Here is a 230686-nt window from a genome sequence, read left to right as displayed (position 1 = left end):
TTGCTGCTGGAACGGGGGATGAGCCGGCTTGACGTTGCGACAATCCAGGTGCTGTTTAACGTCGGTGGGGCTGCTGGAACGCTACTGGCGGGGTTCCTGATGGACCGACAGAAGTCTTTTATGGCGGTTGCTTTAGCCTATCTCGGGATGCTTGTTTCGCTGGCGGCGCTAGGAACGGCTGATCAGTTGCAGTGGCTATTGCTGGCGGGACTGTTGGCTGGAGCCTGTGCGGTAGGAGGGCAGTTGATTCTCTACGCTTTAGCGCCGCGCATGTATCCGGCTGATATTCGCGCCACTGGGGTGGGAGTTGCTGTCGCCGTGGGGCGCCTCGGCTCAATGACTGGACCTCTGGTCGCGGGGCAATTGCTGGCTGCGGGTACGGGTGTCGGTGGCTTGTTGCTCGCGGCGTCCCCCGTAGTGGTGCTCGCGGCAGTGACTGCCGCCGGGCTCATCAACCGCAACGGCGCTGAAATCGGGCTCGCTGATCTGCCAAAAGCCTAAGCAGGGTGTTTACCCACTCTCGTTCTTTTCTGGCTCCTGGATGAGAGTGTCTTTTCCGCGTAAGCGCTTCAGTTGCTGCCTTCATGGATGCAGTAACTGAAGCGCTTACGCGGATTTTTTAATGGGTGGTCCTGAGCGCTCATCCGCTGAAAAGTGGCTGACTGAATCGCTTCTGGTTTCGTCGATAAATACGAATGTTTGCTTCTGGCTTTGGATTCAACCGGTCGATGCAGTTTGGTTAGGAGGGGGCGGTGGCAAAGTACCGTATGAAAATACAACGCTAAGTTGTTGATTCTTTTATGCTACAGTGGCGCCTTCGTGAAACACCAGAAAGCACTGTTTTACCTTATATTTCAATGATTTAGGTGCTATTTGCAGTTGTCTTGACATGCTGGGAGTGACTGATTCGAGTCCAGCCATGCTTAGCAAGTTTTAAAAAGGGTCGCTTTAGAGCGCCCTTTTTTTATTGGCCGCCAAGTAGTATTGCGGCTTTATTGAAGAGTTCTCGTTTTACTACCTCCAGTGACTCTGTTTCGGTACGGTTAGCCTTAGCGCTGCTGCCATTGTTCGGCAGATTAATCGCCATAACAGATACTGGCTCATCCCAACCCATGTGACCTCTGGTACGGGTCACCACTAGGAGAGGAGGCGCCATGCCTATCATCACTCTGCCAGACGGCAGTCAGCGTTCGTTTGATCATCCAGTTTCGGTGCTTGCAGTCGCTCAGTCGATTGGCGCAGGCCTGGCTAAGGCCACCTTGGCCGGCAAGGTTAATGGTCAGTTGGTGGATGCGTGCGACCTGATCGACAGCGACGCCACGCTGCAAATCATTACCCCTAAGGATCAAGAAGGCCTGGAGATCATTCGTCACTCCTGCGCGCACTTGATCGGTCATGCGGTAAAGCAGCTGTATCCGACCGCCAAGATGGTGATTGGCCCGGTGATTGATGATGGCTTTTATTACGACATCGCCTCCGATCGCCCCTTCACTATGGAAGACGTGGCTGCCATCGAACAGCGCATGCAGCAGCTGATCGACCTCGAATACGACGTGATCAAAAAAGTCACGCCGCGTAATCAGGTAATCGAGCTGTTTCAGGCCCGTGGCGAGGAATACAAGCTGCGCCTGATCGAAGACATGCCCAATGAGCAAGCCATGGGCATGTACCACCATGAAGAATACGTCGACATGTGCCGCGGCCCGCACGTGCCGAACACGCGTTTCCTGAAAGCATTCAAGCTGACCAAGTTGTCTGGCGCCTACTGGCGTGGCGACGCTAAAAACGAACAGTTGCAGCGCGTGTATGGCACCGCCTGGGCTGACAAGAAGCAATTGGCCGCTTATGTCTTGCGCATCGAAGAAGCCGAGAAGCGCGACCATCGCAAGATTGGTAAGCGCCTGGGCCTGTTCCACACCCAGGAAGAAGCGCCGGGCATGGTGTTTTGGCACCCCAATGGCTGGACCCTGTATCAGGTGCTTGAGCAGTACATGCGCCAAGTTCAGCGCGAGAACGGCTACCTTGAAGTTCGTACGCCTCAGGTGGTCGACCGTATTCTGTGGGAGAAGTCTGGGCATTGGGGTAACTATGCCGAGAATATGTTCACCACTCAGTCGGAGAGTCGCGAGTACGCGATCAAGCCGATGAATTGTCCGTGCCATGTGCAGATATTCAATCAGGGTCTGAAGAGCTATCGCGACCTGCCGCTGCGCCTTGCAGAGTTCGGTTCCTGTCACCGCAATGAGCCCTCTGGTGCGCTGCACGGCATCATGCGGGTGCGCGGTTTCACTCAGGACGATGCGCATATTTTCTGCACTGAGGGGCAGGTTAGTAAGGAGGCCGCAGACTTCATTAATTTGACCCTGCAGGTCTATGCTGACTTTGGCTTCAGTGATGTCAGGATTAAGCTGTCCACTCGACCAGATAAGCGCGTGGGGGATGACGCCTTCTGGGATCGTGCCGAGGCTGCTTTGGCTGGTGCTTTAGATGCGGCAGGTTTGCCATGGGAGTATTTGCCGGGCGAAGGCGCATTCTACGGCCCGAAGATCGAGTTTACGCTGCATGACTGCCTAGGGCGTGCCTGGCAGTGCGGGACGCTGCAGTACGATCCGAATATGCCGCAACGCTTGGATGCTACCTATGTAGCAGAAGATAACGGCCGGCAAACTCCAGTCATGCTGCACCGGGCAATTCTCGGTTCGTTCGAGCGTTTCATCGGAATTTTGATCGAGCACTACGAAGGTGCGTTCCCGGCTTGGCTGGCGCCGACCCAGGCGGTGATTCTGAATATCACTGATAAACAGGCCGAATTTGCCCTCGAAGTTGAGAAAACCCTCAATCAAAATGGATTTCGTGCCAAGTCTGACTTGAGAAACGAAAAAATAGGCTTTAAAATCCGCGAGCATACTTTGCTCAAGGTTCCCTATCTTTTAGTTATTGGAGATCGGGAGGTTGAGATGCAAACCATCGCCGTGCGTACGCGAGAGGGAGTAGACCTGGGCAGCATGCCCGTCGCCCAATTCGCTGAATTCCTTGCGCAGGCGGTTTCCCGGCGTGGTCGCCAAGATTCGGAGTAATAACTATTAAGCGTGAAATGAGACAGGATAAACGAGCTGCCCCGAAGGCCCCGATCAACGAGAATATCTCGGCACGCGAAGTTCGCTTAATTGGTGCTGAAGGCGAGCAGCTTGGAATTGTGTCGATTGAAGACGCGCTTCTGAAGGCCGAAGAGGCCAAGCTTGATCTGGTGGAAATCTCCGCCGATGCAGAGCCACCTGTTTGCAAGCTTATGGACTACGGCAAGTCGATCTTCGAAAAGAAGAAGCAAGTAGCCGCAGCGAAAAAGAATCAGAAGCAGATTCAGATTAAAGAAATCAAGTTTCGTCCAGGGACGGAAGAAGGGGATTACCAGGTAAAACTACGCAACCTGGTACGTTTCCTTAGTGATGGGGATAAGGCCAAGGTATCGCTAAGATTCCGCGGTCGAGAGATGGCCCACCAGGAGCTGGGAATGGAGTTGTTAAAGCGGGTTGAGACTGACCTGCTCGAATACGGCGCCGTTGAACAGCATCCTAAGATGGAAGGACGCCAACTGATCATGGTCATCGCCCCCAAAAAGAAGAAGTGACCAAAAGGGCACGGCAGGCCTTGCGGTTATGTTTATCAACTGAATGCGGAGTATCCGAACATGCCAAAGATGAAAACCAAAAGTGGCGCTGCGAAGCGCTTCTTGAAAACGGCTAATGGCTTCAAGCATAAGCACGCTTTCAAAAGCCACATCCTGACCAAAATGTCTACAAAGCGTAAGCGCCAATTGCGTGGAAGCGTAATGGTCCATCCATCAGACGTTCGCAAAGTCGATCGCATGATGCGTGTTCGTTAATTTCGGTCAAGATTTAGAGGTAGTTACTCATGGCTCGTGTTAAGCGTGGTGTCGTCGCTCGTCGCCGTCACAAAAAAATTCTGAAACTCGCTAAAGGCTACTATGGTGCACGCTCACGCGTGTTCCGTGTTGCCAAACAGGCAGTGATCAAGGCAGGCCAATATGCCTACCGTGACCGTCGCCAGAAGAAGCGTCAGTTCCGTGCTCTGTGGATCGCCCGTATCAACGCTGGCGCTCGTGTAAACGGTCTGTCTTACAGCCGTTTCATTGCTGGCTTGAAAAAGGCAACAATCGAGATCGATCGCAAAGTACTGGCTGATCTGGCAGTGAACGAAAAAGCGGCGTTTGCTGCGATTGTCGAAAAAGCTAAAGCCACACTGGCCTAAGTCTTTGACAATCACCGGGTTCGCCCGGTGTTAAACGTCACCGATAGGGGAAGAGCCTTTGTGCTCTTCCCCTATTTTGTATCTGGAGTTTGTAAATGGAAAATCTAGATGCGCTGGTTGCGCAGGCGCTTGAGGCCGTGCAAGGCGCTGAAGACGTAAACGCTCTTGAGCAGTTGCGTGTTCTCTATCTTGGTAAAAAAGGCGAGTTGACCCAGGTGATGAAAACCTTGGGCGATCTGCCGGCAGATGAGCGGCCGAAAGTCGGCGCACTGATTAATGCGGCCAAAGAGCGTGTGCAAGAGGCGCTCAACACCCGCAAGAACCTGCTTGAACAAGCCGAGCTGGCGACTAAGCTCGCGGCTGAATGCATTGATGTCACCTTGTCGGGTCGCGGTCAGACCACGGGCGGCCTGCATCCGGTGACTCGCACGCTAGAGCGTGTCGAACAGTTTTTCACCCATATTGGCTACGAAATCGCCGAAGGCCCTGAGGTCGAAGACGATTACCATAATTTTGAAGCCCTCAACATCCCTGGCCACCACCCGGCGCGGGCGATGCATGACACCTTCTATTTCAATGCCAACATGCTGCTGCGCACCCACACCTCGCCGGTACAGGTGCGCACCATGGAAGGCCAGCAACCACCGATCCGCATCGTTTGTCCGGGCCGTGTTTACCGTTGCGATTCGGATATCACCCACTCGCCGATGTTCCATCAGGTTGAGGGGCTGCTGATTGATGAAAACATCAGCTTTGCCGACCTCAAGGGCACCATCGAGGAGTTCCTGCGGGTGTTCTTCGAGAAGGATCTGGGTGTGCGTTTCCGCCCATCCTTCTTCCCGTTTACCGAGCCCTCGGCTGAAGTCGACATGCAGTGCGTGATCTGCAGCGGTAAAGGCTGCCGTGTTTGCAAACAAACCGGCTGGCTGGAGGTGATGGGTTGCGGCATGGTGCACCCGAGCGTGCTGAAGATGTCCGGCATTGATCCAGAGAAGTACCAAGGCTTCGCCTTTGGTATGGGCGTCGAGCGCCTGGCCATGCTGCGTTACGGGGTTAATGATTTGCGTCTGTTCTTCGATAACGACCTGCGTTTCCTCGCGCAATTTCGGTAGGTGAGCGAGGCTAGTCGAACAGCTTGCTGCGCCCACTCATCGAGTGGCTGTGTTTAATCAGATATGACCAAGCGCTGCGACCCGGTGGGCTGGCGCTTAGGAGAGCGGGATGAAGTTTAGCGAACAATGGCTGCGGACCTGGGTTAACCCACAGGTTTCCAGTGATGAGCTGGTTGCTCGTCTGTCCATGGCGGGCCTTGAGGTCGATAGCGTGACCCCGGTCGCCGGCCAGTTCTCCGGCATTGTGGTCGGTGAGGTGCTCAGCACCGAGCCGCATCCCGATGCCGACAAGCTGCGCGTGTGTCAGGTTAGTAATGGCAGCGAGACGTTTCAGGTGGTGTGTGGCGCGCCCAATGTGCGCCCCGGCCTGAAAATCCCGTTTGCCATGATCGGTGCCGAGCTGCCGGGCGACTTTAAGATCAAAAAAGCCAAGCTGCGCGGCGTTGAATCCAACGGCATGCTCTGTTCGGCCGCTGAACTGCAGATCAGCGAAGAAAATGACGGCTTGCTCGAGTTGGCCAGCGATGCGCCAGTCGGCGAAGACGTTCGTGTCTATCTGCAACTGAATGACCAAAGCATCGAAGTCGACCTCACCCCCAATCGTGGCGATTGCTTGTCACTGGCCGGTTTGGCCCGTGAAGTTGGCGCCCTGTATGCCGCCCCGGTTAAGCCTGTGCAGGTTCTGGCCGTTGCAGCTACGCATGCAGAGGTACGCCCTGTTGAGGTGTTGGCCCCGCAGGCGTGCCCGCGCTATCTGGGCCGTGTCGTGCGCAATGTTGACCTGTCGCGGCCGACGCCGTTGTGGATGGTCGAGCGTTTACGCCGCGCCGATGTGCGCAGCATCGATGCGGCGGTCGATATCACCAACTATGTGATGCTCGAGCTGGGTCAGCCGATGCATGCCTTTGATCTTGCCCAGATCAATGGCGGCATCCGTGTGCGCATGGCGGAAGAGGGCGAGAAGCTGGTTCTGCTCGGTGGCCAAGAAGTTAGCCTGCGCGCCGATACCCTGGTGATTGCCGATCACGACCGCGCCTTGGCGATTGCCGGCGTGATGGGCGGTGAAGGCAGTGGCGTGACGCCGCAAACCTGCGACCTCTTCCTCGAAGCGGCCTTCTTTGACACTATCGCGCTGGCCGGTAAGGCTCGCTCTTACGGCTTGCACACCGATTCTTCGCACCGCTTCGAGCGTGGCGTGGACTCGCAGTTGACCCGCGAGGCGATGGAGCGTGCAACTGGCTTGCTGCTGGAGATCGTTGGCGGTGAAGCCGGCCCGATCATTGAAGTGGCCAGCCAGGCGCACTTACCGAACATCGCGCCTATCACCCTGCGCGCCGATCGTATCGAGCAAATGCTCGGCATGGCCATGGATGCCAGTGAGGTTGAGCGCCTGCTCGGTGCGCTAGGTCTGGGCGTCAGCGCCGATGGCGCCGGCCAGTGGACTATTACGGTGCCGAGCCACAGGTTCGACATCAGCATTGAAGTTGATCTGATCGAAGAATTGGCGCGCCTGTACGGCTATAACCGCCTGCCTGTGCGTTATCCGCAAGCGCGCTTGGCACCGCAGCGTAAGGCTGAGGCCGCAGTTGAGTTGCCCGCGCTGCGCCGGTTAATGGTCGCCCGTGGTTATCAAGAGGCGATCACCTACAGCTTTATCGATCCGAAAATGTTCGAGCTGTTCAATCCTGGCGTTGCGCCGTTGATGCTGGCCAATCCGATTTCGGCAGACATGGCAGCAATGCGCTCGTCACTGTGGCCGGGCTTGGTCAAGGCATTGCAACACAACCTTAATCGTCAACAAACCCGCGTGCGCATGTTCGAAAGCGGGCTGCGCTTTGTTGGGCAACTGGAAGGCTTGCAGCAGCAAGCCATGCTGGCCGGGGTTATCTGCGGCAGCCGTTTGCCAGAGTCTTGGGGCCATGGCCGTGAGGCGGTCGACTTCTACGACCTCAAGGCGGATGTCGAAGCATTGCTGGCCTGTGCCGGCTCTGCCGATGAATTCAGTTTTGTGGCGGGCGAGCATCCGGCCTTGCATCCGGGGCAAACGGCGCGCATTGAGCGCGGCGGCCGCTTGGTTGGCTTCATCGGTGCAATGCATCCAGAGCTGACCAAAACACTGGGCATCGATCAGCCGGTCTATCTGTTTGAATTGGTGCTGGCTGAAATCGCCAGCGGGCGCATGCCTAAGTTCAGCGAGCTGTCGCGCTTCCCCGAGGTGCGTCGTGATTTGGCGCTGCTGGCTGATCGCGATGTGGCCGCCAGTGCGATTCTCGAAACCATCCGCGTAGCGGCGGGTGAGTGCCTAACTGACCTCAGGCTATTTGACGTGTATCACGGTAAAGGCATTGATCCACATAGAAAAAGCCTCGCCGTCGGCTTGACCTGGCAGCATCCATCACGCACTCTTAATGACGATGAGGTGAATGCCAGCATCCAGAATATCCTCAGTTTGCTGGAACAAAAGTTCAACGCGACGTTAAGGATGTAGCGTATGGGGGCTTTGACGAAAGCCGAGATGGCGGAACGTCTGTATGAAGAGCTGGGCCTGAATAAACGCGAAGCCAAGGAACTGGTGGAGCTGTTTTTCGAGGAGATCCGGCACGCGCTCGAAGATAACGAACAGGTCAAATTGTCCGGTTTCGGCAACTTTGACCTGCGCGACAAGAGTCAGCGACCGGGACGTAATCCAAAAACAGGCGAGGAAATTCCAATCACGGCGCGCCGTGTGGTGACTTTCCGTCCGGGGCAAAAACTGAAAGCCAGAGTCGAAGCTTATGCTGGAACCAAGTCATAACGACGAGTTGCCGCCTATACCCGGCAAGCGTTACTTCACTATTGGCGAGGTGAGCGAACTCTGCGCGGTCAAACCGCATGTTCTGCGCTATTGGGAGCAAGAGTTTCCTCAGCTCAACCCGGTGAAGCGGCGTGGCAATCGTCGTTACTATCAGCGCCAGGATGTGCTGATGATTCGACAGATTCGCGCCTTACTTTACGAGCAAGGCTTCACCATTGGCGGTGCGCGTTTGCGCATGTCCAGTGATGACGCGAAAGACGATACGACCCAATTCAAGCAACTTATTCGGCAGATGATTGCTGAGCTGGAAGACGTACTTCTAGTGCTAGAAAAATAAACTGCTGACTCTGCAAAACCTTCCACATTTCAAATGCTTAAGGTATAGTTCGAGTCGTTTTAGGCAGTCCTGAAACAGATTCACGCCTAGTCGGGGCGTAGCGCAGCTCGGTAGCGCACTTGCATGGGGTGCAAGGGGTCGAGTGTTCGAATCACTCCGTCCCGACCATATAGATCAACGACTTAGCCCGGCTCAGCAATGACCGGGCTAAGTCGTTTCTGGGATTTAGTGTTTTTGGTCACCGTTGGGTCACCGTTTGTATTTTTCAGGGTTTATGGTTTTTTACAGCTAGGTGATATCCAGTATTCTGGGAAAAGAGATTCATGCAACAACTTGAAGCGCAGAGTTTTTGCAGCGTTTGCCCACTGTGCCTGCACCGTGCGCAACAACAGTTAAATTCAACTTAGGCAGCAGACATTGATAACCGGCACGATAAAAACCCAAGTTGACCAGATCTGGAATGCGTTCTGGAGCGGTGGCATCTCCAACCCGATGGAAGTCATCGAGCAGATGACCTACCTGCTGTTTATCAAGCGCCTCGATGAGCTGCAGACCCTTAAGGAAAGGAAGGCCGCGCGTACCGGGCAACCGATCGACAAGCCGATTTTCAGTATTTACCAAGAGCATTTGCGCTGGGCGGCCTTTAAGGCGCTGGGCGATCCGGCCAGCCTGTACCAGCTGATCGCCGACAAGGTGTTCCCCTTTATCAAAACCCTCGGTGGTGAGGATGGCGAGTCCACCTATGCTGGGCACATGCGCGACGCGCGCTTCACCATCCCCAACCCGGCGCTGCTGGCCAAGGTGGTGGACATGCTCGACGCCATCCCCATGGAGGACCGCGACACCAAGGGCGACCTCTACGAATACATGCTCGGTAAGATTGCCAGCGCTGGGCAGAACGGTCAGTTCCGCACTCCACGGCACATCATCAAACTGATGGTCGACATGATGGCGCCCAAGCCCTCGGATACCATCTGCGACCCGGCCTGCGGCACGGCGGGCTTTCTGGTCACCTCCAGTGAGTACCTCAACGCCCACCACCGCGACGCTATTTACCAGGACGCGGCCGCGGCCAAGCGCTTTAACCACGACACCTTCCACGGCTTCGACTTCGACAACACCATGCTGCGTGTCGGCTCCATGAATATGCTGCTGCATGGCGTGGAGAATCCGGCGATTGAAAACCGCGACTCCCTGAGCGAAGGCCACGCCGGCGTCGAAGGTCAGTTCAGCCTGATCCTGGCCAACCCGCCGTTCGCCGGCAGCCTGGACTACGAGGCCTGCGCCAAAGACTTACAGCAAATCGTTAAAACCAAGAAGACCGAGCTGTTGTTTCTCGCCCTGTTTTTGCGCCTGCTCAAGGCCGGTGGCCGCGCCGCCGTGATCGTGCCGGACGGTGTGCTGTTCGGCTCCAGCAAAGCGCACAAGGCGCTGCGGCAGATGCTGGTGGAAGAGCATAAGTTGGACGGCATCGTCTCCATGCCCTCCGGCGTGTTCCGCCCCTACGCCGGGGTGTCCACCGCCATCCTGCTGTTTACCAAGACCAACTCCGGCGGCACCGATAACGTCTGGTTCTACAACATGCAGGCCGACGGCTACTCGCTGGACGACAAGCGCAACGAGCTGGCCAGCGACAAGCACGACAGCAATAACCTGCCCGATATCATTGCCCGCTGGCACAACCGCGCCGGTGATGCCGACCGAGCACGCACCGAACAGAGCTTTTTAGTGCCCAAGGCGGAAATCGCCGGCAACGACTACGACCTGTCGATCAACCGCTACAAGCAAGTGGTGTACGAAGAAGTGCAGCACGAGTCGCCGCAGAAAGTTCTGGCCGAGTTAAAGGCGCTGGAGGCGGAGATTATGCGGGGGATGGATGAGTTGGAAGGGATGTTGTCGTGAAGTCTGTTTCGTTTGGAAGTCTTTGCGATCTCCGGAATGGGCGAGCCTTCAAGCCGGAGGAATGGTCCGATCAAGGAACACCAATCGTTCGAATCCAAAATTTAAACGACGAAAGCAAACCCTTCAATTACTGTAATTTTGAGGTCGAAGAGAAGTTCTGGGTTAATAGCGGTGACCTACTTTTCTCTTGGTCAGGAACCCCAGGCACTTCTTTCGGCGCATTTTTTTGGAATCGTGGTCGAGGTTTTTTAAATCAACACATTTTCAGAGTCGATATCAACGAGACGCTCGTTGATAAAGCTTACCTGCGCTACGCGCTGAACTCCTTGCTCGATAAGATTATTGATCAGTCACATGGCGGGGTTGGTCTCAAGCACATTACCAAGGCAAAGCTCGAAAGTGTTCAAATCCCGCTCCCACCTCTCCCCGAACAACGTCGTATCGCGGCGATTCTGGACAAGGCCGACGCGCTGCGCACCAAGCGCCGCGAAGCCATCGCCAAGCTCGATCAACTGCTGCAATCCGTATTTCTGGAAATGTTCGGCGACCCGGTGACAAATTCGAAGGGTTCGCCAGAAACTGATTTTCTTGGTGATGTCGCTGATATTTGCTCTGGAATTACCAAAGGTCGGCGAACAACTGAAAAAACCCGAGAGACTCCATATCTTGCTGTAGCCAATGTGCAAGATCGCCACCTAAAGCTGGGCTCAGTTAAAACGATCTGTGCGACAGATGCCGAGATAGAAAGATACAGGCTGGCAGTAAATGATCTGTTGCTAACTGAGGGCGGCGACCCTGACAAGCTCGGAAGAGGCGCGTTATGGGATGGCTCTATAAGAGAGTGCATTCATCAAAACCACGTCTTTCGGGTTCGCATCACTTCACCGTTAATCAATCCGGTTTTTCTGAACTGGCTGGTCGGTAGTGCGCGTGGTAAGCGGTACTTTCTAAGCGTGTCGAAGCAAACTACAGGCATCGCATCGATAAATATGACGCAGCTGAAGAAGTTTCCGCTGCTGGCACCACCTATCGCATTACAAACGCAGTTTGCGCTTGCTGTGTCGAAAATCGAGGTGCATAAACGAGAGTTAGAGAAAGCGAGAGACTCTGCTGAGCAGTTGTTTCAGGCTTTACAACAGCAAGCGTTCACAGGAACGCTCTAGCCTCCGTCGCTAATCAGTGCCCCGGCACGCCAAGGAACAGGCAAACCAAATGGCTCAATTCTTCCCTGCTCGCACCACCTGCCGCTTCGACACCCCTGGCGAACGCCGGCTGGCCGAGCGCTTGGAGAAGAAGCTCGAAGACGACTACCTGTGCTGGTTCAATATCCCGGTGGGACCAAAAGCCTTGCAGCCGGATTTTGTGCTGATGCATCCGTTGCGCGGGGTGCTGGTGCTGGAGGTCAAGGATTGGAAGCTGGACACCATCCAGAGCATGGATCGCGGCCAGGCGAAGATTTATGCCGACGGCCTGCTGAAAACCCAGAAGAACCCGATGATGCAGGCGCGGGCAGACGTTGACTCACAGAGGGCAGCCGGTTAAATGAGCAACTTCCAATTTCTCATCCCCGAATTTAAAGCGCTGTTTGAGCCGGCCAAGGGCGCGGAGCAACTGGTGTATTCCGACCCGCGTGCGTGCGGCATGCGCACCCGCCATGCACTGGAGCAGGCGGTGCATTGGCTGTATGAGCACGATCGCGATCTGCGCATGCCCTACGACAACGGCCTCAATCTGCTGCTGACTCAGGTCGAGTTTGTGCGGCTGCTGCCGCCGGCGATTCATCAAAAGGCGCGGCTGATTCAGAAGTTTGGCAATCAGGCGGTGCATGCCAACCAGCCGGTCGGCTACGGCGATGCCATGAAGCTGGTGCGCGAGCTGTTTCATGTGCTGTTCTGGCTGGCGCGTACCTATACCCGCGCCAGCGACCCGAAGAGCATCGACGCCGAGTTCGACGAGCAGCGTGTGCCCAAGCTGGTCAGCGTCACCGATGCGGCGGCGTTTACCCGCGACGAGCTGAAAAAACAGGAAGCCAAATTTCAGCAGCAAATCGAAGCCCAGCACGCCACCCTGGAGGCCCGTGAGGCGGCGATTGCCGAACAGACCGCCAGCTTAAGTGAGCGCGAGGCGTTGCTGGCGCAGGTCAATGCCGAGTTGGCGGCTACTCGCGCCGCGCTGGCGCAGGCTAAGTCGGCCAACATCGCGGTACCGGACACCCACGATTACGACGAGGCCGACACTCGACGCTTTTTTATCGACGTGCTGTTACGCGAAGCCGGCTGGGAGCTGGGCAAGAACGCCGATGCTGAAGTGCCGGTCGGCGGCATGCCCAGCGCCAAGGGCGAGGGCTTGGTCGATTACGTGCTCTGGGGCAGCAACGGTAAACCGCTGGCCGTGGTGGAAGCCAAGCGCAGCCTGAAAGACCCGGACCTTGGCCAGCAACAAGCCAAACTCTATGCCGACTGCCTGGAAGCCGAGAAAGGCCAGCGCCCGCTGATTTTTTACAGCAACGGCAACCACACCTGGCTGTGGGACGACCGCCGCGCGCCACCGCGTGAAGTACAGGGCTTCTATAGCCGTGAAGAGCTGGAGCTGGCGATTCAGCGCCGCAGCCTGCAGACCGACTTAGGCGACTTGCCGATCAACACCAGCATTGTCGAGCGCGCCTATCAGCATCGGGCCATCCGTGCGATGACCGAGTCGCTGAGCCAAGGCCGCCGCGCCGGGTTGCTGACCATGGCGACTGGCACCGGCAAGACCCGGATGTCTATCGCCCTGATTGAATTGCTGATGCGCGGCAACTGGGTCAAACGTGTGTTGTTTCTGGCTGACCGTGTGGCACTGGTAAAACAGGCCGCCAATGCCTTTAAGGAGTTTTTGCCCGACGCAAGCCCAGTCAACTTGCTGACCGACAAAAGCGGCCAAGGTCGGGTGTTTCTCTGTACATATCCGACCATGATGGGCTTGATCGACCAGATGGAAGGTGACCGGCGTAAATACGGCGTTGGCCACTTCGACCTGATCGTGATCGACGAGGCGCACCGCAGCGTGTACCAGAAGTACGGCGCGATCTTCCGTTACTTCGACAGTTACCTGGTGGGCCTAACCGCTACCCCGCGCAATGAGGTGGATCGCGACACTTACCACCTGTTTGGCCTGGAAACTGGCGTGCCCACCGATGCCTACGGGCTGGACGAAGCCGTGGCCGACGGCTATCTGGTGCCACCCAAGGCGTACTCGGTGCCGATCAAATTCGTCCGTGACGGTATCCGCTACGACCAGCTGAGCGACGCCGAGAAAGAGCACTGGGAATCGCTGGATTGGGGCGACCACAGCAGCGATGGCGACGCACCCACCGAGGTGCTGGCCAGTGAGGTAAACAAGCAGCTATTCAACGAAAGCACCGTTGACCTGATGCTGAAACACCTGATGCAGCAGGGCTTAACGGTGGAAGGTGGGGACAAACTCGGCAAGACCATTATTTTTGCGGTCAACCAAAAGCACGCCGTTTTTATCGCAGAGCGTTTCAACCACCATTACCCGCAATACCACGGCGAGTTCGCGCGAGTGATCACCCACGCGGTGAGCTATGCGCAAACGCTGATCGACGACTTCAGTAGCAAGCTGAACAAGCTGCCACAGATCGCCATTTCGGTGGACATGCTCGACACCGGTATCGACGTGCCGCAGGTGCTGAATCTGGTGTTCTTCAAGGCAGTGCGCTCGAAAGTGAAGTTTCTACAGATGATCGGTCGCGGCACGCGTTTGTGTCCGGATCTATTCGCGCCGGGCGTGAATAAGAGCGAGTTTTATATTTTCGACTTCTGCGCCAACTTCGAATATTTCAATGAGAACCCTAAGGGCGCGCTGGGCAGCATGGCTGAGCCACTGGGTAAGCGGCTGTTCAAGGCACGGCTGGATCTGTTGTCGTTGTTGGCCTCGGGCAAAACACGTCAAGCCGCAGACATGGCGGAAGATAGCGGCAAGTACGACACCTTTGTCGAGATGCGCACGGAAATAACTAACGAACTGCACGACGAAGTCGCGGCGATGAACCAAGACAACTTCATTGTGCGCACCGAGCTTGAGCACGTGACGCGGTTTGCCGACCGCGAAGTGTGGAACGCGCTCGACGACTCGGCGCTGGGCGATCTACGCACCCACGTCGCCGGCCTGCCTAGCGAGCGTGCAGCTGAGCACATCACCGCCAAGCTGTTCGATCTGCTCTGCCTCAACTTGCAACTGGCGCTGGTGCGCTCAACCAACGACTTCATGGTTTACCGCGATAAAGTCGTCGAGCTGGCCAGTCAGTTGGAAGTGATGGAAGCCATTCCGGCGGTACACGCCGAACTGGCGTTGCTCCAGGACGTACAAACGGAAGAGTACTGGCAAGACATCAGCCTGCAAATGATCGAGCAGCTGCGCCGCAAGTTGCGCGAGTTGATTAAATTTATCGAGCGCCGCCCAAGCAATCCGGTGTACAGCGTGCTCACCGACGAGATTGGCGAGGCGACGGTGGTCAATCTGAAAGACTTCAGCACGGGCATCAACCTCGCCCAGTACAAGAAGAAGGTCGAGGCCTATATCCGCGCCAACGAGAACCACGTGGCCATCGCCAAGCTCAAGTACAACAAACCGCTGACGCCGACCGACCTGAGCGAGCTGGAAGAGTTCGTCTACAAATCCGAGCCAGTGGGAAGCCGCGCCAACTTTGAGCAGTGTTACGGCACGGACAAGCCACTGACGCTGTTTATCCGCTCGCTGGTGGGTTTGGATCGCAATGCTGCCAAAGAAGCCTTTGGGCAATTTCTCGACGAGAATCGCTACAGCAGCCAACAGATCCGCTTTGTCGAAATGATCATCGATCGCCTGACTAAACAGGGCGTCATGGAAGCCGGGCAACTCTACGAACCCCCGTTCACCGCCCTGCACCATGAGGGCCTGGATGGCGCGTTTGGGGATGCCGATGCGGATGCGATTGTTGCGGTGATAGCAGGGATTAAGCGCAGTGCGGCGGCGTGAGTGGGTTTGGTATGCCGAATCGTTCGGGCATCGCGATCAGGGGGATTGAAGTAATGGCGCAGGCTCACTATCAGCCACCCTTTACGCTCGACGGCACCATTCTCTCGTTGGTGGCGGGCATTGGTGAAAGCATCGGGCGTTTGAGTGCTCAGCCAGAGCACGCCAATGCACTGCTGTTACGGCGCATCAATCGCATTCGCACGGTTCAGGGGTCGCTGGCCATCGAAGGCAACACCCTGAGCGAAGAGCAGATTACGGCGATTCTCGACGGCAAACGCATTATCGCCCCGCCAAAAGAAGTGCAGGAGGTGCGCAATGCTTTGGCTGTTTACGAACAGCTAGATGTCTGGAAACCGACTAGCGAGCCGCATTTGTTGGCGGCTCATGCGTTGCTGATGAAGGGTTTGCTCGACGACGCCGGGCATTATCGCCGCAGTGGAGTAGGGGTGATGCAGGGCGAGCAGGTGGTGCACATGGCACCGCCTGCTAATCGAGTGGCTAAGCTGATGCGCGACTTGTTGCATTGGCTAGAGGCAACGGATCAGCACCCGTTGATTGCCAGTTGCGTGTTTCACTACGAGTTTGAGTTTATTCACCCCTTTGCCGATGGCAATGGGCGCATGGGCAGGCTTTGGCAAACCTTGATTCTGAGCCGTTGGCATCCGTTGTTTGCGCATGTGCCGGTGGAGAGCCTGGTGTATGCCCATCAAGCCGATTACTACGCGGCGATCAATGACAGTACCCGGCTCAGTGACTGTGCGCCGTTTATTGTGTTTATGCTGACCATGCTGCGCGACGCTATTCAGGTTTCCACCCCCCAAGTCGCCCCTCAAGATACCCCCCAAGTCGCTGAGCTACTCAGGCGCATCGTCGGCGAGATGAGCCGCGAGGAGTTACAGGCCACGTTAGGGTTGTCTGACCGTAAATCGTTTCGTGAACGCTATCTGCGCCCAGCGCTGGATGCAGGGCTGATCAGCATGACGTTACCCACTAAACCGAATAGTCGCTTGCAGCGGTACTGCCTGACGGAGCTGGGCAAGCAGGTGCGGGGACCGTTGTAATGGCCTTGTTTCAACCTGCGTGAGTGCATATAGCGCTATTGCAGGCAGAATGTAGGTATTAGCCAACCAGGAGTTATCCATGAAACTTTTGCTCGCAATGGCGCTGGCGCTGCTTGTTTGTGGCTGCGAGCGAGATGATCCAGCCGATCCTGAAGGCCAGGGGGCCTGGTTGACGCTGGGGCGTAATGGCATTGCCAGTGTGTTTGCCCGATTCGACACGGGCGAGACTGAAAAGTGGAATGCGCCCTATGCAACCAACTTTGGTTCCGATGGCCAATCGCTGGAGATTGTCGTGCATACCGAGCGGTGCGGCGATCTGCAGTTTCTGTCAGTCCTTGGCAGTGCCGACCTCAAGCTAGTTGTCCACGGGCCAGCCGCTGCCCGCGCTAGGCCTTGCCGGCTAAATAGCGGCAAGGCGCCCGCTTGGAAGCTGGTCACTAAAGTGGTGAATTCAGCGAAGGGTTAGTATGGCTATTGTCCTATTCCTGACACCTTTTTTGAATTTTCCGTCTTCCAGCCCCCCCTGCAATTTGTCCCGAATAAAGGGAGCCAGCGCATGTTCGGCTGTGTGTTAGCGCTAGTGAATCCGTATGGATGGGTATTACAGTGCCGAATATTTATCGATCCAGAAGTAAAATAGGCAATTAATTGCCTTTTTGTGAGGGGTTGGCTAGTATTTTAGGCATTAAATTGCTGGTAGTCGCCATGCACACGCTCACTCTACAAATATATACAGCCGGTAAATGGCAAGATGCCATGAGGATTGGTTTTGAACACCCTGAGCTCGGCTTGGAAGGAGCCTGCGTCTATGGGTACGAGCAGCGCTATCTGGTTGACTCCCTAGAGTCTATCGGCAGCCGATTGAACTTTACGGTCAGTGCTGCTTTCCCTCTGGGCTGGGATTCTTGGCGGAGCAAGCAGGCGCCTGCCTTTCTCTTCGATATTTTGCCATCTGGAGCGGCTAGGCGATTTTTGCTCAAGCGCTTGATCGGCGAGCGCCCGGAGAGTCTGAATCTAGATCTTTTCCTGTTGGGGCGTTGCACGCCGGCGCCCGTTGGTAATCTGCGCATAAAAGAGTCTGTAGACGCTATCGCTGACAGTCCGGTTCTGGGGTTCTCGCGAGACGAGGTGGTCAGCCGTGACTCACGCTTCCTGGAATATGCCTATGAACAGGGCGCTGCCATTGGCGGTGCTACTGGAGCGGGTGGCGAAGCCCCCAAGCTGTTGCTGACTGAAGATCACCAGGGTCTCTTGCATCCCGATGCGGTATTGCCGGACGCAGATGCTGTTCAGCACTGGTTTGTGAAGTTTGCACGCAATAAGGCCAGCCAGACGGATCAAGACATTCTGCGTAGTGAATTTTGCTTTTATAGAGCTATTCGCCAGCTGGGCCTCGATACCATCGCGGCTGACGGGCTGGCTTTGGAGGAGGGGCAGAAACCCAGTCTGTGGATGCATCGTTTCGATCGTGAGGTTACTGCACAAGGGGTCGGTCGAACTGCCGTAGAGTCCATGTATTCACTGTCGGGTGTCTCTGAGCCTGGTAGCTATATGGTGCATTCGGATGTGCTGCAAAACCTGATCAGGCTGTGGCAATCAGTTGGGCAGGGCGAGCAGGTTGGCGACCTGGTGTTTGAATATGTGCAGCGCGATCTGTTGAATCAGATTTTGGGCAACTCCGACAATCATGGTCGCAACACATCGATTCTGCGCAGCGCGTCGGGTGTGAAGCTTGCCCCTATCTATGACCTGGCTCCGATGGTCATGGATGCGGAAGGCGTCACGCGCACAACCAAGTGGCCTCGACACATTGAGCTGGCCGGTGAAGTGAACTGGCGAGCGGCCTGTACTGAAATGTCTGAATGGATTAACCCGGATGAGCTGTTTGAGCGTCTAAGAGCGGCAGCCCAATCCTTTCTGGCCTTGCCCGATTTGCTGCGTGATGATGGCTTGCCTGTTGCCACCATGAATCACCCGCGGATAGCTCTACGTGACTTGCCTAACCGACTCGGCAAGTGGGAGCTGATCTAAATGGATGCTATTGAGCGTAAGCAGATTCTGACCGAGTTACAGCAGCAGCTGGCCTGCGGTGAAATTACTATCGGCGCTGCAGTGCGGCGACTGCGCAAAGAGGTCACGGGCTTACAACAGGTCCGGTTCGCGCAAATGTGCAAGCTATCACTGCGTGCCCTGCGTCAGCTGGAACATGACGAAAGCAATCCCACCGTGCAGACCTTGAATAGCGTGTTCAATCCCTTTGGCATGCAGGTTGGCATAGTGCCGAAGACTTGAGCCCAGATCAGAGTTGGATGTTCTCATTTTAGTCCCTTGGCCTTTTGGATAGACGCATGCAATTCATCCTCGGTGCACTTGATCCAGAGATGCACACCATCGAGCAACTGCTGGCCGAGCAGGGGCGTCATTTTGCGCATGCCCGGCTTAACGGCCGCCGCGTGGTCAGTGGCAACGCCTATGTTGCAGGCGACCTGAGCGGAGCGATCGACTGGAGTCAGCCCGTAGTCTGGGTTGAATGCTCGGTACCGGCCTTGCGCAACGAGCAGCATTTGGTTGCCGATCATCACAAGCCGGGTGACCCTGGGTACAGTCTGCCGGCTGAGCGCTACTGGCAGGGCTCAAGCCTGGGCCAGGTCTGCGCGTTTTTGAACATTGCCCAGAGCAAAACCCTGAGCATCATTGCGGCGTCTGATCACTGCCTGAATCACGCCTATCAAGGTCTTTGCCCAGGTGTTGAACCGTTCGAGGTCCGCCAATCGCGCATTGCCGGCCGCGCGCAGTTTCAGCGTATTTCCCCAGAGCAGATGCTCAACAAAATCAATGCCGCCATTGAAGTGATCAAGGGGCTGCCCACCATCGAGATAGGCGGTCATCCGTTTAAGGACGCCATGGACCGCTTTGTACCAGAACTGCCGGAGGCGTCCGCCATGCTCAATATGCCGATCATCTACACCCGCCGCGAGGCCCGGCTCGGGCTGACCAAAGTGGCTGTCCTCAACGGCACAGCCCCCGCGCTCAGGGCCTGGATGAAATGGGCCGCTGAACAGAGCTACCTGATGCAGCTGTATGGCGATCCGGATCGCGGCTACGCCGGCGCCTATGTGTGCCGGCAGGCTGAGTCGCTGCTCTGACAAGTCGCTGACAGATTGTAGATCGGGTGGTTTTTGTGACGCTCGCGCACAATAGGGACTAATTAAATCCGATCCCTTTATTAGTCGCCTAATAGCGAAGGCAAAAGGCAAGACCTGACCCCTATGCCACATTTGCCCGGCCTTCAGATGGATCTCGCGACCGGCTTTGCTCAGCTGCCGTTGCGAAAGCGGGTGCGCGCGGGAGCCATCTGCTGCGTGGCTACGGGTACTCCAGCGGTTCAGTTGGCCTTGATGGCGCGTAGCAGCTCCGCCGATGTCAGGCGTTTCAGCGTGTGCGTGGTGGGGTCTGTCTCCACATCCAGCACCAGCGGTGTGGTGCCATCCGCGTCATACACGAAGTAGACGTTGCCGCTGCTCACTTCATGGGTTTTCGCTCCCGCCGTCGCGATGGTTTTCGGGGTCGCCGACATCAACTCATCGACCGAGCTATAGCGCAGTGCCACATCAATCTCGCCCAGGCGGCCAAGGGGCGCATCGGCCGGCTGAGAGGGCTCGGCCATCACGGATTGCAGGGACACCGCATTGGAGGCTTCGATCCACTTGTCCGAGTAGGCGAAGATCAGATCTTGGTATTCGCTCGACAGCGGCTTATCCAGATTGCACACGGCCTTGCGGATAGAGGCACCGTTCTGGGCGTTGCGGATATTGCCGTACACGCAATCGATGACCGGGACTTTGTCCTTGAGCGCGAGGGTATAGAAAACCTCGAAAGATGTGCTCGATGCGGTGTTTTCGTAAGTCAGCGCGGGAACTCCGTTAAACGAGACCAGGTTTTTGAACGTCTCCCCGGCGCTGCCGACGGCATCGGCGAACACCTTGGTTTCCTGGCCCCAACCGATGGTCAGCGCGCCAGTGTCGGCGTTCGCCTGGTAGGTTTCCGTGACTCCGCCTCTATTGGCTGTGACAGTGTTCGTTTGCGCTTGTACGGTGGCGGCCAGCGCAAGCGATAGCAGTAGCGTGGTGGATAGTGTGTGTTTCATGGTGTGAAGATTTCCTTGGCAGAGGACGTTTCCCTGAGGATGGCTTCGAACTTCAGGATCAGGCAGGCGCTGTTTATGCTCACTGCGGAGCCTCGTACTGCAATTCTTCCATGTCGTTTCCGCTGCGATAGGACAGGCCGAATACATGGTCTTCGATGCCGCTGTCGTCGACGCTGTCCAGCAGGCTGGCGCCGCCAAGATCGGGGGCGATTTCGTGTAGCGGCGCGTCGCTCTTGTTGAACATGCGGTAGAATCGCACTGACGTAGCTCCCAGGCTCATCACCACTTCGCGCTCGCTGTCCACCGCCTCCACCAGCGGGAAAGGTTCGCCCAAGTGGCCGCCGAGCTTGCAGGCGTAGGTTGCCGAATACGCGGTACCGCAGCCGAAGGTGAGCAGGAAGACATCCGCCTCGTAGCTCGCGGATGCCGGGGCGCCGGGATAGTCCAGCACCTTCTCCTCGGTGCTGCCATCGCTGACGGAAATCGCGCATTGAGTGGTTTTGGCGACGGTCGAGCACTGGGTTTCGACGCGCCATCCGCTGTCCGGAAATTCGATGCTTTCCGAGTAGTCTTCTGCCAGGCAGAGGTTGGCCGCCGAAACGGCCAGAACCAGCAGGCTAGCCCTTATAGAATCTGTAATCCGCATTGCTGGTTCCTGGTGGGTTCTGCGTCAAAATCGAAATCAGTGTTTCGGCGTCCTATGCACGTTTCATATTCGGCAGCGAACGATGCATCGAATGTCAGCTCTTGCGGTTCCTCCACATCGCCTGAAACGTTGAATAGCTGCTGCCGGGTCACGTCGTATTGCACCCAACCGATAGTGCCGGTGCCATCTGTATCGAAAAACAACTGGGCCATCACGCTGTCGCCGGTGTCGTTGTCGATCAGCAGATTGGTTTTTTCCTTGCTCACATACTTGAACGGAAAATTACTGCTTCTCACCAGTTCGGTCAGATACCCATAGCAAGAGCCTTCTTCTTGATTCGGGCGCGCCGTGGATGGTTCTTCCGGGGATTGGGTGGCGCAGGCGGTATTACCGACAAATGCGAGCAGAAGTAGGACTGAATAGAACGTCTTTTTCATTTTTTGCTGGCCTCGAACTCATTCACGTAACGTGGTTTGATGCTGCACGCAGTAGTCGCGCTCGGGGTAGAGGGTCGGGCCGAGTTGAAACTGATAGGCGCCCGCCTAGATGCCGTGCTCCTGCAGCACCTACGCGGCTATCTGCGGTACCGTCAGATGTTGGAAGATTTGCTGATTGCCGCGAGGGGCCAGTAGCTCAGTTGCGACACTATGCTGAGGCTTGGCAGGTCGAAACCGGGCTGCTGGCTGATCAGCTCCAGCTCGAAGCGGTAGGGCCGGCTAATGGGTGTCCCCCAATATGCCCTTCTGCAACCAAGGCTTCTCTCCAGAGGGCATTTATCTCTGGTACGACATTTCACTCATCGACGATTTTCAACAGCTTCAGTTCGTTGTCCCTGAGCTCGAAGTAGCGCGTTCTGTTAGAACTAGGCTGCTTCTCGCCATCCAATCCGACTTCCGGGTCAGCAGCTACGCCGCTAATCACGATGAGACGGCTATCCAGTTTGAAGCTGGCGTCGTAATAGCTGCCGTCGGGGCTATCCATTTCGTAAGCGTTGGGAAACGACGCTGCGATTCTGCCGGTCTGGGCATCCAGAACTTCGCCGCATATGGCACCGCCACCGCAGCCTGTGGCGAAGACGATGTAATGCCCGGCGAAGTTGACTGGTTTTCTGATGGCTTGCCTGCGGTAGAGCGACCAGTTGTCTTCGTTGTCGTCTTCGACAATCAGTTCGTGATTCTCGCCTTTGAAAATATGTTCGACCTTGTAGTCTTCGAAGCGAGGTCTCGCCAGCAACTGCTTAGCGCTGTATTGCAGGGTAATGATGCGGATAACACGCTCACCGGCTATGCCTCTGCAGATGTGTTAACTGGCGGCAAGGGCAATGATCAATTGCTTGGGGCGGGAGGTAATGACACGTATCGCTATGCTCTGGGCGATGGCAACGACGTTATTAACGATGCCTCTGGTATTGACGCACTGGTGCTCACTGATCTTTCGCCGGATCAGGTGGTTTTACGCCGTGCCGGTAATGATCTCTTGATTCGTATGGATGCGAGTGGGCAGACCATTAAAGTTCTGAATCAGTTTGCGGCGGACTCCAAGGCTGCTACTGGGAACGCCATTGATGAAATCCGCTTTGCCAATGCCGTGGTTTTCAATGCCGCTGCAATAGCGCAGCAGGCGGTGGCGGGTACAGTGGGGGATGATGTCATTTGGGCCCATCCGGACGCCGATATCATCGCTGCCGGCAGCGGTAATGATGAAATTTTTGGCCTGGGTGGGAATGACCAGGTTGATGGTGGTGATGGTAATGATCATTTGCTCGGTGGTGATGGGGCAGATGCACTTAGCGGTGGTAGCGGTACTGATCTGCTAGAAGGCGAGGGCGGCAACGATTCGCTGCACGGCGGCGAAGGTAACGACACCCTTAATGGTGGTGCCGGTAACGACGCGCTGTATGGCGAGGCGGGCAACGACAGCCTCGTGGGCAATGGCCTGCTCGATGGTGGCGCTGGCGACGACAGCCTAGACGGCACAGGGCAGCTCATCGGCGGGGACGGCAACGACCGTCTCAAGGGTCAAGGCTTCGACACCCTGCGCGGCGGTGCCGGCAACGACACTCTAGAGGCCCATAGCGATGCCTGGGATCAGGGCAGTAACACCCTGGAGGGTGGTGCCGGCAATGACAGCTTGTACGGCTCCTTCGGGGAAGATACCTATGTCTTCAACCTGGGCGATGGTCGTGATCTGCTGATCGAGCGGCGAGCCAACGAGGCCTTCAGCAATATTGCGCCGAGCGCCGATACCCTGAGCTTTGGCGCGGGTATCCGGGCAAGCGATCTAAGTTTCAGTCGTAGCGGCCTGAACATGGTCATCGGGCATGTCAACCGCACCGATGTGATCACCATCCAGAACTGGTTCAAGGAGCCGAGCGATCACTTCAAACTGGACAGTTTTCGCTTCGCCGATGGCAGTGTGCTGAGCCTGGCGGATGTGGAGAGCAAGGTGGTCTATAAGGGCAGCGCGGGCGACGATAGCTTGTTGGGTTACCGCGAGTTGAATGATCAGATTCGCGCCGGCGCCGGTAATGATCAGGTGTGGGGACGGGCGGGCGATGACCTGATTTATGGCGATGCCGGCAACGATTACCTGGACGGTGACGCCGGCACTGATCGTCTGCTTGGCGGTGTCGGTGACGACAATCTCCAGGGGCGTGACGGCAACGACCGTCTCGAGGGCGGCAGCGATAACGACAATCTCTCCGGAGGAAACGGCAGCGACATCCTCAAGGGGGACGATGGCCATGATCAGCTCGCGGGCGGAGCCGGCAAGGATAAGTTGTTCGGTGGTCTGGGCAATGATAAGTACATCTACAATCCAGGCGGCAGTGTCGACACCATCGACAACAGTGGCGGTGGCTACGACGGCGTGTTCTTCACCGATGGTATTAGTGCGGAGCGCCTGAGCTTCAGTCGCGACGCTAATGATCTACTGATCAAGGTCGATGGCGATGTTCGGCAGGCGGTGCGCGTCTTGGGGCATTTCCTCGGCGCTGATAAAGCCATAGGTTATGTGCAACCGGATGGCGGTTATCTGATCAATGCCGAGCGTATCGGCCACATGGTGGCGGCCAACGGCGTGCCGGGTGACTTCAAGGCGGTGATTGACGGCAGCGCGGCGGCCGAACAGCTGTCTGGCTATGACGGCCGTGATCTGCTGCGAGGTCTGGCGGGCAACGACAAACTTTTCGGCATGAGCGGCGACGATCAGCTCGAAGGTGGCGACGGCGATGATTACCTCTCCGGCGGCAACGGTCAGGCGCAAGGCTCTGGCAAGGACGTGCTGAACGGTGGCCTAGGTAATGATGTGCTGGATGGCGAGGATGGTGATGACGCCATGACGGGTGGCGCGGGTGACGACAAGTATTACTACCGCGCCACTGGCGGGGTGGATGTGATCGACAACAGTGGTGGTGGTTTCGACGGGGTGTTCTTTCTCTCCGGTATCGACCGCCCGCGGCTGAGTTTCCACCGCGAAGGCGACGATCTGTTGATCCTGGTTGACAAGGATCTGACGCAGCAGGTGCGCGTCGCTCAGCACTTCCTTGGTGCGGACTATGCCATCGACTACGTCCAGCCAGACGGCGGCGGTTACTTGACGGGCGCGCAGATCGCCGGGCTGCTTAGTGCCTTGCCGGATGGCAGCGGCGGCGATACTGGCGAGCCGGGGGATGGCGACACTAACCCAGGGGGCGGCGACACCCAGCCGGGGGATGGCGGCCAACCGCCGGTGCCGGGCGTCGGCGGGGCGGACGTCCTCACAGGAAGCGCTGGCCAGGATGTACTCATCGGTGGCGCCGGTAACGACAGTTTGAGTGGGGCCGCTGGTAACGACCGGCTGCTGGGTGGTGTGGGCGACGACACCTATATCTATACCGCTGGCCTGGACGGCATCGAAGAGCAAGGCGGTGGCAACGATACCCTGCGCTTCAGCAATGGCATCACCTTCAATCAGGTGTCTTCCGGCTTGACCAAGTCCGGCAACGATTTGATTCTCAAGGTCAATGGCAGCACCACTAACCAGGTGAGCCTGAAGGACTTTTTCCTGGGTGGGGACAATCTGGTGGAAACCTTCACCTTCGAGACTGGCGGTCAGCTCACCGCGGTACAGATTTTCGACGCCTTCGGCATCGCTATGCCAACGCCAACCGCCGCGTTCGATAACAGCGTGCAGGGCTCCACCGGCAACGATGGCGCCCTGAATGGCACAGCTCAGCGTGATCTGCTGCAAGGCTTCAATGGTAACGACCAATTGCTCGGCGCTGCCGGCAATGATCGCCTCGAAGGCGGCAATGGCAACGACAGCCTGAATGGCGGCGTTGGCAATGACAGCCTGCTGGGCGGACGCGGTGACGACAGCTATGTGTTCGCGGCCGGCGGGGGGCAGGATGTTATCGAAAACAAGGGTGGCGGCGTCGATGCCCTGCGTTTCGAGGGGATCGACTTCAATCAGGTGAGCAGCGGACTGATGAGGAGTGGCAATGACCTGGTGCTCAACGTTAGTGGTGGCACCGATAAGGTCACGCTGAAGAACTGGTTTCTCGGCGGCGACTCCGTGGTGGATAGCATTACCTTTGCCTCCGGTGGCGCGCTCACTGCCGCGCAGATCTTCAGTGCCTTCGGCCTGACCAATCCCGATGCCAATGGCTCGCCAAACTACCAGAATCTGCCGGATGAGCGCGCCTTCGGAACCCTGGTTGGCGGGCAGGCGGGCGATCAGTACTGGTTCGGCTCGTCTGATGCAGACCTGATCGACGGCGGTTCGGGTAACGATCAACTGCGCGGCAACCAAGGCAATGATTACCTAATGGGCGGTGATGGCAACGATACCTATCGCTTCGCCGCCGGGGATGGTCAGGACAGCCTTAACAATCTGTCCAACACGCCAGCCGACAACGATGTGTTAAGCATCGAAGGGATTACCCGGGAGAATCTCTGGTTGTCTCGCGAGGGCAATAGTTTGCTGATCGATGTCACCGGCTCACTGGATCGCATCACCGTGCAGGACTGGTATGTCAGCGCGGAGCAACAACTCGATGCCATTCAAGTCGGCAGTACGGCGTTGTATGCCAATAAGGTGGATACCTTGGTCAATGCCATGGCCGCCTTCGGTGCTCCAGCGGGAGGTGAGATAAATCTGGCCCAGGCCCAGCGCGATCAGCTGAATGCGGTGATTGTCGCCATATGGCGGGCGCTTTGTTTGTGAGTCGCAAGAGTTCTACGGCGGGCCACCTTGGCTGGATTGGCATGGGGTTGGTGCGATGCCATTTCGCGTTTTACTTCAAACGTCGTTCCACACCTTTTTCCACCAGGATTTTGGCGGAGATTTCTTCCACCGAAAAATGCGTGGAGTTGATGTGCGGGATGTTCTCGCGGCGAAACAGGTTTTCCACTTCGCGCACTTCGAATTCGCACTGGGCAAAGCTGGCGTAGCGGCTGTTGGGTTTGCGCTCGTTGCGAATCGCGGTCAGGCGGTCGGGGTCGATGGTCAGGCCGAACAGCTTGTGTTTGAAGGCTTTGAGGGCGGCGGGCAGTTGCAGGTGTTCCATGTCATCTTCGGTCAGCGGGTAGTTCGCCGCGCGGATGCCATATTGCAAGGCCATGTACAGACAGGTCGGAGTTTTGCCGCAACGCGAGACGCCCACCAGAATCAAATCGGCCTTGTTGTAGTAGTGGGTGCGGGCGCCATCGTCGTTATCCAGGGCAAAATTAACCGCGTCGATACGCTCCATGTAGTTGGAATTGGAGTTGATCGAGTGGGATTTGCCGACCGAATAGGAGGAGTGCGAGGTTAGCTCTTGCTCCAGTGGGGCCAGAAAACTGGAGAAGATATCGATCATAAAGCCGTCGGATTCGGCCAGGATGTCGCGAATATCTTGGTTGACCACGGTGTCGAAAATAATCGGCCGAGCCCCGTCGTTGACGGCGGCAGCGTTGATTTGCTGTACCATGGCGCGGGCTTTTTCAACACTGTCGATGTAGGGGCGGGTGAACTTACTGAAGGCAATGTTTTCGAATTGGGCCAGTAGACTCTGACCGAGTGCTTCGGCCGTTATACCGGTACCATCGGAGATGAAAAAAGCAGATCGTTTCATTTGCGCCAAAGGCCTTAAGGTTGTGACGATTCTTGGCTATGACCGTCGGAGCTGAAAAAAGCAGATCCTTTCATTTGCACTAAAGATCTTAAGGTTGTGACGATTCTTGGCTATCATGGGCCGCGCATTTAGCGGCTCTTACCAGATGGCATTGTTACTTATTTTTAAAGGGCCGACCACCGCAGCACGGAACGTCTCGGTTAACAGCCTGTCGGCATGCTGAGCTTATCCACTAGCCGCCTTTTCAAAACATCACTGGAGAGATCACCTTGGTAGATTACGTAGTTTCCCTCGATAAGCTCGGCATTGCTGATGTTGAGCATGTAGGGGGCAAGAACGCATCCCTCGGCGAGATGATCAGCAATCTTGCTGGCGCCGGTGTATCGGTTCCCGGTGGTTTTGCCACCACCGCTCAGGCCTATCGTGATTTTCTTGAGCTCAGTGGCCTGAATGAGCAAATTCATGCGGCGCTGGACGCGCTGGATGTCGATGACATCAATGCCTTGACTAAAACTGGCGCACAAATTCGCCAATGGGTGATGGACGCCGAGTTTCCTGAGCGTTTAAACAGCGACATTCGCACGGCTTTTGCCCAGATGTCGGCCGGCAACCCGCATATGGCCGTGGCTGTACGCTCATCGGCCACCGCCGAAGACTTGCCCGACGCCTCCTTTGCCGGCCAGCAAGAAACCTTTTTGAATATCTGTGGCGTCGACAACGTGATTCGCGCCGCCAAAGAAGTCTTCGCCTCGTTGTTCAACGATCGCGCCATCGCTTATCGCGTGCACCAGGGCTTCGACCATAAATTGGTCGCCTTGTCGGCGGGCGTGCAGCGCATGGTGCGCTCCGAAACCGGTACTGCCGGGGTGTTGTTCACGCTGGATACCGAGTCAGGCTTTCGCGACGTGGTGTTTATCACCGGCGCCTATGGCCTGGGTGAAACCGTGGTGCAGGGCGCGGTCAATCCGGACGAGTTTTATGTGCACAAGCAAACCCTGGAGGCCGGTCGCCCCGCGATCTTGCGCCGTAATCTGGGCAGCAAAGCGATCAAGATGGTTTACGGCGACGAAGCTCGCGCCGGGAAGTCGGTTAAAGTGGTGGATGTTGATCTCGCCGATCGCGCGCGTTTTTGCTTGAGTGATGCCGAAGTCACCGAGTTGGCCAAGCAGGCGCTGATCATCGAGAAGCACTATGGCCGGCCGATGGACATCGAATGGGCCAAAGATGGCGATGACGGCAAGCTCTATATCGTTCAGGCCCGCCCGGAAACGGTTAAAAGTCGCACCAATATCAATGTCATGGAGCGTTACCTGCTCAAAGAGAAAGGCACGGTCTTGGTCGAGGGCCGCGCCATCGGTCAGCGCATCGGCGCCGGCAAGGTGCGGATTATTCATGACGTCTCGGAGATGGACAAAGTCCAGCCGGGCGATGTGTTGGTCTCCGATATGACCGATCCGGACTGGGAGCCGGTAATGAAGCGCGCCAGTGCCATCGTCACTAATCGCGGTGGGCGTACCTGTCACGCGGCGATTATTGCCCGCGAATTAGGCATTCCGGCGGTGGTCGGTTGCGGCAATGCAACCCATGTATTGCAAGATGGTCAGGGCGTTACCGTGTCCTGCGCCGAGGGTGATACCGGCTTTATCTTTGAAGGTGAGCTGGGTTTTGATATCCGCAAGAACTCCGTCGATGCCATGCCGGATCTGCCGTTCAAGATCATGATGAACGTCGGTAACCCCGATCGCGCCTTCGATTTCGCCCAGTTGCCAAACGAAGGCGTAGGCTTGGCACGGCTCGAATTCATCATCAATCGCATGATCGGTGTGCATCCAAAAGCGCTGCTGAATTTCGCCAGCTTGCCGGCCGAGATCAAAGACAGTGTCGAGAAGCGCATCGCCGGTTATGGCGATCCGGTGGGCTTCTATGTCGAGAAACTGGTCGAGGGCATCAGTACCCTGGCCGCGGCTTTCTGGCCGAAGAAGGTGATAGTGCGTTTGTCGGATTTTAAGTCCAACGAATACGCCAACCTGATCGGCGGCAAGCTGTACGAGCCGGAAGAAGAAAATCCGATGCTGGGTTTCCGTGGCGCCTCGCGCTATATCAGTGAATCCTTCCGTGATTGCTTCGAGCTGGAATGCCGGGCACTGAAGAAAGTCCGCAATGAGATGGGCCTGACCAACGTCGAGATCATGGTGCCGTTCGTGCGCACCTTGGGCGAGGCTAGCCAGGTGATTGAGCTGTTGGCCAGCAACGGTTTGTCCCGTGGCGAGAACGGCCTGCGCGTGATCATGATGTGCGAGCTGCCCTCTAACGCGATTTTGGCCGAAGAGTTCCTCGAGTTTTTCGATGGTTTCTCGATTGGTTCCAACGACCTGACCCAGTTGACCCTGGGCCTGGATCGGGATTCCGGGATCATTGCGCACCTGTTTGATGAGCGTAATCCGGCGGTTAAAAAGCTGCTGTCGAATGCCATTCAAGCGTGCCGTAAGGCCAATAAATACATCGGCATCTGCGGTCAGGGCCCATCCGATCATCCAGACTTGGCCAAGTGGTTGATGGAGCAGGGGATTGAAAGCGTTTCGCTGAACCCCGACTCAGTGCTCGATACCTGGTTGTTCCTGGCCGAAAGCCAGGCGTAATCGCCATTCATCAGTAAATGGGCGGGGCTTCAGGTCGCGTGAAAACGTAGCGAGCGAAGGTTAGGCAAGGCAAAAGCAGACGAAAAAGCGCAGTTTACGAGTTGTAAATGAGCATTTTGAGTCTGCTTTTAACGCCGCATAATCGAGCGCAGTAGTTTTCACTCGTCCTGAGCCTCGTCCTTTTTATGCCAGAAACACTATGCACAGCAGCAGTGAGCTTTTCCCCGTGGCGCTGATGAGCGCCGAGTTTCGTAATGACCTGACCGAGGATGTTTATCGTCTAAAGCCGGGTAATAGTCCTGATTCCACCGTCGAGTTGGCGCTGACTCGCTTGGGCTTGCCAGGTTTTGAGCAGGCTCGCGGTGTTCCGGTGATTTTGCTGCATGGCAGTTTCTCTAATCGGCGTTTTTGGTATTCGCCCAAAGCCATTGGTTTGGGCGCGCATTTGGCGCGCAGTGGTTTTGATGTATGGATTGCCGAGATGCGCGGGCATGGCTTGTCGCCACGCAATCAGCACTACAAGGCTAATCGGGTCAGCGACTATGCCCGCTATGATCTGCCGGCGATCGCCGCTTTTGTCCGTGAACAAACCCTGCAGGCGCCGCATTGGATTGGCCATTCCCTCGGCGGCACGACACTGACCGCCGCCTTGGGCGGGCATTACTTGAGCGAGCAAGACGCGGCCTCCGTGGCGCTATTTGGCAGTCAAATTAGCCGGGTCTATTGGCCGCTGAAAATGCCGCCCGTGGAGTGGGGTGGACGCTTGTTGCTTAAGCGCTTCGCGCATATTTCCGGCTCGCGGCTCAAGCGTGGGCCGGAAGATGAGCCCATTGGGCTAGCGTTGGAAAGCCTGCGCTGGCACGGTTTGTTTGGTCGTTTCGGTGACGTTGAGCGTGACTGGTGGGCCGGGCTTGCCGAGGTTAGGGTGCCGGTGCTGGCGGTGAGCGCTGAGGGAGATCGACAAGATCCGCCGTGGGCCTGCCGCAAACTGCTCAAGCAATTTGGCTCGGCCGTCCGTGAATACCTCTGTCTGGGCCGCAAGAGTGGCTTCACCGATGACTTTGGCCATGTCGAGATGCTGGTGAGCAAGCAGGCACAGCGCGAAGTCTGGCCGCTGGTTGAGCATTGGTTGCGCCAGCAGTGTTTGCCCGAGGCGTTTTCGGCGCTGCCAGACACGGCTAAACTGTAGCGCTGCGCCGGGGTTGGGGGCGCAGTTTTCAGGTCGCCCGAATTGGTGTTGATGTTTGATTTTTGATTTCTAACGGAGCTTTGCCATGCACTACATAACCCCAGATTTGTGCGACGCCTATCCAGAGTTGGTACAGGTGGTTGAGCCGATGTTCAGTAATTTCGGCGGCCGCGACTCCTTTGGTGGCGAGATAGTCACCATCAAATGCTTCGAAGATAACTCGCTGGTCAAGGATCAAGTCGAGCTGAACGGCAAAGGTAAAGTCCTGGTGGTTGATGGTGGCGGCTCGCTGCGCCGCGCCTTGCTGGGCGACATGCTGGCCGAAAAAGCCGCCCAAAATGGCTGGGAAGGCTTGCTGGTGTATGGCTGCGTTCGCGACGTCGATGTGATCGCGCAAACCCATTTAGGCGTGCAAGCACTGGCCAGTCATCCGATGAAGACCGACAAGCGCGGCATTGGTGACCTGAATGTGGTCGTAACCTTTGGCGGCGTGACTTTCCGGCCGGGTGAGTACCTATATGCCGACAACAACGGCGTGATCGTGTCGCCACAAGCGCTGGCTATGCCGGCTTAACTGCTCGTCAGCCTGTTTTGCATGCTGGTAGTTTAACGCTGGGCTTGCGGCTGTGCTTAAGCGCGTCATGGAAATAGCAATGCACGAAGATATAAATGAGGCGTGCGGCCTGGTGCAGGGGTTTGTGCTGGATGGCGCAGGCGGGGCCCGCGAGCTTGGCTGTGAGGATTTGGATCAGCTGATCTTGCAGCCTGACGAAAGTCTTTGGCTGCACTGGGATCGCAGTCACCCGCTGGCGCAAGAGTGGCTGCGCCAGCGCAGTGGGCTTAGCGAATTCAGCTGCGATTTGCTGCTCGAAGAAAACACCCGGCCACGCTTATTGAGCTTGCCGGGCGATGAGATGCTGCTGTTTTTGCGTGGGGTCAATCTCAATCCCGGTGCCGAGCCTGAGGATATGGTCTCGGTGCGCATTTTTGCTGACGCCCGGCGCGTTATCTCCATGCGCATGCGGCCCTTGCGGGCGGTAAGCGACTTGGTTGAGCAACTCACCGAGGGGCGTGGGCCGAAGAATACCTCGGACTTGATCTTGGGCTTGGCCAGTCTGCTCACCAGCAAAATAGAAACCTTGGTGATAGGGCTGACCGAACCCGTTGATGTTGAAGAGGAGCGGATTGACAGCGACGACCGCTATGTTCCTGATCATGCACAGTTGCAGCAGATTCGCCGACGTTCGGCCAGCTTGCGCCGCTTTCTGGCGCCGCAACGGGATATTTATGCGCAGCTGGCCAGCAATAAGCGCGCATGGTTTAGCCCAGATGCCTGCGGTTACTGGAATGAGTTAAATAACCACCTGACCCGCTATCTGGAAGAGCTTGAGCTGATTCGTGAGCGTGTTGCGCTGATTCTGGAGTCTGAACACCGACGCATGTCCGAGCAGATGAATCGCACCATGTATCGCTTCGGCATCATTACCGGTTTTTTCCTGCCGCTGAGTTTTTTAACGGGTTTACTCGGCATTAACGTCGGCGGTATTCCGGGGGCAGAGTTGCCCTATGCCTTTATCCTGGTGTGCGGATTGATGGGCGCCTTGACCTTCGGCCAGTGGTGGCTGTTTCGCCGCTTGCGCTGGCTATGACGTGACTTGCTCGCGTCTCAATGCGTCTAGCCGACATGAACCCCGAGGTGCGTATGCACGATCCTTTTGAACAGTCCCTGCGTGAGCTACTCAATACTGCGCCATCGACCCATGATGACGATGCGTGTCTGGGCCGGGTATTGAAAACCGCCAATCGGCAAATCGGCGCTGGCGAGATGTTCAGCCTGATCGGCCATTGGTTCGGCGCCACCATGCTGGCAGTCAGCAAAGGCTCGCCACATCTGGCCCCTGTCTCACGGCGTAAAGCCTCCAACAGCACTGCTAATAAGGCTGATTAATTATGGAATTTGATCCGGTAACACAAGGCTTGGTCGGTGCTATGGCAGCGGTTTGGTCAAAAGTTGCAGTTTTTATCCCGAACCTGATCGTGGCAATGGTTCTGGTTTTGCTCGGCTTTGTGCTGGCTAAGTTGCTCGATACTTTGCTGTCCAAGGTTCTGGCCAAGATTGGCCTTGATCGCCTGATGGCCGGCACCGGGCTAACCAAGTTGCTGGCGCGGGTGGGCATTCAAGTGCCGGTTTCGACCCTGATTGGCAAAATCATTTATTGGTTTGTGTTGCTGGTGTTTTTGGTCTCGGCGGTTGATCAGTTGGGTCTTGAGCGGGTCTCGGCAACGCTCGATGTGCTGGCTTTGTATGTGCCCAAGGTGTTTGGTGCTGCGTTAATTCTGCTCGCCGGCGTATTGGCGGCGCAGCTGCTCAGTGGGCTAGTACGTGGCGCTGCCGAAGGTGTTGGGCTTGAGTACGCCAACGGCTTGGCGCGGATTGCTCAGTGGCTGATTATTATCATCAGCCTGTCGGTGGCGATTGGGCAGCTGGAGGTGAAAACCGAGTTGCTCAACAACGTGATTGCCATTGTGCTGATTTCGGTTGGTTCGGCTGTGGCGCTGGCGTTAGGCCTGGGTAGCCGGCAGATTGCTGGGCAGATTCTGGCCGGCATTTATGTTCGTGAGCTCTATGAGGTAGGGCAACAAATTCAGGTAGGTGAGGTCGAAGGGCAGATTGAAGAGATCGGCACGGTGAAAACCATCGTGCTGACCGACGCTGGCGAGCTGGTTTCGCTGGCCAATCGGGTGCTGCTCGAACAGCGTGTCAGCAGTCGCTAATACGCTAAACCCTGCTAATGTATGTCGCTAATCCAGTCCTTTGGGGTATGGGTTGTGGCGGTTTTGACCTGACTGTCGGCCCACTTCGTTTTGAATAAAACTCAAGCGCTATCCTCGCGTTACGATCCCCGCGAACTCTCTGATGAGGAGTTGGTAGCGCGGGCGAATGTCGAGTTACTGCACATCACCCGTGCTTATGAAGAATTGATGCGCCGCTACCAGCGCACTTTATTCAATGTCTGTGCCCGTTATTTGGGTAGTGAGCGTGATGCCGATGATGTTTGCCAAGAGGTCATGCTTAAGGTTTTGTATGGTTTAAAAAACTTTGAGGGTAAGTCCAAGTTTAAAACATGGCTATATAGCATCACGTATAACGAGTGCATTACCCAATACCGTAAAGAACGACGCAAAAGGCGCTTGTTGGATGCCTTAAGCCTTGATCCGCTGGAAGAGGCCATAGAAGAGAAGCCGGTTAAGGCCGAAGACCGCGCAGGGCTGGATCGTTGGCTGGTGCATGTAAACCCCATTGACCGTGAGATTTTAGTGCTACGTTTTGTCGCAGAGCTGGAGTTTCAAGAGATTGCCGACATCATGCACATGGGCCTGAGCGCCACTAAGATGCGTTACAAAAGAGCGCTGGATCGTTTACGTGAGAAATTTGCGGATGCAACCGGCGAATAGCTAGGCAAAAAGTTAATTTATATCGGGCTTTGCTGTGTTAAAGTCCGCCGCTAAGTTGTACTTGATTGTCGTACAGCTGCAATTTTGAACAATATCACCACGATAGGAATTTACGGATGAAGCTGAAAAATACTCTAGGCGTAGTCATTGCCAGTCTGGTTGCTGCGACTTCGATCAATGCTATGGCCCAAGGTCAAGGCGCTGTTGAAGCTGAAGCTTTCGCTAAGTACTACGCTCCAGATAGCAGCCGCGATCTCGGTAATCACGGTAACTTGCTTGGTGGTTCGCTAGGCTACTACCTGACTGACGACGTTGAGTTGGCTCTGTCCTACGGTGAGTATCACGATATTCGTGGTGAAGACAGCGGCAAAAACGTCAAGGGCAGCCTGAGCGCCCTTGACGCCGTGTATAACTTTGGCGCCCCAGGTGTTGGTCTGCGTCCATACGTCTCTGCTGGCTTTGCTCACCAGAGCATTGGCCAAGATTCGACTGGTGGCCGCGATCGCAGCACCTTCGCTAACGTAGGTACCGGTGTGAAGTACTACTTCACCGAAAACGTGTTCGCCAAGGCTAGCTTGGATGGCATGTACAACATCGACGCTGGTAACAGCGAATACATGGCTGGCCTCGGTGTGGGCGTAAACTTCGGCGGCGGCACCAAGCCTGCCGCTGTTGCTCCAGTTGCAGCAGTGGCTGAAGTTTGCAACGACAGCGACAACGATGGTGTTTGTGATGCTGACGACAAGTGCCCAGGCACCGAAGCTAACGCTACTGTTGATTCGACTGGTTGCGTAGTGGTTGCTGAAGCTGTGCGTGTTGAGTTGGACGTTAAGTTCGACTTCGACAAAGCCGTTGTTAAGCAAGATAGCTATGGCGATATCAAGAGCCTGGCTGACTTCATGCAACAGTATCCAAAAACCACCACCACAGTTGAAGGTCACACTGACTCCGTTGGTACCGACGCTTACAACCAAAGCCTGTCGACTCGTCGTGCTGACGCCGTTCGCGCTGTACTGGTTAACCAGTACGGTGTAGCTGGCGACCGTGTTAACGCTGTTGGTCACGGTGAAGCTAAGCCAGTTGCTGATAACGCAACTGAAGCTGGCCGCGCTGTTAACCGCCGCGTAGAAGCTGGTGTTGAAGCTGCACAGTAATACTGTGTAGTAATGCCGACTCAGTGCTCTGAGTCGGCACTCAAGAGAAGCCCGGTTTAGGCCGGGCTTTTCTTTGCCTGCAAAAAACTTCTGGGAGAAGTTTTTAACGTCGCGTAGCGACGGCCCGCAAGGTAGCCGCCAGGGATGGAAGGCTATAAAAAAAGCCCGGCCAAGCCGGGCAAAGTGCATCTTCGCAGGAGCGAAGCGGTTAGGCCGTTTGGGCCAGAGTGATGGCTTGGCTGCTAGCGGCAACCTCACCGATAACCAGGATGGCTGGGCTTTTCAGCTGAAAGTCGTGGGCATCCAGTTGCATTCGCGCAAGGCTGCTGCGGCATTCGCGCTGGCTGGGCAATGAGGCATTCTCGATCATGGCCACCGGCATGTCGTTGCGCATGCCGCCGGCGAGCAAGCTGTCTTGAATTTCACTGAGCTTGGCCACACCCATGTAAACCACCAGGGTTGTGCCGCCTTGCGCCAGTGCGGCCCAGTTTAATGTGCTGTCATCTTGGGTATGGGCGGTGACCAGCGTGACCCCTCGGCTGACGCCGCGTAGCGTTAATGGAATGCCACAGTTGGTCGCACCGGCCAAGCCTGCGGTAATGCCGTTGACCATTTCCACTTCGATGCCGAACTGTTGCAGCCAATCCGCTTCTTCACTGCCACGGCCGAAAATGCACGGGTCGCCACCTTTCAGGCGTACTACGCACTTGCCTTGGCGCGAATAACGCAGCATCAGGCGATGAATAAAGGCTTGCGGGGTGGAGCGGCAGCCACCGCGCTTGCCGACCGAGATGACGCGGGCATTGGGGCTGTGTTCGAGCACGGCCGGATTGACCAGATCATCGATCATGACGATCTGCGCTTGCTGCAGTGCGCGCACCGCTTTGAGTGTCAATAACTCCGGGTCACCGGGACCTGCGCCGACCAACCAGACTTTTCCGTTCATTTCGATACTCTCACAGCTGCACAGGTGCCTGAGCGACTTGCGTCGCCAGCAGGCGTTTGATTTCGGGGACGCAGGAGCCGCACTGGCTGCCGCAGCCTAGTTCTTGCTTGAGACCGTTAAGGTCGAGGCCGCGGCTGATGCCGGCGCAAATAGCCTCCTGGCTAACGTTTATGCAGCTACACAGGATCTTGCTGCCGGCACTGGCGCCGCTGTTGCCGGGTGGTGTAGTGAGCGGCGCTAACAACCAGCGGCGCAGCTCTTCATCGGCGCGGCCTTCGCTCCACAGGCTCTTGAGCCAGTCACGGGCGGCGGTTTCTCCGGCCAGACGAATCGCGGTAATGCGACCCTCTTCGATGCGCACGCGCTTGCCGACAGCTTTGCGCGGGTCGTCGTAGGCCATGATCGGGCCTTCATCCAGGCCCAGCAATTGGTCGATTTGTGCCAGCAACTGGCTGTCCGGTGCGCTGGCTGCGGCTGCGCGAATCAGCAGCGCCGGGCGTTCGCGTCCGGCCAAGCCCAGGCTGGCATAGGCAAAGCCTTCCAGCAGCGGGCGCAGCGCGCTGAGGCGGTTCTGTACGTCGCCTTCCACCAAGGCAAACAACTGCCAAGGCAGATCCACTTTGCTGACTTCGACACTGGCGTGCTTGAGTTCGGGTTGCTTGGACAGCGGATCGAACACCGGTGAGGTCAGCACGTTGGTGCCCAGGCCTTTGAGGAAGCGATTGCCCCAGTGCATCGGCAGATAGGCGTGGCCGGAGCGCACGCTGTCATCGCTCTGCACCGGTAAGACCAAGCTGCCACGCCGACTCTTAACGCTGACCAGTTGACCGTCGAGCAGCCGACGCCGACGCATCTCGTCGGGGTGCAGGCTCAGCAGGGCTTCTTCGACATGGCCAAACAAGCGCGCCGCAGTGCCGGTGCGGCTCATGCCGTGCCACTGATCGCGCAAGCGCCCAGTGTTTAGACTGAGGGTGAAGCGCGCGTCGCGTTTTTCCGCCGGAGCCCGATAAGGGTCGGCAACAAACTGGGCGCGACCGGAGGCGGTTGGAAACTGCGCATCGGCATACAGGCGGCTGGTTCCGCTTTGTAGGTCGGCGCGAAACGGCCACTGTTGCGGGCCTTGCTGATCCAAAATGCTGTAGCTGAGGCCCGATATATCCAGGTCGCGCTGGGCGGTCAGGCCTTTGTATTCATCAAACAGCGCTTGCGGGCTGTCGAAGGCAAACAGGCTGGGCAGAGCAGGGCGCAGCCGCTGTTCTAAACGGCGGGCAAAGTCGAGGGTAATTGACCAGTCCGGGCGAGCCTCGCCTGGAGCGGTCACTGCTGCTTGGACGTGACTGATGCGCCGCTCGGAGTTGGTCAGGGTGCCTTCTTTCTCGCCCCAGCTGCTGGCCGGCAATAACAAGTCGGCGTAGTGACAGGTTTCGGTGGTGCTAAAGGCCTCTTGCAGCACCACAAAAGGGCAGAGCGCGAGGGCTTGATGGATCTTGTTCTGATCCGGCATCGATTGCGCAGGATTGGTACAGGCAATCCACAGTGCCTTGATACGCCCATCGCCGACGGCCTCGAACAGCTCCACGGCGGTCAGGCCGGTGCTGCCGGGCAATTGTTCAACGCCCCAGTAGTCGGCGATCTCGCGGCGGTGTTCGGCATTCGCGACGACGCGGTGGCCGGGCAGCAGGTGGGCCAGGCTGCCGGTCTCGCGGCCGCCCATGGCATTGGCCTGGCCGGTGAGGGAGAAGGGGCCGCTGCCCGCGCGGCCGATCTGGCCGGTGGCCAGGTGCAGGTTGATCAGGGCGCTGTTCTTGGCGCTGCCGGCACTGGACTGATTCAGCCCTTGGCACCAGAGGGAGAGAAAGCTTGGCGTGGTGCCGATCCAATGGGCGCAGGTTTGCAGGTCGACGACGTTAATGCCGCATAGCTCGGCCACCATTTGCGGGGTGAAATCGCGCACCAGGGTTTTCAGTGAGTCGAAGCCTTCGGTGTGTTGCTCGATAAAACTGCGGTCAAGCCAGCCTTCCCACATCAGGATGTGCAAGATGCCGTGGAACAGTGCGACATCGGTGCCCGGCTGAATCGCCAAGTGCAGGTCGGCCAGCTCGCAGGTATCGGTGCGCCGTGGATCGATCACGATAATTTGCATCTGTGGGCGTTTGGCCTTGGCTTCTTCCAGGCGACGAAACAGCACCGGATGGGCGTACGCCATGTTGCTGCCGACAATCATCACGCAGTCGCTTTGCTCGATGTCCTCGTAGCTGCACGGCGGCGCGTCGGCGCCGAGGCTGCGGGTGTAGCCGGTGACCGCCGAGGACATGCACAGCCGTGAATTACTGTCGATATTGTTGGTGCCCACCAAGGCCCGCGCCAGCTTGTTGAAGGCGTAGTAGTCCTCGGTCAGCAGCTGGCCTGAGACATAAAAGGCCACGCTGTCTGGGCCGTGCTCGGCGATGGTGGCGGCAAATTGATTGGCCGCGTGATCCAGGGCGCTGTCCCAGTCGGTGCGGGCACGGGCCAGGCCCTTGCCTAGACGCAGTTCAGGGTAGAGCGCACGGGCGCTCAGGTCGCCCGTCAGATGCAGGCTGGAGCCCTTGCTGCACAGCTTGCCGAAGTTGGCCGGGTGCTCGGGGTCGCCCTTGACGTTGAGGATGGTCTCGCCGTCATGCTCGATCAGCACCCCGCAGCCCACGCCGCAGTAGCAGCAAATGGAGCGGGTGGTTTGCGTGGCTGCAATGCTGGTTTGCATCTTCGCTGACATGGCTCTGTTTCCTGTCGAAGGGGGCTGCGTAAGGCGCAGCCCGAGAGCAGCACCGCTTACGCGGTGCCTGACTTCAAGCGCATTCAGTGATGGTTTTCAGCTGCAGGTAAACGCGACCGTTTTCCAATTTTACCGGGTATTTGTGCGCGCAGCCGACGTCTGGCGCTAAGGCCTCGCCGCTTTCTAGGTCGATCTGCCAGTTGTGCAGCGGGCAGGCCACGCGCTTTCCGTAGATTAGACCTTGCGAGAGTGGCCCGCCCTTGTGCGGGCAGCGGTCGTCGAGGGCGAAGACCTCATCGTTAGAGGTACGAAAGATCGCGATATCGCCTTTCGGGCCGTCGACAATGCGTGAGCCGAGCACGTTGATTTCGTCCAGTGCGCAAATATTCAGCCAGTTCATGCGTGCTCTCCTTCAACTTGTACGACGGCAATACGATCAAATTCTTTGCTCAGTTGCGGCTTCGACAGCTGCTCCTGCCACGGGTCCTGCAAGAAGGACAGCGAGAACAGCAGGTTAGCGTGCAGGGCCTTGCGGTTTTCTTCACTCTCTAGCACCGCCTTCTTGATGTGCTCCATGCCGACACGCTGCAGGTAGTGCACGGTGCGCTCTAGGTAGAAGGCTTCTACGCGATAGAGCTGGAGGAAGGCCAGGCTATACTCCATGACCTCCTCGGCAGTCTTGACCTTGACGAAGAACTCGCCGGCCTCGGTCTTGATCCCGCCGTTGCCGCCGATATACAGCTCCCAGCCAGACTCGACGCCGATGATGCCGACGTCTTTAATCCCCGATTCGGCGCAGTTGCGCGGGCAGCCGGAGACCGCCAATTTAACTTTGTGCGGCGACCACATGTATGACAGCGCCTGCTCTAGGTCGATGCCCATTTGCGTTGAATTTTGTGTGCCGAAGCGGCAGAACTCGCTGCCGACGCAGGTCTTAACGGTGCGAATGGACTTGCCGTAGGCGTACCCGGAGGCCATGCCGAGGTCTTTCCAGACGCCCGGCAGGTCGTCTTTTTTGATCCCTAGCAGGTCGATACGCTGACCGCCGGTGACCTTGACCATAGGTACCTTGTACTTGTCCGCCACGTCGGCGATGCGCCGCAGTTCCGATGAGTTAGTAACCCCGCCGCACATGCGCGGTACCACCGAATAGGTGCCGTCTTTTTGGATGTTGGCGTGGACACGTTCGTTGATCAGGCGCGACTGCGGATCGTCCTTGGCTTCGCCAGGCCAGGTGGAAAGCAGGTAGTAGTTGAGCGCCGGGCGGCACGTGCTGCAGCCGTTTGGCGTAGTCCAGCCCATTTCGGTCATGGCTTGAGTCATGCTGATCAGGTGCTTGGCACTGATCAGTTTGCGAATCTGGCCGTGGTTCAGTTCGCTGCAGCCGCAGATGGCTTTTTCGCTTTTCGGCTTAACATCGGCGGCGCCGCCGACGGTGCTGATCAGAATCTGCTCAACCAGGCCTGCGCAAGAGCCGCATGAACTGGCCGCCTTGGTGTGCTTTTTAACCTCATCGACGCTGAATAGGCCGTTCTCTTGAATGGCTTTAACGATGGTGCCTTTGCACACGCCATTGCAACCGCAGACTTCCATGCTGTCGGGCATGCTAGCGGCGCTGTTCTGGCCTTGGTGGCCAGCGTCGCCGAGAGCCTGCTCACCGAACATCAGGTGATCGCGAATCTGGCTGATGTTGGCGTTTTCTTTGACTTGGCGGAAATACCAGCCGCCGTCGGCAGTGTCGCCATACAGGCAGGCACCGACCAGGATGTCGTCCTTGATCACCAGCTTCTTGTACACGCCGCCGATCGGGTCAGACAGGGTGATAGTTTCGGTGCCTTCGGCGCCCATAAACTCGCCGGCGGAAAACAGATCGATGCCGGTTACTTTCAGCTTGGTCGAGGTCACCGAGCCTTGATAGCGAGCAAAACCGAGCTGAGCCAGGTGGTTGGCGCAGACCTTGGCCTGATCAAACAGCGGGGCCACCAAGCCGTAGGCGGTGCCCCGGTGATTGGCGCACTCGCCAATCGAATAAACCCGTGGGTCATAGGTTTGCATGGTGTCGTTGACCAGAATCCCGCGATTGCACGGAATACCGGATTTCTCGGCCAGTTCGGTGTTGGGTTTAATACCTGCAGCCATCACCACCAGATCGGCTGGGATGACATCGCCACTTTTGAATTTAACCGCGCAAACCCGACCTTCGCCGTTATCCATTAAGGCTTCGGTTTGCTCGTTGGTGCGGAAATGAATGCCACGCTCTTGCAGTGCGGTTTGCAGCAGTTTGCCGGCGGTTTTGTCCAGTTGGCGCTCCATCAGCCAGTCGGCCAAGTGCACCACAGTCACGTCCATGCCGCGCAGTTTGAGGCCATTGGCCGCTTCCAGGCCCAGCAGGCCGCCGCCGATGACCACCGCATGGCTGTGGGTTTTGGCGGTGTCGATCATCATCTGGGTGTCGGCGATGTCGCGATAGCCAATCACGCCGTGCAGCTTGTTGCCCGGTACCGGCAGGATAAAGGGGTTGGAGCCGGTGGCGATCAGCAGGCGATCATATTCGGCGGTGCTGCCATCTTCGGCAGTAACAATCCGCTTCTTGCGGTCGATAGTCACTACCTTGCGATTAAGCATCAGGCGGATGTTGTTGTCGGCGTACCAGCTCAGGTCGTTGAGTACGATTTCTTCAAAGCTTTGTTCGCCGGCCAAAACCGGTGACAGCAGGATGCGGTTGTAGTTGGGGTGCGGTTCGGCCCCGAAGACGGTAATGTCGTAGAGTTCGGGGGCGAGCTTGAGCAGCTCTTCGAGGGTGCGAACCCCGGCCATGCCGTTACCGATCATTACTAACTTGAGTTTGTTCAAGGTTTCTCTCCACGCATCTGCTGCCAGGAATTGAAAAAAAAGGCGCCCCGCTAGTGGCCTAGCGAGGACGCCTTTGTCCAAGTCCCGTTCTCTCGGGAAGTGCAACCGTCTTCGTTGATGGCTGCGCTTTATTAAATTATCGTTTGGGTCACTGCAGGGGTTGTGCCAACTTAAGCGGGACCCGGTTCTATGGGGTTTTTAGTCACTGTTGTGCTTGGCTTGGATCTGTTTGCGCACTTGTTTAAAGCAGGCTGCGCTGTTCTGGTGCGCGCACCATGTTGGTGCCTGATTAATTTGGCGGGCAAAACTTTTAAAGGAACTATGCTTTTGACTAATGCTTTACCCTTTGATACCGATAAGCTCTATGAGAACAAGCACATAGGTACAACTCGAAGGTGCTGATGGTTGTTTTCGCTCTGTGGGTTGGCTGATTTGCGGTTTCGCTGCATACGCTCGGATGACGGTGTGCTGAGGTGTTTAAAGTTCTGAGGGGATAGAAGATGGGGTTCTCATTGATTTGGATTGTGCTGTTTGTCGTCGGCGCGGGCGCAGGGGCGTTCTTCGTCTCGTTAAGTGCGGCGTCGCGCGATAAACACAATCAGGAGCAACTCAGCGTCAAGGACGCCAGCATTGCCGAGCTTTCACGGCGCATGTCTGCCGCCGAGGTGAGTGCTCAGCAAGAGAGCCAGGCTAAAGAGGCGCTCAGCGCACGGCAAAAAGTCGAAAAAGAGCTGGAGCGAGTGCAGAGTGAACTCGATAACCAGCGTCACTGCGGCGCTGATCGTGAGAACGGCTTGGAGCAGTCGCTGCGGCATTGCGAGTCGGAGATGGCGCAGATTAGAACCACCCTGGGTGCTGAGAATGAGCGCTTGCGCGGCGAAATCACTGGATTGCTGGCAATGGTAAAAACCATCGAGCGCTGGCATGAAGAAATGGAAGCGATTCTGGTCAACAACAAGGTCATGAAGAGCAAAAACGCCGAATTTGCGGTCATTGTTAAGCAGGTAGTGATGCTGGCGCTCAATGCCTCGATTGAAGCCGCTCGCGCTGGCGAGCAAGGCCGCGGCTTTGCGGTGGTGGCGGATGGCGTGCGTGATCTGGCGATTACCTCAGAAAAGCTCTCGCGCGATTATCGCGAGAACCTCGATAAAAACGATTTGGTCACCACCACCACCTTCCAAGACCTGCAAGCCAGCGGCAAAATGATTCAAACCGCAGTGTTTGGCTTGCGTGCGGCGAATGACAAAATCCGCGATGCGCTGGGCGGGAGGGGCTGACAGTCATGATCAGTCAAAGTGCTAAAACGGGTATCGAGTGGTTATTTGAAAAAGCCGTGCGGGCCAACAGCGTCAGTGGCCCCGAGGATTCCTGTGTACTGACCAAACTTGCGGCAGACAAAGAACTAGTGTCGAAAACCAGCCAGCACCTGGTGGTTCTCTCTATTTCTTCTTATCTGTTTCGCATTGTGGCCCTGTTTCAGTTTAACGATGATGTGGCCACCCATGAGCATATGGTGCGCATGACCAGAAGTCAGACTCCTGACCTGGACGAACAGGCCTTGAGTGATGCCTATGCGGAGCTGGTCAATATGGTCTGCGGCGCGGTCAATCGCGGCCTTGGCGTGCCCTTTCCGCACATAGGCATGTCGACGCCTTATATGCTCGAAAGCTCTTGTGCCAACTATGCATCGGCCCTTGAGCCAGAGTATTTGCAGCGCTACGAAGTGGCGATAAACGATGCAATGCGCTTCAATCTTACCTACTGCTTGTGCGCTGGCGCTGATACTTCGCTGGATTTTCGGATCGACACCTATGAGGCTGAAGAGGAGGCCGCAGGCGAGTTGGAGCTGTTCTGAAACGGAATTTTGTGGCTGTACATGGCCGATATCTTTATAAGAAAAAGGGGCAAACATGACTGACGCAACATTGGTGATGAGCAAAGTCCTAGTACTGGACGATGCATCTGAGCACTTTGAGCAAATCAAACAGCTTTGTGAAGGCAGTCGGTTGCTGGGGATTAAGCCCAACCTTGGTAGCCAGGGCGGGGTAATGGCCATCTTGCGCTCAAATGTCGATTTGGGCGGCATCCTGCTGTATGAGAACTATGGTGGCCAGGCCCAGGGCCTAACACTTGCGCATGCAATTCATGCCGCACGGCCGGAGCTGCCGATTTTCTTGCGCCGCGATGGTGATGCAGGCCTGGCCGATCTGAATAGCTCGGATACCAGCGTATTCTGTGCAGCGTTTAACTTGTCCGCACTAGAGCGTTTTAAGTCGGTCCTTGACTCGTCGATCTTTAGCCGCGTGTACCCCACTGATTTAGTGCGTGGGATCACCGAGATGACCCTCAGTTCGCTGCAAACGCTGTTTAAAACTTGTACAGTGGAGGTTGAGGCACCCTATCTGGTTAAAGATCAGATTATCTATGGCGAAGTGTTCAGCATGATTGCCATCGAAAGTAACTGGTGCCGTGGCTACATGATGCTGCAGACCGAAGAGGAGCGGATGCTTGACCTGCTGCGTCATGCTGCAGGGACGGATGCTGAACCGCTGACCTTTCGCGACCTTAATAGCGTGCTAGGAGAGGCGACCAACCTCATTTGGGGCTCGTTCAAAAATCGCTATGTGGGCTTTCGCGACGACATGAGCGGGCTGACTCAGACGCAAGTGCCCATCATTATTAATCACCAGCGCCGCTACATTTCCTTTGGCTCCGTCGATCCTCAGCTCTGCCTTAAATACAATCTGGTACCGCTCGACGATCCGCAAGCCACGCCAGTTTCAGTGTTCCAACGCTTCGTGTTTAACTTATCGTGGTCGCCCGATCAGTTCTCGGAAAACCCCTCGGTTGAAGCGCTGGTCGACTCCGGTGAGCTGGAAATGTTTTGACCTGTTGCAACTCAACTAAACACTTCATAAGCAAGCAAGGAACTCCTAAATGGCTCAAATATTGGTAGTCGACGATTCAAGCACTGTGCGCAACGAAGTGTGCGACTTCCTCAAAGCGAACGGTCTTACGGTCACCTCAGCGGTAGACGGCAAAGACGGCCTGGACAAATTGCGGGCAGATCCCGCGATTAAATTGGTGGTTTCAGACGTCAACATGCCGAACATGGACGGCCTGACCATGGCTGAGAAAATTCGTGGGGAGCTGCGCAACACCACGGTCAACATCATCATGCTGACCACTGAAAACAGCCCAAGCATGAAAGAGCGCGGTAAAGCTGCCGGTATCAAAGGCTGGATTGTTAAACCCTTCAGCGGCGCTGCCGTGATCGCTACGTTCAAAAAGCTGGCCGTTTAACCTTGGCCGCAGCGTCATCAGTGCGCAGCTAACAGAGGTCGCCGATGACGCTCACGGTTAAACACGCAAAACAATAAGTGAGGCACTATGAGCTCCAACACCGCGTCGGAAAATAAAAAAGGCATTCAGATAAAAACCAAGCTGCGCCTTACCTTGGCGCTTTCATCGCTTGGACTGGCGTTTATGTGTGCGCTAGGCATCATCGGTATGAACCGCGCCCTGACCACCATCACCTATTTGGGCGAAACCAAGCTGCAGGCGGCTCTTAACGTAGGTCAGATGCAGAGCTCACTGCTCAAGTTGGGTGGCCTCAATAAAACTGTCTTGGAATACAAGGATGTTTCCGGTGAGTACCGTTTGTTTGAAGGCCTAAAGGCGGATCGTGACGACGTACTGCTAGACCTGAAAGAAGCGTGGGACCGCTACGAAAAACTGCCAAAAGATGAAGAAGAACAGCAGTTGTGGGCGTCCTTGGTTGATAGTTCAAAAATGTGGGAAAAAGCTGACAAAAAGCTCGATGCGCCACTCATAGAGCTGTCCGCCCGCCACGATAAGGCAACCCACGAAACGTTAATGTTCCAGTACGAAGGTTTTCTGCGCAATATTAAAACCGGCGAAACCTACATGACCGATGGGGTCTCGGGTCTGTATCGCTACTTGAGCGAGGCCAGCGTCAAAGCCTCCAATGATGCGATTGCCACCGTTGAACAGTCGAAAAAACAAATGATTGGTCTGGCGGCGGGGATCATTCTCTTCTCGCTGTTGTTCGGTATCTTGATGTCTCGTTCTATCCATAAACCCCTCACCCGAATGATTGAGGCGATTGGTGATATTGAGAAGAACAACGACTTTAGCCGCCGCGTAGAGGTGCAAACCCACGACGAAATCGGCGTCACCATCGTTGCCTTCAACGGCATGATCGCCAAGATTGAGGCCAGTTCTGCCCAGCTGCGGCAGAAAACCAATGATATTCAAACCATGCTGCAGAACATGCCGCAGGGGATTCTCACCATTATTGATGGTGGCTTGATCCACTCAGAATATTCGGCCTATTTGGAAACCATCCTCGAAACCAACCAGATCGCTGGTCGCGAAGTGATGGACTTGCTGTTTGCTAACTCCAATCTGGGCGCCGATACACTCTCGCAGGTTGAGGCCGTTGGCGGCGCCTGTATCGGCGAAGACATCATGAACTTCGAGTTCAACTCGCACCTGATGGTCACTGAGTTCGAGAAGACCATGACGGATGGTCGAATTAAAAGCCTTGAGCTGAGTTGGTCGGCTATCACCGACGACAACGACATGATTGTCAGCTTGATGCTCTGCGTACGGGATGTCACCGAGCTGCGTAAATTGGCGGCCGAGGCTGGTGAGCAGAAGCGCGAGCTGGAAGTCATTGGTGAAATTCTTGCAGTCAATCAGGAGAAGTTTCACGAGTTTATCTCTGGCTCCACACAGTTTGTCGAAGAGAACCGGGTGCTCATCAAAAACACCGAGACGCTGCAAACCGAGGTTATTTCCCAGTTGTTTCGTAACATGCACACCATCAAAGGCAATGCGCGGACCTATGCGTTGCAGCATCTCACTAACGTGGTGCATGAGGCGGAGCAGACCTACGACGACCTTCGGCAAGATTCAGAACTTGAATGGAATCAGGCCGCCTTGCTTGAGCAACTGCAATCAGTCGCTGATTTGTTGGCCAAGTACGAGAAGATCAACGAGGTTACCTTGGGCCGCAAAGGGCCGGGACGGCGTGGCAGCGTCGAGCGCTACCTGATGGTGGATAAAGAGCACATCCATGAGACCTTGCTGCAACTCGAAGCAGCCAATATGTCGAGCATGCATGACTTGGTTGAGGCGCACAAAGCGGTAAGGCGTACGCTGCGACTGTTGGGTACTGAGCATATTGGCGAAACCCTGGATGGGGTGTTTGAGTCCCTGCCATCCTTGGCGGCTGAACTGGGTAAAGAAGCGCCAATCATTACCATCGAAGAGCATGGCTATGTGGTGCGCGGTCAGGTCAGCGGCATACTTAAAAACGTATTTATGCACCTGATCCGCAACTCGATGGACCATGGCTTGGAAACCGCCGAGGTGCGCATCGCTAAGGGTAAATCTGCGGCAGGCAATATCAAGCTTGAGCTTGGCGCCGAGGCGGGCCAGTTCACGCTGCGTCTTGGCGATGACGGCAAGGGTTTGGCGTTGGGGCGTATTCGGCGCATCGCGCTGGAGAAAAATATGTTGCCTAACGGTGAGCAAAGCAGCGACGAGGAGGTTGCCAAGGTAATCTTCGAGGCGGGCTTCTCAACTGCCGAGGCGGTGACCGAGGTTTCCGGGCGTGGCGTTGGCATGGACGCGGTGAAGGATTTTGTTGCTCGTGAGGGCGGCAGTATTCGCTTTGAATTTACCGACAGTGCGGTCGGTGCGGATTTTCGCCAGTTTCAAACCATCGTCAGCTTGCCGGACAAATTCGCGGTGCATATCGAAAGCTAACCGAAAACTGAAGCCAACCCGCATGGGTTGGTTTCAAGGCAAGCTTTTAGAACCTAAGCAAAGCCCTTCAGTGTGAAATACCGCCAGCCTTAGCTGGCGGTATTTCAGCCACGCATCAGCAGCACCAATAACAGCAAATTCAGTAGCAGCGAGAGCAGGGCCAAGCCACGCCAAACCTTTAATGGCTCGCGTTCAAGCAAGGGTCTTGGACGGCTGCTGATGGCTTCACGTTCGCCGCGCTCAATCACCAGCAAGTATTCTTCGGCGGTTTCAAAGCGCTCTTCGGGGTTGGCGGCGACGGCTCGATTCAAGCACTCATCCAACCACCAGGGTAGATCGGGACGGTAGCGGCTGGCCGCTGTCGGTGTGCCGAAACGCGGATGCTGAAAGGCTTCAATTTCCCCGTAGGGATAGTGCCCCGTGAGCAGGTAATAAAGTGTCACACCGACCGCATAGAGATCTTGTCGGGCACTTGGGGCTGCGCCGGCAAAGCCTTCCGGGGCGATGTAACTTGGTGTGCCGGGTAGGGCATGGGCTTCGTCGCGCGACAGGCCTGGACAATAGGCCAGGCCCAGATCCAGCACACGCAACTCGCCATCTTCGCCCCACAGCAGGTTTTCGGGTTTGATGTCGCGGTGCAAAATATTGCGCCGGTGCAGCATGCCGACGGCGCGTAGCAAGCGTGGTGCTAGCTCAAGCCATTGCGGCAGGCCCAACGGGCCGCTCTGGCGAAACTGTTCGGCAAGGGTCTGGCCGTTGTATTCACGTTGCACGTAATACAGATGCTGTCGTTGCGGCAGTGGGTGCGCTTCGGGAAAGTAACGCCCAGCCACGCGCTTAAGAAACCACTCCTCTTGCAGCAACGCAGGTCCGGCGAACTCATCGGCATGCCGGTTGGTCGGTAAGGTTTTCAGCAGCCAGTGACGGTCTTGGGCGTCGCGCACGCGATACATGACTGATTGGCGTGATTCGGCGACTAACCCCTCGACTGTCCAGCCTTCAAAGCTTTGCCCTGCGCGCAGTTTCGCCGGCAAAGGCCAGTGCCCCAGTTGCGCCAGGGTGTCGGCCAGCGCGCTTTGCGGCAGGCTGTCGATTCTCACCAGCATGGCGCTGGCATTGTCTTGGCTGCCGGCCAAGTGGGCGGCGCAAACCAAAGCCTGGCAGGCTGCGCTGGGGTCGGGTTCGTCTTGTAAAATCCGCTGCACGCCAAGGTCGCCCAGCACCGCCCAGATGCCATCGCAGACCAGCAAAAAGCTTTCACCGACCCGCAGTTCACCCTCTAGATAGTCGACCACCAAATGCTGATCGAGGCCCATGGCGCGCTTGAGTACGTGCTGCATGCCCGGCTGCTCCCACACATGCTCCTCGGTCAAACGCTCCAGTGCGCCGGCGTGCCAGCGGTAGGCGCGGCAATCACCGACATGCGCCAAGGTGAAGCGCCGGCCGCGCAGCACCAGGGCGGTCAGGGTGGTCAGCAAGGGTTGGCCGCCACCGTTGGCTTGCAGCCAGCGGTTGTGGGCGATTAGGAGGCGGTCCAGCGATTGCACCACCGCCCAGGTTTCGGGGGTGGCGTAGTAATCCAGTGCCAGCGCCTGCAAGGTGGCTCGCGCGGCCAAACCGCCGTCGGCGCACTGGCTTACACCATCGGCCAGGGCAAACAGGCTGCCCTTGCTGGCCGCCAAGGCGGCGGTAGGCGTAACGATGCGCAGTGCGTCCTGATTCTCAGCCCGAGGGCCGGTGGCAGTGGCTTCGCCAAAACTCAATTGCAGGCTCATGCAGTGCTCTCACAACCAATAACAAAAAGCCCGCGACGGCTGAACCGGCGCGGGCAACTTAGGTGCGGCTTAGATTAGACGCGGGCAGCAGTTGCGGCCGCCGAACCCCAAGTGGTTCTCCAGCGCAGCTTAACCCCATACAGACCCACCCAGGCCAGAATGCCGAGGCTGGCAAACATCCACAGGCCCAGTTGGTAGTCGCCGGTGGACTGCTTGACCGCACCGAGACCGGCCGCCAAGAGGAAACCACCGATGCCGCCAGCCATGCCGATCAGGCCAGTCATCACACCGATTTCTTTGCGAAAGCGCTGGGGTACCAGCTGGAATACCGCGCCGTTACCGGCGCCCAGGCAGAGCATGGCCACAACAAACAAGGCTAAGGCCGCTGTTGCGCTAGGTAAGTTGAAACCCACTGCGCAGATGCTCAGGGAGGCGATGGTGTAAACCACCAGCAGGCTGCGGATGCCGCCAATGCGGTCGGCCAATGCACCACCGAGTGGGCGCATCAGGCTGCCGGCAAAGACGCAGGCGGCGGTGTAGTAACCGGCTTTAACTGGGTCGAAGCCGTATTGGTCATGGAAGTAACCGGGCAGGGTACTGGCCAATCCCAGGAAACCACCGAAGGTCACGCTGTAGAAAAACATAAACCACCAGCTGTCACGGTCACCGAGGGCTTTGAGGTAGTCGCTCATGGCCTTCACCGGTGGACGGTTAGGGGCGTTGCGGGCCACGCTGGCAAAGATCACCAAGGTCAGGGTCAGTGGAATAAGTGCCAAGCCGAAGACGTTGTTCCAGCCGTATGCGGTGGCCAATGCCGGGGCGAATAACGCGGCCAGCACGGTGCCGGAGTTGCCGGCGCCTGCAATGCCCATGGCTTTACCCTGGTGCTCAGGCGGATACCACTGCGAGGCCAGTGGCAGCGACACGGCAAACGAGGCACCGGCAAAACCGAGGAAGATACCTAGCAGCAGGGCTTGCTCATAGCTGTGGATGCCCAGTTGCCAGGCGCAAAAGAGTGCCGCTATGACAATCACCTGACCAATCAGGCCGGCAGTTTTTGGCGAGGTGCGGTCGGCCAAAATTCCCATCAGAAAGCGCAATACGGCACCGGCCAAAATAGGCGTGGCCACCATCATGCTGCGTTGTTGGGTGGTGAGCTGCAGGTCGGTCGCGATCTGCACGCCCATAGGACCCAGTACATACCAGATCATGAAACTTAAATCGAAATAGAGAAAAGCTGCGAACAGCGTAGGCGCGTGGCCGGCTTTCCAGAAACTTGTATTCATCGAACACCTCATTGGCTCAAAAGGGCCCAGCAGGATTTGGCTGCAGCATGGTCGTGGACACGCTGAGCAAAATCCGCCGGGGTGGTCGCCCGCTTGTGGCGGACAACCCTGCGGCCAAGGCCGTAGTAAGGTTAGAGAGTTGTAAGCAGATGCCCGGATCACGGTCAGTCCACCGCCCCAAACGCTGGGGCCACACGAAAAAAAACGGCGCCGCACTGCCTGCTGTAGAGCAAGAATGCCGCGACGTCTTTGTCGTTATGGATAACCGCCTTTGGTTACCTTGGATTAGGTAATAGCAAAAGCTGAGCCAAGTTTTCTAATGGCCGAAAATGGGCCTGTTAGTCGGGGGTTAATGAGGTTGGCGAGCTAAAACAGGGCGCATCTAGAGGCGGCGCTCCGAGTTGGGGCGCGCTGCGGTTTCAGACTAGCCAATTGATCTTGGCGAACTTGCTGGGGAACTCCGCGGGCATACCAACCACCTTGAGCGACGGGTAGTTGAAGAACACAAAACCGGACTTTGCCATGGCTACCAGTACGCCATCGGCGGGACGGGTGATGCGAAAGGTGATATCGCCGCCGTAAGGATTGAAGTCCATGACGCCCACTTCAAACAGCAATTGATCGCGGGCGTGGGCTTCGGCTTTATAGGTGGTGGCCAGGTCGGTGACGATAATGCCAACACCGTCGGCGGCCGTCTCTACAATGCCAAACTCGAAGAAAAACAGTGCCCGCGCCTCGGAGATCATCGAAATCATCGAGTCATTGCCTAGGTGCTTGGCGGCGTTGATGTCGGTCACCCGTACCGTCAACAAGGTGCTGAAACAGTACTGGTCTTCTGGGAACTGCAGGGTCAAGCGGGCCATCACACTACCTTTGGCAAACGCGGCGCAGCTAAGGGCGCCGCCGATAAAGAATCGAGTTAACAGGTCGTCTGTCAGAGCGCGAGCAGTCGCTCGGCGAGCTGGTCATTGTCTGCCAGTTGCAGAAACTCATCACCTAGCCTTTGGCTTTCACTGATGGCGGTGCGCCAATAACGTTCACGCCCGGCGTCATCGCCCAGGTAGCGCTTAAAGTCGCTGCGATCAGGCAGCTTGCCATGGGGCAGGCGCGCCAAATACTCGCGCGAGGGCGCCAATAACAACACATCCTGCATCCGGCCTGGATCGGCGCGCCGCCACGGCAGGCTCTTGTCGAACCACCCGGGTATCACCTGGTCGGTAAAGTGCGGGTAGAGCACCACGTCATCGCCCTTGAAGGGCAGGTCGAGGTGGTAGTCGAGCAAGCCGCCATCGCGATAAGTGCCGGCGCCAACCCCGGGTATATCGCGCACCCCTTGCATCACCATGGGGATAGAGCCCGAGGCCAGCAGCGCGTGCTTTAGATTGTCTGCGTCCAAGGCGGCAAAACGCGAAGGGAAGTCATGCAGGCTATGTAGGGGCGGGGCCTGGCGTGGGTCATGCACAATCAGCCGTTCAAAGTGTTTGGCGAGCCGTGCGCGACTCAGCAGGTTGTTGCCAATCGCCGCCGACAAGCCGAGGCCCAGCCGCCCACGATGATCCTCGGCCAGCAGGCCATGGCTTTTGACCAGCATGATATTCAAGCGATAGTGGGCATTGTTCAGCAGGCTGTGCGCCTGACCGTCGAGCAAGTTATCGAGCATCACCCGGCAACATTCACTGATCTGCGCCATGCTCGCGTCTTTACCGAAGCGCTGCGCGGTGTAGAGTTCGCCCAGCCGGCGAATCCCGGCGGCGGCATCGGGCAGGCAGGCGCTGGCAAAGCGCCAAGAGCCGATCGAGGCGCCAATCAAGGCTCGTTCGCGGGGCGCGCGGGGCAGCCAGTCGCCAAATAAGGCCAGATCCAGGCCCTGAATGCCCAGTGCCTTTGGCCCGCCGGCGGCGCCCGGCAAAATTCCCACATCGGCGGGCTTAAGGCCCTGTTGGCGAATGCGCAGCAGCGCGCGCTGGCCGGCTTTAAGGGTCAAAGCGGGAAATTTGATCTGTATTGCCGTCATGCGCGTCTCCATTGCAGATGCGCCAGTATAAATACCTGTAGGTGCAGACCAAGCGACTTCACCTGCTGAATAACACCGCTGCGCCTGAGCTGGATGCTGCGGCTGGACCCATTTGGCTGCGCTTAAATGTGCTTTGCAGCAGAGCGCGGGTTAAGGCGATGAGCGCGAGCCAATCGCGAAGACAGTTACATGCCGTTAGCAAACTCGGCCTGACTCAGATCGATGGACGCGCGTACCGGCCGCAAGGCGACACTGTATTTTTGCAGCACATCCAGGGCGTAATCGATGCGTGCGCGCAGGTGTTGCTCGTCGACGTTGGCGGCGCAGGCCTGGTTAAACTGCTGCTCGACGTGGCGGATAATCAGGTGCTCGGGGATATAGCAAAGCCGGCAATTTTTGTAGCTGGAGGCGCGCAGCTCGCTAATCGGATAAGCCCCGCCGACGCCCGCCGAAACACCAACCAGCAAACCGGGTTTGTGTGCGAGTTCGGCTTTGCTGGCATAGATAAAGAAATTTTTGATCGCCGGGCAGGCCATGCCATTCCACTCAGGCGCAACTATTACCAGCGCGTCGGCGGCTTTTAATCGTTCGGCGTACTGGCTCCAGGGGCCGCTGTCATCGCTAGGCCAGAGCGGTAAAGGGCCAAGGCCTAAGTCAATAACCGTGCACAGATCAAGGCTGCTGTGGTCCAGTTCAATTAGCCGTTGACGAAGAAAACGGGCGACCTTGCCCGATTGACTGTTGGTGCGGCTGGATCCGGCGACTAAAACTACGTTGAGCATTAAGGCATCTCCTGAACAGGTGTCGGCAGGCTAGACGGGCGCGCAGGCTTAGGCAAGGAAGCAGCCGCCAGAGCAAAGCGCCGATGGCGCCATGCATTGAGCCACCCGTATTTAAAGCGGCCGTTCAGGCTTACTAGGCGCGAAATTGGTCCATCAACTTTTGCTGCTGATTGGCCAGTCGATTGAGTGCCTGGCCAACTTCAGACGACTCTTGGGCCTGGCCGGAAATGGACTCGGTCACGTCACGGATTGAGGTGACGTTGCGGTTGATTTCATCCGCCACCGAGCTTTGCTCCTCGGCGGCACTGGCAATTTGCATGTTCATGTCGGTGATCACCCCGACCGCGTCGCCAATCCGGCGCAGGGCCGTCACTGCGGCTTCGACCTGCACGACGCTGCCCTGTGCTTGACGATGGCTGCTGTGCATCGAGCTGACCACTTCGCGCGTACCGGTTTGCAAGGCTTCGATCACCTGGCGTATTTCTTCCACCGAGTCTTGCGTGCGTTTGGCCAGGTTACGCACCTCATCGGCAACCACCGCAAAGCCTTGACCCGCCTCGCCGGCGCGGGCCGCTTCTTCGAGCATTTGGCTGCTGGCGTGCTTGAACACTTCGCTACTTTTTTGGGATTGATACAGCGAGGCGCCGACCAGCAGAGTAACGATCACCAGCAAGCACAAGCCGGCAAGGAGGGTGATTTTCCATTGGATGGAAATGCGATTAAACGGCACCTGAAACTCCTGCGGTGTTGTGCTTTCGACTGGTTTTTACCGGCCGATTTTGGCTGTTCTTTATGCAGTTGCCTAAGCGAGCCAATGATTAATGCAAAAAGCACCAAACAATCAGTGGTTGGAATTATGCACGGAGCGTGCAGATTAATGCTCGAACTATTCGCCCAACTTGCCTCAGTGACTGTCGGGGGCGACGCAGCAGGTGCGTCGATCCAGGGTCTCCAGTAAGCGGCAGTGTTCGGCGCTGGCCGCTGAGCAGCCCACCAGGCTCTGCAGCACGCTGCGCATTTGCTGTAGGTCGGCGATGCGCGCGTCCACTTGCTGCAGGTGTGCTTGCGCCAACTGATCGGCCTCGGCGCAAGGGCTGTGGGGGTGGTCGGCCAGTTGCAGCAGGGTTTTTAACTCTTCGATGCTAAAACCCAGTTCGCGGCCGCGGCGGATAAAGCTCAGGCGGCGTACATCTTCCTGCTGATAGCTACGGTAACCGGAGGCGTTGCGCGCCGGCTGTTGTAGCAGGCCAATGCGCTCGTAATAGCGGATGGTTTCCAGATTGACGGCGCTCTCGCGGCTCAACTCGCCGATGCGATATATCTTGTTCATAAGACTTGACCCTGTAGTGGCTACAGGCTTTAGCCTACGCTTGAAATCAATTCAGGAGAATCATATGAGTGCCCATTGTTGTCATGCTGAACCCGTTGCCAAGCACCTGAGCCCGGCCTATCGGCGGGTGTTATGGTTGGCTTTGTTGATTAACGCGGCCATGTTTGCGATCGAAATTAGCAGCGGTATCCGCGCCGGCTCGGTGGCGTTGCTCGCCGACTCGCTGGATTTCCTCGCTGATGCTGGTAACTACGCCATCAGTTTATTTGTGCTGGCCATGAGTTTGAGTTGGCGTGCCCGCGCCGCCCAATTCAAGGCTGTGTGCATGGCGTTGTTTGGTTTGGGGGTATTAGTGGCAACTGCTTGGAATGCCTGGCAGGGCGGTGTGCCGGTGGCGGCCACCATGGGTCTGATTGGTGGCTTGGCCCTGTTGGCCAATTTAGCCGTGGCGGCCTTGCTGTATGCCTGGCGCGACGGCGATAGCAATATGCGCAGTGTCTGGCTCTGTACCCGCAATGACGCCTTGGGCAATGTGGCGGTGTTGCTGGCTGCACTCGGCGTGTTGGGCAGTGGCAGTGCCTGGCCAGATTTGCTGGTTGCCGGCATTATGGCCAGCTTGGCGCTGGCTTCGGCCTGGCAAGTGCTAGGCCAGGCGCGCGCTGAACTACGCATGGCGCCCTAGCCATAGATTGAAATCCCCCCTGTTGTGAGTACTAGATGCTGCTGAAAACCTTTGGCTTGTTCTTTGCGACCGCAATTGCGGAAATTCTTGGCTGTTACTTGCCGTATTTGTGGCTGCGTAAAGAGGCTTCGGTGTGGTTGCTGCTGCCGGCGGCGCTGAGTCTGGCGCTGTTTGTCTGGCTACTGAGCTTGCACCCGGCCGCCAGTGGCCGGGTCTATGCCGCTTACGGTGGGGTCTATGTGGCCAGTGCCTTGCTGTGGCTGCGCTGGGTGGACGGCATCAAGCTGTCCAGTCTCGACTGGTTCGGTGCCGCCATCAGCTTGCTGGGCATGGCGATTATCGTCAGCGGTTGGAAGGCTGCGTGAACCTGGCGAAATTCTGATGGCCTACGCTGGACTGTTTTTTCTCGCGCTGTTGGCTGCGACTTTATTGCCGATGCAGTCCGAGGCCGGCTTAGTCGCGCTGCTGCTCACCGATAGCTATAGCCTCAGCGGTTTACTGTTGGCGGCTATTGCCGGCAATACCCTGGGCTCAACCATTAATTGGTGGCTTGGCCGCTCGCTTAGCCGCTTTCAACAACGCCGCTGGTTTCCGGTGACGCCTGCGCAATTGCAGCGAGCGCAGCACTGGTATCAGCGCTATGGGCGCTGGAGTCTGTTACTCAGCTGGCTGCCGATAGTCGGCGACCCGCTGACCCTGGTCGCCGGCGTGCTGCGCGAGCCATTGCCGAGCTTTTTAGTCTTGGTGTTGCTGGCTAAGAGCGCCCGCTATCTATTGCTGGCACTGATTGTGTTGTCCTAAAACTAACAAGCCCCGAACATGTCGGGGCTTGTTAGTTTCGCAACTCTGCGGCTTAAAGTGCCGTAAGTCCGGTGTGCTGCAGCAGCTCCAGCAGCGGCTGCGGGTAGACCCCGAGAAACAAGGTCAGCCCCGCCATGGCCATCAACATGATGCCGCCGGTGCGCTGGCCCCAGTTCTCCGGTGCATCGTGACGATGCAGGCCCGGCGCGACCAGAAACAGGGTGACCATCACCCGCAGGTAATAGAACACACCAATGGCACTGCCGATGACCAAGGCACCCAGTAACCACCAAAGGTGCGACTCAACCCCGACCGCCACAATGTAGAACTTGCCGATAAAGCCTGCGGTTAGCGGAATGCCGGCCAGCGATAGCATCATCAAGGTCATTACTGCAGTCAGGTTTGGGCGGCGCCAGAACAGTCCGCGGTATTCATACAGAGCATCGCAATCGCGGCCGTGGTACGGCGTCGACATCAGCGTGACCACACCAAAAGCGCCAAGGCTGGTCAGCACATAGGTGGTCAGGTAGACGCCTATCGCCTCGACCGCCAAGCCTTTGCTGGCGATCAACGCCACCAACAGGTAGCCGAAGTGGGCAATCGATGAGTAACCCAACAGGCGCTTAAGGTTGCTTTGCATCAGTGCCAGCAGGTTGCCGAGCAAAATCGAGGCAATCGCAATCAGGCTCAGCAGGTCATTCAACCAGCCGCCGGCCATGGCCGGTGACAGTTGATACAGACGCAGCAACACGGCAAACACCGCGACCTTGCTGGCCGTAGCCAGGAAGGCCGCCACCGGCGCGGGCGCGCCTTCATAGACATCGGGTGTCCACAGGTGGAAGGGCACCAGTGACAGCTTGAACGCCAGGCCGATCAGCATCATGCCGATCCCTAAGTGCACCAGTTGACTGAGTGAACCCTCGGCGGACAGCTTGGCGCCCAGCCCGGCAAAGCTCAGGGTGCCGGCGTCGGCATACAACAGCGCCATGCCGAACAGCAAAAACGCCGAGCCGGCGGCTGACAGCACCATGTACTTGATGCCGGCTTCCAGTGAGCGCTTGTTGAAAAACGCGTAAGCGACCATGCCGTAAACCGGCACCGAAAGCAGCTCCAAGCCGATAAACAGTCCCGCTAGGTGCCGCGCGCTTACCAGCACAATGCCGCCGGCGGCAGCCAGGATAATCAGCAGGTAAAGCTCTTCGCGGTTACCCGGATAACCTTTCATATAAGCGTGGGCGAGGGTGACGCAAACCAGTGTGGCGACCAGGATCAGACCAATGTAAAAACAGGCGAAGTTATCCACCTGCAGCAGTTCGGTGACCGCGATTGGGGTGACTTTAAGTGCAGGAATAATCGCCAGCAGCGCCAACACCAGGCCGGTAACCGTCAGCAGATAGGTTTGTGCATGATTACGCCGCCAAGCGATAGCCAGCATCACCAGCACGCTGGTGGCGCAGGTGACCAGCAGCGGCAGTAGGGCGATAAAATGTTCTGTCGTCAGTTGCATGGCATGACTTTCCATAAAGCAGCTAGCGGGCCGCAGCGAGTTGAGTAAAGGCTGTGCTCAGCCAGCTTTGCACACCGTGCATGGTGGCGGCCGAAGTGTCCAGAATCGGCTGCGGATAAACCCCAAGCAGCACTATCAAGACTGCCAGGCTCAGGGTCATGCCCAGTTCGCGGCTATTCATGCCGTGCAGGGCTTGCTCTGATTTTGCCGGGCCGAAGTAGGCACGATGGATCATGATCAGTGAGTAGACCGAGCCGAACACCAAACCTGAGGTGGCAATCACCACAATCCAAGGGGTGGCGGTGAACGAGCCGAGCAAAATCAGGAACTCACCGACAAAGTTACCGGTGCCCGGCAAGCCCAGCGAGGCGGCGGCGAAGAACAGGCTGATGGCCGGCAGATAGGCAATCCGTGACCACAGGCCACCCATCTCGCGCATGTTGCGGGTGTGCATGCGCTCATACAACTGGCCACAGAGGATAAACAGTGCCGCGGCCGACAAACCGTGGGCGAGCATCTGTATCACCACGCCTTGCAGCGCTTGTTGGCTGCCGGAGTAGATGCCGATGAGGATAAAGCCCATGTGCGAAACGCTGGAGTAAGCCACCAAACGCTTGATGTCGGTTTGCGCAAAGGCCAGCAGCGCGCCGTAGAAAATCCCGACCAGACCGAGGGTCATGGCGATCGGGGCAAACTCGGCGGAGGCATTGGGAAACAGCGGCAGGGCGAAGCGCAGCAAGCCATAGGCCGCAGTTTTTAGCAGAATACCGGCCAAGTCCACCGAGCCCGCCGTAGGCGCCTGGGCGTGGGCATCCGGCAGCCAGGAGTGAAACGGCACCACCGGTAACTTGACCGCGAAGGCGATAAAGAAGCCGAGCATCAGGATGTATTCGGTGGCTGGCGGCAGTTCGGCTTTCAGCAGTAGGCTGTAGTCGAAGGTCAGCACGCCGGTGCTATTGAAGTTAACGAACACCAAACCAAGAATCGCCACCAGCATGATCAAACCGCTGGCCTGGGTGTAAATAAAGAACTTGGTGGCGGCGTAGATGCGGCTCTTACCGTCGATTGAACTGTGTCCCCACAGGGCAATCAGGAAGTACATGGGGACCAGCATCATTTCCCAGAAGAAGAAGAACAGAAACAGATCGAGGGCGAGAAACACCCCGATCACGCCGCCCAGAATCCACATCAAATTGAGGTGGAAAAAGCCGACGTTTTTCTGGATCTCACTCCACGAGCAGAGCACCGACAGCACACCGAGCAAGCCGGTGAGCAGAATCATCAGCAGCGATAAGCCATCCATCGCCAGGTGAAAGTTGATGCCGAAACGTTCGATCCAGACCTGCTTGAACTCCAGGGTCCAGACGGGATCGGCACCGGGGTGCGGCGCCAGTTGAAAGTCGCCGGTAAACCATAGCCAGAGGCCCAGGGCCAGTTCCAGCAGCATGGTAAGCATGGCGATTGTACGCGGCAAGGATGAGCCAAAGCGCTCAGCTTGCCAGCACAGTAGGCCGCCAATAAAGGGGATCAGGATTAGCCAGGGCAGAATCATGACGTGCTCAGTTCCTTGCGCAAAGATGTAAATTCATATCAAACCGTCGTCAGCAGGGCAGTGCCCAGCAACAGTACGGCGCCAGCAACCATCGAGTAGGCATACCAACGTATGTTGCCGGTCTGGGTGCGTACCAGCAGATGGTGAGCCTTGCGAACCAGAGTTGGTAGCAGAGTCATGGTGCTGTTCAGTGGGTCACGGGCTAGCAAGCGACACACCAGCAGGTAGGGCTTAACGAAGAGCTTGTCGTAGATCCAGTCGAAGCCCCAGGCGGCAAACCACCAAGTGCTGAGTAAGCGCCCTGGCGCGCTGCTGGCGATGGCCGTCACCACGCGGCGCTTACCCAGATACAGCAAGGCCGCCAGCAGAATGCCCGCGAGTGCGATACCGCCCGAAATCAGCTCCAGTTGATGCTGGGCGCCGCCACCGGCATGGCCGACGCTTTGCGGCAATACCCCGGCCAGTGGCGGAGTAATAAGCGCGCCGATAAAGGTCGACAGCACGATCAGCACCGACAATGGCAACCAGTAGCTGATGCCGTGGCCGGCGTGGGCTTCGCTTTTGGCTTCACCGTGGAAGGTGATGAAGATCAGGCGGAAGGTGTAGAGCGAGGTCATAAAGGCGCCGACCAGACCCGCGATTAGCAGATTCTGATGGCCACTGGCAAAGGCTTCCCAAAGAATTTCATCTTTCGAATAGAAACCTGCGGTCACCAATGGCAAGGCCGACAGCGCCGCACCACCGACGATAAAGCTGGTGTAGGCCAGGGGCAGTTTCTTCCACAGGCCGCCCATCTTGAAAATGTTCTGCTCATGGTGGCAGGCCACAATCACCGCCCCCGAGGCAAGAAACAGCAAGGCTTTGAAGAAGGCGTGGGTCATCAGGTGAAAGATCGCGCCATCCCAAGCGCCGACGCCGAGAGCGAGAAACATATAGCCGATCTGGCTCATGGTGGAGTAAGCGAGGATGCGTTTGATGTCGGTTTGCACCAGAGCGGCAAAGCCGGCCAGGACCAGGGTCGCGGCGCCGACGATGCCAACCAGTTGGTGAATGTCCGGCGCCAGCAAAAACAAACCGTTGGTGCGGGCAATCAGGTAAACGCCGGCGGTGACCATGGTTGCGGCGTGGATCAGGGCCGAGACCGGGGTGGGGCCGGCCATGGCATCGGCCAGCCAGGTTTGTAGGGGTAATTGCGCCGATTTACCGACTGCACCGCCCAGCAACATCAGGGTGGCCAACTCGATCCAGAAGTCGCCGATGGCGAATTTCTGTGGCGCAAGAATCAGCAGTTCCTGGATATTCAGGGTGCCCAGTTGCTGGAACAAAATGAACAAGCCGATGGCCATAAAGACATCGCCAATACGGGTGACGATAAAGGCTTTAAGGGCTGCATTGCCGTTGTTGCGATTGCTGTAATAAAAGCCGATCAGCAGGTAGCTGCACAGCCCCACACCTTCCCAGCCGAAGTACAGAAACAGCAGGTTATCGCCGAGCACCAGAAACAACATGCTGGCAATAAACAGATTGGTGTAGGCAAAAAACCGCGAATAGCCGGCTTCGCCGCGCATGTACCAGGAAGCAAACAGATGGATCAGAAAGCCCACACCGGTAACCACGCCCAGCATGGTCAGCGACAGACCATCCAGGTACAGGGTGAAGTTGGGTGCAAAACCATCCACCGACATCCATTGCCACAGCAGCTGGGTATAAACGCCGCCAGCCGGTGGGTTGGTATTAAATTGCCAGATAATCACGGCGCTGGTCAGGGCGGATAAACCGACTGAACCAACCCCGATCAGGGCCGAAAGGTTCTCGGAAAAGCGGCCGCGAGAAAACGCCAGCAGACAGAAGCCGAGCAACGGAAAGAGGAATGTCAGGAATAAGAAATTCATCCGTGCATCTCGCTAGCAGCGTCAATATCGAGGGTATGAAAGCGCCGATACAGTTGCAGCAAAATCGCCAAGCCAATACTGGCTTCGGCGGCTGCCAGCGAAATCACCAGAATAAACATCACCTGGCCATCCGGTTGCCCCCAACGACTGCCGGCCACGATAAAGGCCAGTGCCGCAGCATTCATCATGATTTCCAAGCTCATCAGCACGAAGAGGATGTTGCGTCGAACCATCAGGCCCACCAGCCCTAAGCAAAACAGCACACCCGCAACGGCCAGGCCGTGCTCCATAGGAATTGCATACATAGTTATTCGTTCGCCTCGTGTCGGCCGAGGTGGAAGGCAGCCACCAGGGCCGCCAGCAGTAACATCGATGCCAGTTCAACCACCAACAGGTAGGGGCCGAACAGACTGATACCTACTGCTTTTGCATCCACAGTGGTTAAGCCAAGGGCCGCTCCGCTGTGATTGCCAAGCAGCACGTAGAGCATCTCGCAGAGCAGAGCCAAGGCCATCATCGACGGGCCGCCCCAGATACCGGGGGTCATCCACTGGCGCTCTTGCGCACTAGAGGCTGGCCCGAGGTTGAGCATCATCACCACGAAGACAAACAGCACCATGATGGCGCCGGCGTAAACGATAATTTCCAGAACCCCGGCAAAGGGCGCGCCGAGGCTGAAAAACAGCACCGATACCGCCAACAGCGAGACGATTAGATAAAGCAGTGCGTGTACCGGGTTGGTGTTGGTGATCACCCTTAAGGTGGCCATCACCGCGACGCCGGCGGCAAAATAGAAAGCAAATTCCACAGGGTCTCCTTAGGGCAGCAAGCTCTTCACGTTGATCGGTTGGGCTTCGTTTTGCGCAGCCCCTTTAGGTTTGCCAGCGATTGCCATGCCGGCAACCCGGTAAAAGTTGTAGTCAGGGTTTTTGCCGGGGCCGGAAATCAGTAGATCTTCCTTCTCGTAAACCAAGTCTTGGCGCTTGTAGTCAGCCATTTCGAAGTCTGGGGTGAGCTGAATGGCGGTGGTTGGGCAGGCTTCTTCACACAGGCCGCAGAAAATGCAGCGCGAGAAGTTGATCCGGAAAAACTCGGGATACCAACGACCGTCCTCGGTTTCGGCTTTTTGCAGGGCGATACAGCCCACCGGGCAGGCCACCGCACAGAGGTTGCAGGCCACGCAGCGCTCTTCACCGTCGGGGTCGCGGGTCAGGACGATGCGGCCCCGATAACGCGGTGGCAGATACACGGCTTCTTCCGGGTACTGCAGGGTGTCGCGCTTGTGAAATGCATGGGAAAACACCATCACCATGCTGCGCAGTTGGGTGTAGGTGCCGTGGAGGATATGCAGGATATATTTGAGCATGTTCATTGTCCTCACTGCAGCGCGCTGGGCGTGGCATTCAGCAGCACCAGGGCTGCAGTTACCAACAGATTGAGCAGGGTCAGCGGCAGGCAGAACGTCCAGCTAAAGGTCATCACCTGGTCATAGCGCGGGCGTGGAATGGAGGCGCGCAGCAAGATAAAGATCATGATGAAGAAAGCGGTTTTCAGGGCAAACCAGATAAAGGGAATCGACGGCAGTAACCCAAAAGGTCCATGCCAGCCGCCGAAGAACAGCGTCACCAACAGCGCGGAAATCAACACGATGCCGACGTATTCACCGACGAAGAACATGCCCCATTTCATCCCGGCATATTCAATGTGATAACCGTCGGCCAGTTCTTGCTCGGCTTCCGGTTGGTCGAATGGGTGACGGTGAGTCACGGCCACGCCGGCGATAAAGAAGGTACAGAAACCAATGAACTGCGGAATGATGAACCAGAGGTTTTGCGCCTGGTATTCGACGATCTCGCGCAGGTTGAACGATCCAGCTTGCGCCACCACCCCCATCAACGACAGGCCCATAAAGACTTCATAGGAAATGGTCTGGCCGGAGGCGCGCAAGCTGCCGAGCAGGGCGAACTTGTTGTTACTGGCCCAGCCGGCGAACAGCACCGCATAGACGGTCAAGCCGGCCATGGCGAAGAAGAACAACAAGCCGATGTTCAGATCCGCCACGCCCCAGGTTGGCGTGATAGGCACCACGGCAAAGGCGATCAGCAAGGTGCTGAAGGCCACGATCGGTGCGATGGTGAAGATCATCTTGTCGGCGAACGGCGGCGTCCAGTCTTCCTTGAAGAACATCTTCACCATGTCCGCGGCGATTTGAAAAGCACCGAAGGGACCTACCCGGTTCGGGCCGTAGCGGTCTTGCCAGAGCGCCAGCAAGCGTCGCTCAACCCAGCTCAGGAGTGCGCCGCAGATCACCACCGTAAGCAAGATGATCACGGCTTTGACCATCGCCCAGAGGATATCCAGCAAGTCGGGAGTCAGCCAACTCATAGCGCGGCCTCCTGCAGGGTGTGGGCGAACTTGCCAAACAGCACTGACGGAATACCGTGCAAACCGACGGGCAAACCAATCACGCCAAGGCTTAGGTTGTCGTCGATCTGGAGCGGTAAACGCAGGCTGGCTTCGCCGATTTTCAGGCTGAGCATTGCGCCATCGTTAACGCCCAGTTTGTCGGCTTCAGCTTTCGCCATGGCGACATAGGCCTGAGGTATCCGGGTTTGCAAGGGTTCGGCGCGGGCCGAGGTTTCTTCGCTGCCAAACAGGTGGTACAGCGGCACCACTTGCCAGTGACCGGCGGCCGGTGCGAATGGGCCCGGCACGCTGGTGAACCAGGTCAGGCCATCACCTTTAGGCTCGATTAAACGGGTGCCAGGGTCGCCGGCACGCAGATGGCCGCCGACTTCATCCTGGAACTTGTTCCAGGCTTGCGGTGAGTTCCAGCCCGGCGCCCAGGCGAACGGCACCTGCTGGCGTGGTTCGGCGGCGCCCGAGTAGCCTTCCATCGAGTAGGCGAAGGCGCTGTCCTGATCCTGTGGGGTGCGTGGTTCATGCACGCTGATATCGGCGCGCATCGAGGTGCGACCGCTGTAGCGCAACGGTGCCCGGGCCAGCTTTAGGCCCTTGATGCGGAAGGCCGCACTCGGCGCTGCATCAAGGATGCCAGCCAGTTCTGTTTGCGCGGCGGCGCAGGCTTCGGTGACCTGGTCCAGTTGGGTCCAGTCCACCGGCTTGTGCCGCATTGTGCTGTGCAGGGCATGCAGCCAGCGCCAGCCTTCACGAATCAATATCTTGTCGTCGTAATACGCCGGCTCGAAGACCTGGAAGAAGCGCTGCGCACGACCTTCCTGGCTGACCAGGGTGCCATCGCCTTCGGCAAAACTGGCGGCTGGCAGCAGCAAGTCGGCGCGGGCGGCGGTTGGCGTGTGCTGGTGGTCGAGCACAATCAGCACCTTGGCGGCTTGCAAGGCTGCATCCACCAGAGCGCTGTCGGTGCGGCGATAAAGATCGTTTTCCAGCACGATCAAGGCATCGGCTTGGCCGTCGATCAGGGTTTGCAGGCCTGCTTCAACTGAATCGCCTTGGGCTTTGCTGGTCAGCAGGGCCAGACCGAGGCTGTTGGCCTCAGTCACCACCAAGCTGATCGACGCGTTCTTCTCACGCAGCTTCAGGGCTTTGGCGATATTGGCACTGGCTTGCAGAATGGCTGGTGAACCGAGGGATGCACCGCAAACCAGCAACGGGCGTTTGGCGTTCAGTAGTGCAGTAGCAATCCGCTGGGCCAAGGCTGCCGCTTCTGGATCGAGGTTGGCGACCGCCGGCGAGCTGGCATCGATGGCGTGGGCCACGGCAAAGCCTAAGCGCGCCAGATCATCAGTGGCGGCGTGTACGCATTCTTCGGCAACATCATCGAGCTTGGTCGCGGTCAGGCTGGCGATAAACAGCGGGTTAAGCGCGTGTTGGCCGATGTTCTGTACTGCCGCATCTAGCCAAGGCTGAACTTTCATCGCCTCGGCCATGGCGATAGCCTTGCCTTTAACCGTTTGCCGCAGCGCCAGGGCGATGCGCGCAGCGGTTTGGGTCAGGTCTTCACCGAGCACGAACACCGCATCGTGTGTTTCGATTTCGCGCATCGAGGCGATTGGCAGCGGGCTGTCTTGCAGAATTTTCAGTGTTAAGCGCAGGCAATCCAGCTCGTTGGCCGCAACACCCGAGTAGAAGTTCTCAGCGCCGACCAACTCACGCAGGGCAAAGTTGCTTTCTAGGCTGGCCCGTGGCGAGCCGATGCCGATTACGCGGCGGTCTTTGAGCAAAACCGCGGCGTTATCCAGCGCCACATCCAGGCTCAGGCTGTTGCCATTGGCAATGCGTGGTTGGCGTGGACGGTCGGTGCGATTGACGTAGCCATAGCCGAAGCGGCCACGGTCACAGAGGAAATACTGGTTCACCGAGCCATTGAAGCGGTTTTCGATGCGGCGGATTTCGCCGTAACGCTCGCCGGGGCTGATATTGCAGCCGGAGGCGCAGCCATGGCAGATGCTCGGCGAGAACTGCATGTCCCATTTACGGGTGTAGCGCTCGGAGTGGGTTTTGTCGGTAAACACGCCGGTCGGGCAGACTTCGGTGAGGTTGCCGGAAAACTCGCTTTCCAAGACGCCATCTTCGACGCGACCGAAATAGACGTTGTCGTGGGCGCCGAACACGCCCAGATCGGTGCCGCCGGCGTAGTCTTTGTAGTAACGCACGCAGCGGTAGCAGGCGATGCAGCGGTTCATCTCGTGGGCGATAAAAGGCCCGAGTTCTTGGTTTTGGTGGGTGCGTTTGCTGAAACGGTAACGACGCTGGTTGTGGCCGGTCATTACCGTCATGTCTTGCAAGTGGCAGTGACCGCCTTCTTCACACACTGGGCAATCGTGTGGGTGGTTGGTCATCAGCCATTCGACCACGCTGGCGCGAAACTGCTTGGCCTCTTCGTCGTCGATGGAAATCCAGCTTTTATCGGTGGCCGGGGTCATGCAGGACATCACCAGACGACCACGTTTGTCGTTCTCGTCGGTGTACTGTTTGACTGCGCACTGGCGACAAGCGCCAACGCTGCCCAGGGCTGGGTGCCAGCAAAAATAGGGGATGTCGAGGCCGAGTGACAGACAGGCCTGTAACAGGTTGTCTGCACCGTCAACTTCGAACGCCTTGCCGTCTACGTGGATAGTGGCCATGGTTCAGGTATCTTCGTTTAACCGCCCGAAGGCGGACTTGGCTAATGGAATCACGGTAATCAGTCGGGGCCTCTATGGGGCCGCCAATCTGTAAACTCTTATGCGCCGGCGGGTAATGCCGACTTTAGTGTCGGGCTTGGGCGGGCAATGCCGGCTTCGAACTCCGCACGGAAATACTTGATGGCGCTGCCCAAGGGCTCGATGGCGCCAGGCGCATGGGCGCAAAAGGTTTTGCCGGGGCCGAGGTGATTGCACAGCTGCTCAAGGGTTTCGATGTCACCACTTTGCCCTTGGCCCTGCTCGAGTGAGCGCAGAATCTTCACGCTCCAAGGCAAACCGTCGCGGCAAGGGGTGCAAAAACCGCAAGACTCGCGGGCAAAAAATTCTTCCATATTGCGCAGCAAACCGACCATGTTGACGCTTTCGTCGATGGCCATGGCCAAGCCTGTGCCCATCCGCGTACCGACCTTAGCAATGCCTGCCGCGTACATTGGGGCATCCAGATGCTCGGGCAACAAAAAACCAGTACCGGCGCCACCAGGCTGCCAACATTTGAGTTTGAAGCCATCGCGCATGCCGCCGGCGTAGTCTTCAAACAGCTCGCGAGCCGGCACGCCGAACGGCAGTTCCCACAGGCCAGGGTTCTTCACCTTGCCGGAGAAACCCATCAGCTTGGTGCCCATGTCTTCACTGCCGGGCCGCGCCAGCGACTTGTACCAATCGACACCGCTGCCGACGATGGCGGGCACGTTGCACAGGGTCTCGACGTTGTTGACGCAGGTTGGCTTGCCCCACACACCCACGGCCGCCGGGAAGGGCGGTTTGGAACGTGGGTTGGCGCGGCGGCCTTCGAGAGAGTTGATCAGCGCGGTTTCTTCACCGCAGATATAACGGCCGGCGCCGGTGTGCACGAACAGCTCGAAATCAAAGCCGCTGCCGAGGATGTTCTTGCCGAGCAGGCCGGCTTGTTTGGCCTCGTCAATCGCGCGATTGAGATTGACCGCCGCATCGACGTACTCGCCGCGCAGGAAGATATAGCCACGATAGGCCTTGAGCGCGCGCGCGCTGATCAACATGCCTTCGATCAGCAAATGCGGCAGTTGCTCCATCAACATCCGGTCTTTCCAGGTGTTGGGCTCCATCTCATCGGCGTTGCACAGCAGGTAGCGGATGTTCTGCGATTCATCCTTGGGCATCAGGCCCCACTTAACGCCCGTGGGGAAACCGGCGCCGCCACGGCCCTTGAGGCCAGAGTCTTTAACCGTTTGGACGATTTCGTCCTGAGACATCTCGGCAAAGGCTTTGCGCGCGGCGCTGTAACCGTCTTTAGCTTGATATTCGGCGAGCCAAACCGGGGCGCCATCTTCACGCAGACGCCAGGTCAGCGGATGGGTCTCTGGGTTGCGCGCAATGCTGTTGGCCGGGCCAAATGAGCTGAGGCGCTGGGTGCTGCTACTGATGGCGCCATTGCTCATGGATAGTTCTCCAACAGTTTGGCCACGTCGTTTGGCTGTACATCGCCGAAGGTGTGGTCATCAATCATCAAGGCCGGGGCCTTGTCGCAGTTGCCCAGGCAGCACACTGGCAGCAAGGTAAAACGTCCGTCACTGCTGGTTTCGCCCAGGCCAATGCCGAGCTGTTGCTGGAGGCTGCTGACCACCGACTCATGGCCGCCGATATAGCAGACCATGCTGTCGCAGACGCGAATGATGTGGCGGCCAACCGGTTGGCGGAAGATCTGGCTGTAAAAGGTAGCGACACCTTCGACATCGCTGGCGGGAATGCCGATGATGGCGCCGATGGCGGCAATGGCGCCGTCGGGCACCCAGCCACGGGCTTCTTGCACGATTTTTAGTGCACCAATGGAGGCCGCGCGCGAGTCTTCATAGTGATGCAGTTCGTGCTCGATGGCTGAGCGTTCACTCTCACTGAAAACGAAACGGTCGGATTGGATCAGGCTGTTTTGGCTCATAATTAGCGGTCCACATCGGCCATAACGAAGTCGATACTGCCCAGATACGCGATCAGGTCAGCCACCATGCTGCCGCGGATCACCGAAGGGATCTGCTGCAGGTGCGGGAAACTTGGGGTGCGGATACGGGTGCGGTAGCTCATGGTGCCGCCGTCGCTCGTCAGGTAATAACTGTTGATGCCCTTGGTTGCCTCAATCATCTGGAAGGATTCATTGGCCGGCATGACCGGGCCCCAGGAAACCTGCAAGAAGTGGGTGATCAGGGTTTCGATGTGCTGCAGGGTGCGTTCTTTCGGCGGTGGCGTGGTCAGCGGGTGATCCGCTTTATAGGCACCAGCCGGCATGTTTTTCAGGCATTGGTCGATGATCTTGATGCTTTGACGCATCTCCTCGACACGCACTATGCAGCGGTCATAGGCATCGCCATTGACGGCCAGGGGGATTTCGAACTCGAAGTTCTCGTAGCCGGAATAGGGCCGCGCTTTGCGCAGGTCAAAGTCCAGACCGGTGGAACGCAGACCAGCGCCGGTAACGCCCCATTCCAACGCTTGCTTGGTGTTGTACTGGGCTACGCCCTTGGTGCGACCGATCAGGATGCTGTTTTGCAGCGCCGCTTTGGTGTACTCGTCGAGGCGTTTTGGCAGCCAATCGACAAATTCTTGCACCAGCTTTTCCCAGCCGCGTGGCAGGTCGTGGGCGACGCCACCAATGCGGTACCACGCCGGATGCAGACGGAAACCGGTAATGGCTTCGATCACCTTGAACGCCCGCTGACGGTCGGTGAAGGTGAAGAACACCGGGGTCATGGCCCCAACGTCTTGGATGTAGGTGCCGAGGAACAACAGGTGACTGGTGATACGGAAGAACTCGGCCAGCATGATGCGAATCACGTCGACTTTTTCCGGCACCTTGATGCCGGCCAGTTTTTCCACCGCCAATACGTAAGGCAGGTTGTTCATCACCCCACCGAGGTAATCGATACGGTCGGTGTAGGGGATGAAACTGTGCCAGGACTGGCGCTCAGCCATCTTCTCGGCGCCGCGGTGGTGGTAACCGACTTCGGGCACGCAATCGACGATCTCTTCGCCATCCAACTGCAAGATGATGCGAAACGCACCGTGAGCAGAAGGGTGGTTAGGGCCGAGGTTGAGGAACATGTAGTCCTCGTTCACGCCCTTGCGCTTCATGCCCCAGTCTTCTGGATTGAAGCGTGCGGCCTCCTCTTCCAGATTCTGCTTGGCCAGGGTCAGGCTGTAGGGATCAAATTCGGTGGCGCGCGCCGGATAGTCTTTGCGCAGCGGGTGACCTTCCCAGGTCGGTGGCATCATGATTCGGGTCAGGTGCGGGTGACCGGGGAAGTCGATCCCGTACATGTCCCAGACTTCACGTTCGTACCAGTTGGCATTCGGCCAGATAGAGGTGCAGGTCGGCAGGCTCAGGTCGCTCTCGGACAAGGCCACCTTGATCATTACGTCACTATTACGTTCGATCGACAGCAGGTGGTAGAACACGCTGAAGTCGGCGTTCGGCAATCCACGGCGCTGGGTACGCAGGCGCTCGTCGACACCGTGCAGGTCATAGAGCATGACGTAGGGCTTGGGCAGCTGACGCAGAAAAGTCAGCACCTCAAGCAGGCGTGCACGCGCTACCCACAATACCGGCATGCCGGTGCGGGTCGACTGCACAGTGAAACTCTCGGCGCCAAAGCGCGAGTTCAGTTCGACAACCACATTTTGGTCGTCAGCCTTATAAGGCGGGATGTACAGAGCGGTGTCTGCAGTCATAGTCTCGGTCGCTATCTATCAACGTAAAGAATGAGAGGGGGCTTTGTTAGCTAAAGACCGTAATCAGACTTCGTCGGGGCTGCGTAGGTTAGTGACAGCAATACGCTGCTCGCGGCGCTGCTCTTTTTGCGATGGCATGTCCGCGCGGTAGACGCCTTGCTCACCGACCACCCAAGACAGCGGACGGCGCTCTTGGCCAATCGACTCTTGCAGCAGCATCAATGCCTGCAGGAAAGCCTCGGGGCGTGGCGGACAGCCGGGTACGTAGACGTCCACAGGGAGGAATTTATCCACCCCTTGCACGACCGAATAAATGTCGTACATGCCGCCAGAATTGGCACAGGCGCCCATGGAAATGACCCATTTCGGCTCAAGCATTTGCTCATAGAGGCGCTGAATAATCGGTGCCATCTTGATAAAGCAGGTGCCGGCGATAACCATGAAGTCGGCTTGGCGCGGTGACGCTCGAATCACTTCGGCGCCGAAGCGGGCGATGTCATGGGGGGCGGTAAAAGCCGTGGTCATTTCCACATAGCAGCACGACAGGCCGAAGTTATACGGCCAGAGAGAGTTCTTACGCCCCCAGTTAACCGTCGTATTCAGCACGTCTTGCAGTTTGCCCATGTAGATATTGCGGTGGACCTGGCCTTCTAGCGGATCGGGAACCATCTCCCGATCGCCGATCGGATACTGCTCATTAGGCGCATCCGGGTCGATCTTGGTGAGTTTATATTGCATCGCCAAAGCCTCATTGTTTTAGCTTTGCTTGCCGCTTGCGGCGACTCTCGGGAGCCCAGTCAAGAGCACCGATACGCCATAGGTAGACAAGGCCAGCCAACAGAATTGCTATAAAAAGAGTAGCTTCTATAAAGCCGGCCCACCCGCTTTCGCGAACAGATACCGACCAGGCGAAGAGAAACAGGGCTTCAACGTCGAAGATCACGAAGAGCATCGCGACCAGATAGAATTTTGCCGACATGCGCAGGCGCGCAGTGCCAGTGGGCAGCATGCCCGATTCGAAGGGCTCGTTTTTGCTGCGCCCGAACGCCTTGCTACCGAGCAGGCTGGATACGCCGAGCATAAAAGCGATCAGGCCAAACACACCCAATAAAAACAATGCGAATGCCCAGTTATGGGCCAATAAACGTGTGGCTTCGCTCATCTTGCTGTCCTCGCGACTCTGCTCGTTGTTGCATGCGACATTGCAAAAATGCTGTAACTGTCTGTAGCGTAACGAAAACAGGTCGTCAAAAATTTTCGCAATTCTACTCGTGCAACTGCCGGTAAGTAAATTTTTCTAAGTAGGTAGTTTGCCTTGGCAGTCAAAAAAAGCCGCGTAATTTGCCCTAAGCATACCCGGCTTGGTTTGAAGTGCCAGGCTTTGACCGTTTTTGTCGAGAATCGATAATTGTTGAATGCGGACTATTTTTGCTGGCGAATCAGGAAGGGGGGCAGGCGTATGGCGGGGTGTGCTGGTTTAGTGGGGGTGAGCAGCTTTATTTCAGCCTAAAAAAACAAACCCCAGTATCGCTACTGGGGTTTGTTGGGACAACCTGCCTGGCCTAAGCGTTAGCTCGGGTTAGGCGAGCCAGTGGCTATTAGCTGAACTGGTTCATGGTGTTGTCTTTGCCGCCGGCCTTCAGAGCTGCTTCGCCAGCGAAGTACTCTTTGTGCGCGTCGCCGATGTCGGAGCCGGACATGTTCTGGTGCTTAACGCAGGCGATACCTTGACGGATCTCCTGACGCTGAACGCCTTTCACGTAGGCCAGCATGCCTTGGTCTGCGAAGTAACCTTTGGCCAGGTTGTCGGTAGACAGCGCGGCGGTGTGGTAGGTCGGCAGGGTGATCAGGTGGTGGAAAATGCCGGCCTTAGCAGAAGCATCACGCTGGAAGGTACGAATCATTTCGTCGGCGCGGGCGGCCAAGTCAGTTTCATCGTAGTCAACGCTCATCAGCTTGGCGCGGTCGTAGGCAGATACGTCTTTGCCTTCGCCAGCCATGATGTCGAACATTTGCTGACGGAAGTTCAAGGTCCAGTTGAACGATGGGCTGTTGTTGTAAACCAGCTTGGCGTTCGGGATAACCTTGCGGATTTCGTTAACCATTTCGGCGATCTGGCCAACGTGTGGCTTCTCGGTTTCGATCCACAGCAGGTCAGCGCCGTTCTGCAGCGAGGTGATGCTGTCTAGGATGCAGCGCGCTTCACCGGTGCCAGCGCGGAACTGGAACAGGTTGGACGGCAGACGCTTAGGACGCAGCAACTTGCCACCACGGTTGAGTACTACATCGCCGTTGTTCAGGTCAGCAGCAGAAACTTCGTCGCAATCCAGGAAGGAGTTGTATTGGTCGCCCAAATCGCCAGGGGTGTTGGTCACAGCGATTTGCTTGGTCAGGCCGGCACCCAGGGAGTCGGTACGCGCAACGATCACGCCGTTGTCGATGCCCAGCTCAAGGAATGCGTAGCGAACAGCATTGATCTTGGCGATGAAGTCGATGTGTGGCACGGTAACTTTACCGTCTTGGTGGCCGCACTGCTTCTCGTCAGAAACTTGGTTTTCGATCTGGATGCAGCAGGCACCCGCTTCGATCATCTTCTTGGCCAGCAAGTAGGTGGCTTCTGGGTTGCCGAAACCAGCGTCGATGTCGGCGATGATTGGCACTACGTGAGTTTCGTAGCCGTCGATCTGAGCCTGGATTTCGTCTGCTTTTACTTTGTCGCCGGCGGCGCGAGCAGCGTCCAGGGCGGTGAACAGCAGGTCCAGTTCACGGGCATCAGCTTGGCGCAGGAAGGTGTACAGCTCTTCAATCAGGCTGGAAACCGAGGTTTTCTCGTGCATGGACTGGTCTGGCAGCGGACCGAAATCCGAACGCAGAGCAGCAACCATCCAGCCCGACAGATAGAGGTAGCGCTTGTCAGTGGTTTTCAGGTGCTTTTTGATTGCGATCAGCTTTTGCTGGCCGATGAAGCCATGCCAGCAGCCCAGCGACTGAGTGTAGACAGAAGAGTCGGCGTCGTAGTCGGCCATGTCTTTACGCATGATGTCAGCAGTGTACTGAGCGATTTCCAGGCCGGTTTTGAAGCGGTTCTGGGCGCGCATGCGAGCGACGTATTCAGGGCTGATAGCGTTCCAGCTGCTGCCTGCTTGTTCTTTCAGGACGGCAACGGCTTTGATATCGTTTTGATAAGCTGACATGGTCAATCCTTCAAAGTATGTGTTTGGTTGAGCGCCGACTTTTCCTACCCAAAAACCCAATGGTTGTTGTGTAAGGCTCACCACAGTACGTCGAGATGTAGACCGAAAAGAGATTGTCGCTAACAGGAGGGGTGACGATGCGAATCAGGCTGTGCTTCGCGCCGCAATAGTTAAGGCTCTAGGGCGTGTAATCTGCCGGTGAGCGATGACCAAGAGCTGCAAAGTTAGGCTAGTTCGTTAAACGCTTCCCCGTCCCTCAGGACAACTTCGTTCCAGTCGCAACCTCATCGAACTGCCTTGTGGGCGGTTAAGACATAGAGCGTTCCGAAGGGTGGTCCGGTGACACTCTAGAGGCCCTTAACAGGACCCCAAGTTAGCGGGAGCGGGGCAATGATGCACTTCGTAAATGCCTTCGTCAAATTTTTTGTAGTGCTATTTTCGGGCACTACATAATCAGCTGGCGTGACTCGCCAGTCAGTCGATTGCGGCTAATCCAGGGCTTCGACTTTTAGGCGCATGCTCATGTCTTGGCTGCCTTCGGTGCTGTGCTTTTGCAGGAAGCCGTGTTGGTCGCCTTGGCTTTGCTGGTTAACGCCACCAACGCTGATCCACTCGCCCAGGCGCCCACTGACGCGGGTGTCGGTGCTCTGGATGTCGATAGCGCCGGATTGCGACTGGCTGAGTTTGTCGTTATTGCTGCTGATGCTGACATGCACAATGTCGCCGGTCAGGCTGGCGGTGACATAAAAGCCTTGGGTGACGTTGCGGTATTGGGTCTGGTTATAAACTTGCCCGTAGGGGCCGATACTGGTGGTGCTGAGCGGCACGCTTTGGCCGACTTGAATTAACGCCGGATAACCCTCGGTGGTTTGCACTTGCTGCACGCCGCCACTGCGGCTGTCGGTGCTGCGGCGGATGATGCGCACCTGATCGCGACCATTGATCTCACCGCGCCCGGCTTGCACCTCAACGTCGCCAGCGCTGGCCGAGCCGTTAACCGAGTAGCCGCGATCATCTTGTTGGCTGGAGTCGCTGGTGTCGACGCTGATGAGCAGCCGTTTGGGCTGGGTGTCGAGCTGATTGAGCAGGGTGCGCAGCTCGGCAATTTTTGCCGGCGGGGCGTTAACTATCAGTTGATTGCCATAAACGCTTACTCGCCCGTCGCTGCCCAGCACCGATTGGGCCACTGCGAGCACGTCGTCGGCGGTGCGATAATTCAGGGCTATCACCTCGGTGGCGGCGTGCACGGCGCAACTTGCGCTCAGTAGCAGGCCGGTAAGCAGGCCGGTAAGCAGGGCGCGCAGGTTCATAGCAAAAAACTCCTCAGGTCGGCGTCGCTGATACTGGTGCTCCAGGCTTGCTCGAACTGTGCTCGGCGCAGGCGCACATTGGCGGGGTCTTGATAGCAAGCGTAGCCGGCATATTGACTGGGTTCTGGGCGCAGCAGTAAGGCGCAGTCATCGGCCAGTAAAAAACTCAGTGTTTCGCTGGGGTAGTCCGGGTGCAGTTTGCGAATCAGGCAGTTGCTCGGCAGGCGGCGCGCCAGGCTTAGCAGGCGATGACCGTGCTTCACGGCGAGGGTCGTATCGCGCAGCAAGATGCGCAGTTGATTGCGCGGGTTGGCCAGTAAAAAGTCAGTGCAGGCCGCTTGCATGCTGCTGTGGTGATAAAGCCAGGGCTCAAGATCGACGCTGTACAAGCACAGGCTGCGTTGCGCCTGTTGCAGCAAGGCCAGTGCGTGGGCGCGCGCGTCTTGCTGATTGCTGAAGTGCTGTACTTGGCGGTCTTGCCCGAGGGTGAAGGGCGCGGGCTCAAGGGGCACGGCATCGGCAGTCGGTGACGGCGGATTGTGCAGACTAAAACGTCCCGGCGACTCAAACTCAATGGCGGATAAGTCCTCAGTGCTGCGCTGAGTGACTGGTTCTTCGCTTGAGTTGCTGTCGAGTGCTGGGACGTCTTCGTCGTTCATTTCGGCCTCAGTCGCTGTGGCGCACCATATCTACGTGCGGGATGCCAGCGTCGAGAAACTCGTCGCTGACCACGCTAAAGCCAAAGCGCTCATAGAACGAGCTGGCGTGCACTTGGGCACTGAGCATTTGCTGCTTGAGGCCGCGTTTTTCGGCCTCCTCAATCACTGCGCGCAGCAACTTGTCGCCGACTTTTAGCCCGCGCCAGTCTTTTAGCACTGCAACGCGGCCGATGTGGCCGTCAGGTAACAGGCGGGCGGTGCCCATTGGATACTCGCCCTCGAGTGCCAGAAAGTGTACTGCGCTGGCGTCGTCGGCATCCCACTCCAGCTCCGCCGGCACGGCTTGTTCGGCAATAAACACCGCCTCACGTATGCGGCGCAGCGCAGCCTGGTCTTTTTTCCAGTCCGCGAGGCGGATGTGAACCTCATTCATCAGCAAACTCCAGGCTGCCTTGCGTGACCAGTTGCAAGAGCAGATTGCGCCCCTCATCGTCGGCAAGCCATTGGCCGAGGTTGCCTTCGTGCAGCGACTCGGCGGAGCAGATCAGTTTCAGTAGTTCGCGCAAATTACCCGGCAGCAAACGGCTTTGGCCGCTGGCGAATAGCAGCAGGTCGTCGTCAACTTCCGACCAGGCCAGGCGTGAGCTGGGGTTGCGCACCAGCACTGCGCCGTCTTGCAGGCTGGCGAGCAGGTCTTCTTCGGCCAGCTCGGGGCCGGCGATGAGTTCGGGGTAGCGCGGCTCGGTCATAAATTGGCCAAACCAGGTCAGCAGCAGGCGCTCATCGTTCATGTGCTCGTTGAGCAAGCTTTTTAGGCGATCAAGCGAGTCGCGTTGAATCTGGTGCGGGTCGCTGCATGGGACGATGTCAGCGTCGCTGTAGCGTTCTTCATTGGTCAGAAACTGACTAAGGAAGTCGGTGAAGTGGGTCAGTACTTCAGCCGCGCTGGGGGCGCGAAAGCCTACCGAGTAAGTCATGCAGTCATCCTCGGCGATACCGTAGTGAGCCAGTCGGGGGGGTAAATAGAGCATGTCGCCAGGTTCAAGAACCCATTCATCGGTTTGGGTAAAGTCGGCCAGAATGCGCAGGTCGGCATGCTCCAACATGGGGCTGTCGGCGTCGCACATTTGACCGATTTTCCAGCGCCGCTGGCCGTGGGCCTGGAGCAAGAACACATCGTAGTTGTCGTAGTGCGGACCGACGCCGCCGCCCGGTGCGGCAAAGCTGATCATCACGTCGTCGATCCGCCAGCTGGGCAGGAAACGAAAGTTTTCCAGCAGCTCGGCGACTTCTGGGATGAACTGATCGACGGCCTGCACCAGTAAGGTCCAGTCACGCTCGGGAAGCTTGTTGAACTCGTCCTCGGCGAATGGGCCGCGGCGCAATTCCCACGGCTGTTGGCCGTGCTCAATCACCAGGCGTGATTCGATTTCTTCTTCCAGGGCCAAACCGGCCAGCTCGTCGGGCGAAATCGGGCTTTCAAAATTGGGCAGCGCTTGGCGGATCAGTAAGGGTTTTTTCTGCCAGTAATCACGGAGGAATTCGCGTGCCGTGAGGCCGCCCAGAAGTTGCATGGGAGAGTCGGGATTCATCGCTAGGACCTTGAAAGAATAAAAAACGCCCGGCATACAGGTCGTGTGAAAACTACTGCGCTCGATTATGCGGTGTTAAAAACAGGCTCAAAATGCTCATTTACAACTCGTAAACTGCGCTTTTTCGCCTGTTTTTGCCTTGCCTAACCTTCGCTCGCTACGTTTTCAAACGACCTGCGCCGGGCGCATAAAAAGTTGTTGTCAGTTAGATGCGCTTAGCCTGAGCTACGGCGTTGCCGATGTAGCTGGCAGGGGTGAGCTTCTTCAGCTCTTCCTTGGCGGTTACGGGCATGTCCAGGTTATCGATAAAGGTCATCAGCGCTTCTGGGGTGATGCCCTTGCCGCGGGTCAGTTCCTTGAGTTTTTCGTAAGGGTTTTCGATCGCGTAGCGGCGCATCACGGTCTGGATCGGCTCGGCCAATACTTCCCAGCAAGCGTCGAGATCGGCGGCAATGCGCTGCTGATTGAGTTCGAGTTTGCTGATGCCTTTAAGCGTCGCCTCGTAAGCCATCAGGCTGTGAGCAAAGCCCACGCCCAGGTTGCGCAATACGGTGGAGTCGGTCAGGTCGCGCTGCCAGCGCGAGATCGGCAACTTGCTCGCCAGGTGTTGGAGCAGGGCGTTGGCGATACCGAGGTTGCCTTCGGAGTTTTCGAAGTCGATCGGGTTGACCTTGTGCGGCATGGTCGAGGAGCCGATTTCGCCGGCGATGGTCTTCTGCTTGAAGTAGCCCAGGGAGATGTAGCCCCAGACGTCGCGGTCGAAGTCGATCAGGATGGTGTTGAAGCGGGCAATCGCATCGAACAGCTCGGCAATGTAGTCATGGGGTTCGATTTGCGTGGTGTAGGGGTTGAACTCAAGGCCCAGTTCATTTTCGATAAATTCACGGGCATTGGCTTCCCAGTCGATGTCCGGGTAGGCCGACAGGTGGGCGTTGTAGTTGCCAACGGCGCCATTGATCTTGCCTAGCAACGGCACTGCCGCGACTTGCTGGATTTGCCGCTCGAGGCGATACACCACGTTGGCGAATTCTTTGCCCAGGGTGGTCGGCGAAGCCGGCTGGCCATGGGTGCGGGCCAGCATGGAAATGTCGGCAAAGTTTATCGCCAGCTGGCGAATGGCCTCGGCCACTTGGCGCATTTGCGGCAGCAGCACGGTGTCGCGACCTTCGCGCAGCATCAGGGCGTGGGACAGGTTGTTGATGTCCTCACTGGTGCAGGCGAAGTGGATAAATTCACTGACGTTGGCCAGTTCCGGCAGCTTGGCCGCCTGCTCCTTGAGCAGGTATTCAACGGCTTTAACGTCGTGATTGGTGGTGCGTTCGATCTCTTTGACGCGCTCTGCGTGGGCCAGCTCGAAGTTCTCGGCCAGGGTATTAAGCAGCGCATTGGCTGCTGGCGAGAAGGGCGCTACTTCGGCGATGCCGTTGTGCGCAGCCAAGCGTTGCAGCCAGCGCACTTCGACCATGACGCGAAAGCGGATCAAGCCGTATTCGCTGAAAATCGGCCGCAGGGCGCTGGTTTTGCTGGCGTAACGGCCATCAACGGGGGAAACCGCAGTGAGCGAGGAAAGCTGCATGGGGTGTTCTCCGGCAGTTAGGCAACGAAAAGGGCGCATATCATACATTAAAAAAGCCGCCAGACAGGCCTGTCGAATTGCCTCAGGTGCGGCGGCGTTGAATCGATAAGAGACTGGCGGCGAAAATCAGCCCAGCGCCAATCAGCGAGCTGAGGTCTGGGGTTTCGCCCCAGCGCAGCCAGGCGATGGCACCGGCGAAGACGATGGCCAAATAAGCCACCGGGCCGATTTGGCCGGGCGGCGCCAGGCTGTAGGCTTTGGACATGACAATCTGACTGGCGGTCGCCAGCAAGCCGACGATCAGCAGTAACCACAGGTCGTGACTGTTCAACGGCTGCCAGCTCCAGCTCAGTGGGATCACCGAGATCAGGGCGCTGAACAACGAAAAATAAAACACGATGCGAAACGCCGGTTCGGAGTCGCTCATCTGCCGAATCGACACAAAGGCAAAGGCGGCCAGCAAGCTGGCGGCGATGCCGATCAAGGCTTGGCCACCGAGCAGCGCCGAGGACGGTTTGGCCACCATCAGTACCCCGATCAGGCCGATGGCGGTGGCCACTAACATGCGCTTGGTCAGCGGCTCTTTGAGTAGCCAGCGGGCGATCAGTGGGGTGAAGACCGGCGCTGAATAGGTGAAGAGCATGGCGTCGGCCAGCGGTAAGTGGGCGATCGCGTAGAAGAAGCAGTACATCGCCGCCAGGCCATAGCCGGTGCGCCACAGATGCCCTGGGAGGCGCTGGGTGCGCAACGGGGCAAAGCCCTTGAGCAGGATCAGTGGCAGAAAAAACACCACGCCGACCAGGTTGCGAAAGAACACCACCGACTCGTTATTGACGCTGAGCGACACCTCGCGAATGCCGACGCCCATCAGCGAAAACAGCAAGGCCGAAAGCGCCAGCAAGGCGGCGCCGTGTAGCGGTTTTACCGAACGGTTTAGTATCACGGGCGGCATGACTCAGGCGCGCAGCAGCGGGTAAAGCTCGTTGAGTAGCTTGCGCCGGCCAAACACCAGCTGCCAGCGACTACCGCCCAGTTGCCGCCAGAGTCGGGCGGCGCGAATCCCAGCCAGCAAAATCGCGCGGATTTTCGAGGCGTTGCTGGCTTGCTGCAGGTGGCGCATATCGCCTTGTACCTGAATGCGTCGGGGAAAGGTGCTGAGGGTGTCCTGATACAGGCTGCCGCTGGCGGCAATCACGTTGTCATGCACCAGGCCAAAGTGTTGCACCTGTTGCTGGATTTGATCGAGACGGCTGCCGATCACCTGCAGCAGGTCGTCGCGCTTGGCCAGCTTGCGCTCAAGGCCCAGCAGTGCCAGGGCGTAGCGCAGCGGTTCGCGTTGCAAGGCGGCCGGATTACGCTCCAGGGCGCCGACCAGCGCGCGGTAACCGTCGCGTAAATTCAGGTCGTCGCCACCGAACACGTCGAGGGTGTTGTCCGGGTCGCGAACCAGCAGGCTGCCGAGCATGCAGCCGAGTTCGGCTTCGCTGACTTGTCCGCTCTTGGCTATTTTATCGACCAAAAACGCCGCCTCGAAGACGGCGCCGAGGGCGATCAGTTGCTCCTGGATTGGATTCATGGGCGCACCTGGCTGAAGTCCCAGGCTTGCGCCGACTCAATCACGCCGCCGCCCAAACAGACTTCTCCGGCATAGAACACTACCGACTGGCCTGGCGTCACCGCGCGCTGGGGTTGCTCGAAGACGGCGCGATAACCGTCGCCGGTTCGCTCCAGGGTGCAGGCTTGATCGCTTTGCCGGTAGCGAACCTTGGCCGTGAGTTGGCGCGGGCTGCTGAGGTCTAACGGGTTGACCCAGAACATCTCCGAGACTAGTAAAGCCTGGGAAAACAGCATGGGATGTTCGTTGCCTTGGCCGACCAGCAACACGTTGCGCGCCATGTCTTTGCCCAGTACATACCAGGGCTCATCGCCGGCGTCTTTCAGGCCGCCGATGCCCAGGCCCTGGCGCTGGCCGATGGTGTGGTACATGAGGCCGTGATGCTGACCAATCGACTCGCCATCGGTGGTTTCGATAACGCCCGGCTGGGCCGGCAGGTATTGCTTGAGAAAATCGCTGAAGCGCCGCTCGCCAATAAAGCAGATGCCGGTGGAGTCCTTCTTCTTGGCGGTCGCCAGCTGGTGCTTCTCGGCAATGGCGCGCACCGCCGGTTTTTCCAGCTCGCCAACCGGGAACAGGGTTTTCGCCAGCTGCTCGCCACCCACTGCATGCAAGAAGTAGCTTTGGTCTTTGTTGGGGTCCAGGCCTTTAAGCAGCTCGGTGCGGCCGTCAAGGTCGCGGCGGCGCACATAGTGGCCGGTGGCGATCAGATCGGCGCCGAGCATCAGGGCGTAATCCAGAAAGGCTTTGAACTTGATTTCGCGGTTACAGAGGATGTCCGGGTTAGGTGTGCGCCCGGCTTTGTATTCGGCCAGAAAGTGCTCGAAGACGTTATCCCAATACTCGGCGGCAAAGTTGGCGGTGTGCAGTTTGATGCCGATGCGATCGCAGACCGCCTGGGCGTCGGCCAGGTCATCCATGGCCGTGCAGTACTCGCTGCCGTCGTCCTCTTCCCAGTTCTTCATAAACAGGCCTTCCACTTGGTAGCCTTGCTCAAGCAGTAGTAGGGCGGAGACGGAGGAGTCGACACCGCCGGACATGCCGACAATGACGCGCGGTGAAGACGGCTTTGGAGTTGAATCAGGCATGGGTATTCAATCGGCAACGGCAAGATTAAGGCGCCGATTCTATCAGGCGCAGGCGCTGCTGGGCGGATCAGCTTGCAGGGCGAATCAGGCTCAGCGAAAAACGTTCGCCGCTCAGGTAGTCATCAATGCACTGCAAAACCAACTCACTGCGCCAGCGTTCGGGTTGCGCGACGAGCTCGGCGCGAGTCAGCCAGCGTGGGCCGATAATGCCCTCGTCCAGCGCCAGGCTTGGGCTATGGCGCAAAGCGTTGCCGGTAAAGCACACGCGCTGATAGGTCACACCATTGCTCGGCGCGGTGTACAGGTAAATGCCGGTCAGGGCGGTAATCTCGACATCCCAGCCGGTTTCTTCGAGCGTTTCGCGAATAGCAGCCTGAATGAGACTTTCGTCGGCTTCCAAATGTCCGGCAGGCTGATTTAATACAGCGCGGCCATTGGCCATTTCTTCGACCAGCAAAAAGCGACCTTGGTCTTCGATGATGGTGGCTACAGTTACATGGGGAGTGAAACGCATGGGCAGCTCCTTAAGCGGTGCGCAATATTAGCCTGCGCATTTGGGCTGAGCGAGTCTAAGCTCAAAAGCTCGGCGAGCGCTGAAGCGACCTAAGGTTTAACCGGTAAGGGGCAATCTGTCGCAGTTTGTAGTGATGCCGTAGTTTGACTACAAAGGGCTGCTGATGGCCTACTTTAGGCTGTCGCAATCCTGTAAGAAGATGGCTGATTGAAGGAAAATGCGTGACTTTCTGTAGAAAAACTACAAGAATGTTTGCTTACCAAAAAGCATAAATAGCAATCTGTCGTGCCATCCGCGCGACAGTTTTTAGACCACGAAAACCAAGGAGTCCAGCATGGGATACCAAAAGATCCAGGTGCCAGCAGGCGGCGACAAAATCACCGTAAATGCCGACTTTTCAATCAATGTACCCAACAACCCAATCATTCCTTTTATCGAGGGTGATGGCATTGGTATTGATATCAGCCCGGTGATGATCAAAGTCGTCGATGCTGCGGTTGCTAAGGCCTATGGCGGCGAGCGCAAGATTGCCTGGATGGAAGTCTACGCCGGCGAAAAAGCCACTCAGGTTTACGATCAAGATACCTGGTTGCCGAAAGAAACCCTCGAAGCCGTACGTGATTATGTGGTCTCTATCAAGGGTCCGCTGACCACTCCAGTGGGCGGTGGTATTCGTTCGCTGAACGTCGCCATGCGTCAAGAGCTTGATCTCTATGTTTGCCAGCGCCCAGTACGTTGGTTCACCGGCGTACCAAGCCCGGTGAAGAAGCCGCAAGATGTCGACATGATTATTTTCCGCGAAAACTCGGAAGACATTTATGCCGGCGTTGAGTGGAAAGCCGGCTCCGCTGAGGCGATCAAAGTGATCAAGTTCCTCACCGAAGAAATGGGCGTGAAGAAGATCCGCTTTACCGATATGTGCGGTATCGGCATCAAGCCAGTGTCGGAAGCCGGCACCAAGCGTCTGGTTCGCAAGGCGCTGCAGTACGCCGTGGACAATGATCGCAGCTCGATGACCATCGTACACAAAGGCAACATCATGAAGTTCACCGAAGGTGCCTTCAAAGAGTGGGCCTATGAAGTGGCCACTACCGAGTTTGGCGCCGAGTTACTGGATGGCGGTCCTTGGATGCAATTCAAGAACCCGAAAACCGGCAAAAACATCGTGGTTAAAGACGTGATCGCCGATGCGATGCTGCAGCAAATTCTGCTGCGTCCATCCGAGTACGATGTGATCGCGACCCTCAACCTGAATGGCGACTACCTGTCTGATGCCCTGGCGGCAGAAGTTGGTGGTATCGGCATCGCGCCTGGCGCGAACCTGTCGGACACCATCGCCATGTTCGAAGCGACCCACGGCACTGCACCTAAGTACGCGGGTCTGGACAAGGTTAACCCGGGTTCGCTGATCCTCTCGGCCGAGATGATGCTGCGTCACATGGGCTGGCTGGAAGCGGCCGACCTGATCATCAAGGGCACCGAAGGTGCTATCGCGGCGAAGACTGTGACTTATGACTTCGAACGCTTGATGGAAGGCGCCAAGCTGATGTCTTGCTCGCAGTTTGGTGATGCGACTATCGCGCACATGTAATGGTAAAAAGTTGTTCGTAGGCTGTGTGAATGCTCAGCCTGCGCCCAAAAGCAAACGCCCCGACCCGTTCGGGGCGTTTGCTTTTGGGCGTTTGAAAGAGGGGGCGGGTAGTGGGGCGAGTTGACGCTCTATAGCTAGTGGAAGCCCTGCTGTCCTTGGTGATTTGCACGAAAGCAGTCTGATTTCATTCTCGGGTTCAGCTCATAAAAAATGCCCGTATCCTGAGATGCGGGCATTTTTTTACATCACTTGCGCGGCCTGGTGTTTATGCCGCAGCGTTATGCCTGCCAGCGCTTCAGCACCAGGGAGGCGTTGGTGCCGCCAAAGCCGAAGCTGTTGCTCATTACTATGTTGGCGCTAAAGTTTTCGCGGGTTTCACGCAGGATTGGCAAGTCGGCAACCTCAGGGTCGAGGGTTTCGATGTTGGCTGAGGCGGCGAGGAAGTTGCCTTCCATCATCAGCATGCAGTAGATCGCTTCGTGGACGCCGGCGGCGCCCAAGGAGTGGCCCGAGAGGCTCTTGGTCGAGCTGATCAGTGGCGCCTTGTCGCCAAACACTTCGCGCACGCCACGGCTCTCGGCCAAATCGCCAACCGGCGTCGAGGTGCCGTGGGTGTTGAGGTAGTCGACCGGCTCGTTGACGGTGGCCAGTGCTTGCTGCATGCAGCGCACCGCGCCTTCGCCGCTCGGCGCGACCATGTCGTAGCCATCGGAGGTGGCGCCATAGCCGATGATTTCGGCGTAGATTTTTGCGCCGCGTTTCAGGGCGTGTTCCAGCTCTTCAACCACTACCATGCCGCCGCCGCCAGCGATGACAAAACCGTCGCGGGTGGCGTCATAAGCGCGTGAGGCCGTTTCTGGGGTGTCGTTGTACTTGCTCGACAGGGCGCCCATGGCGTCAAACAAGAAGCTTTGGCTCCAATGCTCTTCTTCACCGCCGCCGGCAAACACTATGTCTTGCTTGCCGAGCTGGATCAGCTCCATGGCGTGACCGATGCAGTGAGCACTGGTAGCGCAGGCCGAGGAGATCGAATAGTTGACGCCTTTGATCTTGAACGGCGTCGCCAGGCAGGCCGAGACGGTGCTGCTCATGGTGCGCGGCACGCGGTACGGGCCAACGCGCTTAACGCCTTTTTCGCGCAGGATATCCAGGGCTTCCATCTGGTTGACCGTCGAAGCACCACCGGAGCCGGCGACCAGGCCGATACGCGGATTGGACACTTCTTCAGCCGTCAGGCCGGCATCCTTGACCGCTTGCTCCATCGCCAAATAGGCGAAGGCTGCTGCGTCGCCCATAAAGCGATAAACCTTGCGGTCAATCAGTGCTTCTAGATCAAGTTTGACCGAGCCGGAAACTTGGCTGCGCAGGCCCATCTCGGCATAGGCCGGGTTGAAGCTAATGCCCGAACGGCCGGCACGCAGGCTGGCGGAAACGGTGTCTTTATCGGTGCCCAGGCACGAAACAATGCCCAGCCCGGTGATCACGACGCGACGCATGCGGTTGTCCTTTAAAAGCTGTCAGTAGAGGTAAACAGGCCAACGCGTAAGCCTTCGGCACTGTAAATTTCGCGGCCATCAACGCTCACGGTGCCATCGGCAATAGCCAAGACCAGAGAGCGGTTGATGGTGCGTTTAATGTGGATGTTGTAGGTGACTTTCTTGGCGGTTGGCAGTACTTGGCCAAAGAATTTTACTTCGCCTGAACCTAGTGCGCGACCGCGTCCTGGGCAACCTTGCCAGCCGAGGTGAAAGCCCACCAGCTGCCACATGGCATCCAAGCCTAAGCAGCCTGGCATAACCGGGTCGCCTTCAAAGTGGCAGGCAAAAAACCACAGGTCTGGATTGATATCCAGCTCGGCAACCAACTCGCCTTTGCCGTACTTACCGCCGGTTTCGCTGATATGAACAATGCGATCAACCATCAGCATATTGGGGGCGGGCAGTTGTGCGTTACCTGGGCCGAACAACTCGCCGCGGCTGCAGCGCAGTAGGTCTTCCCGAGTGAAGGCGTTTGCTTTGGTCATGCGAGCTCCTGGAAATCCCTGTGCACCAGGGCTTGAAAAATTGTAGTTGCCAGCCAATTGCACAAGGCTTGTGCTGGCAGGCTAGTCGTAGACTGTTGCGATAGGATGAAAGTCACAGTGCGCGAACAGTTGTGCGCTCAAAACGCTGCATTTTGTACCGGGGCGCAGAGCAAAACACCGGCCTGGGACAACTCCTTGTCACTTTATCATTCTTGCTCGGGTGTTGAAGCGGCGTTGGCCAGCCAGCGTTGCAGTATTCGCTGCAGATCGACGCGTTTAAAGGGTTTAGCCAGATAATCATTCATGCCTGCCGCCAAGCAAGCCTCACGATCGCCCTGCAGGGCGTTGGCGGTCAACGCGATGATCGGCGTTTGCACCTGGTTGGGCAGTAGGCGGATCTGCCGCGTGGCTTCGTAGCCATCCATTATCGGCAGGCGGCAGTCCATCAAGATGGCCGAGTACGCAAAGTTGGCAGCCTTGTGCACCGCCTGCGCGCCATCGCCGACCAAGCAGACTTGATAACCGAGGCTACGCAGCATGGCTTCAATCACGGTCTGGTTGACTGGGTTGTCTTCGACCAGCAGCACCAAATGGCCATTTGCGTTGCTGATCAACGGCGCCTCAACAACGGGCTTTTGCGTTTGCTGAGAAAACGCCAAAGGGATTTCCAGGGTAAATAATGAACCTTGTTCTTCCACGCTTTCGGCGCGTAAGGAGCCGCCCATGCGTTCGGCCAAGGTGCGGGCAATCGGCAAGCCCAGGCCGGTGCCACCGTAGCGCCGTGAGATCGAGGTGTCGGCCTGCTGAAAGGCATCAAACATATGCTCGAGTCGCTCGGCGGAAATGCCAATGCCGGTGTCTTTCACCGTGCAGGTTAGCCAGAGCACATGGTTATCCAGCGGTTGCCACTGGATATTGAGGCTGATGCTGCCTTCTTCGGTAAACTTGAGGGCATTGCCGAGCAAGTTGACCAGAATCTGTCGAATTCGCGTCGGATCGCCTTGTACTTCAATCTGTTCAAGCCCTGCTTGGGTTTGCTGCAGCAGTTGCAAGCCGCGCTGCTGGGCGCTGTGCTGGAACACCTGAACTGAGCTTTGGATCAACTCCAACACGTTAAAAGGAATACTTTCCAATTCGACCGCGTCGCGCTCGATGCGCGAGAAATCCAGAATGTCATTAATAACTTTAAGCAAATGCTCGGTGGACTCGGTCGCCAGCGCCGAATACTCGGCTTGCTCGCGCGTCATCTCGGTGGTCTCCAGCAATTGCAGCATGCCCAGCACGCCATTCATGGGGGTGCGCAGTTCGTGGCTCATCATGGCCAGAAAGTCCGATTTGGCCCGGTTGGCTTGCTCGGACTCTTCGCGGGTATTGACTAGCAAATCGATGGCCTGTTGTTGCTCTTGGTTGGCTTGCTCAAGGCCCTTGGCCAGGCTGTTGATATGCCGGGCGAGGTCGCCAAGTTCGGCGTTGTCATCCTCGGGCAGCACGGCATGGAAATTACCCGCCTCAATGGCCTTAACCGCCTGCGCCATTGAGCTGATCGGTTGCGACAGGCGCCGGGCCAGGCGCCGGGCTAATAAAAAAGTCAGCAGCAGGGCGCTCATCGCCAGTAGCGATGCTTTAAACAGGATTAATTGTTGACGATTATTGAAGGCGTCATTGGACATGCCAATCACGACCCGACCCAGGTAGTTGCTATCGCTGCGCTTTGGGTTAAGTGCACTGTTTTGCTGCGGGCCTTGGCTGTGAATGGCGGCATTGAACAGTTCAATTTGACTGCTGTCCTGGATGGCGTTGCCGTCTTGCTCGGCGTACACGAGGATTTTTTCTTGCGGATCACGCACTTCTAAAAAACGAATCTGCGGCGTGGCCAGGGTGGCTTGCAGGAGGTTTTTTAACAGCTGTGGATTCTCGGCGATAACGCCGTACTCAGTTGCGACCGCGAGTTGATTGGCAATCAGCTGACCGGTATTGGTGGTTTCATCACGTAAATCGTGCAGGCGGGTGAAGGTGAAAAAACCGGTGAGCAGCAGCGTTAGCAGCAGCGCCGGAACCAAGCTGATCAATTGGGTGCGGGCGTGAATATCCCAGCTGAAGTTAAGTTTCATTCGAGCATCCCTGCGCGATACAACGGCTAGTGGCGTGGGGGCAGTTATCGCCAGCCGCGGCATGGGGAGCACCGAAAAGGGCTGGATGGTATTGAATACGGATTAAATACACGGAACGACCTTGTTCGCGGTTACTGTGCAAGCATGGTAACTGAGCCGAGGGCTTTTGCCAGCCGCCCACAGGTGCAAAGCGCGCAGCTCTGCGGGCAAACTTTGCAGTGCGAGCACTGGTCGGTCAGGTGTAGCCCCTTATAATGCCCACTACGGCCAGGTAAATGGCTTTTACATGGATCAGTTATGACTCAACAGCAACCCATTGCCGTGCTTGGCGGCGGCAGTTTTGGTACGGCGATTGCCAATCTACTGGCTGAAAATGGCCAGCAGGTTTTGCAGTGGATGCGCGACCCCGAGCAGGCCGCCGCAATGCGCCTGGAACGTGAGAATCCACGCTACCTCAAAGGCATAAAAATTCATCCGGGGGTGCAGCCGGTGACCGACTTGGCTGCCACCGTGAGCCAGTCTGAGCTGATTTTTGTGGCGCTGCCTTCCAGCGCCCTGCGTTCGGTACTCCAGCCCTTGGCCGCGCAGTTCGCTGGTAAGTCGCTGGTGAGTCTGACCAAGGGCATCGAAGCGCAGAGCTTCAAGCTGATGAGCCAAATCATCGAAGAGGTGGTGCCCGACGCCCACATTGGCGTGCTGTCGGGCCCCAATCTGGCGCGCGAGGTGGCCGAACATGCGCTGACGGCCACCGTGATTGCCAGCGACGATGAGGCGCTGTGCTTGCGGGTGCAGGACGTGCTGCACGGGCCGCGGTTTCGCGTGTACGCCAGCCAGGATCGTTTTGGTGTCGAGTTGGGCGGCGCCTTGAAAAACGTCTACGCGATTATTGCCGGCATGGCGGTGGCCTTGGGCATGGGGGAAAACACCAAAAGCATGTTGATTACCCGTGCCTTGGCGGAAATGACCCGCTTTGCGGTCAAGCTGGGGGCTAACCCCATGACCTTTCTGGGCTTGGCTGGGGTCGGTGATTTAATCGTCACCTGTTCGTCGGCCAAGAGTCGCAATTATCAGGTAGGTTTTGCCTTGGGGCAGGGTCTGAGCCTGGAGGATGCGGTGACCCGCTTGGGCGAAGTTGCCGAAGGCGTGAATACCCTCAAGGTGCTCAAGGCCAAGGCCGAGGCGCTGCAGGTGTATATGCCGCTGGTGGCCGGCCTGCATGCGATTCTGTTTGAGGGGCGCACCCTGGCGCAGGTGATCGAGTTGTTGATGCATGCTGAGGCGAAAACGGATGTCGACTTTATCTCCAGTGCCGACTTTTAAGTCATAGCGCACTGATAACAGCCAGCTGAGCGGGAGTTTTTTATGAGCGAGCCAATGAACGAGCCACTGAACGAACCTCTGAAAACGCTGCAGCGCGAATCGATTTTGCTGCGCATTGTCTGGATGCTGTTGTTGGCGTTTGCCTGGCAGCTGGCCGAACTGCTGCTCGCCGGGGTGGTGCTGGTGCAGCTCGGCTATCGATTGTTCTATGGCGCGCCGAGCGCGGCTTTACTGGGCTTTGGCGACAGCTTGAGCCAGTATCTGGCGCAGATCGGGCGCTTTGGCAGCTTCAATACCGATGAAAAACCTTGGCCCTTCGCCGACTGGCCAACCCCGCAAGCTCCCCAGGGTGAGACCGCCCACAGCATTCCACCGGCGCCGCATCCGGTGCGTGATGAAGAACCCAAGCTGTGAAGTTGTGGTTGCTGCGTCACGGTGAGGCCGAGCCACAGGCGCGTACCGATGCCGCCCGTGAGCTGACCCGGCATGGCCGCAAGGAGGTGCTGCTCAGCGCCGCGCACTTGGTCGGCCGGCCACTGACGGCGATTCTCGCCAGTCCCTATGTGCGCGCCCAGCAAACGGCTCAGTTAGTGCGTGAAGCCTTGGGTTTTGCCGCGCCCATAGTCACCGTGCCCTGGTTGACCCCCGACGGCGACCTGGCTGAAGCCTTGCGCTACCTGGACGCCCAGGGCGATCAGGAGTTATTGCTGGTCACCCATCAACCCTTGGTTGGCGAGTTGGCCAGCTTGCTGCTGCATGGTCACCATCAGGAGCCTCTGTCGATGAAAACCGCCAGCCTGGCCGAGCTGGATGGTGAGTTTGCGCTGGCGGGTTCGATGTGGCTCAGCGGCCTGCAGCATCCCTAGCCCGTTCACGCCGGGCTGAAACATTTCTTAACTTGCGCCACCTGTTTGTGCATGGTTTAGTAAACCAAGCAAGTGCTTGGTTTGTCCCTCTATTCCAAAAAACACAATAAAAGGAGACTGCCCGTTATGACTGTTGTCCGTTTGCCACTCGATGCGTTCTTCCAGCGCGAAGCCCGTCACCCAAATAAACCTTACCTGCTGCAACCTTTGCCGGGCGGCCAGATAGAAGAACTGAGCTGGGCGGAGGTTGGCGACCAGGCGCGGCGGGCGGCAAACTGGCTGCGGGCGCTGGAACTGGCGCCGGGTAGCCACATTGCGATTATCTCCAAGAACTGCGCGCACTGGATCATTACCGATCTGGCGATCTGGATGGCCGGTCACGTGTCTGTGCCGCTCTATCCCAATCTGGGTGCCGACTCGGTGCGTCAGGTGCTGGAGCATTCGCAAGCCGCGGTGGTGTTCGTTGGCAAACTCGACGACTGGCCCGCGATGGCGTCGGGGATTCCTGAGGGGATTCCTTGCGTGGGCTTACCACTGCGCCCGGCCGGGCGCTTCGATCAGCTCTGGAGTGACCTGCAAGCCTGTACGCCGATTCAAGACACGCCCAAGCCTGCGGCCGATCAACTGGCCACCATCATTTACACCTCGGGCACCACCGGCACGCCGAAAGGGGTGATGCACAATTTCAGCAACTTTGCCTTTGGCGCCAGCCGTGGCCTTGAGCTGTTTGGGGTGGGCGAAGAGGACCGAATGCTTTCCTATCTGCCGCTCTGTCATGTGGCGGAGCGGATGTTTGTCGAGATGACCTCCTTCTACGGCGGCTCCACGGTGTTCTTTGCCGAGAGCCTTGAGACCTTCCTCGAAGACCTCAAACGCGCGCGGCCGACGGTGATGTTCGGCGTGCCGCGGATCTGGAGCAAATTCCAGATGGGCGTGTACGCGAAAATGCCGGCGCAGCGCCTGGATTGGCTACTGAAATTACCGCTGATTGGTCGCATGGTTGGCCGCAAGGTGCTGACTGGCCTGGGCCTGGAGTCGGTACGCTATGCCTTGTGTGGTGCGGCTCCTGTGCCGGAGGCCTTGCTCAAGTGGTATCAGCGCCTGGGCCTGGATCTGCTGGAGATCTATGGCATGACCGAGAACTGCGGTTATTCCCACGTCTGCCGGCCGGGCAAGCAGCAGCAAGGCTGGATAGGTCAACCCTGTACCGACGTCGAGGTGCGGATTGCCGAGAGCGGTGAAGTGCAGGTACGCAGCGGTACGACCATGCAGGGTTATTACAAGGACCCGGAAAAGACCGCCGAAACCATCACCGCGGATGGCTATTTGTGCACCGGCGACAAAGGCGAGCAAGACGCCGAGGGCAATCTGCGCCTGACCGGGCGGATCAAGGAAATCTTCAAAACCAGTAAGGGCAAATACGTGGCCCCGGCGCCGATTGAAAACCTATTGGGGGCACACTCGAAAATCGAGCAGGTCTGTGTGGTCGGCGATGGTATGCCGCAGCCAATGGCCTTGTGTGTGCTGTCTGAGGGCGCCCGTAAGGAGCTGGCCAATGGCACCCGCGTCGAGTTGGAGGGCAGCCTGAAGGCGTTACTGGAAGCGGTTAATGCACGGCTCGACAAGCATGAACGCTTGCTCGGCATAGTGCTGGTCAAGGATATCTGGGCCATCGATAACGGGTTTCTAACCCCGACCCTAAAAATCAAACGCAGCGTAGTGGAAGGCGCCTATGCAGCGAATTTCACTGGCTGGATGGAGCGCCGCGAGCCGGTGCTCTGGCACGAGTAAGGCTATGCCTTAGTTATGCGTTGCAAAGAGCAAGTCCCACATTCGTCTGGTTTGTGACCCTGATGAATGTGGGAAAAAGAACGGTTGTGGCCCTGCAGGATTATCAGCGTACTCGCGCTTGCTTCGCGGTGCCCTTGCTTACAAAAAGCCGCTCCTACACAAGCCCTGCACCTGCAATAATTTCATCGGCTGCCTCCCTGTAGGAGCGGATTTATCCGCGATTGGTCGCTGCAGGCAGCGCAAGTTTCAAGGCTGATTTCCTCTCGCGAAAGGGCCCTCGCAGCGCATAACTGGTACATAGCCATGAATAAGGAGTCCCGCAATGAGCATCTGGTTACGTCAACCTGACCTGGCGGCGCTTAACGCGCTATCGCCCAACACCATCGTCGGCTTGCTGGATATTCGCTTCGAGTCTTTCGATGAGGATTCGCTGACCGCCAGCATGGTGGTCGATGCCCGCACCCATCAGCCCTATGGTTTGTTGCACGGTGGCGCCTCGGTGGTGCTGGCCGAAACCCTCGGCTCCATGGCCTGCCACCTGTGCATCGATAGCAGCAAATATTACTGCGTTGGCCTCGAGGTGAACGCCAACCACCTGCGTGGTTTGCGCAGCGGCCGGGTCACGGCGGTGGCGCGGCCGCTGCATCTGGGCCGAACCACGCAGGTCTGGGATATTCGCTTGAGCGGGGAGGATGGCAAGCTCAGCTGTGTCTCGCGCCTGACCATGGCCGTGGTGCCGCTGGGTAAGTTGGCGCCCGCCGCCGACTGATCGGCTGTCGCCTGCGCATCGGCAATCTGCCGGCGTGCAGGCTGCTCTAGCCACACTGCCAGTATTCAGCCGCGCACGCGCCATTGCCGAGCGGCCTGCGCTGCCGGACAATTCAGTGCTTCATTTCAGTCATCTTCCAGCCATAAGTGCCCCCCTCTATGTCGCAGTCGGTTTTTTTTGCTCATGCCAACGGTTTTCCTTCAGCCACCTACGGCAAGTTGTTCAGTGCATTGGGGGCGGACTACCCGGTGGAGTTCCTCGAGCAGCACGGTCATGACCCACGTTTCCCGGTCGGTGACAATTGGGAGCAACTGGTCAGCGAGCTGATCTTCCATTTGCAGCAGCGCGGTGAACCGGTGTTGGGGGTCGGGCACTCCCTCGGCGGCGTGCTGCATTACCATGCGGCGCTGCGTCACCCGGAGCTGTATCGCGGGGTGGTGATGCTCGATTCGCCGGTGCTGACCTTTGCTGATCGCCTGGTCATTCGCGCCGCCAAGCGCTTTGGTTTTATCGATCGGATTACCCCGGCCGGCCGCACGCTCGGCCGGCGTGAAGCCTTTGCTGATAGAGAGGAGGCGCGCCGCTATTTTGCCGGCAAAACCTTGTTCAAACGCTTCGACCCGGAGTGCCTAGACGCCTATCTGCAGCACGGCTTGCAAGCACATGGCGCGGGGCTGCGTTTGCGCTTTGACCCACAGACCGAGATCGACATTTACCGCAGTGTGCCGCACACCAGTCCGGGCCGGCCGCAGCAGTTGCAGGTGCCGCTGGCGATGGTTCGCGGTCGGCATAGCCGGGTGGTGATGCCGCACCATGCGCGCTCGTTGCGGCATGTGCCGCAGGGCGAGTACCTGAGCGTGCCGGGCGGGCATATGTTCCCGCTGGAGCGCCCGCACGACACCGCCGAACTGTTGAAAAAAATCTTCACACGCTGGGCCGCCCAGCAGGAGCCCGCATGAGTACCGCATTCGAAGAAATCCGTCTGCGCTTGCCGCATATCGAATTGGCCGCGCACCTGTTTGGCCCGGAGGACGGCTTGCCGGTAATCGCCCTGCATGGCTGGCTGGATAACGCCATGACCTACGCCCGCCTGGCGCCCAAGCTCAAAGGTCTGCGCATTGTGGCGCTGGATCTGGCCGGTCATGGCCACTCCGATCACCGCCCAGCCGGTGGCAGCTATGCAATCTGGGACTATGTGCATGACGTGCTGCAGGTGGCCGAGCAGTTCGGTTGGCAGCGTTTCTCGTTGCTGGGTCATTCGATGGGCGCCATCGTTTCGGTGTTGCTGGCCGCCGCCATGCCCGAGCGGGTCGAGCGCCTGGCGCTGATTGATGGCCTGATTCCCTATACCGGTGAGGCCGACACGGCCCCGGCCAAACTCGGTGAAGCACTCAAGGCGCAGCTGGCCCTGGCCGGCAAAAGCAAACCGGTTTATGGGCAGCTGGAGCGGGCGGTGGCGGCGCGTATGCAGGGGGTTGGCGCGGTGAGTTTCGAGGCTGCAGAGTTACTCGCCGGGCGCGGCTTGATGCCGGTGCCTGGCGGTTACACCTGGCGCACCGATGCCCGCCTGACCCTGCCGTCGCCGCTGCGCCTGACCCTGGCCCATGCCCATAGTTTTGTGCAAAGCGTGCAGTGCCCGGTGAGCCTGGTTTTGGCCCAGCAAGGCATGTTGCAAGCGCAGCCAGGAGTGACTCAATTGTTGGAGAAGTTACCTTTCGAGTTGCATGCCTTGCCAGGTGGTCATCACCTGCATTTGGATGACGAGGCGGGGGCTCAGGCCGTCGCAGACTGCTTTAATCGATTCTTTGCCACGACCTGACATAGGCATTTGGATGATGAGACGTTCGCTGCGAACGTAGCAGACTGTTTCAATCGCTTGTTCGCCGCGCCTTGACTTGCGCAGGGCAACTGCGCAGGCTCGGGCGAATTGTCAGAGGAGCCTGTCATGATCGATCTCTATACCGCAGCCACGCCCAACGGCCATAAAGTATCAATAGCCTTGGAAGAGCTGGGGCTACCCTATGCAGTGCACGCCCTGCGCTTTGATCAGCAAGAGCAAAAGGCCGCTGACTATCTGAAGATCAACCCCAATGGCCGCATCCCGGCGATTGTTGACCGTGACATGGATAACTTTGCGGTGTTCGAGTCCGGGGCGATTCTGCTGTACCTGGCCGAGAAGACCGGGCAGCTGATGCCCAGCGACGTCAAGGGACGTTCGCAAGTGATCCAGTGGCTGATGTTCCAGATGGGCGGAGTCGGCCCGATGCAAGGCCAGGCCAATGTGTTCTTCCGCTATTACCCGGAAAAACTCCAAGGCCCGATTGAGCGCTATCAGCATGAAACCCGCCGCCTGTATGAAGTGCTCGACACGCGTTTAGCCGAGGTCGAGTACTTGGCCGGCGACTACAGCATTGCCGATATCGCCACCTACCCTTGGGTGCGGGTGCATGACTGGGCCGGCGTCGCGGTCGATGGCCTCAGTCATTTGCAGCGCTGGATGGCGGCCCTCGTCGAACGGCCGGCAGTGCAACGTGGTTTGCTGGTACCACAGCGTGAAGCGGATGCGGCGGCGGTGGTTAAGGCCGCGCAATCGATCCTCACCCGTTGAGGAACCAGATGCGTTTATTCACTATGTTCAGTTTGGCCCTGTGGACGGGTCTGGCCGCGGCCGCCGATGTTGCCGACAGCCAGGATTTGTCGGTGTTGCCGCGTTTTGCCCGGGCCGAAATTGTCGACTTCCGCCAAAGCAGTGGGCAAGAGCGGGTCTTTCCGGCCGGTTCAATCCGCCGCATCAGTGGCCAATTGCGCATGGAGGCGCAAGTGGCCACCTTGGGCCAACTGACCGCCTTGACCTACGCCTTGCCCATTGAGCACAGCAGCAACGAGGCCTTCGATGCCGCGCGGGCAAACCTGCAGCGGCAAGGCGCGCAGTTACTGTTTTGGTGTCAGGGCCGCGATTGCGGCTCAAGCAACCTGTGGGCCAATAACGTGTTTGCCAATGCCCAGTTGAATGGTGGCGATGATCAGCAAAGCTATGCACTGCTGCGCCTGGCGCCGCCATTGCAAGACAGTCTGTTGGCGTTGTATGGCATCACCCGTGGCAATCGCCGGGCGTATTTGCACGTCGAGCAATTGAACGCCAGTGCGCCGCTGGGGGAACTATTACCCAGCCCGGCGACCTTACTGCGTGAGCTCAAGAGCAGTGGTGAGCTGGTGCAGCCCCATTTGTCCGGTGAGCCCACAACCCAATGGGTCACAGTGCTGGTACGCAGCTTGCAGATGGACAGCACCTTGCGCGTCAGTCTCAGCGGTGCCCATGCCGGCGCTTGGCTCGACGCATTAAGCGCCCAAGGGGTGCGTGCTTCACGCCTGCAACTGGGCGACAGTCCGGCAGCTGGGCTGAGCATTAAACTGCTGCGTGAGTAAGGTTGCGCGCAGTGCCGCAGCTCTACTGTTGCACTTGATTCAGTCGGCAATAACAGCGCTTTTATTTTTTGCATGGAGCAAGTCCTGATGTTCAATAACGACCGCCTGTTGGGGCAGATTCTGCTGCTGACACTGTTGGGCGCGTGCATTTTGGTGCTGGCGCCGTTCTGGTCAGCGCTGTTTTGGGCAGCGGTACTGGCGTTTGCCAGTTGGCCGCTGATGCGCCTGCTCACCGGCCTGCTGCGGGGCAGCGTGACCCAAGCTGCGCTGTTGCTGACCCTGGCCTGGATGGTGGCGTTGGCGCTGCCGCTGGTGTGGCTAGGGTTTAATCTGGCTGACCATATCCAGAGCGCCGTGGCCTTTATCAAGGATGTGCAGGTCGATGGCCTGCCCGAGCCACCCCTCTGGCTGGCCGCTGTGCCGCTGGTGGGTGAGCGTTTGGTAGGTATCTGGAACACCATTGATCAACAAGGTGCCGCCTTGTTTGCCAGTGTTCGACCCTATCTGGGCGAGGTCGGCAATTGGCTGCTGGCGCGCAGCGCCCAGATTGGCGGCGGTTTGCTTGAGCTGATACTGAGCCTGGTGCTGGTGTTCTTTTTTTACCGTGACGGCCCGGCCTTGGCGCACTTTGTCCATGCCATGCTGGAGCGCTTGATCGGTGAACGGGCTGGCCACTATCTGCATCTGGTGGCCGGCACCGTGCAACGGGTAGTTAACGGTGTGATCGGCACCGCAGCGGCGCAAGCGGTGCTGGCCTTGATCGGTTTTATGATCGCTGGAGTGCCGGGAGCAATTCTGCTGGGCATGCTGACCTTTGTCTTTAGCCTGATCCCGATGGGCCCGCCGCTGATCTGGATACCGGCCACGGCTTGGCTGGCCTGGAAGGGCGAATACGGCATGGCAGTATTTCTCGGTATCTGGGGCGCGCTGATCGTCAGCGGCGTGGATAACGTGCTCAAGCCTTACCTGATTAGCCGCGGCGGCAACCTGCCGTTGGTGGTGGTGTTGCTCGGGGTATTTGGCGGCATTCTGGCGTTTGGCTTTATGGGCCTGTTCCTCGGCCCGACCTTGCTGGCGGTGGCCTACAGCCTGCTCAAGGACTGGATCGGTAACCCGGCCATAGAGCCCGCAGCCGCTAAAAACTAACGCGAATCGGCCAGTCGGGTGGCTGGCCGACTCGACTCAGGCCGACAGACTGATCTGACTGCCCAGCTTGACCGCTGGTGACGGCGGGGGGCTGCTATCGAGGACAGCAATCTACAGCTATATTCAAGCCATAACGCTCAGCGGTTTTACCATTTGGATTAAGGGCGTCGCTCTCTATGCAGTCTTTGCCTGCCGTGTACCTGCGTAAAACCTTGGCTTTGTTGTTATGGGCGGCCGGCGAGGTTGGCGCCGTCACAGTCTCGGCCAGCACGCCAAGCGAGCTGCCGGCGGCGCAACTGCAATTAGCCCAAGCCTGGATTGCCCGTGAGTTTCAACCCTCAACCCTCAGCAGCGAGCAACAGCTGGCGGAGATGAGCTGGTTTATTCGCGCGGCGGCGCCCTATCGCGGTCTGCAGATTCGGGTGGTGTCGGAAAATATCGGCACCCATGTGTATGAAAGCAATGTACTGGCACGGGCTTTTGCCCAGATCACCGGGATTGACGTGGTGCATGAAGTTACCGGCGAAGACGATGTGGTCAAAAAACTCCAGGCGCAGATGCAAACCGGCCTGCCGCTCTACGATGCCTACGTCAATGACAGCGATTTTATTGGTGCGCACTTTCGCATGGGCAAGACCCTGGTGTTATCCGATTACATGCTAGGCGAGGGTCGTGGGGTGACTTCGCCAACCCTGGATCTGGCCGACTTTATGGGCTTGCGCTTTACCAGCGGGCCGGATGGCAAACTCTATCAATTACCCGATCAGCAGTTCGCCAATCTCTACTGGTACCGGCAAGACTGGTTCAGTCGCCCGGAGTTACAGCGGGCCTTTAAACAGCGTTACGGCTACGAACTGGCGGTGCCGCAAAACTGGACTGCCTATGCAGACATCGCCGAGTTCTTCTCGGTGCATGTGCGCGAACTGGATGGTAAACGGGTGTGGGGTCATATGGACTACGGCCGTCACGACCCATCGCTGGGTTGGCGTTTCTCCGATGCCTGGCTGGGGCTGGCCGGGGTGGGAGATGCGGGCTTGCCCAATGGTTTACCGGTGGATGATTGGGGGATTCGGGTGGAAAACTGCCACCCGGTCGGCGCCTCAGTGAGCCGTGGCGGCGCACTTGACAGCCCGGCTGCGATTTACGCCATGACTAAATACAAGGAGTGGCTGGATAAATACGCACCCCCCGAGGCGCGGAAAATGACCTTTAACAGTTCTGCCGAGTGGGTGCCAAAAGGTCAGATCGCCCAGCAGATCTTTTGGTATACGGCCTTTGTGCCCGACCTGTTAAAGCCCGGTGGCGCACTGGCCAATGCCGATGGCAGCGCCCGTTGGCGAGTGGCGCCGTCGCCGGTCGGGGCCTATTGGCAAACCGGGATGAAGTCCGGCTATCAGGACGCCGGCTCCTGGACCTTGCTGAAAAACACCGCCGCCGACCGTCAAGCGGCCGCCTGGTTGTATGCCCAATTTACCGTGTCAAAGACTTTGTCGCTGCGTAAAACCCTGGTTGGTCTGACGCCCATTCGCATCTCCGATGTGCAATCGGCGGCCATGACTGAAGCGGCGCCACGCTTGGGTGGTCTGGTGGAGTTTTATCGCAGTCACGCCCGCGATGTCTGGACGCCAACCGGTACCAATGTGCCGGACTACGCATCCCTCGCACCCTTGTGGTGGCAAGAGCTAGGCCCGCTGGTGGATGGCCGGCAGAGCGTGACCAGCAGTCTGCACAACCTCGCCAGCAAAATGGATCTGGAGTTGGCGCGCATCGCCGAACGTGGCGAGATGCAACAGTGTGAACCGCGCCTGGGCCAGCCAAGGGATGCCGCTTACTGGCTGGCCCAACCCGGTGCGCCGGCACCCAAGGCCGATGAACAGCCCCCCGGACAAACCCTGAGTTACCCCGAGGCGATTCGCAAATGGCAGTAGTGCGGCGCCAACGCCGCCGGCGGCTTTGGCCGCGCGTTTTGGTGTTGCTGGCCAGTCTGTGGGGCGGCCTGAGCATGGCCGATCAAGCGCCCATCCAACTGCTGACCTTCGACGAACCGCCCTGGGTCGATGCACAACAAACACCGTTGCAAGGGCCGACCATCGAGTTGATCAAGGAACTCTTCACCCTGGCGGGCGTGCCTTATAGCATCAAGGTATTGCCACTGAAGCGGGCCTTGATGATGGCCAACACTCGGCCCGGAACCTGCGTGTTCCCGATTGAACGCAGCCAAGAGCGGGAAACCGGCCTGCGTTGGATCAGCCCGCTGGTGGTCAGTCGTTATGGTTTTTACGCAGCGCCAGGGCAGGCCATGAACTTGCAAACGCTGGAGGATGCCCGGCCTTATTCGATTGCCAGTTACCTGGGCAGTGGCGTCGGTGAATACCTGCTCAGCCGTGGTTTTAAGGTGGTGGAGGTCAGTAGCGCCAAGCTCGGGCCGAATATGCTGGCGCACCAGCGTTTTGATTTATGGGTTTCCGATACCCGTACCGCAGAGGCCCTGAACGCCTCTGCCGGGCCAACGCTGGGCAAACCGGCGCTGGTGTTTCTCAGCACCTTGCGCGCCATGGGTTGTCATCCTGATACCAGCAACATCAGCCTGGAGTTGCTGCAAACCGCGCTATTGCAACTGCTGCGCACACAGCAGTGGCGCGAGAAAGTCTTTAGTCAGCAGTTCTAAGCCAGCCAGTTAATGCTCGCCCAGGCGCCCAGTCAGTGGGGGAGAAGGGGTGGCGCGGCAGAATTTAACCAGCAAATATTGCCGCCTACTTTGCCCGGCCGGCCCAAGCCAGTAGCATCGGCCAACGCCCCTCAAGGAAAGACCCATGCGCAGCAAATTAGAAGCCTGTATCCAGGCGGTGAATCAGGTGGTGTTGGGTAAGGAGCCGCAGGTCCGGCTGGCGCTAAGTTGTTTACTGGCCCGTGGCCATTTGCTGATTGAAGACTTGCCCGGCATGGGCAAAACCACCCTCAGTCAGGCCTTGGCGCGGGTGTTGGGGTTGAGTTTTCAGCGCATTCAGTTCACCTCGGATTTACTCCCCGGTGACATTCTCGGCACCTCGGTCTTTAACAAAGACAACGGCCAGTTTGTGTTTCATCCGGGGCCGATTTTTGCCGAGTTAGTGCTGGCCGATGAGATCAATCGCGCCACTCCCAAGAGCCAGAGTGCCTTGCTGGAGGCCATGGAGGAGGGCCAGGTGACCATTGAAGGTGCGACCCGGCCGCTGCCTGATCCGTTCTTTGTGATTGCCACGCAGAATCCGGTTAGCTCCGGCGGGACTTTCAACTTGCCCGAGTCGCAACTGGACCGGTTTTTGATGCGTCTGTCCCTGGGTTATCCGGCCCTGGCGGCGGAAAAAGCCCTGTTGCTGGGCGAGTCACGCCGCGGCTTGCTGCCGCGCATGCAGCCGCTGTTGGGGCATGCCGAATTGGCCCTGATTCAAGCCGAAGTGCCCAAGGTGCGGGTCAGCGATGCGCTGGTCGATTACCTGTTGCGCCTGGTTGAGGCCACCCGCACCCAGCCACAATTTGCCTGGGGCTTGTCGCCACGGGCCAGCTTGGCCTTGTTGGCTGCCGCCAAAGCCTGGGCGTTTTTGGCCGGGCGCGATTATGTGATCCCGGAGGATATTCAAGCGGTGCTGCCCTCAGTGGTCGGCCACCGCTTGCGTGAACTCGCGGACCCTGCCGGACACGGCGGCGGCGCCCTGGTGCAGTGGTTACTACGCGAAGTCCCGGCATTGTGATGTTTGCCGCGCAAATCAAACCGCGCTGGAATCGTTGGCTGGTTAAACGTATTCCACCGGCGGCGAGCGTGCTGCTCAATCAACGGCGGATTTTCATTATTCCCAGCCGGACCGGAGCGGCGTTTGCGCTGGTCTTGTTGCTGATGCTGCTGGCGGCGATCAACTATCAGAATAGCCTGGCCTACAGCCTGACTTTTTTGCTCACGTCCTTGTTTATCGTGGCGATCCTGCACACCTATCGTAACCTGGCGGGTTTGACGGTTAAGGCGGTAGGCGCCAACGCGGTATTTGTCGGCGAGCACGGCTGTTTTCGCCTGCAGTTGCTCAGTGGCAATCGTGGCCATCAGGCGATTGCCTTGGGTTGGACGGCCAGCGATCTGCAGGTGTTGGATGTGACCGCCTTAGGGGTAAGCGACTGCGAGTTGCGCCTGCTGGCCACTCAGCGCGGCTGGTTGCGCCCCAGTCGCCTGAGGGTGGAGAGCCGCTTTCCGCTGGGGGTTTTAGTCAGCTGGAGTTGGCTTGATCTGGATCAGGCGCTGCTGGTCTATCCGCGGCCAATCGCCGCCGACTTGCCGGCCAATGCCGGTGAGGGCGCCGATGAGGAAGAAGACGGCGTGCGCATTCGCGGCCAAGGCAGTGATGATTTTCAGGGGCTGCGCAGTTATCAGCCCGGCGACTCGAAAAAACGCCTGCACTGGAAAGCCTATTCCCGTGGCCAAGGGCTATTGGTCAAGGATTTTGCCGCCCTGGCCGGACGCGATATCTGGCTCGACTTTAACCAGTTAGGTGGCGACGTCGAGACGCGTCTGTCGAAACTCTGTCATTGGGTCTTACAACTGTCGGCTAGCCAACAGCCCTTTGGCCTGCGCCTGCCGGGGCTGGAATTGCCGGTTTCCACGGGCGTAGCCCAGCGCGACGCCTGTTTACGCGCCCTGGCGCTGTTTGGCGGCCCGGTATGAGTGGGACAAAGCTCGCGGCCAGCCAGCCGCCAATCCCGCGCATCAGCCTGACCTGGTTGTTGGTGGCCCAAGCCTTGGTGATAGTGCCGCACATCGGTCATTTGCCGCTCTGGGTGCTGGCGCTGTGGTTGTTTTGCGCCGGCTGGCGGGTGCAGATATTTCGCATGCGCGCCGGTTATCCGAATGCCTGGGCCAAGGCAGGCTTGATGCTGGCCGCCGGTGCGGGCGTGCTGTTGTCGCGGGGCAGTTTGATCGGCTTGGACGCCGGCGTGGTCCTGCTGATTGCCGCCTTCGTGTTGAAGTTGGTGGAGCTGCGCACTCAGCGCGATGCCTTGGTGCTGATCTTCTTAGGCTTTTTTTGTGTGGTCACCGCTTATCTGTTTGATGACAGCCTGACCGCCGCGGCTTTCAGTGCCTTGCCGATCAGCGCGCTGTTGGCGGCGCTGATCGGCCTGCAACAAAGCCACCTGGCCATGCGCCCTTGGCCGACGCTGCGCTTGGCGCTGGTGATGCTGGCGCAAGCCTTGCCCTTGATGCTGCTGCTGTTTGTGTTTTTCCCGCGTCTGGCTCCGCTGTGGTCGTTACCTAATCCGGGCAATCAGGCCCGCACCGGGTTGTCCGACAGTATGACGCCGGCGGATATTGCCGAGTTGAGTAAATCGGCAGAACTGGTGTTTCGCGCCACGTTCGATGGCCCGCTGCCGGAGCGCAATCAGTTGTATTGGCGCGCGTTGACCTTTGAACAGTTCGATGGCCGGCGCTGGTCGCAAGCGCCGGTTGGCCAGCTCTTGGCGCCGCCAACCTGGAGCAAAAACGGCTCGCCACTGACCTACAGCATCATCATGCAGCCCAGTGGGCAAAACTGGTTATTTGCCCTCGATGTGGCGCAGAGCAACGCGGCGGACATCCAGCACATGAGCGACTTCAGCCTGCAACGCAAGTTGCCGGTGGAGCAGACCCTGCAGTACGCGGTTAACTCCTGGCCGACGGCGCTGCGTGCCCCCGCTGCGCTCAGTGCCAGCCTGGCCCACGACCTGCAGTTGCCGGCCAGTGGCGACCCCCGCAGCCGGGCCTGGGCGGCCGAGTTGCGCGCGCAATATCCAAGCAATGCGGCCTTGGTGCAGCAGGTGCTGACGCACTTTAACCGTGAACCTTTTGGCTACACCCTCAAACCACCGCCTGTTGGCGTGAACAGCATCGACGAATTTCTGTTTCGCACCCGTCGTGGTTTTTGCGCCCATTACGCCGGGGCCATGACCTTTGTGCTACGTGCGGCCGGGATTCCGGCCCGGGTGGTGGCGGGTTATCAAGGCGGTGAGCTGAATCCTGCCGGCAGATTTTTAACCGTGCGCCAGTTCGACGCCCACGCCTGGGTCGAGTATTGGCAAGCCGGGCAGGGCTGGATCAGCGTCGATCCGACCTTTCAAGTGGCGCCCGAACGAATCGAGCAGGGCTTGGAGCAGGCGCTGAGTGCCGAGCAGAGCTTTCTGGCCGATTCACCCTTGTCGCTGCTGCGCTATCGCAATATTGGCTGGCTCAATACGGTCCGCCAGGGCTGGGATAATCTCAACTACGGCTGGCAGCGCTGGGTGCTCGGTTATCAGACTGAGCAACAGTTGCGGTTCTTGCAACGCTGGTTCGGGAGGATGGACAGCCAGTTGTTGCTGCTCGCCCTGGTCGGTGGCGGCGGGTTGTTGCTGGGCGTTTTGACGCTGTTTTTGTTCAAACCATGGCGCCGCGAGCAAGACCCACGGCTGCGGCAGTTTTTGCGCTTCCAAGGTTTGCTGGCGCGCCACGGTGTGCAGCGTTTGCCCGCCGAAGGACCACGGGCTTTTGCCCTGCGCGCCGCGGCCGAGTTGCCGGCGCAAAGCGCGGCAATCCAGCACTTCGCTGCAGCCTTCGAGGCCCAGCAGTACGCGCTCAGTCACCCTGATCCGCTGGCCTTACGGCGTGCCTTGGCAACACTGCGGCGGGCCTTGCCCTGGCGTTTTAGCCGCGGCTAGCTCCGCGCTGCGACCATTGGCCACTTCCCGATGGGCGCTTGGCGAGTAGTCTGGACAGTTAGTCATGGAGGGCCGTGCAGTGCGGGGGTTTGTCGATCATTTGGTGGCGCAACTGTTGGCCGTGCAGATCAATCTGTATGCCTGCCGTGCGCGTTTAGAGGCGCGCACCGATGCCGAGGCGTTGCATGATCTGCGCATTGCCGTGCGTAAACTGCGCAGTTTGCTGCGGCCGTTACGTGGGCTGGTGGACTTTATTGCCCTTGAGCAAACGGCCCGCACGCTGGGCCAACTCAGCGGGCCGCTACGCGATGCCGAGGTGTTGTTGGTGCAATTGCAGGCCTGCGCAGCGCAGCGGCCGCAACAGGCTCGGCAGCAGCAATTGGACGTCGGCTATGGGCAGCTATTAGCCAGCCCCGAGTTGCAGGCATTGTTTGCGGCGCTGGATGCCAGCGTCGCGGTTTGCCGGCACGCGCAAGCCTGTGGCGCCTTGCGAGGTGCGGTTAAGCACACGGCCAAGGGCTTGGCGAAGAACCGCAAGCGCCTGCAACGGGCCTTGAATGAACCGGGCACCGATCGCCATCGCCTGCGCTTGTTGATCAAACGGCTGCGCTACAGCGCGCAAGCCTATCCCCGTTGCAAACTGCTCAGTAAGCCCCAGATGAGGGCATTAAGCGCGGCGCAAAGCGCCTTGGGGGATTGGCATGATCACCTGCAATGGCTGGCAGGCGCCCAGCAGCAGAGTGATCTGCAGCCCTTGGTCAGTGCCTGGCAAGCCGCGCTGGTACAGGCCGAGCAGCAGAGTGAGCAAAAGTTGCGCACACTGCAGCGGCTGCTGCACGGCAGTCGCAGTTAATACTGCGCACTATTGGCTTAACTGCCCTGTTGGTCGGCTACCGCTGCGCGCACGGCATCCGCTAGGATCGACCTTGAACTTAAAACCGAGGTCAGCATGACGTTTTATCAATTAATTCAAGCCGTACGCAGCAACCCGCAAACCATGCAGGTTCCCGCCACATGGGGCCAGGGCCGTGCCGGTTTCGGCGGGCTGGCCGTGGCCTTGGTATTTGCCGCCATGCAGGCCAAGGTGCCGGCGGGCCGGCCGGTGCGCTCGTTGGCGGTGACCTTTGTCGGGCCCTTGGCCGTGGATGCACCGGTGAGCTTTGCGGTTGAGGTGTTGCGCGAAGGCAAGGCAGTCAGTCAGGTGTTGGGCCGCGCCGTGCAGAATGGCCAGGTGGTGACGCTGGTGCAGGGCAGTTTTGGCGCTGCCCGGGATTCGGTCATTGCGGTGCCGGCCTTGGCCGCGCCGATCATGAAGCCGGCTGCCGAGTGCCAGGAACTGCCCTATATCGAAGGCGTAACCCCTGAATTTACCCGTTACCTGGCCATGCGCTGGGCGGTGGGCGGCATGCCGTTTACCAATAACAAGTCGCGGGAAATGGGTGGTTGGGTGCGGCTGCGCGAGCATGATCCAGTCGAGACGCTGAATGAAACCCACTTATTGGCGTTGGTTGATGCCTGGCCGCCCGCGGTATTGCCGCACCTGAGCGCGCCGGCGGCAGGCAGCTCCTTGACCTGGACGATTGAATTTATCCAGCCATTGGCGGCCTTGAACACGCTCGACTGGTGCATGTACCACGCGCAAGTCGAGCACGCCCGCGATGGTTATGGACATATCGCCGCCGAGCTCTGGAGCCCCAGCGGCGAGTTGCTGGCCCTGAGCCGGCAAACGGTCACGGTATTTGCCTAGCTAATAGGTTTGTGGCGCTCTACACCTTGAGCTGGCGAATGGCTTTACTCAATTCGCCGGCCAGCCCAGCCAGCTGGTCGCTGGTGGCTGCGGAATCCAGGGTTTGCTGCACGGTTTGCTCGGTGACATCGCGGATGCTGATCACGGCGCGGGTCATTTCTTCGGCCACCTGACTTTGCTGCTCGGCGGCCACGGCGATTTGCGTGTTGCTGTCGCGCATCTGCGCCACCGCCTCGGTGATGGCACTCAAGGCCAGCCCGGCTTCCTGGGCTTGTTGCACACAGCCGTCGGCTTTGAATGAGCTTTCTTGCATAAAATCGACGGCATCGCGGGTGCCGGTTTGCAGCGCGCCGATCATCTTGGTGATTTGCTCCGTTGAGCCTTGCACGCGCTTGGCCAGGTTGCGCACTTCATCGGCCACCACGGCAAAGCCCCGGCCCATTTCACCGGCGCGGGCGGCCTCGATGGCGGCGTTCAGGGCCAGCAGGTTGGTCTGCTCGGCAATGCCGTGAATCTCGCTGACCACACCGCTGATTTTTTGGCTGTCGACCGCCAGCTGAGTAATCATTTGGGCGGTTTGTTGCACGCCGGTGGACAGCCCGGCAATCGACTCGCCCACCCGGCGCACGGCACTTTGTCCGTCTGCCGCGAGTTGATTAGCGGCGCTCGATTGGTCGCGGGTGCTGGCGGTGTAGTCGGCGATATGTTGCACGGTGGCCGACATCTCATTGATCGCGGTGGCGGCTTGATCGGTTTCGCTTTGCTGGCCGAGCATGCCGCTGCGGACATTTTGCATATTGTTGGCCAAGCGTTCGGCGTCGGCATCCAAACGGCCGGCGGCTTGGGCGACAGTGCTGACGACGCGTTGAAAACTGCTTTGCATCGCATTAAAGGCACTGGCCATCTGGCCCACTTCATCGGCGCTGACCCTGCTCATCCGCTCGGTTAGATCACCACTTTTGGCCACGTGCAACATCATGTCTTTGAGGTTGTTGAGTTGCGCTAAGAGAAAGCGAATCAACAGCTGCGAAGAGGCCATCAACACCAGCATCAAGATGCACACCACCCAGGCATAGCTCACTGCCTGTTGACGAAATACCTGCGCAAAGCTTGGCGCGTAGGCCAGCAGGGCGAGTTTGTGGTTGCTGCCAAGGTTGATAACCACAGCGCCGATCAGCAGTTCGGCAGGGCCGTTGCCCCGTGCGTTTAACTCGACCCAACCCTGGGCGCGGCCCAGTTGCGTGGTGTCCACGCCGGCCAGCACGGGGCGTTCACCACTGGCAAAGCTGAGCAGGTTGCCGGCTTTGGGTAGCGGTTGATCGGCTGGCCAGGCTTTGAGTACTTGCGCCTGCGCTTGGGCGCTCTGCTGCGCGGCGTGGCTGGCAGCTTGCTGGTCTATGTGCATGGCATACAACACCAGCAATAACAGGGTGACGCAAGCCACCGCATTGACGGCCCAAAACTTGTATTTCAGTGACAAATCACTCAACCAGGAAGCCATGATGATCCTTTGATTAACCCGTGAATAAAACTGCCAACTGGCAAAGTGCCGCCATTGTTCTACAGCGCGCAACTTGAGTTGTTGACGGGTATCAATAGCGGCGCGGTGAGGTTAACGGCTGAGCGTTGGCCGGCTTTAGTCGGTATCAGTAATAACCGCGTCGATACTCGGCAGCTTGAAGAACAATCTGGCGCAGGCGCTGGTTTGCTCGGCCAGCAGTTCTAGGCTGACTTCACGGTGCAGGGCCACTTCGCGCAGTACCTCGGACAAATAGGCCGGCTCATTTTGCCCGCCCTTGGGTTTTGGCCGCAGGCTGCGGGGCAATAGATAAGGCGCATCGCTTTCGAGCATCAAGCGGCTGCTGGGGATCTCGCGCAGCAGCGGATGCAGGTGACTGCCGCGACGTTCGTCGCAGACCCAGCCGGTGATGCCGATGTGTAAATCCAGATCGAGGTAGTTAAACAACGCGCGTTTTTCCCCGGTGAAGCAGTGCACCACGGCTGCCGGCAGTTGATCGCGAAACTCGCGCACAATCGCCAGCAGCCGCTGGTCGGCGTCACGCTCATGTAAAAACACCGGCAGTTGCAACTCAACCGCCAGCGCAAGCTGCTGCTCCAGGACTTTCTCTTGCAGCGGGCGCGGGGCGATGTCGCGATTAAAATCCAGCCCACACTCACCGACGGCGCGGCAGCGGGGCTGCTTGAGCAGACTATGCAACTGCCGTGCAGTATCGGCATTCCAGCTGCTGGCATCATGGGGGTGCACCCCGACGGTGGCGAACAGTCGCGCAGCTTCTGGGTCCAATTGCTCGCACAGTTGCAGGGCTTGTTCGCTGCCTGGCAGGCTGGTGCTGGTCAGCACCAATTGGCATACGCCGGCGTCGAATGCGCGCTGCAGCACGGCCTCGCAGCGGTTGGCAAAGCTTGGGTGGGTCAGATTGACGCCAATGTCGATGAGCTGCATGGTGAACCCTCAGTAACCAGCCGGGCAGCATAACAGGCCGGGTTAACACTGCGGCACGCGGCCCTGTGGCCCTCTAGTAATACTCGGTAAAATATCAATAAATTGTTAATTAACAAATAGTTATGGGTATTTTTTAATGTGCTTGTGAAGCATGCGCTGGCGCACGGCCAGCCGCTGTGCGAACCTCCGCGCCCCGTTTTAGTAAGCCCTCAACCGCCTGCGGGTACTATTGCTGGCCAGTGTTTGCTGGCAGAGTTTGGAGAATCGATGCGCCGACGGCTGTTGATCTGTCTATTGGCCTTATTGCCGTTGTCGGCCAGTGCGCGCATGGCTGAGTCGCTGCGCGTTGATAAAAGTGCGGTGCCCGCCCATGATCTGGCCGAGATTCGCAGCACTGGCGTGTTACGCGTGCTGATCAATCAAAATCGCAACAGTTCAGCAATCGTTAAAGGCCAGGCGGTGGGCACTGAGCAACAACGGCTGCGGGCGTTCGAGCAGTATTTGAATCGCGACAACAGCCGCAAGCTCAGTATCAAATTAATCCCCAAAGCGAAAAATCAATTGTTACCGGCGTTATTGCGCGGCGAAGGTGATTTAGTCGTGCCCGGTGAGTTGCTTAACCCAAGCAAAGATCAAACGGTTAGCGCCAGCCGGGCGCTGCATGCGCAGGTGCCGCTGGTGCTGGTGAGCGCTAAGGGCGCACGGCGCTATTTGCGCCTGCAGCAATTAGCCGGCCGCAGCCTGACGCTGGCCCAAGGCAGTGCGGCCGATGAGGCGGTCCGCCAGGTTAATCAGCAGTTGGCCGAGCGTCAGTTGGCGCCGATTTTAATTGAGTGGGCCGACCCCAGCTTGGCGGTTGAAGATGTGCTGGAGATGGTCCAGGCCGGTGTCTACCCGCTGACGGCGGTGGAGCTGCCGATTGCCGAGCGCTGGGCCAAGGTCATGCCCAAGCTGCGCATCGACCGCCATCTGCAGCTGGATAACCGCAGCGATATGCAGTGGTACTTATCGCGCCAGGCGCCGATGCTTGGCGCGACCCTTGAGCGTTTTTTGCAAAGCTATGTCAGCCCGGCGGATCAGGATGCGGCCTTTTTGCGGGTTAATCGCCGTGCCTATAGGGTGCATAACCCCTTGGCCCGCGCTGATCGGCAAAAGCTGGAAAAACTGCGCCCGCTGTTGCAACGCCACGCCTCGCAAAACAACTTCGACTGGTTGAGTTTGGCCGCGCTGGCCTATAAAGAATCTTCGTTTAATCCGCGGGCCCGCAGTGGCAATGCCCCCAGCGGCTTGATGCAAATTACTGCCAGCGCCGCGCAAAGCGTCGGGGTGAGCAATAGGCAGACCCTGGAGGGCAATGTACAGGCGGGAGCCAAATACATGAGCATGCTGCGCCGGCGTTTTTTTGCCAGCCCACAAATTGCCGAATCTGAACGTTTGGCCTTTGTGCTGGCGGCCTACAACATGGGCCCGGAGCGGGTGCAAGGCCTACGCGCCGAGGCGCGACGGCGCGGTTTGAACCCCAATCAATGGTTTTTTCAGGTCGAGCGGGTGGCGATGGAACAGGTCGGTATGGGGGTGGTCGGCTATGTCAGCAGCGTCAACAAGTACCAGCTTGCCTTTGCTCGCGAGCGAGCGAGCCTTGAACGATCTAAATCGCCGGCTAAAGTCGCAAAATAATCAGATTATTCGATTGGTTTTATCCGTAATTTGCGATTTTTAATATCTGATAATTCGTTAATATGACAACCACAAATTACTGACCTCAAGGACTATCGCCATGCGTGCACTGCTCAACAGCCTTCTTAGAACTCAAGCCGGTTATGGCGTCAGCCTCTTGCGAGTGGTTACCGGCCTGACGTTTATGGCCCACGGTTCGCAAAAGCTGTTTGGCTGGTTTGGTGGCTACGGCTTGGCCGGTGTCGCCCAGTGGATGGAAAGTATCGGCATTACCCCTGGCTACCTGATGGCCGCCTTGGCTGGCAGTGCCGAGTTCTTTGGTGGGTTGGCGTTGGTGGTGGGTTTGCTGGTGCGTCCGGCAGCCGTTTCGTTGCTGATTGCGATGCTGGTGGCGATCATTAGCGTGCACTGGGCCAATGGCTTTTTCATTACCGAAAGCGGCTTCGAATACGCCATGATCCTGGGCTTGATCAGTGCCGTGATACTGATCGAAGGCGCCGGCAAGTTGTCGTTGGATCGGCGTATCGCCGGCTAATCCGCGCCGCTGCCCACAACGCCCAGCCAACAGTGTTGGGCGTTGTGCTGTTTACTGCGGCGTTTTTTGGCTGCTGGCGAGTTCAGCGCTGGCGGCTAAACGCAAACGCTCTTGCGGATTGAACTGTTCATTGCTCAGGCGATTAACGGCAGCATTCTTATCCGCCGTGGTTAACCCCGGATTCGCTTGGATGGCGGCGGCGGCTTGCTGGTAGCTGCTCAGTCGCTGCTGCCAGTTCTGCCGCTGCTGATCGAGGCTGGCCAGCCGATTGGCCGCCTGCGTGCCGACTAATTGCTGACGCAGTTGCTGGATTTGCTCCGGGCTAGCACCGGCGGCCTGCAGTTGGGCGGTTTGTGCGCGTAATTCGCTGTGCAATTGCGGCAACACGCTGGCTTGCAGCTCTTCTGGCAAGTTATTGCGCAGTTTGTCGATGGCCAGGCCTTTAGCCGCAGCGTCGAGCTTTGGGTCTTGCTGCACGGCCAAACGGGCAAGGGTGAACTGGTTGTAACCTTCCTCACTGGCAAAAAAAGCCTGATGGGCCTCGGGGCTGAATAACCGGGCGCGCAAAGCTTGTACGGCGCGCTCGCGCAGGCTTAGGCCGTCCAGGCTGCTCAGCTGTGGCAGGTCGCGTTCAAGCTGCAGCAATTGACGTTTGTAGTCGAGGTATTGCGTCAGCAGTTCGCGCGCTTGGCCCTGCGCTGGTTGCTGCAGTTGTGCGCCTATATAAGCCTCCAGGCGCGCCAAGGTTACCGGCAAGCTGTCTTCACCGAGGGCGGTGAGGAAGTAGTCAAAAATTTGCACGATGTCGCGGGTGATCAGCAGATTGCCGGCTGGGTCGACGCTGAATGTCCCATCCACCTGAGTGCCGTTAAAAGACGCCGGCATGGCCGTTGGTTGCTGCTTGGTTTGCCTGGCTGCGGTCTGCGCCACGGAGTTGTTTGGAGTCTTGCTTAGGTTGGCGGCGTTGCTCGGCGGGGCGGCGTTTTGTTGTGCTGGCTGCGCTGTGGGCAGCGGCTCTGCGAGGTAAAACAGCAGCGCAGCGCCACTGACAAGCAACGGTGGCAATAACCAGATGGCTTTTTTCACGCAAAATTCTCACTAGAGCCCGCAGCGCTAACCGCTGCGGGCGCGGGGTTACAGGCTGGCGTTTTTCAGCCGATTGGCGTGTTGGCGATAGACGCTGACGGGGCTGGTTTCAAACAGGCTGGTGAGCCCTAACGTCTGATTCACCTCGTCGAGGTGGTTCATCCGGTAGTTGTCGCGAATCACCTTGCCAAGGTGCGAGCTGCAACGCCCGACCAAGCCGTCATTAGCCTCACCTTTGAAGGTCAGCGAGCCTGCGCCAGTCAGCAAGTCAGTCGGATCAAGGAAGTTGGTCAACGGACTGGTGCCACTCCATGAGTAGTAACTGATGCCATTTACCCGGTAAGCGCCTTCACCGCAGGCGCTGGTTGGAACCCCTTGCGGGAACTTCGCATTGAAGCTTGCCGCCCCGACGCTGTTAAGCGACGCCAGGGCGCCCAAGGCATTTTGCGGTGAGCTGCTGGGGTTGCTGGACAGCAGGTTAATCACACTGGCCAGCGCATTGGTAATGCCCGCCAGCACGGCTTCACCGGCCGAACCTGGTGGCACATTGCGGATAAAATCGGCAACCGCCGAGCCTTTGTGGGGTGAGCCGATGCTGGTAATCGAGGCCACCAGATCGGGACGTACCGCGGCGACATAACGGATGGTCGGGCCGCCATGGCTGTGGCCGAGCAAGTTAACTTTACTCTGCCCGCTGATAGCGACAATTTCCTCAACCTGGGCCAGCAACTCTTCGCCGCGCGCCTCGGAGGTGTTGAGTTGGCTGACTTGGGTGACGTAGACCTTGGCGCCATCACGGCGCAAGGTTGCGGGTATGCCGTACCAGTAATCAACACCGAGCAGTTTGTCGAAACCCAGCATGCCGTGGGTCAGCACAATTGGGTACTTGGTTTGGGTGTAGCCGGTGGCGGCGTTGGCTTGGGCCGCTACGGCCAGGCAGGAAGCAATGCAAAGTGCGAGCAGCGTTTTATTGTTGTTCATTGGCGCTCTCATCGTTGACGGTTAGCGGTGGTTAACTCCTTGTTGGCTAATGCGCTGTTCCTCAGCGCCTACTGCAGCGCAACGGACAACGCACAATGCATGCCATAACCCCGCTCAAAGCCGCGCAGGCACTGGGGTTGCGGGTCTTCGCAGGCTTACATTTGTGCACTGAAATTAACTTAGGCGCGGCTTGTTACCCCAGGAAACCCAAGCGGCGCATAAGGCTGGGGTGTGCGCTCATTGATCTGCTGAATAAATTGCCAGGTAGAGGGCGAAACCAGCCGAAAGGAGGGCTTGGCGGGGTTGCAACTTGAGCCGCCAGGGAGGGCGCAGCAAACCCCGATGGACGCTATGCAGCGCCTTAACAGATCAGGCTGTCGGCTTGCCGGTAAAGCAATAACAGCTTGCGGGTAATGCTCTGCTGGATATCGGCGCGCTCAAAACTGGAAAGCCGACTGAGCTTTTGCACCTGCAGGCGGTGCAAGTGGATATAGGGCATCTGCTGATCAAATTCGCGTAAATCGCCTTTCATCATGATCGGTAGAAAGTCGTCGCCGATTTTCTTCTGGTTGCTGATGATCTGCGCCAGGGCCTGCTTGAACGGCATGGTCTTGGGGCCGGGATGGCCATTTTTGATTTCGGTGGTCAGCAGCAAACCAGGCTTACCCATGACCAAGCCGGGTAATACGCAGAGCCCGGTCTTGCGGATGGCTGCCGACTCGATGCCGTGCAAGGTGTCGTGAAACGCATAGGGGTTAGGCAGCACCACCATCTTGCGGCCCATTTCGGTCGGAAAGTGCAGGTTGTAGTTGGTGTACAACTGGCTAACCGACTCGGAGTACACGCACAGGCGGTTTTCAAATAACTGAATAAAGCGCTCGGCCAACTCACGGCGGCCCATGCTGCCTAGATCCCAGATCAGATCCTGGTTCTGCGGCTTACTCAGATCGACTTCTTGATGTTCCATGCCGCTCATGCATTCCTCACTCAGGTAACTGTCAAAGCGTGTGATTAGTCGCTGATGGCAGCCAAGTGTGCCTACGTTTGTTCAACTTTAGGTTGACCGGCTAATCGCGCAACTACTTTGCGCAGGCCGCGGGGCCCGGTTGTCAGTTTGGTTGATATTGGCAGTCATGTGCGACTGTTTGAGCCAGTTTTATCCAGGAAGGTGGAAAATTAGCCTTATCGCCCGCTGAAAATCGCCGCGCGCGACGTTGCTAACGATCCTGGTCGTTAACGGATTAGCTATGAATAAAACTGTCATGGGGAACTTGCTACAATGCGCGACTCCTAACTAGCGGTTTTTACACAGAAAATCGCCGGTGCTGGATCAATCAAGATAATTTTTCTCACGCTTTGGATATATATGGATTTTTGGCTCGCGGTACAAACGTTATTGCTCGGTGTGGTTGAAGGCCTGACAGAATTTTTGCCGATTTCCAGTACGGGACACCAGATTATCGTCGCAGACTTAGTGGGTTTTGGCGGCGATAGAGCCATAGCCTTTAATATCATCATCCAGCTCGGCGCAATTTTGGCGGTGGTCTGGGAGTATCGGCGCAAGATCCTCGAGGTGGTCGTTGGCCTGCCCAAGCAGGCCGAGGCGCAGCGCTTTACCGGTAACCTGATCATCGCCGTACTGCCGGCCGTAGTGTTGGGTGTGGCCTTTGCCGATCTGATCCATGACTACCTGTTCAATCCCATCACCGTGGCCACCGCGCTGCTGGTGGGCGGGGTGATCATGCTCTGGGCCGAGCGGCGTCAACACCAGATCTGCGTTGAGACAGTCGAGCAAATGCGCTGGACGGACGCCCTCAAGGTCGGCTGTGTGCAGTGTTTGGCGATGATCCCTGGCACCTCACGCTCCGGTGCGACCATCATCGGCGGCCTGCTGTTTGGCCTGTCGCGTAAAGCGGCCACTGAGTTTTCGTTTTTTCTGGCGATGCCAACCATGGTCGGTGCGGCGCTGTATTCGGGCTACAAGTACCGTGAGTTTTTTCAAGCCAGCGACTTGCCGGTGTTTGCCTTAGGGTTTGTCACCGCCTTTGTGTTTGCCATGATTGCGGTGCGTGGCCTGCTTAAATTTATCGCCCAGCACAGCTATGTGGCCTTTGCCTGGTACCGAATTGGCTTCGGGCTGTTGATTCTGGCCACTTGGCAGTTTGGCTGGATTGACTGGGCTACGGCGCAAGGCTGATAACCCGGCATGGCACCCCGCGAGCCGGCACACGGCCGGCATCGTTTGCTACAAAGAACTGCGCCGGTACAGCATCTGCGATTTAAGCTGTTGCTGTTTGCCGGGTTGTGCGCCTTACCTCTTTATGGCGCCACACAGTTGTGGCTGAGTTATGGGGTGGTTTGGCCATTGGCGGCTTACGGGCTATTTAGCTTGGTTAGCTTCGCCCAGTACTGGCATGACAAGGCTCGCGCCCGGCAGGGCAATTGGCGTACGCCCGAGAGTACCCTGCAACTAACCGCGCTACTTGGTGGTTGGCCCGGTGCACTGCTGGCGCAACAAGTATTTCGCCACAAGACGCGCAAGCTCGCGTTTCAGCTGCCGTTTTGGCTGCTGGTGCTGGTGCATCAAGGGCTCTGGAGCTATTGGCTGTTTGCCGATGGCCCACTGGTTGGCGCCAAGTTGTTACGATTACTGGCTTATTGATCCAGTAGTAATCCAACTTGGCGGATTTTCGGCAGCTTGCGCACCACTAACTGATGGGAACGACGCAGCAACTGCTGCAACTCGGCCTCGCTGAGCGGGACTGGGATGGCCATGCTGATCCAGTGGGCGCGGGCCAGATAGGGGGCAGGGCGGATACCGGGGCGGTCGACAAGGCCGAGGAATAAATCGCTGTCGACCTTAAAGGCCAAGCCACCACCCATAAAATCGAGAATGGCGAACATCTTGTTGCCTGCTATGGAGAACACTCGATTACTGCCCCATTTAAGGTCTTCGCGGGTACCGGGCAGTTGCAGGCAAAACTGGGCGATGGATGCTGTGGACATTTCGATGCTCGGCAATGGCTAGCTGGCGTGGGCAGAGTTAAGCGTTAGCCTAAACTGCCACGGCACAAATAAAAACGCCCCGACAAGGCGGGGCGTTTTTAACCGGCTAGCTAAGCGTCGATCAGACGATCACGCCTTGGCTGCGCAGGTAGTCATCGTAGGTGCCGCTGAAGTCGATAATGCCGTTGGCCGACAGTTCGATGATGCGCGTTGCCAGAGAACCTACGAACTCACGGTCGTGGCTGACGAAAATCAGCGTGCCCGGGTAGTTTTCCAGCGCCAAGTTCAAGGCTTCGATGGATTCCATGTCCAAGTGGTTGGTCGGTTCATCCATGATCAGCACGTTAGGCTTTTGCAGGATCAGTTTGCCGAACAACATGCGGCCTTGTTCACCACCGGAGATGACTTTTACCGACTTGAGGATATCGTCGTTGCTGAACAGCATGCGCCCCAGCGTGCCGCGAATCACCTGTTCACCGGTGGTCCACTGACCCATCCAGTCGAATAAATTCAAGTCGTCTTCGAAATCGTGGGCGTGGTCCTGGGCGTAGTAACCGAGCTCCGCGCTTTCGGTCCATTTAACCGTACCGGCATCCGGGGTCAGTTCGCCGATCAAGGTCCGCAGCAGGGTGGTTTTACCAATACCGTTCGGGCCGATAATCGCCACGCGCTCGCCGGCTTCAACCTGGAAGCTGAAGTTCTTGAACAGGGCCTTGCCGTCGAAGCCCTTGGCCATTTTGTCGATCATTACGGCCTGGCGGTGCAGCTTTTTGTTCTGTTCAAAGCGAATGAACGGGCTAACACGGCTGGATGGCTTGACCTCGGCCAGTTGGATTTTGTCGATCTGCTTGGCGCGCGAAGATGCCTGCTTGGACTTCGAAGCGTTAGCCGAGAAGCGGCTAACGAAGTTTTGCAGTTCGTTGATTTGCGCTTTTTTCTTGGCGTTGTCCGACAGCAATTGCTCGCGCGATTGGGTCGCGGCCGTCATGTACTCGTCGTAGTTGCCCGGGAATAGGCGCAGCTCGCAGTAATCCAAGTCAGCCATGTGGGTGCACACGCTGTTAAGGAAGTGACGGTCGTGGGAAATGATGATCATGGTGCTGTTGCGCTGGGTGAGGATGTTTTCCAGCCAGCGAATGGTGTTGATGTCCAAGTGGTTGGTCGGTTCGTCCAGCAGCAGCACTTCTGGATTAGAGAACAGTGCCTGCGCCAGCAATACGCGCAACTTCCAGCCCGGCGCTACTTCGCTCATCGGGCCGAAATGCTGCTCCAACGGAATACCCAGACCGAGCAGCAACTCACCGGCGCGGGACTCGGCGGTGTAGCCGTCCATTTCAGCGAACTCACCTTCGAGTTCGCCGACCTTCATGCCGTCTTCTTCACTCATTTCTGCCAGCGAGTAGATACGGTCGCGCTCGGCTTTGACCTTCCACAGCTCTTCGTGACCCATGATCACGGTGTCGATCACGGTGAATTCTTCATAGGCGAACTGGTCCTGGCGCAACTTACCCAAGCGCACGTTCGGCTCCAGCATCACCTGGCCGCCGGACGGTTCCAGATCGTCGCCGAGGATCTTCATAAAAGTGGATTTGCCACAGCCGTTAGCGCCGATCAGGCCGTAACGATTGCCACCGCCGAACTTGACGGAGACGTTCTCGAACAGGGGCTTGGCCCCGAATTGCATGGTGATATTGGCGGTGGAAATCACGAATCAGATCCAGAAAGCGAGCGCGCGAGCGCGAAAGGGGCGCGATTGTACCGGGTTGTGTCCTCTAGTGTTAGTCAGACTGCTGGATGGTGTGCGGTTAGGCCATACATGCGATGGCGATGAGCACGCCCGGTCACAGAAAGTGCTGGGTTGCCCAGACGCTTAAGTGCAGCGCCCTGGCCGCGCAAGCTCAGCACCCAGTCGGGCATGCCGCCAGTGGTGCTGAGCTTGCGGTGCATCAGCATGCACCGCAAGGAAGGGCGGCGGCGCCTCCCCTCAGATTAAGGCTATTGGTCTAATAGCGCAGCAGGCTGCTCCAGTCCGCATAAATTGGCGCGCGGCGAAACACCACGCGAAACTGCTCGGCGCTGCCTGGTGTGCTGCTCCATAGGTACAGGTGATCTTTCCAGCTGCCGGATGCCCAATGCTGCAGGTAGTAATCGCTGCCACGCACGGTGTCGCGGTCGAGAAAACGTACCGAGTCGCCATCTTTCAGGCAGGCGCTGCTGTTAACCAACTCAATGCGCAGCTGGTTGGAGGAGTCATTGGCCTTCATGTAATAGGCGTAATTGCCAGAGCCGCCACCCAGCCACCAATTTAGCCAGTAGCCTGGATGGCGACGGGATTCGACCTCCACATAGTCGCCGCTGCGAATGCAGAAACTGTCCGGGTAATACCAATTGCGCAGACTGAACAGGCTCTCGGGTTCATTGCCAGTGCCGTTGATTTTCACCCAGTCGTTAGCCGTGTTGGCGCCCGCGCGCAAGGTTTTGCCGGTGCTGGTGCTTTGCAGCAACACTTCGCCATAAAGGTTTTGTTGCGGCTTGCTGGCGCGGGTTGGCGTACTGCTATCGGCCCGGCTAAAGCCGGCTACTGGCGAGTGGTCGGAATAATCCTGGAACTGCCAGGTAGCCCCGGCCAGGGTGGCGCTCCAGCGCGGTGCGGGCGTGTCCAGAGCCTGGTTGTGCCAGAAGGGCAACTGCCGGTGATTACGCGAAACGAAGATGTAATCCAAATACTCCGGGGCATGGTTGGGGTATTGATAGTTGGCCAGACCGTTGCGGCGGGTGTCGTAGGTCGTGTCACTCCCGGCATAGCTATCTGGAGCGCTGACCTGCAGGCGTTCGAGCATGTCGCGGTATTCGTTGCTGTCCTTGATGACATTGAAGTCGCCGCCGATGAATACCACCTGATCGGCAGGAATGCCCTTGGCACTGAGAAAACCTTGCAGTTCGCTGAACTGACTGGCCCGCACGGCGCCGCCTTTGCCATCCGGGCAGCCGGTATCGGCTGCCTGGGCATGGGTGCCGATGACGTGCACGAGCTGACCATTACGGTTCAGCCGGGCGTAGACGAAGCCCTTGTTGGACAGGTAATCCGCGCCGCAGCCCTGGCTGTAAACGTACTGAATACGTTGCTCGATCGGCCAGCGGCTAACGATGGCCACACCACCATCTTCAGGGGTGCTGTCGGAGTAGGCCCCGAGGGTGGCATCCCAGCCGCTGCGGCTGCGGCCCAATACCCCGGTCTGGTGGGGGTAGTCAGTTTTCAGCCCGTCCAACAACAGGGCTGAAGCCGTGTTGTCGAATACTTCATTGAGAATTACCGCATCCTGGCCTTTGATGTAACTGGCCTGGGCGATCAGCGCAGCGCGCTGCTCTTGGCCCCAGCCGGGCTTTATCGAGGTGGGCAGCATGAACACGTTATGGGCCAGCAGCTTGAACTCGTCGCTGGGGTTGGCTTGGCTGGCTGCGGACCAAAGCAGGGGGAGTAGGGTCAGGCTGAGAAGTGGAATAAGTGGACGACGCACGGGCAAGCCTCCAATGATTGGGAGTAGCAGTCTGCCCAACGGCGGGTTGGCTCGATAATGATCGAAAGGCGTGTGGACTAGACCATGTCGTCGGAATTATCCGGGCTGCCGGTTACATCTAGGTTACCAATGTGTATTAAGGCCTCAGCTATGGACCAGGCTTGCTGAACTCATGGCGTGCGTATCAGCGCGGTAGCCCAACTGCAGGGTTAGGCCAGGTACGTCGGCTGCCTGACGGATAAGGGCAGGGCGTAAATCCGCTCGCTCTCCCACGCACAGCGGCAAGGCCGCGTAACACGACCTTAATCGCGGTAAAACACCTGCACCAGGTGGTAACCGAACGCCGATTTCACCGGGCCGTGAATCTCGCGCACGGCTTTTTTGAAAATGATCTGATCAATGACATGGACCATTTGTCCGGGGCGCACCTCCCCAAGATCACCGCCGCGTTTGCCGGACGGGCAGGTGGAGTGTTTTTTTGCCAGCACATCGAAGGCTTCGCCTTTGGCAATGCGCGCCTTTAGCGATGCGGCTTCTGCCTCGGTCTTGACCAAAATATGCCGCGCCATTGCTTTGGCCATGCTCGGGCCCTCCTGAAAATGGCCGCCATTGTGCCAGTAATTGGCGCCAATGCACGGTCAGGCGACCAGCGCCGTGGCACGCTCAGGGCCGTCACGGTCAGTCAATTTGGCCTAAAGTAGTTAGCTAACTGTTTGAAGGAAACCTGTCCATGGACCTCACCGCACTGCTGAAAACCCTCGCCAGTCAGGATGGTTCAGACCTGTATCTGGCCACCGGCGCGCCGCCCTGTGCCAAGTTTAACGGGGTGCTCAAGCCGCTGTCGGCCGAGATCTTGAAGCCTGGCGAGGTGACCGAGATTGCCAATTCGATCATGGATGGGGCCCAGCGCGAGGAGTTTGAGCGCGAGCTGGAAATGAACCTGGCGATTTCCATTCCAAGCGTCGGGCGCTTTCGCATCAATATCTTCAAACAGCGCAATGAAGTGTCGATTGTGGCGCGCAATATCAAGATGGAAATTCCCACCTTTGAGGACCTCAAGCTGCCAGAGGTCTTACTCAAGACGATCATGGAGAAACGCGGCCTGGTGCTGTTTGTCGGTGGCACCGGTTCGGGCAAGTCCACCTCCCTGGCGGCGCTGATCGATTACCGTAACCGCAACAGCGGTGGCCATATCATCACCATCGAAGACCCGATCGAGTACGTGCACCGGCACAAGAAATCCATCATCAATCAGCGCGAAGTGGGGGTGGATACCCGCAGCTTTCACGCCGCCTTGAAGAACACCCTGCGCCAGGCGCCGGACGTGATTTTGATCGGCGAAATCCGCGACCGCGAGACCATGGAGCATGCGCTGGCGTTTGCCGACACCGGGCACTTGGCGATTTCCACCCTGCACGCCAATAACGCCAACCAGGCCCTGGACCGCATCATCAACTTCTTCCCGGAGGAGCGCCGTCCGCAACTGCTCAACGACCTGGGCAACAACCTCAAGGCCTTCGTTTCTCAGCGCCTGGTGAAAACCATCGACGGCAAGCGTCGAGCAGCGGTAGAGGTACTGCTGGGCACGCCGACCATTCGCGATCTGATCAAGCGCAGCGACCTTTCCGAGATCAAGGAAATCATGGAAAAGTCCCGCAACCTGGGCATGCAGACCTTCGATCAGGCGCTGATCGAACTGGTCAATGAAGGGGCCATCGACGAGGAGGAAGCGGTTAAAAACGCCGACTCGGCGAATAATGTGCGACTAAAACTCAAGCTCTACCGCGAAACCCCTGCAGCCAAAGTGGCGCCAACGGCGGCCTCGCCGACTGCGGAGTCTGCCCCAGTTGCCAGCCCCGCCAAAACCACTGAAACGCCGGCCTGGGGACTTGAGCTGAAGCTGGAAGAGATCGAAAAAGAGCAGCCACCAGAAGACCCCGGCCGCCACGGCATCTAGCGGGCGACCTCTGAAGTGCCTGGGTGCGGGCTAAAGGTTTGCAACAGCAGGGTCAGGCCGACAAAGCCCAAGCAACAGCCCAGGCACAGCAACGCCTCACTCAGGTGCGGCGGCACTATCAGGTAGAAGCCTTTGCCCTTGATCAGGGCGGCAAAACTCGACACGCCGAAGGGCATCAAATACAGCCGCAGGGTTTGCCAGGCATTGCTCCTGGATGGCCGCTGGCCGACGCTCAGCAGCAGACCGCTGCCGATCAGCGCGCTAATCCCTAAGGAGTTAAGCCATAGCGCAGGGGCCGGATCGAAGTACAGCCACAGCGTGCACAGATACCACAGCAAATAACACCAGAGCACCAGGCTGGCCGGTTTTAGTGCGCGTAAATAATCCAGCATCGCCAGCTCCAGAATCCAGGGGCAGCCCCGAGTTCATGAAGCCAGCACAAAGCTTGCCAATCAGCTTTGCAGTTCAGGCAAATCGCCAAACAACGCCAACGCCTGGGGATTGGCCAAGGCGTCGGTGTTCTTCACCGGCTGGCGGTGCACCACGTTGCGCACTGCCAGTTCGACTATCTTGCCGCTGATGGTGCGCGGGATATCCGTCACCGCGATGATCTTGGCCGGCACATGGCGAGGAGTGGTGTTGGCGCGGATCACTTGGCGAATTTCAGCCTGCAGCGCTTCGCTTAGTTCGATGCCCTCGCGCAGGCGCACGAACAGCACCACCCGCACGTCGTCGTCCCACTCCTGGCCGATGGCGATGGACTCCAGCACCGCTTCGATTTTTTCCACCTGGCGATAGATTTCGGCCGTGCCGATGCGCACGCCACCGGGATTGAGCACCGCATCGGAGCGGCCGTGAATCAGCAGTCCGCCGTGTTCGGTAATCTCTGCATAGTCGCCATGGGCCCAGATGCCGGGAAAGGTCTGAAAGTAGGCGGCGTGGAATTTCTCACCCTGCGGGTCGTGCCAGAAACCTATGGGCATCGCCGGGAAATGCCGGGTGCAGACCAGTTCGCCTTTCTCGCCCAGCACTGGCTGGCCGGCGTCGTTCCACACCTGTACATCCATCCCCAAGCCCTTGCACTGCAACTCACCGCGCCAGACCGGCAATACGGGATTGCCCAAGGCGAAGCAGGACACTATGTCGGTGCCGCCAGAGATTGATGACAGGCACAGATCGCTTTTGATCTCGCGATACACGTAATCAAAACTCTCGTGGGACAGCGGCGAGCCGGTGGAGAGAATCGCCTTCAACCGTGTCAGTTGGTGGGTGCTGCCTGGCTTGGCGCCGGCTTTCTCTAGCGCTGCCAGGTACTTGGCACTGGTGCCGAAGATGGAGATGGATTCGGCATCGATCAGGTCGATCAGCCGCTCGGGGCCTGGGTGGAACGGCGAGCCGTCGAACAGCACCAGGCTCGCGCCTAGGGCCAGGCCTGAGACCAGCCAGTTCCACATCATCCAGCCGCAGGTGCTGTAGTAGAACAGGCAGTCATCGGCGGTCAGATCGGTGTGCAAGCCCAGTTCCTTAACGTGTTGCAGCAAGGTGCCGCCAACGCCGTGGACGATGCACTTGGGCACCCCGGTGGTGCCGCTGGAATAGAGGATATACAGCGGCTGCTCGAAGGGCACTTGAACGAACTCAGGTTCACCGCCCGCTTGGTAGAAGTCGTCCCACAGCGCGACCTTGGCCTGGGTTTGGTAATCGCCTATCTGCGCCTCTTGGCGGGCGTAAGGCACCACGATCAATTGGGTCAGGGACGGCAGGCGAGCGAGGATTTCATTGAGTTTGCCGGTCAGGTCGATGTTCTTGCCGGCATAGCGATAACCGCCGCAGGCAATCAGTACCTTGGGCTCGATCTGGCCGAAGCGGTCGATCACGCCCTGGGTGCCAAAATCTGGCGAGCAGCTCGACCAGGTGGCGCCGAGGCTGGCGGTGGCGAGCATGCCCACCACTGTCTGCCAGGTGTTGGGCATAAAGGCCGCAACCCGGTCACCGAGGCCAACACCGAGAACCTTGAGTTGCTGTTGCAGGCCGGCGACATGGGCAGCGAGTTCGACGTAACTTAGCTGCTCGCGTGAGCCGTCTTCGCCAATGGCGACTAGAGCCGGATGGGCATCGCGGCGACGCAGCAAGTGTTCGGCAAAATTCAACGTGGCGCCGGGGAACCAGTGGGCGCTGGGCATGGCCGGGGCTTCTTGCAGCACGGCCTGCGCTGGCTGGCTGAAACGAATCTCGAAGAACTCGGCTATGGCCTGCCAAAAGCATTCACGCTCGGCCACGCTCCAGGCATGCAGGGCCGGGTAGTCGCTCAGCGTCAGCTGTTGGCGCTGATTAACGAAGCGCCGAAATGCATCCATACGGGTGGCGGCGATGCGGGTCGCAGAGGGAGTCCAGAGCGGTTGGGTCATGGCAGGGTCCTGAAAACGAGTAATTATTATGAGTGGCCGAGCAGCGGTAAATTCAGTTGCCGAAGCTCACTGCGCGAGCCAGCCGCCATCGACGTTCCAGGCCGCGCCGCGCACCTGGCTGGCGGCCTCGCTGCAGAGAAACAGGCACAGCTCCCCGAGCTGATCGGGGCTGACAAACTCCAGCGAGGGTTGTTTCTCGGCCAGCAGTTCGCGCCGGGCGCGCTCTTGATCGCCATCGCTCAGCGCCCGCTGGTCGATCTGTTGCTGCACCAGCGGCGTTAGCACCCAGCCGGGGCAGAGCGCATTGCAGGTGATATTGGTGCTGGCGGTTTCCAGGGCCACCACCTTGGTCAGGCCGATCACGCCGTGCTTGGCGGCGACATAGGCGGCTTTGTTCACCGAGCCGACCAGGCCGTGCACCGAGGCGATATTGATAATCCGCCCCCAGCCACGGGCGCGCATGCCCGGCAGCACCAGGCGGCTGGCATGGAACACCGCCGACAGGTTAATGGCGATGATCGAATCCCAACGCTCCAGCGGAAACTCTTCGATGGGCGCCACATGCTGGATGCCGGCGTTGTTGACCAAAATATCGATGCCACCAAATTCGCGGCGGCCGTAGCTGATCATCTCGGCGATTTGCGCAGGATCGGCAACGTCCGCCGGGTGATGGCCGACCTTGCCGCCATATTTGGCCACCTCAGCCAGCGCTGTGCTGACATCGCCAAAGCCATTGAGGATCAGATTGGCGCCGGCCTTGGCGAGGCTCAGGGCGATGCCTAAACCAATGCCGCTGGTTGAGCCGGTGACCAGTACGGTTTTGCCTTGCAGACTCATAAAACTCTCCTTGCTCGCGTCTGGCCCGGAGCGCATCCGGGCTACGCACAAAAAAACGATCAGGGTTAAACGATACCTGTGGCGTAGAAAACGCCGATCACCACGAACACCGCCAAGGTCTTGATCAGAGTGATGCCAAAAATATCCTTGTAGGCCTCGCGGTGGGTCAGGCCGGTAACCGCCAGCAGGGTGATCACCGCACCGTTGTGCGGCAGGGTGTCCATCCCGCCACTGGCCATCGAGGCCACGCGGTGCAGCACTTCCAGCGGGATATTGGCGGCGTTGGCAGCGCTGATAAAGGTTTCAGACATGGCCGCCAGGGCGATGCTCATGCCGCCGGAGGCCGAGCCGGTGATGCCGGCCAGCAGGGTGACGGTGACGGCTTCGTTGACCAGCGGATTGGGGATGTTTTTAAGCCCGTCGGCCAGCACCAAAAAGCCTGGCAGGGAGGCGATCACCGCGCCGAAGCCGTACTCCGAGGCGGTGTTCATTGCCGCCAACAGCGCGCCACTGACCGCCGTTTTAGTGCCCTCGGCCAGCTTGTCGCGAATCGCGCTAAAGCCACACACCAGCACCAGTAAAATCCCCAGCAGCAGCGCCGCCTGCACCGCCCAGATGCCGGTCAGCTTGCTGATTTCGAGCTGTACTGGCGCGGTCATGCCGGCCAGTTGCAGGCTGTGGGTCTTGCCATACAGCGCCGGAATCCAATGGGTGAACAGCAGGTTGGCGACGCCGACCAGAATCAGCGGTGAAACCGCCAGCCAAGGGCTGGGCAGCTTGATGTCGGCGGCGGTTTCCGGCTCGCAGCGCAGGTCAGTGCCATAGCCTTCACCGGCGCTCTGGGCTTTGCGCAACTGCCGGCGCAGATACAGCATGCCGAGGCTGAACACAAACAAACTGCCGATCAGCCCCAGCCAGGGTGCGGCCCAGGCGTTGGTATTAAAAAACGTGGTGGGAATGATGTTCTGAATCTGCGGGGTGCCGGGCAATGCGTCCATGGTGAAGGAGAACGCGCCGAGGGCGATGGTGGCCGGGATTAAACGCTTGGGAATGTCGCTCTGGCGGAACATCTCGGCGGCAAAGGGATAGACCGCAAACACCACCACAAACAACGAGACGCCGCCGTAGGTGAGCAGCGCGCAGACCAGCACTATCACCAGCATGGCCTGGCTGGTGCCGAGCAGGCGGATCGCCGCGGCGACTATCGAACGGGAGAAACCGGACAGTTCAATCAGCTTGCCAAACACCGCGCCGAGCAAAAACACCGGGAAGTAGAGTTTGATAAAGCCGACCATCTTCTCCATAAACACCCCGGTAAAAGCCGGGGCGACTGCGGCGGGATCAGTCAACAGCACGGCGCCAAGCGCGGCGATGGGGGCGAACAGAATGACGCTGTAGCCGCGATAGGCGGCCAGCATCAGCAGGGCGAGGGCGGCTAAGGCGATGATTACACTCATAGAGTGGCTCCTGACGCTGCTTCAAGGCGAATAAGGACTTTGCCGTGGGTGTCCTTGGGTGAATCGCCATGTGCAGGCATTTGTTGTTGTTTTCGGCGGCGCGGGTAGCGCTGGGAACACTTAGCTAGTTTTGTGCCAACAAAATAAAGCATTGATTTATAAGACTTTTATTGAAGTTCAGCGCTGTGACTTAGGTTTTGTTTCTCGATTTTGAGACGCTGAGTGCGATTCGATTCGCCAATGCCGCTATTTTCGGGGTCTGCCTGGTTGTCTCTATTTAGAGATAACGTCTCGCTTTCAAGAGATTATGCCCAGCGCCGTCATTTTCTTGTACAGGGTCGAGCGGCCCAAACCCAGGCGTTGGGCGGCGATGCCGACATTGCCTGCCGCCGCACTGAGGGTTGCGCTGATCAGTTGGCGCTCGAAATTTTCTCGGGCCGCATGCAAGGTTTCACCAGTGGCCAGCGTTGCAAGCGTCATCTGCTGCGGCAGTTCTGGAACCGCTTGCAGGGTGCCGATCGCCGTCTGCAAGGCCTCCAGGCTGATCAGGCAGTCGTCGCTGTGCAGGGCGGCGCGTTCCAGCACGTTGCGCAGTTCGCGGATATTGCCCGGCCAGCTGTGCCGGGCGAGCAGGGCCAAGGCGCTGGCATCCAGTTCGTGGGGTGTGTGGCCGGTACTGAGCTGCAACTCATCGAGAATCGCCTCACAGAGTGCCGGCAAGTCGGCGAGTCGCTCGCGCAATGGCGGCACCTGAATCGGCAAGACATTCAACCGATAGAATAAGTCGGCGCGAAAGCTGCCGCGCTGCACGGCAGCGGCCAGATCGGTCGAGGTGGCGGCGAGCAAACGCACGTCGCTGCGGATCACCTGATTGGAGCCAACCGGTTCGAATTCTTTTTCCTGCAAGACCCGCAGCAGCTTGCTTTGCAGTGGCAGCGGCATGTCGCCGATTTCATCCAGAAACAAGCTGCCGCCTTGGGCAATTTGCAGCTTGCCGGGGCGGCCCTTGGGATCGGCGCCGGTGAACGCGCCGGGGGCGGTGCCGAAGAATTCGGCCTCCAGCAGCGCCTCGGGAATCGCCGCGCAATTAACGCTGACGAAGGCCTTGTGCGCCCGTGGCGAGGCGCTGTGGATGGCGTGGGCCAGCAGTTCTTTGCCGGTGCCGGTTTCGCCCAGCAGGAGGATCGGCGAGTCGGTGCTGGCGCTGCGCCGCGCCCGGCGCTTGACCTCCAGGCTTGGCGCGCTGGTGCCGATAAAGTTGGCGAAGCTGTATTTGGCCTGGCGTGCCTGCAAAATCGAGCGGGTCGCGGCCAGCTCCTCCTGCATGCTCAGGTAGCGGGTCAGCAGCGGTGAGAGCGAGCGGAGTTCGTCGAACAGGGCAAAACCTATGGCGCCGATAACTTCACCGGCAGCGTCGTGAATCGGTAGTCGCATCACCACCAGCGGGTCATTCGGCGTGTCGAGCATATCCAGCAGAATCGGTTGGCCGCTGCTGACCACTTCGCGCAACAGGCTGCCAGGAATTACGCTCTCACAGGGCTGGCCGATAGCCGCCTCGGCATTCGGTAGGCCGAACCGCCGGGCATAGCGTTCGTTCATCCAGACGATCCGCGCCTCGCGGTCGACGATGATCGTGCCTTCACTGGATTGCTCGACGATCTCGAACAGCGAACGGATCGCCAGCAGGCGCACGCGCTGGTAATCCTTGAGGCTTTCGACGTCGTTCATAGCGGTTCCTGATTGGTAACTCGGCGCAATCCTGCTTGGCGATTAAGCCAGACGGGCCCTGGCCACCCGTGAGCCATTTTCGCGGCCTAGCACTCGGCAGATACCTTGTCCGGCGCTCACCAATAGATCCAGATCGATGCCGGTGTGAATGCCCAAACCATTGAGCAAATAGAGCACGTCTTCGCTGGCCACATTACCGCTGGCGCCCTTGGCGTAGGGGCAGCCACCGAGGCCGGCGACCGAACTGTCGAACACGCTGATGCCCTCCAGCAAGCTGGCGTAGATATTCGCCAGGGCCTGGCCGTAGGTGTCGTGAAAGTGCCCGGCCAGTTGTGGACGCGGGATGTCGCGGCCGACCACTTCGAACAGGTTGCGGGTGTTGCCGGCGGTGCCGGTGCCGATGGTGTCGCCCAGCGAGACCTCATAGCAGCCCATGGCGAACAGCTCCTTGGCCACCGCCGCCACTTGCGCGGCCGGCACTTCGCCCTGATAAGGGCAGCCGAGCACGCAGGAGACGTAACCGCGCACCCGCACGCCGTGCTGCTGGGCGGCGGCCATGACCGGTACGAAACGGGCCAGGCTGTCGCTGATCGAGCAGTTGAGGTTCTTCTGCGAGAAGGCCTCGCTTGCTGCGGCAAACACCGCGACCTCTTTGACTCCGGCGGTCAGTGCGGCTTCGAAGCCCTGCAGGTTCGGTGTTAATGCGGCATAGGTGACGCCGGCGCGCTGCTGGATCTGTGCAAACACCTCGCTCGATCCCGCCATCTGCGGCACCCACTTGGGCGAAACGAAGCTGCCGACTTCTATATAACCGAGGCCGGCGGCAGTCAGGTCGTCGACCAGCCGCACCTTGTCGGCGACGCTGATCGGTTGTTTCTCGTTTTGTAAGCCATCACGCGGGCCGACTTCGACCAGGCGCACCTGTTGGGGTAGGTTCATGTTTGTTCCTTGGTTGTTCGGTCTTGGCGATGGAGCCTTATGCTCAGCAGCATGGGTATCGCTGCGCTCAACCCATCCTACGGCAGACACGGGTAGGATGGGTTGAGCAGAGCGATACCCATCAAAGGGCCTCTTCCAACTCCACCAACGTCGTGCCTTCGCTGACCAACTCGCCTTCGCCACAGTACAGCGCCTTGACGATACCTGCATGGGGCGCGCGGATGCTGTGCTCCATCTTCATCGCCTCCAGCACCACCAACGGGTTGCCGGCCTCGACGGCCTGACCCACTTCGACCAGCACCCGCACTATGCTGCCATTCATGGGGGCGGTCAGGCCGCCTTGATGGCTGTGGCTGGCCTCGACCTCGGCAATCGGGTCGACCCGGCGCACTTCACGCAGTTCGCCGGCCCATTCGATAAACAGCGCGTTGCCCCGGCGCAGGGCCGGATGGCTGGTCAGCTGTTCAGCCTGCTGGTGATAGATGCGCTCACCCTTGAGCCGGTAGCTAGACTCGCCACCCTCGCGCTGCAGTCGCAGCCAGTGGCGTTGGCCCTGACAGCTCAGGTGCAGGCTGACTTGCTGGGCCGTCACTGAACGCCAGCCAGAGTTGTTGCTCCAGGGCGAATGGGCGTCATCGCTACGGGTGTGGGCCGCTTCGCTCTGCACCATGGCCTCGCCGGCCAGTTGCCAAAACTCGGCCGGCAATGGACTCACCGATGGCAGCAACTGGGCCTGATGGCGCGGGATAAAACCGGTGTCCAGCTCGCCGGCGGCGAAGCTCGGATGGGCCAACACGCGCTTGAGAAAGCCCAGATTGGTCTTGAAACCACCCACTGCGGTTTCTTCCAGCATGGCCAGCAGGCGCAGGCGCGCTTCTTCACGGGTCTCGCCCCAGGCAATCAGCTTGGCCAGCATCGGATCGTAGAAGGGCGAGACGCTGTCGCCTTCGACTATGCCGCTGTCGACCCGCCGCCCCGGTCCGGCCGCCGGTTCCTGATAGAGATGCAGGATGCCGCTGGCCGGCATAAAGTCTTGCTCGGTGTCTTCGGCATACAGCCGCACTTCGATGGCATGGCCCATCAGCGGCACCTGCGCCTGCGTGATCGGCAGCGGCTCGCCACGGGCCACGCGGATTTGCCAGGCGACCAGATCAAGGCCGGTAATCGCCTCGGTGACCGGGTGCTCGACCTGCAGGCGGGTGTTCATCTCCATAAAGAAGAACTGGCCACGGGCATCCAGCAGAAACTCGACGGTGCCGGCACCGACATAGCCGATGGCCTGGGCGGCCTTGACTGCGGCTTCGCCCATGGCCCGCCGTAGTTCAGGACTCAAACCTGGTGCCGGGGCTTCTTCGACCACCTTCTGATGGCGGCGTTGGATCGAGCAGTCGCGCTCATGCAGGTACAGGCAATTGCCGTGCTGGTCGGCGAATACCTGGATCTCGACATGGCGCGGCTGCAGCACGTATTTTTCCACCAGCATGCGTGAGTCACCGAACGCCGATTGGGCTTCGCGCTGGGCCGACTCGAGGGCCTCACTCAGTTGCGCTTCGGCCTCGACCACCTTCATGCCCTTGCCGCCGCCACCGGCCGCGGCTTTCAGCAGCACCGGATAACCGATCACGGCAGAGGCGGCGCGGAAGGTTTCCAGGTCCTGGGCCTCGCCGTGGTAGCCGGGCACCAGCGGCACCGCCGCCAGTTCCATCAGTGCCTTAGCGGCGGACTTGCTGGCCATGGCATCCATGGCGCTGGCCGGCGGGCCGAGAAACAGCAGGCCGGCGGCCTCAACGGCGCGGGCGAAGGCGGCGTTTTCCGAGAGAAAACCGTAGCCTGGGTGAATTGCCTGGGCGCCGCTGGCTTTGGCCGCGGCGATAATTTTGTCACCCAACAGGTAGCTGTCGGCCGGCTTGGCGCCACCCAGGTCGATGGCCATATCGGCTTCGCGCACATGCCGGGCCTGGCGGTCGATGCCGCTGTGCACGGCCACGGTCTTGATGCCCAGCTCTTTGGCGGTGCGCATCACCCGGCAGGCGATTTCGCCGCGGTTGGCGATCAGCAAGGTGCTGATGCTTTTAAATTCGGTGGGCGCAGTCATTATTCGTGCTCCTGCCAGGCGGCTTTGCGCTTATCCAGAAAAGCCCGCAGGCCTTCCTGGCCCTCGGCACTGATGCGGATGCGGGCGATGGCGGTTTCGGTGTGACGACGCAGGGCTGGGGTCAGCTCGCCAGCGCCAACTTCGTTGAACAGCGCCTTGCAGGCCACCAAGGCTTGCGGGCCGTTGAGCAGCAAATTAGCGATCCAACGTTCGGCTTGGGTTTCGAGATTTTCGGCGGCATAGGCTTCGCTGAGCAAGCCCAACTGCGCCGCTTTTTGGCCGTCGAAACGTTCGGCAGTCAGTGAATAGCGCCGCGCCGCACGGGCGCCCATGGCCTTGACCACGAAGGGACTGATGGTCGCGGGCATCAGGCCGATGCGTACCTCGGACAGGCTGAACTGGGCGTTGTCGGCACCTATGGCCATGTCGCAGCAACTGACCAGACCGACGCCGCCGCCAAACACTGCACCGTGCACCACCGCCAGGGTGGGTTTTTTCAGCTGATAGAGGTTGTACAACAGTTCTGCCAAGGCGCGGGCGTCGTTGAGGTTGCCGTTGAAGTCCAGCTCTGCGGCTTGCTGCATCCAGGCCAGATCACCGCCGGCGCAGAAGTGCTTGCCGCGACCGCGCAAGACCAGCAGGCGCACATCCGGGTTGCCACCGACTTCGTCCAGGGCCAAGAGCAATTCGCCGATGGTGGCGCTGTCGAAGGCGTTGTTCTTTTCCGGGCGGTTCAGCCACAGGGTGGCGATGCCGCGTGGGTCGATTTCCAGCTGGATGTTTTGGTAGTCGGTCATGGTGTCAGGCTCTAAAAGCGATGTGGCTGTGTAGGGCGGGTGCAACCCGCGCTGGATTTGGCGGGTTGCACCCGCCCTACAGTCCGCGATCACATGCGGAAAATGCCGAAACGACTCGGTTCAATCGGCGCATTCAGGCTGGCCGACAGCGCCAAGGCCAGCACCTCGCGGGTCTGGGCCGGGTCAATCACTCCGTCATCCCACAAGCGGGCGCTGGAGTAGTAGGGGTGGCCCTGGCGCTCGTATTGTTCGAGTATCGGCTGCTTGATCTGCGCTTCTTCGTCTGCCGAGAAGCCGTGACCGGCCCGTTCGGCCTGCTCGCGTTTGACCTGCACCAGCACGCCGGCAGCCTGTTCGGCGCCCATCACGCCGATCCGCGCGTTGGGCCACATCCACAGAAAGCGCGGGTCGTAGGCGCGGCCACACATGCCGTAGTTACCGGCGCCGAAGCTGCCGCCGATGATCACGGTGAATTTCGGCACTTTGGCACAGGCCACGGCGTTAACCAGCTTGGCGCCGTGTTTGGCGATGCCGCCGGCCTCGTATTTTTGCCCAACCATAAAGCCGGTGATGTTCTGCAAAAACAGCAGCGGAATGCCGCGCTGGCAGGCCAGCTCGATAAAGTGCGCGCCTTTCTGGGCGGACTCGGCAAACAGGATGCCGTTGTTGGCCAGCACCGCCACCGGGTAGCCGTGCAAGTGGGCGAAGCCACACACCAGGGTCTGGCCGAACAGCGCCTTGAACTCGTCAAACTGCGAGTCGTCGACGATCCGCGCGATCACCTCGCGCACATCGAAGGGCTGCTTGCTGTCAGCCGGTATCACCCCATACAGCTCATCGCCGGCGTAGCGCGAAGGTAGCGGGGCGCGGCTGTTGAGTTGGCCCTGTTTGCGCCAGTTGAGGTTACTGATGCAGCGCCGCGCCAGGGCCAGGGCGTGCTCGTCGTCTTCGGCGTAGTGATCGGCGACGCCGGAGGTCTTGCAGTGCACGTCGGCACCACCGAGATCCTCGGCACTGACCACTTCACCGGTGGCGGCGCGCACCAACGGCGGGCCGGCAAGGAAGATGGTGGCCTGGTTACGCACCATAATGGCCTCGTCCGCCATGGCCGGCACATAGGCGCCGCCGGCGGTGCAGGAACCCATGACCACGGCGATCTGCGGGATGCCCATGGCGCTCATATTGGCCTGGTTGAAGAAGATCCGCCCGAAGTGCTCGCGATCCGGGAACACCTCATCTTGGCGCGGTAAGTTGGCGCCACCGGAGTCCACCAGGTAGATGCACGGCAGGCGGTTTTCCTGGGCGATGGTCTGGGCGCGCAGGTGTTTTTTTACCGTCAGCGGGTAGTAACTGCCGCCTTTCACCGTGGCGTCGTTGGCGACAATCATGCACTCGATGCCTTCGACCCGGCCAATACCCGCGACTATGCCGGCCGCCGGCACCTCTTCGCCGTACACCTCATAAGCCGCCAAGGGTGCGATCTCCAGAAACGGCGAGCCGGCGTCCAGCAGCACATTAATGCGCTCACGCGGCAGTAGTTTGCCCCGTGAGGTGTGGCGTTGCTGGGCCTTGGTGCCGCCACCGGCCTGCACATGGGCGAGCAAGGTGCGCAGCTTGAGCACTTGCTCAAGCATGGCCGCGGTGTTGGCGGCGAACTCGGGCGAGCGGAGGTTGAGTTGGGTGTGCAGGATGGCCATATACGGTTCCCGTAGGGTTGCGGGGTAGGGTGGGCTTCAGCCCACCGCAATTCACAATCAAGGTATTGGTGGGCTGAAGCCCACCCTACGTTTTCGCCGTGTTACTTGGTTTCGTTAAACAACTCGCGGCCGATCAGCATGCGGCGGATTTCGCTGGTGCCGGCACCGATCTCATAGAGCTTGGCGTCGCGCAGCAGGCGGCCGGTGGGGAAGTCGTTGATATAGCCGTTGCCGCCAAGAATTTGGATCGCATCCAGGGCCATCTGGGTGGCGCGCTCGGCGGTGTAAAGAATCACCCCAGCGGCGTCTTTACGGGTGGTTTCGCCACGGTCACAGGCCTGGGCCACGGCATACAAATAGGCGCGACTGGCATTCAACTGGGTGTACATGTCGGCGACCTTGCCCTGGATCAGCTGGAACTCGCCGATGCTCTGGCCGAACTGCTTGCGGTCGTGGATATAGGGCACCACCACGTCCATGCAGGCCTGCATGATGCCGATCGGCCCGCCGCTGAGCACCACGCGCTCGTAGTCCAGGCCACTCATCAGCACCTTCACACCGCCATTCAGCGCGCCGAGGATGTTCTCTACCGGCACTTCAACGTCCTGGAATACTAGCTCGCAGGTGTTGGAGCCGCGCATGCCGAGCTTGTCCAGTTTCGGGCTGCGGGAGAAACCTTGGCTGTCGCGCTCGACGATAAAGGCGGTCATGCCGTGGGCGCCCTTGGCCAGATCGGTCTTGGCGTAGATCACGTAGGTGTGGGCGTCCGGGCCGTTGGTGATCCACATCTTGTTGCCGTTGAGCACGTAATGGTCGCCATGCAGGTCGGCGCGCAGCTTCATCGACACCACGTCGGAGCCGGCATTCGGCTCGCTCATGGCCAGTGCGCCGATGTGCTCGCCGCTGATCAGCTTGGGCAGGTACTTGGCTTTTTGCTCGGCCGTGCCGTTGCGGTTGATCTGGTTCACGCAGAGGTTGGAGTGGGCGCCGTAGGACAGGCCAACCGAGGCCGAGGCGCGGCTGATTTCTTCAATCGCCAGCACATGGGCCAGATAGCCGAGGCCGGCACCGCCGTACTCTTCACTCACGGTGACGCCGAGCAGGCCCATGTCGCCGAACTTCTTCCACAGGTCCGCCGGGAACTGGTTGTCGCTGTCGATGGCGGCCGCACGCGGAGCAATTTCGGCGTTGGCGAAGGCCCGCACCTGGTCGCGCAGCATGTCGAGGGTCTCGCCGAGGGCGAAGTTCAGGGATGGATAGCTCATGGTTTCACCTGTGATAATTATTTTAGGTTTAGACGCTAAGATCTTGTTGTTTAAGGGTTTCGCTCATTGCGATATGGCAGCGTTCTTCGGCCGTATCGAGTTCCAGCTGCATCTGCTGGATGTCCAGTAACTGCTGCTCCAGCTGAGCGCGGCGCTCGACGATCTTCTGCATAAAGGTTTCCAGCTGCTTGTGGTTGCCGCTGGCTGGGTCGTACAGCTCGATCAGCTCTTTGCATTCCGCCAACGAAAAACCGATGCGCTTGCCACGCAGAATCAGCTTCAGCGACACCTTGTCGCGCGCCGAGTAAATGCGTTCCTGACCACGGCGCTCGGGAATCAGCAGGCCTTGTTCCTCATAGAAGCGAATGGCCCGGGTGGTGATATCCAGCTCGCGGGCCAGGTCGGAAATACTGTAGGTCGTGGACATGCTGGGCGCTCTGACTATGCTTACCTTTACGTTAACGTAAAGCAGGGTAAGCCGAACTGTCAATCCTTAAGGCGGCGCCTAACCAAAGCGCTCGACGCGGTTTGAATGCTTTCGAGGGGGGCGAGGGCCGGGTTGATGCGAGGAGTTTTGTGGGGTTTTCAGCCAGGTTACTGGTGTTTGCCGCGCAAATTGATTCGCGCGGCGAAGGTTGCAGTCAGGGGTTAACGGCCATGCACATAGGTGCCGGGCGCGGCCTCCATGGCCGGGTAGTCCTTACTGCCCAGGACCGTCCGGCTCTTGCGTTGCTCACCTGAGCGGGCCTGAATCCACTCCAGCCAGGTTGGCCACCAGCTGCCGGCGTTTTTTTGCGCAGCCTGATGCCAGGCGTGTGGATCGCTGCTGAGCGTGCTGTGTTCCAGGTAGTTGGCCTTGGGGTTGCCCGGCGGATTAAGAATGCTCTGGATATGTCCGCTGTTGGACAACACGAAGCGCCGCTCGCCGCCAAGCAGCATGGCCGAACGGTAGACGGCATCCCAGGGCGTGATGTGGTCGTTGATGCCGGCCACGCTGAAACTGTCCACCGTAACCTGGCTCAGGTCGATCGGCGTACCGCACACTTTCAAGCCCCCAGGTCGGGTCAGCGGATTGTGCAGCAGCAGATTGAGCAGATCGCCGTGCAGCGCACCCGGCAGATGGGTGTTGTCGTTGTTCCAGTAAAGGATATCGAAGGCCGGCGGCCGCTTACCGAGCAGGTAGTTATTGACCCAGTAGTTCCAGATCAGGTCATTGGGGCGCATCCAGGCGAACACCTTGGCCATGTCGCGGCCATTCAGCACGCCTTTCTGGTAGGAGCGGCGCTTGGCGGCTTCGAGGGTTTGCTCATTGGCAAACAGCATGGCCGGGCTGTCGATCTGACTGTCCAGCAGGCTGACCAGATAACTGGCGCTGCCGACTTTGTCGAGCTGACCGCGGGCTTGCAAATGGCCTTGCAGAGCGGCAATGCTCAGGCCACCGGCGCAGGCGCCCATCAGATGGGCATCATGACTACCGCTGATGGCGCGGGTGACATCCAGGGCGGTTTCGATGGCCTGCACATAGGTCGACAGGTTCCAATCGCGATGGCGGGCATTCGGATTGCGCCAACTGATGATGAACACTTGCATGCCGTTCTGCAGCGCGTGCTGGACGAAGCTCTTCTGCGGGCTGAGGTCGAAGATGTAGTACTTGTTGATCTGCGGCGGCACTATCAGCAGTGGCCGCGCGTACTGCTTGGCGCTCTGCGGCTGATACTGGATCAACTCCAGCAACTCGTTGCGAAACACCACCACGCCGGCACTGGTGGCGAGATTGCCGCCGACCTCGAAGGACTCTTTGCACACCTGACTGGGCATGCCGCCGTTGTTGCGCAGATCGTCGAGCAAATGCCGCGCGCCATTGACCAGGTTGAGACCACCGCTGTTTAACAGCTCCTTGAGCGCCAGCGGGTTGAGCGGGCTGTTGGACGGCGCCAGCGCATCGCCGAGCATGCCCAGGATAAAGCGGCTGCGGGCCTGGTCGTCGGCCGGCAGATTGCTCTCATCGATCCACACGCCGAGCTGCTGTTGCCAGGCCAGATAGGCCTGCAGACTGCGCCGATAAAAGGGGTTGGTTTGCCAGGAGGGATCGCTGAAACGGGGGTCCTGGGGGCTGGGCTGATGCGGTGTGTCACCTAGCAGCACGCGCCCTAGTTGGCTGCCCAAAGCCAGCGCATGGCGACTACTGTGCACCGGTTGACGCAGGCCCTGCAAGGCCAGGGTGCGCAGAGTGGAAAACAGGTTGCGGCCGCGTAAGGTGACCTTGGCGTTGTGGGCGTTGCTTGCTACTGCGGTTACGGGCAAGTCGCCCACCGTTGGTTTCTCTCGCATGAGTAACACTCCGTGGTCATATCGTCATAGCGCCGAGCAGGAAATAGCTGCGCCGCAATTGCAGCCAAAGCGCCGCGCGAAGAATTAAGCCGTAGACGGGCCATCGCTAATGGTCAAACAACGGCACGCTCTCTGGCGCCATAGCCATATTGTTTGGCCAGCGACTGCTGCTTATTCGCCTTGGTCAGGCTGCTAACTGGCTGCAGAAAACCCAGTAAGGCCTGCTGAGTGGCGTGCCACGCCGCCTTGTGTTCCAGGTCGAGGAAATGTCCGGTGCTCTTGATGGTGCAAAATTGGCACTGCTGGGCATGCTCGGCAAACAGCCGGGCGTCGTCCGTGCTGGTGTACTCATCCCACTCGCCATTGACGAATAACAGCGGGATCTCAATAGCGGCGGCGCAGGCGACATAGCACTGGGTGTCCTGGGTCAGCACCTGGTGAATATGAAAGTGCATCTGTCGGTATTCGTGCTCGCTCAGGTTACTGACATGGCGATAGTTGAAGCGCTTGAACAATGACGGCAGATGTTTGCCGATGCTGTTGTTGAGCAACTGCGCAAGGTTGTTGCGGTCGCAGTCTTGTAGGAAATCCAGGCCAGTCTCCAGGTAGTCACGCATCGGCTGATTGATCCGCGCGGCGAAGGAGTAGATCACCGCTTTCTCGATCTGGCGCGGCCGCTGAGCCAGTGCTAGCAGGGTTGCAGCGCCGCCCCAGGAAAAAGACAGCAGATGCTCGGCGCAAAAATGCTCGATCAACGCCAGCAGTATCTCGGCCTCGTCCTCCTTGCGGATCGGTTGGTCGTGGTGGTTATGCAGCCGTGACTGGCCGGCGTAAGGCTGATCGTAAAGCACTACGTTGAAGCGCGGTCGCAGGTAACGCACGGTCTGCGCGAAGGAGGCGGTGGTGGCCAGCGAGCCGTTAACCAGAATGATGGTTTTCTCGGCACTGACGTTGCGATAGTGCTCGGTATAAACCTTGTATTTGTGGCGAATCTCGACGATGGCAGCTTCCGGCTTCACGTGATTATCTTCCTTGTCTAAATTGACTTAAGCGGACAGCGGGAACGCTCTGAAATAATGTGACCGTATGGTCTCAAGATGACTTGAGGGTCAGATTTAAGCAAGTGACTGACGTACATGCAAGCGCCGCGAGGGTTTTTCTCTAGCGTTCTTAAACTCGGCGCCCGCTCGGTGCAGATCGCCGCCCTGCGCGTGCTGGGCATCGACGCCGGGAGTAGGCCCAAGCTTGCCGAGGTCGACATAGCCACGCTTGGCGGTGGCTAAGGCAGGGCATAGTTCGTGGAGGTTTTAGTTATTGCGCGAAAACTGAGCGTTACTTCGGCATCGTTAAGCCAGTGCTGCGCAGTGGCGAAGATGGTTTTTTGATCTGGCCTTCGTCGGCTATATGCGTGATGCCATCGATATGCGTCCGCAAGATTCGTTCTGCTATCTCGCGATCCAGGCTGGGCTTCGGGCTTTATTACGTCGTGCTCGGGCCGCAGACGTTGAGCCATCCAAGCACCTGCCAGGATGGCCCGTTCACGCTCGACAGCTACTGCCGGAACATCCGCCGATAGGCCATCGGTATCTGGCTGGCTGGTTAGCTGGCTCGTCGCCGGCGTTTCGCCTACTGCTGACCAATGGCGCTGAGGTCAGGCTGTTTGCGCATTACCGGCAACCCAGCAGGCACTATGAGGACTAATGCGCACAGGTTGGTTGTCGGGCTGGAGCGCTTGTCGCCTGGGGTTTGGCTGTGTGTTCATCGTCAACCAGCAGCGGTACTTCCAGACCTTCGGCATCGTAGAGCTTGCCATCAACGAAGTGATCGCCTTCGTTCAGCGCGGCAATATCCTGGTAGCGCAGACTGCGTTCGGTGCCGGCGACAAACACCGATTGGTTCTCGGAGTTGCCGGTTTTGATGTGGTTGAACAACAGGTTCAAGGCGATGGCCATGATCGCCGCCGAGCTGATCCCAGAGTGGAAGATGGTGGCAAACCAGCTAGGGAAATGCTCATAGAAGTGCGGTGCGGCTATCGGGATCATGCCGAAGCCGAGGGAAGTCGCGACGATGATCAGGTTCATGTTGTTGCGATAGTCGACCTTGGACAAGGTGCGGATGCCGCTGGCGGCCACTGTGCCAAATAGCACAATACCGGCACCGCCGAGTACCGAGGCCGGTACGGCCGCGACTATGCGGCCCATCACCGGCAAGAGGCCAAGAGTCATCAGAATCAGCCCGGCAAAGGCCACCACGTAACGGCTTTTAACCCCGGTAACGGCAACCAAACCGACGTTCTGGGCAAAAGCGCTTTGGGTGAAGGAGCCGAAGACCGGCGCGATCATGCTGGAAATCATGTCGGCGCGCAGGCCGTTGCCAAGACGCTTGGAGTCCACCTTGGTGTCAATGATGTCGCCGACCGCAAGGATGTCGGCCGAGGTTTCGACCATGGTCACCATGATCACGATCAGCATTGAGACGATGCCCGCCACTTGAAACGTTGGCATGCCGAAATGAAAGGGGCTCGGCAGGGCCAGCATCGGCCCGGAGCTGACCTGGGAGAAATCGGTCATGCCCAAGACCAGCGCAGTCAGGGTGCCGATGACCATCGCCAGGAGGATCGACAGGCGCGAAATGCTCGCACTGCCCAGCTTGCTCAGCAGCAATACCACCAGCAGGGTAAACGCGGCCAGGCCAATATTGCCCATGCTGCCGAAGTTTTCGGCTTTGGGGTTGCCGCCCATGGCCCAGAATGCCGCAACCGGCATCAGCGTCAGTCCAATGGTGGTGATCACAATGCCGGTCACCAGGTTGGGGAAGTATTTGATGATTCTGGAAAAAATCGGCGTCACTAAAAAGCCGATCAGCGATGCGACTATCACCGAGCCCAGCACCGCCGGCAGCCCGCCGCCGGTGGTAACGATGGCGATCATGGTCGCCACACCGGCGAAGGACACGCCTTGGACCAAGGGCAACTGACAACCGAAGAAGGGCAGCCCGAGGGTTTGCAGTAAGGTTGCCAAACCACCGACGAACAAGGATGCGGTGATCAGCATGCCGATCTCGGCGGGTGACATCCCGGCCGCCTGGCCGATGATCAATGGCACCGCAACTATGCCGCCGTACATGGTCAGCACATGTTGCAGGCCGTAGGCCAGGTTGGCGAAGAGGCCCAGATTTTCATCTTCAGGGCGTTGCACAGACGAAGTTTTAGCAGTGGACGTTTGCATGGCGAAAGTCTCTGGTTTTTTGTTGTGCGAGTAATGTAGACAATTAATTAGTTAATTGGCTAGTAATTTGTATACATTATTCATTATTTGACTTATCAGTCAGCTAATTAGGCTAGCTAAGACGCAGCAAATCAACCCGCGGATTAATGCGTAGAGGCGGCTGGATTCAAGCTTTTCGAAGTCTGCGGCGGGTAGTGGAGAGCATTGTCGTCGCGCGGATGGCGAGCAGAAGAGGGCGCACTTGGTGGTTACCGATCAGCGTTGGAGCGGCGTGGCCTTTGTAGGATGGGTTGAGCTTGCGCTACCCATACGTCGATTATGCCTGTGATGGGTAGCGCTGCGCTCCAGCGCATCCACGGAAGGCTTGCCAATGGTTAATCGGTATCAACGCATAACGGCTAAACAGCGCTTATTTAGCCAGTTCACGGCTGGTGATTTGTTGGCTGAGTTCGATCAGTTGTTCGCGCATCCAGCGGTTGGCAGGGTCTTGGTCGGTGCTTTCGTGCCAGTACAGATGGGTTTCTTGCGCGGGTACGGCGTTGACCGGCAGCTCGACGGCGTGCAGGTCGTGGCGGCGGGCGAAGCTTTCGGTGACGGTCATGGCCATGTCGGTCTGTTGCATCACCATCGAGGCCATCAGGTAGTGCTGCGAGCGCAGGGCGATCTTGCGCTGGATGCCCATCTTGCCCAACGCCAAATCCACCAACCCCAGGCCACTGCGGCGGCTGGAAATATGGATATGGGTCAGCGACAGGTATTCGTCCAGGCTGAGTTTGTCTTTGGCCAGCGGATGGCCGCGGCGCATGGTGCACACATAGCGGTCTTCGAACAGCTTGACGTGGCGTACCTGCAAGTCGGTATTCAGCGGCGCGTCGACGGCAAAGTCGATGCGCCCGGCCGCTAGCTCCTTGGTGGTTTCCCGGCGTTTGGCCAAGAAACTCTCGATCTGCACCGCCGGCGCTTGCCTGCGCAGGCGTTGAAACAGCGGCGGCAGCAGCACGGCTTCGACCAGGTCGGTCATGCTGATGCGAAATGTTTTGTTGGCTTCCAGCGGATTAAAAATCCGGCTTTCCTGCACCGAGACCCGCAGCAATTGCAGGGCGTTACGCACCGAGCCGATGATGTTCTGCGCCATGGGCGTCGGCACCATGCCTTGGGCGGTGCGCACAAACAGCGGGTCGTTGAAGGTCTCGCGCAGCCGCGACAGGGCGTTGGACACCGCCGGCTGAGTGATGCCGACGATCTGCCCGGCGCGGGTCAGATTGGCCTCGGTGTAGATGGCATCGAAGACGATAAACAGATTCAAATCGACTTTGCTCAGATTCATGGCCAGGCAACTCCTGAAGTGCGCGACTGTGGGCGGGCTCACCCCTAACTGCATATGGCTTATGAATGTTCATACACAGTGAAAATAGGTTAGATAAATCTTAAACGCTGTTCTAGCATTCTTACCAGCTCAATTATTTCCCTCAGCCAAAGGTGCTCCCATGGATTTCGCCTACTCCCCCAAGGTTCAGCAATTGCGTGAACGTGTTACCGCGTTTATGGACGCTTATGTCTATCCAGCCGAGGCGGTGTTCGAGCAGCAGGTCGCCACCGGTGACCGCTGGCAGCCGACCGCGATCATGGAAGAGCTGAAAGCCCGCGCTAAAGCCGAAGGGCTGTGGAACCTGTTCTTGCCGGATTCGGAGCAGGGCTTTGGTTTGACCAATCTGGAATACGCGCCGCTGGCCGAGATCATGGGCCGCTCCTTGCTGGGCCCCGAGCCGTTCAACTGCTCGGCGCCGGACACCGGCAATATGGAAGTGCTGGTCCGTTACGCCAATGAAGAACAGAAGAAACAATGGCTGGAGCCGCTGCTGCGCGGTGAAATCCGTTCGGCTTTTGCCATGACCGAACCAGGCGTGGCCTCATCGGATGCCACCAATATGCAAGCCCGCGCCGTGCGTGAGGGCGATGAGTGGGTGATCAACGGCAGCAAGTGGTGGACCTCCGGCGCCTGCGATCCGCGCTGCAAGATCATGATATTTATGGGCCTGACCAACCCGGACGCACCGCGCCACCAGCAGCACTCGATGATTCTGGTGCCAACCGATGCGCCGGGGGTGAAGATTGTTCGCCCGCTGCCGGTGTTCGGCTACGACGACGCGCCCCACGGCCACGCCGAAGTGTTGTTCGAGAACGTCCGTGTACCTTACGAAAGTGTGTTGCTGGGCGAGGGCCGCGGCTTTGAAATTGCCCAGGGTCGCCTCGGCCCAGGGCGGATTCACCACTGCATGCGCTCCATCGGCATGGCCGAGCGGGCACTGGAGTTGATGTGCAAACGCGCCATCAGCCGTACCGCGTTTGGTAAACCGCTGGCGCGCCTGGGCGGCAATATCGACAAGATTGCCGACTCGCGTACCGAGATCAATATGGCGCGACTGCTGACCCTGAATGCCGCTTATATGATGGACACGGTCGGCAACAAGATCGCCGCCAGCGAAATTGCCCAGATCAAGGTGGTGGCGCCTAACGTGGCCTTGCAGGTGATCGATAGGGCGATCCAGATCCACGGCGGCGCCGGGGTCTCCAACGACTTCCCGCTGGCTTATATGTACGCCATGCAACGCACCCTGCGCCTGGCCGACGGCCCAGACGAAGTGCACCGGATGGCGATTGGCAAGTTTGAAATCGGTAAATACATGGCGCGTTAATCCGCACCTAAGCCCACAGTTAAAAAGCCGAGGCCCGCCATATGCGGACCTCGGCTTTTTTATAGCGGATTTTCTTTGCCGAGCAGCACTCGCTAGGTTTCCCCCGACCGCCTATTGGCCGGATTTGCGTCTGCTTGCAACCGGCCAGGATAGCGCGCTCAATGCTAGGAAATCCCGCCAAGTTCCCCCGCCATGAACCTCTCTGCCGACGACCTAGCCCAAATTGCCGCCCTAACCCTTGAACACTACAACCAGTGCGCCGAGGACTTCCGCGCGGGCACCCGCGATCATGATGTGAGCCAGAATATCGCCGCCTTGTTGCGGCATATCGAAGGCGAGCCGCCATTCACCCTTCTCGATTTCGGCTGTGGCCCGGGCCGCGACCTGAAGGTCTTCAGCGCCTTGGGCCATCTGGCAATCGGCCTGGATGGTTCTGCGTGCTTGGCCGCAATGGCGCGGGCCGACAGTGGCTGCGAAGTCTGGCAGCAGGGCTTTCTTGAGCTCGATCTGCCGCGCGAGCGCTTCGACGGCGTGTTCGCCAATGCCGCGCTATTTCATGTGCCGAGCCAGGAGCTGCCACGGGTGTTAGGCCAACTGCATGCCACGCTAAAACCGGGCGGCGTGCTGTTCAGCTCCAACCCCCACGGCGACAATCAGGAAGGCTGGCATGGCGCGCGCTATGGCGCCTACCACGACCTCTCGAGCTGGCGGCGTCTGCTGACGGCCGCAGGCTTCCAGGAGCTCGAACACTACTACCGGCCGGCGGGTTTACCGCGCGCGCAACAGCCCTGGCTGGCCAGCGTCTGGCGCAAGGCGTGACGCGGATAAGGCCCGCGGTGTTCTCGGCAATCTCATCTTGATCGCTCAAACTGCCGACTGCTTCAGTCGCCCCCAGTACAGCAATCGTTTGACCCCGAGCGCAGTCAACGGAAAGGTCAGCATATAGAGCAGGCCGACCGTGGTCGGTAGGTCCAGGTACAGCCAGTAGGCCAGGGCTACGCCCAGGCCGGAATCCAGTTGGTCGCCCAGCACTGTCCAGCGCGATGGGGTAACGCCGGGGGCTATGCCTAAGCGACGTTTGAGCCAGGAGTTGGGCAGTTCGGCCAGCACATAGCCGAAGCCGGCGATCAGGCCGGCGAGCCAGAGGGGTTGGCCCAATAGCGCCTGCGGCCCCAGCCACTGTTCGGCTGGCCACAGGCACAGGGCGCCGAAGGCGGTCAGCAGCGGTACCAACAGCACGCCGCGCCAGGTCTTATTGGCGCCGAACAGGCCGGCATGGATCGGCAGTCGCAGCGCCGGCAAATAGTCGCGGGTCACGGCCAGCATATGCAGCACGCCGCCGATCACCACCGGCACTTGCAGGTACCAGGCCATCAGCAGGGCATCAAACATAGCCATTCCCCAGCAGCCATTGCAGCAACAACAGCAGAGCAAAACCGCCGAGACACAGGCCGATGATGTGCGCCAGGCGCTTGAACTTGAAGAACGGCCGGCGCAGCAACATGGCATGGCCGAAGACACTCAGGCTCAGGGCCAGCAGCAGGTGCAGCCAGAACGGCGGCAGCCACAACACCAGCCATTGATAACCACCGAGGATAAATACGCTCCAGAACACCGGCATGCCCAGGTAGGCCAGGTGGTCACCTTCGCTGATATTGCCGATGTCGTTGAACACCGCCAGGCGGGTGCAGCCGCAGCCGAGCAATAGCAACAAGAACGGCAGCCAGAAACCATCGAAGCCCTGCAGGTAGAAGATCAGCGCCGGCGCCAGTAAGTAGATCTGCATGTCCATGAAGCCATCCAGATAACGGCCGAAGGGCCGCTCCAGCTTGAAGCGGCGCGCCAGCATGCCGTCCAGGGCATCGCCGAGCATGGCCAGAAACAGCCAGGCGCCGGCCAGCGGGTAGAGGCCATGCAGGGCGCTGAGGATGGCCAAGCCGGAGGTCAGCAGCCCGGACAGGGTCAGCAGATCGACCGGGTTCAGGCGGATGATATAGCGCGCTGGCGGCGCTGGATTGCTGCTGTTCATGGGCAAATGGCCTTCAGTTCGAGGCGGCCTTTGCGCGCTAGCTCGCGCAGGGCCGGGCGGTCGATCTTGCTGTTATGCCGGCCGTCCACCGGCATGCTGTCGATCTGCGCCAGGCGCACCTGGGCGAAACCGTACTCAGCCAGCAGCGCCGGCAAACCCGTGGAAAGCTCCCCTTCGATGACCAGCAACAGTTCGCTGTCGGCGGCTGCGTTTTTAACCTCCTCGTCGCGGCTGATCAGGGCGCTGCGGCGCACGCCGGGCAGGGCGTCCAGGGCTTTCTCCACGGGGAAGCTGTAGTGCAATTGACCGTCCACCCGTAGCGCATCCTTGAGCCGGCCGCTGAGCCAGAGCCGGCCCTGGGCGTCGAACAGCCCGACATCGCCAGTGCGGTGCCAGACCAGGCCATCGGCGCGGGGGATCTTGCTCTCGGCGGTGGCGCTGGGGTTGTCCACATAGCGCTGCAGCACATGGGCGCCGGCCACCAGGATTTCCCCCAGTTGCCCGGCTGGTAGGCTGGCGCGGGTCACCGAGGCCGCATCGCTCAGCGGCTGCGCGGGATCGGCTATGCAGACCTCGGCCATCTCGGCCGGGCGCCCGAGCAGATGCCCGGGTTGCTGGTGCCAGTCGCGCAGCAGCTCAGGCATTGACACCTCGGCGATCGGCTCGGCTTCGGTCGAGCCATAGACCGCCAGCGCCTGGGCGTTGGGAAACACGCTCAGGCAATCGCGCAGCAGTTGTTCGCTGAGGGTCGAGCCGCCGACCACCAGGGAACGCACCCCCGGATAGCGCTGGCCCTTGCTCTGGGCATGGCTCACCAGCCGTTGCAGATAGGCCGGGGCGCCGGCGATGCGGGTGATGCCATCGAGCTGCAGCTGGCGCAGCACCGCCGCCGGGGCAACCTGGCCGGGCAGGGCCAGGTTGGTGGCCGGCAGCACGGTGCTGATGCCGCAGCAGAGGTTGTGCAACACCAGCACCGGGAAGCAAGGCAGGTCGATGTCGTCGTCCTGGTCCGGCCAGTGTTGGCGAATGGCCAGATGCTGGGCCGTCAGGCTGGCGTGGGTGCGGTCGGCGCCCTTGGGCAGGCCGGTGCTGCCGGAGGTGAAGCTGATCAGGCCGTGGCTCGCAACGTTCACCGGCACGCTGCGAAAGCCTTGCGCCGTGGGCTGCGAGTCGCGGGGCAGGGCCTGCACGCCGAAACAGCCGCCATCCAACCCCAGGCGTTTTAGTCGCCAGAGGCTCGGCAGCAACCACCAACGCTTGATCAGTCCGCGCTCGCCGAGCAGGGCCTGGGCGCCGCTCAGGCGCATTGAGGCCAGCAGGCGGGCGCGGCTCATGCCCCGGTCCAGCAGCACCGGCACCATGGCCAAGCCCAGCAACGCGAGAATCACCGCGTAGAGGTCCAGATTCGGCTGGGCAATCAGCAACACCCGGTCGCCCTGGCGCAGCCCGGCCTGCAGCAAACCCTGCTGCAACTGCGCGGCGCGGGCCAGCAATTGCTCATAGCTGAGCTGCTCGGCAGTGCGGTAGCCATCGGCGGCGCGCGGCACGCTCAGCGCCAAGCGCTGGGGATGACGGGCGGCGGCGGCGACTATGGCGCTGCAAAAATTCGCGCAGGGCAGCGGTTGCTCTGGCTCTGGTTCTGCGAGCGTTTGGCCGGCGGCGGGGCGGTTGAAATGGGCGCTGGTCATAGGGTGCTCTGGTACAGGCCGTAGTGATGGGCGTCGCCGCCGTGGCGCAGGGCGAACTGGCGGGAGTTGTTGTCGGCGCGCACCAGGGTGGCGGCAATTTGCTGGTAGTGCCCTTCGGCGCGCAGCGACAGCTCGCAGCCCATGGCCGTGAACAGCCCATGCTGGCGAAAGTCCGGGTGCACGCCGCCGGTCTTGGCCAGCGCCCGCCGAGGCGTGGGCAGTTGGGCAAAATGCTCGGCCTGGTTGATGCTGGCGGCCGGCAGCCGCTGCGGGTTGCCCTGGCGCAGCAGCGGGCTGTAATCCGGGTAGACCAGAAAGAAGCCGGCGATACGGCCGTCATGGGCCCGCGCCAGCACCGAACTGTGGGGACACAGACGCTCGGCCAAGGACGTGCCGCAGTGCTGGGCGAAGGCTTCCCGCGACAAGGGCGTATAGGCAAAATTGGCGCCGAAAACGTCGCCAACGAAACCATACAGCTCGTCCAGATGGGCCAGCCAGAATTCGCCGGTCAAGGCCTCTAGGCTGACCACTTGCTCCAGCTGCGGCTTGACCCGCAGGTAGTCCTGGCGCACCGAGTCGGCCACCTGAGCCGTGTCGTTGAAGGTCGACAGGTAACGGTGACGCAGTTCAAGTCCCAGCGACTCCAGCAGCGCCGGGTAATAGGGCAGGTTCCAGGGTTCGCCGGGAAAACAGCCGACGTCGAAGCCATCCAGGCGCAGGCGATAGCTGCCGAAGGTGCTGAAGTTGATCGGCCCGTACAGGCGTTTGGCGCCCTGGTCACGGGCCCAGTCCGTCAGGCCCTGGAACAGCAGCTTGTTCGGCGCCGGGTCGTCGATGCTTTCCCAGAAACCAAAAAACGCCGCGCTTTCGCCCTCCACCAATTGCTCACTGACAAAGCCGGCCAGCCGCGCCTGGCCGGGAATCACCCCGAGCCAGGCCCGGCCCGTGGCGAACCAGGGGTTGTCGGCGGCAAACTGCCGAGCCAGGGCCTGGGCATCTTCGCCCAGCCAGTGCGGGTCATCGGCATACAGCTGCTGGGGCAGCTCGATAAAGGCCGCGGGCAGCGGCATCTCCGGCTGCCAAGCGCCCATCCAGGCATCAGCCATGGGCGACCTCCGGCTCAGGCTCGCTGACGGGGCTCTGGCTGGCGGCTGGCTGATCCAGCCGTTCTATGGTGCCGGCGGCGCCGTCCATGCGCACGCGCTCGCCGTTCTGCAGCAGCGCGGTGATGCCGGGGATGCCGACTATCGCCGGGATGCCCAACTCGCGAGCGACCACGGCCGAGTGCGAGAGGGTCGAACCGCGCTCCACCAGAATGCCGCCGGCGGTGGGAAACAGCGGCGCCCAGCCCGGATCGGTGCGCATGGTGCAGAGGATCTGGCCATTGAGGGACAGTTCGTCCTCGGGCGAGAAGATCAGCCGGACTTTCTCCTCGACTATGCCGGGGTAGCAGCCGATGCCACGGATGTCGCCCTCGACCTGCACCACCGGTGCGTGCGGGTACTGGTAGGCGTTGTGCCGATAGACCATGCCCCAGGTGCAGAAGTGGTGCGGCAGGTCTTGCGCCTGATAGCCGGCGAACTCGGCTTGGCGGGCGCTGACCAGGCTTTGCAGCTCGGTCTGCACCGCGCGGCCGTCGTTGAGGGCATACAGCTCGTCGATGCTCAGGTAGAAGATGTCGCGCGGCTGCGCCAGCACCTCGTCCATGGCCAGCTGCTGGCCGATCTCCAGGAACAGCTCGCGGTACAGGCCGAACATGCGGGTGCGGGCCAGGCGCATGTTTTCGCGGTTGCGGATGGCGTCGCGCAGCTTGCCCAGGTGCTTTTTAAAGGTGCGCAGCGCACGGCCGCCGAGGCGCTGAGCGATGGCGGCAAAGGCTTGCTCTTCGGCCTGCTGACGGTAGCGCGCCTCGTTGGCTGCGAGGGTTTGCGGAGTCAGGTCGGGGCGGCTCAGGTAGTTCTTCAAAATCGCGAAGAGAAAACTCGGGTCCTGGCGCAAGGTGATGGATTCGAGCTTGAGCTCGCCCATGGTGCGGTCGCCGTACTGCTCGATATAGTCCTGGCACTGGGCATAGAAATTCTGATCCAAAACCTGGATGCGGCCCAGCAGGCTGGCGTTGTCGGCCTGCTCGATCAGCGCCTGCAGCGCCGGCTGGGTGCGCACATAGGCGCACATGCGCAGCAGCAGCTTGGTCGGCTCGGTGCTCTCGATGCCGTCCTCACCGGACAGCAGGTTGTTTTGCAGCACCTCGGCTTGCTCGCACCCGGCGGCCACCAGGCAACGGTGCACCCGGCCATTCATCATCATCACGTAGAAGTCGTTGATGATCGGCGAGGTCCAGCGCTGCAGCAGCTCGCGGTCCAGGCGCCGCGCTTCATCGATCAGCTCGCCGACGCTCAGGCAATGCAGCTGCTCGCGGGGCACGCTGCGGTAGGCCTCGGCGAACATCTGGCGGAACTCGCCGACCAGCGCATTCATGCGCCGAAAGCCCCGGCTCAGCTGATAGAGCGCGCGCAGCACCTGGGGCAACTTGGCCAGCTTGGCGCTCAGGCTCAGCTGCTGGTCCTGGATCAGGTCGACCGGATCGGTCAGGCCCATCATGCGTTCCAGGTCGGCCTTGTTGGTCTTGAACGAGGGCAGCAGCAACAGGCCGCGGTACCAGTTATTGATGTTGTAGTAGACCCGCCCGTGGATCAGCCCGAGCATGTTGTCGAGCATGTCGCGGTGGGCCTGGATCTGCCCCTCGGACACGCCGATCACGCGCATGGTCTGCTCATACACGGTGGCGTAGGCGCGGTTGGCGAAGGAGAAGGTCAGCGGCGTGGTCACCCCGCAGTAAGACTCCTGGATATTGGAGTTATCGAACACCAGGCGTTGCCCGGTCGGCTGGCTCGGCGCCGGCAGGCGGGTGATGGGCCGGGTCTGCAGAATATAAAACTGCTCACCGCGCAGGGTCCACTCGATGTCTTGCGGGAAGCGCAGCAGGGTGGCGATGCGCTGGCCCTGATCGCGCAGTTGCAGCACCTGACTGTCGGTCAAGGCGCGGGCCTGGCGCTGGGCCTCATCCACTTCGCACTCCAGGGTGCCACGGCCGCCGGCGCGGTCGAAGCGCACGGCGATGTCCTTGTCGGCCAGCTGCAATTCAATCTGCTCGTCGAACAGGCCGACGCTGTATTCGTCGGTGTTGCACAGGCCGCCGACTATGCCCTCGCCAACCCCCCAGGCCGCCGAGATCAATGCATGGCGGCGGCTGCCGGTGATCGGGTGAGCGGTGAACATCACCCCGGAGACTTCACCCTCGACCATTTCCTGGATGATCACCGCGGCGCGGATATCCGTGAGGGCGATGCCCTTGCTCAGGCGGTAGTGCAGGGCGCGCGCATTGAAGGCCGAGGCCGCCACCTGCAACAGACTCTGCTCGATGGCGGCGAGGCCACGCTGAAACAGGTAGCTGTCCATCTGTCCGGCGAACGAGGCGCCCTGGGCATCTTCGCCGAGCACCGAGGAGCGCACGGCAAAATAGACTTCATCTTGACCGACCAAGGCCTGGGCGATTTGCTCACGCAGCACCGCCGGCAGTTGCGCGGCCAGCACCTGCTGCTGAATCTGCACGGCCAGGGCGTCTATGCCGGCGCTGTCGGTGCCGACCTGGGCCAACCGCGCCTCGATCGAGGCGCTGAGCTGGTTGCTGTCCAGCAACAGGGCGAATGCCTCGGTACTCAGCACCCACCAGCGTGGAACCGGCAGACCCTCGCGGCTCAGGCGAGCGAGGTTGGCGGCTTTGCCACCGAGCTGCTCGGGCGGCAGGAATAAGGCTTGTTCTTGGCTATAAAAGTACTGAGTGATCACAGGCGAACCCCTTCAATTTCCAGCAGATGGCGGAAGGTCCGGTAAACCCTTTCCATAAAGGGGTAATGGCGGAAGGTGTGGGCCATCATGTACATCGGCAGGCGGTTGACCAGCAGGTCGCGCAGCGCCAACTTGTAGCCGTAGCGCCACTGCTCGGGGTCGATGGCCTGGCCGCTGTGTTGCTCCAGCTCCAGGCGATGCAGCTCCAGGTAGTGCTCGACCGTGGCCGCATCCACGGGGGCTACCAGGGTGAAACCGAGCAGCTCGGCCAAGTCGTGCTGGGGCAGCTGCAGGGTCGCCAGTTCCCAGTCGTAGGCGCACAGGCGCAAGCCTTCCTCGGTGTTGCGCAGGGCGATATTGCGCGGATTGAAGTCGTTGTGGATCAGGGTGCGCGGCATCCGTTCGATGTCTGCCCACCAGTTGCCGATGCCGCTGACGATGCGGCGAAACACCTCCAGGTCCTCCTCGCTGAACCACTCGGGGAATTCCTCGCGAGCATGGGCGCCGAGCAGCTCCCACAGCCGGCGTTTTTCCAGCATGCCGGCGGCCGTCGGGTAGTCCACCAGCCAAGGCTGCTGCTTGAGTTCCTCCTCGCGGCCGTACCAGATGCTGTGCACCTGGGCGATGCCACGGATGGCCGCCTCCAGATGGGGCTGGGTCCAGGCCTGGGTGTCGTCGGCGCTGTCCATCAGTACCAGGTCTTCGAGCAGTTCCTCGATGATCACATAGGCCTCGCGCTGCGGGTCCTCGACCACGCCGTAAACCTGCGGGGCGTGGCGGGTGAAGCGCGGGTCTTGCTGGCTCATCACCGCCAGTTCGCGCACATGACAACCCTTGAAGCCAAGCTGCTCGCGGTACTGGTTAAAGCTCTGGGCCAGCCGCGCATCGCACATGCTGGCCATGCTGTTGAGCATCAGGATGACTTCGCCATCCAGCGGTTTGACCTTGGCCATGACCCGCACATCGCCGCTGTTGGTCTTGAGGCTAAAGGGGAAGTGCCCTAGCAACTTGCTGACCTTGTGGGCGGTCAGCTCGGTGATGATGCTCGAACCCTTGCTCTCCACCTGCAACGGCTCCACGGCATAGGGGCGCAGCTCGCTCAGGCCGCTGTTGTGCAGGGCCTCGGCGAAGAACGGGGTGTCCAGGTCGGCGAATTTCAGGTAGTCCACCGGCCGGTTGCGGCCGAGCCGCTCATGGGCGCGGGCAAACTGGTCGGCGGCGATGGCCGCCAAGGTCGAGAGGTCCAGGGCCAGGCAATAACTGGCGATCACCTCGGCCAGCTTGTGCGCCTTGCCGGGGCCGGCGCAGTCGATCAGTTCCAGGCATTCGCGCTGCTGCGGCAGGTTGGTGCCGCCGCCGACTGTGCCTATCACCAAGGACGGCATGGTCATGATGCAGTAGACGTCGCCGTCCTCGTTCAGCTCCAGGTGCAACTGGGCCAGGGCCGACTCATGCACGCAGGCGATGTCTTGCCCGAGGGCGGTGAACATCGCCGCCACCACGTTGGCGACGTTGATGTTGAAGCCGATCATGCCGGCCGCCAGGGAGCCGGTGATGAAGTTTTGGTAGGCGCTGACCAGCTGCTTGGCGGTGACCTTGAGCACCCGCTGACAGATCGCGTCGCTCAGCACGGCCTCGGCCATCACCCGCACGCCACGGCCCTTGATAAAGGTCTGGTAGGTGACCTTCTTATCGTTGGACAGGTTGGACTCGACCATGAAGTTCAGCACCGTCAGCCCGTCGAACTGCTGCAGTTGCTTGAAGATCCATTGGCAGGCCTGCCAGGTACAGGTGGTGGTCATGTTCTGGCCGGCGGCGTCGCCGGTTTCATAGACGAAATGCACATGCACATTGCGCCCCAGCACCTGGGCCTGGATTTCCACCAGCTTGGCGAAGTTGGAGTATTTGCGCACCTCGATGGCCAGGGCCTGGCGCTGGTCCTGCACCCAGTCGGCGAAAAACAACGCCTGCTGCATGCTGGCAAAACCGAACAGCGGCACCCGCATCATGCGCTGGCCGATCACCCGCGCGGTCACCCCGCCGGCCCGCGACAGGGCGGTGGCGCCACGGGTGGCCGAGGCCAGCAAGGCGCCTTCGGAGGTGGCCATGGGTGCGTAATACAGGCCGTCGGCATGCTCGCCCTTGATATGCAGCGGGCCGGCCAGGCCCACGGGGATTTCCACGCTGCCGATAAAGGCTTCGATATTGCTCACCAGGGTGCGCGGGTCGAGGCGAGTCTGCTCGACCTCGCGCAGGCTCGCGCCGGTCTGCGCACGGGCGAAGGCCAGCCGCTCCTGGCGGGCCTGCTCGGTATACAGGCCACGGGCCGGCACCTTGGGCAGGGTCTGGTCGTCATAGACCAGCTCGGCGCCGCTCTGCGGCTGCATCCGGCTCTGGTAGCTGAGCTGCCAGTGCTGCTGGCGACTGTCGTTGCCTGGGTTAAGAAGGGACGCTGACTGCGGTTGTTGTTGATTTTCACCGGCGCCGAAGGACAACGGCTGCGGGTCTTCTTGGGTATTGATACGCATGCTCGCTTCCTCAGATCAGATAAGTAGACAGGCCATGCTCGATCACCACCACGGCGATCAACACGGCGTAACCGGCCAGCATGGTCAGGGCGACGCAGGCTTCGTTTTTGCCACGCAAGGCCGCCGAGGGCGCGCGGATAAAAGCCAGCAGTTGGCGCACGGACAAGGCGTAGAAGGCCAGCAGTACCAGCAAGGCCCAGATCGGCAACTGGCCGAGCAGCAGCTGGATCAGCCACAACTGGTTCAGTGTCATGGCGCTGACCAAGAGCAGCACCACCAGGGCCGAGCCGCGAGTGCCGAAAATCCGCGAGTAAGACTCGATGCTGTCGCGCTCTTCTTCCGGGCCCTTGGTCTTACGGGTGATCTCAAAACAAAAGCCGCTGACGAAGGCCAGGGCCATCATCACCTGCAGTTGCGGGGTCAAACTGCAGCCGGGCTGCGCCAGGTTGGCCAGCCACCAGACGATCAGCGGCATGACCAGCATGTGCGACACCGCGTACCAGGTCAGGTGGCGGGTGAGCCATGCGGGAATAAAGAACTCCTTGGCCATCAGCCCGGTCCAGACCAGCAGCGCGACCCAGGCTAGGGTCACCTGGCCGATGCCGCGATCCAGCCACAGCGACCAGAGCAATTGCGCGGCCACCGCCAGCACCCCTGCGAGTTTCAGATGACCGAGGTTGATCAGCCCGCTTTGCAGCACCCGTTGCGGATGGTTCTGGCAGTCCAGCTGATAATCCTTGTGCTCATCCAGCACCCGCAGCAGCAGAAAGAACGACCAGGTGATCAGGCAACTCAGCAGGTCCTGCAGGCTCAGGTCGATGCTGCCGGTCTGGCTGGCGCGGGCCACGGCGGCGGTGGCCAGGTAGAGGATGAAAAACAGCAGGGCGTTGGCGAAGGGGAAACGTTCCTTGAGCCAAGCCAGGAAGCGGCTGGCGAAGGGTGAGGCGTTAGTTAGGGCAAGAGTGTGCATAACGGTCCTTGTCAGGAAACGGAGGGAATTGAGGGAGTGGCTGCCGGAGCTACCGGCGGTACAGCGCTGTCAGCGGCGACCGCCAGAGACATGTCGCGCTTATCGATAAACAGAAAGATGATCGGCAGCAGAAACAGGTCCACCAGCATGGCGAAGGCGATGGTGATGACGATGACCACGGCGGTGTTCACGGTGATCTGGATCGCCGAGTTGGCCAGCCAGGCGAAGCCCAGGCCGAGTACCAGAGTGGTGGTCAGCAGGGCGAAGCCGACGTTGCGAAAGGCCGCGCGGATGGCGTCTTCCGGCCCCAGTCCGGTCTTGCGGGCGTGCTCGTATTTGCTGATGAAGTGGATGGTGTCGTCCACCACCACGCTGAAGGAAATCCCCAACACCACGGTCAGGCCCAGGTCGATATTGCCGTTGAGCAAGGCCCAGGCGCCGAAGGCCATGCCGATCGGGATCAGGTTGCCGATAAAGCTGGCCAGCCCCAGACGCCAGGCGCCGAACACCAGCATGACGAACAGCGATTCCATCAGCAGCGAGCCGAGCATGCCGCCGAACATGCCGGTGATCGAGCGCTCGCCGATATGGGCGAACATCAGCGACAGCGAGGCACCTTCAACCTGCATGGCCGCCGGCGCATGTTGTTGCAGCCAGGCCTTGGCGGCGGCATCCACGGCGATGATCCGCTGCCCGCTGGAGGTGCCGACCGCGACCCGTACCCGCGACTCGGAGCGGTCGAAGCGGATCAGGTAATTGAGGTCCATGCCAAAAGGCATCGACAGCTCGTATTGCAGCAGGTACTGGGCAATCTCCTCGCGGGAATCGGGGATGCGATAAAACGCCGGATCGTCGCCATGCATCACCTGATTCATCCGTTTGATGATGTCCACCAGGGAGTTGACCTGGGTCACCTCGCCCTGGGTCTTCAGCCACTGCTGGAAGGCATCGACGGTCTTCAGGTAGGCCGGATCGCTGATTTGCTCGGGGCCGCCGGCCGGCAACGAATAGTTGAGTTCGGCGATGCCGGTCAGGTGCTGATTGACGAACTCCATGTCCTGGCGAAAGGTGGTGTTGGGGGTGTAGTACTTGACTATGTCGTCGTTGATTTGATTGCGCGGCACACAGCTGATCAGCAGGCCCGCCAGCAGCAACAGGGTGGCGAAAATCGGGTAGCGACGCTTGATCACAAAATCGGCCAGGCGGCCCATCTGTGGCGAGTCTGCGCTCATCAACGGGGAGATTTTTTTCGGTGCCTGGCCCGGCAATATGGCCAGCAGCGGCGCGGTGATAAACAGGGTGATCAGCAGGGCGAAGATCACCCCGGCGGCGACTATATAGCCCATCACCCGAAACGGCGGCGAGTCGTTGAAATGCAGGGTCAAAAAACCCACCGCAGTCATCAGCGAGGTCACGCTCATGGCGCCGATATTGGCGCGCAGGCTGTCGACCATGGCCGTGCGTTTGTCGCGCCCGCCGTGCATGCCCTGAATCCAGTTGACCACCAGATGAATGCCGTCGGCGAAGGCCATGGACAGAATCATGATCGGCGCCACTATCACCGAATCGTTGATGGTCGGGGCGAAGAAACCGATCACCCCGGCGCCGCCGAACACCGCCAGCAGGCAGGCGACAAAGGTCACCAGCATGGCTTTGACGCTGCGAAAGAAATACACCAACAGCAGCATCATGGTCAGCATAAACCAGGGCCAGACGCGCACCGCATCGGCCTGGGATTCCTCCGGGAAGGCCTGGTTGGCGATGGTCTGCCCGGCCAGGTGCACCTCGATATCCGGATGGGCTTTTTGCAGCTCGGCGACCAGGGCGCGGATGGCGAATACCACCTCGGGCACTTCCTTGATCTGATCGATACCCGGCATATTCAAGGTCACCCGCACCCCGGCAACAGTGCCTTCGGGGTTGACCAGGGCATTGACCAGGAATGGCTCGGCCAGGGCGGCGCGGCGGATCTCGGCCAGGGCGGCGGCGTCCAGCTTGGCCGGCTCGGCCACCAGATCGGCGGTCTCGATGCTGTCGCCCGCCACCTGCACATGCTGGAAGTTGGTCAGCGATTCGACCCGCTGGGAGTAGGGCAGCTGCCAGCTTTTTTCGGTCAGGTCCCGCAGCACGCCGAGAAACTCGCGGGTGAATACCGAACCGGCTTGCGGCGCCAGGGCGATGATCACCGCATCGGTTTTCGCGTAGTCCTGGTGCAGCTTCTCGAAGGCCTGCAGCTGCGGATTTTCCGCGCTGAAAAACACCCGATGATCCAGCGAATAGTGATAACCACCCAAGCCGCCGGCACCGGCAACCACCAGCAACAAACCGAACAGCATGGAGAGCAGCGGATGGCCGACTATCCAGCGCGACAGCTTGTCGATCTGCCGTTCACTCCAACTGCCCGCAGGGCGCGGCTTTGCCAGGCTAGCGTCGATATCAGGGTTCATCTCAAAGCCTCTTGCGGTTCAGGTGACTAAGGCAGCGTCTGGGCGGCCCTTGGCATGGGTGGGCGGTGGCAGAACCGGCAGCGTCAAAGCACGCCCGGTCGTTTTGGTGTTGCTTGCAAAAATCCTCCAGCGACTCACACCCCTTGTAGGAGGGGCTTTAGCCGCGACCGGCGTTATCTCTGCCGAATCTGCAGCGCCCTTTGGTTCGCTTCGCGGCTAAAGCCGCTCCTACATCTGGCTGCGCAGCTGCAACTATTCCCCCGGCTGACCACGCCCCGTAGGAGCGGATTTATCCGCGATTGGATCTATCCAGCACCACAACTCTCGCGGCCAAGGCCGCTCCTACACCTGGCCTATTCCCCCGGCTGACCACGTCCCGTAGGAGCGGATTTATCCGCGATTGGCCGGTGCAGACAGCACAACCCTCAGGCCCCGTGGCGAGCTAAAGCCCTACAAAAACCAACTCAACTCCAGGCGTAAAAAATCGTCCTGCAGCAAGGGCCGCAACTTGTTTTGCGGGTCCGCGCTGCGCAGGAACTCGACGGCGCTCTGCGGCTGCTGGCTGCCATTGGCGAACACCCGCAGCTCCAGCGCCAGCAACAGCTCATCGCTGAGCCGCCGCTCGGCCTCGACGCTGAACAGCCGCTCGCCGCTGTCGCGATCAACAATCACGCTGGTCAGCAGACTGCTGCTGGCCGCATCGTTAAAGGCCAAGCGCCAGCCCAGCAGAATGTCGTGCTCGAACGGCCCGGTGGCCCGCTCATCACGGCTGTCGTAGAGGTATTCCGCCAGCCAACCCAGATCCAGTTGGCTGTCGAAGGCGCCGACCTGGGTGTATTCCAGCCCGGCATCGGCGGCCTGGTAATTCTCCAGACCGCCATTGCGCTGGATCGCCTCCAGCTTCCAGAGCAGATCGCCCTGGGTAACCTGCAGGTCCAGCCCCAGCTGATTAATCAGCGGGTAGTAGGGCGCCAGCACCGGTTCATAGCCGGGGGCGAAGCCGCTGAGCTGGCCGTCACTGAACAGCAGCTGGCTGTAGTCAACCACCGGCAGCAGTTCCGGCTCACGGGCGGTGCCGGAGTAACCGCTGAGGCCCAGGCGCAGGGCCGGCAGGTTGAGCTGCCAGCGCGCGGCCAAATCCAGGCGGTGGTTGCCGCGCGCAGACTCATAGCTGGCCAGGTCCTCATCCACCAACAGCGGCAAACGCAGCCGGCCGCCGGCATCGGGGAAGCGTCGTTCACGGGCGCCGGTGAGCAGAAACAGATCGAGCATCTGCTGATCGCGCTCAAACGCCAGGTTGATCATCGGCTGGCCGAGCTTCTGCTCGCCGTCGAGGCTTTCCAGCTGGTCGGTCTGGTTGATGATGTCGACCAGATGCACGCCTTCGGTGACGCCCCAAAACACCTGACGAATCCCGCTGCGCAGCTCATAGCCATCGCCCAGATGGTTCCAGCTGGCCTCGCGCAGATCGAAATGGCTGCGCTCGGCGTCGCGGCTGTCGCCCCGCACGAAGGGACTGAGGACGAAGCGATCGCTACCGTTGTCGAGGTCGTGCCAGAACTCACCCAGCAGGCTCAGCGAGGTATCGCTCTGGGCCTGACCCTGAGCGCCCTCGTCAGCGAAACCCCAGAGTTCCAGACTCAACTCGTAGCGCTGCTCCAGTGCCTGGGCCGCCAGGCTGGGCAGTAAAGCGAGCAGGGCGACGGCGAGGCGACTGGCCCTGTTAGCGAACACGGAGCAGCGCGTTCTGGCTGAAGTCACGCTCGCTCAGGCCGCCGTGAAAGCTGAAGTCGCGCCACTGCAGGCGAGTCTGTTTGCCGGTCTGCTGGTTGACCATCAGCATCTGCCCCGGCCGCCAGTATTGACCGGCGTATTGCTGGAAATCCGTGGCGTTGTAGGTTTTCAGCAAGGCATTTTTGCGGTCGAAATACTCGATGCGGCGGATCAGGTACTGCTCCTTGTCGATCCACAGGCGCTGGCGGGTATAGCCCGAGTAACTGTCGTTGGGAATCCGCTCCAGGGTGAAACAGGGCAGGCCGTCCAGGCTCTCTTCAGTCAGCGACTGATAGTGAAACTTTTGCCAGAAGGGCGTGACAATATCTTCGAAAGCGAATTCAGAACCCATGAACGGCCCGGACTTGTTACGGGCGCCGATCTGCTTGATCCGCTTCACCGCCGGCAGGTACAGCCACTGCTCGTCTTCACCACTGGCCCGGTTATGCGAGAGCAGCCCGGAGCCGGCCAGATCGCGCGGGGTGTCGAAGGTCATCAGGGTTTGATCGGTGCCGGCGTCGGCCTCACGGCTGCGCACCCGCAAGCTGCGGTTAGCGGTTTCGCCGCTGGGGCTGATCAGGGTCATCTCCAGCTGCATCTGCACATCGCCATAGCCGCGCAGATTGTCGTCCGCACGAATGGCCACCTGCTCAGCCGTTTGCGCCTGGGCGATCAAGGGTAAGGCAAAAACCAGGGGCAACAGCAGCGCAGACAGGCGCATGGCGATTCCTTCTGGCGCATGACCAGGGTATTGGTAGAAGAATAGGGGGCGGCGAGAAGTGCTTCGTGAGCGCGGCCTTGCTGAGCCGGCGGCAACTTATTGCGCTACATTCATGCTGCTAATTGTTACCTAAAGTATCAGCGCTAAGCGATCAGGTGCATGCCTAACTAAAGGCTGGTGACCGTTCGTTCTTGAATCTGACTGTTCGTATTCGAACATTTTCAGCCGCGGTTAAATGTCCCCGCAGGGCGCGCCGCCAGCGCCTCACCCATGGCAATAGGCCGGCACCAAGGGCTTGGGGCGCAGCGAAAAAAAGCGATGAACGTGAAGTCGTAGAATGAAATGGACTCCTCCCTCCTACGGCGTCAGTGCGCCAGGCTGAAGGTGTAGCACTCAATCCCAGAGGGAGAAGTCCAAATGAAACTTAAGCGAAATTGCACCGCAGTTCGTCAAGCCGTACGTCAAGAGCGGTAAAAACGACGCCAACGATGCCGAGGCGATTTGTGAGGCGGCCAGCCGGCCAACCATGCGTTTCGTGCCGGTTAAAACGGCTGAGCAACAGGCCGCTCAGTCGCTGCACCGAATTAGAAGCCGGGTGATCAGGGCGCGTACGGCGCTGGTCAATGAGATTCGCGGGCTGCTCGGCGAGTTTGGTTTGGTGATCGCCCAACGTGGTGCTGCGGCCGCGCATCGGTTACTGCAGCAGTCCCTGGAAACGCCCGACAACGGTTTTCCGGGCGAGATGCGCGAGTTACTCAGAGGGTTGCAAGACGAGCTGCACGGGTTTGATGAGCACCTGTCCGGGTTCGACAAAGTGCTGCAGCACCAGGCCCGCAGCGATGAGCGCTGCAAGCGGCTGCTGAAAGTGAGGGCATCGGCCCGATCAGCGCCACAGCGATCGTGGCGGCGGTGGGCGATGCGAAGCAATTTAGCACTGCGCGGAAGTTCGCGGCCTGGCTCGGTTTGGTCCCCAGCCAGCACTCCAGTGGTGGCAAAAATCAGCTGGGGTCGATCAGCAAGAAGGGCGATACCTACCTGCGCACCATACTGATCCACGGCGCCCGTTCGGCACTCAGGGCCTGTAAAAACAAGACTGACCGACGCAGCCTCTGGGTGCAGCAAGTGCAGTGTCGACGCAACACCAACATTGCCACGGTCGCCTTGGCAAACAAGAATGCCCGGATCATCTGGGCGATCCTCAGCAAGGGCGAAAGCTATCAGCCTTGTTGATCAGCAGCACCGATAGCAAATGGCACCGCAGTAAACGCAGGTTGAACCGTACAGGAGCATCCACCACGATTGCACAGTGACATGCATTGATGACGAACCGGTCGAGCCGGCATGTGTAAAAACCAGCGGTACCCGTAGGCCCCCTGCGAAGCAAGGCCGTTAGGGCGATCAGGCGCACATGAGCGGATATTCATCAGGGCTCGAGGCCACAAATGCCTCATCAGAAGCCGGATATACGGAAGCAATCGTACTTAGGTTTGTTAGATGCGCATTTCACTGGCAAAACGGGAGGAGTCCATATATGGGTGAAACCCGCATCTCTCATCAGCGGTGCCCGAACTGCCAACCAATAACCACGCGGGACATGTCTGCACCGACCAATCGCGGATAAATCCGCTCCCATCAAACTAGATATAAGGTCTTGTTTTTTCTTATAAAATTATTTGTTGGCCCTGTATTCCCGACCTGTCTCGCGCAGTATTGCATGGCAAGGTCGGGAGACCTTTCCGTTGTGTGTGCGACTACTACTCTCAGGATCAAGACATGCGGGGAACACGGCGGCAAAAAGGATTCACTCTCCCATACGTGGTCACAGCTTGCTGTGCCGACAATGACTCCACGCCGATACCGTGCAGACCACTCTCCTACGCGGGTGCAGTCACACCAGTGCGGCTTACGGTCTCTGCCCCGCGCGCACTTCAACGCTAGCCCAAACCCCAGTTTGCTGCGCGACAGCGCGGCGTCTGGACGACGGGGGATCTCCTACAGGGGCTAGCCAATAAAGCTTCTGCAGGTGCCGGGCTTGTGTAGGAGCGGATTTATCCGCGAAGCAAGCGTGAGTTCGCTAACAATCCTGCGGATACCCAGGTAGCGTCTTAAAGGGGGTCGTAGCGATTTTTAGGCATAAATCACTACGCCCCCCCCCTTTAACCATCGATTGCCTTAGGCGTGAGCGGCGTCGCCTTCAGGGATTAGTCGTACTTCCACGCGCCGGCCCAAGGCGCGGGCGGCGCTGGCCAAGGTGGCTAGCGTCATGCCTGCGTCGTTCTGGTCGAGCGCCCGATCCACGGCGGTACGGCTGGTGTGCATGCGCTCGGCGAGGGCCTTCTTGCTGACGTGTTGCGTTTTCATAGCTTCGGCAATCTGCCACGCAATAACGCGCTTAAGGGCGGCTGCGGAAACTTCCTCTACCAGGCCTTGCTCTGCAAGGAAGTCGTCGAAATTGGAACCGATGTGCTTGTTCATACGCTGTACCTCATAGTCTTGCCTTGCGCTGTTTGGCGGTATTTAAGTCAACCGCCGGGGTTTTCTGGCTTTTCTTGATGAAGCCGTGGAGCAACACCATGTCGGTACCTACAACCGTAAAGATGACGCGGGCGATGGTGTCGCCAAGGCTGGTGCGAACCTCCCAGAGGCCGCTGTCGAGTTTGCGCACCACCGGCATCCCGATGGGCCAGCCAAACTGAACGGTCTTGATGTCCGTGCCGATCAGCCTTCTTGCCTCCCTCGGGAGGTCGGTCAGCCATTCGCGCACCGGCTCGTTGCCTGCATCGGTGCGGAAAAAGCGAACGCTAAGAATGGGAGGAATGTCTGTCATGCCTGAAGTGTACCTAAAATGGTGCACCACTCAAGCGTTAAAGGGGCGTAGTAAAGGGCGTTAGCCTTGGTGCTGGTGTTGTCTGCACCGGCCAGTCGCGGATAAATTCCCTCCTACAGGGAAATTGCCGCGGGTGCCGGGCTGGTGTGGAGCGGATTTTCTAAAAAAGACCCGCGAAGCAAGCTTTTAACCCTTAGGCGTTGCCACGGTTTTCTCTTGGCTGCTCAGCAGTTGCGCCAGTTCGATCAGTTGTTCGCGCATCCAGCGGTTGGCGGGATCTTGGTCGGTGCTTTCGTGCCACTACAGGTGGGTTTCTTACGCGGGCACGGCGCTGACCGGCAACTCCACCGTATGCAGGTCGTGCCGGCGGGCAAAGCTTTAGGTGACGGTCATGGCCATATCGGTTTGCTGCATCACCAATGAGGCCATCAGGTAGTGCTGCGAGCGCAGGGCGATTGGCAAGTTTGAGATCGGAAAATATATGGCGCGTTAAATCTCCGGTGGCGCTAATCCAAACCCACAGGTAGAAAAGCCGAGGCCCGCATCTAGCGGGCCTCGGCTTTTTTATGCCGGTGCGCGGCGCTTGGCCTAGTAAACCCACACCTCAACCCGGCGGTTTTTGCTGCGGCCTTCGTCGCCCTGGTTATTGGCGACCGGCAATTGGGCGCCAAAGCCGATGATTTTATCGATGATCACCCGCCCCTTAGTCAGCTCGCGACGGACCACTTGGGCACGCCATTTAGACAGAATCAGCGCATGGGCCTCATCCACCTTAGGGTCGCCAAAGCCAACCAGCACCACCTTGTGCTGGGTTTTCTGCTGTTTATCCAGGTATTCAAGCACCCGTTCAACATCGCGTAGGGCCTTGTTGTCTAGGTTGGCGCTGCCTTGCTGGAAGCGAAAATTGACGGTCAGGCGCTGAGCCTGATGGGCCAGTTCGCGGTAGATCGGCGGCATGCTGGAGCTGGCATTAACCCTAACGGCGCTGACCGTCTGCGGCACGAAGCCGACTTTCTCGACCAGCGCCTGGCCTTTGTCGCTGTGGGCGAACTGCACCAGGGCTTGCACCCAGGGGTTGTTGGCGCTGGGCGGATTGTAAAAAAACAAGCGGCGCGACAGCGGATAGTCTTCAGTCGCCACCAGGGTGGCGGTTGGCAACATGGGCCGCGATTCGCCATCGGTCACCGCCAGGGCCTTGGCTTGGCGAATATAGGGCAGCCCGATAAAGCCGATGCCTTGCGGGTCGTGGCTGACGGCATCGGACAACTGCTCGCTGGACTCGAAGCGCTGGCTGCTGGTCGCCAAGGTTTTACCGTTAGCCGTCAGCACCAGTTCCTTGAAGGTATCGAAGGTGCCGGATTTGTCGTCGCGGGCATATAGATGAATAGGTCCGCCGCTGCCGCCGAGTTCCTCCCAGGTTTTAATCTCGCCGCTAAACACTTGGGCTATCTGGCTGGTGGTGAGGCTGGCCAGTGGGTTTTGCTGGTTAAGAATCACGGCCAAACCGTCGATGGCGATGATGTGTTCGGCGGCGGCGCTGTGAAAGTCGCCCAGGCTCGACAAGGCTTGGGCCTCGGCGGCTTTAATCGGTCGAGAGCTGGCGCCTAACTGCGCGCTGGCATCTTTCAAGGCCACAAAAGCGGTGCCTGAACCGTGGGCCGCCACCTCGATAAATACCCGCTGCTTGGCGGCGTTAACGCCGGACACGCGCTGTTCATTGGCGAGCTTGTCGGCCTCAATGCGCACATCCTGAAAGCCTTGTTCCTCCAGCAAACCCTTAACCAAGGCTGGGCCAAGCTTGGCGCCTATGGTGTTGGAACCCTGGATCTGCAATGCCGGTTGTCCCTCGGGCGGTAAGGGCAGGGCGGCGAACACCCGCCAAGGCAGGGCGTAGCAGAGAAAGCCAAGAATCAACCAGCCGCTGGTGCGGCCCCAGGTATCGTGTTCAGTGGTAGACGGGTTGCGCAGCATGCGGGCATGCACCTTAGGTTAGGGAGGAACGTGCTGCGCAGATTAAGTCAGATAAGTTACCGAAAGATGACAGCGACTGGCCGGTTATGGCTCTAGTGCGGGCGTTACCCGCGCGTGGCTAGCTCAACTGCAGCCAGATCGGGGCGTGGTCCGAGGGCTTCTCCATACCGCGCAGTTCATAGTCGATGCCGGCCGCCTGGATGCGGTTTTGCAGCGCCGTGCTGGCCATGATCACGTCGATGCGCAGGCCGCGCTTGGGTTGGTCCTCGAAGCCACGGCTGCGGTAATCAAACCAGCTAAAGCAATCATTCACCTCGGGGTAGAGCTGCCGGTAGCTGTCGTGCAGGCCCCAATCCTTAAGGCGTTGCAGCCACTCGCGCTCCTCGGGCAGGAAGCTGCACTTGCCAGTGCGCAGCCAGCGTTTACGGTTCTCTTCGCCGATACCGATATCGCAATCTTCGGGGGAGATATTGATGTCGCCCATCACTATCAGCGGCTGGGTTGGCTGGAACTGGCTTTCGAGCAGCGCTTGCAGGTCGGCGTAAAACTGCGTCTTGGCCGGGAATTTGGTGGGGTGGTCACGGCTTTCGCCCTGGGGAAAGTAGCCATTCATGATGGTAATGGGCTGGCCATCAGCATCGGCGAAGGTGCCCCAGATAAAGCGCCGCTGGGCGTCTTCGGCATCACCGGCAAAGCCTTTATGCAGGCTGAGGGGCGCTTGACGCGACAGTAAGGCCACACCGTAATGACCTTTTTGGCCGTGATAATGCACCTGATAGCCAAGCGTTTCGACCATCTCCAGGGGGAATTGCTCGTCGCTGACTTTGGTTTCCTGCAGGCCTATTACATCGGGTTTGTGCTTGTCGATCAGCGCCGCTAACTGATCGGGGCGGGCGCGCAGGCCGTTGATATTGAACGAAACAATCTTCATGGGGGCGGTCCTGGGGATTCGGTTTTAGTGGTAGCGATGCTAGCCGATCTGCTCTGCGGCCGACCAGTTATCTGGCAGCCACAGAGCTGCGGTGCTAACGTGCCAGAACAGACCCATAACCTAAAACATATAAGAGGTCCCATGCCCACATCGCCCGTTGAAGTTCGAATGCTCGATAGCGGTTACGCCCGCGAGGCGCGTTCCCTGCTGTATCACGCGTACCGCCACGAACCGACTTTTGCCTACTTATTTGAAGCCCAGCGCGCCGGCTACGACCAGCGCGTGCGCGCCACTGTGCGCGAATTGGTGCAGCGGCACTTTGCCGAGGAGCTGCCGGCGATTGGTTTGCTGATAGATGACCGCCTGGCGGCGATAGTGCTAGTGGCACCGCCCATGCGCCGCCTGGAAATTACCGAAAGCTGGAGCTGGCGCCTGCGCATGTTGCTGACGGCAGGGTTTCGCGGCACGCGGCGCTATCTGGACTATCACGCGGCGGTGACCGCCTGTTTACCCGATGGCCCCCATCACTTGTTGCCACTGATGGGCGTGCATCCCGAATTTCAGGGCAAGCATCTGGGTGAGCAACTGCTGGCGGTGCTGCACGACTGGTGCGCGCAAGACCCACATTCGCAAGGCGTAGTACTCGACACTGGCAATAGCCGTTATCTGGAGTTCTACCAGCGCCAGGGCTACAGCAAGATCGGCGAGGTGGCCGTCGGGCCTATCGTTGAGCACGTATTGTTTCACCCAAGCCCACAGATGTTGGCTAAAGCCAGCGCTTAACTCGCATTATTCAAGGTGTTATTGAGGCAATATTTTGCCCAGCATAAAATCTGACTTTGGCGGCAATTTTTAATCCGGGCGTGTTTTACTAGGCCTCCCATTGACCCTTTAAAGGAACTCCCATGTCTCAAGTAACCCTGCACGGCAATCCGGTTCAAGTCTCCGGCGCGCTTCCTCAGACGGGCAAAACCGCCCCGGCCTTTACCTTGGTTGGCAACGATTTGGCCGATGTTTCGTTGAGCAAGTTTGCCGGCAAACGCAAAGTGCTGAACATTTTCCCAAGTGTTGATACGCCAACCTGCGCCACCTCGGTGCGCAAATTCAATGCTGAAACCAGCAAGCTGGCCAACACCGTGGTGCTGTGTATTTCGGCTGATCTGCCCTTTGCCCAGTCACGCTTTTGCGGCGCCGAAGGTCTGACCAATGTAGTCAATCTGTCGACCATGCGCGGCGCCGCCTTTCTGCAAGACTACGGCGTAGCCATCGCCAGCGGTCCACTGGCCGGCGTTGCTGCCCGTGCCGTGGTAGTCCTGGACGAAAACGACCAGGTGCTGCACAGCGAGTTAGTCGCCGAAATCGGTAATGAACCCGACTATGCCGCCGCTACTGCCGTATTGCTGTAACTCCGCATAGCTAGTCCAGCGGCTCGCCTTGGCGGGCCGTTGGTGTTTTAAGTTCGGCTATTTAATTGCCGCCTGCGTAAGGCAAACCCGCCAACACTCAGTGAGTACCGCCCAATGAAAAACTGGCTTATTTATGGCGCCAACGGCTACACCGGGCGCTTGATTGCATTGCACGCCAAGAGCCTTGGCCTGCAGCCGATCCTGGCTGGGCGCAGCGCCGATATTCGGCGCATGGGCGAGGAAACCGGCTTGCCGGTGCGCCAGTTTGATTTATCCAATTCAATCGCCTGCGCCAAAGCCTTGGCCGATGTGCAATTGGTACTTAATTGCGCCGGGCCGTTTTCCGCCACTGCCGCGCCCATGTTGCAGGCTTGCTTGGCGGCAGGTGCGCACTATTTGGATATCACCGGCGAATACAGCGTTTTTGAGCACGCTCACAGCCTGCATGAGACGGCCCAAACCGCCGGCATAGTGATTTGCCCAGGAGTCGGCTTTGACGTGGTGCCCACCGATTGCTTGGCCGTGGCCCTTAAAGCGGCCATGCCGGATGCCATCGAGTTGAGCCTGGGCTTTGATACCGCCAGCGGCCTAAGCCCGGGCACCAGTAAAACCCTGCTGGAAAATCTCGCCGCTGGCGGCAAAGTGCGCGAGCAGGGCGTGCTGCGCAGCGTGCCAACGGCCTACAAGAAACGTATTTGTGATTTTGGCTATGGCCCCAAATGGGCCATGAGCATTCCTTGGGGCGATGTGGTCACGGCGTTCTACAGCACCGGCATCGCCACCATCAGCGTGTATGTGCCAACGCCAAAACCCATGATTCAGTTGCTGCGCGCCCTCGATGGGCTGCGCCCGGCATTCGCTTGGCCCTGGCTACAGCGCCTGCTCAACGCGGTCATCGGCCGTTGGGTTAAGGGCCCCACGGCTGCGCAACGGGCAACCCTGCGCACTGCCGTGTGGGGCGAGGTACGCAACGCCCAAGGTCAGATTAAAACGGCGCGAATTGAAACCAATAACGGTTATGAGTTGACCGCTCACAGCGCCGTGCATGTGGTGCAGTGCGTACTGGCTAACCCGCCGGCTGGCGGTTATTACACCCCGGCGCAGATGCTTGGCTGGCAGTTGGTTGAGCAATTGCCCGGCTCCAGCAAGCTCTATATCAGCTGACTTGCTTGGCAGCGGCTGAGCGGGGCGGTCGGCGGCTGTTGCCGGCCTGAAATGCCCGGTAAGTAAAAAGCCGGTAAAGAGGCTTTGCTTCGCGGCGCTAAATGCCTAAGGTTGCGCGCACATTCCCGCACTGTGAAACCCATGCCCGCGACCTCGAAGCAACACAGCCTATTTCTGACTCTGCGGCCGTGGCTGATCAGCGCCTTGGTGCTGGTTGGCTTGCTGCTATTGGTACAGCAATTGGCCAAGCCCAACGCCGTTGAGCGCGAAGGCAAAAAAGCTGCTGTGGGCGGCGATTTTTTGGTCAGCGCCGCCACCGTGCAACGCACCGACTTGCCGGTGTACTTCAATGGTTTGGGCACGGTGACGGCCTATAACACCGTGATAGTGCGCAGCCGGGTCGATGGCGAGTTGCTCAAGGTGCTGTTTGAAGAAGGCCAGGAGGTCAAGGCCGGCGACCTGTTGGCGCTGATTGATCCACGTAGCTTTCGCGTCGCCCTGGAGCAGGCCGAAGGGGCGCAGCAGCGTGATCAGGCGCAGCTGATGAATGCTCAGATCGACCTAGAACGCTACCGCGGACTGTTTGCCCAGGACTCCATCGCCAAACAGACCCTCGACACCCAATTGGCGCTGGTCAATCAATACCAGGGTACCCTCAAAGCCAATCAGGCGGCGGTCAATCAGGCCAAGCTCAACCTGCAATTCACCGAGGTTCGCGCACCGATCAGCGGCCGCTTGGGCTTGCGTAAAGTCGATGTCGGCAACCTGATCAGCACCGGCGATACCACCGGCATAGTGGTGATTACCCAGGTTAAACCCATCGCAGTGGTGTTTAGCCTGCCCGAGCAGCAGCTGCCGTTGATTCGCCAGCAAATGGCCACTGGCAAGCCCTTGCCGGCGGTGGCCCTGGATCGTAACCAAAGCCTGCAATTGGCCGAGGGCGTGCTGGCCACCCTCGACAACCAGATCGACATCAGCACCGGCACCCTGAAACTCAAGGCGCGTTTCGATAACGGCGATAAAGCGCTGTTTCCCAATCAGTTCGTCAATGTGCGCTTGCTGGCGCAAACCCTGCACGATGCCCTAGTGATACCGGCGAACGCGGTGCAGCGCGGCACCCAGGGCAGTTTCGTCTATGTGCTGGATGACAGCGACAAGGTGCACCTGCGCAATATCAGCGCCGGCGCCACCAGTGGTGAACAGTTACAAGTGCTCAGCGGCCTGAGCTTTGGTGAGCGGGTGGTAACCGAAGGCGTCGACCGTTTGCGCGAAGATATGCAGGTCAAGGTCGCATCCCCAGCCCCTACTGCCCACTCCCAACTCCCCACTGCCACTAAACCATGAACCCGTCACGGCTGTTTATCTTACGGCCGGTGGCCACCACTTTATTGATGGTGGCCATTCTGCTGGCGGGTTTGATTGCCTACCGGATTTTGCCGGTGGCGGCCTTGCCCGAGGTCGACTACCCAACCATTCAGGTGGTCACCCTGTATCCCGGCGCCAGCCCGGAAATCATCACCTCGACGGTCACCGCGCCGCTGGAAAGCCAGTTTGGGCAGATCGCCGGCTTAACTGAAATGAGCTCCAGCAGCTCCGGTGGCGCCTCGCTGCTGACCCTGCGTTTTAGCCTGGCGACCAATCTGGATGTGGCCGAGCAAGACGTGCAGGCGGCGATTAACGTGGCCGCCAGCCTGCTACCGAAAGACCTGCCGACTCCACCGGTGTTCAGCAAGGTTAACCCGGCCGATGCACCCATCATGAGCCTGGCAATCGTCTCCGACAGCCTGCCGCTGGCGCAGATTCAGGACCTGGTGGACACCCGCCTGGCGCAGAAAATATCGCAAATATCCGGCGTCGGCCTGGTCAGTATTGGCGGCGGTCAGCGCCCGGCGGTACGCATCCGCGCTAACCCGAATGCCTTGGCGTCTTACGGCCTGAGCCTGGAAGACCTGCGCAGCGCCGTCACCCGCAACAACCTGAATGGCCCCAAAGGCAGCTTCGACGGCCCCAACCGCGCCTCCAGCCTGGACGCCAATGACCAGCTGGAGAAACCCGAAGACTATCGCCAGCTGGTGATCGCCTACAAAAACGCCGCCCCCGTGCGCCTGCAAGATGTGGCCAGCGTCGACAACGATGCCGAGAACCTGCGCCTGGCCGCCTGGGCCAATCTGACCCCAGCGGTGATTTTAAATATCCAACGTCAGCCCGGCGCCAATGTGCTGGCCGTGGTCGAGCGCATCAATGCCTTGCTGCCGCAATTGCAGGCAAGCCTGCCGGCCACCGTGGAGGTGCAGGTGCTGACCGATCGCACCACCAGCATCAGCGCGGCAATTGCCAGTGTGAAATTCGAGCTGATGCTGTCGATTGCCCTGGTGGTGATGGTCTGCTTCTTGTTTTTACGCAATGCCTCGGCCACCTTGATCCCCAGCTTAGCGGTGCCGCTGTCGCTGATTGGCACCTTCGGGGTGATGTACCTGGCTGGGTTTTCCATCAACAACCTGACGCTGATGGCCCTGACCATTGCCACCGGTTTTGTGGTCGATGACGCCATCGTCATGCTGGAGAACATCAGCCGTTACCTGGAGGAGGGTGACTCGCCCCTGACCGCCGCGCTGAAAGGCTCGCGGCAGATTGGCTTCACCATTATTTCCCTGACCTTGTCGCTGATCGCCGTGTTGATTCCGCTGCTATTTATGAGCGATGTGGCGGGGCGGCTGTTTCGCGAATTTGCCATCACCCTGGCGGTGGCGATTTTGATCTCGGCGGTGGTTTCCTTAACCCTGACGCCAATGCTCTGCGCCAAGTTGCTACGGCACAAACCCGAGGCCGAGCAGGGCCGTTTTGCCCGCGCCAGCGGGCAGTTTATCGAGCGGATGATCGACCACTACGCGCGAGCCTTGCAGGTGGTGCTGCGCCATCAAACCCTGACCTTAGTGGTGGCTGTCGGCACCCTGGGCTTGACCGTGCTGCTCTATATGCTCAGCCCTAAAGGGTTTTTCCCCGAGCAAGACACCGGGGTGATTCAGGGCATCAGCGAGGGGCCGCAGTCGGTGTCGTTTCAGGCCATGGCGGTGCGCCAACAACAATTGGCTGAGCTGATTTTGCGCGATCCGGCGGTGGCCAGTTTGTCGTCCTATATCGGCGTGGACGGCAGCAACGCCACCTTGAATACCGGCCGTTTGCTGATCAACCTCAAGCCCTTTGCTGAGCGCGATGTCAGCGTGCAACAGGTGATCCGTCGCTTGCAGCCGCAACTGGCGCAGCTGCCGGGGACCAAGCTGTACCTGCAGCCAGTGCAGGATTTGAGCATCGAAGACCGCATTACGCGCACCCAATACCAGTTCAGCCTGGAAGACCCCAATCAAGAGAATTTGCGCTACTGGGTGCCGAAACTGGTTGAGCGTTTGCAGCAATTGCCGGAGCTGGCCGATGTTGCCAGCGACTTGCAGGATCAAGGCCTGCAAGCCTATTTGCAGATCGACCGCGATCAGGCCGCACGCTTGGGGGTGAGCTTGGCCTCAATCGATAACGCGCTGTACAACGCCTTTGGTCAGCGGCTGATTTCGACCATCTTTACCCAGTCCAGCCAATACCGGGTGGTACTGGAAGTGGCCGCGCCCTTCCAATTAGGGCCGCAGGCGCTGGAGCAACTCTATGTGCCTAGCAGCGACGGCACCCAGGTGCGCTTGTCCAGTTTGGCCAAGGCCGAGCAGCGTTCGACCCTGCTGGCGATCAATCACAGCGACCAGTTCCCGGCCGCCACCCTGTCGTTCAACCTGGCGCCGGACACCTCGCTGGGGGCTGCGGTCGCGGCGATTCGTGGGGTGCAGGCCGAGCTGCAATTGCCGCCAAGCACCAACAGCCGTTTTCGCGGCGCCGCCCTGGCCTTTGAGGCCTCTTTGGGCAACACCTTGCTGCTGATTCTGGCGGCGATTGTGACCATGTACATAGTGCTGGGGATTCTCTACGAGAGTTTTATTCACCCCATCACCATTCTCTCCACCTTGCCGTCGGCCGGTGTTGGTGCGTTGCTGGCGTTAATGCTGGCCGGCGAGGAGCTGGGCATGGTGGCGATTATTGGCATCATCTTGCTGATCGGCATCGTCAAGAAAAACGCCATCTTGATCATCGATTTTGCCCTAGAGGCCGAACGTAACGCCGGCAAAAGCCCGCAGGAGGCGATTTACCAGGCCTGTTTGCTGCGTTTTCGGCCGATTTTGATGACCACTATGGCGGCCTTGCTCGGCGCTTTGCCGCTAATGCTGGCCACTGGTTCCGGCGCCGAATTGCGTCAACCGCTGGGGATTACCCTGGTCGGCGGCTTGCTGCTCAGTCAGCTGCTGACGCTGTTTACCACCCCGGTGATTTACCTGGCCTTCGACCGTTTGGCGCGGCGCTTTAGCCAGCCTGATGCGGCGCAGGTGCAAGCGTGAGCGGCCCGGTAGGATGGCGCCTCGTAGGATGGGTTGAGCGCAGCGATACCCATCACTGCATCGCGCACCCCAGCGCGCGGCATGATGGGTTACGCCGCTTCGCGGCTAACCCACCCTACGGGGGTAATGCGATAGCGGTGGACGGAGCGCCATGAGCTTTTCCACGGTGTTTATCCGGCGCCCGGTCGCCACCTTGCTGCTGACTGTGGCGCTGCTGCTGGCGGGCGGTTTGTCGTTTAGTTTGCTCCCCGTAGCGCCGCTGCCGCAGGTCGACTTCCCCTACATAGTGGTCAACGCCGCCATGCCCGGCGCCAGCCCCGAGACCATGGCCAGCTCCGTGGCCACACCCTTGGAGCGGGCGCTGGGACGGATCTCTGGGATAGTCGAGATGACCTCGTCGAGCACCCTGGGCAACACCCAGGTGGTGCTGCAGTTTGACCTAGAGCGCAATATCGACGGCGCCGCCCGCGAGGTGCAGGCCGCCATCAATACCGCCATGAGCCTGCTGCCGACCGGCATGCCGCGTAACCCCAGTTACCGCAAGGCCAACCCGGCCGACATGCCGATCATGATTCTGTCGCTGACCTCCGATACTTTGAGTCGCGGCCAGCTGTATGACCTGGCCTCCACCGTGTTGGCGCAAAAAATCGCCCAGGCCGAAGGCGTTGGCCAAGTCAGCGTCGGCGGTAGCTCGCTGCCGGCGGTGCGGGTTGACCTCAATCCGGATGCCCTCAATCAACATGGCCTGGCGTTGGATGACGTGCGCCAAGCCATCAGCGATGCCAACAGCGACGGCCCCAAGGGCGCGGTGGAGCAGGGCAGCCAGCACTGGCAAATCGATGGCAATGATCAGCTGCGCAGCGCCGCCGAATTTATCCCGCTGATCATTCGCCACAACAGCTTGAATGGCGGCCAGGTGCTGCGGTTGGGCGATGTGGCCGAGGTCAGCGACTCGGTGGAGAACGTGCGCAACGCCGGGTTTTCCGGCGGCTTGCCGGCAGTCTTGCTGATTATTACCCGCCAGCCGGCGGCCAATATCATCGCCGCCACCGATGCCATTCATGCCTTGTTGCCGGCGCTGCGCGAGACCCTCGGGCCGGCGGTCAAACTCAAGGTCATGGATGATCGCAGCCCGAATATCCGCGCCTCCCTGCACGAGGCCGAGTTCACCCTGATGGTCTCGGTGGCCTTGGTCATTTTGGTGGTCTTCGCCTTTTTGCGTAATGCCCGCGCCACCTTGATCCCCAGCGTGGCGGTGCCGGTCTCGCTGATTGGCACCTTCGTGGTCATGTACCTGTGCAATTTCAGCCTGAACAACCTGTCGTTGATGGCGCTGATTATTGCCACCGGCTTTGTGGTGGACGATGCCATCGTCATGCTGGAAAACATTGCCCGGCGCATCGAGGAGGGCGAGTCTCCACTGGCGGCAGCGCTCAAGGGCGCCAGTGAAGTGGGCTTTACCGTGTTGTCGATGAGCCTGTCGCTGGTGGCGGTGTTTATTCCGTTGCTGTTGATGGGCGGCATTCCCGGCCGGTTGTTTCGCGAATTTGCCGTGACCCTGTCGGCGGCGGTGCTGATCTCCCTGCTGGTGTCGCTGACCCTGACGCCGATGCTCTGCGCCAAACTGCTGCAGGGCAAAGTGCTGCAGAGCGAGCCAGCGGCGGCCGAGGTGCAAAGCGAGGGGCGTTTTGCCCGGCTGTTTGCGCAACTGGCGCAGCACTATCGCGCGAGCCTCGTGTGGGCGCTGGACCATTCGCGGTTGATGCTGGTGATTTTGCTATCGACCATAGTGTTGAATTTTTACCTGTTCGCCATAGTGCCCAAGACCCTGTTTCCCCAGCAGGACAGCGGTCGTTTACGCGGCCAGGCGGTGGCCGATCAGAGTATTTCGTTTCAGGCCCTGCAAGAAAAACTCGGGCAGTTTCGGCAGATTCTGGCCGCCGATCCGGCGGTGGCTAACGTGGCCGGTTTCAGTGGCGGCGGCGGGCGCGGCTCGGGTGGCGGCGGCGCCAACACCGGCTCGTTCTTTATCACCCTGAAACCCATCGACCAACGCGAACCCATGCCAGTGGTGGCCAGCCGCTTGCGTAAAGAATTGGCCAAGGTAGCGGGGGCGACTCTGTATTTGAACCCAGGGCAAGACCTGCGCATCGGCGGTCGCGAGGGTAATGCGCAGTACCAGTTCAGCCTGAAAAGTGATGACCTTGACCAGCTGCGTGCCGCCACCCCGCGAGTCGAAGCGGCCATGCGCCAGCTGCCAGAGTTGGTCGATGTCAGCGGCGATGAGCAAAACAAAGGCCTGCAAACCCGCCTGGTGATTGATCGCACTACCGCCGCCCGCTATGGCGTCGACATCGAGATGATCAGCGCGCTGCTGAATAACTCCTTTGGCCAGCGCCAGGTCTCGACCATCTACAACCCGCTGAATCAATACCGGGTGGTGATGGAAGTCGGCCAGGCCTACCAAAGCAGCCCGGATATTCTTGAGCAGGTGTATGTAATCAGCAGCGACGGCGCGCGGGTGCCGGTCTCGACCTTTGCTCGGATTGAGCCGAGTAACGCGCCGCTGGCGGTCAATCACCTGGGCCAGTTTGCCGCCACCACTTTCAGCTTTAATCTGGCCACCGACATACCGCTGGAAACCGCTCAGGCCGCCATCCTCAAGGCCTTGCAGCCGCTGCATCTGCCGGTTGCCGTGCAAGCCAGTTTTGCCGGCACCGCAGGGGCTGCCCAAGACACTCAAAGCGATATGCCGGTGATGATTCTGGCCGCCTTGCTGGCGGTGTATATAGTGCTGGGCATGCTCTATGAGAGCTATGTGCACCCGCTGACCATCATCTCCACCTTGCCGTCGGCCGGGGTTGGCGCCTTGCTGGCCTTGCTGCTGTGCCGCACCGAGCTGTCGCTGATTGCGTTGATTGGCATCATCTTGTTGATCGGCATCGTCAAGAAAAACGCCATCCTGATGATCGACTTTGCCCTGGATGCCGAGCGGCGCCTGGGCATGAGCCCGCGCGAGGCGATTCTGGAGGCCTGCGTGAAGCGCTTTCGCCCCATCATGATGACCAGCCTGGCCGCGCTGCTCGGCGCCTTGCCCTTGCTGTTTGGCACCGACGGCGACGCCGAACTGCGCCGGCCACTGGGCATCACCATCGTCGGTGGCCTGATCGGCAGCCAACTGCTGACCCTGTACACCACGCCGGTGGTTTACCTCTATCTCGACCGCCTCAGGCATTGGGCCTTACGCCGCTGGCATGGCCGCGCCAAACCATTGCCGCTGGAGCTGCCATAACTATGCAGAGTCTGTGCCTTGCCACGCCGAAGGTTTACCTACTCCTTAACATCCACGACCGCCGCAGGCATTGGGCCTTGCGCCGCTGGCATGGTCGCGCCAGGCCGTTGCCGTTGGAGAATCAGCTATGAACCCGTATCCGCTGCGCCGCCTGCACATGGCTCGTTTGGCGCTTGCCGTGTTATTGCTCGGCGGCTGTGCGGTCGGGCCGGACTATCAACGGCCAGAATCCGCGCAATCGACGCAGTTTAAACAGGCCGCCGGCTGGAAAACCGCCGCACCGGCCGACGCTGTGCTGCGCGGCGCCTGGTGGCAGTTGTATGGCGATGCCGAGTTAAATCAGTTGATTGGCCGGCTGAATCTCTCCAACCAAAACCTGGCGGCGGCCCAAGCCCAATATGAGCAAGCCCGGGCACTGGTGGGCAAAGCCCGCGCCGGCTTCTATCCAACCCTGTCCGGCAGCGCCGGGGTTAAGCGTGCGGGGCAGGGAGGAGGGAACAGCACCCCGAGCACCAGCGATGGCATCAACGTCAGCGGAGCCAATGCCGCGCGCGTTTCGAAAAGCTATGACCTGAGCCTGGACGCCGCCTGGGAGTTGGATGTCTGGGGCAAACTGCGCCGCAGCCTGGAGTCCAGCGATGCCAGCTTTCAAGCCAGCGCCGCCGATTTAGCCGCCCTGCAGCTGAGCCTGCAGTCAGAGCTGGCGCAAAGTTATCTGCAATTGCGTGTGCTGGATGAGCAAAACCGGCTACTGGATGCCACGGTCGCCGCTTACGCCCGAGCGTTGAAGTTGAGCGAAAATCAGTACCAGGCAGGTATCGTCGCCAAGTCCGATGTCAGCCAGGCGCGCACCCAGCTGTACAGCACCCAAGCGCAAGCCATCGACCTGCAATGGCAGCGTGCCCAGTTCGAAAACGCCATCGCCGTATTGGTTGGCGTGGCGCCCAGCGAGTTCAGCATTGCCGCCCGTAAAGAGCTGCCAAGCCTGCCGGATATTCCGCTGGGCTTGCCGTCACAGTTACTGGAACGTCGCCCGGATATCGCCAGCGCCGAGCGCAAAATGATCGCCGCCAACGCCGAGATTGGCGTCGCCGAAGCCGCCTGGTATCCAGACCTGAGCCTGTCTGCCAGCGGTGGCTACAACAACAGCAGCTATGCCGACTGGATCAGCGTGCCGAACCGGGTCTGGTCGATTGGCCCGCAACTGGCACTGACCCTGTTCGACGGCGGCGCCCGCAGCGCCCAAGTCGAAAGCGCCGAGGCCGGCTATCAGCAGACCGTCGCCCAGTACCGACAAACCGTGCTCGACAGCTTTCGCGAAGTCGAAGACGCCCTGGGACAGCTGCAAGTCTTAGCGCAAGAAGCCCAGGTTCAGCAACACGCCGTCAACTCAGCCCGCGAATCGCTGCAACTGCTGAGCAACCAATATCAAGCCGGCACCATCGATTACAACAGCGTGGTCAGCGTGCAAACCAGCACCCTGGGCAACGAACGCACGGCCCTGACATTACTCGGCAACCGTCTGACTGCCAGCGTGCAGCTGATCGCTGCACTGGGTGGTGGTTGGCGAAGCAGCCAGCTTGAGACACACCAGCAGCAGGATCAGCGCAAGAGGCAAGGCTCGCGACCATAGGCAAACAGCGAGCAATTTGTCATAACGTACATTATGCGAAGTGTCCGAGGGCTTGAAATTACGCAGCGCGTAAAAGCGCGTTCAGTTGGGCGTCAATAACTTCGCATAATGTATATTATGTTAAATCAATGTCATGGATGAGCCCTCTAACAGCCACTGCAACTCCTTAGCATCAACCTTTTGGCCATGCTAAGGTTCCCCCATCACCCGCGTTGCCACTGGAGTAAACATGCTTATTCGGTTATTCGGTTATTCGCTTTTGGCGTTTGCATGCAGCAGCAGCTTTGCTCACGACTACAGCGCTGGCGAGTTACAGATCGCGCATCCTTGGTCGCGAGCCTTGCCACCGAATGCCGTAACTGGTGCGGCTTACCTTGACGTGCATAACCAAGGCAAAACTGTGGATCGTCTGCTCGGCGCACAAACACCGCGTGCGACTAAGACCGAGATCCACACCATGCTGCAACTTGGTGAAGTGATGAAAATGCAGAAGCTCGACTCGGTGGGAATTCCCGCGGGGGGCGACACTAAACTGGCACCCGGCGGCACGCACCTAATGTTGTTTGGCCTGCAAAAGCCATTAGTCGCTGGCGAGCGCTTCCCGCTTACGTTGCTGTTTGAAAAAGCCGGCAAGGTTGAGGTCGAAGTGCTGATTGAGACCGCCGAACCCGACCCACACGCGGGCCACTAAGTGCCATGACGCTGAAGGTTTTATTTGTCTGCAGCAAGAACCAATGGCGTAGCCCGACGGCCGAGCAAATTTTTGCCGATTATCCGACTATAGAGTGCACCTCTGCAGGGCTAAGTCACGACGCACAAAATCCGTTAACAGCTGAATTAGTGGCGTGGGCAAATTTGATTTTTGTGATGGAGCCTAAACACACAGTGAAGCTACGTGCCAAGTATCGAGCACAGCTGACCAGTGCTCGCGTTATCTGCTTGAACATTGCCGACAACTACACGTTTATGGACCCCGCGTTGGTGCTGTTATTAGAAACCAAGGTTCTGCGCTTCTTACCTGCTTATAGAGTGCTTAAGTGAACGACTTAGCTACCCTGCCCCTGCCCCTGCAGCAGCGACTTAACGGCGAACTCAAACCCGGCGAACGGTTCGTCTGGAGCGGCCAACCTGTACCTGCCAGGTATATGAACAGCGGTTTTAAGGCTTGGTATTTCTTCGTGCCTTGGACGGCATTTGCGGCATTTTGGATTGCCTCGGCAGCAGACTACCAATGGCCCGCATTTAATAGCGGCTGGGATTTTTTTCCATTGGGCGGTCTGCCCTTTTTGCTGATCGGCCTTGCGGGGCTAAGCACGCCATTTTGGCTGCGCCGCAGGGCTCGCACGATGATTTATGCCATCAGTAACCTGCGCGCAATGACTATTGAGGGCGCCAACTCATTCACGGTTAAGTCCTATCATGCCAAGGATATTGCCGAAGTTGTTCGTACTGAACATCCCGATGGTTCTGGCGACTTGGTCCTGCGCACGGAGCACTATCGCGACTCTGATGGCGACCGGCAAACGCGCGCGCAGGGCTTTATGGCTGTTGCACGAGTGCGAGAAGTTGAGCGTTTTATTGAAAAGCTGCGACACGCAGAGTCAGCTTAACGTGCTGCAGAGCCACAATCTGTTGCGGCTCTGCAGCACGAACGAGTGCATCTAGTTGCTGCTGTTAGCGCTCCACCGGCGCGCGCATGGTGACAAACTCTTCGGCGGCCGTTGGGTGGATGCCCATGGTGTCGTCGAAGTCTTGTTTAGTTGCGCCCGCCTTCAGCGCCACGGCGATACCTTGAATAATCTCACCCGCGTCCGGGCCGACCATGTGGCAACCGAGCATGCGATCATTATCCGCATCGACCACTAACTTCATCAGAGTCTTTTGCTGGCTGTCGCTAAAACTCAATTGCATCGGCCGGAAACGGCTTTCGAAGATTTTGATGTTATGGCCGGCGGCCTTTGCCTGCTCTTCGCTTAAACCGACGGTGCCGATATTGGGCAGGCTAAATACCGCCGTGGGAATCAACTGGTAATCGACCGGACGATACTGCTCCGGTTTAAACAAGCGTCGCGCCACGGCCATGCCTTCGGCCAACGCCACAGGGGTTAATTGCACGCGGCCGATCATGTCGCCGATGGCCAGAATCGACGGTTCAGTGCTTTGGTAATGCTCATTCACCTGGACATAGCCGCGCTCATCTAGCTCGACAGCGGTGTTTTCCAAGCCTAAGTTGTCGAGCATCGGTCGCCGGCCAGTGGCATAAAACACCGCATCAGTGACCAGTTGCCGACCATCTTGCAAGGTTGCCAGCAGACTGCCATCGGCTTGCCGATCAATTTTGCTGATGTCGGTGTTGAACTGCAGATCGATACCGCTCTTTTCCAGTTCTTCCTTTAGATGTTGACGCACTGCCCCGTCGAAACCGCGCAAGAACAACTCACCGCGATACAGCAACGAAGTTTGAGCACCCATGCCGTGGAAGATCGAAGCAAACTCAACCGCGATATAACCACCGCCGACCACTAACACTCGCTTGGGCAACTGCGCCAAGAAGAATGCTTCATTGGAGGTGATAGCGTGTTCGATCCCCGGAATGTCGGGCTTCTGCGGCCAGCCGCCAGTAGCCAGCAGGATGGTTTTGGCGCTGTAGCGCTGACCATTAACCTCCACGTGATGGGCGTCAAGCACGCGCGCGTGGTGCTCTAGCAAGGTCACGCCGCTACTGATCAATAAGTTTCGGTAGATGCCATTCAGGCGCAAAATTTCGCGATTTTTATTGGCTATTAAGGTTGGCCAGTCGAAGCTTGCCTCCTCCATCGCCCAGCCAAAACCCTTGGCCTGGGCGAATTCATCGGCAAAATGAGCGCTGTAAACCAGTAGCTTTTTGGGCACACAGCCAACATTAACGCAGGTACCGCCCAGATAGCGGCTCTCGGCCACGGCCACCTTGGCGCCAAAGCCGGCGGCAAACCGCGCCGCGCGCACGCCGCCGGAACCGGCCCCAATCACGAACAGATCAAAATCGTAAGTCATTAGTTATCCTCAAGTATGCCGCCCAGAATAACGCAAACAGCAATCTGCATACCTAAACTGAACAGGTGCTGATTGGAGTTTTAGTGATGCGCCCTACCCTGACCCATATAGCTTTGCATGTGCCCGACCTTGACGCCTGTATTGAGTTTTACCAGGACTACTGCGCTATGCAGGTGATTCATCAGCGTGCAGGTAAAGGTTCGCGAATAGTCTGGATGGCTGAAGCCGGCAAGGAGCATGAGTTTATTTTCGTGCTGATGCCGGGTGGACAGTCTCGGCAATTGGCCAGTAATGATTACAGCCATTTTGGCTTTGCCTTGGGCAGCCGCGCGGCTGTCGATGCCCTCGCCGTTCGCGCCCAGGCTGCTGGCTGCCTGATCTGGCCGCCGCGTGACGAGCCTTATCCAGTGGGTTATTACTGCGGATTGCGCGATCCGGCTGGTAACTATGTTGAGTTCAGTTACGGTCAACCTTTGGGGCCGGGTTCTGAGCCTATGGTCATTATGTAAGCGGTCACAAAAAAGCCACCCTCACAGAGTGTGTGAAAACGCATTTCTGCGATCCAAAAACAAACGCCCCGACTGGTTCGGGGCGTTTGTTTTTGGAGGATGTAAGCGTTGGTTTTTTGAAAAACGGATTATCCGTCCATCAAGGCGATCATTTGGCGGGCGCCCAGCACGTTAATCGCTCGTTTGAGGTTGTAGGCCTGTACCGCTAGGGCCATTTCCGCACGCGCCCCACTCAATTGGCGCAGGAGGAAGCGGCCGTTGCCGAACAGCCATTGCTTGAGGTTGCCAAACGGGTGCTCAACGATGGAGCGCCGCCGGATCATCATCTCCGGGTGCGCCTTCAGTCGATGCTCCATGCGTTCGAAGGCGTCCTCGTGCGCATGCCGGGTGAGGTAGCGGCGCTTGGCCTTGGTGCATTGCGCCTTTAGCGGACACAGCGCGCACTGGTCGGCGCTGGACGCATAGACCCGCTGACCCTTATTGAGATTTTTCAACTCCAGGATTTGCCCATTCGGGCAGCGATAGCTGTCGGTTTCAGGGGCGTAGATAAAAGCACTGCGATCAAATTGCTGGCCGTCGCCCTGGTTGTTGATCGCCCGATTGGGCGGCACATAGGCCGTGATGCCCGCGTCTTCGCAGGCTTGAAACTGCTCGCCATTGGAATAGCCGGCATCGGCGGTGACACACAGTTCATCTTGTTCCAGCAGGGCTTTGGCTGCCTTGGACATCGGCGCCAGCTGCTTATTGTCGGCGCCGTCCTGGGTGACTTCGTGGTTCAGGATCAGGCAGTGCTCGGCATCTACCGCGCTCTGAATGTTGTAAGCCACCCGCGGACCGAGGTGGGTGCGCATCATGCGAGCATCCGCCTCGCCAATCACAAACTGCTCGAGTTGCTGCGCCTCCATCAACTCTTGGCAGGTGATGTTGTCGGCATGTTTGCCTTGCAGTCGCAGCAAGGTGGCTTTGATGGCTGTGCGATCAATCACCTCGGCGGACTCGGTCTGATCGGCCTCGTCCAACTGCGCCAGGTAGGTGGCGATGTGCTTTTCCAGTTTCTCCTGCTGGCGTTTGAGTTGCTTAAGACTTAGGTGCTTGCGTGCCGCCGCCACGGCCTGAAATTTACTGCCGTCGATGGCAACGAGCTGCCCGGTAATCAGACCGACTTTGCGACAGAACTGTACAAATGCCCGGCAGGTCGCGCTGAACGCAGTGCCGTTGTCTTTGCGAAAATCAGCAATGGTCTTGAAGTCCGGCGCCAAGCGACCGAGTAGCCACATCACCTCGACGTTACGCTGACATTCCGCCTCCAAGCGTCGAGACGAGCGAATGCGTTGAAAGTAGCCGTATAGATACAGCTTGAGCAGATCTGCTGGGTCATAGGAGGGGCGCCCCGTCTGCTTGGGCTGGGTCTTGCTGAAACCCATTTCGCGTAAGTCCAAACGAGCCACGTAGGCCTCTATCACGCGCACCAAATGATCGTCGGGAACCAAGTCGTCCAGTGATACCGGAAACAAACTGTCCTGATTGCGCGCCTCGCCTTGGATGTAATGCATAACCAAAAATGCCCATATCTCACGATATGGGCATTTTCTACATCTCCAGCTCAGACCGCCAGGTTTTCACACAGTCTGCGAGGCGGGGTTTTGTTTTACATCCTGACATCCGTGATCTAGCCGCCATCCTGGCGGAACTCCTACATATCCCTGTGACTTACTTGCGCGTCCTGCGCAGCATCCTTGCGTCCTGAACAACAGAATAGCCAAGCGGGCCCCATGCGGTAAGCGCCGATCAACAGCAGCTCGTGTAAGCTAAAGCCTACAAAATCGCCAACCCAACGTCCGCTCTGGTTTATTTTGTGACCTGCGTCTTGTTAGACTCGATTTGTCCTACAAAACAATCGGTCGCGACCACACGACCACGGGGTTAGAACCATGCGTGCAGTTGTTATTGCCCTTAGCTGCCTGGCCGTTTACATCACCGCAATTCCCGCCCAGGCGGGCGGCCAAAACCAGTTGGAGAGCCCCAAGGCCAGCGCCGGGCAACTGTTCTGGGGCGAACTTTATCCGGCAGGCGGTACCTCGCTGTATTGCGGCCAGCCTTTTACCGCCAGCCACAACTCGCTGATGGCCAGCCCGGTTTACAGCAGCAAACACATCAAGAGTGCGCTGCGCTGCACCTCCGACCAACAGTGTCTGCAGAGCAATCCGCAATACCCCTATATGCTTTCCGATCTGCATAACCTCTACCCGGAGTTGACCCGTATCGAGCTGGCTCGGCGCGGCGCCCAGTTCGGCAACCTAGGCGCCGAGGTGCCCAGTGAACTCGACAACAGCGGCTGCAACCTCAAGGCCAGCTACCAGCTCATCGAGCCGCGTGACGAGGCCAAGGGCAATGTCGCCCGGGCGATTTTTTACATGCACATCGAGTACGGTCTGCCGATTGTCGGCCAGCTGCAAATGTTCAAACAGTGGCACCAGATGGACCCGCCAGACGCCGACGAGAAGGCCCGCAACGAAAAAATCTTCAGCCTGCAAGGCACCCGTAATCGCTTTATCGATGACCCAAGCCAGGTCGAGTTATTGATTAAGGGCTGATCCGGCAGACTCCAAGCGACAACAAAAAGGCCTGCTAACGGCCGCGCCGATTCAGGCTTGAGCGCAGCTTGTACCTGTCACCCGGATGGGTCAGGCGGGCGTAGCTGATCAGATGCTCATCCGACCAGGTGCGGCGGATCATGCTCAGGCAGGCCGCGGCCGGGTCTATCTCCAGCCAGCGCGCGCTTTGCTCGTCGACCAGCACCGCCTCGACCACGTGCTCGACATCGGAGATCGGGCAGTTGGCGACCAGCACCTCGTTAGGCGTGTGCAGGGAAAAATCGGTTTGCAGATACTCGGGCACCCAGCGCGGATTGACGAAGCGCTGCTCCAGCTGGATCGGAATGTTGTTCTCTCGGTGCACCAGCAGGGTATGAAACACCTGACTGCCCAGGCGCACGCCGAGCTGTAGCGCCACTTCATCATCGGCGGCGATAGCCTCGCAGCGCAGCACCTGGTTGCTATAGGCATGGCCGCGGGCGCGCACTTCGCTGGCGATATTCAACACCTCATGCAGGGACGACTCGGCCTTGCGGTCGGTTACGAAGGTGCCCAAGCCGGCCTGACGAATCAGATACCCTTCCTGCACCAGATCACGAATGGCCTTGTTGGCGGTCATACGACTGACGCCAAAATCGCGCGCCAACTGCTCCTCCGGCGGTATCTGCTGATGCACCGGATAGACGCCATTTTGCATGCGTTCGAGCAGATAGTCCTTGATTGCCTGGTAGCGGGGTACGGTGCTGGCCACATGGGCTCCCTGAGTGATGACGCTGCCCTGGATGATACCGCCCAGCGCTCACCACGGGCAGACTGACGCAGCAGAAATCCCCCAGCCGCCGTTCAGTCAAACGACGGCAGCAAGCTATTGGGCGCTAGCGTATTGAGCACCCGCGTCGCCAACAGCGCCTCGGCGGCGGCGATATCCGGGGCGAAAAATCTATCCTCGAGATAAAACGGCACCTGCGCGCGCAGCAACCCACGGGCCTGCTCCAGCAACGGCGAGCTTTTGCGCCCGGCGCGAAAATCCAGGCCCTGACAGGCCCCCAGCCATTCGATGGCGAGCACCCCACGGACGTTAGCCGCCATCTCCCACAGACGCTTGCCGGCGGCCGGGGCCATGGACACATGGTCTTCCTGATTGGCCGAGGTCGGCAGGCTGTCGACGCTGTGCGGGTGGGCCAACGCCTTGTTTTCGCTGGCCAGCGCCGCCGCCGTCACCTGGGCGATCATAAAGCCGGAGTTGACCCCGCCATTGGCCACCAAAAACGGCGGCAACTGCGACATATGCTGATCCATCATCAGCGAGGTGCGCCGTTCGCTCAGCGCACCGATTTCGGCGATGGCCAGCGCCAGGTTATCCGCCGCCATGGCCACCGGTTCGGCGTGAAAGTTGCCTCCGGAAATCACCTGATTGTCGGCGGCGAAGACCAGCGGGTTGTCCGACACCGCATTGGCTTCCAGCGCCAACACCTCGGCGGCCTGGCGCAGCTGGGTCAGGCAGGCGCCCATCACCTGCGGCTGGCAGCGCAGCGAATAAGGGTCCTGAACCTTGTCGCAGGCGGCGTGGGAGCGGCCGATCTCGCTGCTGACGCCAAGCAGATGCCGATACGCCGCAGCAGCATCGATTTGCCCCGGCTGACCACGGGCGGCATGGATGCGTGCATCGAAGGGCACCCGCGAACCGAGCGCGGCCTCGACGGTCAGGCTGCCGCATACTGTGGCGGCGGCGAACAGATCTTCGGCCTCAAACAAACCGCGCAAGGCATAGGCCGTAGACACCTGGGTGCCGTTGAGCAGCGCCAGGCCTTCCTTGGCCACCAGCGTCAGCGGCTGCAAGCCGGCGATTGCCAGGGCTTCGCGGGCCGGCAGCCATTCGCCGCGATGGCGCGCCTGGCTTTCGCCGAGCAACACCAGCGACAGATGGGCCAGCGGCGCCAGATCACCGGAGGCGCCCACCGAGCCCTTGAGCGGAATATGGGGATAGACCTCGGCATTGATCAGGGCAATCAGCGCCTCGATCAGCAGCCGACGTACGCCGGAAAAGCCGCGCGCCAGACTGTTGACCTTGAGCAGCATGATCAACCGCACCAGATTATCGTCCAGCGGCGCGCCGATGCCCGCCGCATGGGACAACACCAAGGAGCGTTGCAGTTGCTGCAAGTCGGCACTGGCGATGCGGGTCTGGGCCAACAGGCCGAAGCCGGTGTTGATCCCGTAGGCCGTGCGGCCCTCGTCGAGGATGCGTTGCACACAGGCGACGCTGGCGTCGATAGCCGCATCGGCGCTCTCATCCAGGCGCAGTTGCTGCGGTTGCTGATAGACGCGGCGCAATTGCGCCAGCGTCAGTTGTCCGGGTCGCAGTGTGAGGATGCTCATAATTCGGCTCCTTGGTTCGCGGCCTTGCCTGGCAGGCTGCGCAGGCAAGATTTAGCAGCATACTGCCAGTCTAAGCGGCCTGCTCTTGGGCCCGTACCTGGGCCGTGCTGCGGGCCAGTAAGTAGTAATGCAGGCCCGGCACCAGCAGGCCGACTATCCAGGAAATATCGATACCGCCCAGCGCCGCGACCATGGGTCCGGAGTAGAAATGGGTATCGACGAAGGGCAATTGAATCAGCACCCCGGTGACATACACGCTGATACCCATCAGGTTCCAGCGCCCGTAGCGGCCATCCGGGTCGGACAACGCCGGCACGTCATAATGCCCTTTGTTGATGAAGTAATAATCAACCAAGTTGATCGCACTCCAGGGCGTGAAGAAGGTCAGCAGAAACAGGATGAAGAACTTGAAGGCACTGAGAAACGAGTGCTGGCCGAGCAACGCCAAGGTGGTGGAGGCAGCAACAATGGCCAGCACAAACAGCATGCGCTGCAGCGCCGAGATCTGCAGGCGCCCGCGAAAACCGCTGATCACGGTGGCCACGCACATGAAACTGCCATAGGCATTCAGGGTCGAGACCGTCACCTTGCCCAGCACCACGCTCAAATACAGCAGCGCCGCTATCACCCCGGTACTGCCCAGGCCGACGATAGTCGCCACCTCATGACCACGGAAATTGTCGCCAGCCAAGGCCCCCGCGAACACCCCCAGCACCATCGAGGCCTGAGCGCCGAGCACGGTGCCCAGGCCGACGGCAGTGAAGGTTTTCCAGCTGGAAGTCTTGCTCGGCAGGTAGCGCGAATAGTCCGCCACGTAAGGGCCGAAGGCGATCTGCCAAGAGGCGGAGAGCGACACCGCCAGCAGGAAGGTGCTCCAGCTGAAGTGGCGATTTTCCAGCAACAAACCAATGTCGTTGAGCATCAGCAAGCGGCTAAACAGATAAGCGAAGGCGATGATGCCGATGACGCTGGCAATCCGGCCAACCAGGTGGATCACCTTATAACCGAAGGCCGTCAGCAGCGTGATGCAGGCGGCGAAAATCAAGATGCCAGTGTTGTCGCTGACATCGATCAGCTGGGCGATGGCCTGCCCCGACAGCACCGCGCCGGTGGCGCTAAAACCCAGGTACATCAGGCACACCAGCACAATCGGAATGGCCGCGCCGTAGACCCCGAACTGCACGCGGCTGGAGATCATCTGCGGCAAGCCGAGCTTGGGCCCTTGGGCGGCATGCAGGGCCACCACCACGCCACCGAACAGCTGGCCGATCAGCAAACCAATCAGCGACCAGAACACATCGCCGCCCAGCACCACCGCCAGGGCCCCGGTGACTATCGCGGTGATCTGCAGGTTGGCGCCCAGCCACAGGGTGAACTGGCTGTAGAGGCTGCCATGGCGCTCGGCCTCGGGGATAAAGTCAATCGAGCGCTGCTCGATCAACGACTGACGCGGTGAACTCTCACTCGGTTTACTCATTGCTGTGTGCTCCTCTGGGGGCATGATGCTTTTTTATTGTTGTTGGGTGCAGCGGAAAATCTTTACTTCAGCATCGGCAGGTTAAGGCCCTGCTCCTTGGCGCACTCGATGGCGATGGGGTAGCCGGCATCGGCGTGACGCATCACCCCGGTGGCCGGGTCGTTGTGCAGCACCCGGGCGATACGCGCCGCGGCTTCATCAGTGCCGTCGGCGACTATGACCATCCCCGCATGCTGGGAGAAACCCATGCCGACCCCGCCGCCGTGATGCAACGAGACCCAGGTGGCGCCGCTGGCGGTGTTCAGCAAGGCGTTGAGCAGCGGCCAATCGGAGACCGCATCGGAGCCGTCTTGCATGGCTTCGGTTTCGCGGTTGGGGCTGGCCACCGAGCCGCTGTCCAAATGGTCGCGGCCGATGACGATCGGCGCCGACAACTCGCCGCTGCGGACCATCTCGTTGAAGGCCAGGCCGAGCTTGGCGCGCAGGCCCAAACCGACCCAGCAGATGCGTGCCGGCAAGCCCTGGAAGCTGATGCGCTCGCGGGCCATGTCCAGCCAGTGGTGCAGATGAGGGTCGTCGATCAGCTCTTTGACCTTGGCGTCGGTCTTGTAGATATCTTGCGGATCACCCGACAAGGCGACCCAGCGGAATGGGCCAATGCCCCGGCAAAACAGCGGACGGATATAGGCCGGGACGAAACCGGGGAAGTCGAACGCCTTGGCGACGCCCTCCTCCAGCGCCATCTGGCGGATGTTGTTGCCGTAGTCGAAAGTCGGCACGCCCATCTGCTGAAAATCCAGCATGGCCTGTACGTGCACGGCCATCGATTGCTTGGCGGCTTTGACCACGGCCGCCGGCTCGGTCTTGGCGCGGGCGCGGTATTCGTCCCAGGTCCAGCCGGCCGGCAGGTAACCGTTGAGCGGGTCGTGGGCGCTGGTCTGGTCGGTGACCATGTCCGGGCGCACGCCACGACGCACCAGCTCCGGCAGAATTTCCGCCGCATTGCCACACAGGGCAATGGAGATGGCCTGGCCTTCGGCGCAGTATTTGCTCAGCCTCGCCAGGGCATCGTCGAGGCCCGATGCCTGCTCATCGACATAGCGGGTCTGCAGGCGGAAATCGATGCGCGACTGTTGGCATTCGATGTTCAGCGAGCAGGCACCGGCCAGGGTGGCGGCCAAAGGCTGGGCGCCGCCCATGCCGCCCAGGCCTGCGGTGAGTACCCAACGGCCCTTGAGGCTACCGGCGTAATGCTGGCGGCCGGCTTCGACGAAGGTTTCGTAAGTGCCCTGGACGATGCCCTGGCTGCCGATATAAATCCAGCTGCCGGCGGTCATCTGGCCGTACATGGCCAGGCCCTTGGCATCCAGCTCGTTGAAATGCTCCCAGGTCGCCCAGTGCGGCACCAAATTGGAGTTGGCGATCAGCACCCGTGGCGCATTGCTGTGGGTTTTGAACACGCCGACCGGTTTGCCGGATTGCACCAACAGGGTCTCGTCGTCATTCAGATTGATCAGGCTTTCGACGATCTTGTCATAGCATTCCCAGTTGCGCGCGGCGCGGCCGATGCCGCCATACACCACCAGCTCCTTGGGGTTCTCGGCCACTTCCGGGTCGAGGTTATTCATCAGCATGCGCAGCGGCGCTTCGGTCAGCCAGTTCTTGGCGGTCAGTTTGGTGCCGCGCGGGGCGCGGATTTCGATGTCACGGAATCGGGTCATGGCAGTTCATCTTCAAGTGATTATTGTTGGGGATTGCCTAGCAGCCTGTCGGACTTAACACTGTCCTACTGCGGAAAAGCCGGAGCTGGTCATTTTTCACGCTCTTTTTCGTTAAAGAGAGTGACTATTCGCCTCAAAAGAGCGCAAAAACTGCCTCAGCCCGGTCTTTCCCTCGCTACGAACGGTCAAGTCCGACAGGCTGCTAGCACTGATTGGCTCAGCCACTTAAGGTCAGCAGGTGCACCAGCCGCGCCGCCAGCCGCGCGGTGCGGCTGTCCAGATCGTGGCTGGGGTTCAATTCGGCCAGTTCAGCCAGGCGCAACTTGCCGCTGTCGCGCAACTGCGCCAGCAGCGGTTCGAGCAGCGCCAGCGGCACTCCACGGGCGGCCGGAGCACTCACGCCGGGGGCTTCGCAGGCGGGCAGTACGTCGATGTCGATACTCAGGTGCAGCACATCGCAATCTTCGATAAAGCGCTGCAAATCGGCGCCGATGGCCACCAAGCTGCCCTCGCGAATCTCGTGGTCTTCGCGTACCAGCACCCCTAGCGCGGCCGCCCGCTGGAACAGGGCGCGGGTATTGCTGGCCCGGCTGACTCCCAGGCAGGCATAGCGAAACGGCCAACCACGGGCGGCGCACTGTTCGGCGATCTGCGCGAAGGGCGTGCCGGAGGAATGCACCTGGGCCGGATCGCGCAGGTCAAAATGCGCATCGAAATTGACGATGCCGATACGCGGCACGGCGCCGTTAGTCAGGTGTTCGGCCAGGCCCAGCCAGCTACCAAACGCCACCTCATGACCGCCACCGAGGACGATCGGCAGGTGGCCGGCATCCAGCAAGGCGCAAACGTTTTGCCCCAGCCGCGCTTGCGCCGCCTCCAGATCGCCATCGACACAGACCACATCACCGGCATCGAACGCCGGCCCTTGACGATGCCAGGCCAGATTGGCCAAGGCCTTGCGCAGTGCCAGCGGCGCCGCTGCGGCACCGACCCGGCCGTGGTTGCGGCGCACCCCTTCATCGCTGGCAAAACCCAGCAGAGCCACGCCTGGCGGGCTGTCCAACCCCAAAGGTTGAATGGATTGGTGCCAGCGCAAGCTGTCCGGCTCGGGGTCGACTCGCCCCTGCCAGCAGTCCATGGAATAACGGTCAGCAGCCATGGGGCGCGTCCTCTTTGTGGTAGCTGATGCGGCCTTGATAGATACGCTGACGTAAGCGACCGGGCTGCACCGCGTAGGCCAGTTCGGCCGGTTGTTGGATGTCCCATAGACACAGATCGGCCGGTGCGCCGACGGCGATCCGCCCTAGCTCGGGCAAGCCCAGCGCCTGTGCGCCATGGGCGGTCATGCCGGCCAGCGCCTCGCGGGGCGTCAGGCGGAACAGGGTGCAGGCCAGGTTAAGCAGCAGGGTCGGGAAACAAATCGGCGAGGTGCCGGGGTTAGCATCGCTGGCCAGCGCCATCGGCACGCCATAGCGGCGCAACAGTTCAATCGGCGGCAACTGGGTCTCGCGCAAGCAATGAAAGGCACCGGGCAGCAGCGTGGCAACCGTGCCGGCCTCGGCCATGGCTTGCACGCCAGCCTCATCAAGAAACTCCAGATGATCGGCCGACAGCGCGCCATAACTGGCGGCCAGGGCACTGGCGCTCTGATTGGACAATTGCTCGGCATGCACCTTGACGCGTAAGCCATGGCGCTGGGCGGCCTGGAATACCCGCGCGGTTTGCGCCGGGCTGAAGGCGATGGATTCACAGAACACATCCACCGCATCGACCAGCCCTTCGGCGGCCGCCGCCGGAATCATCTGCTCGCAGACCAGCTCGATATAACCGTCGCTGTCGGCAGCGAACTCCGGCGGCAGGGCGTGGGCACCGAGCAGCGTGGTCAACACCCGCACCGGCAACAGTTCCCCGAGGCGGCGGGCGACCCGCAGCATCTTCAGCTCATCGGCCAGGGTCAGGCCATAGCCGGATTTGATCTCCACTGTGGTCACGCCATCGGCCAGCAAGGCCTGCAGCCGTGGCAAGGCCTGGGCTAGCAACTCATCCTCACTGGCCGCGCGGGTGGCGCGCACCGTACTGAGAATGCCGCCGCCGGCACGGGCGATGTCGGCGTAGCTGGCGCCCTCCAACCGTTGCTCGAACTCGCCGGCGCGATTACCGGCATACACCAAATGGCTGTGACAATCGACTAGCCCCGGTGTCATCACCCCGCCACGCCCAACCTCGACCGCGCCCAGAGCCTGCCACGGGTCGAATGTGGATTCCGGCCACAGGCCGGCCACCACGCCGCCCTCGACCAGCACCGCCATGGGTTCTGGCAAGGTGTTCAGGCCATCGAAGACACATACAGCGCGCCACAGCTGGCGTGGTGGATTGGACTTGGACAAGGGCGACTCCTCAAGCTATCTTGTATATACATTAGGCTGGCAAAATCGACTCGTCAAGGCTAAAAATCGACTTGAAGCGCACTTACAAGGAATCTAGGCCCGCGCCAGGAACCCACAAAAATTGCCTTTTAGGTCAATTTTGTGGCGTTAAACCAGTAATTACGCGCCTTCAGGCCGACGGCCAGAGCCTAGATTGGCCGCAAGCGTATTTGTATATACAGATAAAGAGTAAAAACCACGACTACCGGAGTGATGCATGGCTATCCGCCTGATTGACCGTGCCACGGCGCGCCAGATGCCCTGGAAGAACGGCGCCGGCCTGACCATTGAGCTGGCCATAGCACCGGCCGATGCCGACCTGAGTAACTTCCAGTGGCGCATCAGCAGCGCCCAGGTAGCCGACAGTGGAGAGTTCTCGCGCTTTGCCGGTATCGACCGCAGCCTGGCACTGCTGGCCGGCGCCGGGCTGCGCCTGCAGGGGGCCCAGACTGCGCCGCTACTGGTGACGGTCCAGGCGCCGGTCGCGGTGTTTACCGGCGAGCAGGCGATCAGCGCCGAATTGCTCGCCGGCCCGATCACCGACCTCAATATCATGACCCGTCGCGCCGACTGGACCCACAGCCTGCAGCAGTTACACCTGCTCGGCCGTCAGCGCCTGAACAACACTGCAGATGCACTGTTTATCTACTGCCACAGCGGCGGCCCACTCAACTGCCAGCTCGCCGACGGCCAGCAACAAGCACTCAGCCCCGGCCAGGGCCTGCTGCTGGAAGATCAAGCCAACTTGCCGGCCCTCGAACTGCAGGCCAACACGCCGACCAGCGTGTTTCTCGCCTGGCTGAATCGGGTTAACACTCAGCCACAAACAGCTCAGCCGCCGCGCCAATCACTGGGTAAACCAGGCAGTCACGCACTGGCCGAGGTTAATGCAAAAAAAAATCAGAAAAATGGGCCACGATAGGCGCCACCGGGCTGTTCCGGTATGCCGAATGACTTACACTCAGCCAAGGCGCCAGCCACCCAGTAATTAGAATTTAGCGCAGCAGCGCTGCCTTTTTGAGACGCTCAACTACCTATGCGTTTACGCCTTGATCCCGCCCGCGACATTGACGCAGCACTACTCCGCTATCGCAATCTTTTCTGGGTGATCACACTCTTTAGCGGAGTAATCAACCTGCTAACCATCGTCCCCGCGATTTACGCAATGCAGGTTTTTGATCGGGTTATGAGTAGCCGCAATGAAACCACTTTATTAGTGCTGACCATCCTGGTTCTCGGCCTATTTATGCTGAGTTCCTTGATCGAATGGGTGCGTGGCCAGGTGATGATCAAGATGAGTGCGGGCATCGATCTTGATCTGGGCGGAAGACTGTTTGGTGTCGCCTTTCAAAAAAGCCTCAAGGAGCAAAACGCCAACCCCGCGCAGGTGCTGAGTGATCTAACCGCTTTACGCCAGTTCGTCACCGGCTCTGCGCTGATTGCCATCCTTGACCTGCCCTGGATGCCAATCTTCTTGATCGCCACTTGGCTGTTACACCCGTACTTGGGCATGTTTACACTGCTGGGCGCGGTCATCATGTTCAGCCTGGCGATCTGGAACGAGCACGCCACCCGTAAAGGCCTGTCCGAGGCCAACCAAATCTCGATGATGTCGGCTAAATACGTCAACAGCACCCTGCAAAACTCCGAAGTTATTCAGGCCATGGGCATGCTCGGCAATATGCAGCAACGCTGGTCTACACAACAAAAACGGTTAATAACCGCGCAATCCACCGCCAGCGATAAAAGCTCTGCAATCTCAGCCATTACCCGATTAGTGCGCACAGCGTGGCAGTCATTGGCGATGGGACTGGCGATGCTGCTGATCCTTGACGATCAAATTACCGGCGGGGTGATGATGGCGGTGGGCTTTCTGATCAGCAAAGCCATGCAACCGGCGGAGCAAGCCATCAGCTCCTGGAAACAACTGGACAACGCCAAAGCCAGTTATCAACGCCTATGCACACTGCTCGATGAGTTCCCCAAGCAGGCCGAACGCATGGCCCTACCCGCGCCAACAGGCGCCATCCGCATTGAACGACTGATAGTCACCCCACCCGGCAGCAAGCAACCCGTGCTGAACGGTGTCGATCTAGCGCTAAGCAAGGGCGAAGTATTGGCCGTGATCGGCCCTAGCGCATCCGGCAAATCATCGCTGGCCCGTGCCATAGTTGGCGTATGGCCGGCCGCGCATGGTTCGGTGCGTCTGGATGGCGCAGAAGCAAGTCAGTGGGCACGCGAGGCTATAGGCCCACACATTGGTTATCTGCCGCAAGACATTGAGCTATTCGCCGGCAGCGTGGCGGAAAACATCGCCCGCTTTGGCGAGGTGAACTCCGAGCAAGTTATCACCGCCGCCACTCAGGCAGGCATTCACCAGATGATTTTGCGCTTTGCCAATGGCTATGACACCCAACTCGGCCCGGGAGGTATTGGACTTTCTGGCGGGCAGCGGCAACGCATTGGCCTGGCCCGTGCGCTCTATGGCATGCCCGCCCTGGTGGTGCTGGATGAGCCAAACTCAAACCTGGATGATGCCGGCGAAGCCGCGCTGGTTACGGCCATTGGCGAGATGCGCAGCAACGGCACTACGGTAATACTGATCACTCATCGACCGAGCGTTCTCGCCGTAGTCGACAAACTACTAGTACTGCAAGACGGCACGCAAAAACTCTTTGGACCGCGCGACCAAGTGCTTAAAGCCCTGATGCCGGCCGCGCAGACCAACGCAGTAACCGCTCAAGCCAATAGCCCAAAGAGTTAAAGCAACGATGTCCACAGAACAACAAAACGCTACCGAACTAGCGCGTAGCGCATCTGTACGTGACGCAGCAGGCAGTGCAAAACTAGGGCTGTGGATTATTGCCATAGGTCTTGGCGGCTTTTTACTCTGGGCTAATTTTGCACTATTAGCCCAAGGTGTAGAGGGTAACGGTACAGTGGTCGTGGCTGGCGAGCGTAAAACAGTGCAATCACTATCGGGAGGCAGTGTTGAGGCAATTTTGGTGCGCGAAGGCGATCATGTACAAAAAGATCAGTTATTACTGCAACTCAATACCGTCCAAGCACAGTCACAATTAGACGTAGCACTCGGTCAATGGCTCAGTGCTCGCAGTGTCGAAGCGCGGCTGATCGCCGAAAGTCAGATTCACGACAGCATTCACTGGCCGGACGATCTCCTCACCAGAAGCTCCGACCCGCGCGCGCGCATAGACATGCAGTTACAGAGCAATATGTTTGAAACCCGTCGAGCCGAGCTCGATAGCCGCTTACAAATCATGCACAGCGCGACCGAGTCACTTGAGGAGCAATTGACCTCCTACAAACAGATCAAAACCCACCTTGAAACCCAGCTTAGCTTTCAACGCCAAGAACTCGACGGATTGCGCGCGCTAGCCGCTGAAGGCTATGTGCCGCGTAACCGACTGTTCGAAGCCGAACGTAACTCGGCGCAGATTAGCGCCCAGCTAACGGCTGGCATTGCCGACATAGGCAAAACCCGTCAGGCCATCAACGAGAGCAAACTGCAAGCGCTGCAAGTGCGTCAAGCTTTTCGTATCGAAGCCGAGTCCCAGCTAACCGCTATTTCTAGCGAAGCCTCAAGCCTGACCGAGCGGATTAAAGCTCTGGAGTTTGAAGTACGCAACGCCGCAATTCGCGCCCCCGTAGCGGGTCAAGTGATCAATCTAATAGTGCACACAGAAGGGGGGGTAATACCTGCCGCTCAGCGCTTGATGGATATCGTGCCCAAGGGTTCCGCTTGGATTATCAAGGCAAAATTTGAACCCCTGGTTGCCGACCGACTACTACCTGGTCTACCGGTAAATTTGCGGTTCGCGTCAGTAACCAGTGCCACGCTACCCATGGTCACGGGCAAAGTGATCAACGTTTCTGGTGACCAACTGCTTGATGAGCAATCCCGGCTACCGTATTTTTCCGTTGAGGTCGAAGTTGGCGCCGACGCAGTGGCCACCCTGCTGGAAAACGGCCTTGATGTTAAGCCAGGGATGCAAGCATCCGTATTGGTGCAGACCGGTGAGCGCACGTTTATCAACTACCTGCTTAAACCTATGACGGCACGGTTTCGCAGCGCCCTGAAGGAAGAGTAAGCATGCGTGCCATAGCCCTATTGATAGTGGCGTTGAGCGCACTGAGCGCGCAGGCGCAGGTGGCGCCCGTGTCACTGCTCAATGCCTACGACAGCTCGCTGCTCAACGATCCGGCCTACCAAGCTGCGACCTTTGATTACCGCTCGTCACAACAAGAAGCGGGCATAGGCATTGCCGGCCTTTTACCGCAAATAAGTGCGAGCTCGCGCGTCGGCGAAACCAAACAGCTTAGAGAGCAAGTCAGAAGCACGTTTAACAACACTGGAGATGCCAGTGCTGCGAATGGCTCAGTGGCTCTTACCGCCCGTCAAGCGCTATTTGATAAAGCCAAAATGGCCTTTTATGAGCAGTCAAAAGCCCGTGAAAAAGCGGGCTCGGCACTGTACGACGACGCCTCGCAAGAGCTTTTCGCCCGCGTTGCAGAGGCCTATTTTGATGTGGCACGGCAAGACAATGAGCTCAAGCTCGCCACCCAACAAAAGGCTGCGATTGAAGGCTTAGTTAAGCAAACCAGACGCCTGCTTGAAGCCGGCGACGGCACCATCACCGACACTGAAGAGGCGCTGGCACGCCTGGACTTAGTCAAGGCGCAAGAAATTGAATTTCAAGCCAAAATGCGCGCAGCCTTGCACAAGCTTTCTGGCCGAGCGGGCCTCGTAGTCGAGCAAATATCGTCACTACAAGACAACCTACCCACAGCGGCGATGCTGCAGGCCCCGGAGAATCTTCTTTACTGGCAACAAAAAGCGCTGCAAGCAGCACCAAAACTAGGCGAACGCAGAGCGTCGATTGAGGTCGCCGAAGCAGAACTCAAACTACAAAAAGCCGGTAACTACCCAACACTGTCATTCGTAAGCGAGATATCCACCCTCGCACAAGACAGCCAAGACCCAAACGTACAGCACCAATCGAGCTATTACGTCGGCCTGTCGATGGAGCTGCCAATCTATTCGGGTGGCGGCGTCACCGCCTCGATCAACAAATCCCAATACGCCCTGTCCGGCGCCATGGCGCAATACGACAGCGGCGCGCAACAGATCAGCGAAGACATCGAGCGCGATTACCTCGGCGTGGTCAGTGGCTACGATAAATGCAAAGCCCTGCAGACGGCAGTCAAGTCTAACCAGCGGGCGCTAGACTCGGCCGAAAAAGGCTATCAAGCGGGGGTACGCTCCACCGTCGACATCCTCAATGCCCAACAAGTCTTGTACGCGGCGAAACGCGACCTGCTCAACAGCAAGCTATTTATGCTGCAGAGCTATGTGAGTTTGCATGTACAGACAGGGCAAATGCATAGGGGTGTGCTCGAGAAAGTACAAAGCCTGTTCTAAACGCCCGGGATATAGCCCTGCTCGCCGGGCTCAACCAACAGATTCAACTGACCCGTATGCGGGCTCAACCAATCCATACCTGCAGCCGCCTGCGCACGCAGTTGCCTAAGCAGAAAGTAACTGCCCAGACGTTCAGCACAAAACGCCCATACCCGCGCCTGTCCATCGGGACGACGCACGGGATGCATCTCTACGCACGCCCGGATCACAGACTCGATGGCCGTGATATGCCTGATCCAAAAATCAGCGGGTAACACTCCTAGTTCGATGCCACCGGGGAAGAATATTTTCTCATCGAACAACGGACAAACTTCGCGTTTACCCAATACGCCTAACTCAACCGCCACGGCGGTAAAACGCAAAAAATCTTCGACATGATGGACATCTTTATACTGGTAAAGATAACCGAAATTTTCACCATTGACAGTGAACCCACCCGGTCGGCCGATCAGGTAATCCGATTTTTGCGGCAGCATTAATTGAGCGATATCGAACTGCAGTATCTGCGGCGCCGAGATCACATCCATAACCGTATAGTTGCTTGCCGGCACGCCGATTCTGTCAGTGGAAAGAAATTTCCGGTACTGACAAATACCCACATGTTTAATCTCTTGTGGCAGCGTCAGTAAGTAATTCTTCATTGCGAAGGCCCCGGCAGTCGCGCCAAGAACCGGATGGTACTGCTCCCACTCCGGCGCCAAATCCCGCAAATTTAACTTGCCCTCGCCTTGCGCCTCACCCATATAAATCGGTGTCACATACGCTGGATATTCAACCTGCAATGGCACATGGGTAAGGCAGGCGTAAAACAGATTATCGGGCAGGCAAGCAGGCATTATTTCCCTCGACGAGCAAATGAGTAAAAACCATCCATTGAGCAATTATTCAGACTTGTACTTTGTTTTCGAATGCGGCTAACACACCGGACTCGAAGCTACGGACAAAGCGCGGCATATCAAACAGCAACGATTGCTCACGCTCGCGCAGCAAGCGCGCGCGCAACTCCGGCAACTGCACCGGATCAATGGCCAGTTCAATTGCACGTTGTTCGTATTGCTCCTGCGTAACAGTAATCAACTCCGGCAACTCCAGCGCCGTTAATAAACTACCGGCCATTCGCGAAGCAAAGGTACGCCCCGAACGCGTGAGTACCGGCAGGCCCATCCACAGGGCATCGTTAACCGTGGTGCCGCCATTAAAGGGATAGGCATCAAGGAATAGGTCCGCAACTGTATAGCGGGCCAAGTACAGTTCTGGGGAAACCCGCGGGGCGAAGATTAGCCGCTCGGCGGCCACACCATGACGGGCGGCCCACTCGAGTAAGTTTGCTTGCGACCACTGATTATCGGCCAGCAACCAAAACACGCTGCCGGGCACCTGGGCCAAAATCCGCATCCAACTGCTGAACATCTCTTCGTTGAATTTGTAGTTATTGTTGAAGCAGCAGAATACGAAGCAATCTGCTGGCAAGCCGCACTCGGCGCGGCTCGGTAATGCCGCCACTGGGCGCTGCCGATCACTGCATTGAAACACCGGCAAATACAGCGGTTTTTCGCTGTAAAAGGGTTTTTCGGCATCCGGGATCAGGTAGCGGTCGGCGATCACATAGTCGACACAGGGCAAGCCGGTTGGCCCAGGAAAACCCAGATAGGTGATCTGCAAGGGTGCCGGACGAAAGGCCAAAATATTGGGTCGAGCTCCCGAGGTTAAACCCTGTAGATCGACCAGAATATCGATCTCTTGTTCGCGAATAGCTTGCGCTGCGGCGGTGTCATCGAGTTTGCCAATCTGGATAAAGTGGTCCATGGCCGTCTTGACTCGGGCTCGCAACGCCGAGTTATCCTCACGACTCCAGCAGAAACCATAGACTTCAAAGCGCTGCTTATCGAGCAACTCAAACAGCTCGACCATCAGCAGCGAAACCGCATGCAAGCAGAAATCAGAAGAGAGAAAGCCGATGCGCAACCGCTGGTGCTGATAGCCCTGCTTAGGCGCGAGTTCGGGAACCCGCTGATTGACCCGCTCACTGACAAAGCGCAGCGCCGTGGCCAGTTGCAGGCCTGGATCATCGGTGGCCGAAAGCATGGCCAGGGGTGAAGTGGCCTTCAGCATATCGCCATAAGGCAGGCCTTCCAGCGGCGTATACACCGGCCACTCGCACTGCTTCTGGCGCAGATGCACCCAGTGCTGAATCACTTTGGGTTGTTGCGGATCGGTTTGCAGGCTGGCCAGCAGCTTGGCCTCGGCCGTATTGAGCTGACGAACCTCTTCCATCAGGCGGCCCATGCTATTGAGCACCATGATGTACAGCTCGTGACTTTGCGCTGGCCCCACCAGCGGGTGATCAAGCATCGACTGCCAGATGATCAGCGCATTATCCGGGCGGCCCTGGCGCTCAATCACCGCACCTAGATTAAACCAAGCCTGGGCAAAATCGGGCTTGCGCATAATGGCTGCGCGATAGGCGCTTTCGGCGGCGGGCAACTGCTCAAGCTGCGACAAGGTCACGCCAAGATTGAACTGCACTATGTAGTCGGCACTGGAACTGCAGCGCGCCAACCAGGTTTGATACAGGCGCACCACATCGTTATGCCGCAGCGCCTGACCGAGACGATCAGCAACGGCAATTAACTGCATGGGTTCGAGTAAGGCCTGCTCAGCAAGCTGCAAAGCGTTAACTAAAGTAACATCGAGATTCGGACTTTCAATCAGCGGTTCAGACATGCACAAGCCTTAACGAAGAAGATCCAGCTGCATAAAAGTAGCGGCGGCCAGCACTGAATGAACAGTACTGGCCGCCGCTACTGCGCTGCTACGAATAGAAGCTGGTATGTACGCTGGTTGCAACCAATAGTTGTATGTCTCCATCGTTATAAACGTTGTACAGAGTACCGTCGACCTGCGCCGTGCCAGCGTCCTGCCACTCATTGGCAGCGGCATGGACCTGCACAGTATCTCCGGCTTCACCATTGACGATCATCTGCACAGGTGACGAGGCCCCCAGCCCGGTATCAGCCAGACCCACTTGGCCGAAGTGGCTAATGCTTTCGGCATCCAGCGTCAGGCTCGTCACCAAGCCACCATCGGCGCCCAGATTGATCTGACTGAGACTGTGCTCACTGACCACCTGCGGATTAAGCGTGGTCAAGTCAATCGACTGACCATCACTGCCACCGGTGCGGAACCAGGCATCGACAATGCTGTGCACCTGACCATCGACGGTCTCGTAGCTGGAGCTCTGACCAATCCAGTTGCCGTTATTGAGCACCGAGGTCTGTGCAGCACCCAGATTGATAGTGGCAATCCCCAAGGACGACAGGTTGTACAGCTCACCCGCTTGGCTCACGCCATCCTGATTGCCATCCATCCACACGCGTAGCGCTGCAAAACCAGCGTCATCAGCACTGATGCGGCCATCGTGATTGCTGTCCAACTCGGCCAGAGCGGCAAAACCATCCCTTGCACGACTACCATCGGCCAGCAGTGCAGCGTTACCAAACAGCTCGCCACCGTCATTGATGGTGCCGTCGCCATTGCGATCCAGCGCCAGCAAACCGTCGCCTTGACCGACCCAGCCGGTATTCACCTGCTCACCGGTTGCGCCTATATCAAAGTGCACATTCGCCGCCCAGTGCAGGGTCTGCACGCCATCGCCATTCAAATCCAGGATCAACGGCGATGTGCTGAGTACGGCCAACTGTTCGGCACTCATAGCGGCGATCTGCGCAGCAGTAAAGGCATCCGCTTGAGTCATGTTCAGCACAGTCAACTGGTCAGTGGTCAGGGCAGCGATATCCGCCACATCGATCGCCACCAGTTGCGCAGTGCCCAAGACTGCAAAGTCGACTACTTGCAAGGCACCTATTTGCGCAGAGGTCAGTGCCGCTATGTCCGCGGTTTCTAGAGCCTGCACCTGCGCAGTAGTCAAGGCTACGATCTGATCGGTGGTCAAGACTTTGACCTGCGAGGTGGTCAAGGCAACCACCTGGTCGGTGGTCAGCGCCGCGACCTGCGCAGCGCTCAACACCGCCAAGTCCGTGTTCTGCATGGATTGAATCTGCGTGGTAGTCAGCGCCGCAAGATCATCGAGTGCTATTGCTGCGACCTGCTCAGTGGTCAGCCCGGAAACCTGCGAAGTGGTCAGGGCGCGCACCTGATGCGTCCCGAGCGCCACAATTTGTGCCGTGGTCAGGGCTGCCAGATCGGATATCTGCATGGCCGCAATCTGCGCCGTCAGCAGCGCCGCAACATCGACAAGCTCGAGTGCGGCCACCTGTGCAGTTGTCAACGCAACAATTTGCGAGGTAGTCAGTGCGACGACTTGGGCGGTTGTTAGCGCAACAATTTGGTCGGAGCCTAGAGCGGCCAGGTCTGAAGCCTGGATGGCCGCAATCTGAGCCGCGCTGAGCACGGCGACATCCTCAGTCTCCAGCGCAACAAACTGTGCAGTGGTGAGGGCGACAATCTGCGCCGTGGTCAGCGCCTTGACTTGATCAGTGGTGAGTGCGACCACCTGTGCCGTGGTTAACGCCGCAACATCGGCGCCTTGCATAGCTGCAATTTGCTGGGTCGAAAGCGCCTGCAACTGCACAGTGCTGATTGAGGCCACTTGCTCGGTAGTCAACTTGACCACCTGCTCAGTGGTCAGCGTTTGTATCTGCGCGGTGTTTAGAGCCGCCAACTGGAAGGTGCTAATTAGCGCCAGGTCAGTGGCATCCAACGCCGCAATTTGCTCAGTTTTCAGCGCGGCAAAGTCGGCAGTTTCCAAGGCCACAACTTGAGCGCTGGTCAGCCCTTCGATTTGCGCCGTGGTCAGCGCCCGTATCTGTACGGTATCCAATGCCTGGATTTGCACAGTGGTCATTGCCGCTACATCGCGAGTCTCCATGGCGGCCAGCTGCGCGGTGCTCAGGCCTTGAACCTGTGCAGCACTAAGAGCATCGACCTGGGCGGTGGTCAGCCCGCTGATAGCGACTGTTGACAGCGCAGTTAAATCAGCAACTTCCAGCTCAACAATTTGCGCGACGGTCAACGCCGCCAACTGCGCAGAGCTCAGAGCATTGGCCTGCACAGTAGCCAACGCCACGACCTGATCGGTTGTCAGACTGGCTATATCCTCTGTTGAGAGGGCAGATATCTGCGCGGTATTCAGCAAGGCAAAGTCTGCCGCCTCCAATGCGGCCACTTGCGCAGTGGTCAACGCGGCTATCTGCGCCGTTGTCAGTACCGTCACCTGATCACTGGTTAGGGCTACGATCTGCGCGGGGGTTAATGCGGCAAGATCCGCAGTAGCCAGCGCCACGATCTGCCCGGTAAGCAAGGCGGTGACCTGAGCAGTGGTCAGCGCGGCGGCCTGGGCTACCGTGAGCCCCTGCAGAGTTGCTGTGGTCAGTGCCACCAGATCCTCTGTCTGCATCTCCACCAACTGCGCAGTGGTTAATGCCGCCAGCTGCGCAGAGCTGAGAGTTGCCACTTGCGCGGTGGTCAGCGCCACAACTTGTGCCGTGGTCAAACTGGCCACGTCCCGGGTTTGCAACGCAGCTATCTGCGCACTACTGAACAAGGCTACATTCGCCGCAGTGAGAGCAGGTACTTGGTCAGTGCTGAGCGCGACGATTTGCGCAGAAGTCAACGCCACCACCTGAACACTCGTCAATCCGGCGATCTGCGCAGTGGTCAAGACCGCAATATCGCGAGTCTCCATGGCCACTATTTGCGCAGTCTGCAAGGCAACAAAATCAGCCACTTCGAGCGCCGCCACTTGAGCAGTGGTGAGTGCAACAATCTGCGCGGTAGTTAGGGCCGCTGCCTGGGCGGTAGTCAGCCCAACAACCTGATCGGTGGTCATGCCGGCAAGGTCAGCGGTTTCGATAGCACGAATTTGCGCAGTGCTCAGCTCGGCGACATCGGCAACCTCCATTGCCGCTAACTGAGTTTTGCTGAGGGCCTGGATCTGCTCGGCAGTCAACACTTTTACCTGCGCAGTAGTCAACGCGACGATCTGCGCAGTGGTTAAAGCGGCAATATCAACCGCCTCCATACCTGCCAGTTGAACAGTTGTAAGCGCCTGGATATCGGCTAACTCCAGCACTGCCACCTGGGTTTGCGTTAGGGCCTGCAATTGATCAACGCTCAAGGCAACGATTTGCGCAGTGGTCAGCGCGACAATCTGTGCGGTGGTCAACACCGCCACTTGGGCAAGTTGCAGACCGGCTATTTGGGCGGTGCTGAGCAGTGCCAAATCACTGACTTCAATAGCCCGGATCTGCGCAGACGTCAGCGAGCCGATTTGGTCAGCCGTGATAGCCACAATCTGCGCTGAGGTCAGCTGCACAATAGCCGCAGTCGACAACGCTGCTAAGTCTTCAGCTTCCAGAGCAGCGACCTGCGCCGTGGTTAAATTAGCTACCTGCGCTGTCGTTAACGCCGCCGCCTGAGCAGTAGACAGCAGCTGGATCTGGTCAACCGTCAGAGCGGCAATATCAGCAGTTTCCATGACCACAATTTGGTCGGTGGTGAGTGCCGCCAGCTGCTCGAAAATCAAGGCTGCCGTTTGCCCTGTAGTTAGTGCAACCAGCTGCGCCGCATTGAGGCCCTGGATATTTGCAGTACCCAATGCCGCAATCTGGACTGCTGACAAGTTGGCAAATTGTGCCGTACTCAACACTGCAGTCTGAGTAGTGGTCAGCGCACCGACCTGTTCTTCGGTCAAAGCCACAATATCGTCGGTACCCAAGGCCACGACCTGACTAGTCGACAGCTTAACCAGTTGCTGCACGGTCAAGCTGGCAATCCGATCAGGCGTCAGCGCTACGATCTGTGCCGTCGTAAGCGCCACGATCTGTGCCGTCGTTAACGCGGCGACCTGATCGACCGTAAGCACAGCCACATCGGCCACTTCCAAGGCTTTTATCTGTACGGTGGTGAGCGCCGCCAGTTGAGCATTACTCAGCGATACGACTTGCTGGGTAGTCAGGGCCGCAATTTGCTCGGTGGTCAGCGCGCGCAGATCATCGGTTTCAATCGCCGCAATCTGATCAACTGTGAGCGCAGCTAGATCAGCGATTTCCATAACATGGAACTGCGCAGTGGTTAGACCAGTGATCTGTTCAGCCGTTAGTGCGGCGGCTTGTGCCGTGGTCAAGCCTTGAATCTGGCCGCCGGTTAACGCCGCCGTTTGTACAGTGCTTAGGGCCGAGATCTGGCTGACAGTCAGGGCCGCAATATCGGCAGTTTCAAAAGAGCGAACCTGTGTGGTGCTCAGCGCCAACAATTGTGCGGCGGTCAGGGCTTTTACTTGCGCGGTCGTTAAGGCAACGATCTGCGCATTACTCAGCACTGCAACGTCCTGCGTTTCCAAGGCGCCGATTTGCGCCGTAGTCATGCCGGTAAATTGCGCCGTGGTCAAGGCTTGCACTTGCGCCGTGGTCAGCGCTTGCACTTGAGCGGTGGTGAGCGCGGCGACGTCCTCGGTGTCCATGAGACGAATCGCACCTGTGCTTAACCCGGCGATTTGCGCCGTGGTCAGGCCCGGCACACTGTCTGTCGTCATGGAGTTGATAAAGTTCACTTCCGCGGCCGACACTGCAGCCGGATCGAGCGCCGCCTGCTGGATTGAGCTTAGGGCGCTAAATTGCGCCGTACTGAGGGCCGCAACCTGATTGGTCGTCAGTACAGCCAACTGCTCAACCGTTAACGCGGCGAAATCAGCGACCTCCAACACCACAATCTGCTCGGTGGTCAGTGCTGCGACTTGAGCGGCCGTCAGGTTCGCCATTTGATTAGTGGTCAGACTGGGTATGGCAGCCGTCGATAATGCGGCGAAATCTGCCGTTTCAAGACCTGCAACCTGCTCGGCACTCAAGGCCGCAAGCTGCGCGCCGGTGATTGCGCCAGCCTGGGCCGTGGTCAGCGCCGTAAGCTGCACATCAGACAACGCCGCGATATCCGCAGCCTGCATGGCGGCAATCTGGCCGGTAGTCAAGGCCACAATCTGCGCTACCGATAGTAGTTGCACCTGCGCCGTGGTGAGCGCAACTACCTGAGCGGTGGTTAATGCGGCGATCTGCGCGGTACTCAGCACTGCGACTTGCGCAACGCTGAGCGCCGCAATGTCGGCGGCTTCGAGCGCGCGAACCTGAGCGGTAGTCAGGGCGGCAAGATCAGCCACCTCGATGGCGACCACCTGGTCAGTCGTTAGAGCAACGATCTGCGCGGTATTCAGCGCGCTCGCTTGCGCCGTGCTCAAGGCCGCAATCTGGTCGACGCTGAGGATGGCAACATCAGCAAGATCAAGTGCCTGAATTTGCGCCGTGGTCAGCGCGGCAATTTGACCCGCGCTCAGCGCTTGTACTTGCGCAGTGCTCAGCGCCACGATCTGCGCCGTGGTCAATACCGCCAGATCAGCATTACTCAGGGCTGGCACCTGAACGGTAGTCAGCGCGGTAATTTGCGCCGTGGTCAGGGCTGCTGTCTGTGCAGTGGTCAGTGCAGCGATCTGCTGAACCGTCAGCACCGCCACATCGACAAGCTCCAAGGCACGGATCTGGGCCGTAGTCAGCGCGGCAAAATCAGCGCTCTGCAGCGCGGCAACTTGCGCCGTAGTAAGGCTAACCAGTTGATCGGTGGTCAGGGCACTGACTTGCGCGGTAGTTAACGCCACCACCTGGACAGTGCTTAGGGCCTGGAGATCCAAGGTTTCGAGCGCGCGAACCTGGGCAGTACTCAAGGCCGCTATTTGTTCAACTGTAAGGGCACGAACCTGTGCGGTTGACAGCGCAATCATCTGGGCATTGGTTAAACCTGGAATATCCACAGTTTCCAATGCGGCGATCTGCTCTGTTTTCAGGCTGGCAATCTGCACGGTACTTAGTTTGCTTAGCTGCGTACTGGTCAACGCGGCTATTTGCTCAACGCTCAAGACCATCAAGTCGAGCGTTTCCATGGCCGCTAACTGCGCCGTGGTCAGCACGGTAAGATCCGCCGCTTCCAAGGCTACGACTTGCGCCGTGGTCAGCGCGACAATCTGCGCAGTACTCAACGCCACCGCTTGCGCAGTAGTCAGTGCGGCAATCTGATCACTGGTTAGGACCGCTAAATCAGCAGTCTCTAGGGCTCGAATCTGCGCAGTGCTCAGCGCTGCGATTTGCTGCTGAGTCAAGGCTTTGAACTGCAAGGTGGTCAATGCATTCAGCTGGGTGCTGCTCAAGGCCAGCAGATCGGCAGTTTCCAGCGCTGCGACTTGATCAGAAGTCAGTTTGGACAGTTGCAAGGTGCTCAGCGCGGCGACTTGCTCAGAACTCATGGCGACAATCTGCTCTGCCGTCAGCGCGACAAGATCATCAGTCTCCAATGCCGCTATCTGCTCGGTTGTCAGCGCGGCAATTTGGGCATTGCTTAAGGCTGCAGCTTGGGCCGTGGTTAAACCTGGGATAACTGCCGCACTAATAGCTGCTAGGTCAGCCGCTTGCAGCACTGCAAGCTGGTCAATGCTGAGGCTGGCAAGCTGATCCGAGGTGAGCGCAGCAGCCTGCGCAGTGGTGAGCGCCACTATCTGAGCAACCGTTAGGGCCGCCACATCTGCCGCCTCTATTGCGGCGAACTGAGCGGTAGTAAGGGCCGCGAGCTGTGCCGTGGTAAATGCCTCCATCTGCAAGGTGGTCAGCGCCACGATTTGGTCAGTGCTAAACGCCTGCACCTGCGCGGTGGTGAACTTGTTCAGTTGCGCGGCCGTTAGCGCGACCAGATCAGCAACTTCTATAGCTTTGATCTGGGCACTGGTCAGCGCCTGCAGTTGCGCGCTAGTCAGTGCCACTACTTGGGCGGTGCGCAGCGCCACAATTTGCGCACTGGTCAACACGCGCACATCAGCCGTTTCCATCGCGGCGATTTGCGCAGGGGTCATTGCGGCAATTTGCTGGGTGGTTAACGCGGCAACCTGAGCGGTACTCAGCGCGACTACCTGAGCGCTGGTAAGCACCGCGATATCCGCAACTTCCAGCGCGCGAATTTGCGTGCTGCTGAGTGCTTGCAGGTCAGCGGTTTCCAGGGCGGCTACTTGTTCAGTGGTCAAGGCGACAATTTGCGCGGTGGTCAAAGCACTCGCTTGCTCAGTGGTCAAGGCGACAATTTGTGCGGCCAACATGGCGGCGATGTCGGCGTTTTCCAGCGCCGCGACCTGACTGGCAGTCAAAGCTGCAACGTCGACGGTTTCCAATGCTGCGACCTGCTCAGTAGTCAGCCCAACCAGTTGTGCAGTGCTTAGGACTGCAACTTGTGCAGTGGTCAAGGCAACAATCTGATCGCTGCGCAACGCCGCCACATCAGCCACTTCCAGCGCTTGAATCTGTACGGTGTCGAGTGCTTGTAAATCGACCAGTGCCAGCGCGGTCATCTGAGCCGTGGTCAAGGCGACCACCTGCGCGCTAGTCAATGCGGCGACTTGCGCAGTGGTGAGGGCGTCTATCTGCTCGGCGGTCAATACCGCGATATCCGCAGTAACCATTGCCCGCAACTGGCCAGTGGTCAGCGCAGCGACTTGAGCAAGGGTTAGCGCCTGGGTCTGCAAGGTGGTTAGCGCGGCAATCTGCGCGTTGCTCAGCACGATCAAATCGGCCACTTCCAAGGCAGCAACTTGGCTAGCAGTAAGTTTGCTGATTTGCGTTGTAGTGAGCGCGGCCACTTGCACGGTGGTCAGGGCGCCTACTTGCTCGGCCGTCAGGGCCACCAAGTCAACCGTTTCCAGAGCCCGGATTTGTGCAGTACTCAAGACCGCAAGGTCAACGAGTTCAAGCGCGACGGCCTGCTCAGTGGTCAAAGCGACAATCTGCTCGGTACTCAGCGCCGCCACCTGAGCGGTGGTCAAGTTGACTATTTGTTCGGCAGACAGCACGGCCACATCAGCGGTCTCCATCGCGCGGATTTGCGCAGTGGTCAGCGCCGGAATCTGCTCAAGGGTCAGTGCCTGCACCTGCGCGGTGGTCAACGCGACAATTTGCGCCGTCGTTAATTGCGCCAAATCAGCGGTCTGAATTGACGCAATCTGTGCGGTTGGCAGGCTGGCGATCTGCGCGGTGGTCAGCGCCGTTGGCTGAGCGGCGCTAAGCGCGATGACCTGCTCTGGACTCAAGGCTGCTAAGTCGGCCGTTTCAAGGGCGGCAATTTGATTACTGGTCAGCGAGGCTATTTGCTGAGTCGTTAGCGCCTGTACCTGGACTGAGCTGAGCGCCACAATTTGCGCGGTGGTCAGCGCTTGTAGATCGACAACTTCCAGCGCCGCCACTTGCGTTTGCGTCAGGCTGGCAATTTGCGCGGTGGTCAATGCGGCGGTCTGCGCAGTGCTCAAGGTCACTATTTGAGCGGTGCTGAGCAGCGCTAGATCAGCAACTTCCAGCGCCCGTAGCTGTGCCGTACTAAGGGCCACAATCTGAGCAGTGCTCAGCGCCACCACTTGCGCCGAAGTCAGCGCTACAACCTGCGCGGTGGTCAGCGCAGCGACATCTGCGGTTTCCAGCGCACGGGTCTGAGCGGTGGTCAGTTTATTTATCTGTGCCGTGGTCAAGGCAGCAACCTGTGCACTGGTCAACGCGACGATCTGCTGGGTGCTAAGTGCAACGAGGTCGACCGTTTCGAGCGCTTTTATTTGTGTTGCGGTTAGCGCCTGCAAATCATCCGTTTGCAGTGCCGCCACCTGAGCACTGGTCAGTGCAACAATTTGTGCAGTGGTCAAGGCTGCGGCTTGCTCGGTGGTCAGTGCAACGATCTGCTCGCTGCTCAATGCAGCCACTGCAAGGGTTTCTAACTGGCGTATTTGCGCAGTGCTAAGGGCGGCAAGATCGGCGGTTTCCAGCGCGAGTATTTGCGCCGTAGTCAGCGCCTTAAGCTGAGCGCTGGTCAGCGCTGCGGCCTGCTCTGTCGTCAATGCGGCGATCTGATCGCTGTTTAGTAGCGCCAAGTCGGCCGTTTCCAGTGCCTGTAGTTGCGCCGTGCTGAGCACCTGGATATCAGCCACTTCCAGTGCGCCCACCTGGGCCGTTGTCAGCGCAGCAACCTGCGCGGTACTCAACGCCCCTATCTGTGCGGTAGTAAGGGCAACAATTTGTGCGGTACTCAATGCGGCCAGGTCGGCCGTTACCAAGGCTGCCACTTGAGCGGTAGTGAGCGCGGTAACTTGTACGGTAGTTAAGGCCAAAACCTGAGCGCTAGTGAGCGCCACTATTTGGGCGCTGGTTAGCGCTCGCAGATCGAGCGTTTGCAGCGCTGCAATTTGCGCGGTGGTCAGGTTAGCAACCTGTTGAGTGCTCAGTGCGGCCACTTGATCGGAGCTTAGAGCCACAATCTGTGCGACATTGAGGGCTGCCAAATCAACGGTTTCCAGCGCCCGAATTTGCGCAGTAGACAGCGCCGCCAGGTCTTCAACCTCCAAAGCGAGAGCCTGCGCAGTGGTCAAGGCAACTATTTGCGCGGTGCTCAACGCGGCCGCCTGTTCGGTGGTCAAAGCTTCTATTTGCGCGCTGGACAGCAACGCAAAATCGACGATTTCAAGCACATTCAGTTGATTAACACTGAGTAGCGAAATTTGCTCGGTGGTCAGCGCTTGCACCTGGACACTGGTCAGCGCGACGATTTGCGCCGTGCTTAGCGCCTGCAGCTCAGCACTTTCCAAGGCGATGATCTGCGCCGTGGTTAGGCTCGCGATCTGTGCCGTGGTTAGAGCGGCCACTTGCGCGGTATCAAAGCTCTGTATCTGTTCTACAGACAATACGACAAGGTCTGTCGTCTCCAGCGCTGCAACTTGCTCAAGCGACAACGCGGCTATCTGCGCAGTGCTCAAGGCCATCACTTGCGCGGTGCTCAGCGCAACGATTTGGGCGCTGCTTAGCGCCTGTACATCGAGAATTTCCAGCGCCTGTACCTGCGCGGTGGTCAGCGCCACAATTTGTGCGGTACTCAATGCGGCCACCTGCTCGGTGGTCAGGGCGACGATCTGAGCAGTGCTTAGCGCTGCCACATCAATGCTATCGAGCGCGCGAATTTGGGCGGTTAATAGTGCCGCCAGATCTTGCGTTTGTATCACTGCCACTTGAGCACTGGTCAGCGCCACAACTTGCGCGGTGCCCAACGCCGCAAACTGGCTCTGGGTCAGGCCAATCACTTGCGCTTGCGTCAGCGCAGCAATGTCGGCGGTCTCCAATGCTTGTATTTGCGCGTTAGTCAACCCAGCCAAATCGGCGACTTCAATGGCCGCTACTTGCGCGCTGGTTAGCGCGACGATTTGGGCTGTACTTAAAGCCACCAGCTGGGTTTCTGTCAGTGCCGCGATCTGATCGGCAGTCAGCACGGCCAAATCATCGGTGGCCAGAGCGCGAACTTGTGCGGTCGACAGTGCCGTCAACTGCTCAACGGTCAAGGCCTGTACCTGGGCCGTAGTTAGCGCAACCATTTGCGCCGTGCTCAGTGCTTGTATCTGAGCGCTGCTCAAAGTCGCTATACGGTCAATAGCCAGGACTGCCAAGTCCGCCGTTTCCAGCGCATTAACTTGCGCAGTGCTGAGCGCCGTTACTTGCTCAATAGTCAGAGCTACCGCTTGCGCGGTGGTCAGCGCAGCAATTTGCGCAGCACTCAGGGCGGCTATATCGATCGAGTCGAGCGACACCAGTTGCGCCGTAGTTAATGCCGCAATTTGCGCTGTTTTCAATGCGGCGACCTGCACAGAGCTGAGCGCGGTAATCTGCTCAACCGTTAGCGCAGCCAGGTCAATGGTCTCAAACGCTGCCACTTGCGCAGCAGTTAACGCCTCGATTTGCTCAATCGACAGAGCCCTCACTTGCGCTGTACCCAAGGCGGCCACTTGCGCAGTCCCCAGCGAGGCGGTCTGCGCCAAGCTCAGCCCAGTGAGCTGTGCAGTGGTCAGCGCCTCAACATCCTGAGTTTCTAGCGCGCGTAGTTGTGTGGTGCTCAGCGCCGCAAGCTGGCCAAAAGTCAGTGCGCGAATCTGCGCGGTAGTCAGGGCTGCAATTTGCTCATTGGTCAGAGCCCCAACGTCCACAGCATCCAACGCTACCAGCTGCACAGTGCTCAGTGCGGCAATCTGCCCAGATGTCAGCGCTGACACCTGCACCGAAGACAAAGCAGCTATTTGCGCCGTGCTAAAAGCCTGCAAGTCAGCGACTTCCAGGGCAGCCACTTGCGCCGCGGTAAGAGCCGTAACCTGTTCAACACTCAGCACGCTTACTTGAGCAGTCGTCAGCCCCGGAATACTGGCAGTTGAAAGCTTGGCAATATCGGCGGTTTCCATGGCCGCCAATTGTGTCGGCGTCAACGCAGCAAGCTGCGCCGAACTAAGCGCGCGCACTTGCGCCTGAGTTAAGGCGACGATCTGATCGGTGCTAAGCACCGCCAGGTCACGGGTTTCCATGGCCGCCACCTGATCAGAGGTGAGCGCTGCAATTTGTGCAGTATTCAGCGCAGCCACTTGCGCGGTAGTCAGCCCGGTAATGGTTGCCGGGGTCAAGGCCGCCAGATCGGATGGCTCGAGAGCGGCGATCTGCGCCGTACTAAGCACGGCAATCTGAGCGCTGGTAAGAGCCCCGGCCTGCTCCTCAGTCAGCGCAAAAATCTGCGCAGTGCTCAGCACCGAGGTTTGAGCGGTGGTCAAGCCGCGAATAGCCGAGCTCGATAACGCGGCCAGATCATGGGTTTCCAAGGCAGGAATTTGGTCAGTACTCAAGGCGCCAAGCTGCGCCGAGCTCAAAGCTACCGCCTGCGCTTCGGTCAGTGCAGCCACTTGAGCCGTAGTCAGCGCACGAATGTCTGCGGTTTCCAGTGCTGCCACTTGCGCCGTGTTAAGACTGGTAAATTGCTCTGTTGTTAGCGCCCGGACTTGGGCCGAGCTCAGGGCAATGATTTGCGCACTGGTAAGCACGAGTATGTCTTCCGGCTCAATTGCCGCGACCTGTGCAGTGGTCATATTGCTGAGCTGAGCAGTGCTCAAAGCAGCAATCTGCGGCGCACTCAACGCCTGGATCTGTTCAGTAGTTAAGGCCACCACTTGCAGCGTACTTAGACTGCGAATCTGTGCAGTCGAAAGTGACTGCAGATCGGCTGTTTCGATCGCGGCAACCTGCGCAGTGGTTAGCGCCGCGATTTGCGCACTGCTTAGCGCGATAACCTGGGCATCAGTCAAGGCTGCAAACTGGGCCGTGGTGAGTGCGCGCACGTCTTGCGTTTCCAGGGAACGGAATTGGAGCGTGGTTAACGCCGCAATCTGCTCGGTGGTCAGCGCCACCACTTGAGCCGTGGTCAGCGCGGCGATGCTAGCCGTCGACAATGCATTCAGATCTTGGGTTTCTATGGCCGCTATTTGGCTACTGGTCAGTGCCGCGATCTGAGTGGTGCTCAAGGCCGCCACCTGCGCAGTCGTCAAGGCCACTATTTGCTCGCCAGTGAGTGCCGTCAGATCAGCGGTTTCTAGCGCTTTTATTTGGGCGCTGGTCAGCGCCTCAACTTGCTCGGTGCTCAGCGCCGCCACCTGGGCCGTGCCCAAGGCTACGACTTGGGCCGTGCTTAGCGCGCGAAGTTGTAAAGTACTGAGCGCCGCTATTTGCTCTTGACTAAGCGCCGCGACATCAATGGTGTCGAGCGCCGCGAGTTGCGCCGTGCTCAACGCCGCGACTTGATTAGAACTTAAAGCCGCAACTTGTTGCGAGGTTAGTGCGCCGATACTGGCAGTAGACAGCAGACGCAAATCCGCCGTTTCAAGCGCCACTAATTGCTCGACAGACAACTTGCTAATTTGCGCAGTGGACAACGCCAGTGCCTGCGCAGTGGTCAGTGCCACAATCTGCGAAGTGGTCAGTGCCATCACTTGAGCGCTGCTCAGCGCGCTGATAGCGGCAGTTGCAAGCACTGCAAAATCGGCAGTTTCGAGCGCTGCCAACTGCGCCGTCAACAGACCGGCCACCTGGCCAGAACTTAGTGCAGCGACCTGCAGGGTACTCAGTGCAACTATCTGCTCTTCGCTCAAGGCGCGCAGTTGCGCTGTAGTTAAGGCATTGATGCTTGCGGTGCCTAGGGCACGCAAGTCGTTGGTCTCCATCGCCGCCAGTTGCCCGGTAGTGATGCTGGCCACCTGCGCGGTGGTTAGGGCCGCTACCTGAGCGGTGGTCAAGGCAATAATTTGTTCGTTGCTAAGGGCGCGCAGATCAGCCGTTTCCAGGACCCGAACTTGCGCCGTGCTAAGAGACGCCAATTGTGCAGTGGTTAATTCCGCTACCTGAGCAGATGTCAGCGCCAGAATCATCGCCGTAGACAACTGCGCCAAGTCACGGGTCTCAAACACGGCGATTTGCTCAGCCGTTAAGCTAACAATCTGCGCAGTACTCAGTGCGCCAACCTGAGCCGTGCTCAGGGCAACTATCTGCTCAGTGCTCAAGGCTTGCAGGTCAGTAGTTTCTAGCGCTCGAATCTGCCCGGTGGTGAGTGCGGCGATCTGCCCAGTGGTCAACGCCGCTACTTGTGCATTACTCAAGCTAACGATTGCGGCAGTGCTAAGAGCGGCAAGGTCCTGGGTCTGTAGTGCGGCAATCTGCGCAGTGGTCAACTTACTGACCTGTTCGGTGGTCAAAGCCGCCGCCTGCGCAGTGGTCAAGGCGACAATTTGCGCCGTACTCAATTGACGCAAATCAGCTGTTTCGAGGGCGCGAATTTGCACCGTAGTCAGGGCCGCAATCTGGGCAGTGCTCAGCGCTTGAATCTGCGCGGTAGTCAGCGCCACTACATCGGCGGTTTCCAACGCTGCAATTTGTGCGCTGCTGAGCGCACGTAATTGCGCCGTGGTCATGGCTTTGATGTCTTCACTGGCGAGTGCTTGAATCTGCGCAGTGGTTAAGGCGGCAACATCAACAGTTTCCAGCACTGCAACCTGGCTGCTCGTCAGGGCAATGACTTGCTGAGCAGTCAGCGCCTGGGCTTGAGCGGTGGTTAGAGCTACTAGCTGCGCATTAGTCAACGCTGCTACATCGGCAGTTTCCAGTGCAGCCACTTGAGCCGTGCTCAGGGCGGCAATCTGCGCCGTATCCAGGGCGCGAATCTGGGCGGTAGTCAGTGCCCTTAGCTGCGCAGAGGTGAGCGCCGCAGTTTGTTGGGTTGTCAGCGCATCGACTTGCGCGGTGCTCAGCGCCGCAATTTGCGCGGTCAACAGCGCGCTAATGGTGGTACTGGCTAAAGCCGCAAGATCAACCGTCTGCATGGCTAGCACTTGTTGTGTTGCCAGGTTCACTACTTGAGCCGTGGTCAGGGCTGCCGCTTGGGCCGTGGTCAAGGCAACAATCTGAGCGGTACTCAAAACTTTAATGTCGGTAGTTTCAACCGCTTGTATTTGGCTCGTGGTCAAGGCAACGATTTGCGCCGTAGTCAAAGACGCAACCTGGGCAGTCGTCAGATTTTTAACCGCCGAGGTCGTGAGTGCTTGTAGATCCAAGGTCTCAATCGCACGCACTTGCGCAGTGCTCAGGGCGGCAATTTGTACCGAGTTCAATGCGGCAGTGTTAGCGGTGGTCCATGCGGCGATCTGCGCCGTAGTCAAGGCGGCAATTTGCGCCGTGGTTAAGGCCCCCACTTGGCGTGCAATAGTTTGTGCGGCACTCAGTGGATTAATCAATGCAGCTACTTGCGCAGTACTCAACGCAACCAATTGCGGGATGGTCAACGCACCTACCTGAGAAGCAGTGAGCACTGCCATCTGAGCAGTGCTTAGCACTTGAATATCAACCGTCTCGATTGCTTGGATTTGCGCAGTGCTGAGGTCATCGACTTGCGTCGTCAACAAGCTGGCAATCTGCGCAGTAGACATACCGGCAATCGCAGCGGTAGCGAGCGCCGCCAAGTCCGCGACTTCGAGCTTGGTGATTTGCGCCGTGCTTAACGCCGCAACCTGAGCACTGGAAAGCGCTGCCGCCTGCACCGTGGTCAGTGCTTGAATTTGCGCGCTGCTCAGGCTGGCCATTTGCGCCAGGGTCAGCCCCTTGACGGCCGCACTGGTGAGCGCCGCAAGATCGGCCACTTCCAGCGTTTGCAACTGAGCCGTAGTCAGAGCAGCTACCTGCGCTGCACTCAATGCCTGAGCTTGAGCGGTGGTTAGCGCGACGATCTGCGCGGTGGTCAGCGCAGCCACATCGGCGACCTCCATTGCCGCGACCTGAGCCGTACTCAGCGCAACCAATTGCGCGGTGGTCAGGCTGGCCACTTGTGCGGTGGTCAACGCCTTGATTTCGTCGCTCGACAAGACCGCAAGCTCTGCCACATCAATTGCGACAATCTGGGCGGTGGTCATCGCCGCAATCTGCGCGGCGGTTAATGCCGCCATCTGCGCAGAATCAAAGGATTGAATATCCGCCGCACTCAAGGCCTGAATATCCAGCGCGTCCATCTTGGCGATTTGCGCCGTAGTGAGCGCCAACACCTGGGCACCGGTCAAAGCCACGACCTGCGCGGTGGTAAGCCCACTGATAGCGGCAGTAGAAAGTGCGGCAATATCAGCCGCTTCCATGGCTGCTATTTGCGCAGTTTTCAGCGCAGCCAACTGACCAGCGCTAAGTGCGGCAACCTGCTCAGTAGTCAAGGCGACTAATTGAGCGTTAGTCAGCGCCTGTAATTGAACCGCCGTCAGCCCTTTAATAGTGGCAGCGCTCAGCACTGCAATGTCAGCAATCTCAATGGCTGCAATTTGCGCGGTGTTCAGTGCGGCCAGCTGTGTAGCTGTCAGCGCAGCAACCTGTGCCGTGCTCAGCGCGGCAATACTCGCGGCGCTCAGCGCGGCAATATCGACCGGTTCCATCGCCCGAATTTGCGCAGTAGTCAACGCCGCTATCTGCCCAGCAGTCAGTACTGCAACTTGCGCCGTGGTCAAACCAATGATGGCTGCAGTACTAATAGCCGCTAGATCAGCGGTTTCGATAGAGGTTACAACTGCGGTGGTAAGTGCGCCCAGCTGAGCAGCGGTAAACGCCTTGGTTTGCGCAGTGGTCAGCGCCGCGACCTGAGCGTTGCTCAGCGCCTGCAACTGGATGGAGCCAAATCCGACAATAGTCGCTGTGGCCAATGCAGCAATGTCGCCCACATCGATAGCTACAATTTGCGCCGAGGTCATGCCTGCCACTTGAGCGGCAGTCAGTACCGCTATTTGAGCCGAACTCAATGCAGTGATGTGCGCCGCCGTCAGCGCCTTAACATCGGCAACTTCCATGGCCCGCACTTGCGCAGTGGTCAGTGCTTGCACCTGTGCATTGCTTAGTACCGCCACTTGCGCGGTGGTCAAGCCAGCTATCGCCGACGCTGACAAGACGGCAATATCAGCCACCTCAATGGCGGTAATCTGCGCCGTAGTCAACGCAGCTGTCTGGGTGCCACTTAGCGCCTGCATCTGAGCCGTGGTTAGCGCCGCTATCTGCGCATTGCTCAACGCACTCACCTGCGTCGTACCTAGCGCCGCAATGACGGCGGTGGACAGCGCAGGAAGATCGACCACCTCGATAGCAACAATCTGAGCAGTAGTCAGTGCCGCAACCTGCGTCGCCGTTAGCGCTCCGACTTGAGCCGAGCTCAAGGCTACAATCTGCGCGGTCGTCAGCGCCCGGGCGTCCAACGCTTCGAGGCTCCTGATTTGCGCCGTACTCAAAGCTTGTACTTGAGCAATAGTCAGCGCGTTGATCTGTGCGGTAGTAAACCCAGCTATCGCCGCAGCACTCAGTGCCGCTACATCGGCAACTTCAATGGCTACAACCTGGGCAGTACCCATTGCAGCCACTTGCGCCGCCGACAACGCACTCACCTGCAGCGTGGTCAAAGCCACAATCTGAGCGGTAGTCAAGGAGCTCATTTGCGCAGAGGTCAACGCCGCCACCGCAACACTCGTCAGGCCAGGCACATCTGCCGCCTCAATGGCTCGCACCTGTGCGGTGGTCATACCGGCGATCTGCGCCGCCGTCATGGCGCCAATTTGGCTCGAACTAAGAGCAACAATCTGGGCCGTGGTAAGAACCTGAACATCCGCCACCTGCAGGCTGGCAACTTGGACAGTTGTTAAGGCTTGTACTTGAGCAGTGGTCAGGACTTTAACCTGCGCAGTGGTAAGACCCACGATGGCCGCGGCTGACAAGGCTGCAATATCTGCGACCTCAATAGCCGCTACCTGTGCAGTGCTCAGCACCGCCACCTGGGTGGCCGATAGTTTGCTCACCTGTGCGGTAGTCAACGCTGCGACTTGCAACACGGACAGCGCCCCTACCTGCGCGGTGTTGAGCGCGACCACCGCCGCGGTATTCATACCCGGCAAATCTGCCACTTCAATTGCCGCTACCTGAGCGGTGCTTAACGCCGCAACTTGCAACGCTGTTAGCCCGCCAAGCTGTGCTGAACTTAATGCGGCTATCTGCGCCGTAGCTAACACCGCCACATCGGCAGTATCGAGGGCCGCCAGCTGGGCGCTAGTCAGCGCCGCAATCTGTGCATTAGTCAGGCTGGCTACCTGGGCACTGGTCAACGCCTTGATTGCCGCAGCGCTCAACGTAGCAAGGTCCGCCGTTTCAATCACCGCCACCTGCGCCGTACTGAGCGCGGCTATTTGTGTAGCGGTCAGGGCTGCGGTTTGGGCAGTGCTCAGACCAACTATTTGTGCGGTGCTCAGCGCTGCAACTTGCGCAGTGCTAAGCGACTGAATCGCCGAACTGCTTAAGCCAGCGATATCAGCCACTTCAATAGCGCGCACCTGCGCGGTATTGAGTGCCTGTACCTGTGCAGCACTGAGGGCCGCAAGCTGGGCAGAGCCGAGGGCAACGATTTGAGCGGTATCGAGCGCGGCTAAGTCCGCAGTTTCCAATACTTTGATCTGCGCGGTGGTCAATGCAGCTACTTGCGCAGCAGTCAAAGCGGCCACTTGCGCCGTGGTGAAGCTAGCAATGACCGCTGTCGCCAAACTGGCAATGTCTGCGGTTTCAAACGCAGCAACCTGCTCGGTAGTCAGTTTGGCAAGCTGCGCCCCTGTCAAGGCGGCAACCTGCAAAGTGCTCAGTGCCTGGATTTGCGCGGTGCCCAACGCGACCAAATCGGCCGTCTCGAAGGCGCGAATCTGCGCCGTACCAATCACAGCAAGATCCGCCGCTTGCAGGGCCGCCGCTTGCGCCGTGGTTAACGCCGCAACCTGCGCAACCGAGAGTGACGCCGCCTGTGCAGTCGTCAGCGCGACAATTTGCTCGGTGGTCAGGGCCGCGAAAGCATCGCTACGCAAGGCGGCCAACTGAGCGGTAGTTAATACGGCAAAATCCGCAGCCTCCAGAGCCTGGGCCTGCGCGGTGGTCAGACTGGCTATTTGCGCGGTGCTAAGACCTACAATTTGCGCCGTGGTGAGCGCAGCAATTTGCTCAGTTTTCAGAGCAACAAAGTCAATCGTGCGCAACGCCGCCAATTGAGCGGTGCTGAGCACGGCTAGATCGGCGATCTCCAACGCCTGTGTCTGCGCGGTGGTCAGGGCGGCAATTTGTGCAGTCGTCAGAGCAGCAGCCTGGGCAGTGCCCAAGGCCACAATTTGTTCGGTTTTTAGCGCGGCGAAATCACTTGTTTGCATCGCCGCTACTTGTGCAGAGCTCAAGGCAGCCAGGTCGGCGATTTCTAATGCTTGAGCCTGCGCAGTGGTCAGCGCCACGATCTGTGCCGTGCTCAGCGCCGCCGCTTGCTGCGTCGTCAGGGCAACAATTTGCTCGGTTTTCAATGAAGCAAAATCTATTGTTTCTAAGGCCTGAATCTGAGCAGTGGTGAGCACTGCTATGTCCGCAACGTCCAAAGCCCGAGCCTGAGACGTGCTTAGAGCAGCAATTTGCTCAGTGGTCAGCGCCGGCACTTGCTCAGTGGATAAGGCGTCGATAATCACAGTCGTCAATTTCGCAATCTGCACCGTGGTTAGTACAGCCAACTGCTCGGTAGTTATCCCCGCTATATCCTCAGTGCTAAGTGCCGCTATCTGTGCAGTGCCAAGAGCAATTACGTCGTCGGTGGTTAAGCCAGTGAAGATGCTGCTCATAGTCGTAGTTCCTGCACAGTGTGCGTCGACTGCGGCGGCACGCTGATGCCGAACCACAGAAAAAAAAGATTCCGATCTGGTTTAACGGCAGCTTTCTAAAGTTCTTTAAGAACTGATCAGAATTTAGCTGGCGCTACTTACAGGTAAATAGTCAATAAAACGCTGTCAATATATCGTCCTGCGAGACTAGCGCAATGGCACATAGCCATACCAGCACAAGCCCAGACTTGCCGACGGGAAGCACGCAAACGCCAACAGCATCGGTCAACCCACAAGTTGTGGCATCAATGTCTAGCTGGACGAACGGCGAAGCACGACATGTGCCAACGCCTGGTTTAACCAGCAACACCAAGCCCCGAGCCGCAAGCACCCATTATTAGGTATAGCTTCAAACCTGACATTTGCCGAGGTTGAGACTCGCAATAACTGCGCATTTGTAGCCGCCGGTATAGGCTCGGCATGGACCCGACAGACACAAAACACCACCCCAAGCGCATCGAACAGCTTCTCGACATTGCCTAGCGAGCCCAGTAACCAATCAGGGCAGACTTGGCAACATCTCGCCACCTATCGGCAAGAAACGAAAAAGCCCGGCAGGTTTTAGCCTGCCGGGCTTCTTCGTAACTCATCTCAGCATTAACGACTCAAAAGTGTCGCCAACTGTTTGGCACTGCTTAGAACTGCGCAGCGTCGAGCAGATACAGCGACTCGCTGCCGGCCTTGACCGAGGCGGTCAGGGAGTGGATGCGCGGCAGCAGGCGGGCGAAGTAGAAGCGCGCGGTGCCGAGTTTGCTGACGTAGAACTCGTCCTGATCCTGCTTGGCCAGTGCGGTGCGGGCCATCAAGGCCCACATGTAGGCGTAGGCGGTGTAGCCGAACACTTGCAGGTACTCAACCGAGGCCGCGCCGATTTCATTCGGGTTGCTCTTGGCGCTGTTGAGCAGCCAGGCGCTCAAGTCGTCGAGGTTGTTGATGGCCGCCTTAAGCGGCTCAACGAACTCGGCCAGCGAGGCATCGGCGCTGCCGATAAAGGCTTTGATCTCGTCGGCGAAGTGCTTATACATAACGCCGCCATTGCCGACGATCTTACGGCCCACCAGGTCGAGGGACTGAATGCCGTTGGTGCCTTCGTAGATCTGGGTGATGCGGCAATCGCGGATCAGCTGCTCCTGGCCCCACTCACGGATAAAGCCGTGACCGCCGAAAATCTGCTGGCCGTGCACGGTGGTTTCCAGCCCCATGTCGGTCAGGAAGGCCTTGGCCACCGGCGTTAGCAAGGCAACCAACTCTTCGGCGCGCTTGCGGGTGGTGGCGTCTTCACTGAACTTGGCAGTGTCGAGCTGCATCGCCACATAGCTGGAGAAGGCCCGGCCGCCTTCGTTCAAGGCCTTCATGGTCAGCAGCATGCGGCGCACGTCTGGGTGCACGATGATCGGATCGGCGACTTTATCTTTAGCCACGGGGCCGGTCGGCGCGCGGCTCTGGATGCGGTCGCGGGCGTATTCGATGGCGTTCTGGTACGAACGCTCACCCAAGGCCAAACCTTGCACGCCGACACCCAGGCGCTCGTAGTTCATCATGGTGAACATGGCGTTCAGGCCTTTGTTCGGCGCATCGATGATGTAACCGACGGCGCCGTCAAAGTTCATCACGCAGGTAGCCGAGGCCTTGATGCCCATTTTGTGTTCGATCGAACCGCACGAGAGGCTGTTCTTGGCGCCCAAGGAGCCATCGGCATTGACCATGAATTTTGGCACCAAAAACAGCGAGATGCCTTTCGGCCCCGCTGGCGCGTCCGGCAGCTTGGCCAATACCAGGTGAATGATGTTGTCGCTGAGGTCGTGCTCGCCACCGGTGATGAAAATCTTGGTGCCGCTGATGCTGTAGCTGCCGTCAGCCTGTGGCTCGGCCTTGGTGCGAATGATGCCAAGGTCGGTGCCGGCATGCGGCTCGGTCAGGCACATGGAGCCCGCCCAAGCGCCCGAATACATATTTGGCAGATAGGCTTCTTTCAGCTCTTCGCTGGCGTGGGCGTTGATCGACAGGCAAGCGCCAGCGGTCAGCATCGGGTACAGACCGAAGGACAGGTTGGCCGAGTTGACCATCTCTTCGACTTGCGCCGAAATTGCCTTGGGCATGCCCATTCCGCCGAACTGCGGGTCACCGCCAACGCCAACCCAACCGCCTTCGGCGTAGGTTTTGTAGGCCGCCGGAAAGCCGGCCGGGGTATTTACCGCGCCATCGGTCCAGCCACAGCCTTCTTCGTCGCCGCTACGGTTAAGTGGCGCGACAATGCCTGCAGTGACTTTGCCGGCTTCTTCGAGAATAGCGGCGGCGGTTTCTTCATCCACCACTTCGGCAATGGCTGGCAACTGTGCCCACAGCTTAGCCACCTCAAAAACTTCATTGAGGACGAAGCGCATATCGCGCAGGGGCGCTTTGTAATCAGCCATGTGAACCTCTCGAAAAAGACTGGCAGGATCGCCATTTAAATCAGCGGCAATTGTACCCGACCAACAACAATGAGCAAAAGGGTCGACTTGTGACCGCGTATCAATATTAAGTCACGCCGCGAGCCACGCTCCAGTCAGTTTAGCTCGCCACCCTTGCCCGCCAATAACAGCGACAGCCGGCAGCTAACTGCGTATTCAGGCTTGCGCAGCTGTCACCCGCACCGCTCCGCGGCGCACTTGCCCGAGCGCCATGACCTTATTGCGCCCGGCGTTTTTGGCCTCATACAGGGCCTTGTCCGCCGCCTTGAGTACATCTTCGGGATTAGGCTGCGCAGCTTGGCGCTGGGCGACGCCGATGCTGACGGTCACGGCCACACTGCCGGCGCTTTTAACCCCGCGCTTTTGCCGGCCCTGCTGATCATCATGGGGACGCCTGGCGGATTCGCGCAACTGCAGGTGATAAGCCTCAACCGCCGCCCGAACCACCTCCAGATGCGGCAGACACTGCTCAATGGTCTTGCCCGGAAACACCAAAGTGAACTCCTCACCACCGTAACGATAGGCCTTGCCGCCACCACCGATCTTGCCCAGTTGCTGGGCGACCAGCCGCAACACCTGATCGCCGACGTCGTGACCGTGGGTGTCGTTGAATTTTTTAAAGTGATCGATATCCGCCATCGCCAGCACGTAATTGCGCCCCAGCCGCTGCAAATGTTCATTCAACGCGCGACGGCCGGGCAAGCCGGTGAGCTCATCACGAAAGGCCATTTGGTACGCCTCGTGCGCCACGGCCACGGCGATCATCAGCATCACCTGGCTACTCATGATGTTCAGCGCCTGCGGCTCGATAAACACCTTGGGCAGCATCCACAACAAGCCGAGCAGGCCAACTAATTGCGCCGCATGCAAGGGCCGGGGATGGCGCAGGTATTGCACCAGCAACAGCAGCGCCGCCACCGCAAACAGTGGATAAGACAGCTGAATCAGGTTCATCCAACCAGCATGCAAGGCCGGCCAGCGGATGTCCGCCAGCCAGCTCAACACCTCTACGGGGTAACGCTGCTCGAGTGCCGCCGCCACGCCGACCACGGCAAACAACACGGCGGCGCGGGCGACCAAGTCTTGTATCAGCTGGGTGCGCTCCTGCCAGGCGGCGTACAGGCCATAGAGCAGCGGCAACAGCAAACTGCACAGATGAAAGATCAGCGCCGCGTCGTCACGCACCCGGCCATTGGCGCGGAAATAGTCGGTTTGGCTGTCGAGTAAGAAGTAGCCGAGGTACACCGTCAGCAACAAAAACAACTCACGCTGGCGGCTGTAGACCATGCAAAAAGTGCCGCCGAGCAATAGCAGCAGGGTCGGCAAGACATTAAACAGCGAGTTAAAAAACTCGTTCAGGGTCGCCAGACTGGCGGCCAACAGCCCGCCGACGAGCAGCAGCAACGACGGCAGGAAATGCCCAAGGCGCACAGCAGTAAAGCGCAACACGGCAAAACTCCCAGCTAACCCGCACGAATGTCAGCGCCCATTTTGCCTGCAGACGGCCCGCAAGGCACAGGTTGCAGATCGCAAACCTGAGTTTTTAGCCGATTTAATCGCCCGCAACGAAAAATGCCGCTGACCCGAAGGCCAGCGGCATTTTTTATTCGACACCAGTGCAATCTGGCGTCTAACCACTCAGCTGATTACAACTTAGTAGCCCAGCGCGAAGTTCTCTTCTTTCATATCCATCAAGTTGCTGGCACCGGAAACCATGGTGACCACCAAGCCACGGGTACGCGGCAGGATACGCTGGAAGTAGAAGCGCGCAGTCTGCAATTTGGCGGTGTAGAACGCCTCTTCGTCAGTGCCGGCAGCCAGTTTTTCGGCAGCCAGACGCGCCATGTCGGCCCAGAAGTAAGCCAGGCAGACGTAACCGGAATACATCAGGAAGTCCACCGAGGCGGCGCCGACTTCTTCGCGGTCTTTCATCGCAGCCATGCCCACTTTCATGGTCAGCTCGCCCCACTCTTTGTTCAGCGCGGCCAATGGTGCAACGAACTCTTTAACAGCATCGTTGGCTTCATTGGTTTGGCAGAACTTGTGGACGATCTTGGTGAAGCTTTTGAGGGCCTCGCCTTGGGTCTGCAGAACTTTACGGCCGAGCAGGTCCAGTGCCTGAATACCGGTGGTGCCTTCGTACAGCATGGAAATACGGCTGTCGCGAACGTTCTGCTCCATGCCCCACTCGGCGATAAAACCGTGGCCGCCGTAGATTTGCACGCCGTGGTTAGCCGACTCAAAGCCCACTTCAGTCATAAAGGCTTTAGCAATTGGGGTGAGGAAAGCCAACAAGCCATCGGCGGCTTTTTTGTCTGCTTCGTTTTCGCTGTACTTAACGATATCAACTTGCTTGGCCGTGAAGTACACCATGGCGCGGCTGCCTTCGGCAAAAGCCTTCATGGTCAACAGCATACGGCGTACATCAGGATGCACGATGATCGGGTCAGCGGCTTTGTCCGGCGCTTTCGGGCCAGTCAGCGAGCGCATTTGCAGGCGGTCACGAGCGTACTGCAGGCCACCCTGGAAACCGATTTCGGCGTGGGCCAGACCTTGCAGAGCAGTACCCAGACGGGCCGTGTTCATAAAGGTGAACATGCAGTTCAGGCCTTTGTTGGCTGGGCCGATCAGGTAACCGGTGGCGCCGTCAAAGTTCATCACGCAAGTCGCATTACCGTGGATGCCCATTTTGTGCTCGAGCGAGCCACAAGAAACGGCGTTACGTGCGCCAGCAGTACCGTCTTCGTTGGCCATAAACTTAGGCACGATAAACAGCGAAATACCCTTGGTGCCTTCTGGGGCATCAGGTAGGCGTGCCAATACGATGTGGACGATGTTCTCGGCCATGTCGTGTTCGCCAGCCGAGATAAAGATCTTGGTGCCAGAAACCTTGTACGAGCCGTCAGCCTGAGGCTCAGCCTTGGTGCGCAACATGCCCAAGTCAGTACCGCAATGGGATTCGGTCAGGCACATGGTGCCGGTCCACTCGCCAGTCACCAGTTTGGTCAGGTAAGTGTGCTTCTGATCAGCGGTGCCGTGCTCGGCGATGGTGTTCATGGCGCCGTGCGACAGACCTGGGTACATGCCCCACGACCAGTTAGCTTCGCCAACCAGCTCGCTCAGCACCAAGCCCAGCGACTCAGGCAGGCCTTGGCCGCCGTGATTGACATCGTGAGACAGGCTTGGCCAGCCGCCTTCAACGTACTGCTGGTAGGCTAATTTGAAACCCGACGGGGTTTTAACGCCCGACTCGCTCCAGGTGCAACCTTCGATGTCGCCGGTGCGGTTCAGCGGGGCAATTACCTGCTCACAAAACTTGGCGCCTTCCTCAAGGATGGCGTTGACCATGTCTGGGGTAGCGTCCTGGCAAGCCGGCATACTTTGATAATGCGCTTCGTAGCCAAGTAATTCGTCACGAACGAAACGAATATCACGCAAGGGGGCCTTGTAATCAGGCATAGCGAATAACCTCTGCTGTAAATTGCGAATTAGGGTGACCGGCTTGCCAGTCGTTGGCGGGATCACTCCCAGCGACCCGATAGACTACATGCGGGCCAGCAGTCAAACAGGCGTTTGAAACATACGTTTACGCCAGGACCTTGTCAAGCATCGACCGCAGGCTATTTAGGCAACCTCATTAAGCACCGACGCTGGCTCCTGCGGCAGACCTAAGCGGCGGTACAGCTGCAGACTAGGCGCTAAATCCGCGTCCTGCTGATCTGTTTTTGTCGCTTGCTCGGTTTGTTGCTCTGACTCGTCTTGCTCATCTTGCGCCGCCAGGGCTTTGCGCTCGGCAATGGCGCTGGCCGCCGCATCGCGCTGTTGCACCGCCAGCTCGACGCGCGCCTGAGCGGCGAGCACCTGAGCTTGCGCCGCCACCCGCCGGTCTTGCCCGGAGGGTTCGGCCGGCGCCAATGCCGCACGCGCGACCTGTTCCATTTTGCGCAGGGTGGCGGCCGGGTCATTGGCTATGGCGCTAGCGTCGATACTGACCTCGCCGCCGACCGCATAGGTTCGACCATCGGGGCCACGTTTGAAGATGTAGGTTGGTCCGCCGGCGTAATTACCACCGACTGACGCATGGGCCTGTTCGTGGGCACGCACTTCGCGATCACGACGGCTTAGCTGGGCAACTTGCTGCTGGATTAGTTGCTCTTGCGCGGGAGTTACGACCGGTCGACCGGCGGCATCGACAGTTGCTGAACTATCAGACTCAGGCTGCACCGCAGCAGACGATGCTGAAGGGGATGGGGAGGCCAGCCCAAGGAGCGACTCAGCCGTTACTGAGCGCAACGACGCACGCGCGGGCAGGGCCACCGAGGCAGCTGTCGCAAAATGACCTAACCCACCGACGTTCATCTAACCCCTCCTCGCTCTGGCGGGAGGCCAAGAAATGGTTTTATGCGTGAAGATCCAGCAAGGTACCCAGCGCATCGTCGGCCGTTTTGATCACCTTGGCGCCGGCTTGCACCTGCTGCTCACCTATTTGCAGATCAACCACGCTGCTGGCCAGATCGACCTGTTGCGCTTGGCTATTGCTCGGACTAGGCGCGGCCGACTCCGCCACCGGTTTGGGCAGACTAGCGCTGGCGATATCAGTAGCGGCCTGATTAACCCGTTGCTGACCACTCTGAACGCTGCTCAGCCCCGAATTAAAGGCACTACTGGCAGAAATTTGCATGGCGACGCTCCCTACAGGGAAGAACTTCAGCTTCAATTTGAACCGAGATTGCGCAAAAAATATACAAGCAAAGAGCAATCAGCCGACCACTGCTTATCGCTGGATATTAAGTAGACCGAGGTCAAGGTAGCGCGCCACGTTTGCCGCCGAGGGCTCAGCGAGCAAGGGGATTCGCCCCAGGCAGGGCGCATTCAGACGCGCCTCGAGGGCGGCAATATTTTCCTCCAGGCGTGGCATTTGCGGCTCAAGCAGATTCGCCACCCAACCAGCCACGCGCAGGCCGTCGCGCTCGATGGCCTCGACCGTCAGCAAGGCGTGATTGATACAACCTAGGCGCACCGCCACCACCACAATCACCGGCAGCTGTAGTGCTATCGGCAGCTGCGCCAAGGTTGCCGACTTATTCAGTGGCACCCGCCAACCGCCAGCGCCTTCGACCAAGGTGAAGTCCGCCCGCCGGTCTAAGACTGCCTGTACGGCAGCCGTAAGGGTGGCCACCTCCAAGGTTACCCCCACCTCACTGGCCGCCAGATGCGGGGCAATCGCCGGGGCAAAGGCGAAGGGATTGACCTCGGCGTAACGCAGCGGCTCTGAACACTCGGCCAGCAAGGCCAGCGCATCGCTGTTACGCAAGCCGTCGGCCGTCAGCTCGCAACCAGCCGCCACCGGCTTGACTGCGGCGGTGCTCATACCGGCCAGCCGCGCGGCACGCAGCAGCCCGGCGGCGACCGTGGTTTTGCCGACATCGGTATCGGTACCGGCAATAAAGAAGGCCACAGGCATTTCAATGCTCCTTTTGCAGCACGGCATACACCACTTGGTAAGTGGCGGGTAACCCTTGCGGTTGGCGAAACCCTTCATAGGCGGCCAGTAACCCGCGCAGGCGCGCCGGCCCAGTCAGCCCGCCTGGACGACCGGGATTGAGATTGTGTGCACCCAGGGCTTTTAACTCACCGGTCAGATCGCGCACCTCGGCGTAGTGCAACACCTGCGGCCGAGTCTGCAGACTCAGCACCCGCAAGTCGCTGGCGGCGCAGAGCCGTTGGTAGTCGGCAAAATGGCGAAACTGATTCACATGGCTCAAGCCATCCACGGCCTGCCAACTGGCGCGCAACTCATGCAGGGTGCCGACGCACAGGCTGCTAAACGCCAGCACGCCACCCGGTTGCAGCACCCGCCGCGCCTCGGCCAACACCTGGGCAAAGTCGCCACACCACTGCAGCGCCAGGCTGGAGAAAATCAAATCGCGGCTGCTACTGCGCAGTGGCAACGATTCGGCATCGCCGGCAATAAAATGCGCCGCGCCCGCCAAGGGTTGGGCGTGCTTGAGCATGCCCTCGGCGATATCCACGGCCACGCCTGCACCCGTGCCAAAGCGTTGCGCCAACACGCGACTGAAGTAGCCGGTGCCGCAACCCAGATCCAGCCAGCAGTTAGCCGCCAGATCTCTCGGCAAACGGTTTAGTAGCTCATGACCAATGCTGCGCTGCAGTCCGGCCACGCTGTCGTAACTGTCGGCGGCACGTGAGAACGAGGCGGCCACCTGGCGCTTGTCTGGTAAGCCCGGCAGGACGTGAGCTAAATCAGTCATCCTTGGCCTCGCCCAGACATAAGTATCCGCCCAAGCACGCCGCAGCCTTTTATTACCTTGGCCAGCTCAATCATCCTTGGCCTCACCCATAAAGGCCGCCAGCGCCGCCGCCACTTCGTGGGGCCGCTCCAGCACAAAGGCGTGGCTGGCCTGCTCAATCAGACCGACCTCAACATCCGGCACCAGCGCCAGCAGCGCGCCGGCGACCTCCGTCGGCAGCAAAGCATCGGCGGCCGCGAACAGATGCAACTGCGGGCCGCGATAGGCCTGCAACGCCGCCCGCGTGTCCATGCACTCGAGCAGCTGCAAACCAACCAACAGCTCAGCCGCCGAACTGCGGGGCGCGCTGGCCGCCAGCAAGCGGGCCAGGCCGCGCGAATCGGTGGCGCCTTGGGAGCAGAGCAGGCTAAAGCGCTTCAGGCAACTCTCGGCACTCTGCTCGCAACTGGCCAAAAACGCCGCGAAGACCGCCTCCGGCATCGCCTGGGGCCAATCGCTACGGGCGACAAAACAAGCGTTGCTGGCCAGGGTGATCAGCCCGCAACAACGTTCGCCACGGCGCGCCGCCAGCTCAGTGGCGAGCATGCCGCCTAGCGACCAACCGCCAAGCCACACATCCTCAGGTAGATTGGCATCCAGCTCATCCAGCCATTCGTTCACATCCGCCGAATCGAGTGCCGGCAGCGGCTCTATCTGCACCCGTAGGTTCGGTTGCAAGCCTTGCAACGCGGCCGCCAAAGGCTCCAGCGGCGCGCTTCCCAAGCCCCAGCCGGGCAACAGAATCAGCCGATTACGCATGCACAGCCTCCATCGACTCAGGCACAGCCAAAAGCGGCCAACAGTCGGCCAGAGCCTCGAGCAATTGCTCCAACTGTGCCTCGCTATGGGCGGCGCTAAGGGTCACCCGCAGACGGGCGCTGCCGGCCGGCACGGTCGGCGGGCGAATGGCGGTGACCAACAAACCACGCTCACGCAGCATGGCCGACAGTTGCAGGGCGCGGGCGCTGTCGCCGATCAGAATCGGCTGGATCGGCGTGAAGCTGTCCATCAGGCTTAGGCCGATCTCGGCCGCACCCTGGCGAAAGCGCGCAATCAATTTATTCAGGTGCTCGCGGCGCCAGCCTTCGCTGCGCAGCAACTCCAGGCTCTTCAGCGTCGCACAGGCCACCGCCGGCGGTTGGCTGGTGGTGTAGATGTAGGGCCGGGCGAACTGGATCAGGGTTTCGATCAGTTCCTCGCTGCCGGCCACGAAGGCGCCGGCGGTGCCGAAGCCCTTGCCGAGGGTGCCGATCAACACCTGCACATCCTCCAGGCCCAAACCGAAATGCTCGACTATGCCGCCACCCGTGGCGCCCAGCGGGCCGAAGCCATGGGCGTCATCCACCAGCAGCCAGGCGTCTTTTTTCTTGGCCTCGGCACAGAGTGCCGGCAAATCGGCCAAATCGCCGTCCATGCTGAACACCCCGTCGGTCACCACCAGGCAATTGCCGCTGGCCTTATCCAGGCGATTGGCGAGGCTGGCCGCATCGTTGTGCAAATAACGGGAGAACCGGGCGCCGGACAGCAGACCGGCATCCAGCAGCGAGGCGTGATTGACCCGGTCTTCCAGCACCGTATCGCCACGCCCGACCAGCGCCGTGACGGTGGCCAAGTTGGCCATATAGCCGGTGGAAAACAGCAAGGCGCGCGGGCGGCCGGTGAACTCGGCCAGCGCCTCTTCCAGCTCATGGTGCGGGCTGCTGTGACCGATCACCAGGTGAGAAGCGCCGCCGCCCACGCCCCACTTGGCCGCGCCCTGCTGCATGGCGGTGATCACCTCGGGATGATTGGCCAACCCCAGATAATCATTCGAACAAAAGGCCAGCAGCGGCTGACCATCGACCCGCACCAGCGGCGCCTGCGGGCTTTGCAGATGGGGGCGCTGGCGATACAGATGGGCGGTGCGGCGTTCGCTGAGGCGAGTGGTTAGATCGAAAGACATAGGAATCACCTCAGCAAAAGCGGATCAGGCCGAGGCGGCGTTATAGAACTGCTGCGAACCGCGCTGCTCAATCAAGGCTTGCTCGATGGCGGCTTGATGCACTTCGTCGGCGTACTCTTCACGGGCTTCCGGCTTGATGCCGAGGCGGGCGAACAGCTGCATATCCTTGTCGGCTTGCGGATTGGCGGTGGTCAGCAGCTTGTCGCCGTAGAAGATCGAGTTGGCCCCGGCCAAAAACGCCAGCGCCTGCATCTGCTCGTTCATCGCCTCACGACCCGCCGACAGGCGTACATGGGACTGCGGCATAAGGATGCGCGCCACGGCCAGCATGCGGATAAAGTCGAACGGATCGACATCGTCGGCATTCTCCAGCGGCGTGCCCTTAACCTTCACCAGCATATTGATCGGCACCGACTCGGGATGCTCGGGCAAGTTGGCCAGTTGAATCAGCAATCCTGCGCGGTCGTCCAGCGACTCGCCCATGCCCAAGATGCCACCGGAGCAAATCTTCATCCCGGCATCGCGCACATAACCCAGAGTCTGCAGGCGCTCGCCGTAAGTGCGGGTGGTGATGATGCTGGTGTAGAACTCCGGCGAGGTGTCGAGGTTGTGGTTGTAGTAATCCAGCCCGGCGCCGGCCAGCGCGGCGGTCTGCTCCTGATCGAGCTTGCCCAGGGTCATGCAGGTTTCCAGGTCCATGGCCTTAACGCCTTTGACCATTTCCAGCACATAGGGCATGTCTTTCGCCGAGGGATGCTTCCAGGCCGCGCCCATGCAAAAACGGGTCGAGCCTATGGCTTTGGCGCGGGCGGCCTCCTCCAGTACTTTTTGCACTTCGAGGAGTTTCTCTTTCTCCAGGCCGGTGTTGTAGTGACCGGACTGCGGGCAGTATTTGCAGTCTTCCGGGCAGGCGCCGGTTTTGATCGACAGCAGCGTCGACACTTGCACCCGGTTGGCGTTGAAATGCCCGCGGTGCACCGTTTGCGCCTGAAACAACAGGTCATTGAACGGCTGCTCGAACAGCGCCTTAACCTCGGCGAGGGACCAATCGTGACGCAGGTTCGAACTGAGGGCGGTACTGCTGACGGAGGCGCTCATGGGTTGTTCCTTATTAGTAGTCGCTGGCTGCTAAAGTGAAATGGCAGCCCACGGATATTGGCCATGGCTGGGCATAGGTTGTTGGGTATAGATAGTTAGGGAAGCTTTATGCGCTGTCAACCAACAGACAACAAGGCGGTTTACAACTGGTTAAAAACCAACCAGCACTGCCTGCTGTGCGACGAACCCAGCGACAGCCCGCTTGCCCTGTGTGGCGACTGTGAAGCTGAACTGCCGTGGCTCGGCAGTCACTGCTTAAACTGCGCGCTGCCCCTGCCCTGCGCGGGCCTCACTTGCGGCGCCTGCCTAAAACGATCACCGAGTTTCACTCGGGTCGAGGCCGCCTGGCGTTACAGCTTCCCGGTCGACAGCCTGATCACCCGCTTCAAACATCGGGCGCAATGGCCATTGGGACGTCTGCTCGCCGAGCTTTTGTCACATCATCTGCAACATGCCTTTAGCGAAGGGCTGGCCAAAGCCGATTTATTGCTGCCAGTGCCCCTGTCGCGCCAGCGGTTGCGGCAACGCGGCTTCAATCAGGCCCAGATGCTGGCCGACTGGCTCAGCCACAGCCTGCAACTGCCGCAAGCCTCTGAGCTGTTAGTACGCAGCCACGACACCCCGGCGCAACAACAGCTGACGGCCGCCGAGCGCAAACGCAACCTGCGCCGGGCCTTTGCCCTGACTGACGAGCAGTCCATCAAGGGCCGTCACGTGGCGCTGATCGACGACGTGCTGACCACCGGCGCCACCGCGGAGGCCTGCGCCAAACTGCTCAAATCGGCCGGGGCGAAGAGCGTCTGGGCCGTGACCGCGGCCCGCGACTAGTGCGGATTCTGCGCACTTATATCCTCAGGGAACTGCTCCAGCCGACCGTCATGGCGCTGGTGCTCTTCACGTTCGTCCTCTTGGTCGGCAACCTCGTCAAGCTGACCGACCTTTTGATCAACAAGGGGGTCTCCCCTCTGGCGATCGGGCAGATGTTCGGGCTGCTGGTCCCCTCGCTGCTGAGCTACACGCTGCCGATGGCGGTGCTGACCGGCACGCTGCTGGCGTTCGGCAAGCTCTCGAGCGACCGGGAGATCCTGGCGATGAAGGCCTCCGGCGTCAGCTTCTACGCGATCGCGGCTCCGGTCCTTCTGGT

The 230686-nt window shown here is 59.0% G+C and carries 179 protein-coding genes, 1 tRNA gene and 6 pseudogenes (1 of these 186 cut by a window edge); 81 read left to right on the top strand and 105 right to left on the bottom strand.

From position 1 onward, the window contains the following. The 19 genes from mhpT to Q8R10_RS16290 all read left to right on the top strand — a co-directional run. Positions 1 to 501, top strand: the 3' portion of a protein-coding gene (gene mhpT, locus Q8R10_RS16380) for a 3-(3-hydroxy-phenyl)propionate transporter MhpT (protein ID WP_305654913.1). It extends 732 nt beyond the left edge of the window; the window shows 501 of its 1233 coding nt (coding positions 733-1233); its start codon lies beyond the left edge, outside the window; it ends in the stop codon at positions 499 to 501. Between the two features lie 653 nt (positions 502 to 1154). Beyond that, complete coding sequence (gene thrS, locus Q8R10_RS16375) at positions 1155 to 3077, top strand: threonine--tRNA ligase (protein ID WP_305654912.1); 1923 nt, start codon at positions 1155 to 1157, stop codon at positions 3075 to 3077. Then, positions 3077 to 3628, top strand: coding sequence for a translation initiation factor IF-3 (gene infC, locus Q8R10_RS16370; protein ID WP_305655143.1), 552 nt, complete (start codon positions 3077 to 3079; stop codon positions 3626 to 3628). The genes thrS and infC overlap by 1 nt, the downstream gene beginning before the upstream one ends. A 60-nt stretch (positions 3629 to 3688) precedes the next feature. Beyond that, positions 3689 to 3883: a 50S ribosomal protein L35 gene (gene rpmI, locus Q8R10_RS16365; RefSeq protein WP_305654911.1), complete on the top strand. Its 195-nt coding sequence runs from the start codon at positions 3689 to 3691 to the stop codon at positions 3881 to 3883. A gap of 29 nt (positions 3884 to 3912) precedes the next feature. Next, positions 3913 to 4269 carry a 50S ribosomal protein L20 gene (rplT, locus tag Q8R10_RS16360; protein ID WP_305654910.1) on the top strand — a complete coding sequence of 119 codons (357 nt, stop codon included), beginning with the start codon at positions 3913 to 3915 and terminating at the stop codon, positions 4267 to 4269. Positions 4270 to 4364: 95 nt separating this feature from the next. Then, a complete protein-coding gene (gene pheS, locus Q8R10_RS16355; RefSeq protein WP_305654909.1) occupies positions 4365 to 5381 on the top strand; it encodes a phenylalanine--tRNA ligase subunit alpha in 1017 nt (338 codons plus the stop codon). A 109-nt stretch (positions 5382 to 5490) separates the two neighbouring features. After that, positions 5491 to 7869, top strand: coding sequence for a phenylalanine--tRNA ligase subunit beta (gene pheT / locus Q8R10_RS16350; RefSeq protein ID WP_305654908.1), 2379 nt, complete (start codon positions 5491 to 5493; stop codon positions 7867 to 7869). A gap of 3 nt (positions 7870 to 7872) precedes the next feature. Beyond that, positions 7873 to 8175 (top strand): integration host factor subunit alpha, encoded by a 303-nt coding sequence (gene ihfA, locus Q8R10_RS16345; protein WP_305654907.1) that lies wholly within the window; start codon positions 7873 to 7875, stop codon positions 8173 to 8175. Next, a complete protein-coding gene (locus Q8R10_RS16340) occupies positions 8156 to 8512 on the top strand; it encodes a MerR family transcriptional regulator (protein WP_305654906.1) in 357 nt (118 codons plus the stop codon). The genes ihfA and Q8R10_RS16340 overlap by 20 nt, the downstream gene beginning before the upstream one ends. 91 nt (positions 8513 to 8603) lie before the next feature. Continuing rightward, positions 8604 to 8680: transfer RNA gene (locus Q8R10_RS16335), tRNA-Pro, on the top strand. 249 nt (positions 8681 to 8929) lie between these two features. Then, positions 8930 to 10414: a class I SAM-dependent DNA methyltransferase gene (locus Q8R10_RS16330; protein ID WP_305654905.1), complete on the top strand. Its 1485-nt coding sequence runs from the start codon at positions 8930 to 8932 to the stop codon at positions 10412 to 10414. Next, positions 10411 to 11577: a restriction endonuclease subunit S gene (locus Q8R10_RS16325; RefSeq protein ID WP_305654904.1), complete on the top strand. Its 1167-nt coding sequence runs from the start codon at positions 10411 to 10413 to the stop codon at positions 11575 to 11577. The genes Q8R10_RS16330 and Q8R10_RS16325 overlap by 4 nt, the downstream gene beginning before the upstream one ends. 49 nt (positions 11578 to 11626) lie before the next feature. Continuing rightward, entirely contained in the window at positions 11627 to 11956 is a 330-nt protein-coding gene (locus tag Q8R10_RS16320) for a nuclease-related domain-containing protein (RefSeq protein ID WP_305654903.1), read from the top strand. Next, complete coding sequence (locus Q8R10_RS16315) at positions 11957 to 15433, top strand: DEAD/DEAH box helicase family protein (RefSeq protein WP_305654902.1); 3477 nt, start codon at positions 11957 to 11959, stop codon at positions 15431 to 15433. It begins immediately after the preceding gene. Between the two features lie 11 nt (positions 15434 to 15444). Beyond that, on the top strand, positions 15445 to 16494 hold the full coding sequence (locus Q8R10_RS16310; RefSeq protein WP_305654901.1) for a Fic family protein: 1050 nt from the start codon (positions 15445 to 15447) through the stop codon (positions 16492 to 16494). 79 nt (positions 16495 to 16573) lie between these two features. Beyond that, positions 16574 to 16960, top strand: a complete 387-nt coding sequence (locus Q8R10_RS16305; RefSeq protein WP_305654900.1) for a hypothetical protein — start codon at positions 16574 to 16576, stop codon at positions 16958 to 16960. Between the two features lie 239 nt (positions 16961 to 17199). Further along, entirely contained in the window at positions 17200 to 18525 is a 1326-nt protein-coding gene (locus Q8R10_RS16300) for a type II toxin-antitoxin system HipA family toxin (RefSeq protein ID WP_305654899.1), read from the top strand. Next, positions 18526 to 18786, top strand: coding sequence for a helix-turn-helix transcriptional regulator (locus Q8R10_RS16295; RefSeq protein ID WP_305654898.1), 261 nt, complete (start codon positions 18526 to 18528; stop codon positions 18784 to 18786). A gap of 56 nt (positions 18787 to 18842) precedes the next feature. Next, a complete protein-coding gene (locus Q8R10_RS16290) occupies positions 18843 to 19640 on the top strand; it encodes a hypothetical protein (protein WP_305654897.1) in 798 nt (265 codons plus the stop codon). A 239-nt stretch (positions 19641 to 19879) separates the two neighbouring features. Here the strand turns inward: Q8R10_RS16290 and Q8R10_RS16285 are convergent, their stop codons facing one another. The 5 genes and pseudogenes from Q8R10_RS16285 to Q8R10_RS16265 all read right to left on the bottom strand — a co-directional run bounded on the left by Q8R10_RS16285 (position 19880) and on the right by Q8R10_RS16265 (position 22520). Then, positions 19880 to 20641: a hypothetical protein gene (locus Q8R10_RS16285; protein ID WP_305654896.1), complete on the bottom strand. Its 762-nt coding sequence runs from the start codon at positions 20639 to 20641 to the stop codon at positions 19880 to 19882. Between the two features lie 79 nt (positions 20642 to 20720). Further along, positions 20721 to 21287: a hypothetical protein gene (locus tag Q8R10_RS16280; protein ID WP_305654895.1), complete on the bottom strand. Its 567-nt coding sequence runs from the start codon at positions 21285 to 21287 to the stop codon at positions 20721 to 20723. After that, a complete protein-coding gene (locus Q8R10_RS16275) occupies positions 21266 to 21724 on the bottom strand; it encodes a hypothetical protein (protein WP_305654894.1) in 459 nt (152 codons plus the stop codon). The genes Q8R10_RS16280 and Q8R10_RS16275 overlap by 22 nt, the downstream gene beginning before the upstream one ends. 39 nt (positions 21725 to 21763) lie before the next feature. Beyond that, positions 21764 to 22008 (bottom strand): annotated as a pseudogene (locus Q8R10_RS16270) (contractile injection system protein, VgrG/Pvc8 family); the annotation flags it as partial. Positions 22009 to 22079: 71 nt separating this feature from the next. Beyond that, entirely contained in the window at positions 22080 to 22520 is a 441-nt protein-coding gene (locus Q8R10_RS16265; RefSeq protein WP_305654893.1) for a hypothetical protein, read from the bottom strand. Positions 22521 to 22535: 15 nt separating this feature from the next. Between Q8R10_RS16265 and Q8R10_RS16260 the strand changes: the two genes are divergently transcribed. Next, on the top strand, positions 22536 to 26492 hold the full coding sequence (locus tag Q8R10_RS16260; RefSeq protein ID WP_305654892.1) for a calcium-binding protein: 3957 nt from the start codon (positions 22536 to 22538) through the stop codon (positions 26490 to 26492). A gap of 70 nt (positions 26493 to 26562) precedes the next feature. Here the strand turns inward: Q8R10_RS16260 and Q8R10_RS16255 are convergent, their stop codons facing one another. After that, on the bottom strand, positions 26563 to 27381 hold the full coding sequence (locus tag Q8R10_RS16255; RefSeq protein ID WP_305654891.1) for a pyruvate, water dikinase regulatory protein: 819 nt from the start codon (positions 27379 to 27381) through the stop codon (positions 26563 to 26565). 269 nt (positions 27382 to 27650) lie between these two features. Here Q8R10_RS16255 and ppsA point away from each other — a divergent pair, with 269 nt between their 5' ends. The 8 genes from ppsA to Q8R10_RS16215 all read left to right on the top strand — a co-directional run bounded on the left by ppsA (position 27651) and on the right by Q8R10_RS16215 (position 35819). Continuing rightward, entirely contained in the window at positions 27651 to 30020 is a 2370-nt protein-coding gene (gene ppsA / locus Q8R10_RS16250) for a phosphoenolpyruvate synthase (protein WP_305654890.1), read from the top strand. Positions 30021 to 30219: 199 nt separating this feature from the next. Then, complete coding sequence (locus tag Q8R10_RS16245; protein ID WP_305654889.1) at positions 30220 to 31209, top strand: alpha/beta fold hydrolase; 990 nt, start codon at positions 30220 to 30222, stop codon at positions 31207 to 31209. Positions 31210 to 31294: 85 nt separating this feature from the next. Further along, a complete protein-coding gene (gene rraA / locus Q8R10_RS16240; RefSeq protein ID WP_305654888.1) occupies positions 31295 to 31783 on the top strand; it encodes a ribonuclease E activity regulator RraA in 489 nt (162 codons plus the stop codon). A gap of 79 nt (positions 31784 to 31862) precedes the next feature. Then, positions 31863 to 32858, top strand: coding sequence for a zinc transporter ZntB (locus Q8R10_RS16235; protein ID WP_305654887.1), 996 nt, complete (start codon positions 31863 to 31865; stop codon positions 32856 to 32858). Between the two features lie 53 nt (positions 32859 to 32911). Then, the gene (locus tag Q8R10_RS16230; RefSeq protein ID WP_305655142.1) at positions 32912 to 33157 is read left to right on the top strand and encodes a CrfX protein; all 246 of its coding nucleotides are present in this window, start codon (positions 32912 to 32914) and stop codon (positions 33155 to 33157) included. Positions 33158 to 33159: 2 nt separating this feature from the next. Then, positions 33160 to 33984: a mechanosensitive ion channel domain-containing protein gene (locus Q8R10_RS16225; protein WP_305654886.1), complete on the top strand. Its 825-nt coding sequence runs from the start codon at positions 33160 to 33162 to the stop codon at positions 33982 to 33984. Positions 33985 to 34074: 90 nt separating this feature from the next. Then, positions 34075 to 34665, top strand: coding sequence for an RNA polymerase sigma factor SigX (gene sigX / locus Q8R10_RS16220; RefSeq protein ID WP_305654885.1), 591 nt, complete (start codon positions 34075 to 34077; stop codon positions 34663 to 34665). Between the two features lie 116 nt (positions 34666 to 34781). After that, on the top strand, positions 34782 to 35819 hold the full coding sequence (locus tag Q8R10_RS16215) for an OmpA family protein (protein ID WP_305654884.1): 1038 nt from the start codon (positions 34782 to 34784) through the stop codon (positions 35817 to 35819). 208 nt (positions 35820 to 36027) lie between these two features. On the opposite strand, the gene cobA is transcribed toward Q8R10_RS16215, so the two are convergent. From cobA to nirB, 4 genes are all read right to left on the bottom strand, one after another. Further along, entirely contained in the window at positions 36028 to 36765 is a 738-nt protein-coding gene (gene cobA / locus Q8R10_RS16210) for a uroporphyrinogen-III C-methyltransferase (protein ID WP_305654883.1), read from the bottom strand. A gap of 10 nt (positions 36766 to 36775) precedes the next feature. Next, positions 36776 to 39508: a nitrate reductase gene (locus Q8R10_RS16205; protein ID WP_305655141.1), complete on the bottom strand. Its 2733-nt coding sequence runs from the start codon at positions 39506 to 39508 to the stop codon at positions 36776 to 36778. Positions 39509 to 39593: 85 nt separating this feature from the next. After that, positions 39594 to 39920 (bottom strand): nitrite reductase small subunit NirD, encoded by a 327-nt coding sequence (gene nirD / locus Q8R10_RS16200; protein WP_305654882.1) that lies wholly within the window; start codon positions 39918 to 39920, stop codon positions 39594 to 39596. Further along, positions 39917 to 42373: a nitrite reductase large subunit NirB gene (gene nirB, locus Q8R10_RS16195; RefSeq protein ID WP_305654881.1), complete on the bottom strand. Its 2457-nt coding sequence runs from the start codon at positions 42371 to 42373 to the stop codon at positions 39917 to 39919. Before nirB ends, nirD begins: the two co-directional genes overlap by 4 nt. Positions 42374 to 43380: 1007 nt before the next feature. Between nirB and Q8R10_RS16190 the strand changes: the two are divergent. The 5 genes and pseudogenes from Q8R10_RS16190 to Q8R10_RS16170 all read left to right on the top strand — a co-directional run. Further along, positions 43381 to 43650, top strand: a pseudogene (locus tag Q8R10_RS16190) (methyl-accepting chemotaxis protein); the annotation flags it as partial. Between the two features lie 5 nt (positions 43651 to 43655). Further along, positions 43656 to 44228 (top strand): chemotaxis protein CheX, encoded by a 573-nt coding sequence (locus tag Q8R10_RS16185; protein WP_305654880.1) that lies wholly within the window; start codon positions 43656 to 43658, stop codon positions 44226 to 44228. Between the two features lie 55 nt (positions 44229 to 44283). Further along, positions 44284 to 45261, top strand: coding sequence for a chemotaxis protein CheX (locus Q8R10_RS16180; RefSeq protein ID WP_305654879.1), 978 nt, complete (start codon positions 44284 to 44286; stop codon positions 45259 to 45261). A 49-nt stretch (positions 45262 to 45310) separates the two neighbouring features. Next, complete coding sequence (locus Q8R10_RS16175; protein ID WP_305654878.1) at positions 45311 to 45676, top strand: response regulator; 366 nt, start codon at positions 45311 to 45313, stop codon at positions 45674 to 45676. Between the two features lie 87 nt (positions 45677 to 45763). Next, positions 45764 to 48169 carry a HAMP domain-containing protein gene (locus Q8R10_RS16170; protein WP_305654877.1) on the top strand — a complete coding sequence of 802 codons (2406 nt, stop codon included), beginning with the start codon at positions 45764 to 45766 and terminating at the stop codon, positions 48167 to 48169. A 104-nt stretch (positions 48170 to 48273) separates the two neighbouring features. On the opposite strand, the gene Q8R10_RS16165 is transcribed toward Q8R10_RS16170, so the two are convergent. The 7 genes and pseudogenes from Q8R10_RS16165 to Q8R10_RS16135 all read right to left on the bottom strand — a co-directional run bounded on the left by Q8R10_RS16165 (position 48274) and on the right by Q8R10_RS16135 (position 55356). Then, positions 48274 to 49944 carry a bifunctional protein-serine/threonine kinase/phosphatase gene (locus Q8R10_RS16165; RefSeq protein ID WP_305654876.1) on the bottom strand — a complete coding sequence of 557 codons (1671 nt, stop codon included), beginning with the start codon at positions 49942 to 49944 and terminating at the stop codon, positions 48274 to 48276. Positions 49945 to 50018: 74 nt separating this feature from the next. Beyond that, positions 50019 to 51230, bottom strand: coding sequence for an MFS transporter (locus Q8R10_RS16160; RefSeq protein WP_305654875.1), 1212 nt, complete (start codon positions 51228 to 51230; stop codon positions 50019 to 50021). Positions 51231 to 51649: 419 nt separating this feature from the next. Further along, on the bottom strand, positions 51650 to 52093 hold the full coding sequence (locus Q8R10_RS16155; RefSeq protein ID WP_305654874.1) for a thioesterase family protein: 444 nt from the start codon (positions 52091 to 52093) through the stop codon (positions 51650 to 51652). Positions 52094 to 52164: 71 nt separating this feature from the next. Continuing rightward, on the bottom strand, positions 52165 to 53244 hold the full coding sequence (locus Q8R10_RS16150; protein ID WP_305654873.1) for a patatin-like phospholipase family protein: 1080 nt from the start codon (positions 53242 to 53244) through the stop codon (positions 52165 to 52167). A gap of 185 nt (positions 53245 to 53429) precedes the next feature. Next, positions 53430 to 54026: an NADPH-dependent FMN reductase gene (locus Q8R10_RS16145; RefSeq protein WP_305654872.1), complete on the bottom strand. Its 597-nt coding sequence runs from the start codon at positions 54024 to 54026 to the stop codon at positions 53430 to 53432. 133 nt (positions 54027 to 54159) lie between these two features. Beyond that, positions 54160 to 54603: pseudogene (locus Q8R10_RS16140) on the bottom strand (methyl-accepting chemotaxis protein); the annotation flags it as partial. A 327-nt stretch (positions 54604 to 54930) separates the two neighbouring features. Then, positions 54931 to 55356 (bottom strand): helix-turn-helix domain-containing protein, encoded by a 426-nt coding sequence (locus Q8R10_RS16135; protein WP_305654871.1) that lies wholly within the window; start codon positions 55354 to 55356, stop codon positions 54931 to 54933. Between the two features lie 64 nt (positions 55357 to 55420). On the opposite strand from Q8R10_RS16135, the gene Q8R10_RS16130 reads away from it, so the two are divergent. Genes Q8R10_RS16130 through Q8R10_RS16120 form a run of 3 tightly spaced genes read left to right on the top strand, consistent with a single transcriptional unit; the run spans position 55421 to position 56839 of the window. Further along, a complete protein-coding gene (locus tag Q8R10_RS16130; RefSeq protein ID WP_305654870.1) occupies positions 55421 to 56038 on the top strand; it encodes a cation transporter in 618 nt (205 codons plus the stop codon). Positions 56039 to 56073: 35 nt separating this feature from the next. Next, positions 56074 to 56403 (top strand): YnfA family protein, encoded by a 330-nt coding sequence (locus tag Q8R10_RS16125; RefSeq protein ID WP_371133361.1) that lies wholly within the window; start codon positions 56074 to 56076, stop codon positions 56401 to 56403. A gap of 16 nt (positions 56404 to 56419) precedes the next feature. Next, on the top strand, positions 56420 to 56839 hold the full coding sequence (locus Q8R10_RS16120; RefSeq protein WP_371133360.1) for a YqaA family protein: 420 nt from the start codon (positions 56420 to 56422) through the stop codon (positions 56837 to 56839). Positions 56840 to 56891: 52 nt separating this feature from the next. Here Q8R10_RS16120 and nuoN read toward each other — a convergent pair whose 3' ends face one another. The 23 genes from nuoN to Q8R10_RS16005 form a co-directional block, all read right to left on the bottom strand. Continuing rightward, on the bottom strand, positions 56892 to 58346 hold the full coding sequence (gene nuoN, locus Q8R10_RS16115) for an NADH-quinone oxidoreductase subunit NuoN (protein WP_305654869.1): 1455 nt from the start codon (positions 58344 to 58346) through the stop codon (positions 56892 to 56894). A 22-nt stretch (positions 58347 to 58368) separates the two neighbouring features. After that, positions 58369 to 59898, bottom strand: a complete 1530-nt coding sequence (gene nuoM / locus Q8R10_RS16110; RefSeq protein ID WP_305654868.1) for an NADH-quinone oxidoreductase subunit M — start codon at positions 59896 to 59898, stop codon at positions 58369 to 58371. Positions 59899 to 59936: 38 nt separating this feature from the next. Beyond that, entirely contained in the window at positions 59937 to 61790 is a 1854-nt protein-coding gene (gene nuoL / locus Q8R10_RS16105; RefSeq protein ID WP_305654867.1) for an NADH-quinone oxidoreductase subunit L, read from the bottom strand. Continuing rightward, positions 61787 to 62095 (bottom strand): NADH-quinone oxidoreductase subunit NuoK, encoded by a 309-nt coding sequence (nuoK, locus tag Q8R10_RS16100; protein WP_305654866.1) that lies wholly within the window; start codon positions 62093 to 62095, stop codon positions 61787 to 61789. Before nuoK ends, nuoL begins: the two co-directional genes overlap by 4 nt. Positions 62096 to 62097: 2 nt before the next feature. Further along, on the bottom strand, positions 62098 to 62598 hold the full coding sequence (gene nuoJ, locus Q8R10_RS16095) for an NADH-quinone oxidoreductase subunit J (RefSeq protein WP_305654865.1): 501 nt from the start codon (positions 62596 to 62598) through the stop codon (positions 62098 to 62100). Between the two features lie 9 nt (positions 62599 to 62607). Next, the gene (gene nuoI / locus Q8R10_RS16090) at positions 62608 to 63156 is read right to left on the bottom strand and encodes an NADH-quinone oxidoreductase subunit NuoI (RefSeq protein WP_305654864.1); all 549 of its coding nucleotides are present in this window, start codon (positions 63154 to 63156) and stop codon (positions 62608 to 62610) included. Positions 63157 to 63167: 11 nt separating this feature from the next. Next, positions 63168 to 64175, bottom strand: coding sequence for an NADH-quinone oxidoreductase subunit NuoH (gene nuoH / locus Q8R10_RS16085; protein ID WP_305654863.1), 1008 nt, complete (start codon positions 64173 to 64175; stop codon positions 63168 to 63170). Then, complete coding sequence (gene nuoG, locus Q8R10_RS16080; RefSeq protein ID WP_305654862.1) at positions 64172 to 66898, bottom strand: NADH-quinone oxidoreductase subunit NuoG; 2727 nt, start codon at positions 66896 to 66898, stop codon at positions 64172 to 64174. The genes nuoH and nuoG overlap by 4 nt, the downstream gene beginning before the upstream one ends. Before the next feature lie 98 nt (positions 66899 to 66996). After that, positions 66997 to 68373 (bottom strand): NADH-quinone oxidoreductase subunit NuoF, encoded by a 1377-nt coding sequence (gene nuoF, locus Q8R10_RS16075; RefSeq protein WP_305654861.1) that lies wholly within the window; start codon positions 68371 to 68373, stop codon positions 66997 to 66999. Continuing rightward, on the bottom strand, positions 68370 to 68870 hold the full coding sequence (nuoE, locus tag Q8R10_RS16070; RefSeq protein ID WP_305654860.1) for an NADH-quinone oxidoreductase subunit NuoE: 501 nt from the start codon (positions 68868 to 68870) through the stop codon (positions 68370 to 68372). The genes nuoF and nuoE overlap by 4 nt, the downstream gene beginning before the upstream one ends. Positions 68871 to 68872: 2 nt before the next feature. Beyond that, positions 68873 to 70654, bottom strand: a complete 1782-nt coding sequence (gene nuoC, locus Q8R10_RS16065; protein ID WP_305654859.1) for an NADH-quinone oxidoreductase subunit C/D — start codon at positions 70652 to 70654, stop codon at positions 68873 to 68875. A gap of 63 nt (positions 70655 to 70717) precedes the next feature. Further along, on the bottom strand, positions 70718 to 71392 hold the full coding sequence (locus tag Q8R10_RS16060; protein WP_305654858.1) for an NADH-quinone oxidoreductase subunit B: 675 nt from the start codon (positions 71390 to 71392) through the stop codon (positions 70718 to 70720). A gap of 10 nt (positions 71393 to 71402) precedes the next feature. Beyond that, positions 71403 to 71816 (bottom strand): NADH-quinone oxidoreductase subunit A, encoded by a 414-nt coding sequence (locus Q8R10_RS16055; protein WP_305654857.1) that lies wholly within the window; start codon positions 71814 to 71816, stop codon positions 71403 to 71405. A gap of 436 nt (positions 71817 to 72252) precedes the next feature. Further along, positions 72253 to 73848, bottom strand: coding sequence for an isocitrate lyase (locus tag Q8R10_RS16050; protein WP_305654856.1), 1596 nt, complete (start codon positions 73846 to 73848; stop codon positions 72253 to 72255). Positions 73849 to 74336: 488 nt separating this feature from the next. Continuing rightward, on the bottom strand, positions 74337 to 75158 hold the full coding sequence (locus tag Q8R10_RS16045) for a secretin N-terminal domain-containing protein (RefSeq protein ID WP_305654855.1): 822 nt from the start codon (positions 75156 to 75158) through the stop codon (positions 74337 to 74339). Beyond that, positions 75155 to 75817, bottom strand: coding sequence for a histone acetyltransferase HPA2 (locus Q8R10_RS16040; protein WP_305654854.1), 663 nt, complete (start codon positions 75815 to 75817; stop codon positions 75155 to 75157). The genes Q8R10_RS16045 and Q8R10_RS16040 overlap by 4 nt, the downstream gene beginning before the upstream one ends. A 7-nt stretch (positions 75818 to 75824) precedes the next feature. Continuing rightward, entirely contained in the window at positions 75825 to 76250 is a 426-nt protein-coding gene (locus Q8R10_RS16035; protein WP_305654853.1) for a GNAT family N-acetyltransferase, read from the bottom strand. Next, positions 76243 to 77409, bottom strand: a complete 1167-nt coding sequence (locus tag Q8R10_RS16030; protein ID WP_305654852.1) for a cupin domain-containing protein — start codon at positions 77407 to 77409, stop codon at positions 76243 to 76245. The genes Q8R10_RS16035 and Q8R10_RS16030 overlap by 8 nt, the downstream gene beginning before the upstream one ends. 205 nt (positions 77410 to 77614) lie before the next feature. Continuing rightward, positions 77615 to 78985: an adenylosuccinate lyase gene (purB, locus tag Q8R10_RS16025; protein WP_305654851.1), complete on the bottom strand. Its 1371-nt coding sequence runs from the start codon at positions 78983 to 78985 to the stop codon at positions 77615 to 77617. Between the two features lie 82 nt (positions 78986 to 79067). Continuing rightward, positions 79068 to 79937: a DMT family transporter gene (locus Q8R10_RS16020; protein ID WP_305654850.1), complete on the bottom strand. Its 870-nt coding sequence runs from the start codon at positions 79935 to 79937 to the stop codon at positions 79068 to 79070. 3 nt (positions 79938 to 79940) lie between these two features. After that, entirely contained in the window at positions 79941 to 80561 is a 621-nt protein-coding gene (hflD, locus tag Q8R10_RS16015; RefSeq protein ID WP_305654849.1) for a high frequency lysogenization protein HflD, read from the bottom strand. Next, positions 80558 to 81688, bottom strand: a complete 1131-nt coding sequence (mnmA, locus tag Q8R10_RS16010) for a tRNA 2-thiouridine(34) synthase MnmA (RefSeq protein WP_305654848.1) — start codon at positions 81686 to 81688, stop codon at positions 80558 to 80560. Before mnmA ends, hflD begins: the two co-directional genes overlap by 4 nt. Positions 81689 to 81755: 67 nt before the next feature. Beyond that, positions 81756 to 82202 (bottom strand): NUDIX hydrolase, encoded by a 447-nt coding sequence (locus Q8R10_RS16005; protein ID WP_305654847.1) that lies wholly within the window; start codon positions 82200 to 82202, stop codon positions 81756 to 81758. Between the two features lie 334 nt (positions 82203 to 82536). Between Q8R10_RS16005 and icd the strand changes: the two genes are divergently transcribed. Next, positions 82537 to 83793, top strand: a complete 1257-nt coding sequence (icd, locus tag Q8R10_RS16000; protein WP_305654846.1) for an NADP-dependent isocitrate dehydrogenase — start codon at positions 82537 to 82539, stop codon at positions 83791 to 83793. 278 nt (positions 83794 to 84071) lie between these two features. On the opposite strand, the gene fabB is transcribed toward icd, so the two are convergent. The 3 genes from fabB to Q8R10_RS15985 all read right to left on the bottom strand — a co-directional run bounded on the left by fabB (position 84072) and on the right by Q8R10_RS15985 (position 87927). Further along, entirely contained in the window at positions 84072 to 85289 is a 1218-nt protein-coding gene (fabB, locus tag Q8R10_RS15995; RefSeq protein WP_305654845.1) for a beta-ketoacyl-ACP synthase I, read from the bottom strand. A gap of 11 nt (positions 85290 to 85300) precedes the next feature. After that, entirely contained in the window at positions 85301 to 85816 is a 516-nt protein-coding gene (gene fabA / locus Q8R10_RS15990; protein ID WP_305654844.1) for a 3-hydroxyacyl-[acyl-carrier-protein] dehydratase FabA, read from the bottom strand. A 206-nt stretch (positions 85817 to 86022) separates the two neighbouring features. Continuing rightward, positions 86023 to 87927: an ATP-binding protein gene (locus tag Q8R10_RS15985; protein ID WP_305654843.1), complete on the bottom strand. Its 1905-nt coding sequence runs from the start codon at positions 87925 to 87927 to the stop codon at positions 86023 to 86025. A 297-nt stretch (positions 87928 to 88224) separates the two neighbouring features. On the opposite strand from Q8R10_RS15985, the gene Q8R10_RS15980 reads away from it, so the two are divergent. The 17 genes from Q8R10_RS15980 to Q8R10_RS15900 all read left to right on the top strand — a co-directional run bounded on the left by Q8R10_RS15980 (position 88225) and on the right by Q8R10_RS15900 (position 105685). Further along, a complete protein-coding gene (locus tag Q8R10_RS15980) occupies positions 88225 to 89247 on the top strand; it encodes an NAD(P)H-dependent glycerol-3-phosphate dehydrogenase (RefSeq protein ID WP_305654842.1) in 1023 nt (340 codons plus the stop codon). 42 nt (positions 89248 to 89289) lie between these two features. Then, complete coding sequence (locus Q8R10_RS15975; RefSeq protein WP_371133359.1) at positions 89290 to 89661, top strand: DUF4389 domain-containing protein; 372 nt, start codon at positions 89290 to 89292, stop codon at positions 89659 to 89661. Beyond that, entirely contained in the window at positions 89658 to 90113 is a 456-nt protein-coding gene (gene sixA, locus Q8R10_RS15970) for a phosphohistidine phosphatase SixA (RefSeq protein WP_305654841.1), read from the top strand. Before Q8R10_RS15975 ends, sixA begins: the two co-directional genes overlap by 4 nt. Before the next feature lie 126 nt (positions 90114 to 90239). After that, a complete protein-coding gene (locus Q8R10_RS15965; RefSeq protein ID WP_305654840.1) occupies positions 90240 to 91904 on the top strand; it encodes an AMP-binding protein in 1665 nt (554 codons plus the stop codon). Between the two features lie 322 nt (positions 91905 to 92226). Beyond that, a complete protein-coding gene (locus tag Q8R10_RS15960; RefSeq protein ID WP_305654839.1) occupies positions 92227 to 92673 on the top strand; it encodes a hotdog fold thioesterase in 447 nt (148 codons plus the stop codon). A 158-nt stretch (positions 92674 to 92831) separates the two neighbouring features. Further along, positions 92832 to 93632 (top strand): alpha/beta fold hydrolase, encoded by an 801-nt coding sequence (locus tag Q8R10_RS15955; RefSeq protein WP_305654838.1) that lies wholly within the window; start codon positions 92832 to 92834, stop codon positions 93630 to 93632. Then, a complete protein-coding gene (locus tag Q8R10_RS15950) occupies positions 93629 to 94492 on the top strand; it encodes an alpha/beta fold hydrolase (protein WP_305654837.1) in 864 nt (287 codons plus the stop codon). Before Q8R10_RS15955 ends, Q8R10_RS15950 begins: the two co-directional genes overlap by 4 nt. Before the next feature lie 126 nt (positions 94493 to 94618). Next, complete coding sequence (locus Q8R10_RS15945; protein WP_305654836.1) at positions 94619 to 95281, top strand: glutathione S-transferase family protein; 663 nt, start codon at positions 94619 to 94621, stop codon at positions 95279 to 95281. 8 nt (positions 95282 to 95289) lie between these two features. Next, positions 95290 to 96099 (top strand): DUF4892 domain-containing protein, encoded by an 810-nt coding sequence (locus Q8R10_RS15940; RefSeq protein WP_305654835.1) that lies wholly within the window; start codon positions 95290 to 95292, stop codon positions 96097 to 96099. Positions 96100 to 96186: 87 nt separating this feature from the next. Further along, positions 96187 to 97245, top strand: coding sequence for an AI-2E family transporter (locus Q8R10_RS15935; RefSeq protein WP_305654834.1), 1059 nt, complete (start codon positions 96187 to 96189; stop codon positions 97243 to 97245). Between the two features lie 176 nt (positions 97246 to 97421). Then, positions 97422 to 99173, top strand: coding sequence for an ABC transporter substrate-binding protein (locus tag Q8R10_RS15930; protein WP_305654833.1), 1752 nt, complete (start codon positions 97422 to 97424; stop codon positions 99171 to 99173). Further along, positions 99164 to 99913: an ABC transporter substrate-binding protein gene (locus Q8R10_RS15925; RefSeq protein WP_305654832.1), complete on the top strand. Its 750-nt coding sequence runs from the start codon at positions 99164 to 99166 to the stop codon at positions 99911 to 99913. The genes Q8R10_RS15930 and Q8R10_RS15925 overlap by 10 nt, the downstream gene beginning before the upstream one ends. A 145-nt stretch (positions 99914 to 100058) precedes the next feature. Beyond that, positions 100059 to 100976: a MoxR family ATPase gene (locus Q8R10_RS15920; RefSeq protein ID WP_305654831.1), complete on the top strand. Its 918-nt coding sequence runs from the start codon at positions 100059 to 100061 to the stop codon at positions 100974 to 100976. Continuing rightward, positions 100976 to 101935, top strand: a complete 960-nt coding sequence (locus Q8R10_RS15915; RefSeq protein ID WP_305654830.1) for a DUF58 domain-containing protein — start codon at positions 100976 to 100978, stop codon at positions 101933 to 101935. Before Q8R10_RS15920 ends, Q8R10_RS15915 begins: the two co-directional genes overlap by 1 nt. Further along, complete coding sequence (locus Q8R10_RS15910; RefSeq protein WP_305654829.1) at positions 101932 to 103938, top strand: DUF3488 and transglutaminase-like domain-containing protein; 2007 nt, start codon at positions 101932 to 101934, stop codon at positions 103936 to 103938. Before Q8R10_RS15915 ends, Q8R10_RS15910 begins: the two co-directional genes overlap by 4 nt. A 64-nt stretch (positions 103939 to 104002) precedes the next feature. Next, on the top strand, positions 104003 to 104791 hold the full coding sequence (locus tag Q8R10_RS15905) for a CHAD domain-containing protein (protein ID WP_305654828.1): 789 nt from the start codon (positions 104003 to 104005) through the stop codon (positions 104789 to 104791). A gap of 96 nt (positions 104792 to 104887) precedes the next feature. Continuing rightward, positions 104888 to 105685 carry an acyl-CoA thioesterase II gene (locus tag Q8R10_RS15900; RefSeq protein WP_305654827.1) on the top strand — a complete coding sequence of 266 codons (798 nt, stop codon included), beginning with the start codon at positions 104888 to 104890 and terminating at the stop codon, positions 105683 to 105685. Between the two features lie 19 nt (positions 105686 to 105704). On the opposite strand, the gene Q8R10_RS20935 is transcribed toward Q8R10_RS15900, so the two are convergent. From Q8R10_RS20935 to Q8R10_RS15890, 3 genes and pseudogenes are all read right to left on the bottom strand, one after another. Beyond that, positions 105705 to 106460: a methyl-accepting chemotaxis protein gene (locus Q8R10_RS20935; protein WP_371133366.1), complete on the bottom strand. Its 756-nt coding sequence runs from the start codon at positions 106458 to 106460 to the stop codon at positions 105705 to 105707. A gap of 108 nt (positions 106461 to 106568) precedes the next feature. Beyond that, positions 106569 to 106724, bottom strand: a pseudogene (locus Q8R10_RS20930) (HAMP domain-containing protein); the annotation flags it as partial. Between the two features lie 597 nt (positions 106725 to 107321). Beyond that, positions 107322 to 108149: a TatD family hydrolase gene (locus Q8R10_RS15890; protein WP_305654825.1), complete on the bottom strand. Its 828-nt coding sequence runs from the start codon at positions 108147 to 108149 to the stop codon at positions 107322 to 107324. A gap of 267 nt (positions 108150 to 108416) precedes the next feature. On the opposite strand from Q8R10_RS15890, the gene Q8R10_RS15885 reads away from it, so the two are divergent. Continuing rightward, positions 108417 to 109826 (top strand): transglycosylase SLT domain-containing protein, encoded by a 1410-nt coding sequence (locus Q8R10_RS15885; protein WP_305654824.1) that lies wholly within the window; start codon positions 108417 to 108419, stop codon positions 109824 to 109826. Positions 109827 to 109926: 100 nt separating this feature from the next. After that, complete coding sequence (locus Q8R10_RS15880) at positions 109927 to 110361, top strand: DoxX family protein (protein ID WP_305654823.1); 435 nt, start codon at positions 109927 to 109929, stop codon at positions 110359 to 110361. 51 nt (positions 110362 to 110412) lie between these two features. On the opposite strand, the gene Q8R10_RS15875 is transcribed toward Q8R10_RS15880, so the two are convergent. The 3 genes from Q8R10_RS15875 to Q8R10_RS15865 all read right to left on the bottom strand — a co-directional run bounded on the left by Q8R10_RS15875 (position 110413) and on the right by Q8R10_RS15865 (position 113404). Then, positions 110413 to 111447 carry a lipase secretion chaperone gene (locus Q8R10_RS15875; RefSeq protein WP_305654822.1) on the bottom strand — a complete coding sequence of 345 codons (1035 nt, stop codon included), beginning with the start codon at positions 111445 to 111447 and terminating at the stop codon, positions 110413 to 110415. A gap of 48 nt (positions 111448 to 111495) precedes the next feature. Next, positions 111496 to 112428 carry a triacylglycerol lipase gene (locus Q8R10_RS15870; RefSeq protein ID WP_305654821.1) on the bottom strand — a complete coding sequence of 311 codons (933 nt, stop codon included), beginning with the start codon at positions 112426 to 112428 and terminating at the stop codon, positions 111496 to 111498. A 361-nt stretch (positions 112429 to 112789) separates the two neighbouring features. After that, on the bottom strand, positions 112790 to 113404 hold the full coding sequence (locus tag Q8R10_RS15865) for a hypothetical protein (RefSeq protein ID WP_305654820.1): 615 nt from the start codon (positions 113402 to 113404) through the stop codon (positions 112790 to 112792). 390 nt (positions 113405 to 113794) lie between these two features. Between Q8R10_RS15865 and Q8R10_RS15860 the strand changes: the two genes are divergently transcribed. Both Q8R10_RS15860 and Q8R10_RS15855 read left to right on the top strand, forming a co-directional pair. Next, positions 113795 to 114625, top strand: coding sequence for an undecaprenyl-diphosphate phosphatase (locus Q8R10_RS15860; RefSeq protein WP_305654819.1), 831 nt, complete (start codon positions 113795 to 113797; stop codon positions 114623 to 114625). A 9-nt stretch (positions 114626 to 114634) separates the two neighbouring features. Next, on the top strand, positions 114635 to 115090 hold the full coding sequence (locus tag Q8R10_RS15855) for a DUF1294 domain-containing protein (protein WP_305654818.1): 456 nt from the start codon (positions 114635 to 114637) through the stop codon (positions 115088 to 115090). On the opposite strand, the gene Q8R10_RS15850 is transcribed toward Q8R10_RS15855, so the two are convergent. The 5 genes from Q8R10_RS15850 to Q8R10_RS15830 all read right to left on the bottom strand — a co-directional run bounded on the left by Q8R10_RS15850 (position 115084) and on the right by Q8R10_RS15830 (position 119533). Further along, entirely contained in the window at positions 115084 to 115434 is a 351-nt protein-coding gene (locus tag Q8R10_RS15850; RefSeq protein ID WP_305654817.1) for an MmcQ/YjbR family DNA-binding protein, read from the bottom strand. The genes Q8R10_RS15855 and Q8R10_RS15850 overlap by 7 nt on opposite strands. A gap of 121 nt (positions 115435 to 115555) precedes the next feature. After that, entirely contained in the window at positions 115556 to 117142 is a 1587-nt protein-coding gene (locus Q8R10_RS15845) for an ABC-F family ATPase (RefSeq protein WP_305654816.1), read from the bottom strand. A gap of 74 nt (positions 117143 to 117216) precedes the next feature. Continuing rightward, the gene (locus tag Q8R10_RS15840) at positions 117217 to 117381 is read right to left on the bottom strand and encodes a hypothetical protein (RefSeq protein WP_305654815.1); all 165 of its coding nucleotides are present in this window, start codon (positions 117379 to 117381) and stop codon (positions 117217 to 117219) included. 56 nt (positions 117382 to 117437) lie between these two features. After that, entirely contained in the window at positions 117438 to 118952 is a 1515-nt protein-coding gene (gene sph / locus Q8R10_RS15835; protein ID WP_305654814.1) for a sphingomyelin phosphodiesterase, read from the bottom strand. Positions 118953 to 119254: 302 nt separating this feature from the next. Continuing rightward, a complete protein-coding gene (locus tag Q8R10_RS15830) occupies positions 119255 to 119533 on the bottom strand; it encodes a peptidylprolyl isomerase (protein ID WP_305654813.1) in 279 nt (92 codons plus the stop codon). A gap of 149 nt (positions 119534 to 119682) precedes the next feature. Between Q8R10_RS15830 and Q8R10_RS15825 the strand changes: the two genes are divergently transcribed. Beyond that, positions 119683 to 120909 (top strand): PilT/PilU family type 4a pilus ATPase, encoded by a 1227-nt coding sequence (locus Q8R10_RS15825; RefSeq protein WP_305654812.1) that lies wholly within the window; start codon positions 119683 to 119685, stop codon positions 120907 to 120909. Here the strand turns inward: Q8R10_RS15825 and Q8R10_RS15820 are convergent. From Q8R10_RS15820 to Q8R10_RS15760, 13 genes are all read right to left on the bottom strand, one after another. Next, complete coding sequence (locus Q8R10_RS15820; protein ID WP_305654811.1) at positions 120906 to 121301, bottom strand: hypothetical protein; 396 nt, start codon at positions 121299 to 121301, stop codon at positions 120906 to 120908. The genes Q8R10_RS15825 and Q8R10_RS15820 overlap by 4 nt on opposite strands. Before the next feature lie 60 nt (positions 121302 to 121361). After that, positions 121362 to 123317 carry an acetoacetate--CoA ligase gene (locus tag Q8R10_RS15815; protein WP_305654810.1) on the bottom strand — a complete coding sequence of 652 codons (1956 nt, stop codon included), beginning with the start codon at positions 123315 to 123317 and terminating at the stop codon, positions 121362 to 121364. A gap of 66 nt (positions 123318 to 123383) precedes the next feature. After that, positions 123384 to 124154, bottom strand: coding sequence for a 3-hydroxybutyrate dehydrogenase (locus Q8R10_RS15810; protein ID WP_305654809.1), 771 nt, complete (start codon positions 124152 to 124154; stop codon positions 123384 to 123386). A 65-nt stretch (positions 124155 to 124219) separates the two neighbouring features. Then, a complete protein-coding gene (locus Q8R10_RS15805) occupies positions 124220 to 125611 on the bottom strand; it encodes a GntP family permease (protein ID WP_305654808.1) in 1392 nt (463 codons plus the stop codon). 297 nt (positions 125612 to 125908) lie between these two features. Further along, the gene (locus Q8R10_RS15800; protein WP_305654807.1) at positions 125909 to 127339 is read right to left on the bottom strand and encodes a sigma-54-dependent Fis family transcriptional regulator; all 1431 of its coding nucleotides are present in this window, start codon (positions 127337 to 127339) and stop codon (positions 125909 to 125911) included. Positions 127340 to 127381: 42 nt separating this feature from the next. Continuing rightward, on the bottom strand, positions 127382 to 128278 hold the full coding sequence (locus Q8R10_RS15795; protein WP_305654806.1) for a hydroxymethylglutaryl-CoA lyase: 897 nt from the start codon (positions 128276 to 128278) through the stop codon (positions 127382 to 127384). A gap of 121 nt (positions 128279 to 128399) precedes the next feature. Continuing rightward, a complete protein-coding gene (locus Q8R10_RS15790) occupies positions 128400 to 130373 on the bottom strand; it encodes an acetyl/propionyl/methylcrotonyl-CoA carboxylase subunit alpha (RefSeq protein WP_305654805.1) in 1974 nt (657 codons plus the stop codon). Beyond that, on the bottom strand, positions 130373 to 131170 hold the full coding sequence (locus Q8R10_RS15785; protein ID WP_305654804.1) for a gamma-carboxygeranoyl-CoA hydratase: 798 nt from the start codon (positions 131168 to 131170) through the stop codon (positions 130373 to 130375). Before Q8R10_RS15785 ends, Q8R10_RS15790 begins: the two co-directional genes overlap by 1 nt. Before the next feature lie 89 nt (positions 131171 to 131259). After that, positions 131260 to 132867: a carboxyl transferase domain-containing protein gene (locus tag Q8R10_RS15780; protein WP_305654803.1), complete on the bottom strand. Its 1608-nt coding sequence runs from the start codon at positions 132865 to 132867 to the stop codon at positions 131260 to 131262. 101 nt (positions 132868 to 132968) lie between these two features. Next, positions 132969 to 134132 (bottom strand): isovaleryl-CoA dehydrogenase, encoded by a 1164-nt coding sequence (locus tag Q8R10_RS15775; protein WP_305654802.1) that lies wholly within the window; start codon positions 134130 to 134132, stop codon positions 132969 to 132971. Positions 134133 to 134160: 28 nt separating this feature from the next. Then, positions 134161 to 134559 carry a MerR family DNA-binding transcriptional regulator gene (locus tag Q8R10_RS15770; protein ID WP_305654801.1) on the bottom strand — a complete coding sequence of 133 codons (399 nt, stop codon included), beginning with the start codon at positions 134557 to 134559 and terminating at the stop codon, positions 134161 to 134163. 221 nt (positions 134560 to 134780) lie between these two features. Continuing rightward, on the bottom strand, positions 134781 to 136463 hold the full coding sequence (phaC, locus tag Q8R10_RS15765; RefSeq protein ID WP_305654800.1) for a class II poly(R)-hydroxyalkanoic acid synthase: 1683 nt from the start codon (positions 136461 to 136463) through the stop codon (positions 134781 to 134783). Positions 136464 to 136576: 113 nt separating this feature from the next. Further along, positions 136577 to 137482, bottom strand: coding sequence for an alpha/beta fold hydrolase (locus Q8R10_RS15760; protein ID WP_305654799.1), 906 nt, complete (start codon positions 137480 to 137482; stop codon positions 136577 to 136579). A 117-nt stretch (positions 137483 to 137599) separates the two neighbouring features. On the opposite strand from Q8R10_RS15760, the gene Q8R10_RS15755 reads away from it, so the two are divergent. Then, entirely contained in the window at positions 137600 to 137746 is a 147-nt protein-coding gene (locus Q8R10_RS15755) for a hypothetical protein (RefSeq protein WP_305654798.1), read from the top strand. A 414-nt stretch (positions 137747 to 138160) separates the two neighbouring features. Here Q8R10_RS15755 and Q8R10_RS15750 read toward each other — a convergent pair whose 3' ends face one another. Further along, positions 138161 to 139690: a nucleobase:cation symporter-2 family protein gene (locus Q8R10_RS15750; RefSeq protein WP_305654797.1), complete on the bottom strand. Its 1530-nt coding sequence runs from the start codon at positions 139688 to 139690 to the stop codon at positions 138161 to 138163. 409 nt (positions 139691 to 140099) lie between these two features. Further along, complete coding sequence (locus tag Q8R10_RS15745) at positions 140100 to 141017, bottom strand: LysR family transcriptional regulator (RefSeq protein WP_305654796.1); 918 nt, start codon at positions 141015 to 141017, stop codon at positions 140100 to 140102. A 160-nt stretch (positions 141018 to 141177) separates the two neighbouring features. Here Q8R10_RS15745 and Q8R10_RS15740 point away from each other — a divergent pair, with 160 nt between their 5' ends. Continuing rightward, the gene (locus Q8R10_RS15740; RefSeq protein WP_305654795.1) at positions 141178 to 142386 is read left to right on the top strand and encodes an acyl-CoA dehydrogenase; all 1209 of its coding nucleotides are present in this window, start codon (positions 141178 to 141180) and stop codon (positions 142384 to 142386) included. 192 nt (positions 142387 to 142578) lie between these two features. Then, positions 142579 to 143205 carry a class I SAM-dependent methyltransferase gene (locus tag Q8R10_RS15735; RefSeq protein WP_305654794.1) on the top strand — a complete coding sequence of 209 codons (627 nt, stop codon included), beginning with the start codon at positions 142579 to 142581 and terminating at the stop codon, positions 143203 to 143205. A gap of 45 nt (positions 143206 to 143250) precedes the next feature. Here Q8R10_RS15735 and Q8R10_RS15730 read toward each other — a convergent pair whose 3' ends face one another. The 10 genes from Q8R10_RS15730 to Q8R10_RS15685 form a co-directional block, all read right to left on the bottom strand. Beyond that, positions 143251 to 143778, bottom strand: coding sequence for a hypothetical protein (locus Q8R10_RS15730; RefSeq protein WP_305654793.1), 528 nt, complete (start codon positions 143776 to 143778; stop codon positions 143251 to 143253). Then, the gene (locus tag Q8R10_RS15725) at positions 143771 to 144415 is read right to left on the bottom strand and encodes a CDP-alcohol phosphatidyltransferase family protein (protein WP_305654792.1); all 645 of its coding nucleotides are present in this window, start codon (positions 144413 to 144415) and stop codon (positions 143771 to 143773) included. The genes Q8R10_RS15730 and Q8R10_RS15725 overlap by 8 nt, the downstream gene beginning before the upstream one ends. After that, the gene (locus Q8R10_RS15720; protein ID WP_305654791.1) at positions 144412 to 146103 is read right to left on the bottom strand and encodes a fatty acid CoA ligase family protein; all 1692 of its coding nucleotides are present in this window, start codon (positions 146101 to 146103) and stop codon (positions 144412 to 144414) included. Before Q8R10_RS15720 ends, Q8R10_RS15725 begins: the two co-directional genes overlap by 4 nt. Further along, entirely contained in the window at positions 146100 to 147209 is a 1110-nt protein-coding gene (locus Q8R10_RS15715) for a hypothetical protein (protein ID WP_305654790.1), read from the bottom strand. The genes Q8R10_RS15720 and Q8R10_RS15715 overlap by 4 nt, the downstream gene beginning before the upstream one ends. After that, a complete protein-coding gene (locus tag Q8R10_RS15710; protein ID WP_305654789.1) occupies positions 147202 to 149952 on the bottom strand; it encodes a phosphoenolpyruvate synthase in 2751 nt (916 codons plus the stop codon). The genes Q8R10_RS15715 and Q8R10_RS15710 overlap by 8 nt, the downstream gene beginning before the upstream one ends. Next, complete coding sequence (locus Q8R10_RS15705) at positions 149949 to 152480, bottom strand: phosphotransferase (RefSeq protein WP_305654788.1); 2532 nt, start codon at positions 152478 to 152480, stop codon at positions 149949 to 149951. The genes Q8R10_RS15710 and Q8R10_RS15705 overlap by 4 nt, the downstream gene beginning before the upstream one ends. Before the next feature lie 10 nt (positions 152481 to 152490). Beyond that, positions 152491 to 153450, bottom strand: coding sequence for a hypothetical protein (locus tag Q8R10_RS15700; RefSeq protein ID WP_305654787.1), 960 nt, complete (start codon positions 153448 to 153450; stop codon positions 152491 to 152493). A gap of 11 nt (positions 153451 to 153461) precedes the next feature. Further along, on the bottom strand, positions 153462 to 155897 hold the full coding sequence (locus Q8R10_RS15695; protein ID WP_305654786.1) for an RND family transporter: 2436 nt from the start codon (positions 155895 to 155897) through the stop codon (positions 153462 to 153464). Between the two features lie 450 nt (positions 155898 to 156347). After that, the gene (locus Q8R10_RS15690; protein ID WP_305654785.1) at positions 156348 to 157631 is read right to left on the bottom strand and encodes a hypothetical protein; all 1284 of its coding nucleotides are present in this window, start codon (positions 157629 to 157631) and stop codon (positions 156348 to 156350) included. Continuing rightward, on the bottom strand, positions 157621 to 158391 hold the full coding sequence (locus tag Q8R10_RS15685) for an outer membrane lipoprotein-sorting protein (RefSeq protein WP_305654784.1): 771 nt from the start codon (positions 158389 to 158391) through the stop codon (positions 157621 to 157623). The genes Q8R10_RS15690 and Q8R10_RS15685 overlap by 11 nt, the downstream gene beginning before the upstream one ends. Before the next feature lie 433 nt (positions 158392 to 158824). On the opposite strand from Q8R10_RS15685, the pseudogene Q8R10_RS15680 reads away from it, so the two are divergent. Then, a pseudogene (locus Q8R10_RS15680) lies at positions 158825 to 159621 on the top strand (IS110 family transposase); the annotation flags it as partial. A gap of 942 nt (positions 159622 to 160563) precedes the next feature. Here Q8R10_RS15680 and Q8R10_RS15675 read toward each other — a convergent pair. The 5 genes and pseudogenes from Q8R10_RS15675 to xthA all read right to left on the bottom strand — a co-directional run bounded on the left by Q8R10_RS15675 (position 160564) and on the right by xthA (position 164120). Beyond that, positions 160564 to 160866 carry a Fis family transcriptional regulator gene (locus Q8R10_RS15675; protein ID WP_305654783.1) on the bottom strand — a complete coding sequence of 101 codons (303 nt, stop codon included), beginning with the start codon at positions 160864 to 160866 and terminating at the stop codon, positions 160564 to 160566. A 10-nt stretch (positions 160867 to 160876) separates the two neighbouring features. Then, positions 160877 to 161218: a type II toxin-antitoxin system RelE/ParE family toxin gene (locus tag Q8R10_RS15670; protein WP_305654782.1), complete on the bottom strand. Its 342-nt coding sequence runs from the start codon at positions 161216 to 161218 to the stop codon at positions 160877 to 160879. Between the two features lie 186 nt (positions 161219 to 161404). Next, positions 161405 to 161674 (bottom strand): annotated as a pseudogene (locus Q8R10_RS15665) (LysR family transcriptional regulator); the annotation flags it as partial. Positions 161675 to 161806: 132 nt separating this feature from the next. Further along, a complete protein-coding gene (locus Q8R10_RS15660) occupies positions 161807 to 163189 on the bottom strand; it encodes a phosphate ABC transporter substrate-binding/OmpA family protein (RefSeq protein WP_305654781.1) in 1383 nt (460 codons plus the stop codon). A 118-nt stretch (positions 163190 to 163307) separates the two neighbouring features. After that, the gene (gene xthA, locus Q8R10_RS15655) at positions 163308 to 164120 is read right to left on the bottom strand and encodes an exodeoxyribonuclease III (RefSeq protein ID WP_305654780.1); all 813 of its coding nucleotides are present in this window, start codon (positions 164118 to 164120) and stop codon (positions 163308 to 163310) included. Positions 164121 to 164261: 141 nt separating this feature from the next. Between xthA and Q8R10_RS15650 the strand changes: the two genes are divergently transcribed. From Q8R10_RS15650 to Q8R10_RS15605, 10 genes are all read left to right on the top strand, one after another. Next, positions 164262 to 164903, top strand: a complete 642-nt coding sequence (locus tag Q8R10_RS15650) for an N-acetyltransferase (RefSeq protein WP_305654779.1) — start codon at positions 164262 to 164264, stop codon at positions 164901 to 164903. Between the two features lie 122 nt (positions 164904 to 165025). After that, positions 165026 to 165526 (top strand): thiol peroxidase, encoded by a 501-nt coding sequence (gene tpx, locus Q8R10_RS15645; protein ID WP_305654778.1) that lies wholly within the window; start codon positions 165026 to 165028, stop codon positions 165524 to 165526. Between the two features lie 114 nt (positions 165527 to 165640). Next, a complete protein-coding gene (locus Q8R10_RS15640) occupies positions 165641 to 166690 on the top strand; it encodes a trans-acting enoyl reductase family protein (RefSeq protein WP_305654777.1) in 1050 nt (349 codons plus the stop codon). Between the two features lie 141 nt (positions 166691 to 166831). After that, positions 166832 to 168034: an MdtA/MuxA family multidrug efflux RND transporter periplasmic adaptor subunit gene (locus Q8R10_RS15635; RefSeq protein ID WP_305654776.1), complete on the top strand. Its 1203-nt coding sequence runs from the start codon at positions 166832 to 166834 to the stop codon at positions 168032 to 168034. Next, entirely contained in the window at positions 168031 to 171123 is a 3093-nt protein-coding gene (locus tag Q8R10_RS15630) for an MdtB/MuxB family multidrug efflux RND transporter permease subunit (RefSeq protein WP_305654775.1), read from the top strand. Before Q8R10_RS15635 ends, Q8R10_RS15630 begins: the two co-directional genes overlap by 4 nt. Positions 171124 to 171274: 151 nt before the next feature. After that, positions 171275 to 174415: a multidrug efflux RND transporter permease subunit gene (locus Q8R10_RS15625; RefSeq protein ID WP_305654774.1), complete on the top strand. Its 3141-nt coding sequence runs from the start codon at positions 171275 to 171277 to the stop codon at positions 174413 to 174415. Between the two features lie 127 nt (positions 174416 to 174542). Continuing rightward, a complete protein-coding gene (locus tag Q8R10_RS15620; RefSeq protein ID WP_305654773.1) occupies positions 174543 to 176048 on the top strand; it encodes an efflux transporter outer membrane subunit in 1506 nt (501 codons plus the stop codon). Between the two features lie 229 nt (positions 176049 to 176277). Continuing rightward, positions 176278 to 176739: a copper chaperone PCu(A)C gene (locus Q8R10_RS15615; RefSeq protein WP_305654772.1), complete on the top strand. Its 462-nt coding sequence runs from the start codon at positions 176278 to 176280 to the stop codon at positions 176737 to 176739. 5 nt (positions 176740 to 176744) lie between these two features. Then, positions 176745 to 177089, top strand: a complete 345-nt coding sequence (locus tag Q8R10_RS15610) for a low molecular weight protein tyrosine phosphatase family protein (protein ID WP_305654771.1) — start codon at positions 176745 to 176747, stop codon at positions 177087 to 177089. Beyond that, complete coding sequence (locus Q8R10_RS15605; RefSeq protein ID WP_305654770.1) at positions 177086 to 177658, top strand: hypothetical protein; 573 nt, start codon at positions 177086 to 177088, stop codon at positions 177656 to 177658. The genes Q8R10_RS15610 and Q8R10_RS15605 overlap by 4 nt, the downstream gene beginning before the upstream one ends. Positions 177659 to 177722: 64 nt before the next feature. Here Q8R10_RS15605 and gorA read toward each other — a convergent pair whose 3' ends face one another. Continuing rightward, positions 177723 to 179081 (bottom strand): glutathione-disulfide reductase, encoded by a 1359-nt coding sequence (gorA, locus tag Q8R10_RS15600; RefSeq protein ID WP_305654769.1) that lies wholly within the window; start codon positions 179079 to 179081, stop codon positions 177723 to 177725. A gap of 86 nt (positions 179082 to 179167) precedes the next feature. Here gorA and Q8R10_RS15595 point away from each other — a divergent pair, with 86 nt between their 5' ends. After that, positions 179168 to 179590, top strand: a complete 423-nt coding sequence (locus Q8R10_RS15595) for a VOC family protein (RefSeq protein WP_305654768.1) — start codon at positions 179168 to 179170, stop codon at positions 179588 to 179590. A 128-nt stretch (positions 179591 to 179718) separates the two neighbouring features. Here Q8R10_RS15595 and Q8R10_RS15590 read toward each other — a convergent pair whose 3' ends face one another. Further along, positions 179719 to 181143 carry an IS1182 family transposase gene (locus Q8R10_RS15590; RefSeq protein ID WP_305654767.1) on the bottom strand — a complete coding sequence of 475 codons (1425 nt, stop codon included), beginning with the start codon at positions 181141 to 181143 and terminating at the stop codon, positions 179719 to 179721. Positions 181144 to 181521: 378 nt separating this feature from the next. On the opposite strand from Q8R10_RS15590, the gene Q8R10_RS15585 reads away from it, so the two are divergent. Next, the gene (locus Q8R10_RS15585) at positions 181522 to 182184 is read left to right on the top strand and encodes an endonuclease (protein ID WP_305654766.1); all 663 of its coding nucleotides are present in this window, start codon (positions 181522 to 181524) and stop codon (positions 182182 to 182184) included. Positions 182185 to 182218: 34 nt separating this feature from the next. Here the strand turns inward: Q8R10_RS15585 and hutC are convergent, their stop codons facing one another. The 6 genes from hutC to hutI form a co-directional block, all read right to left on the bottom strand. Continuing rightward, complete coding sequence (gene hutC / locus Q8R10_RS15580) at positions 182219 to 182935, bottom strand: histidine utilization repressor (RefSeq protein ID WP_305654765.1); 717 nt, start codon at positions 182933 to 182935, stop codon at positions 182219 to 182221. A 92-nt stretch (positions 182936 to 183027) separates the two neighbouring features. Then, complete coding sequence (gene hutH / locus Q8R10_RS15575) at positions 183028 to 184563, bottom strand: histidine ammonia-lyase (protein ID WP_305654764.1); 1536 nt, start codon at positions 184561 to 184563, stop codon at positions 183028 to 183030. 70 nt (positions 184564 to 184633) lie between these two features. Beyond that, positions 184634 to 186040, bottom strand: a complete 1407-nt coding sequence (locus tag Q8R10_RS15570; protein ID WP_305654763.1) for a cytosine permease — start codon at positions 186038 to 186040, stop codon at positions 184634 to 184636. A 62-nt stretch (positions 186041 to 186102) separates the two neighbouring features. Next, positions 186103 to 187761 (bottom strand): urocanate hydratase, encoded by a 1659-nt coding sequence (gene hutU / locus Q8R10_RS15565; RefSeq protein WP_305654762.1) that lies wholly within the window; start codon positions 187759 to 187761, stop codon positions 186103 to 186105. Between the two features lie 217 nt (positions 187762 to 187978). Next, the gene (hutG, locus tag Q8R10_RS15560) at positions 187979 to 188920 is read right to left on the bottom strand and encodes a formimidoylglutamase (protein WP_305654761.1); all 942 of its coding nucleotides are present in this window, start codon (positions 188918 to 188920) and stop codon (positions 187979 to 187981) included. Further along, complete coding sequence (gene hutI / locus Q8R10_RS15555; protein WP_371133365.1) at positions 188910 to 190070, bottom strand: imidazolonepropionase; 1161 nt, start codon at positions 190068 to 190070, stop codon at positions 188910 to 188912. The genes hutG and hutI overlap by 11 nt, the downstream gene beginning before the upstream one ends. A 334-nt stretch (positions 190071 to 190404) precedes the next feature. Between hutI and Q8R10_RS15550 the strand changes: the two genes are divergently transcribed. The 4 genes from Q8R10_RS15550 to Q8R10_RS15535 all read left to right on the top strand — a co-directional run bounded on the left by Q8R10_RS15550 (position 190405) and on the right by Q8R10_RS15535 (position 195627). Continuing rightward, positions 190405 to 191109, top strand: a complete 705-nt coding sequence (locus Q8R10_RS15550; protein ID WP_305654759.1) for a HutD family protein — start codon at positions 190405 to 190407, stop codon at positions 191107 to 191109. A 114-nt stretch (positions 191110 to 191223) separates the two neighbouring features. After that, positions 191224 to 192951: a type I secretion system permease/ATPase gene (locus Q8R10_RS15545; RefSeq protein ID WP_305654758.1), complete on the top strand. Its 1728-nt coding sequence runs from the start codon at positions 191224 to 191226 to the stop codon at positions 192949 to 192951. A 7-nt stretch (positions 192952 to 192958) separates the two neighbouring features. Next, a complete protein-coding gene (locus Q8R10_RS15540; RefSeq protein WP_305654757.1) occupies positions 192959 to 194296 on the top strand; it encodes an HlyD family type I secretion periplasmic adaptor subunit in 1338 nt (445 codons plus the stop codon). Positions 194297 to 194298: 2 nt separating this feature from the next. Next, positions 194299 to 195627, top strand: coding sequence for a TolC family outer membrane protein (locus tag Q8R10_RS15535; protein ID WP_305654756.1), 1329 nt, complete (start codon positions 194299 to 194301; stop codon positions 195625 to 195627). Here the strand turns inward: Q8R10_RS15535 and Q8R10_RS15530 are convergent. The 13 genes from Q8R10_RS15530 to bioB all read right to left on the bottom strand — a co-directional run bounded on the left by Q8R10_RS15530 (position 195624) and on the right by bioB (position 229542). Further along, on the bottom strand, positions 195624 to 196463 hold the full coding sequence (locus tag Q8R10_RS15530; RefSeq protein ID WP_305654755.1) for a hypothetical protein: 840 nt from the start codon (positions 196461 to 196463) through the stop codon (positions 195624 to 195626). The two genes, Q8R10_RS15535 and Q8R10_RS15530, sit on opposite strands and share 4 nt — an antisense overlap. Before the next feature lie 49 nt (positions 196464 to 196512). Next, complete coding sequence (locus Q8R10_RS15525; protein WP_305654754.1) at positions 196513 to 198351, bottom strand: tetratricopeptide repeat protein; 1839 nt, start codon at positions 198349 to 198351, stop codon at positions 196513 to 196515. Positions 198352 to 198439: 88 nt separating this feature from the next. Continuing rightward, positions 198440 to 217699: a hypothetical protein gene (locus Q8R10_RS15520; RefSeq protein ID WP_305654753.1), complete on the bottom strand. Its 19260-nt coding sequence runs from the start codon at positions 217697 to 217699 to the stop codon at positions 198440 to 198442. A 674-nt stretch (positions 217700 to 218373) separates the two neighbouring features. Continuing rightward, the gene (locus tag Q8R10_RS15515) at positions 218374 to 220152 is read right to left on the bottom strand and encodes an acyl-CoA dehydrogenase C-terminal domain-containing protein (RefSeq protein WP_305654752.1); all 1779 of its coding nucleotides are present in this window, start codon (positions 220150 to 220152) and stop codon (positions 218374 to 218376) included. A gap of 195 nt (positions 220153 to 220347) precedes the next feature. Beyond that, positions 220348 to 221640, bottom strand: coding sequence for a diguanylate cyclase (locus tag Q8R10_RS15510; RefSeq protein WP_305654751.1), 1293 nt, complete (start codon positions 221638 to 221640; stop codon positions 220348 to 220350). A gap of 204 nt (positions 221641 to 221844) precedes the next feature. After that, entirely contained in the window at positions 221845 to 223650 is a 1806-nt protein-coding gene (locus tag Q8R10_RS15505; RefSeq protein ID WP_305654750.1) for a phenylacyl-CoA dehydrogenase, read from the bottom strand. Positions 223651 to 223815: 165 nt separating this feature from the next. Next, a complete protein-coding gene (locus Q8R10_RS15500) occupies positions 223816 to 224550 on the bottom strand; it encodes a putative metalloprotease CJM1_0395 family protein (protein WP_305654749.1) in 735 nt (244 codons plus the stop codon). Positions 224551 to 224590: 40 nt separating this feature from the next. Next, positions 224591 to 224872, bottom strand: a complete 282-nt coding sequence (locus Q8R10_RS15495) for a hypothetical protein (RefSeq protein ID WP_305654748.1) — start codon at positions 224870 to 224872, stop codon at positions 224591 to 224593. A 93-nt stretch (positions 224873 to 224965) separates the two neighbouring features. Then, a complete protein-coding gene (bioD, locus tag Q8R10_RS15490) occupies positions 224966 to 225655 on the bottom strand; it encodes a dethiobiotin synthase (protein ID WP_305654747.1) in 690 nt (229 codons plus the stop codon). 1 nt (position 225656) lies between these two features. Next, entirely contained in the window at positions 225657 to 226463 is an 807-nt protein-coding gene (bioC, locus tag Q8R10_RS15485; RefSeq protein WP_305654746.1) for a malonyl-ACP O-methyltransferase BioC, read from the bottom strand. Positions 226464 to 226529: 66 nt separating this feature from the next. Continuing rightward, on the bottom strand, positions 226530 to 227261 hold the full coding sequence (locus tag Q8R10_RS15480) for an alpha/beta fold hydrolase (protein ID WP_305654745.1): 732 nt from the start codon (positions 227259 to 227261) through the stop codon (positions 226530 to 226532). Next, positions 227254 to 228444 carry an 8-amino-7-oxononanoate synthase gene (gene bioF / locus Q8R10_RS15475; RefSeq protein WP_305654744.1) on the bottom strand — a complete coding sequence of 397 codons (1191 nt, stop codon included), beginning with the start codon at positions 228442 to 228444 and terminating at the stop codon, positions 227254 to 227256. The genes Q8R10_RS15480 and bioF overlap by 8 nt, the downstream gene beginning before the upstream one ends. Positions 228445 to 228468: 24 nt before the next feature. Further along, positions 228469 to 229542, bottom strand: a complete 1074-nt coding sequence (gene bioB, locus Q8R10_RS15470; protein ID WP_305654743.1) for a biotin synthase BioB — start codon at positions 229540 to 229542, stop codon at positions 228469 to 228471. Positions 229543 to 229650: 108 nt separating this feature from the next. Here bioB and Q8R10_RS15465 point away from each other — a divergent pair, with 108 nt between their 5' ends. Continuing rightward, positions 229651 to 230370, top strand: a complete 720-nt coding sequence (locus Q8R10_RS15465; RefSeq protein WP_305654742.1) for a ComF family protein — start codon at positions 229651 to 229653, stop codon at positions 230368 to 230370. Positions 230371 to 230420: 50 nt separating this feature from the next. Then, the coding region (locus Q8R10_RS15460) for an LptF/LptG family permease (RefSeq protein WP_305654741.1) at positions 230421 to 230686 on the top strand (266 nt) is incomplete at its 3' end.

Source organism: Pseudomonas sp. (assembly GCF_030698175.1).
In the GTDB taxonomy this organism is placed as follows: Bacteria; Pseudomonadota; Gammaproteobacteria; order Pseudomonadales; family Pseudomonadaceae; genus Aquipseudomonas.
This window is presented reverse-complemented; position numbering and strand designations above follow the sequence as displayed.

Bases quoted from the DNA above. Each gene is read 5' to 3' on its own strand.
- phaC (WP_305654800.1), bottom strand. From the start codon at position 136,463: ATGCGAGAGAAACCAACGGTGGGCGACTTGCCCGTAACCGCAGTAGCA.
- Q8R10_RS16020 (WP_305654850.1), bottom strand. From the start codon at position 79,937: ATGCCGCCCGTGATACTAAACCGTTCGGTAAAACCGCTACACGGCGCC.
- Q8R10_RS16060 (WP_305654858.1), bottom strand. From the start codon at position 71,392: ATGCAATATAAACTCACCAAGATCGACCCGGATGCGCCTAATGAGCAG.
- Q8R10_RS15640 (WP_305654777.1), top strand. From the start codon at position 165,641: ATGAAAAACTGGCTTATTTATGGCGCCAACGGCTACACCGGGCGCTTG.
- Q8R10_RS15650 (WP_305654779.1), top strand. From the start codon at position 164,262: ATGCCCACATCGCCCGTTGAAGTTCGAATGCTCGATAGCGGTTACGCC.
- hutI (WP_371133365.1), bottom strand. From the start codon at position 190,070: ATGGCGGTGCTGGTCGAGGGCGGCGTGGTGGCCGGCCTGTGGCCGGAA.
- bioB (WP_305654743.1), bottom strand. From the start codon at position 229,542: ATGAGCGCCTCCGTCAGCAGTACCGCCCTCAGTTCGAACCTGCGTCAC.
- hutG (WP_305654761.1), bottom strand. From the start codon at position 188,920: ATGGCTGCTGACCGTTATTCCATGGACTGCTGGCAGGGGCGAGTCGAC.
- Q8R10_RS15980 (WP_305654842.1), top strand. From the start codon at position 88,225: ATGACTCAACAGCAACCCATTGCCGTGCTTGGCGGCGGCAGTTTTGGT.
- nirD (WP_305654882.1), bottom strand. From the start codon at position 39,920: ATGAACTGGCTGAATATTTGCGCACTGGACGAAATCAACGTGCTCGGC.
- Q8R10_RS15810 (WP_305654809.1), bottom strand. From the start codon at position 124,154: ATGAGTCTGCAAGGCAAAACCGTACTGGTCACCGGCTCAACCAGCGGC.
- Q8R10_RS15775 (WP_305654802.1), bottom strand. From the start codon at position 134,132: ATGAGCTATCCATCCCTGAACTTCGCCCTCGGCGAGACCCTCGACATG.
- hutU (WP_305654762.1), bottom strand. From the start codon at position 187,761: ATGACCCGATTCCGTGACATCGAAATCCGCGCCCCGCGCGGCACCAAA.
- nuoN (WP_305654869.1), bottom strand. From the start codon at position 58,346: ATGCAACTGACGACAGAACATTTTATCGCCCTACTGCCGCTGCTGGTC.
- nuoF (WP_305654861.1), bottom strand. From the start codon at position 68,373: ATGAGCAATGGCGCCATCAGTAGCAGCACCCAGCGCCTCAGCTCATTT.
- Q8R10_RS15965 (WP_305654840.1), top strand. From the start codon at position 90,240: ATGACTGTTGTCCGTTTGCCACTCGATGCGTTCTTCCAGCGCGAAGCC.
- Q8R10_RS16245 (WP_305654889.1), top strand. From the start codon at position 30,220: ATGCACAGCAGCAGTGAGCTTTTCCCCGTGGCGCTGATGAGCGCCGAG.
- Q8R10_RS15825 (WP_305654812.1), top strand. From the start codon at position 119,683: ATGGACCTCACCGCACTGCTGAAAACCCTCGCCAGTCAGGATGGTTCA.
- Q8R10_RS16310 (WP_305654901.1), top strand. From the start codon at position 15,445: ATGCCGAATCGTTCGGGCATCGCGATCAGGGGGATTGAAGTAATGGCG.
- thrS (WP_305654912.1), top strand. From the start codon at position 1,155: ATGCCTATCATCACTCTGCCAGACGGCAGTCAGCGTTCGTTTGATCAT.
- Q8R10_RS16155 (WP_305654874.1), bottom strand. From the start codon at position 52,093: ATGGCCCGCTTGACCCTGCAGTTCCCAGAAGACCAGTACTGTTTCAGC.
- Q8R10_RS15930 (WP_305654833.1), top strand. From the start codon at position 97,422: ATGCAGTCTTTGCCTGCCGTGTACCTGCGTAAAACCTTGGCTTTGTTG.
- Q8R10_RS15635 (WP_305654776.1), top strand. From the start codon at position 166,832: ATGCCCGCGACCTCGAAGCAACACAGCCTATTTCTGACTCTGCGGCCG.
- Q8R10_RS16050 (WP_305654856.1), bottom strand. From the start codon at position 73,848: ATGTCAGCTTATCAAAACGATATCAAAGCCGTTGCCGTCCTGAAAGAA.
- Q8R10_RS16280 (WP_305654895.1), bottom strand. From the start codon at position 21,287: ATGCGGATTACAGATTCTATAAGGGCTAGCCTGCTGGTTCTGGCCGTT.
- Q8R10_RS15935 (WP_305654834.1), top strand. From the start codon at position 96,187: ATGTTCAATAACGACCGCCTGTTGGGGCAGATTCTGCTGCTGACACTG.
- Q8R10_RS15685 (WP_305654784.1), bottom strand. From the start codon at position 158,391: ATGCGCCTGTCTGCGCTGCTGTTGCCCCTGGTTTTTGCCTTACCCTTG.
- Q8R10_RS15675 (WP_305654783.1), bottom strand. From the start codon at position 160,866: ATGAACAAGCACATCGGTTCCAATTTCGACGACTTCCTTGCAGAGCAA.
- Q8R10_RS15630 (WP_305654775.1), top strand. From the start codon at position 168,031: ATGAACCCGTCACGGCTGTTTATCTTACGGCCGGTGGCCACCACTTTA.
- Q8R10_RS16285 (WP_305654896.1), bottom strand. From the start codon at position 20,641: ATGAAACACACACTATCCACCACGCTACTGCTATCGCTTGCGCTGGCC.
- Q8R10_RS15535 (WP_305654756.1), top strand. From the start codon at position 194,299: ATGCGTGCCATAGCCCTATTGATAGTGGCGTTGAGCGCACTGAGCGCG.
- Q8R10_RS16215 (WP_305654884.1), top strand. From the start codon at position 34,782: ATGAAGCTGAAAAATACTCTAGGCGTAGTCATTGCCAGTCTGGTTGCT.
- Q8R10_RS15465 (WP_305654742.1), top strand. From the start codon at position 229,651: ATGCGCTGTCAACCAACAGACAACAAGGCGGTTTACAACTGGTTAAAA.
- Q8R10_RS15525 (WP_305654754.1), bottom strand. From the start codon at position 198,351: ATGTCTGAACCGCTGATTGAAAGTCCGAATCTCGATGTTACTTTAGTT.
- Q8R10_RS15745 (WP_305654796.1), bottom strand. From the start codon at position 141,017: ATGAATCTGAGCAAAGTCGATTTGAATCTGTTTATCGTCTTCGATGCC.
- Q8R10_RS15840 (WP_305654815.1), bottom strand. From the start codon at position 117,381: ATGCACCGCAAGCTCAGCACCACTGGCGGCATGCCCGACTGGGTGCTG.
- Q8R10_RS16180 (WP_305654879.1), top strand. From the start codon at position 44,284: ATGACTGACGCAACATTGGTGATGAGCAAAGTCCTAGTACTGGACGAT.
- bioC (WP_305654746.1), bottom strand. From the start codon at position 226,463: ATGACTGATTTAGCTCACGTCCTGCCGGGCTTACCAGACAAGCGCCAG.
- Q8R10_RS16165 (WP_305654876.1), bottom strand. From the start codon at position 49,944: ATGAGCCTGCAATTGAGTTTTGGCGAAGCCACTGCCACCGGCCCTCGG.
- nuoM (WP_305654868.1), bottom strand. From the start codon at position 59,898: ATGATTCTGCCCTGGCTAATCCTGATCCCCTTTATTGGCGGCCTACTG.
- Q8R10_RS16160 (WP_305654875.1), bottom strand. From the start codon at position 51,230: ATGAATACAAGTTTCTGGAAAGCCGGCCACGCGCCTACGCTGTTCGCA.
- fabB (WP_305654845.1), bottom strand. From the start codon at position 85,289: ATGCGTCGCGTCGTGATCACCGGGCTGGGCATTGTTTCGTGCCTGGGC.
- Q8R10_RS15610 (WP_305654771.1), top strand. From the start codon at position 176,745: ATGACGCTGAAGGTTTTATTTGTCTGCAGCAAGAACCAATGGCGTAGC.
- Q8R10_RS16175 (WP_305654878.1), top strand. From the start codon at position 45,311: ATGGCTCAAATATTGGTAGTCGACGATTCAAGCACTGTGCGCAACGAA.
- Q8R10_RS16030 (WP_305654852.1), bottom strand. From the start codon at position 77,409: ATGAATCCCGACTCTCCCATGCAACTTCTGGGCGGCCTCACGGCACGC.
- Q8R10_RS15815 (WP_305654810.1), bottom strand. From the start codon at position 123,317: ATGACCCAACCGCTCTGGACTCCCTCTGCGACCCGCATCGCCGCCACC.
- Q8R10_RS15910 (WP_305654829.1), top strand. From the start codon at position 101,932: ATGAGTGGGACAAAGCTCGCGGCCAGCCAGCCGCCAATCCCGCGCATC.
- bioF (WP_305654744.1), bottom strand. From the start codon at position 228,444: ATGTCTTTCGATCTAACCACTCGCCTCAGCGAACGCCGCACCGCCCAT.
- Q8R10_RS16045 (WP_305654855.1), bottom strand. From the start codon at position 75,158: ATGAACCTGCGCGCCCTGCTTACCGGCCTGCTTACCGGCCTGCTACTG.
- Q8R10_RS15755 (WP_305654798.1), top strand. From the start codon at position 137,600: ATGCAAGCGCCGCGAGGGTTTTTCTCTAGCGTTCTTAAACTCGGCGCC.
- nuoE (WP_305654860.1), bottom strand. From the start codon at position 68,870: ATGAGCCAAAACAGCCTGATCCAATCCGACCGTTTCGTTTTCAGTGAG.
- nuoK (WP_305654866.1), bottom strand. From the start codon at position 62,095: ATGTATGCAATTCCTATGGAGCACGGCCTGGCCGTTGCGGGTGTGCTG.
- Q8R10_RS15950 (WP_305654837.1), top strand. From the start codon at position 93,629: ATGAGTACCGCATTCGAAGAAATCCGTCTGCGCTTGCCGCATATCGAA.
- Q8R10_RS15695 (WP_305654786.1), bottom strand. From the start codon at position 155,897: ATGAACCCTGATATCGACGCTAGCCTGGCAAAGCCGCGCCCTGCGGGC.
- mnmA (WP_305654848.1), bottom strand. From the start codon at position 81,688: ATGCCTGATTCAACTCCAAAGCCGTCTTCACCGCGCGTCATTGTCGGC.
- Q8R10_RS15975 (WP_371133359.1), top strand. From the start codon at position 89,290: ATGAGCGAGCCAATGAACGAGCCACTGAACGAACCTCTGAAAACGCTG.
- Q8R10_RS15735 (WP_305654794.1), top strand. From the start codon at position 142,579: ATGAACCTCTCTGCCGACGACCTAGCCCAAATTGCCGCCCTAACCCTT.
- Q8R10_RS15740 (WP_305654795.1), top strand. From the start codon at position 141,178: ATGGATTTCGCCTACTCCCCCAAGGTTCAGCAATTGCGTGAACGTGTT.
- ihfA (WP_305654907.1), top strand. From the start codon at position 7,873: ATGGGGGCTTTGACGAAAGCCGAGATGGCGGAACGTCTGTATGAAGAG.
- Q8R10_RS16040 (WP_305654854.1), bottom strand. From the start codon at position 75,817: ATGAACGACGAAGACGTCCCAGCACTCGACAGCAACTCAAGCGAAGAA.
- Q8R10_RS16185 (WP_305654880.1), top strand. From the start codon at position 43,656: ATGATCAGTCAAAGTGCTAAAACGGGTATCGAGTGGTTATTTGAAAAA.
- Q8R10_RS16315 (WP_305654902.1), top strand. From the start codon at position 11,957: ATGAGCAACTTCCAATTTCTCATCCCCGAATTTAAAGCGCTGTTTGAG.
- cobA (WP_305654883.1), bottom strand. From the start codon at position 36,765: ATGAACGGAAAAGTCTGGTTGGTCGGCGCAGGTCCCGGTGACCCGGAG.
- Q8R10_RS15985 (WP_305654843.1), bottom strand. From the start codon at position 87,927: ATGAAACTTAACTTCAGCTGGGATATTCACGCCCGCACCCAATTGATC.
- Q8R10_RS15515 (WP_305654752.1), bottom strand. From the start codon at position 220,152: ATGGCTGATTACAAAGCGCCCCTGCGCGATATGCGCTTCGTCCTCAAT.
- Q8R10_RS15705 (WP_305654788.1), bottom strand. From the start codon at position 152,480: ATGCGTATCAATACCCAAGAAGACCCGCAGCCGTTGTCCTTCGGCGCC.
- Q8R10_RS16230 (WP_305655142.1), top strand. From the start codon at position 32,912: ATGCACGATCCTTTTGAACAGTCCCTGCGTGAGCTACTCAATACTGCG.
- Q8R10_RS15795 (WP_305654806.1), bottom strand. From the start codon at position 128,278: ATGAACCTACCCCAACAGGTGCGCCTGGTCGAAGTCGGCCCGCGTGAT.
- Q8R10_RS16150 (WP_305654873.1), bottom strand. From the start codon at position 53,244: ATGACGGCAATACAGATCAAATTTCCCGCTTTGACCCTTAAAGCCGGC.
- Q8R10_RS15625 (WP_305654774.1), top strand. From the start codon at position 171,275: ATGAGCTTTTCCACGGTGTTTATCCGGCGCCCGGTCGCCACCTTGCTG.
- Q8R10_RS15720 (WP_305654791.1), bottom strand. From the start codon at position 146,103: ATGACCAGCGCCCATTTCAACCGCCCCGCCGCCGGCCAAACGCTCGCA.
- Q8R10_RS15615 (WP_305654772.1), top strand. From the start codon at position 176,278: ATGCTTATTCGGTTATTCGGTTATTCGCTTTTGGCGTTTGCATGCAGC.
- nuoI (WP_305654864.1), bottom strand. From the start codon at position 63,156: ATGCTCAAATATATCCTGCATATCCTCCACGGCACCTACACCCAACTG.
- pheT (WP_305654908.1), top strand. From the start codon at position 5,491: ATGAAGTTTAGCGAACAATGGCTGCGGACCTGGGTTAACCCACAGGTT.
- Q8R10_RS15885 (WP_305654824.1), top strand. From the start codon at position 108,417: ATGCGCCGACGGCTGTTGATCTGTCTATTGGCCTTATTGCCGTTGTCG.
- Q8R10_RS15820 (WP_305654811.1), bottom strand. From the start codon at position 121,301: ATGCTGGATTATTTACGCGCACTAAAACCGGCCAGCCTGGTGCTCTGG.
- tpx (WP_305654778.1), top strand. From the start codon at position 165,026: ATGTCTCAAGTAACCCTGCACGGCAATCCGGTTCAAGTCTCCGGCGCG.
- Q8R10_RS15495 (WP_305654748.1), bottom strand. From the start codon at position 224,872: ATGCAAATTTCTGCCAGTAGTGCCTTTAATTCGGGGCTGAGCAGCGTT.
- nuoH (WP_305654863.1), bottom strand. From the start codon at position 64,175: ATGAGTTGGCTGACTCCCGACTTGCTGGATATCCTCTGGGCGATGGTC.
- Q8R10_RS15940 (WP_305654835.1), top strand. From the start codon at position 95,290: ATGCGTTTATTCACTATGTTCAGTTTGGCCCTGTGGACGGGTCTGGCC.
- Q8R10_RS16320 (WP_305654903.1), top strand. From the start codon at position 11,627: ATGGCTCAATTCTTCCCTGCTCGCACCACCTGCCGCTTCGACACCCCT.
- Q8R10_RS15945 (WP_305654836.1), top strand. From the start codon at position 94,619: ATGATCGATCTCTATACCGCAGCCACGCCCAACGGCCATAAAGTATCA.
- Q8R10_RS15725 (WP_305654792.1), bottom strand. From the start codon at position 144,415: ATGAACAGCAGCAATCCAGCGCCGCCAGCGCGCTATATCATCCGCCTG.
- Q8R10_RS15780 (WP_305654803.1), bottom strand. From the start codon at position 132,867: ATGGCCATCCTGCACACCCAACTCAACCTCCGCTCGCCCGAGTTCGCC.
- nuoG (WP_305654862.1), bottom strand. From the start codon at position 66,898: ATGGCCACTATCCACGTAGACGGCAAGGCGTTCGAAGTTGACGGTGCA.
- Q8R10_RS15595 (WP_305654768.1), top strand. From the start codon at position 179,168: ATGCGCCCTACCCTGACCCATATAGCTTTGCATGTGCCCGACCTTGAC.
- Q8R10_RS16130 (WP_305654870.1), top strand. From the start codon at position 55,421: ATGAGTGCCCATTGTTGTCATGCTGAACCCGTTGCCAAGCACCTGAGC.
- Q8R10_RS15865 (WP_305654820.1), bottom strand. From the start codon at position 113,404: ATGAGCGGCATGGAACATCAAGAAGTCGATCTGAGTAAGCCGCAGAAC.
- Q8R10_RS15480 (WP_305654745.1), bottom strand. From the start codon at position 227,261: ATGCGTAATCGGCTGATTCTGTTGCCCGGCTGGGGCTTGGGAAGCGCG.
- Q8R10_RS15830 (WP_305654813.1), bottom strand. From the start codon at position 119,533: ATGGCCAAAGCAATGGCGCGGCATATTTTGGTCAAGACCGAGGCAGAA.
- purB (WP_305654851.1), bottom strand. From the start codon at position 78,985: ATGCAGCTTTCCTCGCTCACTGCGGTTTCCCCCGTTGATGGCCGTTAC.
- Q8R10_RS16205 (WP_305655141.1), bottom strand. From the start codon at position 39,508: ATGCAAACCAGCATTGCAGCCACGCAAACCACCCGCTCCATTTGCTGC.
- Q8R10_RS15730 (WP_305654793.1), bottom strand. From the start codon at position 143,778: ATGTTTGATGCCCTGCTGATGGCCTGGTACCTGCAAGTGCCGGTGGTG.
- nuoC (WP_305654859.1), bottom strand. From the start codon at position 70,654: ATGACTGCAGACACCGCTCTGTACATCCCGCCTTATAAGGCTGACGAC.
- Q8R10_RS15905 (WP_305654828.1), top strand. From the start codon at position 104,003: ATGGAGGGCCGTGCAGTGCGGGGGTTTGTCGATCATTTGGTGGCGCAA.
- Q8R10_RS15520 (WP_305654753.1), bottom strand. From the start codon at position 217,699: ATGAGCAGCATCTTCACTGGCTTAACCACCGACGACGTAATTGCTCTT.
- Q8R10_RS15805 (WP_305654808.1), bottom strand. From the start codon at position 125,611: ATGAGTGTAATCATCGCCTTAGCCGCCCTCGCCCTGCTGATGCTGGCC.
- Q8R10_RS15545 (WP_305654758.1), top strand. From the start codon at position 191,224: ATGCGTTTACGCCTTGATCCCGCCCGCGACATTGACGCAGCACTACTC.
- Q8R10_RS15880 (WP_305654823.1), top strand. From the start codon at position 109,927: ATGCGTGCACTGCTCAACAGCCTTCTTAGAACTCAAGCCGGTTATGGC.
- Q8R10_RS15890 (WP_305654825.1), bottom strand. From the start codon at position 108,149: ATGCAGCTCATCGACATTGGCGTCAATCTGACCCACCCAAGCTTTGCC.
- Q8R10_RS16295 (WP_305654898.1), top strand. From the start codon at position 18,526: ATGGATGCTATTGAGCGTAAGCAGATTCTGACCGAGTTACAGCAGCAG.
- fabA (WP_305654844.1), bottom strand. From the start codon at position 85,816: ATGACCAAAGCAAACGCCTTCACTCGGGAAGACCTACTGCGCTGCAGC.
- Q8R10_RS16300 (WP_305654899.1), top strand. From the start codon at position 17,200: ATGCACACGCTCACTCTACAAATATATACAGCCGGTAAATGGCAAGAT.
- Q8R10_RS15590 (WP_305654767.1), bottom strand. From the start codon at position 181,143: ATGCATTACATCCAAGGCGAGGCGCGCAATCAGGACAGTTTGTTTCCG.
- Q8R10_RS16135 (WP_305654871.1), bottom strand. From the start codon at position 55,356: ATGAACAAGATATATCGCATCGGCGAGTTGAGCCGCGAGAGCGCCGTC.
- Q8R10_RS15505 (WP_305654750.1), bottom strand. From the start codon at position 223,650: ATGCCTGATTACAAGGCCCCCTTGCGTGATATTCGTTTCGTTCGTGAC.
- Q8R10_RS16340 (WP_305654906.1), top strand. From the start codon at position 8,156: ATGCTGGAACCAAGTCATAACGACGAGTTGCCGCCTATACCCGGCAAG.
- Q8R10_RS15900 (WP_305654827.1), top strand. From the start codon at position 104,888: ATGACGTTTTATCAATTAATTCAAGCCGTACGCAGCAACCCGCAAACC.
- Q8R10_RS16290 (WP_305654897.1), top strand. From the start codon at position 18,843: ATGCAATTCATCCTCGGTGCACTTGATCCAGAGATGCACACCATCGAG.
- Q8R10_RS16255 (WP_305654891.1), bottom strand. From the start codon at position 27,381: ATGAAACGATCTGCTTTTTTCATCTCCGATGGTACCGGTATAACGGCC.
- Q8R10_RS15715 (WP_305654790.1), bottom strand. From the start codon at position 147,209: ATGGCTGATGCCTGGATGGGCGCTTGGCAGCCGGAGATGCCGCTGCCC.
- pheS (WP_305654909.1), top strand. From the start codon at position 4,365: ATGGAAAATCTAGATGCGCTGGTTGCGCAGGCGCTTGAGGCCGTGCAA.
- Q8R10_RS15500 (WP_305654749.1), bottom strand. From the start codon at position 224,550: ATGAACGTCGGTGGGTTAGGTCATTTTGCGACAGCTGCCTCGGTGGCC.
- icd (WP_305654846.1), top strand. From the start codon at position 82,537: ATGGGATACCAAAAGATCCAGGTGCCAGCAGGCGGCGACAAAATCACC.
- Q8R10_RS15915 (WP_305654830.1), top strand. From the start codon at position 100,976: ATGTTTGCCGCGCAAATCAAACCGCGCTGGAATCGTTGGCTGGTTAAA.
- Q8R10_RS16125 (WP_371133361.1), top strand. From the start codon at position 56,074: ATGCTGCTGAAAACCTTTGGCTTGTTCTTTGCGACCGCAATTGCGGAA.
- Q8R10_RS15790 (WP_305654805.1), bottom strand. From the start codon at position 130,373: ATGACTGCGCCCACCGAATTTAAAAGCATCAGCACCTTGCTGATCGCC.
- Q8R10_RS15855 (WP_305654818.1), top strand. From the start codon at position 114,635: ATGGCACCCCGCGAGCCGGCACACGGCCGGCATCGTTTGCTACAAAGA.
- Q8R10_RS16235 (WP_305654887.1), top strand. From the start codon at position 31,863: ATGCACGAAGATATAAATGAGGCGTGCGGCCTGGTGCAGGGGTTTGTG.
- Q8R10_RS15925 (WP_305654832.1), top strand. From the start codon at position 99,164: ATGGCAGTAGTGCGGCGCCAACGCCGCCGGCGGCTTTGGCCGCGCGTT.
- bioD (WP_305654747.1), bottom strand. From the start codon at position 225,655: ATGCCTGTGGCCTTCTTTATTGCCGGTACCGATACCGATGTCGGCAAA.
- Q8R10_RS16305 (WP_305654900.1), top strand. From the start codon at position 16,574: ATGAAACTTTTGCTCGCAATGGCGCTGGCGCTGCTTGTTTGTGGCTGC.
- Q8R10_RS15920 (WP_305654831.1), top strand. From the start codon at position 100,059: ATGCGCAGCAAATTAGAAGCCTGTATCCAGGCGGTGAATCAGGTGGTG.
- Q8R10_RS15955 (WP_305654838.1), top strand. From the start codon at position 92,832: ATGTCGCAGTCGGTTTTTTTTGCTCATGCCAACGGTTTTCCTTCAGCC.
- Q8R10_RS16170 (WP_305654877.1), top strand. From the start codon at position 45,764: ATGAGCTCCAACACCGCGTCGGAAAATAAAAAAGGCATTCAGATAAAA.
- Q8R10_RS15550 (WP_305654759.1), top strand. From the start codon at position 190,405: ATGGCTATCCGCCTGATTGACCGTGCCACGGCGCGCCAGATGCCCTGG.
- Q8R10_RS15530 (WP_305654755.1), bottom strand. From the start codon at position 196,463: ATGCCTGCTTGCCTGCCCGATAATCTGTTTTACGCCTGCCTTACCCAT.
- rplT (WP_305654910.1), top strand. From the start codon at position 3,913: ATGGCTCGTGTTAAGCGTGGTGTCGTCGCTCGTCGCCGTCACAAAAAA.
- Q8R10_RS16275 (WP_305654894.1), bottom strand. From the start codon at position 21,724: ATGAAAAAGACGTTCTATTCAGTCCTACTTCTGCTCGCATTTGTCGGT.
- Q8R10_RS15750 (WP_305654797.1), bottom strand. From the start codon at position 139,690: ATGCAAACGTCCACTGCTAAAACTTCGTCTGTGCAACGCCCTGAAGAT.
- Q8R10_RS15770 (WP_305654801.1), bottom strand. From the start codon at position 134,559: ATGTCCACGACCTACAGTATTTCCGACCTGGCCCGCGAGCTGGATATC.
- hutH (WP_305654764.1), bottom strand. From the start codon at position 184,563: ATGAGCATCCTCACACTGCGACCCGGACAACTGACGCTGGCGCAATTG.
- Q8R10_RS16035 (WP_305654853.1), bottom strand. From the start codon at position 76,250: ATGAATGAGGTTCACATCCGCCTCGCGGACTGGAAAAAAGACCAGGCT.
- Q8R10_RS16145 (WP_305654872.1), bottom strand. From the start codon at position 54,026: ATGCTCAACGTAGTTTTAGTCGCCGGATCCAGCCGCACCAACAGTCAA.
- Q8R10_RS15800 (WP_305654807.1), bottom strand. From the start codon at position 127,339: ATGAACGACGTCGAAAGCCTCAAGGATTACCAGCGCGTGCGCCTGCTG.
- nuoL (WP_305654867.1), bottom strand. From the start codon at position 61,790: ATGAATTTCTTATTCCTGACATTCCTCTTTCCGTTGCTCGGCTTCTGT.
- Q8R10_RS16055 (WP_305654857.1), bottom strand. From the start codon at position 71,816: ATGAGCGAAGCCACACGTTTATTGGCCCATAACTGGGCATTCGCATTG.
- Q8R10_RS16120 (WP_371133360.1), top strand. From the start codon at position 56,420: ATGGCCTACGCTGGACTGTTTTTTCTCGCGCTGTTGGCTGCGACTTTA.
- gorA (WP_305654769.1), bottom strand. From the start codon at position 179,081: ATGACTTACGATTTTGATCTGTTCGTGATTGGGGCCGGTTCCGGCGGC.
- Q8R10_RS15585 (WP_305654766.1), top strand. From the start codon at position 181,522: ATGCGTGCAGTTGTTATTGCCCTTAGCTGCCTGGCCGTTTACATCACC.
- Q8R10_RS15870 (WP_305654821.1), bottom strand. From the start codon at position 112,428: ATGAACAACAATAAAACGCTGCTCGCACTTTGCATTGCTTCCTGCCTG.
- Q8R10_RS16225 (WP_305654886.1), top strand. From the start codon at position 33,160: ATGGAATTTGATCCGGTAACACAAGGCTTGGTCGGTGCTATGGCAGCG.
- hflD (WP_305654849.1), bottom strand. From the start codon at position 80,561: ATGAATCCAATCCAGGAGCAACTGATCGCCCTCGGCGCCGTCTTCGAG.
- rraA (WP_305654888.1), top strand. From the start codon at position 31,295: ATGCACTACATAACCCCAGATTTGTGCGACGCCTATCCAGAGTTGGTA.
- xthA (WP_305654780.1), bottom strand. From the start codon at position 164,120: ATGAAGATTGTTTCGTTCAATATCAACGGCCTGCGCGCCCGCCCCGAT.
- Q8R10_RS15620 (WP_305654773.1), top strand. From the start codon at position 174,543: ATGAACCCGTATCCGCTGCGCCGCCTGCACATGGCTCGTTTGGCGCTT.
- Q8R10_RS15860 (WP_305654819.1), top strand. From the start codon at position 113,795: ATGGATTTTTGGCTCGCGGTACAAACGTTATTGCTCGGTGTGGTTGAA.
- Q8R10_RS15785 (WP_305654804.1), bottom strand. From the start codon at position 131,170: ATGACCGACTACCAAAACATCCAGCTGGAAATCGACCCACGCGGCATC.
- Q8R10_RS15660 (WP_305654781.1), bottom strand. From the start codon at position 163,189: ATGCTGCGCAACCCGTCTACCACTGAACACGATACCTGGGGCCGCACC.
- Q8R10_RS15700 (WP_305654787.1), bottom strand. From the start codon at position 153,450: ATGCACACTCTTGCCCTAACTAACGCCTCACCCTTCGCCAGCCGCTTC.
- Q8R10_RS15570 (WP_305654763.1), bottom strand. From the start codon at position 186,040: ATGAGTAAACCGAGTGAGAGTTCACCGCGTCAGTCGTTGATCGAGCAG.
- rpmI (WP_305654911.1), top strand. From the start codon at position 3,689: ATGCCAAAGATGAAAACCAAAAGTGGCGCTGCGAAGCGCTTCTTGAAA.
- Q8R10_RS15540 (WP_305654757.1), top strand. From the start codon at position 192,959: ATGTCCACAGAACAACAAAACGCTACCGAACTAGCGCGTAGCGCATCT.
- Q8R10_RS15960 (WP_305654839.1), top strand. From the start codon at position 92,227: ATGAGCATCTGGTTACGTCAACCTGACCTGGCGGCGCTTAACGCGCTA.
- Q8R10_RS20935 (WP_371133366.1), bottom strand. From the start codon at position 106,460: ATGCTCGGCCAGCAAAGCGAAACCGATCAAGCCGCCACCGCGATCAAT.
- Q8R10_RS16005 (WP_305654847.1), bottom strand. From the start codon at position 82,202: ATGCGTTTCACTCCCCATGTAACTGTAGCCACCATCATCGAAGACCAA.
- Q8R10_RS15670 (WP_305654782.1), bottom strand. From the start codon at position 161,218: ATGACAGACATTCCTCCCATTCTTAGCGTTCGCTTTTTCCGCACCGAT.
- Q8R10_RS15850 (WP_305654817.1), bottom strand. From the start codon at position 115,434: ATGTCCACAGCATCCATCGCCCAGTTTTGCCTGCAACTGCCCGGTACC.